General features: G+C 71.8%; 212 protein-coding genes, 2 tRNA genes and 1 pseudogene (1 of these 215 only partly in view). 120 read left to right on the top strand and 95 right to left on the bottom strand.

Annotated features, from left to right (window positions below; all coding sequences use genetic code 11):
• Positions 1-42: 42 nt before the first annotated feature.
• From DEJ34_RS02720 to DEJ34_RS02730, 3 genes are all read right to left on the bottom strand, one after another.
• Positions 43-891, bottom strand: coding sequence for a glycosyltransferase (locus DEJ34_RS02720; protein ID WP_146236921.1), 849 nt, complete (start codon positions 889-891; stop codon positions 43-45).
• A gap of 172 nt (positions 892-1063) precedes the next feature.
• The gene (locus DEJ34_RS02725; RefSeq protein WP_110911360.1) at positions 1064-2374 is read right to left on the bottom strand and encodes a nucleotide sugar dehydrogenase; all 1311 of its coding nucleotides are present in this window, start codon (positions 2372-2374) and stop codon (positions 1064-1066) included.
• Between the two features lie 160 nt (positions 2375-2534).
• Positions 2535-3992, bottom strand: a complete 1458-nt coding sequence (locus DEJ34_RS02730; RefSeq protein WP_181422248.1) for an O-antigen ligase family protein — start codon at positions 3990-3992, stop codon at positions 2535-2537.
• A 409-nt stretch (positions 3993-4401) separates the two neighbouring features.
• Here DEJ34_RS02730 and DEJ34_RS02735 point away from each other — a divergent pair, with 409 nt between their 5' ends.
• Together DEJ34_RS02735 and DEJ34_RS02740 are read left to right on the top strand one after the other, a co-directional pair.
• Positions 4402-6222 carry a DUF4012 domain-containing protein gene (locus DEJ34_RS02735; RefSeq protein WP_110911362.1) on the top strand — a complete coding sequence of 607 codons (1821 nt, stop codon included), beginning with the start codon at positions 4402-4404 and terminating at the stop codon, positions 6220-6222.
• A 451-nt stretch (positions 6223-6673) separates the two neighbouring features.
• Positions 6674-7240, top strand: coding sequence for a sortase (locus DEJ34_RS02740; RefSeq protein ID WP_110911363.1), 567 nt, complete (start codon positions 6674-6676; stop codon positions 7238-7240).
• Positions 7241-7509: 269 nt separating this feature from the next.
• Here the strand turns inward: DEJ34_RS02740 and DEJ34_RS02745 are convergent, their stop codons facing one another.
• The 3 genes from DEJ34_RS02745 to DEJ34_RS02755 all read right to left on the bottom strand — a co-directional run bounded on the left by DEJ34_RS02745 (position 7510) and on the right by DEJ34_RS02755 (position 9631).
• Complete coding sequence (locus DEJ34_RS02745; protein WP_110911364.1) at positions 7510-7863, bottom strand: hypothetical protein; 354 nt, start codon at positions 7861-7863, stop codon at positions 7510-7512.
• Entirely contained in the window at positions 7860-9020 is a 1161-nt protein-coding gene (locus DEJ34_RS02750; RefSeq protein ID WP_258368317.1) for an ATP/GTP-binding protein, read from the bottom strand. Before DEJ34_RS02750 ends, DEJ34_RS02745 begins: the two co-directional genes overlap by 4 nt.
• Before the next feature lie 71 nt (positions 9021-9091).
• Entirely contained in the window at positions 9092-9631 is a 540-nt protein-coding gene (locus DEJ34_RS02755) for a VanZ family protein (protein WP_181422249.1), read from the bottom strand.
• 286 nt (positions 9632-9917) lie between these two features.
• Here DEJ34_RS02755 and DEJ34_RS02760 point away from each other — a divergent pair, with 286 nt between their 5' ends.
• Complete coding sequence (locus tag DEJ34_RS02760; RefSeq protein ID WP_110890758.1) at positions 9918-10241, top strand: hypothetical protein; 324 nt, start codon at positions 9918-9920, stop codon at positions 10239-10241.
• Positions 10242-10670: 429 nt separating this feature from the next.
• Complete coding sequence (locus tag DEJ34_RS02765) at positions 10671-17381, top strand: Ig-like domain-containing protein (protein WP_146236922.1); 6711 nt, start codon at positions 10671-10673, stop codon at positions 17379-17381.
• 111 nt (positions 17382-17492) lie between these two features.
• Here the strand turns inward: DEJ34_RS02765 and DEJ34_RS02770 are convergent, their stop codons facing one another.
• Both DEJ34_RS02770 and DEJ34_RS02775 read right to left on the bottom strand, forming a co-directional pair.
• Positions 17493-18011: a hypothetical protein gene (locus DEJ34_RS02770; RefSeq protein ID WP_110911366.1), complete on the bottom strand. Its 519-nt coding sequence runs from the start codon at positions 18009-18011 to the stop codon at positions 17493-17495.
• 155 nt (positions 18012-18166) lie between these two features.
• Entirely contained in the window at positions 18167-18898 is a 732-nt protein-coding gene (locus DEJ34_RS02775) for an SOS response-associated peptidase (RefSeq protein WP_110911367.1), read from the bottom strand.
• A gap of 66 nt (positions 18899-18964) precedes the next feature.
• Between DEJ34_RS02775 and DEJ34_RS02780 the strand changes: the two genes are divergently transcribed.
• Positions 18965-19687 carry an NAD(P)H-dependent oxidoreductase gene (locus tag DEJ34_RS02780; RefSeq protein ID WP_110911368.1) on the top strand — a complete coding sequence of 241 codons (723 nt, stop codon included), beginning with the start codon at positions 18965-18967 and terminating at the stop codon, positions 19685-19687.
• Here the strand turns inward: DEJ34_RS02780 and DEJ34_RS02785 are convergent.
• The 3 genes from DEJ34_RS02785 to DEJ34_RS02795 all read right to left on the bottom strand — a co-directional run bounded on the left by DEJ34_RS02785 (position 19672) and on the right by DEJ34_RS02795 (position 21989).
• Complete coding sequence (locus DEJ34_RS02785) at positions 19672-20349, bottom strand: maleylpyruvate isomerase N-terminal domain-containing protein (RefSeq protein ID WP_110911369.1); 678 nt, start codon at positions 20347-20349, stop codon at positions 19672-19674. The two genes, DEJ34_RS02780 and DEJ34_RS02785, sit on opposite strands and share 16 nt — an antisense overlap.
• A 37-nt stretch (positions 20350-20386) precedes the next feature.
• Positions 20387-21058 carry a hypothetical protein gene (locus DEJ34_RS02790; RefSeq protein ID WP_110911370.1) on the bottom strand — a complete coding sequence of 224 codons (672 nt, stop codon included), beginning with the start codon at positions 21056-21058 and terminating at the stop codon, positions 20387-20389.
• Positions 21059-21203: 145 nt separating this feature from the next.
• Positions 21204-21989, bottom strand: coding sequence for an SDR family NAD(P)-dependent oxidoreductase (locus tag DEJ34_RS02795; RefSeq protein WP_110911371.1), 786 nt, complete (start codon positions 21987-21989; stop codon positions 21204-21206).
• 85 nt (positions 21990-22074) lie between these two features.
• Here DEJ34_RS02795 and DEJ34_RS02800 point away from each other — a divergent pair, with 85 nt between their 5' ends.
• The 3 genes from DEJ34_RS02800 to DEJ34_RS02810 all read left to right on the top strand — a co-directional run bounded on the left by DEJ34_RS02800 (position 22075) and on the right by DEJ34_RS02810 (position 23632).
• Entirely contained in the window at positions 22075-22659 is a 585-nt protein-coding gene (locus DEJ34_RS02800; protein ID WP_110911372.1) for a TetR/AcrR family transcriptional regulator, read from the top strand.
• Between the two features lie 129 nt (positions 22660-22788).
• Positions 22789-23214 carry an organic hydroperoxide resistance protein gene (locus DEJ34_RS02805; protein WP_110890749.1) on the top strand — a complete coding sequence of 142 codons (426 nt, stop codon included), beginning with the start codon at positions 22789-22791 and terminating at the stop codon, positions 23212-23214.
• Positions 23215-23251: 37 nt separating this feature from the next.
• Positions 23252-23632, top strand: coding sequence for a YchJ family protein (locus DEJ34_RS02810; protein WP_110911373.1), 381 nt, complete (start codon positions 23252-23254; stop codon positions 23630-23632).
• A gap of 219 nt (positions 23633-23851) precedes the next feature.
• On the opposite strand, the gene DEJ34_RS02815 is transcribed toward DEJ34_RS02810, so the two are convergent.
• Positions 23852-24721, bottom strand: a complete 870-nt coding sequence (locus DEJ34_RS02815; protein ID WP_110911374.1) for a shikimate dehydrogenase family protein — start codon at positions 24719-24721, stop codon at positions 23852-23854.
• A gap of 104 nt (positions 24722-24825) precedes the next feature.
• Here DEJ34_RS02815 and DEJ34_RS02820 point away from each other — a divergent pair, with 104 nt between their 5' ends.
• On the top strand, positions 24826-25842 hold the full coding sequence (locus tag DEJ34_RS02820) for an iron-siderophore ABC transporter substrate-binding protein (protein WP_349775009.1): 1017 nt from the start codon (positions 24826-24828) through the stop codon (positions 25840-25842).
• Between the two features lie 475 nt (positions 25843-26317).
• On the opposite strand, the gene DEJ34_RS02825 is transcribed toward DEJ34_RS02820, so the two are convergent.
• Complete coding sequence (locus DEJ34_RS02825; protein WP_220032815.1) at positions 26318-26722, bottom strand: DUF1304 domain-containing protein; 405 nt, start codon at positions 26720-26722, stop codon at positions 26318-26320.
• A 78-nt stretch (positions 26723-26800) separates the two neighbouring features.
• Between DEJ34_RS02825 and DEJ34_RS02830 the strand changes: the two genes are divergently transcribed.
• Together DEJ34_RS02830 and DEJ34_RS02835 are read left to right on the top strand one after the other, a co-directional pair.
• Complete coding sequence (locus DEJ34_RS02830; protein ID WP_110823490.1) at positions 26801-27118, top strand: chorismate mutase; 318 nt, start codon at positions 26801-26803, stop codon at positions 27116-27118.
• Positions 27115-28275, top strand: a complete 1161-nt coding sequence (locus tag DEJ34_RS02835; protein WP_110911375.1) for a lactonase family protein — start codon at positions 27115-27117, stop codon at positions 28273-28275. The genes DEJ34_RS02830 and DEJ34_RS02835 overlap by 4 nt, the downstream gene beginning before the upstream one ends.
• Before the next feature lie 196 nt (positions 28276-28471).
• On the opposite strand, the gene DEJ34_RS02840 is transcribed toward DEJ34_RS02835, so the two are convergent.
• From DEJ34_RS02840 to purS, 4 genes are read right to left on the bottom strand one after another with little or no spacing between them, the layout of a single operon-like run.
• Positions 28472-29407, bottom strand: coding sequence for a 2-hydroxyacid dehydrogenase (locus DEJ34_RS02840; protein WP_258365776.1), 936 nt, complete (start codon positions 29405-29407; stop codon positions 28472-28474).
• Between the two features lie 5 nt (positions 29408-29412).
• Positions 29413-31794: a phosphoribosylformylglycinamidine synthase subunit PurL gene (gene purL, locus DEJ34_RS02845; protein ID WP_258365775.1), complete on the bottom strand. Its 2382-nt coding sequence runs from the start codon at positions 31792-31794 to the stop codon at positions 29413-29415.
• A gap of 47 nt (positions 31795-31841) precedes the next feature.
• Positions 31842-32537, bottom strand: a complete 696-nt coding sequence (purQ, locus tag DEJ34_RS02850) for a phosphoribosylformylglycinamidine synthase subunit PurQ (RefSeq protein WP_110823494.1) — start codon at positions 32535-32537, stop codon at positions 31842-31844.
• A gap of 2 nt (positions 32538-32539) precedes the next feature.
• Positions 32540-32788 (bottom strand): phosphoribosylformylglycinamidine synthase subunit PurS, encoded by a 249-nt coding sequence (gene purS / locus DEJ34_RS02855; protein WP_110823495.1) that lies wholly within the window; start codon positions 32786-32788, stop codon positions 32540-32542.
• 139 nt (positions 32789-32927) lie between these two features.
• On the opposite strand from purS, the gene DEJ34_RS02860 reads away from it, so the two are divergent.
• Both DEJ34_RS02860 and DEJ34_RS02865 read left to right on the top strand, forming a co-directional pair.
• A complete protein-coding gene (locus DEJ34_RS02860) occupies positions 32928-33575 on the top strand; it encodes a PadR family transcriptional regulator (RefSeq protein ID WP_258368318.1) in 648 nt (215 codons plus the stop codon).
• On the top strand, positions 33572-35269 hold the full coding sequence (locus tag DEJ34_RS02865; protein ID WP_258368319.1) for a DHA2 family efflux MFS transporter permease subunit: 1698 nt from the start codon (positions 33572-33574) through the stop codon (positions 35267-35269). The genes DEJ34_RS02860 and DEJ34_RS02865 overlap by 4 nt, the downstream gene beginning before the upstream one ends.
• Positions 35270-35511: 242 nt before the next feature.
• Here DEJ34_RS02865 and DEJ34_RS02870 read toward each other — a convergent pair whose 3' ends face one another.
• Together DEJ34_RS02870 and DEJ34_RS02875 are read right to left on the bottom strand one after the other, a co-directional pair.
• Complete coding sequence (locus DEJ34_RS02870; protein ID WP_349775015.1) at positions 35512-36342, bottom strand: cytochrome c oxidase assembly protein; 831 nt, start codon at positions 36340-36342, stop codon at positions 35512-35514.
• Between the two features lie 126 nt (positions 36343-36468).
• Positions 36469-37809: an acyltransferase family protein gene (locus tag DEJ34_RS02875; protein WP_110911377.1), complete on the bottom strand. Its 1341-nt coding sequence runs from the start codon at positions 37807-37809 to the stop codon at positions 36469-36471.
• A gap of 165 nt (positions 37810-37974) precedes the next feature.
• Between DEJ34_RS02875 and DEJ34_RS02880 the strand changes: the two genes are divergently transcribed.
• Complete coding sequence (locus DEJ34_RS02880) at positions 37975-38499, top strand: Fur family transcriptional regulator (RefSeq protein ID WP_110911378.1); 525 nt, start codon at positions 37975-37977, stop codon at positions 38497-38499.
• 208 nt (positions 38500-38707) lie between these two features.
• Positions 38708-40144, top strand: a complete 1437-nt coding sequence (locus DEJ34_RS02885) for a catalase (protein ID WP_502864385.1) — start codon at positions 38708-38710, stop codon at positions 40142-40144.
• 148 nt (positions 40145-40292) lie between these two features.
• Here DEJ34_RS02885 and DEJ34_RS02890 read toward each other — a convergent pair whose 3' ends face one another.
• From DEJ34_RS02890 to DEJ34_RS02900, 3 genes are all read right to left on the bottom strand, one after another.
• Positions 40293-40859 (bottom strand): GNAT family N-acetyltransferase, encoded by a 567-nt coding sequence (locus DEJ34_RS02890; protein ID WP_110901114.1) that lies wholly within the window; start codon positions 40857-40859, stop codon positions 40293-40295.
• A gap of 66 nt (positions 40860-40925) precedes the next feature.
• Positions 40926-41825 carry a VOC family protein gene (locus DEJ34_RS02895; protein WP_110911380.1) on the bottom strand — a complete coding sequence of 300 codons (900 nt, stop codon included), beginning with the start codon at positions 41823-41825 and terminating at the stop codon, positions 40926-40928.
• Positions 41826-41869: 44 nt separating this feature from the next.
• The gene (locus DEJ34_RS02900) at positions 41870-42649 is read right to left on the bottom strand and encodes an SDR family oxidoreductase (protein ID WP_110911404.1); all 780 of its coding nucleotides are present in this window, start codon (positions 42647-42649) and stop codon (positions 41870-41872) included.
• 106 nt (positions 42650-42755) lie between these two features.
• Here DEJ34_RS02900 and DEJ34_RS02905 point away from each other — a divergent pair, with 106 nt between their 5' ends.
• From DEJ34_RS02905 to DEJ34_RS02915, 3 genes are all read left to right on the top strand, one after another.
• Positions 42756-43286: a hypothetical protein gene (locus DEJ34_RS02905; protein ID WP_110911381.1), complete on the top strand. Its 531-nt coding sequence runs from the start codon at positions 42756-42758 to the stop codon at positions 43284-43286.
• Positions 43283-43915: a signal peptidase I gene (gene lepB, locus DEJ34_RS02910; protein ID WP_110901112.1), complete on the top strand. Its 633-nt coding sequence runs from the start codon at positions 43283-43285 to the stop codon at positions 43913-43915. Before DEJ34_RS02905 ends, lepB begins: the two co-directional genes overlap by 4 nt.
• A 136-nt stretch (positions 43916-44051) precedes the next feature.
• Entirely contained in the window at positions 44052-45254 is a 1203-nt protein-coding gene (locus DEJ34_RS02915; RefSeq protein WP_110911382.1) for a SpoIIE family protein phosphatase, read from the top strand.
• A gap of 116 nt (positions 45255-45370) precedes the next feature.
• Here DEJ34_RS02915 and DEJ34_RS02920 read toward each other — a convergent pair whose 3' ends face one another.
• Both DEJ34_RS02920 and purD read right to left on the bottom strand, forming a co-directional pair.
• The gene (locus tag DEJ34_RS02920) at positions 45371-46249 is read right to left on the bottom strand and encodes a phosphoribosylaminoimidazolesuccinocarboxamide synthase (RefSeq protein ID WP_110911383.1); all 879 of its coding nucleotides are present in this window, start codon (positions 46247-46249) and stop codon (positions 45371-45373) included.
• Positions 46246-47514, bottom strand: coding sequence for a phosphoribosylamine--glycine ligase (gene purD, locus DEJ34_RS02925; protein WP_110911384.1), 1269 nt, complete (start codon positions 47512-47514; stop codon positions 46246-46248). The genes DEJ34_RS02920 and purD overlap by 4 nt, the downstream gene beginning before the upstream one ends.
• Before the next feature lie 57 nt (positions 47515-47571).
• Between purD and DEJ34_RS02930 the strand changes: the two genes are divergently transcribed.
• Positions 47572-47931, top strand: coding sequence for a sterol carrier family protein (locus tag DEJ34_RS02930; protein ID WP_110823507.1), 360 nt, complete (start codon positions 47572-47574; stop codon positions 47929-47931).
• Between the two features lie 346 nt (positions 47932-48277).
• On the opposite strand, the gene DEJ34_RS02935 is transcribed toward DEJ34_RS02930, so the two are convergent.
• Positions 48278-50854, bottom strand: coding sequence for a helix-turn-helix transcriptional regulator (locus DEJ34_RS02935; RefSeq protein ID WP_110911385.1), 2577 nt, complete (start codon positions 50852-50854; stop codon positions 48278-48280).
• A gap of 104 nt (positions 50855-50958) precedes the next feature.
• Here DEJ34_RS02935 and DEJ34_RS02940 point away from each other — a divergent pair, with 104 nt between their 5' ends.
• Positions 50959-51420 (top strand): hypothetical protein, encoded by a 462-nt coding sequence (locus tag DEJ34_RS02940; RefSeq protein ID WP_110911386.1) that lies wholly within the window; start codon positions 50959-50961, stop codon positions 51418-51420.
• An 89-nt stretch (positions 51421-51509) separates the two neighbouring features.
• Here the strand turns inward: DEJ34_RS02940 and purF are convergent, their stop codons facing one another.
• Entirely contained in the window at positions 51510-52967 is a 1458-nt protein-coding gene (gene purF, locus DEJ34_RS02945; protein ID WP_110823510.1) for an amidophosphoribosyltransferase, read from the bottom strand.
• A gap of 71 nt (positions 52968-53038) precedes the next feature.
• On the opposite strand from purF, the gene purM reads away from it, so the two are divergent.
• Positions 53039-54133, top strand: a complete 1095-nt coding sequence (gene purM / locus DEJ34_RS02950) for a phosphoribosylformylglycinamidine cyclo-ligase (protein WP_110911387.1) — start codon at positions 53039-53041, stop codon at positions 54131-54133.
• Between the two features lie 580 nt (positions 54134-54713).
• On the opposite strand, the gene DEJ34_RS02955 is transcribed toward purM, so the two are convergent.
• Entirely contained in the window at positions 54714-54920 is a 207-nt protein-coding gene (locus DEJ34_RS02955; protein ID WP_110823512.1) for a DUF3073 domain-containing protein, read from the bottom strand.
• A 162-nt stretch (positions 54921-55082) separates the two neighbouring features.
• On the opposite strand from DEJ34_RS02955, the gene DEJ34_RS02960 reads away from it, so the two are divergent.
• Positions 55083-56231, top strand: a complete 1149-nt coding sequence (locus DEJ34_RS02960) for an NAD(P)-binding domain-containing protein (RefSeq protein ID WP_110911388.1) — start codon at positions 55083-55085, stop codon at positions 56229-56231.
• Between the two features lie 146 nt (positions 56232-56377).
• On the opposite strand, the gene DEJ34_RS02965 is transcribed toward DEJ34_RS02960, so the two are convergent.
• The 6 genes from DEJ34_RS02965 to yczE form a co-directional block, all read right to left on the bottom strand.
• On the bottom strand, positions 56378-56623 hold the full coding sequence (locus DEJ34_RS02965) for a DUF3072 domain-containing protein (RefSeq protein WP_110823514.1): 246 nt from the start codon (positions 56621-56623) through the stop codon (positions 56378-56380).
• A gap of 121 nt (positions 56624-56744) precedes the next feature.
• Entirely contained in the window at positions 56745-57569 is an 825-nt protein-coding gene (locus tag DEJ34_RS02970; protein ID WP_110890726.1) for a hypothetical protein, read from the bottom strand.
• A gap of 59 nt (positions 57570-57628) precedes the next feature.
• The gene (locus DEJ34_RS02975) at positions 57629-59872 is read right to left on the bottom strand and encodes an APC family permease (RefSeq protein WP_258368320.1); all 2244 of its coding nucleotides are present in this window, start codon (positions 59870-59872) and stop codon (positions 57629-57631) included.
• Positions 59873-60110: 238 nt separating this feature from the next.
• Positions 60111-60704 (bottom strand): PadR family transcriptional regulator, encoded by a 594-nt coding sequence (locus DEJ34_RS02980; RefSeq protein WP_110890725.1) that lies wholly within the window; start codon positions 60702-60704, stop codon positions 60111-60113.
• Positions 60701-61555 carry a DUF4097 family beta strand repeat-containing protein gene (locus DEJ34_RS02985; RefSeq protein WP_110823517.1) on the bottom strand — a complete coding sequence of 285 codons (855 nt, stop codon included), beginning with the start codon at positions 61553-61555 and terminating at the stop codon, positions 60701-60703. The genes DEJ34_RS02980 and DEJ34_RS02985 overlap by 4 nt, the downstream gene beginning before the upstream one ends.
• Positions 61556-61637: 82 nt before the next feature.
• Positions 61638-62303: a membrane protein YczE gene (yczE, locus tag DEJ34_RS02990; protein WP_110911389.1), complete on the bottom strand. Its 666-nt coding sequence runs from the start codon at positions 62301-62303 to the stop codon at positions 61638-61640.
• Positions 62304-62364: 61 nt separating this feature from the next.
• Here yczE and yczR point away from each other — a divergent pair, with 61 nt between their 5' ends.
• The 3 genes from yczR (at position 62365) to DEJ34_RS03005 (ending at position 68213) form a co-directional block, all read left to right on the top strand.
• Positions 62365-63804, top strand: coding sequence for a MocR-like transcription factor YczR (yczR, locus tag DEJ34_RS02995; RefSeq protein ID WP_110890797.1), 1440 nt, complete (start codon positions 62365-62367; stop codon positions 63802-63804).
• 202 nt (positions 63805-64006) lie between these two features.
• The gene (locus DEJ34_RS03000; protein ID WP_110823519.1) at positions 64007-64705 is read left to right on the top strand and encodes a DUF6518 family protein; all 699 of its coding nucleotides are present in this window, start codon (positions 64007-64009) and stop codon (positions 64703-64705) included.
• Between the two features lie 97 nt (positions 64706-64802).
• Positions 64803-68213, top strand: coding sequence for an efflux RND transporter permease subunit (locus DEJ34_RS03005; RefSeq protein WP_110911390.1), 3411 nt, complete (start codon positions 64803-64805; stop codon positions 68211-68213).
• A gap of 88 nt (positions 68214-68301) precedes the next feature.
• Here the strand turns inward: DEJ34_RS03005 and DEJ34_RS03010 are convergent, their stop codons facing one another.
• Both DEJ34_RS03010 and DEJ34_RS03015 read right to left on the bottom strand, forming a co-directional pair.
• The gene (locus tag DEJ34_RS03010; protein ID WP_110911391.1) at positions 68302-68559 is read right to left on the bottom strand and encodes a hypothetical protein; all 258 of its coding nucleotides are present in this window, start codon (positions 68557-68559) and stop codon (positions 68302-68304) included.
• A 166-nt stretch (positions 68560-68725) separates the two neighbouring features.
• Positions 68726-69733: an alpha/beta hydrolase gene (locus DEJ34_RS03015; protein WP_110911392.1), complete on the bottom strand. Its 1008-nt coding sequence runs from the start codon at positions 69731-69733 to the stop codon at positions 68726-68728.
• 64 nt (positions 69734-69797) lie between these two features.
• Here DEJ34_RS03015 and DEJ34_RS03020 point away from each other — a divergent pair, with 64 nt between their 5' ends.
• Entirely contained in the window at positions 69798-70652 is an 855-nt protein-coding gene (locus DEJ34_RS03020; protein WP_502864345.1) for a polyphosphate kinase 2 family protein, read from the top strand.
• Positions 70653-70910: 258 nt separating this feature from the next.
• On the top strand, positions 70911-73034 hold the full coding sequence (locus tag DEJ34_RS03025) for a DEAD/DEAH box helicase (RefSeq protein WP_110911394.1): 2124 nt from the start codon (positions 70911-70913) through the stop codon (positions 73032-73034).
• 98 nt (positions 73035-73132) lie between these two features.
• On the opposite strand, the gene DEJ34_RS03030 is transcribed toward DEJ34_RS03025, so the two are convergent.
• Entirely contained in the window at positions 73133-73645 is a 513-nt protein-coding gene (locus DEJ34_RS03030) for a mycothiol transferase (RefSeq protein WP_110890716.1), read from the bottom strand.
• Positions 73646-73756: 111 nt separating this feature from the next.
• On the opposite strand from DEJ34_RS03030, the gene DEJ34_RS03035 reads away from it, so the two are divergent.
• Both DEJ34_RS03035 and DEJ34_RS03040 read left to right on the top strand, forming a co-directional pair.
• A complete protein-coding gene (locus DEJ34_RS03035) occupies positions 73757-74926 on the top strand; it encodes an exonuclease SbcCD subunit D (RefSeq protein ID WP_110823525.1) in 1170 nt (389 codons plus the stop codon).
• On the top strand, positions 74926-77979 hold the full coding sequence (locus DEJ34_RS03040; protein WP_110911395.1) for an AAA family ATPase: 3054 nt from the start codon (positions 74926-74928) through the stop codon (positions 77977-77979). The genes DEJ34_RS03035 and DEJ34_RS03040 overlap by 1 nt, the downstream gene beginning before the upstream one ends.
• Before the next feature lie 137 nt (positions 77980-78116).
• Here the strand turns inward: DEJ34_RS03040 and DEJ34_RS03045 are convergent, their stop codons facing one another.
• Both DEJ34_RS03045 and DEJ34_RS03050 read right to left on the bottom strand, forming a co-directional pair.
• Positions 78117-78293 (bottom strand): hypothetical protein, encoded by a 177-nt coding sequence (locus tag DEJ34_RS03045; RefSeq protein WP_181419450.1) that lies wholly within the window; start codon positions 78291-78293, stop codon positions 78117-78119.
• Positions 78290-79096: a class E sortase gene (locus tag DEJ34_RS03050; protein WP_258368321.1), complete on the bottom strand. Its 807-nt coding sequence runs from the start codon at positions 79094-79096 to the stop codon at positions 78290-78292. Before DEJ34_RS03050 ends, DEJ34_RS03045 begins: the two co-directional genes overlap by 4 nt.
• A gap of 103 nt (positions 79097-79199) precedes the next feature.
• On the opposite strand from DEJ34_RS03050, the gene DEJ34_RS03055 reads away from it, so the two are divergent.
• Complete coding sequence (locus DEJ34_RS03055; protein ID WP_110911396.1) at positions 79200-79691, top strand: GNAT family acetyltransferase; 492 nt, start codon at positions 79200-79202, stop codon at positions 79689-79691.
• Positions 79692-79709: 18 nt separating this feature from the next.
• On the opposite strand, the gene DEJ34_RS03060 is transcribed toward DEJ34_RS03055, so the two are convergent.
• Positions 79710-80630 carry an EamA family transporter gene (locus DEJ34_RS03060; RefSeq protein WP_110911397.1) on the bottom strand — a complete coding sequence of 307 codons (921 nt, stop codon included), beginning with the start codon at positions 80628-80630 and terminating at the stop codon, positions 79710-79712.
• Positions 80631-80666: 36 nt separating this feature from the next.
• Here DEJ34_RS03060 and DEJ34_RS03065 point away from each other — a divergent pair, with 36 nt between their 5' ends.
• The 4 genes from DEJ34_RS03065 to DEJ34_RS03080 all read left to right on the top strand — a co-directional run bounded on the left by DEJ34_RS03065 (position 80667) and on the right by DEJ34_RS03080 (position 85407).
• Entirely contained in the window at positions 80667-81881 is a 1215-nt protein-coding gene (locus tag DEJ34_RS03065) for a CPBP family intramembrane glutamic endopeptidase (protein ID WP_146236923.1), read from the top strand.
• A 9-nt stretch (positions 81882-81890) separates the two neighbouring features.
• Positions 81891-83738, top strand: coding sequence for a DNA helicase RecQ (gene recQ / locus DEJ34_RS03070; protein WP_110911399.1), 1848 nt, complete (start codon positions 81891-81893; stop codon positions 83736-83738).
• 313 nt (positions 83739-84051) lie between these two features.
• Positions 84052-84360 (top strand): hypothetical protein, encoded by a 309-nt coding sequence (locus DEJ34_RS03075; protein ID WP_284180700.1) that lies wholly within the window; start codon positions 84052-84054, stop codon positions 84358-84360.
• Positions 84361-84564: 204 nt separating this feature from the next.
• The gene (locus DEJ34_RS03080; RefSeq protein WP_220032817.1) at positions 84565-85407 is read left to right on the top strand and encodes an NAD(P)-dependent oxidoreductase; all 843 of its coding nucleotides are present in this window, start codon (positions 84565-84567) and stop codon (positions 85405-85407) included.
• A gap of 6 nt (positions 85408-85413) precedes the next feature.
• Here the strand turns inward: DEJ34_RS03080 and DEJ34_RS03085 are convergent, their stop codons facing one another.
• Both DEJ34_RS03085 and DEJ34_RS03090 read right to left on the bottom strand, forming a co-directional pair.
• Positions 85414-85602 carry a hypothetical protein gene (locus tag DEJ34_RS03085; protein WP_110899798.1) on the bottom strand — a complete coding sequence of 63 codons (189 nt, stop codon included), beginning with the start codon at positions 85600-85602 and terminating at the stop codon, positions 85414-85416.
• 38 nt (positions 85603-85640) lie between these two features.
• Positions 85641-86150: a MarR family winged helix-turn-helix transcriptional regulator gene (locus tag DEJ34_RS03090; RefSeq protein ID WP_110890450.1), complete on the bottom strand. Its 510-nt coding sequence runs from the start codon at positions 86148-86150 to the stop codon at positions 85641-85643.
• 163 nt (positions 86151-86313) lie between these two features.
• On the opposite strand from DEJ34_RS03090, the gene DEJ34_RS03095 reads away from it, so the two are divergent.
• Positions 86314-87204, top strand: a complete 891-nt coding sequence (locus DEJ34_RS03095; RefSeq protein WP_181422252.1) for an alpha-E domain-containing protein — start codon at positions 86314-86316, stop codon at positions 87202-87204.
• A gap of 54 nt (positions 87205-87258) precedes the next feature.
• Here the strand turns inward: DEJ34_RS03095 and DEJ34_RS03100 are convergent, their stop codons facing one another.
• Together DEJ34_RS03100 and DEJ34_RS03105 are read right to left on the bottom strand one after the other, a co-directional pair.
• A complete protein-coding gene (locus DEJ34_RS03100; protein WP_110911461.1) occupies positions 87259-88605 on the bottom strand; it encodes an MFS transporter in 1347 nt (448 codons plus the stop codon).
• Positions 88602-89066: a MarR family winged helix-turn-helix transcriptional regulator gene (locus DEJ34_RS03105; protein WP_110911460.1), complete on the bottom strand. Its 465-nt coding sequence runs from the start codon at positions 89064-89066 to the stop codon at positions 88602-88604. Before DEJ34_RS03105 ends, DEJ34_RS03100 begins: the two co-directional genes overlap by 4 nt.
• Before the next feature lie 151 nt (positions 89067-89217).
• Between DEJ34_RS03105 and DEJ34_RS03110 the strand changes: the two genes are divergently transcribed.
• Positions 89218-89970: an SDR family NAD(P)-dependent oxidoreductase gene (locus DEJ34_RS03110; RefSeq protein WP_110823537.1), complete on the top strand. Its 753-nt coding sequence runs from the start codon at positions 89218-89220 to the stop codon at positions 89968-89970.
• Positions 89971-90143: 173 nt separating this feature from the next.
• Here DEJ34_RS03110 and DEJ34_RS03115 read toward each other — a convergent pair whose 3' ends face one another.
• The 3 genes from DEJ34_RS03115 to DEJ34_RS03125 form a co-directional block, all read right to left on the bottom strand.
• Positions 90144-91082 carry an acetamidase/formamidase family protein gene (locus DEJ34_RS03115; protein ID WP_110911459.1) on the bottom strand — a complete coding sequence of 313 codons (939 nt, stop codon included), beginning with the start codon at positions 91080-91082 and terminating at the stop codon, positions 90144-90146.
• A 248-nt stretch (positions 91083-91330) separates the two neighbouring features.
• Positions 91331-91600, bottom strand: a complete 270-nt coding sequence (locus tag DEJ34_RS03120; protein ID WP_110911458.1) for a hypothetical protein — start codon at positions 91598-91600, stop codon at positions 91331-91333.
• An 11-nt stretch (positions 91601-91611) separates the two neighbouring features.
• Positions 91612-92754: an inorganic phosphate transporter gene (locus DEJ34_RS03125; protein WP_110890439.1), complete on the bottom strand. Its 1143-nt coding sequence runs from the start codon at positions 92752-92754 to the stop codon at positions 91612-91614.
• 78 nt (positions 92755-92832) lie between these two features.
• Here DEJ34_RS03125 and DEJ34_RS03130 point away from each other — a divergent pair, with 78 nt between their 5' ends.
• Complete coding sequence (locus DEJ34_RS03130; RefSeq protein WP_110911457.1) at positions 92833-93705, top strand: alpha/beta hydrolase; 873 nt, start codon at positions 92833-92835, stop codon at positions 93703-93705.
• A 36-nt stretch (positions 93706-93741) separates the two neighbouring features.
• On the opposite strand, the gene DEJ34_RS03135 is transcribed toward DEJ34_RS03130, so the two are convergent.
• Complete coding sequence (locus tag DEJ34_RS03135) at positions 93742-94917, bottom strand: alpha/beta hydrolase family protein (RefSeq protein ID WP_110911456.1); 1176 nt, start codon at positions 94915-94917, stop codon at positions 93742-93744.
• Between the two features lie 430 nt (positions 94918-95347).
• Between DEJ34_RS03135 and lplAB the strand changes: the two genes are divergently transcribed.
• Both lplAB and DEJ34_RS03145 read left to right on the top strand, forming a co-directional pair.
• Positions 95348-96397 (top strand): lipoate-protein ligase LplAB, encoded by a 1050-nt coding sequence (gene lplAB / locus DEJ34_RS03140; protein ID WP_110911455.1) that lies wholly within the window; start codon positions 95348-95350, stop codon positions 96395-96397.
• A gap of 100 nt (positions 96398-96497) precedes the next feature.
• Positions 96498-96827, top strand: a complete 330-nt coding sequence (locus DEJ34_RS03145) for a hypothetical protein (RefSeq protein WP_110823543.1) — start codon at positions 96498-96500, stop codon at positions 96825-96827.
• Positions 96828-96837: 10 nt separating this feature from the next.
• Here DEJ34_RS03145 and DEJ34_RS03150 read toward each other — a convergent pair whose 3' ends face one another.
• From DEJ34_RS03150 to DEJ34_RS03190, 9 genes are all read right to left on the bottom strand, one after another.
• On the bottom strand, positions 96838-97122 hold the full coding sequence (locus tag DEJ34_RS03150; protein ID WP_110823544.1) for a GNAT family N-acetyltransferase: 285 nt from the start codon (positions 97120-97122) through the stop codon (positions 96838-96840).
• 136 nt (positions 97123-97258) lie between these two features.
• Positions 97259-99607, bottom strand: a complete 2349-nt coding sequence (locus tag DEJ34_RS03155; protein ID WP_110911454.1) for an MDR family MFS transporter — start codon at positions 99605-99607, stop codon at positions 97259-97261.
• Positions 99608-99820: 213 nt separating this feature from the next.
• On the bottom strand, positions 99821-101440 hold the full coding sequence (gene pgm / locus DEJ34_RS03160; protein ID WP_110890430.1) for a phosphoglucomutase (alpha-D-glucose-1,6-bisphosphate-dependent): 1620 nt from the start codon (positions 101438-101440) through the stop codon (positions 99821-99823).
• Positions 101441-101595: 155 nt separating this feature from the next.
• Positions 101596-101916, bottom strand: a complete 321-nt coding sequence (locus DEJ34_RS03165) for a hypothetical protein (RefSeq protein ID WP_110911453.1) — start codon at positions 101914-101916, stop codon at positions 101596-101598.
• 39 nt (positions 101917-101955) lie between these two features.
• Entirely contained in the window at positions 101956-102624 is a 669-nt protein-coding gene (locus DEJ34_RS03170; protein WP_110890426.1) for a class I SAM-dependent methyltransferase, read from the bottom strand.
• Entirely contained in the window at positions 102621-103301 is a 681-nt protein-coding gene (locus DEJ34_RS03175) for a TIGR04282 family arsenosugar biosynthesis glycosyltransferase (protein ID WP_258368333.1), read from the bottom strand. Before DEJ34_RS03175 ends, DEJ34_RS03170 begins: the two co-directional genes overlap by 4 nt.
• Positions 103298-104032: a glycosyltransferase family 2 protein gene (locus DEJ34_RS03180; protein ID WP_110823548.1), complete on the bottom strand. Its 735-nt coding sequence runs from the start codon at positions 104030-104032 to the stop codon at positions 103298-103300. The genes DEJ34_RS03175 and DEJ34_RS03180 overlap by 4 nt, the downstream gene beginning before the upstream one ends.
• Before the next feature lie 322 nt (positions 104033-104354).
• Positions 104355-105425, bottom strand: a complete 1071-nt coding sequence (locus tag DEJ34_RS03185) for an NAD-dependent epimerase/dehydratase family protein (RefSeq protein WP_110911452.1) — start codon at positions 105423-105425, stop codon at positions 104355-104357.
• Positions 105422-106300: an MTAP family purine nucleoside phosphorylase gene (locus tag DEJ34_RS03190; protein ID WP_110911451.1), complete on the bottom strand. Its 879-nt coding sequence runs from the start codon at positions 106298-106300 to the stop codon at positions 105422-105424. Before DEJ34_RS03190 ends, DEJ34_RS03185 begins: the two co-directional genes overlap by 4 nt.
• 124 nt (positions 106301-106424) lie before the next feature.
• On the opposite strand from DEJ34_RS03190, the gene DEJ34_RS03195 reads away from it, so the two are divergent.
• The 7 genes from DEJ34_RS03195 to DEJ34_RS03225 all read left to right on the top strand — a co-directional run bounded on the left by DEJ34_RS03195 (position 106425) and on the right by DEJ34_RS03225 (position 112555).
• Positions 106425-107684 (top strand): molybdopterin molybdotransferase MoeA, encoded by a 1260-nt coding sequence (locus DEJ34_RS03195; protein WP_258368332.1) that lies wholly within the window; start codon positions 106425-106427, stop codon positions 107682-107684.
• The gene (moaC, locus tag DEJ34_RS03200; RefSeq protein ID WP_110911450.1) at positions 107681-108151 is read left to right on the top strand and encodes a cyclic pyranopterin monophosphate synthase MoaC; all 471 of its coding nucleotides are present in this window, start codon (positions 107681-107683) and stop codon (positions 108149-108151) included. The genes DEJ34_RS03195 and moaC overlap by 4 nt, the downstream gene beginning before the upstream one ends.
• The gene (locus DEJ34_RS03205) at positions 108148-108666 is read left to right on the top strand and encodes a MogA/MoaB family molybdenum cofactor biosynthesis protein (protein WP_110823552.1); all 519 of its coding nucleotides are present in this window, start codon (positions 108148-108150) and stop codon (positions 108664-108666) included. The genes moaC and DEJ34_RS03205 overlap by 4 nt, the downstream gene beginning before the upstream one ends.
• On the top strand, positions 108663-109100 hold the full coding sequence (locus DEJ34_RS03210; RefSeq protein ID WP_110823553.1) for a molybdenum cofactor biosynthesis protein MoaE: 438 nt from the start codon (positions 108663-108665) through the stop codon (positions 109098-109100). Before DEJ34_RS03205 ends, DEJ34_RS03210 begins: the two co-directional genes overlap by 4 nt.
• A 37-nt stretch (positions 109101-109137) precedes the next feature.
• Complete coding sequence (locus tag DEJ34_RS03215) at positions 109138-109773, top strand: hypothetical protein (protein WP_110911449.1); 636 nt, start codon at positions 109138-109140, stop codon at positions 109771-109773.
• Positions 109774-110002: 229 nt separating this feature from the next.
• Complete coding sequence (locus DEJ34_RS03220) at positions 110003-110401, top strand: PLD nuclease N-terminal domain-containing protein (protein WP_110890413.1); 399 nt, start codon at positions 110003-110005, stop codon at positions 110399-110401.
• A 285-nt stretch (positions 110402-110686) separates the two neighbouring features.
• Positions 110687-112555, top strand: a complete 1869-nt coding sequence (locus DEJ34_RS03225; protein WP_110901360.1) for an ABC-F family ATP-binding cassette domain-containing protein — start codon at positions 110687-110689, stop codon at positions 112553-112555.
• Between the two features lie 30 nt (positions 112556-112585).
• Here the strand turns inward: DEJ34_RS03225 and DEJ34_RS03230 are convergent, their stop codons facing one another.
• The gene (locus tag DEJ34_RS03230; protein WP_110890410.1) at positions 112586-113080 is read right to left on the bottom strand and encodes a MarR family winged helix-turn-helix transcriptional regulator; all 495 of its coding nucleotides are present in this window, start codon (positions 113078-113080) and stop codon (positions 112586-112588) included.
• 79 nt (positions 113081-113159) lie between these two features.
• Here DEJ34_RS03230 and DEJ34_RS03235 point away from each other — a divergent pair.
• The 3 genes and pseudogenes from DEJ34_RS03235 (at position 113160) to DEJ34_RS03240 (ending at position 114419) form a co-directional block, all read left to right on the top strand.
• Positions 113160-113231, top strand: a tRNA-Gln gene (locus DEJ34_RS03235).
• Positions 113232-113608: 377 nt separating this feature from the next.
• Positions 113609-113761: pseudogene (locus DEJ34_RS15725) on the top strand (PhzF family phenazine biosynthesis protein); the annotation flags it as partial.
• A gap of 73 nt (positions 113762-113834) precedes the next feature.
• Positions 113835-114419: a PhzF family phenazine biosynthesis protein gene (locus DEJ34_RS03240; protein ID WP_181420662.1), complete on the top strand. Its 585-nt coding sequence runs from the start codon at positions 113835-113837 to the stop codon at positions 114417-114419.
• Between the two features lie 252 nt (positions 114420-114671).
• Here the strand turns inward: DEJ34_RS03240 and DEJ34_RS03245 are convergent, their stop codons facing one another.
• Positions 114672-115043 carry a hypothetical protein gene (locus DEJ34_RS03245; RefSeq protein WP_110901362.1) on the bottom strand — a complete coding sequence of 124 codons (372 nt, stop codon included), beginning with the start codon at positions 115041-115043 and terminating at the stop codon, positions 114672-114674.
• Between the two features lies 1 nt (position 115044).
• Positions 115045-115443, bottom strand: coding sequence for a hypothetical protein (locus DEJ34_RS03250; protein ID WP_110901363.1), 399 nt, complete (start codon positions 115441-115443; stop codon positions 115045-115047).
• A 457-nt stretch (positions 115444-115900) separates the two neighbouring features.
• Between DEJ34_RS03250 and DEJ34_RS03255 the strand changes: the two genes are divergently transcribed.
• From DEJ34_RS03255 to DEJ34_RS03270, 4 genes are all read left to right on the top strand, one after another.
• The gene (locus DEJ34_RS03255; RefSeq protein WP_146236928.1) at positions 115901-116419 is read left to right on the top strand and encodes a hypothetical protein; all 519 of its coding nucleotides are present in this window, start codon (positions 115901-115903) and stop codon (positions 116417-116419) included.
• Positions 116420-117138: 719 nt separating this feature from the next.
• Positions 117139-118848 (top strand): MDR family MFS transporter, encoded by a 1710-nt coding sequence (locus DEJ34_RS03260; protein WP_375232104.1) that lies wholly within the window; start codon positions 117139-117141, stop codon positions 118846-118848.
• 4 nt (positions 118849-118852) lie between these two features.
• Positions 118853-119323 carry a MarR family winged helix-turn-helix transcriptional regulator gene (locus DEJ34_RS03265; RefSeq protein ID WP_146234143.1) on the top strand — a complete coding sequence of 157 codons (471 nt, stop codon included), beginning with the start codon at positions 118853-118855 and terminating at the stop codon, positions 119321-119323.
• Between the two features lie 26 nt (positions 119324-119349).
• The gene (locus DEJ34_RS03270; RefSeq protein WP_146234144.1) at positions 119350-120009 is read left to right on the top strand and encodes a TetR/AcrR family transcriptional regulator; all 660 of its coding nucleotides are present in this window, start codon (positions 119350-119352) and stop codon (positions 120007-120009) included.
• A gap of 182 nt (positions 120010-120191) precedes the next feature.
• Here DEJ34_RS03270 and DEJ34_RS03275 read toward each other — a convergent pair whose 3' ends face one another.
• The gene (locus DEJ34_RS03275; RefSeq protein WP_110901368.1) at positions 120192-121730 is read right to left on the bottom strand and encodes a glycoside hydrolase family 76 protein; all 1539 of its coding nucleotides are present in this window, start codon (positions 121728-121730) and stop codon (positions 120192-120194) included.
• A 140-nt stretch (positions 121731-121870) separates the two neighbouring features.
• Here DEJ34_RS03275 and DEJ34_RS03280 point away from each other — a divergent pair, with 140 nt between their 5' ends.
• The 5 genes from DEJ34_RS03280 to DEJ34_RS03300 all read left to right on the top strand — a co-directional run bounded on the left by DEJ34_RS03280 (position 121871) and on the right by DEJ34_RS03300 (position 127465).
• The gene (locus tag DEJ34_RS03280; RefSeq protein WP_110901369.1) at positions 121871-123175 is read left to right on the top strand and encodes a glycoside hydrolase family 125 protein; all 1305 of its coding nucleotides are present in this window, start codon (positions 121871-121873) and stop codon (positions 123173-123175) included.
• Positions 123172-124155: a carbohydrate ABC transporter permease gene (locus DEJ34_RS03285; RefSeq protein WP_110901370.1), complete on the top strand. Its 984-nt coding sequence runs from the start codon at positions 123172-123174 to the stop codon at positions 124153-124155. The genes DEJ34_RS03280 and DEJ34_RS03285 overlap by 4 nt, the downstream gene beginning before the upstream one ends.
• On the top strand, positions 124152-125090 hold the full coding sequence (locus tag DEJ34_RS03290; RefSeq protein ID WP_110901371.1) for a carbohydrate ABC transporter permease: 939 nt from the start codon (positions 124152-124154) through the stop codon (positions 125088-125090). The genes DEJ34_RS03285 and DEJ34_RS03290 overlap by 4 nt, the downstream gene beginning before the upstream one ends.
• A 66-nt stretch (positions 125091-125156) precedes the next feature.
• Entirely contained in the window at positions 125157-126413 is a 1257-nt protein-coding gene (locus DEJ34_RS03295; protein ID WP_110890399.1) for an ABC transporter substrate-binding protein, read from the top strand.
• Entirely contained in the window at positions 126410-127465 is a 1056-nt protein-coding gene (locus DEJ34_RS03300; protein WP_110901372.1) for a glycoside hydrolase family 76 protein, read from the top strand. The genes DEJ34_RS03295 and DEJ34_RS03300 overlap by 4 nt, the downstream gene beginning before the upstream one ends.
• Here the strand turns inward: DEJ34_RS03300 and DEJ34_RS03305 are convergent.
• Positions 127419-128546, bottom strand: coding sequence for a GntR family transcriptional regulator (locus DEJ34_RS03305; RefSeq protein WP_110890397.1), 1128 nt, complete (start codon positions 128544-128546; stop codon positions 127419-127421). The two genes, DEJ34_RS03300 and DEJ34_RS03305, sit on opposite strands and share 47 nt — an antisense overlap.
• 170 nt (positions 128547-128716) lie before the next feature.
• Between DEJ34_RS03305 and DEJ34_RS03310 the strand changes: the two genes are divergently transcribed.
• From DEJ34_RS03310 to DEJ34_RS03345, 8 genes are all read left to right on the top strand, one after another.
• Positions 128717-129457 carry a DUF1684 domain-containing protein gene (locus DEJ34_RS03310; RefSeq protein WP_110911448.1) on the top strand — a complete coding sequence of 247 codons (741 nt, stop codon included), beginning with the start codon at positions 128717-128719 and terminating at the stop codon, positions 129455-129457.
• Positions 129458-129527: 70 nt separating this feature from the next.
• Positions 129528-131030 carry an ABC transporter substrate-binding protein gene (locus tag DEJ34_RS03315; protein WP_258368331.1) on the top strand — a complete coding sequence of 501 codons (1503 nt, stop codon included), beginning with the start codon at positions 129528-129530 and terminating at the stop codon, positions 131028-131030.
• A gap of 33 nt (positions 131031-131063) precedes the next feature.
• Positions 131064-132026 (top strand): ABC transporter permease, encoded by a 963-nt coding sequence (locus DEJ34_RS03320; protein ID WP_110823564.1) that lies wholly within the window; start codon positions 131064-131066, stop codon positions 132024-132026.
• Entirely contained in the window at positions 132023-132958 is a 936-nt protein-coding gene (locus DEJ34_RS03325) for an ABC transporter permease (protein ID WP_110901374.1), read from the top strand. Before DEJ34_RS03320 ends, DEJ34_RS03325 begins: the two co-directional genes overlap by 4 nt.
• Positions 132955-133767 (top strand): ATP-binding cassette domain-containing protein, encoded by an 813-nt coding sequence (locus DEJ34_RS03330; RefSeq protein WP_110890393.1) that lies wholly within the window; start codon positions 132955-132957, stop codon positions 133765-133767. The genes DEJ34_RS03325 and DEJ34_RS03330 overlap by 4 nt, the downstream gene beginning before the upstream one ends.
• The gene (locus DEJ34_RS03335) at positions 133764-134549 is read left to right on the top strand and encodes an ABC transporter ATP-binding protein (RefSeq protein ID WP_110911447.1); all 786 of its coding nucleotides are present in this window, start codon (positions 133764-133766) and stop codon (positions 134547-134549) included. Before DEJ34_RS03330 ends, DEJ34_RS03335 begins: the two co-directional genes overlap by 4 nt.
• Positions 134550-134741: 192 nt before the next feature.
• Positions 134742-135437, top strand: a complete 696-nt coding sequence (locus DEJ34_RS03340) for a helix-turn-helix transcriptional regulator (RefSeq protein ID WP_110911446.1) — start codon at positions 134742-134744, stop codon at positions 135435-135437.
• A 98-nt stretch (positions 135438-135535) separates the two neighbouring features.
• Entirely contained in the window at positions 135536-135910 is a 375-nt protein-coding gene (locus DEJ34_RS03345; RefSeq protein WP_110911445.1) for a VOC family protein, read from the top strand.
• A 158-nt stretch (positions 135911-136068) separates the two neighbouring features.
• Here the strand turns inward: DEJ34_RS03345 and DEJ34_RS03350 are convergent, their stop codons facing one another.
• From DEJ34_RS03350 to DEJ34_RS03370, 5 genes are all read right to left on the bottom strand, one after another.
• Positions 136069-136416, bottom strand: coding sequence for a hypothetical protein (locus tag DEJ34_RS03350; RefSeq protein ID WP_146236927.1), 348 nt, complete (start codon positions 136414-136416; stop codon positions 136069-136071).
• A gap of 289 nt (positions 136417-136705) precedes the next feature.
• The gene (locus DEJ34_RS03355) at positions 136706-137020 is read right to left on the bottom strand and encodes a hypothetical protein (RefSeq protein ID WP_146232783.1); all 315 of its coding nucleotides are present in this window, start codon (positions 137018-137020) and stop codon (positions 136706-136708) included.
• 81 nt (positions 137021-137101) lie between these two features.
• Positions 137102-138826: a discoidin domain-containing protein gene (locus tag DEJ34_RS03360; RefSeq protein WP_110911443.1), complete on the bottom strand. Its 1725-nt coding sequence runs from the start codon at positions 138824-138826 to the stop codon at positions 137102-137104.
• Positions 138827-138953: 127 nt separating this feature from the next.
• Positions 138954-139271 (bottom strand): hypothetical protein, encoded by a 318-nt coding sequence (locus tag DEJ34_RS03365; protein ID WP_146234147.1) that lies wholly within the window; start codon positions 139269-139271, stop codon positions 138954-138956.
• Positions 139268-139780 (bottom strand): DUF427 domain-containing protein, encoded by a 513-nt coding sequence (locus DEJ34_RS03370; protein WP_110911442.1) that lies wholly within the window; start codon positions 139778-139780, stop codon positions 139268-139270. Before DEJ34_RS03370 ends, DEJ34_RS03365 begins: the two co-directional genes overlap by 4 nt.
• Before the next feature lie 167 nt (positions 139781-139947).
• On the opposite strand from DEJ34_RS03370, the gene DEJ34_RS03375 reads away from it, so the two are divergent.
• On the top strand, positions 139948-141816 hold the full coding sequence (locus tag DEJ34_RS03375) for a family 43 glycosylhydrolase (RefSeq protein WP_110901379.1): 1869 nt from the start codon (positions 139948-139950) through the stop codon (positions 141814-141816).
• Between the two features lie 19 nt (positions 141817-141835).
• Here DEJ34_RS03375 and DEJ34_RS03380 read toward each other — a convergent pair whose 3' ends face one another.
• The 3 genes from DEJ34_RS03380 to DEJ34_RS03390 form a co-directional block, all read right to left on the bottom strand.
• Positions 141836-142663, bottom strand: a complete 828-nt coding sequence (locus DEJ34_RS03380) for a DNA-formamidopyrimidine glycosylase family protein (RefSeq protein WP_110911441.1) — start codon at positions 142661-142663, stop codon at positions 141836-141838.
• Positions 142664-142773: 110 nt separating this feature from the next.
• Complete coding sequence (locus tag DEJ34_RS03385) at positions 142774-144363, bottom strand: GMC family oxidoreductase (RefSeq protein WP_110911470.1); 1590 nt, start codon at positions 144361-144363, stop codon at positions 142774-142776.
• The gene (locus tag DEJ34_RS03390; protein ID WP_110911440.1) at positions 144360-145706 is read right to left on the bottom strand and encodes an alpha/beta fold hydrolase; all 1347 of its coding nucleotides are present in this window, start codon (positions 145704-145706) and stop codon (positions 144360-144362) included. The genes DEJ34_RS03385 and DEJ34_RS03390 overlap by 4 nt, the downstream gene beginning before the upstream one ends.
• Positions 145707-145980: 274 nt before the next feature.
• Here DEJ34_RS03390 and DEJ34_RS03395 point away from each other — a divergent pair, with 274 nt between their 5' ends.
• From DEJ34_RS03395 to DEJ34_RS03420, 6 genes are all read left to right on the top strand, one after another.
• Complete coding sequence (locus tag DEJ34_RS03395; protein ID WP_110890377.1) at positions 145981-146430, top strand: Asp23/Gls24 family envelope stress response protein; 450 nt, start codon at positions 145981-145983, stop codon at positions 146428-146430.
• On the top strand, positions 146427-146618 hold the full coding sequence (locus DEJ34_RS03400; protein ID WP_110823578.1) for a DUF2273 domain-containing protein: 192 nt from the start codon (positions 146427-146429) through the stop codon (positions 146616-146618). The genes DEJ34_RS03395 and DEJ34_RS03400 overlap by 4 nt, the downstream gene beginning before the upstream one ends.
• Positions 146615-146932 carry a hypothetical protein gene (locus DEJ34_RS03405; protein WP_110911439.1) on the top strand — a complete coding sequence of 106 codons (318 nt, stop codon included), beginning with the start codon at positions 146615-146617 and terminating at the stop codon, positions 146930-146932. The genes DEJ34_RS03400 and DEJ34_RS03405 overlap by 4 nt, the downstream gene beginning before the upstream one ends.
• A gap of 11 nt (positions 146933-146943) precedes the next feature.
• The gene (locus DEJ34_RS03410; RefSeq protein ID WP_110823580.1) at positions 146944-147519 is read left to right on the top strand and encodes a DUF6286 domain-containing protein; all 576 of its coding nucleotides are present in this window, start codon (positions 146944-146946) and stop codon (positions 147517-147519) included.
• A complete protein-coding gene (locus DEJ34_RS03415) occupies positions 147516-148079 on the top strand; it encodes a hypothetical protein (protein WP_110911438.1) in 564 nt (187 codons plus the stop codon). The genes DEJ34_RS03410 and DEJ34_RS03415 overlap by 4 nt, the downstream gene beginning before the upstream one ends.
• Before the next feature lie 357 nt (positions 148080-148436).
• Positions 148437-148706, top strand: a complete 270-nt coding sequence (locus DEJ34_RS03420) for a GlsB/YeaQ/YmgE family stress response membrane protein (RefSeq protein WP_110823582.1) — start codon at positions 148437-148439, stop codon at positions 148704-148706.
• 117 nt (positions 148707-148823) lie between these two features.
• On the opposite strand, the gene DEJ34_RS03425 is transcribed toward DEJ34_RS03420, so the two are convergent.
• Complete coding sequence (locus tag DEJ34_RS03425) at positions 148824-149186, bottom strand: hypothetical protein (RefSeq protein ID WP_110911437.1); 363 nt, start codon at positions 149184-149186, stop codon at positions 148824-148826.
• Between the two features lie 108 nt (positions 149187-149294).
• On the opposite strand from DEJ34_RS03425, the gene DEJ34_RS03430 reads away from it, so the two are divergent.
• The 4 genes from DEJ34_RS03430 to DEJ34_RS03445 all read left to right on the top strand — a co-directional run bounded on the left by DEJ34_RS03430 (position 149295) and on the right by DEJ34_RS03445 (position 152320).
• On the top strand, positions 149295-150260 hold the full coding sequence (locus DEJ34_RS03430; protein WP_110911436.1) for a helix-turn-helix domain-containing protein: 966 nt from the start codon (positions 149295-149297) through the stop codon (positions 150258-150260).
• Between the two features lie 215 nt (positions 150261-150475).
• A complete protein-coding gene (locus tag DEJ34_RS03435) occupies positions 150476-150643 on the top strand; it encodes a hypothetical protein (protein WP_181419415.1) in 168 nt (55 codons plus the stop codon).
• 123 nt (positions 150644-150766) lie between these two features.
• Positions 150767-151027 carry a hypothetical protein gene (locus DEJ34_RS03440; protein WP_110823585.1) on the top strand — a complete coding sequence of 87 codons (261 nt, stop codon included), beginning with the start codon at positions 150767-150769 and terminating at the stop codon, positions 151025-151027.
• 87 nt (positions 151028-151114) lie between these two features.
• Complete coding sequence (locus tag DEJ34_RS03445; protein WP_110823586.1) at positions 151115-152320, top strand: helix-turn-helix domain-containing protein; 1206 nt, start codon at positions 151115-151117, stop codon at positions 152318-152320.
• Positions 152321-152420: 100 nt separating this feature from the next.
• Here DEJ34_RS03445 and DEJ34_RS03450 read toward each other — a convergent pair whose 3' ends face one another.
• From DEJ34_RS03450 to DEJ34_RS03460, 3 genes are all read right to left on the bottom strand, one after another.
• Positions 152421-153038: a TetR/AcrR family transcriptional regulator gene (locus tag DEJ34_RS03450; protein ID WP_110823587.1), complete on the bottom strand. Its 618-nt coding sequence runs from the start codon at positions 153036-153038 to the stop codon at positions 152421-152423.
• 85 nt (positions 153039-153123) lie between these two features.
• On the bottom strand, positions 153124-155190 hold the full coding sequence (locus DEJ34_RS03455) for an MDR family MFS transporter (protein ID WP_110911435.1): 2067 nt from the start codon (positions 155188-155190) through the stop codon (positions 153124-153126).
• A 311-nt stretch (positions 155191-155501) separates the two neighbouring features.
• A complete protein-coding gene (locus DEJ34_RS03460) occupies positions 155502-156071 on the bottom strand; it encodes a TetR/AcrR family transcriptional regulator (RefSeq protein WP_110911434.1) in 570 nt (189 codons plus the stop codon).
• Between the two features lie 130 nt (positions 156072-156201).
• On the opposite strand from DEJ34_RS03460, the gene DEJ34_RS03465 reads away from it, so the two are divergent.
• From DEJ34_RS03465 to DEJ34_RS03490, 6 genes are all read left to right on the top strand, one after another.
• Positions 156202-156984 carry an SDR family NAD(P)-dependent oxidoreductase gene (locus tag DEJ34_RS03465; protein WP_110911433.1) on the top strand — a complete coding sequence of 261 codons (783 nt, stop codon included), beginning with the start codon at positions 156202-156204 and terminating at the stop codon, positions 156982-156984.
• 114 nt (positions 156985-157098) lie between these two features.
• Positions 157099-158940 (top strand): DEAD/DEAH box helicase, encoded by a 1842-nt coding sequence (locus DEJ34_RS03470; protein ID WP_110823591.1) that lies wholly within the window; start codon positions 157099-157101, stop codon positions 158938-158940.
• 184 nt (positions 158941-159124) lie between these two features.
• Positions 159125-159406 (top strand): pyrophosphorylase, encoded by a 282-nt coding sequence (locus tag DEJ34_RS03475; RefSeq protein ID WP_110823592.1) that lies wholly within the window; start codon positions 159125-159127, stop codon positions 159404-159406.
• 293 nt (positions 159407-159699) lie between these two features.
• Positions 159700-161724: a glycosyltransferase gene (locus DEJ34_RS03480; RefSeq protein WP_110911432.1), complete on the top strand. Its 2025-nt coding sequence runs from the start codon at positions 159700-159702 to the stop codon at positions 161722-161724.
• On the top strand, positions 161721-162131 hold the full coding sequence (locus tag DEJ34_RS03485) for an ATP-binding protein (protein ID WP_110911431.1): 411 nt from the start codon (positions 161721-161723) through the stop codon (positions 162129-162131). The genes DEJ34_RS03480 and DEJ34_RS03485 overlap by 4 nt, the downstream gene beginning before the upstream one ends.
• Positions 162125-164620, top strand: a complete 2496-nt coding sequence (locus DEJ34_RS03490; protein WP_146236926.1) for an OpgC family protein — start codon at positions 162125-162127, stop codon at positions 164618-164620. The genes DEJ34_RS03485 and DEJ34_RS03490 overlap by 7 nt, the downstream gene beginning before the upstream one ends.
• 89 nt (positions 164621-164709) lie before the next feature.
• Here DEJ34_RS03490 and DEJ34_RS03495 read toward each other — a convergent pair whose 3' ends face one another.
• From DEJ34_RS03495 to DEJ34_RS03505, 3 genes are all read right to left on the bottom strand, one after another.
• Complete coding sequence (locus DEJ34_RS03495; RefSeq protein ID WP_181422251.1) at positions 164710-165600, bottom strand: hypothetical protein; 891 nt, start codon at positions 165598-165600, stop codon at positions 164710-164712.
• Between the two features lie 119 nt (positions 165601-165719).
• Positions 165720-166493: a response regulator gene (locus DEJ34_RS03500; protein WP_258368330.1), complete on the bottom strand. Its 774-nt coding sequence runs from the start codon at positions 166491-166493 to the stop codon at positions 165720-165722.
• Positions 166490-167908 (bottom strand): sensor histidine kinase, encoded by a 1419-nt coding sequence (locus DEJ34_RS03505; RefSeq protein ID WP_110911428.1) that lies wholly within the window; start codon positions 167906-167908, stop codon positions 166490-166492. The genes DEJ34_RS03500 and DEJ34_RS03505 overlap by 4 nt, the downstream gene beginning before the upstream one ends.
• Positions 167909-168134: 226 nt before the next feature.
• On the opposite strand from DEJ34_RS03505, the gene DEJ34_RS03510 reads away from it, so the two are divergent.
• The 3 genes from DEJ34_RS03510 to DEJ34_RS03520 are packed head-to-tail and all read left to right on the top strand — an operon-like array spanning position 168135 to position 171270.
• Entirely contained in the window at positions 168135-169454 is a 1320-nt protein-coding gene (locus DEJ34_RS03510) for an ABC transporter substrate-binding protein (protein WP_110911427.1), read from the top strand.
• Positions 169451-170422, top strand: a complete 972-nt coding sequence (locus DEJ34_RS03515; RefSeq protein ID WP_181419413.1) for a carbohydrate ABC transporter permease — start codon at positions 169451-169453, stop codon at positions 170420-170422. The genes DEJ34_RS03510 and DEJ34_RS03515 overlap by 4 nt, the downstream gene beginning before the upstream one ends.
• Positions 170422-171270 carry a carbohydrate ABC transporter permease gene (locus tag DEJ34_RS03520; protein WP_110823600.1) on the top strand — a complete coding sequence of 283 codons (849 nt, stop codon included), beginning with the start codon at positions 170422-170424 and terminating at the stop codon, positions 171268-171270. The genes DEJ34_RS03515 and DEJ34_RS03520 overlap by 1 nt, the downstream gene beginning before the upstream one ends.
• A 94-nt stretch (positions 171271-171364) precedes the next feature.
• On the opposite strand, the gene DEJ34_RS03525 is transcribed toward DEJ34_RS03520, so the two are convergent.
• Positions 171365-171514: a hypothetical protein gene (locus DEJ34_RS03525; RefSeq protein ID WP_181419412.1), complete on the bottom strand. Its 150-nt coding sequence runs from the start codon at positions 171512-171514 to the stop codon at positions 171365-171367.
• A 164-nt stretch (positions 171515-171678) separates the two neighbouring features.
• Positions 171679-172128, bottom strand: a complete 450-nt coding sequence (locus tag DEJ34_RS03530) for a MarR family winged helix-turn-helix transcriptional regulator (RefSeq protein ID WP_110823601.1) — start codon at positions 172126-172128, stop codon at positions 171679-171681.
• 101 nt (positions 172129-172229) lie between these two features.
• On the opposite strand from DEJ34_RS03530, the gene DEJ34_RS03535 reads away from it, so the two are divergent.
• The 6 genes from DEJ34_RS03535 (at position 172230) to DEJ34_RS03560 (ending at position 179533) form a co-directional block, all read left to right on the top strand.
• A complete protein-coding gene (locus tag DEJ34_RS03535; RefSeq protein WP_110911426.1) occupies positions 172230-173216 on the top strand; it encodes a helix-turn-helix transcriptional regulator in 987 nt (328 codons plus the stop codon).
• 62 nt (positions 173217-173278) lie between these two features.
• Entirely contained in the window at positions 173279-174682 is a 1404-nt protein-coding gene (locus tag DEJ34_RS03540; protein ID WP_110890361.1) for an MFS transporter, read from the top strand.
• A gap of 114 nt (positions 174683-174796) precedes the next feature.
• Positions 174797-176023, top strand: coding sequence for a zinc-dependent alcohol dehydrogenase (locus DEJ34_RS03545; RefSeq protein WP_110823604.1), 1227 nt, complete (start codon positions 174797-174799; stop codon positions 176021-176023).
• Positions 176024-176218: 195 nt separating this feature from the next.
• Positions 176219-177646 (top strand): bifunctional UDP-N-acetylglucosamine diphosphorylase/glucosamine-1-phosphate N-acetyltransferase GlmU, encoded by a 1428-nt coding sequence (glmU, locus tag DEJ34_RS03550; protein WP_110823605.1) that lies wholly within the window; start codon positions 176219-176221, stop codon positions 177644-177646.
• Positions 177647-177759: 113 nt separating this feature from the next.
• Positions 177760-178737 carry a ribose-phosphate diphosphokinase gene (locus DEJ34_RS03555; RefSeq protein ID WP_110823606.1) on the top strand — a complete coding sequence of 326 codons (978 nt, stop codon included), beginning with the start codon at positions 177760-177762 and terminating at the stop codon, positions 178735-178737.
• 22 nt (positions 178738-178759) lie between these two features.
• Positions 178760-179533, top strand: coding sequence for a putative protein N(5)-glutamine methyltransferase (locus DEJ34_RS03560; RefSeq protein WP_110911469.1), 774 nt, complete (start codon positions 178760-178762; stop codon positions 179531-179533).
• A 16-nt stretch (positions 179534-179549) separates the two neighbouring features.
• On the opposite strand, the gene DEJ34_RS03565 is transcribed toward DEJ34_RS03560, so the two are convergent.
• Positions 179550-181127, bottom strand: a complete 1578-nt coding sequence (locus tag DEJ34_RS03565) for a molybdopterin-dependent oxidoreductase (RefSeq protein ID WP_258368328.1) — start codon at positions 181125-181127, stop codon at positions 179550-179552.
• 181 nt (positions 181128-181308) lie between these two features.
• Between DEJ34_RS03565 and DEJ34_RS03570 the strand changes: the two genes are divergently transcribed.
• On the top strand, positions 181309-182007 hold the full coding sequence (locus DEJ34_RS03570; protein ID WP_258368327.1) for a hypothetical protein: 699 nt from the start codon (positions 181309-181311) through the stop codon (positions 182005-182007).
• A 179-nt stretch (positions 182008-182186) separates the two neighbouring features.
• Here DEJ34_RS03570 and gnd read toward each other — a convergent pair whose 3' ends face one another.
• Positions 182187-183593, bottom strand: a complete 1407-nt coding sequence (gnd, locus tag DEJ34_RS03575; protein WP_284180734.1) for an NADP-dependent phosphogluconate dehydrogenase — start codon at positions 183591-183593, stop codon at positions 182187-182189.
• Positions 183594-183757: 164 nt separating this feature from the next.
• Here gnd and DEJ34_RS03580 point away from each other — a divergent pair, with 164 nt between their 5' ends.
• Positions 183758-184285, top strand: coding sequence for a gluconokinase (locus DEJ34_RS03580; protein WP_110890358.1), 528 nt, complete (start codon positions 183758-183760; stop codon positions 184283-184285).
• 80 nt (positions 184286-184365) lie between these two features.
• On the opposite strand, the gene DEJ34_RS03585 is transcribed toward DEJ34_RS03580, so the two are convergent.
• A complete protein-coding gene (locus tag DEJ34_RS03585) occupies positions 184366-184611 on the bottom strand; it encodes an SHOCT domain-containing protein (protein ID WP_258365751.1) in 246 nt (81 codons plus the stop codon).
• Between the two features lie 216 nt (positions 184612-184827).
• On the opposite strand from DEJ34_RS03585, the gene DEJ34_RS03590 reads away from it, so the two are divergent.
• The 7 genes from DEJ34_RS03590 (at position 184828) to mfd (ending at position 194817) form a co-directional block, all read left to right on the top strand.
• On the top strand, positions 184828-186204 hold the full coding sequence (locus DEJ34_RS03590) for a sensor histidine kinase (protein ID WP_110911422.1): 1377 nt from the start codon (positions 184828-184830) through the stop codon (positions 186202-186204).
• 29 nt (positions 186205-186233) lie between these two features.
• On the top strand, positions 186234-186899 hold the full coding sequence (locus DEJ34_RS03595) for a response regulator transcription factor (RefSeq protein WP_110911468.1): 666 nt from the start codon (positions 186234-186236) through the stop codon (positions 186897-186899).
• Positions 186900-187144: 245 nt separating this feature from the next.
• Positions 187145-188485 (top strand): D-mannonate dehydratase ManD, encoded by a 1341-nt coding sequence (gene manD, locus DEJ34_RS03600; protein ID WP_258368326.1) that lies wholly within the window; start codon positions 187145-187147, stop codon positions 188483-188485.
• A gap of 44 nt (positions 188486-188529) precedes the next feature.
• Positions 188530-189615 carry a hypothetical protein gene (locus tag DEJ34_RS03605; protein WP_146236925.1) on the top strand — a complete coding sequence of 362 codons (1086 nt, stop codon included), beginning with the start codon at positions 188530-188532 and terminating at the stop codon, positions 189613-189615.
• 211 nt (positions 189616-189826) lie between these two features.
• Positions 189827-190465, top strand: a complete 639-nt coding sequence (locus tag DEJ34_RS03610; protein ID WP_110890355.1) for a 50S ribosomal protein L25/general stress protein Ctc — start codon at positions 189827-189829, stop codon at positions 190463-190465.
• Between the two features lie 27 nt (positions 190466-190492).
• Complete coding sequence (gene pth / locus DEJ34_RS03615; RefSeq protein WP_110911421.1) at positions 190493-191077, top strand: aminoacyl-tRNA hydrolase; 585 nt, start codon at positions 190493-190495, stop codon at positions 191075-191077.
• Between the two features lie 146 nt (positions 191078-191223).
• Positions 191224-194817, top strand: a complete 3594-nt coding sequence (gene mfd, locus DEJ34_RS03620; protein ID WP_110823615.1) for a transcription-repair coupling factor — start codon at positions 191224-191226, stop codon at positions 194815-194817.
• A gap of 100 nt (positions 194818-194917) precedes the next feature.
• Here the strand turns inward: mfd and nhaA are convergent, their stop codons facing one another.
• Entirely contained in the window at positions 194918-196096 is a 1179-nt protein-coding gene (nhaA, locus tag DEJ34_RS03625; RefSeq protein ID WP_110911420.1) for a Na+/H+ antiporter NhaA, read from the bottom strand.
• A gap of 127 nt (positions 196097-196223) precedes the next feature.
• Here nhaA and DEJ34_RS03630 point away from each other — a divergent pair, with 127 nt between their 5' ends.
• From DEJ34_RS03630 to DEJ34_RS03665, 8 genes are all read left to right on the top strand, one after another.
• Positions 196224-197201, top strand: a complete 978-nt coding sequence (locus tag DEJ34_RS03630; protein ID WP_110911419.1) for a MazG family protein — start codon at positions 196224-196226, stop codon at positions 197199-197201.
• Between the two features lie 216 nt (positions 197202-197417).
• A complete protein-coding gene (gene hisS, locus DEJ34_RS03635; protein WP_110911418.1) occupies positions 197418-198662 on the top strand; it encodes a histidine--tRNA ligase in 1245 nt (414 codons plus the stop codon).
• Positions 198663-198760: 98 nt separating this feature from the next.
• Complete coding sequence (gene eno, locus DEJ34_RS03640; RefSeq protein ID WP_110890349.1) at positions 198761-200044, top strand: phosphopyruvate hydratase; 1284 nt, start codon at positions 198761-198763, stop codon at positions 200042-200044.
• 574 nt (positions 200045-200618) lie between these two features.
• A complete protein-coding gene (locus DEJ34_RS03645) occupies positions 200619-201194 on the top strand; it encodes an FtsB family cell division protein (RefSeq protein WP_110823980.1) in 576 nt (191 codons plus the stop codon).
• A gap of 35 nt (positions 201195-201229) precedes the next feature.
• A complete protein-coding gene (locus tag DEJ34_RS03650) occupies positions 201230-201778 on the top strand; it encodes a DUF501 domain-containing protein (RefSeq protein ID WP_110911416.1) in 549 nt (182 codons plus the stop codon).
• Positions 201779-201821: 43 nt separating this feature from the next.
• The gene (locus DEJ34_RS03655; protein ID WP_110911415.1) at positions 201822-203294 is read left to right on the top strand and encodes an NAD(P)/FAD-dependent oxidoreductase; all 1473 of its coding nucleotides are present in this window, start codon (positions 201822-201824) and stop codon (positions 203292-203294) included.
• 95 nt (positions 203295-203389) lie between these two features.
• Positions 203390-203463: transfer RNA gene (locus tag DEJ34_RS03660), tRNA-Leu, on the top strand.
• A 108-nt stretch (positions 203464-203571) separates the two neighbouring features.
• Positions 203572-204894 (top strand): threonine/serine exporter family protein, encoded by a 1323-nt coding sequence (locus DEJ34_RS03665; protein WP_181419411.1) that lies wholly within the window; start codon positions 203572-203574, stop codon positions 204892-204894.
• 298 nt (positions 204895-205192) lie between these two features.
• Here DEJ34_RS03665 and DEJ34_RS03670 read toward each other — a convergent pair whose 3' ends face one another.
• Positions 205193-207520 carry an Ig-like domain-containing protein gene (locus tag DEJ34_RS03670; RefSeq protein WP_146236924.1) on the bottom strand — a complete coding sequence of 776 codons (2328 nt, stop codon included), beginning with the start codon at positions 207518-207520 and terminating at the stop codon, positions 205193-205195.
• A 259-nt stretch (positions 207521-207779) separates the two neighbouring features.
• On the opposite strand from DEJ34_RS03670, the gene DEJ34_RS03675 reads away from it, so the two are divergent.
• Entirely contained in the window at positions 207780-208361 is a 582-nt protein-coding gene (locus DEJ34_RS03675) for a LemA family protein (RefSeq protein ID WP_258368325.1), read from the top strand.
• Positions 208362-208374: 13 nt separating this feature from the next.
• Here DEJ34_RS03675 and DEJ34_RS03680 read toward each other — a convergent pair whose 3' ends face one another.
• A complete protein-coding gene (locus DEJ34_RS03680; protein WP_110911413.1) occupies positions 208375-209592 on the bottom strand; it encodes a winged helix-turn-helix domain-containing protein in 1218 nt (405 codons plus the stop codon).
• A 94-nt stretch (positions 209593-209686) separates the two neighbouring features.
• Here DEJ34_RS03680 and DEJ34_RS03685 point away from each other — a divergent pair, with 94 nt between their 5' ends.
• Positions 209687-210943, top strand: coding sequence for an AI-2E family transporter (locus DEJ34_RS03685; RefSeq protein WP_258368324.1), 1257 nt, complete (start codon positions 209687-209689; stop codon positions 210941-210943).
• A gap of 46 nt (positions 210944-210989) precedes the next feature.
• The gene (gene ilvA, locus DEJ34_RS03690; protein ID WP_110890492.1) at positions 210990-212234 is read left to right on the top strand and encodes a threonine ammonia-lyase; all 1245 of its coding nucleotides are present in this window, start codon (positions 210990-210992) and stop codon (positions 212232-212234) included.
• A 213-nt stretch (positions 212235-212447) separates the two neighbouring features.
• On the opposite strand, the gene greA is transcribed toward ilvA, so the two are convergent.
• Positions 212448-212936, bottom strand: coding sequence for a transcription elongation factor GreA (gene greA, locus DEJ34_RS03695; protein WP_110823625.1), 489 nt, complete (start codon positions 212934-212936; stop codon positions 212448-212450).
• 102 nt (positions 212937-213038) lie between these two features.
• Positions 213039-213557 (bottom strand): DUF4307 domain-containing protein, encoded by a 519-nt coding sequence (locus DEJ34_RS03700; protein WP_181419410.1) that lies wholly within the window; start codon positions 213555-213557, stop codon positions 213039-213041.
• Between the two features lie 36 nt (positions 213558-213593).
• Between DEJ34_RS03700 and mca the strand changes: the two genes are divergently transcribed.
• Positions 213594-214484, top strand: a complete 891-nt coding sequence (gene mca / locus DEJ34_RS03705) for a mycothiol conjugate amidase Mca (RefSeq protein WP_110911412.1) — start codon at positions 213594-213596, stop codon at positions 214482-214484.
• Positions 214481-214786 carry a hypothetical protein gene (locus tag DEJ34_RS03710; protein WP_110911411.1) on the top strand — a complete coding sequence of 102 codons (306 nt, stop codon included), beginning with the start codon at positions 214481-214483 and terminating at the stop codon, positions 214784-214786. Before mca ends, DEJ34_RS03710 begins: the two co-directional genes overlap by 4 nt.
• A gap of 84 nt (positions 214787-214870) precedes the next feature.
• Here the strand turns inward: DEJ34_RS03710 and trhA are convergent, their stop codons facing one another.
• Positions 214871-215587 (bottom strand): PAQR family membrane homeostasis protein TrhA, encoded by a 717-nt coding sequence (gene trhA / locus DEJ34_RS03715; RefSeq protein ID WP_110823629.1) that lies wholly within the window; start codon positions 215585-215587, stop codon positions 214871-214873.
• Between the two features lie 76 nt (positions 215588-215663).
• On the opposite strand from trhA, the gene DEJ34_RS03720 reads away from it, so the two are divergent.
• From DEJ34_RS03720 to phoH2, 3 genes are all read left to right on the top strand, one after another.
• Positions 215664-216449 carry an isoprenyl transferase gene (locus DEJ34_RS03720; protein WP_258365747.1) on the top strand — a complete coding sequence of 262 codons (786 nt, stop codon included), beginning with the start codon at positions 215664-215666 and terminating at the stop codon, positions 216447-216449.
• Between the two features lie 139 nt (positions 216450-216588).
• Positions 216589-217704, top strand: coding sequence for an aminotransferase class V-fold PLP-dependent enzyme (locus DEJ34_RS03725; protein ID WP_110911410.1), 1116 nt, complete (start codon positions 216589-216591; stop codon positions 217702-217704).
• A 254-nt stretch (positions 217705-217958) separates the two neighbouring features.
• Positions 217959-219308, top strand: coding sequence for an RNA 5'-3' helicase PhoH2 (gene phoH2, locus DEJ34_RS03730; RefSeq protein ID WP_375342327.1), 1350 nt, complete (start codon positions 217959-217961; stop codon positions 219306-219308).
• A gap of 453 nt (positions 219309-219761) precedes the next feature.
• Here phoH2 and DEJ34_RS03735 read toward each other — a convergent pair whose 3' ends face one another.
• The 5 genes from DEJ34_RS03735 to xseA all read right to left on the bottom strand — a co-directional run bounded on the left by DEJ34_RS03735 (position 219762) and on the right by xseA (position 224366).
• Entirely contained in the window at positions 219762-221120 is a 1359-nt protein-coding gene (locus DEJ34_RS03735) for a class II fumarate hydratase (protein ID WP_284180735.1), read from the bottom strand.
• A 220-nt stretch (positions 221121-221340) separates the two neighbouring features.
• Complete coding sequence (locus DEJ34_RS03740) at positions 221341-221955, bottom strand: carbonic anhydrase (protein ID WP_110890341.1); 615 nt, start codon at positions 221953-221955, stop codon at positions 221341-221343.
• Positions 221956-222053: 98 nt separating this feature from the next.
• Entirely contained in the window at positions 222054-222692 is a 639-nt protein-coding gene (locus DEJ34_RS03745; RefSeq protein WP_110823633.1) for a DUF4245 domain-containing protein, read from the bottom strand.
• Positions 222689-222955, bottom strand: a complete 267-nt coding sequence (locus tag DEJ34_RS03750) for an exodeoxyribonuclease VII small subunit (protein WP_110823634.1) — start codon at positions 222953-222955, stop codon at positions 222689-222691. Before DEJ34_RS03750 ends, DEJ34_RS03745 begins: the two co-directional genes overlap by 4 nt.
• A gap of 145 nt (positions 222956-223100) precedes the next feature.
• Complete coding sequence (gene xseA / locus DEJ34_RS03755; protein ID WP_110911409.1) at positions 223101-224366, bottom strand: exodeoxyribonuclease VII large subunit; 1266 nt, start codon at positions 224364-224366, stop codon at positions 223101-223103.
• Positions 224367-224490: 124 nt separating this feature from the next.
• Between xseA and DEJ34_RS03760 the strand changes: the two genes are divergently transcribed.
• Both DEJ34_RS03760 and DEJ34_RS03765 read left to right on the top strand, forming a co-directional pair.
• On the top strand, positions 224491-225555 hold the full coding sequence (locus DEJ34_RS03760; protein ID WP_110823986.1) for a 4-hydroxy-3-methylbut-2-enyl diphosphate reductase: 1065 nt from the start codon (positions 224491-224493) through the stop codon (positions 225553-225555).
• Positions 225552-226301, top strand: a complete 750-nt coding sequence (locus tag DEJ34_RS03765; RefSeq protein WP_110911408.1) for a DUF6264 family protein — start codon at positions 225552-225554, stop codon at positions 226299-226301. Before DEJ34_RS03760 ends, DEJ34_RS03765 begins: the two co-directional genes overlap by 4 nt.
• Before the next feature lie 22 nt (positions 226302-226323).
• Here DEJ34_RS03765 and DEJ34_RS03770 read toward each other — a convergent pair whose 3' ends face one another.
• Positions 226324-227583 (bottom strand): M18 family aminopeptidase, encoded by a 1260-nt coding sequence (locus DEJ34_RS03770; protein WP_110911407.1) that lies wholly within the window; start codon positions 227581-227583, stop codon positions 226324-226326.
• A 116-nt stretch (positions 227584-227699) separates the two neighbouring features.
• The gene (gene fbaA / locus DEJ34_RS03775; RefSeq protein WP_110823638.1) at positions 227700-228728 is read right to left on the bottom strand and encodes a class II fructose-bisphosphate aldolase; all 1029 of its coding nucleotides are present in this window, start codon (positions 228726-228728) and stop codon (positions 227700-227702) included.
• 156 nt (positions 228729-228884) lie between these two features.
• Here fbaA and glpX point away from each other — a divergent pair, with 156 nt between their 5' ends.
• Positions 228885-229874 carry a class II fructose-bisphosphatase gene (gene glpX / locus DEJ34_RS03780; RefSeq protein ID WP_110823639.1) on the top strand — a complete coding sequence of 330 codons (990 nt, stop codon included), beginning with the start codon at positions 228885-228887 and terminating at the stop codon, positions 229872-229874.
• 158 nt (positions 229875-230032) lie between these two features.
• Here glpX and DEJ34_RS03785 read toward each other — a convergent pair whose 3' ends face one another.
• Positions 230033-230686, bottom strand: partial view of a DNA recombination protein RmuC gene (locus tag DEJ34_RS03785; RefSeq protein WP_110912025.1) — the 3' portion only. It continues 609 nt past the right edge of the window; only the last 654 of its 1263 coding nucleotides appear in the window; its start codon lies beyond the right edge, outside the window; it ends in the stop codon at positions 230033-230035.

A 230686-nucleotide genomic window follows, 5' to 3' on the forward strand; every position in this document is an offset into this window, starting at 1 on the left:
CTACGCTTCGCTCGCTGGCTCCGAGACGGGGCTCACCATTATTCATCGACGCTGACCGGCGAAATCGGGAAGTTCGAGCAGCCACTCGCGGACCTGCTGCATCCCCGCGTCTTGGGCGGCCACGAGGTGCTGGCGCCTCCTCATCATCTTCTCCCGAAGGGCGGACCGATTCGCGACTGCTGTAGCTACGCTCCTAGCAATGGCCTCAGCGTTGAGCTGGGTGTATAGAGCTCCTTCTTCGAAGTAGTCCCGCAGGACGCGAGTAGGAGAGGTGATGAGGGGTGTGCCCGAATTGAGGGCTTCATAGCCGGCCGACTGCATGGTGCTCTCCATCGTCGTCAACGCGAGCATCACGGATGCTTTCGAACAGAGTGCGCCGTACTCGTCGCTGTTGACGAAGCCCGTGAACACCACGTTCGACGGCGCAGCTGCCTTGACCGAGTCAGGCGCTCGTCCTGTGAGTACCCATGTCACAGTAGGGACGAGGCGGGCTGCGTCAAGGAGCGCGGCGATCGGTTCGTCTCTCGCATATGTGAAGGGGACAAGAGCGAAGGGACCTTCAGGGACAACGGACGTGGCTGTGTCGTTCACCACAGGAACGACCTCAGCTATGTTCCCGTGTGACACGCGCACGCTCACGCCGGCCGCCTCACAGAAGTCGGCGAGATCCAGGTTCGGCACGATGGCACCGCCATGTTTCTTAAGGAATCTGAGCACCCACCGTTTCGCCCAGGACCACTTCGGGTCAAAGAAAACACCCGAGTGCAAATCTCCGACGACAACGGGCCGTCGCATGAGGACATACGGGCTGATGGCGATCAGGGACAACGGAGGTGGCTGCATCACGACGATCAACTTGGGTCGCTCCCGCAAAAGGATCGCCCACGTCATCAGCGCTTGGTGAACGTATCGCCCGGGCAAGAGTCGTAGGTCACTTCGGACGAAGTAGGGCTTGGTGTTCGTGACAGCCGCGATCTCTCTGCTTCGCCGGTGGTCTCGTATCCAGCTGACGGACACGCCGTCGTGCCGGCTGTTAGCGTCCGTTGCAGCCTCGACCCTCACTTCAGCTCCGTGTACGCGGCGAAGAGATCGTCCGCAAGTCAATTGTCAGATCTGCGGAGACCTCGAGATCTGCTCCATCTCCGTTGTTGAGCGCGAGCACGTCGAAGTTCTGGTCGACGAGCTCTGCTTTGTCGACCAGCAGGCTTCGGAGATCCGGCAGAACGGTCATGACGTGGCCAAGGTTTTGTCCCATCAACGAAGACGTCCTCACCACCGGGTCGTACACGCTAACTTTGAGACCAGATCTGATCAGGCTAGCTACGAGATCAACGTTCGGACTTTCCCGCATGTCATCCGTCCCGGCTTTGAAGGCTAGTCCGACAACGAGGACACGTCCCCCCGGGGGCGCGGCGTCGATGATTCGTTGGCTCTGGAACGCTTTGTGCGATTCGTTTGTTTCAAGCAGAGAGTCGATGAGGCCGACCTGGACGCCTGCATTCCTCGCGATGTACTGGAGCGCCCGAACGTCTTTGGGAAGGCAGGAACCGCCGAAAGCTCCACCAGGACGGGTGTAGTACGGAGAAATGTTGAGCTTTGTATCCGACACGAAAATGTTGTGAACAACGGACGAGTCGACGCCGTAAGCAGCAGACACGCGACCGATCTCGTTGGCGAAAGCGACTTTTGCAGCGTGCCACGAGTTATCGATGAATTTAGTGAGTTCCGCTTCGCGGAAACCGGTCTCGAACAGGGGGGCGTCCAGTTCCGCGTGAAGTTGCTGCATCACATTTGAAGGTTTCGCACCGGCCGTTCCGACGACGATCTTCGGCGGCTGGAAATAATCACTCACGGCGCTCGACTCGCGCAGGAATTCGGGGTTGTAGACCAGTTCGATATCGACGTTCTCGCGAAGGACTGCGTCACTGAATATTGGCTGAATCAACTCCTCCATGGTTCCCGGCTTGAACGTGGACCGGAAAGCAACGGTGATCTTGGTCGCACCAGATGAATCGATAGCTCTGGCGATTTGGCGGGTAGCTTCCGCGATGAAGCCCATATTGTGTGACCCGTCGGGCGCGCTTGGCGTGCCTACGCAAACGATGACAACATCGATCGCACTCATGTTCGGGAGTGCCGTGGAGGCTCGCAGGCGCTCGTCAGACACAGCGCGGGAGATGAGGGATTGAACTTCCGGCTCGGCGATGGGTGAACGGCCGTTGTTGACCGTTTCGACCTTTTCGGCGTTGACGTCGACGCCGACGACGTCATGCCCCTGAGCTGCTAGGCAGGCAGCGGCGGTGACACCCACGTAGCCGAGCCCGATGATTACTACCCGCAGTCTGGTTGCGGTTTGCGGCGTTGTTGCGCTCAAGATGGCACCCCTGATCCATGTGCGCCTGCGTGGCGGCGTCGTCGTCCCTTGACGGAATCTGAAGTTACCACGCTTTTTTCAATTTTCGGCAACGTCTCGCGGCTGAGATGAGGTATATCAATGAAATGTTGTAGCCAGTCGCGGCTAGCCGTCGGCGCGGTTAGGAAGCATTTCCGATCATCGGCTGCTTGTCATGCGTCATAGCGGCGCCCACTAATGCTCCGAACAGCAAAGCGGTAGGTGTCCCGTTGGGCATCGGGGCGACCCACGACTGCATGAACATTCCGAGAAGTGCCGCCCCCAAAGCTGTGGCAAAAACGGGGGTCGACGACGGGCGGAACAAGCTCGACGTGGGTCGAAGCGTACATGCCAGGAAGATTAAGAGGCCAAGAAGCCCTGTCTTTGCCGTCATCCATAAGAAGAAGTTGTGCGCGTAGCGGGAGGCTGCAGTGGCAATCTCGGGTGTTGCGTAGCGGCGCCCGGTGAACTCGGGCTTATAGGGTGAGCCTAGTCCGTGCCCCCAGAATGGCGAGTTGCGGATAGCCTCCCAGAGGTAAGGATCTTCTTGTTGCGTCCGATAAAGCGTCGACTTGTCGGTGGAGAGAGCATCACCGGTGCTCCCAGCGAACACTCGGTCAACGAGACCCGAAAGTTGTTGCGTTAACCAGTTGTTCAAGCCCCCAGACGGATCAAGCAGGCCCAGCGCCCATAGTGACGCCAGGGCAGTGGCGCTAATAGCCAAGCCCCGGGCGACTCTTGAGGCGCTTTGTGCGCCGCGCGAGTGCAGCAGGCCAGCTGCGGCGGCGACAGCCAAGGCGAGAATCGGATTACGGCTGAAGCTCAGGGCCACGATCAGTGCCGACGGCAGCACGAGCGAGACGACCGCGGTGGATGGGAGAGCGCCGCGAAGATAGAGGTACAGACAGACGCACAGCACAACTACCGCAAGGTAAGTCGAACTTGTGATCAGGCGGACTGCGCTCCCGTCGTCCCCCGGCTCGAGGCTAGCGGTCAGCGATCGCTGTCCGAGATCGAGCCCGGTCGTGGATGCGAGCGCCGTCAGGGCCGCGGAGATCCACATCATCGCAGTGAGGACTCGCAAGTAGACGCGCGGTGCCTGCGAAATCTGCCATGCTGCCCTTCCGGCAACGAATATTGCGATGGCCAAGACGAACAGGCGGCGTCCATCGTATAGAATATAAACGGCGTTGGTGTTGGTCGCAAGAGATAGGATTGACGCACTGACCAACAATACGGCGAGCACTGCGGATGAGCTGTCGGTAACTTTTTGCTTTCGTGTTCGCAGTAGCAAACCCGCGGCAGCGAATACGGCGAGAATCTCGTAAAGCTCGACCGAAATGCCAGCGATTGGCAGGGCGCGAGGGATTGACGTTGGCAGGGCGGTAAAGGCGGAGGCGAAGGTAAGGACCGTGATCACCATCGGGTGGTAGATAGCGACCAGCGCCACCACGACCACCACCGCCGCCGCCGCTGCGGCAGCCGGGCCGATCATGAGGACGGTGGCCGCGAAAATCGCTGCGACTGGAGCGCCGATCAAGACGTTGCGTCGCAGGCTGCCCTCGGGTGCGCGCGTCGTGAAGCCCGCGGCGCTCCTCATGTCGGGTCTCGATGTTGCATCAGCGCCCTTCTTCTTGGCATGGGGAGAGTACGCGGATGCGTGCGGCAACAGTCCCGGAGCCTGGTTCCCCGATGCAGAATAACGCTCATCTCGGTGCGGAGTCGCTGAGGCTCGCAGCTCCATGTTGGGGAGGATCGAGGGCGGCTCTCCCTTGAAGCGAGTCTTGCTGGGAGGACTGGCCGGGCGGGATGTGATCTGAGTCGAGGTGGGCGGGTGTTGATCTGCCGGTTTGCATCGCAGCAGGGGAAGCAAGAGTAGGGGGGGGGCACGTCGGTGACGGAGTGATGGTCTTGCAGGGACGGCTTACGTCGCTCCTCGTCCGCCCGTGCGACTCTAATCGTCCGCCAGTGCGACTCTCTGAAGAGTCGAGGGACCCTAGGATTGCGTTATGTTCGACCAGCCCGAGTCGCGACGCACTGCAGTGAGCCGGGGGCCTAGGGCCCGCGTCGTGCTGTGGGCCGTCCTGGCCGTCGTCCTCCTGATGATGCTTGCTGGCGTTTGGGTGGGGGTGCGCGGCGTGCTCGCAAAAGGGCACCTCGAACGGGCGCTGCTTGACGTTGGTTCCTTGCAATCGCAGCTCGAAGGCGGCGACACCAGCGCTGGCAAGCAGATCGCGGACCATCTAGAAGATGAGGCGTCATCGGCCCGTCGGCTTACGGGCGACCCAATATGGAGCGCCGCACAGCACGTCCCGTTCTTCGGTGCGAACCTTCGTGCGGTGCGTGAGGTATCCGTGGTGGTCGACGAGGTTGCCGATGGCGCCATCGTTCCCGTTGCAGGCGTTCTCGGCGAAGTGGGCACTGGTTCTCTTGCTCCTCAGGACGGCAAGGTCGACCTCGAGCCGCTCGTCGGGGCACAACCGGCGGTTGCGCAGGCCGCGAAGACACTGACGAAGGCCGATCGGGACGCGCAAGCCATCGACACGAGCGCCACGCTGTCACCGGTGACCTCTGCGGTGAACCAGTTGCGCAACGCTCTAATATCTGCGGCGACGCAGATGGACATAGCGAACCGCGTCGTGCAGCTAGCGCCGGCGATGCTCGGCCATGACAGTGAGCGGAACTACGTCTTGCTCTTCCAGAACAATGCTGAGCTGCGAGCGGGCGGGGGAATCCCCGGAGCGGTCGCGTTGCTCAACGTGCAGGACGGCGTGATCAAGCTTGAGAACCAGGCGGCAGGCTCATCATTCGGCCCGTATGACGAGCCAGTGTTGCCGCTCGATCCCGAGTCCGTAAATCTCTACGGCGATATCACCGCTCGCTACATGCAGGATGTCACGCTGACGCCCCGCTTTGACTTGTCAGCCAGGCTTGCGCGGGAGATGTGGAAGCAGAAGTTCGGGCAGCAGGTGGACGGGGTTCTGGCGATCGACCCGGTGACCCTCGGCTACATCCTCCGGGCGACCGGTCCGGTCCAGCTCCCGACCGGCGACACGTTGACGTCGGACAACGCAGCCAAGCTCCTGTTGAGCGATGTCTACGCCAAATACCCGGATCCGGACGTGCAGGATGCGTTCTTCGCGTCCGCTGCGAGTGCTGTCTTCGAGAAGGTGTCGAGCGGTGGTTTCGACGCCAAGGCGTTCATCGGTGCGTTGACCGACGGCACGAAGGACGGGCGAATCCGGCTGTGGAGTGCGAACAACGCGGAGCAGAAGCAGATTGAGGGTACCGCAGTAGCCGGCACCCTCCCGACAGCGTCGGTGAAGACGCGGGAGTTCGGTGTCTACCTTAACGACGGCACCGCCGCGAAGATGGACTACTACCTCGACAAGAAGGTGTCGGTCGGGAGCTCAGTGTGTCGGAAGGACGGCCGTCCGACTTCTGTCGTCGAGGTCACGCTGAAGAACACGGCACCCGCCGACGCCGCGGCGAGCCTCCCGCGCTATGTGACGGGCGGAGGTGAGTTCGGGACTGAGCCGGGGAAGATCAAGACCTTAATGTCGGTCTACGCACCACCGGGTGCGATCTACCTCGGCGCCTCCCAGGACGGCAAGGGTGCAGCTCTGCTGACGGCGATGGACGGCGACCACCCGGTGGCACAGATCCAGACGCTGCTCGAGCCGGGCCAGAGCACGACCTTCCGCGTGGCGTTCCTCGGGGAGGCGAAGTTCGCGAAGGCCGGCGTGCAGGCGGAGTCGACGCCCGGCGTTCGTCAGAAGAAGGTCGAGCCGCTGCAGTTCGACTGCGCCGAGCCGGTCCCGGTCGGCTGACGCCGGCGAGTGCACGGACAATAGGTACTCAGTGGCCGCTCTCGCCGCAGGGTGAGACGGCGTTTCGCCGAACTACGCGGCCGATCGTGCCCCCAATTCGGGGGTGCTGCGCGGGCTGAGCGGACTGCTAGCCGCACTCAGTTGCGACCTCGGTCCTCGTGAGGGAGGGCGGGTGGAGACAGCGCGTCGCTCGTGACCTGGGGTTCTCGGCGTCGGGCGCACGGTGCCAGCTGCGGACGGAATCAGGAGCACCTGCTCCCTGGGAACCGATCCAGCGCCTGTTCACGAATTCGTTGCACGAAGGGTGGCAACACTCTGTGAACATCCGCTACATTGAGGGAACTTCGCCAATCGCACGTGCCATGTCTGTGGCCACGGGGGGATTGACATCTGCGGAGGCAGGGCTCTGGTATCAGGGTCTGTCGGATCAGATCACTAGGGGAACAACTTCATGAAGAAGCTCATCGCTGCGGTCGTGCTGGCTGGCGCCGCACTGCTCGCCACTCCCGCCGCTGCCAACGCAGCTGGCTACGCTCCCGACTCGGACGTCTCGATCTCTGGCAACTACGTCGCCGGTGGCATCGTCGTCATCAACTTCAGCGAAGGCGCCTTCCAGAACAACGAGACGGTCAACGTCCAGATCACCGGCGCCGGTGTCAACAACGCCACCCTCGGTGCCCTGCCCGTGACCACCGTCTCGAAGGCCTACACGGCCGGCGCCGACGGCTCGCTCCCCGTTCGCGTCACCCTCCCGGTGGGCGGCTCGGGCAGCTACAACCTGACCGCCACGGGCGCCACCTCCGGTGTCGTCGGTGTCGCGTCCTTCACCATCGCCCCGGCTGACGCTGCTGGCGTTGCCGCCGGCAACGGTGCGGGCACCGGCACCAACGGTTCCCTCGCCTTCACCGGTTCGACCGTCTCCACCCTGGCCCTCTGGGTCGCCGGTGGCGCCGTCGTCCTCGGTGGCGGCCTGCTCGTCGTGCGCGGCTCGGTCCGTCGCCAGCGCGAGACCGTCTGAGCTACAGCTCACTGAGCGGGACCCCCGGAGCCGTCAGGCTCCGGGGGTTTCGTCGTGTCCAGAGGGCTACGTCACGTCACGACGAGGAGGATGCCGACGACGCCGATGACGGCGAGCGACGCGACCACCCAGAGCCACCAGGGGAAAGCGGAAGGACGACGGTACTGTCTGCGATTCGGGTTCACACGCCGACCGTAGGGCGGTGAGGTGTCCGGCGGACGGACACTGCGCCTCCTGGCAGGTGCACGCGGAGGATTCTCGGCTGGCCGTCACACGTCGGACACAGCGGCGGGCGCCTTCGGCAACTCCCACACCTCTGCATACCGCTCCCGCACGAGCGGCCAGACCTGCGCGACCGCGTCATCGACGGAACGCACCGAGTCGCTGAGCGGCGGGGTCAGCACGAACTCGTGGGGGATGGGCCGCCCGGAGCGGTCCCGGCGCCCTTCAGGGTCGGGGAAGCGCACGGCGAGCATCCCGGAGCGAGGACGGACGACGGCCGGCACGTCACGTACCCCGTCGAACGCCTGCTCATAGCGGGCGAGCGGGTCCTGCCCCGGCTGCTCGGTCGACAGGAAGCGGAAGCCCCACGTGCGGCCCCGGGTCGCCCAGATGAAGCTCACGACTCACCCCGGCGCAGCACGCGCTGCTCGACCCCGCGGTCCAGGTCCTCGGCGAAGCGCGCGAGCACGCGAGAGGTGAACTCCTGCTCGGCCACCGCCTCGTCCTTGATCTTCGCGACGCGCTTCGTGGCGAAGCTGACGGCCCGAGAGCCGATGCCGCCACCGATCCAGCCCGCGGCCGCACCGACGAGCGGGGACTTGCCGTAGCGCGAGGTCGCCAGGAACCCCACGACGGGCCCGACGAACTTCAACAGCTGCTCCGCCACCTGCGCCCCGCGCTGCCGGGTCGTCGCCCACTTCGCGAAGCGCTCGAACGGCAGCATCGCGGTGATGGGCAGGAGCAGGTCCACCCCGGTCCGGGTCGTCACGTCGATGTTCCCCGGCTCGAACTTCGCCGACGACAGCAGCAGGAAGTCCTCACCGACGTCGAGCGCGTCCGGGTCCTGCACGAAGCTCTGCAGCACGTCGCGGAGTTCGTCGAGTTCGCCGCCGACCTTGCCGATGACGAGCTCCCGGAACGCCTCGACGTCGATGTCGGGCAGCAGGTCCGCCTTGGAGAGCGCCAGGGTCCAGATCCGCGGGAAGCGGGTGAGCCGCTTGCCGTCCTCGAGCACGTCGTCACGAAGGGCGTAGAGCCCGGTGTGGAAGTCGGTGATCAGGGCCTTCAGGTAGCGCTCTTCCTCGCCGGCGTGCTCGGCGAGGAGCTGCCCGTCGACGAGCAGCACGGCGACGTCGGCGCTGAGGAGCGACCGGAAGGTCTCGACCCGGCGCGCGGCCTCGTCGGCGGAGCTCGGGTCCTCCTCGAACCACTCGCCGGGGTAGTCGTGCCACACGATCCGCAGGGGCTTCATCGCCTTCTGCCTCGACCGGCCCTTCGGCAGGGAGTCCGCCGACGGCTCGATGACGAAGCGGTACGAGGTCGAGGCGAACCGGGTCGGGCTGGGCACGGTGTCGCCGTCGCGCATGCCCAGGTAGTTGCGGTGCAGCGTGCGGCCCTGGGCACGGTCCTCGGCGGTCACGGCGAACCGGTTCGATCGTCGGACGCTCGGCTCCTGGGCGGAGCCGTAGAACGACGAGAGCAGGACGGTCTTGCCGCTGCCACTCCCTCCGAAGACGGCGATGTGCTGCTCCACCATCGGGGTGCTGTTCGAGGCCATGCATCGACCGTAGGCGGGGGCACGTGCGGAGAGGCTGAGCCGCCCTCGAGTGGATGAGCCGCGAGCGGCCGTCAGCGCCGTCGCCGCGCGGCCACCCCGAGCAGCACGACTCCGAGCAGCGCCCCGACGACGGCGCCCATCGTGTTCGCCACCACGTCGTCGATCGTCGCGAACCGCGCCGGCAGGAACAGCGCCTGCCCGGTCTCGATGGCGGCGCTGACGAGCAGCCCCGCCGCCGCGCCGGCCCACCACCAGCGGGCCCCGGCGAGCAGCACGACGAGCAGCCCCAGCGGCACGAAGAACGCCACGTTCGCCAGGGACTCGAACAGCTCGTACCCGAACCAGCTCGGCGCTCCGCGCCGTTGCGCCGCGGCGACCACACGGGCGAGCAGCGGTTGCACGCGTGCGTCGACCGGGGTGCCCCAGAACCCGATGAGGACCACCGCCACTCCGTAGCCCACGGCGAGCACCCCGGCGACGCTGCGGCTCCGCCCGGTCGCGTGCGCGCTCGTGCTGCCGTGGCGCCGCAGGGCGCTGCCGGAACCGGCCGTGCGGCCGACGGACGCCGGCGGCACGTCGTGCACGCGGTCGTCCGGTCGATCAGGGGTCACGGGGAGTGACGCTACCGGGGCGGGCCTCCAGGCCGGGTCCGCCGGCCGGCGGATCTCCGCAGGGGAGGCCCGGCCTGTGTCCGCCGCGTTTCGTCCAGATCGCGAGTACCCCGCTTTGTCCCCTGTACCCCAGAAACGTGACGTGTTGTCCCGGTTTTCCGGGGCTCGATACCGACGCGGATCAGGAGAACCCGTGAATGCACGGGGCTGGCTGGTGGGGCGGGGACGTCCCCCGTACCGTTGATCCCGCAAGCAGATGTACCCCAGAACGTGAAGGAGCAGGGCCATGACGATCATCAGCCACGACGTGCACCAGGTCGAGGTGACCCTCGACACGGACACCGTCGACACGATCGCCGTGCTCGAGGCCCAGGTGGCCCACACTCCCTCCCGCGCCATGCTCACGTGGACCGAGGTCGAGACCGGCCTCTGGTCCGCCAACTACGGCGGCTACTTCGGTGGCACGGTCGACAAGCGGGACGGGCACTACTTCGTGTCCGACACGTTCGGCCAGTACGTCGGGGACTTCCGCTCGCTGGAGGACGCACAGTCGCGTCTCGCCGAGCGCCTGCACATCGTGCTCCCGTCCGTCATCCGACCGGTCGACTGACCGAACCCGACACGGAGCACGCAGAAGCGAAGCACCACCCGGAGGCCTGACCTCCGGAACAGCATGACCGAGGCCCCGCCGGAACACCGGCGGGGCTTCGACGTTGCCGGGGAGGCGAGCCGGAGCGGGGACGAGGCGCAGGGCCAGTACCGGCCCGCGGCGGCCCGGTGTCCTGTCCCCAGTCCGGGGGCGTGTACCCCGCCGTCTGGCGCTGGTCCCCCCTACTGGGGACTCCGCTTGTCCCCATACGGCTTCAGCTTCCTGCCAGGATCGGGATCGGCGTCGGCTGCCGTTCCCCGAGTCCCTCGGGCCCTCGAACGCGCCAGGCGCGCTGTCTCGACCCGAAAGTGACCCATGCTGCCTGCTCCCCAGGGCTCCGCCGTGCCCCGCCGCACCGACCTCCGCCGCTCCGGGTTCCGGCTTCTCGCGATGTTCAGTGCAGCTCTCCTCGCGGGCGGCGCCCTGACGCAGGCCGTCACGGCCGATCCAGCGAGCGCCGCGACCGCTCTGTCCTGTGACCAGAACACGCTGTACGGCATCGACACCACGAACAGCCAGCTGGCCTCGATCAACGCCACGACCGGTGCGGTGACGAACGTGACGAAGCTCGATCCGGGCAACAACGCGCTCGCGGTCGCCCGCAACGGGGTCGCGGCGTACGCGTCCCAGAACACCGGTAACACCATCACCGGGTACGACGCGGTCAACGGTGTCCGACTGACGGACGTGACGAACGCCGACCCGAACGGCGCCGCGAACCGACCCGCCCTGCTCCGCGGCGCGGTGAACCCGGCGACCGGTCTCTACTACTACGCCACCGGTGGCACCGGGCCGGTCTACCTCGGTGCGTACAACCCGAAGACTGGCGAGAAGATCGGCCAGGTCGGTCGCATCGGCAACCTGCTCGACGAGAAGAACGGCGACATGGCGTTCAGCACGCGGGGCCTGCTGTTCGTCGTCACCGGTAACCAGATCCGTCGGGTCGACGCCGAGACCATCCCCGCCGTCAAGGGCACGGACACGCTGACCACCTCGCTCGTCGCGACCCTCCCGATCAACGCTAGCGACCAGGGGAGCCCGGGCATCGCATTCTCGTCCGACGGGTACCTCTACGCCTCGGTCAGCACGACGATGTACAAGATCAACCCGGGCTCGGGCAAGCTCGAGACGTCGTACCCGATCGGCACCGGGAGGTACCTGCCGTCAGACCTCGCGAGCTGCAACTACGCCAACACGCTGACTGCGCAGTCGAGCGTCGACGACCGCTGGGGCACCGGCGACCAGTTCACGCTCACCGTCACCGGCGGAGGCGTCACCAGCGGCAACACCACCACGACCGACGGCATCGCAGTTGGTGTGCAGGCGAAGCGCGCCGGTGCTGTCTTGACCCTGCCGTCGAACCGGTACACCGCGACCCAGACCGCGGCCGGCAGCACCGACCTGGCGGACTACGACACGACGTGGAAAGCCGTCGACGTCAACGCCGATCCGACGAGCAAGGACGCCGTCGTCGCCTCCGGTACCGGCAACACCGCCGCGTTCACGTTCCCGGCAGCCAAGACCGCCGATGGCACCGATGTCGTCGTCACCTTCGACAACCGACTCACCCTGACCCACATCGCGAGTGCGTCCGACACGTACACGACGCCGGTCGACGGGGAGCTCGAAGTCCCCGCCGCTGGCGTGCTCCGGAACGACACGGGTACCGGCCTCACGGTCACCGGGCACACCGCCCCCGCGAACGGCACGCTGTCGATGTCGACGACCGACGGCAGCTTCTCGTACACGCCGGTGAGCGGGTTCTCCGGCACCGACCAGTTCACCTACACCGCGGCCGACAGCTCCGGCCGCCGCTCGACGAGCACCGTGACCATCACCGTCACGCCCAAGGCGACTGACGACGCCTTCAGCGTCCACACCGGGTCGACGGCGAAGGCGGACGCTGCCTCCGGCGTCCTCGCGAACGATCACGGCAGTGCGCTCACCGTCACCGGGAACACCACCCCGGCGAACGGCGTGCTGGCCCTCGCGGCGGACGGCTCGTACTCGTACCGTCCGGAGGTCGGCTTCTCCGGGGAGGACTCCTTCACCTACACCGCGGAGGACGGCGCCGGCGCGACCATCACCGGCACCGTCAGCATCACCGTCCTGCCGACCGCGAAGGCCGACACCATCAGCGCGACCGCGGGCGAGACCACCACGGTCGCCGCTCCCGGACTGCTCGGCAACGACCTCGGCACCGACCTGACCGTCGCCGGGACCACCACGCCCGCACACGGCACCGTCGTGGTCGCCAAGGACGGCACCACCACCTACACGCCGGCCCCGGGCTACTCCGGCACCGACGGGTTCGACGTGACCGTCGTCGACGGCAACGGGAAGTCCGACACCGTCACCGTGACCGTCCGGGTCGCCCCGAAGGCCGTCGACGACACCACCACGGTGGACGCCGGCAGCTCCGTCAGCACGACCACCCGCGCGACCGGGGTGCTCGGCAACGACGCCGGCGCCGGCCTCCGCGTGGCGACCTCGAGCACCCCGGCACACGGCACGCTCGTGCTCGACGCCGCCGCGGGCACCTACACCTACACGCCCGCCGACGGGTTCTCCGGCACCGACCGCTTTGACTACACCGCCACGGACGCCACCGGTGCGACGACCTCGGCCACGGTGACGATCAGCGTGCGGCCGTCCGCCACCGCCGACGCCGCGACCACCCCCGCGAACCGGCCCGTGACCGTCGACGTGCAGGCGAACGACCACGGCACCGGACTCACCACCGCCGTCGTCAGCCAGCCGGCTCACGGCACGGTCGCGGTCGGGACCGACGGCACCGTGCAGTACTCGCCCGTCGCCGGCTCCTCCGGCACCGACTCCTTCACCTACACGGCGACCGACGCCGCCGGGCAGACCACCGACCCCGTGGTCGTCACGATCACGGTCACCCCGGTCGCGACGGCCGACACCGCCGGAGGCAAGGCGGGCCAGACCGTCACGATCGCCGCGGCCACGCTCCTCGGGAACGACGCCGGCACCGGCCTCACGGTCACGAAGGTGACCGGTGCCGCGCACGGCACCGCGACGCTCGGAGCCGACGGCTCCGTCGTCTACACGCCGGCAGCCGGGTTCTCCGGAACCGAGACCCTCACGTACACGGTGACCGACGCCTCCCGGCAGACCACCACGGCGACGATCACCGTCCTCGTCGGACCGATGGCGATGCGTGACAGCGCCACGGTCACGGCCGGCTCGACGCTGACCGTGCCGAAGGCGACCGGTGTCCTGGCGAACGACCGGGGCTCCGACCTGACCGCGACCGTCGACCAGCGGCCCGCGCACGGCACCCTCGCGCTCGCGGCCGACGGCTCGTACACGTACACGCCCGCGGACGGCTTCTCCGGCAAGGACACGTTCACGTACACGGCGACCGACGGCTCCGGCACCCCGGCGACCGGCCTCGTCACCGTCACCGTGAAGCCGAGCACCGGTGACGACACGCTCACCACCGTCGCGGGGCAGCCGCTCGTCGTGACCTCGGGGGCCCTGACCGCCAACGACTCCGGCGTCGGCCTGATCGTCACCGCCGTCACGGACGGCGCACACAGCACCGTCACCCTCGGCGCCGACGGCTCGATCACCGTCACCCCGGCGGACGGCTTCTCCGGCAGGGACACCTTCGGCTACACGGTCACGGACGCGAACGGATCGACCGGCACCGGGACCGTGACCGTGGTGGTCGCCCCCGTGGCGGCAGCCGACTCGGGCACGGTCCGGGCGGGGGAGACCCTGGCCCGCACCACCCGCGCGACCGGCGTGCTCGGCAACGACTCGGGCACCGGCCTGACCGTCGCGAGCCACACCGAGCCGACCTCCGGCGTCCTCGTCCTCGACGCGGCCACCGGTGCGTTCCGGTACACGCCGGTCGACGGCTTCTCCGGCGACGACTCGTTCACGTACACGGCCACCGACACCGCCGGGACGCCCGTGACCGCCACGGTGCGGCTCGTCGTCACCCCGGCGGCGCAGGACGACACCGCGGCGACCTCGGCGAACCGGCCGACGACGATCGACGTCCAGCGCAACGACGCCGGGTCCGGGCTCCGCACGGCCGTCGTCACGAAGCCGACCAACGGCACGGCCGTCGTCGAGCGTTCCGGCTCCGTCACGTACACGCCCGCCGCCGGCTTCTCCGGCACGGACTCGTTCACGTACGAGGTCACCGACGCCGCCGGGCGGACCACCGACCCCGTGTCCGTGACCGTCACGGTGCGGCCCGTCGCGACGGCGGACACCGTCGGCACCGCCTCCGGCCGGCCGCTCACCATCGCCGCGGCCACGCTGCTCGGGAACGACTCCGGAAGCGGCCTCACCGTCACGGGAGTGAGCGGTGCCGCACACGGTGCCGTCACCCTCGGTGCGGACGGCTCGGTCGTCTACACGCCGGAGCGCGGGTTCTCCGGGACCGAGACCCTGACGTACACCGTGACCGACGCCTCCGGGCAGTCCGCGACCGCCACGCTCCTGGTCGTCGTCGGGCCGATGGCGATGCGTGACAGCGCCACCGTCACCGCCGGCTCGACGCTGACCGTCCCGAAGACCGACGGTGTCCTGGCGAACGACCGTGGCTCCGACCTGACCGCGGCGGTCGACCAGCGGCCCGCACACGGCACCCTCGTGCTCGCGGCTGACGGCTCGTACACGTACACGCCGGCCGACGGGTTCTCCGGACGGGACACCTTCACGTACACGGCGACCGACGGCTCCGGCAACGCGTCGACCGGTGTCGTCATGGTCCTCGTCACCCCGAGTGCCGGCCACGACGCCCGCACGACCCCGGCCGGGCACCCGGTGACCGCGACCTCGGCCGCGCTCACCGCCGACGACTCCGGCACCGGGCTGGTCGTCACCGGCGTCACGAACGGTGCCTCCGGCACCGCCACGGTCGACGCTGACGGCTCCGTCACGTACGTGCCCGCCGCCGGCTGGTCGGGCATCGACCACGTCACCGTCACCGTGACCGACGCCTCCGGCAGCACCGCGACCAGCACCCTGACGATCACCGTCACGCCGGTCCTCGCCGCCTCCGACTCGAGCGCCACCGCGGACGGGGAGCTCGTCGTCCCCGCCGACCAGGGTGTGCTGCAGGGCTCGACCGGCACCGACCTGCAGGTCACCGACCACACCGCGCCGGGCCACGGCGCCGTCGAGGTCGACCGGAACGGCTCGTACACGTACACGCCGAAGCCGGGCTACTCCGGCCCGGACACGTTCGACGTGACCGTGACCGACGGCTCCGGCACCACCACGACCGGCACCGTGTCGATCACCATCGTCCCGAAGGCCGTCGACGACACCGCCAGCACCACGGCGGGCACCCCGGTCGCGGTCGCCGTGACCGGCAACGACTCGGGCACCACGCTCCGCGTCAGCGGCGTCGGCACCGCGGCCCAGGGCGCTCCGACGAACGGCACCGTGCGCGTCACCGGCACGGGGACGGTGACGTACGTCCCCGCTGACGGGTTCTCCGGCACCGACCGGTTCCGCTACACCGTGGTCGACCCGACCGGCGGCACCGCATCGGCGACCGTCACCGTCACCGTCACCCCGACGGCCGTCGACGACGTGCTGAAGACCCCCGCGGGTACGCCGCTCGCCATCGCCGGCACGACCCTCACCGGCAACGACTCCGGCACCGGCCTGACCGTCACCGGCCACGGCGACGCCCGCCGGGGCACCGTCACCACCGGCACCGACGGCGGACTCGTCTACACGCCGGCGGCCGGCACCTCCGGGACCGACCGCTTCCGGTACGAGGTGACCGACGCCTCCGGGCAGACCACCACGGCCACCGTCGTCGTCCTGGTCGGTGCCGTCGCCGGCGACGACTGGAGCACCACGACGACGAACGGCGTCGTCCGGATGTCCGCCGCGAAGGGCGTCCTGTCCGACGACGCCGGCACCGGGCTCTGGGCGTCGCTCGACGTCGAGCCGCGGCACGGGCGGATCGCGCTCGCGAAGGACGGGTCGTACGAGTACACCCCGACGGCCGACTGGTCCGGCCGGGACTGGTTCACCTACACGGCGCACGACTCCGAGGAGAACACCGCCGTCGCCCTCGTCGCGATCGACGTCACCCCGACCGCGACCGACGACGCCACCCGCACGAGTGCCGGCAAGCCCGTCGCCGTGCGCGGCCCCGGCGTCCTCGGCAACGACTCGGGCACCGACCTGACCGTCGTCGCCGTCGGCACGGCAGCGCACGGCACCGCCACACTCGCCGCGGACGGCACGTTCGTCTACACCCCGGCGAAGCGGTTCTCCGGCGTCGACACCGTGCCGTACACGGCGCAGGACGCCGCCGGCCAGCGCACCGACGCGACCATCACCGTGACCGTCGGGGTCACCGCGGTCGACGACACCGGCAGCACCGTCGCCGGCACACCGCTCGCCGTCGACGCCCGGCACGGCCTGCTCCGCAACGACGACGGCACCGCGCTCACCTCGGGCCTGCACCGCAAGGCCGAGCACGGCACGGTCCGCGTGCACGCCGACGGGTCGTACGTCTACACGCCGGCCGCGGGCTTCACCGGGACGGACACGTTCGTGTACACGGTGACCGACGCCTCCGGGCAGACGACCACCGCGACCGCGACCATCCGGGTCGTCGCCGCAGCGGTCGCCCGCGACGACGAGCGCACCGGCCGGACGGGCGAACGCCTGACCGTCACACCGCTCGGGAACGACACCCCGACCGGCGGCAGCACGTTCGACACCGACACCCTGCACCTGCTCGACCCCGCCACCGGGCACATGACCGACCGCTTCACCGTGGACGGATCCGGTACTTGGAGCGTCGAAGACGGTGCGGTCACCTTCACCCCGGAGCGCGACCACCACGGCACGCTGACGGCCGACTACACGGTCCAGGACACCGCCGGACAGGTCGTCACCGCGACGATCACCGTCCGGTACCCGACCGGGCTCGCCGCCGTCGTGCACGTCGCGACGCTCGCCTTCACCGGCAGCACCGGGCTGCTCGGGCTCGGGCTCGGGGCGTTCGCCCTCGTGCTCGCCGGAGCCGCGCTGCTGCTCCGGCGGCGGATGGTCGCGCCGGTGACCGGACCGCGTCGGCGCGGCTAGGCGCGCAACACCGGTCGGGAGGCCCGACCTCCGTGAGTCGACAGGCTCGCAGGGGTCGGGCCTCCCGTCCGTCGGCGGCGCCCGTCGGTCAGGTGGGACCTGTCGTGCGGTTCAGCCGGTGCGGAGGGTGCTGTTCTCCCCGGACGCCACCGGCTCGACCGGGGTCCAGCCGTACCAGCGGCCGTCGATCTCGGTGGTGAGTCGTCCGTCACCGCACGTGACGAGTGACGTCGTCGGCAGCCGGTCGGGCAGGAAGTCTGCTGTCATCGCGGGGCCACCCTTCGCGCCCTCGACCGGTTCACATGCACTCGTGTCGACGCCGTCGGCCGACGAGAAGCGGATGACGTAGCCCGGCTTGCTCGTGTGGAGACGCACGTCGATGTCCTCCGCATCTGCCGGGACCCACGACGGCATGAACCAGGCGACGTCCTCGGAGTTCGCCTTCGACGGGGCATCGGAGTAGGTGTCGTAGTGCGCCTCCTGCTCGGGCAGGTACGGCGTGATGACACTGCACCCAGCGAGGGCCAAGACGATGATGCCCATGCCGAGCACGCCGGCGGCGGAGGTCAGGGCCGAGCGCTCGGAACGGGCGGCGGTGGGCTGCGTGGTGGTGGGCTGCGTCGAGGTCATGCGTCCATCGTCCCGGCGGGCGTCGTCCCGGAGAATGCGGCCACCTCCCGTGATGCGGGTGGGGAGAACCCCACTCTTCGAGGTCGTCGGCCTGTGATGATCGCCGTCACACCGGTCTCACGAGGACCCGTCGCCCGGTCGCCGAACCCGCGGGCTCAGGCGACCGGGTCGATGAGGTGCGGGCCGTCGTTCCGGACGCTGTTCACCGTGCGGGCGACCTCGTACTGCTGCAGGCCGGCAGCGACCTCGAGCGACTCCCGGTCGAGCAGGGTGAGCAGGTCGTCCGTGCCGGCACCCTCGCCGAGCCAGGCGTCGTAGCCGTCGGGGGTGAGGAACGCCGGCATGCGGTCGTGCACCTCGCCCGGGGCCACGTGGGCGTCCCGCGTGATGATCGCGAGCGACAGGCGCCACTTGTCCGGGTCGTCCTCGGGCTTGGTCGGGTCCGGCCAGGCGCTCACCACGCCCGCCATCGCCAGCGCCCCGCCGGGCTCGTGCACGAAGTGGGGTTCCTTGCCGTCCTCGCGCACGACCCACTCGTAGTAGCCCTGCGCGGGGACGATGCAGCGGTTCGTGGCGAAGGCCCGCTTGAACATGCCGCTCGTCGCCACGGTCTCGATGCGGGCGTTGATCGGCTTCGGGCGCTGCTTGGCGAAGTCCTTCGCCCAGCTCGGCACGAAACCCCAGCTGATCTGTGGGAGCTCGCGCTGCCCGTGCCGCTGCCGGACCGCGTACACGGGGTCGGTCGGCGCGACGTTCCAGCTCGGCGCGAGGCCGGTGCGCACCTCGCCGGTGTCCTCGTCGACGTGCTCGGTGCGCGCGGCGAGCTCACCGACGAGCTCGGGCAGGAGGTCAGCGGTGGTGTCGGAGACGACGAAGCGGCCACACATGCGACCAGTGTGCCCGGACCCGCCGACGTCGGTCCGGGCTCAGCCGGGTCCGCTTGACTGACGGCCGTGCAGACCCTCATCGTCACCGCCCACCCCGACCCGGACTCGCTCACGGCGGGCATCGCCCGACAGCTGCAAGCCGCCTTGCACCCCGGCGAGGTCGAGCTGGTCGACCTCGCCGCCGAGGGGTTCGACCCGCGCTTCGGCCCCGCTGACCGGGACGCCTACCGCGCCACCGGTGCGCTCCCCGACGACGTCGTCCGCGAGCAGCAGCGGCTCGACGCCACCGACCACCTCGTGCTGGTGTTCCCCGTCTACTGGTGGTCGATGCCGGCGCTCCTGAAGGGCTGGGTCGACCGCGTCTTCGTCAACGGCTGGGCGTTCGACGTCGACCCGGCCGGTGGGACGCGGCGGAACCTCGGCCGCCTCACCGTGCACCTGCTGCCGGTCGCCGGCGACGCGGCCGGGACGTACGAGCGGCACGGCTACGAGCAGGCGATCCGGACGCAGATCGAGCACGGCATCGTCGACTACTGCGGAGCGGTTCGCGGTGCGACGACGTTCGTGCACGAGTCTGAGCAGGACGACGACGCGGTTCGACGAGCCCTCGTCGACGGTGCCGTCCAGCGGATCGCGCGGGCCGTCAGCGGTGCGGTCGGCGTCGATGGTGCTGCCGGTGTCGGTGGTGCTGGTGCTGCCGGTGTCGGTGGTGCCGCCGACGTCGTCGGGGCTGCCGGTGTCGTCGGGGTTGCCGGTGTCGTCGGGGCTGACGGTCAGAGCACGGAGTAGCCCGCCGGCAGGGGACCCCTGCCGGTCAGGGCGGCGAGCAGCAGCGGGCCGTCGCCGCGGTGCGCCCCGACCTCGGCGAGCAGCACGGCGGCGGCGACCACCGCTGGCTGCGGCGGGGCGAACGGGACCGTGGTGCCCGCTGCGCCCGCGGCGCGCGTGATGTCACTGCCGTGCACGACCAGTTCGACCATCCGGGTGCGCAGGTACTCCTCGACCGGCAGGCGGAGGTCGCCGACCACCGAGATGCGGGCACCCGACGGGACCGCCGCGAGGGCAGCCAGGGCGTCGTCGCGAGCGGCCGACACCGCGGCGGCCGGATCGGTGCCCAGCGAGCCCCCGGCCGAGACACCGCGCGCGGCGACCTCGTCCGGGTCGGTCGCCGTGCCGGTCGCGGTCCAGAGGTAGTCCACCGCGTCGGAGAGGTCGGTCGCGGTCGTCGTGGTGCGTCGGGACTCCGGGCCGGTGTGGTGGTGGTCGAGCGCCGTGGCGTACGTCGCCACCGTGACGAGCGCCCGGTTGGTGTGTCCGACGAGCGCGCGGAGGTCCCAGACGCCGAGCGCCGGCGCGGACCACAGCGCTGCGTCCTCGGCGGGGGAGGGCAGCGCGGCGACGAGGTCCACGAATGCCTGCGCGGTGGCGGCGAACAGTGCGCGGGTGTCCATGGGCTCATCCTGCCGCGGCAGGTGCTGCCCGTGACGGTCAGCTTCCGGGGAGGTCGATCTTCGAGCCCGACGGGAACCGGTTCCAGGCCGGGCCGGAGGCCGTGTGCTCCGTCGGCGGGAGGGCCGCGGCGGCGCGGTGCGCGCGCTCGGCCCGTCCGAGGCGGACGACGTAGGTCGGGATGAAGCACGTGTACCCCGCGACCACGATGACGTTGAGCGCCCGCCCCTCGCTGACCACGAGTGCTGCGAGCGCCAGCAGCGCGAGGCCGGTCAGCCCGGGGCTCGCCCGGACGACGTCGACCACCAGGGTCCGTCGCATCATGGCCGTGTCTTGCAGCACGGCGTCGCGGTCCTCGGGGAGCACCTGTGGCATGCGTCGACGCAGGTACCGCTGGACGGAGTGACGGGCCAGGCGCATCGTGTCCGGACGCACCTGCCGGCCGTTGATCGTGGCCGGCGGGTCAGCGGTCTGCTTCACCGGGAAGCAGGACATCGTCAGCAACCCGGCCGCCAGTGCGGTGGAGATGACGACCACGGTGGAGCGTGCCGTCCCCGCACCGGCCCATCCCGTGTGCGCTGCCGTCACCCCGAGCACCACCCCTGCCAGGACGCCGACGACGATGCCGAACATCACCGCGCGGCGGACGCGCTTCGGCGACACGTCCTCACGGAACCGCGCGCGCACCACCTGCCACCCCAGTCGGAACACGTGTCCTGTCTACCTGCTCGCGCTGTGGGATGTCTCGCGCCCGCCCGACGACCGCGGACGGAAGTCGCACGCCCAGAGCGCTCGTGCCGCCTCGGCCGACGCTCGGTGCAGCGGGAGGTCAGGCCGTCCCGGTGCAGCGACGAGGTCAGGCCGTCGTCCTCGGGGAGGAGTCGGCCAGGCGCAGGACCGTCCGCCGCGGCAGCAGCGGCGCGATGCGACTGGTCCGCGTGTTCGCACTGCCCGAGACGGCGCTGACCGGGGGCGTCGGCTTGTCGAGGGCCCGGAACGCGGCCGCCACGACCTGCTCGGGCGTCTCGAAGCGCACCCGACCCTCGTCCGTGCCGGAGTTCCGGTAGAACTCGGTCTTCGTCGGACCGGGCGAGAAGGCCATGACGGTGACCCCGGCGTCGCGCAACTCGTACGCCAACGCCTCGGTGAACCGCAGGACGAAGGCCTTCGAGGCTGCGTAGACCGCCATCCCCGGCGTCGGCATGTACGCCGTGAGGCTCGCGACGTTGAGCAGCACGCCGCGGCCGGAGGACACGAGCCGGGGGAGGAACGCGTGGCACACGTCGACGACGGCGTCGATGTTGACGGCGAGCTGGTCCTCGAGTTCGGACGGCGTGCTGTCCACGAAGTCGCGGGTCAGACCGATGCCGGCGCAGTTCACCACCGTGTCCACGCGGACGCCCAGCCGGTCGAGTTCGGTGAGCAGGCGCGTGCCGCTCGCTGGCTGCGTGAGGTCGAGCGGCACGACGGTCACCACCCTTCCGTGCGCAGCCCGGAGTGACTGCGCCAGATCCTCGAGGACGTCGGCCCGGCGCGCGACCAGCACCAGGTCGGCTCCGCGCGCGGCCAGGGCACGGGCGAACTCGCGTCCGATGCCGGAACTCGCGCCGGTGACGAGCGCTGTGGTGTCGGTGTGGTCCATGGACTGCTCCTTCGAGGTTGACGGGTGTAAACCTACGTGCATGGGTTAACGGGTGTCAACCTCTCCTCCGTGCAACAGTTGCTCCATGACGAACACGTCGCGTACCCGCACGGGCGACCAGCTGCGGGACGACCTCCTCGCAGCCGCGACGGACCTGCTGTCGCAGCGCCTGGCCGTCACCCCGCCGTCCCTCAGGGAGACCGCGCGTGCCTGTGGCGTCTCGGCGACCGCCGTGTACCGACACTTCCCGTCCCAGCAGGCACTTCTCATCGCCGTGGCCAGCCAGAGCCTCACCGCGCTCACCACGGCGATCGACGACGCAGGCGCGAGCGAGTCGACCGACGACCGCGCCACGGCGTTGCGGACCACCGCGAGCGCGTACGTCACCTGGGCGGTCGCGAACCCCGGCGCGTACCAGCTGCTGTTCGAGGGGCGGGACCTGCTGGAGGACCCGGCGACGGTCGAGTCCGGGATCGACCGACTGCAGAGCCGCCTCGACGCCCTCCTCGTCGGCCTGCCCGCGGGCGACCGGGACGAACGGTTGCAGGCGGACCTGCTCTGGATCGCCCTGCACGGTCTGGTCGTCACGCGCATCCGGAAGACCCGGCAGCAGTGGGAGCGGTCGGTCGTCGAGGACGCGACGGCGCTCGTCGACACCTTCATCAGCTGAACCGACCGCCGGACGCTCGCGTGCGCGGGAGTCCGGACACGCCCGACGCCGCTCGCCAGCCGGGCCGACGAGCAGCGCCGTCCCGCGCCTCCCCAGCGATCGTCCAGTGACGGTCGCTGACCTGGGGCCATGACTCTCGACATCGTCTACACCGCAGCCGCCCACGCCACCGGGGGTGGCCGCGACGGACACGTCCGCACCGAGGACGACCGCATCGACCTCGACACACGCCCGCCGAAGGAGATGGGTGGCAGCGGCGAGGGCACCAACCCCGAGCAGCTGTTCGCCGCCGGGTACGCCGCGTGCTTCCTCGGCGCGCTGCACGTCGCGGGGAAGCAGCTCGAGCTCGACACCACCGGCGCCGAGGTCTCCGCCGAGGTCAGCATCGGTGGCAACGGCACGGGTGGCTTCGGCCTCGCGGTCGAACTCGACGTCTACGCGCCCGCCGTCGAGGGCACCTCGCGGCAGCGCCTGGTCGAGCTCGCACACACCATCTGCCCGTACTCGAACGCCACGCGCGGCAACATCACGGTGACGCTCTCGCTCGTCGACTGATGCTCGTGCGGTGCTCGCCGCTCCCTAGGCTGGAGCGGTGAGCACCGAGCGCTGCCCCTGCCTGAGCGGGAACCCCTACGACGAGTGCTGCGGACCCCTGCACGCCGGCGCGCCCGCTCCGACCGCCGAGCGGCTCATGCGCTCACGGTTCTCCGCCTTCGCGCTCGGCCTGCCTCGGTACCTCCTGGACAGCTGGCACCCGAGCATGCGCCCGGTGACGCTGGACCTCGACCCGGCGCAGCGGTGGACGCGGCTCGACATCGTCGCGACCCGGTCGGGAGGCCCGTTCGACACCGCGGGCACGGTCACGTTCCGCGCGTGGTGGCGCACCGACACCGAGCGCGGGACGCTCGAGGAGACGAGCGAGTTCGTCCGCGAGGCCGGCCGCTGGTACTACGTCGACGGTGTCGTGGCCTGACCGCCCAGGCTCGGCCGGTGCGCGCGAGACGGGGCGTCTGCCCGAAGCGCCGCGAGCTGACCGAGACGCCGCCGTATTGAGCGGCGTCTCGGCCACTCGGCGGCGTCGAAGACTGACGGGGGCGTTTCGCGGGCTCGGGCGTGACGTCTCGCGGGCCCGGTCCGGCGGCGTCCCGGGCAGACGGGGGCGTCCCGCGGTGAGGGGCGCGACGGGCGCGGGTCAGCCGATCGTCGGCGTCAGGCCCACGGCAGCGCGCATCGCTCGACGGACCTCGGCCTCGAACGGCAGGAGCTCGTCCTCATCCCCCGTCAGGAAGAAGCGGATCTGCCCGATCGCCTGCTCGCTGAGCATGTCGAGGCCGTTCAGCACGCGCCCACCCGCTCCGGTCCACGCCGTGGAGGCCCGGGTCGGCCACGGCTCGTAGGCCACGTCGAACAGCACCGCGTCGGGCCCGGACGGCACGAGCGGCAGGTCGTCCGCTGCGCCTCCCGGCAGGGTCGACACCACGAAGCCCATCGGCCCGGCGGACGCGAGCTCGTCGAGGGGGTGCACCTCGAGCGTGACCCCGAGCCGGGCGGCGAGCATGACGAGGTCACCCGCCTTGCCGGTGTCGCGCAGGAACACCCGCACCAGTGCGGCCCCGAGCCGCAGGGACGCCGTGAGGGCGCTCGCCGCGGTCGCTCCACCACCCAGGATCACGGCCTCGCCGGGCACGTGACCGAGTGCGGCGACCGGGCGGACGATCCCCTCGACATCCGTGTTCGCGCCGGCGAGGACGACCGAGGAGCCCTCGTGGCGGAACGCGACCGTGTTCGCGACCCCGAGCTCGTCGACGAGCGGGGTCGTCCGGTCGAGGAGCGGCACCACCTCGCGCTTGAGCGGCATGGTCAGGCTCAGCCCGCGCCACTCCGGACCCAGCCCCGCGACGAACGCGGCGAGCCCGCCGGACGCGACCTCGTGCCTCCCGTACGAGAACGGGAGGCCGAGCACGTCGTAGGCCGCCGCGTGCAGCGCGGGGGAGAGGGAGTGGGCGATGGGGGAGCCGAGGACGGCGAGCTGCGTCCGGTCGGCGTCGGGGAAGGCTGCCACGTCGGCAGCCTAGCCGCGCGTGTCGGCCTGTCCGCGGGCGTCGGCCTGTCCGCGGGCGTCACACGGAACCCCGGGGAAGCGGCGCTTAGGTTAGGCTACCCTTCGTGATCCGTACCTCCCTCCCCAAGCGCCGCCTCGGGCGCGTGCTCGCCGCGGCCGGTGCCGTCGTCGCCGTCTCCCTCGCGCTCACCGGTTGCTCCTCGTCGAGCCCGTCCTCGTCCGAGTCCTCCGGCGGAGGCTCGTCCGACGGGGCCTTCCCGGTGTCCATCACGACCGGCCTCGGCACCACGACGATCGACTCCGCCCCGAAGCGCGTCGTGGCCCTCGGCTGGGGTGATGCCGAGACGGCACTCGAACTCGGCGTGCAGCCCGTCGGCGCCAGCGACTGGCTCGCCTTCGGTGGCGAAGGCGTCGGTCCGTGGCTCAAGGGCGCCTACGACAAGGCGCCGGAGATCATCGACACGCTCGAGCCCAGCTACGAGGAGATCCTCAAGCTCAAGCCCGACGTGATCCTCGACGTGAAGAGCTCGGGCGACAAGGACCGCTACGACAAGCTGTCCGCCATCGCCCCGACCGTCGCGATCCCGAAGGGCGGCGAGAACTACCTCGCGTCCACCACGGAGCAGGTCGACATGATCTCGAAGGCACTCGGCAAGGAGGACGAGGGCAAGAAGCTCCTCAGCGACCTCGACGACTCCTACGCCGCCGCGCGCGAGGCGCACCCCGAGTTCGCGGGCAAGACCGCGGCGATCGGTGCGTACACGTCCGAGGGCTTCGGCGTGTACGCCTCCCGCGACAGCCGCGCCACGTTCATGCAGAACCTCGGCTTCGAGATCCCCAAGGCCATCGACGAGGCTGCGGGCAAGGAGTTCTCGGTGTCGCTCTCGAACGAGAACCTCGACCTGCTCGACGCGGACCTGACCGTCGTGCTGCCGATCTACGTCGAGGCGTCGAAGGCGTCCTCGGACCCGCTGTTCAAGAAGGTGCCGTCGGTCGAGGCCGGGCACGCCATCGTGATCGACGACTCGGACGTCTCGACGGCGTTCTCGCTCGGGACCACCGCGGCGATCGAGTGGGCACTCGAGCGTCTGCCGGACGAGTTCGCGGCGAAGCTCGGCTGACGCCGGCGGGCTGGCGCCGCTGGCTGGTGCCGACCGCAGGTCGGCGGTCGGCGGGCCGGCGATCGGGCGGCGCCGCCGGTCGGCGGTCCGCCGGTCGGCGGTCGGCGGTCGGCGGGCCGGCGATCGGGCGGCGCTGAACGCCCTCGCACAACAGAAACCGGCTCGAACCGCGGGACTCCGCGGTTCGAGCCGGTTTCTGTTGCGCGGGGCCCGGTGGCGCCGCTTGCAGGCGCCGGGGCGCGCGGCGGCGCGGCGGCGACGCCGGGCTGGACGGCCGGGAGGCGCGGGCTAGTACCGGCGGACCGGCGGCGGCCCGAGCGTGGTGGGGCGGGCCTCCCGGCGGGGGCGCGGCGCCAGGCGTCGACCGGCCTGGCACAACGAGAACCGGCTCGAACTGCGGGAGTCCGCGGTTCGAGCCGGTTTCTGTTGCGCGGGGCCCGGTGGCGCCACTCGCAGCCGCCGCGGCCGTGCCAGCTCAGGCACCGAACGTGGACGCGAGGAACGCGAAGAGCAGGGCGATGAGCGGGAACGATCCCTGCACGAACGCGGAGTTGAGGTACTTGCGGCCGGTTCCCGCGAGGACGACCGCGGCACCGAGCATGCTCGCGCAGGAGAACACGACGAGCGTCCAGCCGGTCGCGCCGTTGTCCGCGAGCACGAGCACGACGCCGAGGACCGCGCCGATCGCGAGGAACAGGTTGTAGAAGCCCTGGTTGAACGCCATCGCGCGGGTGGCCTGCGCGTCGGCGTCGGACGCGATGCCGAAGATGCGGCGTACCCGGGGGCTCGTCCACGCGACGGACTCCAGGAAGAAGATGTACACGTGCACGAGGCCCGCCAGGACCGCGAAGACGCCGGAGATGGCGAGCAGAACCGTCATGAGGACATCATCTCAGCAGTCGATGGGTGCTCGGGTCCGCCCCTCGTCCCGGCCGCGCTCGGTCAGTAGGCTCGGGGCATGAACGAGGCCCCGAGCACGAACGACGAGGACGCCGTCGCCGAACTGCAGAGCATCCGGCAGAGCATCGACAACATCGACGCCGCCGTGATCCACATGCTCGCCGAGCGCTTCAAGTACACGCAGCGGGTCGGGTACCTCAAGGCCGCGGCGGGCATGCCGGCGGCCGACCCCTCGCGTGAGCAGATCCAGGTCGCACGGTTGCGGTCCCTCGCGGCCGAGTCGCACCTCGACCCCGCGTTCGCGGAGAAGTTCCTCAACTTCATCGTCGCCGAGGTCATCCACCACCACGAGCGCATCGCGGTCGGCGAGCTGTGACCCTGCCCGACCTGCACCTGCTCGTCGGGTCCTACACGGCGACCGGCGGGGGCAACGCGACGGGCATCTCGATCGTCGGTCCCGGGCAGTCCGCCGGCGAGGCCACCCTCGTCGCCTCGACCGTCGCGGTGCTGGACGACCCGTCCTTCCTCGCCGTGTCGGGGGACCGCGTCTACGCCGTGTCGGAGACGACCGACGGCGGGGTCCACGCGTTCCGCCGGTCCGGGTCCGCTCTCGAGCACCTGTGGGACGCGCCCGCCGGCGGGGACGCGCCGTGCCACGTCCGGGTCGACCCGTCCGGGGCACTCGTCGTCACGAACTACGTCTCGGGCACGGTCACCGCGGTGTCGCTCGAGGCAGCGGAGTCCTACGCGGCCTCCGTCTCCGCCAGTGACGGCATCGTCGGCGGCACCACGGCCACGGCTCCCGCTGCCGACGGCATGGCTTCGGGGCACGGGATCGCCGGCCGGGGGACCGGGGTGTCCGCGGCGCTGCCGGACGCAGCCGTCGCCACCGTGCTCCTGCCCGACGCGACCGGACCGGTCGAGGACCGCCAGGAGGGCCCGCACGCCCACCAGTCGATCGCCACGCCGGACGGGACCGTCCTGGTCGCCGACCTCGGAGGGGATGCCCTGCACGAGTTCCGTGTCGTGGCCGATGCCGCCTCGGTGTCGATCGAGCCGCTGCGCGTCCACCACCTGACGCCCGGATCCGGACCACGACACATGGCCTGGTTCGACGGGGACCTCGTCGTCGCCGGCGAGCTCGACGGTCGCGTGTACCGGATGCGGCGAGACGAGTCGGGCTCGCTCCGCGAGGTCTGCGCTGCCGCCGCCTTCGACGGGCCGGTCGACACCTCGCTGCTCAGCCACGTCGAGGTCGACGAGCACGGCCTCGTCACGGTGGCCGTCCGGGGGCGCGACCAGATCGTCGTGTTCGACGCGTCCGACGGCGGGCTCCAGTTCGTCGGGTCAGCGTCGGCCGGTGGCGTGTGGCCGCGGCACTTCGCCCATGTGCCCGGCTACCTGCTCGTCGCGAACCAGATGTCCGACGCCGTCGCGGTGCTGCCGGTCGGTGCAGACGGTGTACCGGGCGACGCCGTCGGGCAGATCGCGGTCGGCAGCCCGACCTGCATCATCCCGCTCCAGGAGCGCTGAGGGCCGGGAGGCGCGGGTCGCGTCCGGGGACGTCGGCCGCATCAGGCGGGGGGCGAGTCGCGCCCGTCGGGCGGTCGGCCGCGTCCGCCGGGAGGCGGGGGTCGCGTCTGCGGGGCCCGCCCGAGGCCGCCGGGAGCGGGTCGCGCCCGTCGGGAAGCCGGCGCGGCCGCGTCCGCGGCCGCGCCCGCATGGAGGCTCAGCCCTGGTGGACGGGGACCTCGATGAGGTTCTCGAACGGCCGGCCCTCGGCCAGCGCCGACACCTGCCGGCGCACCAGGTCGAGGGACCGCGGCACGCTGAGGTCCGTGTTGCCGCCGACGTGCGGCGTGAGCACGGTGTTCGGCGTCGTCCACAGCGGGTGGTCGGCGGGGAGCGGCTCCGGGTCGGTGACGTCGAGCGCCGCCGAGAGCCGACCGGACCGCAGCTCGGCGACGAGGGCGTCCGTGTCCACGACCTTGCCGCGCGCCACGTTCACCACGAGGGCGCCGTCGGGCAGCGCCGCGAGGAGTTCCGCGTCGACCAGTCCCTCGGTCTCGTCGGTGAGCGGCGCGATGAGCACGAGGACGTCCGTGGTGCGGGCGAGTTCCGGCAGGTCGCCGAAGGCGTGCACCTGACGACCGTCCTGCACGCGGGCCGTGCGCGCGACGACGGTGACCTCGGTGCGGAACGCCTCGAACCGGGTGGCGATGGCGGAACCGATCGCGCCGTAGCCGACGACGGTCACCCGACGGTCGGCGAGGGACCGGGTTTCCCGCGAGTCCCACCGCTGCTCGACCCGGTCGAACTGGAACACCGCGATCTCGCGGAGGGAGGTCAGCGCCAGGCCGACCGCGAGCTCCGCCGTCTCGTCGTCGTGGATGCCGCGGCCGTTCGCCAGGTGCGCGTGACCGGGGACGTGCGGGATCGCCCACTCGTACCCGGCACTCGGCAGCTGCAGCAGCTCGAGGTTCGGCAGGTCGTGCACGTACTGCCACCGGTGCCGTCCACCGAAGTAGAACGGCAGGAAGGCGATGGCGACCTGCTCGGCCCGGGGGTACGGCGCCTCGACGTCCCAGACGTCCAGCTCGATGCCGTCGGGCACCGGACCGAACCGGTCGACCAGCTCCTGGAAGGGCAGCGTGACGATCGGCACCGGGTTCAGGCGTCCGTGCGGGGCGAGAACGCGCCGTGCGAGTCGAGCGGGCCGCGGCCCACGTAGCCCTCGGTCACGTTCTCCTGGATGACGTCGCCGAAGTGCGACGGCAGCGTGGCGCGGTGTGCGTCGCGGAGCTCGTCGATCGTCGCCTCGAACGCACCCTGGACCTCAAGCGAGCCCGACGCGGCGTCGGTCACGCCGATGCGCAGGACCGGGTAACCCCGGCCGTTGCAGAGGCCCTGGAAGCGGACGTCGTCCTCGCGGCGCACGGTCACGATGACGCGGCCGGTCGACTCGGAGAACAGTGCGGTCGCGGTGTCGACGCCGTCGCGGGACTCGAGCTCGTCGAGCACGACCCGGGCGCCGAGGCCGAAGCGCAGGACCGACTCGGCGAGGGTCTGGCCGAGGCCGCCGTCCGCCAGGTCGTGTGCGCTCGTGAGTAGCTGCTCGTCGGCCGCGGCGGCCAGGAGCTCCGCCAGCGCCTTCTCGCGCCCGAGGTCCACCGCCGGCGGGCGACCGCCGAGGTGCCCGTGCACGGTGCCGGCCCAGGCCGACCCGTCGAGCTCGAGGCTCGTCGTGCCGAGCAGGTAGATGTTGTGGCCGTCGTCCTGCCAGCCGGACGGGATCCGCTTGGCGACGTCGTCGATCACGCCGAGCACGCCGACGACGGGCGTCGGGTGGATCGGGGTGTCACCGGTCTGGTTGTAGAACGACACGTTGCCGCCGGTCACCGGGATGCCGAGCTCCATGCAGCCGTCCGCGAGACCTTCGACGGCCTCGGAGAACTGCCACATCACCTCGGGGTTCTCGGGGGAGCCGAAGTTCAGGCAGTCGGTCACGGCAGCCGGGACGGCGCCGGTGACGGCGACGTTCCGGTACGCCTCGGCGAGGGCCAGACGAGCGCCCTGCTTCGGGTCGAGCTGGCAGTAGCGGCCGTTCGCGTCGGTGGCGATCGCGACGCCGAGCCCGGTCTCCTCGTCGACGCGGACCATGCCGCCGTCGTCGGGGAAGGACAGCGCCGTGTTGCCGAGCACGTAGGTGTCGTACTGGTTCGTGACCCAGTTCTTCGAGGACAGGTTCGGGGACCCGAGCAGCTGCAGGACCTGCGCCTTGAGGGCGGGGCCGGTCTCCGGGCGGTCGAGCGACTCGGCGCCGTCGGCCTGCAGTGCGTCGATCCAGGTCGGGTACGCGACCGGGCGGTCGTACACCGGACCGTCGACGGCGACCGTGCGCGGGTCGACGTTGACGATCTCCTGGCCCTGCCAGTCGATGACGAGGCGGCCGGTGCCGGTGACCTCGCCGAGGACGCTCGTCTCGACCTCCCACTTGCCGACGACCTGCAGGAAGGCGTCGAGCTTGTCGGGGCGGACGACCGCCATCATGCGCTCCTGGCTCTCCGACATGAGGATCTCCTCTGCCGTGAGCGAGGGGTCGCGCAGCAGGACGTCGTCGAGCGAGATGTGCATGCCGCCGTCGCCGTTGCTCGCGAGCTCGGAGGTCGCGCACGAGATGCCCGCGGCTCCGAGGTCCTGGATGCCCTCGACGAGCTCCTTCTGGAACAGCTCGAGGCAGCACTCGATGAGCACCTTCTCGGCGAACGGGTCGCCGACCTGGACGGCGGGACGCTTGGTCGGGCCGCCCTCGGTGAAGGTGTCGGACGCCAGGATCGACGCGCCGCCGATGCCGTCGCCACCCGTGCGGGCACCGAAGAGCACGACCTTGTTGCCGGCGCCGGACGCGTTCGCCAGGTGCAGGTCCTCGTGACGGAGGACACCGACCGCGAGGGCGTTGACGAGCGGGTTGCCCTGGTACACCGGGTCGAAGTAGGTCTCGCCGCCGATGTTCGGCAGGCCGAGGCAGTTGCCGTAGAACGAGATGCCGCCGACGACACCGTGCACGACGCGCGCGGTGTCCTCGTGGTCGACGGCGCCGAAGCGGAGCTGGTCCATGACCGCGACCGGACGTGCACCCATCGAGATGATGTCGCGGACGATCCCGCCGACACCGGTGGCAGCGCCCTGGTACGGCTCGACGTAGGAGGGGTGGTTGTGCGACTCGACCTTGAAGGTCACCGCCCAGCCGTCACCCACGTCGACGACACCGGCGTTCTCGCCCATGCCGACCATCAGGTTCTTCTTCATCTCCGGCGTGACCTTCTGGCCGAACTGGCGGAGGTAGTTCTTGCTCGACTTGTACGAGCAGTGCTCGGACCACATGACCGAGTACATCGCCAGCTCGCCCGAGGTGGGGCGGCGGCCGAGGATCTCGCGGATCTTCGCGTACTCGTCGTCCTTGAGCCCGAGGGCCGCGTACGGCTGCTCCTTGTCGGGCGTCTCGGCGGCGTCCTGGACGGTGTCGGGCTTCGGGCGGACGGGCGTGGTCACGGTGTTGTCGTTCCCTGTCACTGGAGTCGCGGGCGCTGGAGTCGCGGTCACTTGACGAGCGCGCGCTCGATCACGGAGGTGAAGAAGGTCAGGCCGTCCGTGCCGGAGGCCATGGCAGCGCGGGTGTCCGGGCCGAAGCCGGGCTCCGTCGCGTGCTCGGGGTGCGGCATGAGGCCGACGACGTTCCCGCGCTCGTTCGAGACGCCGGCGATGTCGTCGATCGACCCGTTCGGGTTCACGCCGACGTAGCGGAACACGACCTGGCCGTTGTCCTCGATGCGCTTGATCTCGTCGGCGTCGGCGACGAACCGGCCGTCGGCGTTCTTCAGCGGGATGGTGATCTCCTGCTGCGCGTCGAAGCCCGCGGTCCAGGCGGTGTCGGCGTTCTCGACGCGGAGCACCTGGTCGCGCCGGATGAACTGCTGGTGGGCGTTCCGGGTGTGGGCGCCGGGCACCAGGCGGGCCTCGGCGAGCATCTGGAAGCCGTTGCAGATGCCGAGCACGGGCATGCCCTTGCCGGCGACGTCGATGACCTCGGCCATGATCGGGGCCTTCGCGGCGATGGCGCCGGCACGGAGGTAGTCGCCGTACGAGAAGCCACCGGGCAGGACGATCGCGTCGACGCCCTGCAGGTCGTGGTCGCCGTGCCAGAGGGCGACGGGCTCGGCGCCGGCGAGGCGGACCGCGCGCTGGGCGTCGCGGTCGTCGAGCGAGCCGGGGAAGGTGATGACCCCGATGCGCATCGTCACTCGACCACGCTCACGGAGACGACGTCCTCGATGACGGCGTTCGAGAAGACGTCGACCGCGATCTCACGGACCTCGGCGAGCTTGGCGTCGTCGACGGGGCCGTCGACCGACACCTCGAATCGCTTGCCGATGCGGACGTTGGTCAGGTCGTTCTTGCCGAGCCGGGCGAGGGCGTTGCCCACCGCCTTGCCCTGGGGGTCGAGGATCTCGGCCTTCGGCATGACCTCGACGACGATCGTTGGCACGTGTTCACTCCAGCACAGGGGTCGGGTGGGGACAGGAACAGTCTAGGTGCCGCCCACGACCCGCCGGAGCAGTTGTGGATGACTGTTCGAAGGCGTATGTTCCACTTCGAACAATCAGCATCGAACACCCGGAGGCCCCGTGCCCGACCTGACGCCACTGGCGTTCGCGGCGCTCGGCCTGCTGGCCGAGGCGCCGATGCACCCCTACGAGATGTTCCAGACGATGCTGCAGCGTCGTGAGGACCGGAACGTCAAGGTCCGACCGGGCACGCTGTACCACCAGGTCGGCCGCCTGGCGGACCTCGGGTACGCCGAGGTCGTCGGCACCGACCGTGCGGGCAACCGGCCCGAACGGACCACCTACGCGATCACGGACGCCGGACGCACGGCGCTCGAGGCGGGCCTCCGCCGCATGGTCGCCGAGCCGGCGGACGAGTACCCGCAGTTCGGGCTCGCCGTGTCCCACGTGGACAACCTCCCCGTCGAGGACGTGGCCGCCGCGCTCCGGGCGCGCATCGCCGCACTGCGGACCCAGCGCGACGGGTACGACGACGCCGCCACGGGCCTCCAGGCCAAGGGCCTCGCCGAGCGCTACTGGCTCGACGTGTCGTACGCGCGTGCCATGCTCACCGCGCAACTCGAGTGGCTCAGTGCCATCGCCGACCGCGTGGAGCGCGGTGACGTCCCCTGGGACGGCCCGGCCGTCCCGGAACCCGTCCAGAACAGCACGGGCGCCGTGCCGAAGAGCGCAGAACCCCTCCAGAACAGCAAGGACACCACTCGATGACATCCGCCTCCGCCGCCGCCGACCTGGAGCACGGCAAGAAGCCGTGGCCAGCGCTCTGGGCACTCGTCGTCGGCTTCTTCATGATCCTCGTCGACTCGACGATCGTCTCGGTCGCGACGCCGACCATCTCCCAGGCCCTCGACGCCGACATCAACGCCGTCATCTGGGTGACGAGTGCGTACCTGCTCGCGTACGCCGTCCCGCTCCTCATCACCGGTCGCCTCGGCGACCGGTTCGGCCCCAAGGTGCTGTACCAGGTCGGCCTCGTCGTGTTCACGCTCGCCAGCCTCTGGTGCGGGCTCGCCGGTTCGATCGAGGTGCTCATCCTCGCCCGCGTCGTGCAGGGCCTCGGTGCCGCGATGATGACCCCGCAGACGATGGCCGTCATCACCCGTATCTTCCCGCCGCAGAACCGCGGTGCCGCCATGGGCCTGTGGGGTGCCGTCGCCGGTGTCGCCTCGCTCGTCGGCCCGATCCTCGGCGGCCTGCTCGTCGACGGCTTCGGCTGGGAGTGGATCTTCTTCGTGAACGTCCCCGTCGGCGTCGTCGCGTTCGTCCTCGCGCAGAAGTTCGTGCCGTCCTTCGCCACGAACCGTCACCGCTTCGACCTGCTCGGCGTCGTGCTGTCCGCGGTCGGGCTCTTCCTGCTGGTCTTCGGCATCCAGGAGGGCGAGACCTACGACTGGGGCACCATCACCGGTCCGATCTCCGTCTGGTCGCTCATCATCGCCGGCATCGTGGTGCTCGCCGCGTTCGTCGTCTGGCAGGGCGTGCAGAAGGGGGAGCCGCTCCTCCCGCTCGGCCTGTTCACGGACCGCAACTTCACCCTCGCGAACATCGCGATCACCGCGGTCGGTGTCGCCATCGCGTCCTTCGCGTTGCCGATCATGCTGTGGGCGCAGGACGTGCTCCGGTTCTCGCCGACGCAGGCCGCGCTCCTCCTGGTCCCGCAGGCCGTCCTCTCGGCCGCGCTCGCGCCCTACGTCGGGAAGCGGCTGAACATCTGGAGCCCGCGCTGGGTCGCCTCGTTCGGCCTCGCCTGCTTCTCCGGCGGGCTGTTCTGGTTCGGCGCCCTCATCGCCGCGAACGCCGACTGGGGCTGGGTGCTCCTGCCGAGCGCGCTCCTCGGGCTCGCGAACGCCTGCATGTGGGGACCGCTCTCCGTGTCCGCGACGCGCAACCTGCCGCCGCGGCTCGCCGGCGCCGGCTCGGGCGTCTACAACACCACCCGTCAGATCGGTGCGGTGCTCGGTTCCGCCGGCATCGCCGCCCTCATGGAGGCCCGCATCCGCGCGGAGTTCCCCAGCCGGTCCGGTGGGTCCGGCATCAGCGCCGAGCAGACGGGGTCCCTGCCGGGCTTCCTGCTCGACCCGTTCTCGCGGGCGATGGGCCAGTCGTTGGTCCTGCCGGCCGTCGTGCTCATCGCGGCGATCGTCGCGGCACTGTTCCTGTCGAAGCCGAAGCAGACGGCCGCGTGGAAGCAGACCGGCGCGGTCGCCACGCAGCCCGACGGTGGACAGGTCGAGGCCGGACAGGCCGACAGCGGTCAGGTCGGCGGCGGCCAGGTCGCGGGCGGCCGTCCCACGACGGGGCAGCGGGACCACGTCGCCGCGCACGCCTCGTCGCCGGCACCCACCACCGCCGAGGAGGAGCTCGCCACCACCGAGCACCACGGCAAGCACGCGGGCGCCTAGCCGCACGACGCCCGCGCTCGTCGCGCCACCGGAGCCCCGGTCCCTCGCACGAGGGGCCGGGGCTCCGTCGTGCCGGCGGCGCGGACACGGCGCCGCGGGACCACGGCGGCGGGGAACAGCCGGACGCGCAGCGGCCGAGCCGAGGGGCGCGGCCCTGGAGCGCGCGGCCGTGGGCGCGCAGCCGCGGGAGCCGCGGGGCGTGGCGCCGCGGGAGCCCGGCAGCGCGGGACCCACTGCCCCCGTCAGGATCGACGCCGCAGGTGCTCCCGCGTCAGCGCCGCCATCTGCTCGTCCGTCAGGTCGTCCACGGCCCTGGCCTCGCGGCGGTCCGAGCGTTGCCACCGGACGAACAGGGCGATGAGCACGGGGACGTCCGCGACCTCGGCGATGAACCACAGCAGGTCGCCCGCCAGGTGCTGGTCCTGCAGGGGCGACGGTGTCCACGGCACGTGCAGGGTGGTCCGGCCGGCACCGTCCAGCACGTGGCCGCTCACCCGCATCACGACCGCGGGCACGGCATCGAGCACGAGTTCGACGAACGCGAGCAGGAACTCGGCGGTCGCGAAGGCGGAGGAGTGGAGCACCCCGACCTCGGACAGCGGTGCCAACAGGAGGAAGCCCAGCACCGGGACGAGGACGGTCACCGCTTCGGTGCTGAGGAACGACTGCCGCAGCACGCCCGCCAGCGGGGTGAGCAGGACGCCGAACACGGCCAGGGCCACCAGGGGCGCGACGATCGCGTTGCCGAGCAGCCGTGCCGGACGGGACCGCAGGACGGCGGCGGCGGCCCCGGACAGGCGGGTCGGGCCTCCCGTCCGGAGCAGCGCGAGCGGGCCGGCCGCCGCGGCGAACGCGGGCACCGCGAAGAACAGCGTCGCGAGCCGCAGGACGAACGCCCACCGGAGCTGGCGGTCGTCCTGTCCCACGATGCCGGACTGCAGCGTCGCGAACAGGCCGAGCGCGGCGACGAACGCCACGGTCCGCCACCACGGCCAGCGCGCGCCGCGGCGGCGGGCGGCGAGGACCCAGCGGCCGTAGACGGCTGCCGCGACGACGACCAGCGTCGTCGCCAGGGGGTCGACGTGCCAGGTGCTCCAGAACTCGGAGGGTGACGGCGTGGGGTGCCTCCCGGGGTCGCGCTGCGGGAGTCATCCTCCTCCGGCCGGGAGGCCCGACACGGCCCCGGCGTATGAGGATCCCTACATGCGCCCCGCGCTCGGCACCGGCGTCGCCGCCTCCTCCGCCGGCACCGTGCGCGCGAGGAGCCACACGCCCAGCGGGATCGCGACGGCCCCGACGAGCGCCAGCGGGAAGGAGAGGTGGAGCTGCATGACCGCGAACGCGGGACCGATCGTGCACACGGCGCCGGCCGCCAACATGGACCACGCCGGGCGGTCCGACCCGGGCGTCAGGCGGGGGAGGGGCCGGTCGGCGCGACGGACCAGGCGGGCGACACCGAGGGTGGCGGCGAGGAGCACGACGACCGCGACCGGGCGGGTGGCCCACCAGACGCCCGAACCCGGCGAGGGGAACGGCAGCCCCACGAGCAGGCCGACCCCGTTGAGCAGGATGAACAGCGGCAGGTGCCAGAGGTAGATCGTCATGCCGTCGCGGCCGAGCAGGAACACGACGGCCTGCGCGGGGCGGGTTGCCATCAGTCGCGTCAGGGGTGCGTGCACGAGCTGGACGAGGCACGCTTGCCCGACGGCGAGGAACGCCAGCGGGAGCATCGGCGGGTTGAGGTCCTGCAGCATGTCCGGTGCCCAGAGGCCGACGGACGTCAGGGGCACGAGCAGGGCGTACGCCAGGCCGGCGATGCCGAGCAGCAGGAGCCGGGACCGTCGGGCGAACCAGCCGTCGACCCACAGGAACCCGAGCTGCTGGGCGAACAGCCACACCGGGCCGAGGTTGAGCAAGCCGACCTCGACGATGCCGGACGCCAGGCGGACCGAGTCGATCGCGGCCGCGAGCAGGAGCAGCGCGAGCAGGGTCCGCCACGGCGCACGCGCGTGCAGCCGGGCCATGACCGGGACGCAGCACTGTGTGATGCCGTAGGCCGCCAGGAACCACAGCGGGGACCCGATGCCGAAGGCGAGCTCGCCGAGCAGGTCGGCGGGCGTCCCGACCGCGGTGGCGATGCCGAGGCCGACGGCGAGCACCACGAAGAGCGGGACCGCGGGGCGGAACAGTCGGACGAGCCGGGTCGCGACGAAGTCCCGGGCTGGGTCGCCGCCGAGCCCGGCCCGGGCGACGGTGCTGCGCCATCCGACGGCGCTCGCGAACCCGCCGACCACGAAGAACAGCGGCATCACCTGGCCGACCCAGGTCGCCCCGACGTACCAGGGCAGTTCCTGCAGTGGGCTCGTGACCCGGATGCCGGACGCGCCCGACCCGACCCCGACCATCGTCACGTGCACGACGACGACGAGGACGACGCAGGCCGTCCGGATGAGGTCGACGACCAGGTCCCGCTGCGCGATGGTCCCCCGGGCGTCCTGAGCGGTGTTCGCCGGCGTCGCGCCGGCCTGCTGCATGGACATGGCTGGACGCTACCGGCCGGTCCACCCCCGTCGAGCGATGCTCAGCTGATCGCGACCGGATCGTGACACATCGTATTCCGCAACGCGCATGTGGCGTTGGCGTCGGAAGCGCGTCCGCCGTGTACTGTGAGCGTTGTCTTGAACGCTGCAAGAGAAAGGCTCCGCATGGTCGACGACACCGAACTCCTCCGCGGAGCCGGACTCCGGGTCACCGCTCCTCGGCTCGCGGCACTCCGGGCGATCGAGGCGTCCCCGCACACCACGGCGGACGACCTGGTCAGCGCGCTCGCCGCTGAACTACCGACGACGAGCCACCAGGCGGTCTACGGCGTCCTCAACGCGCTGACCGGCGCCGGGCTCGTCCGTCGGATCGAGCCAGCCGGTAGCCCCGCCCGGTACGAACGCCGGACCGGCGACAACCACCACCACATCGTCTGCACCATGTGCGGCGCGATCGGCGACGTCGACTGCGCCGTCGGTCACGCACCTTGTTTGACCCCGTCGGAGACCCACGGCTTCGCGGTCACCACCGCCGAGGTCACCTACTGGGGCATCTGCGAGCAGTGCGCTGCGGCGGAGCAGGCGGACGAGGCCGATGAGCCGGCGGGTGCCGTGGTCCCCGCAGCCGCGCCTCCCGCGACCACACCTTCCGCGGCTGCGCCTCCCGTCGCCGCACCCGGCGTGGGCTGACCGCCCACGTCGCACGGGCCTCCCGGCAGGCCCCCGTCAGGCGCGCCCGCTGTCCGGCGCCGCCCACCGAGACCAACCCGAGCCACCCCGACCGATCCAACCGTTCCAACCGTTCCAACCGTTCCACCTAGGAGGAACCGTGTCCGACCAGAACACGCCCACCACCACGACCAACAGCGGGGCCCCGGTCTCCAGCGACCAGCACTCGATGGGTGTCGGGGCCGACGGCCCTCTCGCCCTGCACGACCACTACCTGGTCGAGAAGCTCGCGCAGTTCAACCGCGAGCGTGTCCCGGAGCGCGTCGTCCACGCCAAGGGCGGCGGTGCGTTCGGTACCTTCACCGTCACGCACGACGTGTCGCAGTACACCCGCGCCGCGTTCCTGCAGCCGGGCAAGACCACCGAGATGCTCGCCCGCTTCTCGAGCGTCGCCGGTGAGCAGGGCTCGCCCGACACCTGGCGCGACCCCCGTGGCTTCGCGCTGAAGTTCTACACCGAAGAGGGCAACTACGACCTCGTCGGCAACAACACTCCCGTCTTCTTCATCCGCGACGGCATCAAGTTCCCCGACTTCATCCGTTCGCAGAAGCGCCTGCCGGGCTCCCACCTGCGCAACCACGACATGCAGTGGGACTTCTGGACCCTGTCGCCCGAGTCGGCGCACCAGGTCACGTGGCTCATGGGCGACCGCGGTCTGCCGTCGTCGTGGCGCCACATGGACGGCTTCGGGTCGCACACCTACCAGTGGATCAACGCCGCGGGCGAGCGCTTCTGGGTGAAGTACCACTTCCTCACCGAGCAGGGCCACGCGACCCTGACGCAGGAGGACGCCGACCGCATCGCCGGTGAGGACGCGGACTTCCACATCCGCGACCTGTACGAGGCCATCGAGCGTGGTGACACCCCGCGCTGGACCCTCAAGGTGCAGGTCATGCCGTACGAGGACGCCGCGAGCTACCGCTTCAACCCGTTCGACCTGACGAAGGTGTGGCCGCACGCGGACTACCCGCTCATCGAGGTCGGCACGATGGAGCTCAACCGCAACCCGGAGAACTACTTCGCGCAGATCGAGCAGGCGACCTTCGCCCCGTCGAACTTCGTGCCCGGCATCGCGGCGAGCCCGGACAAGATGCTCCTCGCGCGCATCTTCAGCTACGCAGACGCCCACCGCTACCGCGTCGGCACGAACCACGCGCAGCTGCCGGTGAACGCCCCGAAGAACGAGGTGCACTCGTACTCGAAGGACGGCGCCATGCGCTTCGACTTCCAGAAGGCCGAGGTGCCGGTGTACGCCCCGAACACGCTCGGTGGGGCGCACGCCGACCCGAACGCGACGGACGACGTCCCCGGGTGGGAGTCCGACGGCGCCCTCCAGCGCTCCGCAGCGACGCTGCACCCCGAGGACGACGACTGGGGTCAGGCCGGCACGCTCTACCGCGAGGTGCTCGACGACGCCGCCCGCGAGCGTCTGGTCGGCAACATCGCCGGACACGTCTCAAAGGTGACGCGTGACGACCTGCGCGAGCGCGTCTTCGCCTACTGGACGAACGTCGACCCCGACCTCGGTGCCCGTGTGCGCGCCGCCGTCGTGCCGACCGCTCCAGGCTCGAACGAGGACGCGGAGGCGGTCGCCGTCGAGGCGTAGTCGACGCGGGAACCGCCGGGAGGCTCCCCGCCGGTCACGGCCGGACCGCCGCTGGCGCGACGCTCCGGTACCGGCCGGCGGGGGCCCAGGTGCGAGTCCGACTCGCACCGCGCCTCCCGTGCGTCCGGCTGCGTCCGGTGCCCCGGCGTCAGACCTGCTGGCCGTTGAGGAGGATCGGTCCCTCCGGCCAGTCCTCGAGCCGGGCCGTGACCGGACGGACCATCCACCCGCCCTGCTCGGTCTCCGAGACGCCGGCGCCGTCCGCCGTGAAGGCGCTGAAGGTGCCGACCGCCTCGGGGAACTCGTGCCAGCCCATGTGTGCGTAGAACGGGATCCGGTCCTCACCCGCGCCGAGGAACCCGTACGGCACGCGGAGGCCGTCGAGGACGTCGTGCACGCGGTCCATCAGCTCGCGACCGACGCCCGTGCCCTGCAGTCGCGGTGCGACCCCGACCAGGCCGGTGTCGCCGACCAGGACGTCCTCACCGCCGACCGTGACGAACATCCGCCGGATGCCGACGTGGGCGAGGACGACGCCGTCCTCGGTGCGACCGACCACACGGCGTTCGGGCTGCATCCCCGCCCAGCTCCGGCCGCCGACGTACCAGTGCGACCAGCTCGGGAAGGCCTGCGCCAGCATCGCCGCGATCGCTTCGTGGTCGGTGAGCGTCAGCGCGCTCTCCTCGACCACCTCCCACCGGATGTCGTCAGTCATCGCACCATCCTGCCGGGTGCGCCTGGCCGCCCGCGCGGGTCGGGCTCGCCGCCGGTGGGTCGGGGCTCATGCGCGACCGGTGGTCGTCACCTCGATGCGGTTCGCCCAGGGGTCCTCGAACGCGACCGTCCGACCGTCGTCCGCGGTCTGCACGCCGGCGTCGCGCATCCGGGCGGTGAGCGCGCCGAGGTCGTCGTCGGCCGGCACCTCGATGCGCACGAGGCCCAGCCCGAGGGCGAGCTGTCGGCGTCCGGCCCCGCGCGAGTTCCACGTGTTCATCGCCATGTGGTGGTGGTACCCGCCGGCGCTGACGAACAGTGCTTGGCCGCCCACCGCCGCGGTGGTCTCGAAGCCGAGCGTGTCGACGTAGAACGCCTCGGCGGTGGCGACGTCCCCGACCGACAGGTGCACGTGGCCGACGCGTCCTGGCCGGGCGTCGGCGTGCTCGAGTGCCTCGGCCGTCAGGTGCTCCTGCAGGAAGGCGTTCGGGTCGAGGTACACGGTGTCCATGTCGACCGAGCCGTGCGTCCACGACCACTGCGTCCGGTCGCGGTCCCAGTAGAGCTCGACGCCGTTGCCCTCGGGATCCGTGCAGTAGAAGGCGTTGCTGACGAGGTGGTCGGCGCTGCCGGTGAAGGACTGCGGGTAGCCGGTGGCGACGGAGTACAGGGCGGCGGCCAGGTCGGCCCGGGTGTCGAAGAGCACGGCGGTGTGGAACAGACCGGCCTGCCCCGGGCCGGCGTTCCGGAGCGCCGGCTCGTGCTCGAGGACCAGGACCGGCACGGTGAGTCCGCCCGGCGCGTCCCCGGCAGCCGGACGGCCGAGCACCACGCGGCCGCCCTGTTGCGCGAGCACCGTCAGGCGGACGCCGTCCCGGTAGTACGCCGTCATCGCGTCGAGGTCGGCGACCCGGAGCGTGACGGCGCCCATCCCGGTGTCTGCGGCGAGGAGGTCCTGCGAGTGCATGCCCTCAGTGTGCGCCGATCATGGTGACACGTCAACGAAAGGCGTCACTTCGCGCTGAAGCCTCCGTCGGTCTTGAGCAGCTGCCCGTTCACCCACCCGCCGTCCGGCCCGCACAGGAAGCCGACGAGCGCGGCCGTGTCCCGAGGCGTCGACGCGCGTCCGAGCGGGGTCTGGTCCACGGCGGCCTGCCGGATCTCGTCGGTCATCCACCCGGTGTCGTTCGGCCCCGGGTTGATCGTGTTCGCGCTGACCCGCACGTCCCCGAGTTCGATCGCGGCACCGACGACGAGTCGGTCGAGCGCGCCCTTGCTCGTCCCGTACGGCAGGTTGAAGCCGACGTGGTCGCTCGTCAGGGCGATCACGCGTCGCCGGTCGAGGGGCGCGTCGGCCCCCTCGCGGAGCCGGCGCGCGTACGCCTGCACGATGAGGAACGGAGCCCGCGCGTTCACGGCCAGGTGCTTGTCGAACGACTCCACGGTGGTCGTCGCGAAGTCCGAGTCCACCGACTCGCAGTGCGACATGACGACCGCGGTCACCGGAGCGCCCGCCTCCGCCTCGGCCCGGCCGACGAGCGCGGCCGCCTGCTCGGCGTCGGCCAGGTCGACCGGGAGGCGCGTCACGGCAGCCCCCGCGGCCTCGCACTCCGACACGACCGCGTCCACCCCCTCCGGGTCCGCGGCTCCGTGCACCCGCTCGTCGTACGGACCCCACCAGCTCAGGGCGAGGTCCCAGCCGTCCGCTGCCAGCCGGGTCGCGATGCCGGCACCGATGCCGGCGCGGCGGCCCACCCCGGTCACCAGGGCGAGTGGTCTGCGGTTCGTCATCCGGGCCTCCGTCCCGACCGCGCGTCGGTGCGCGGTCCGGTCCACCCTGGCATCGAACCCGGTCGCTCGTCGGTCCGACCCGACGGGGACGGGCCAAGATGGACCGATGCCCTCCGAACGCCGCGGTCGCCCACGCCCCCAGGACCTGCCGGTCGAGCACGTCCGCGACCGGATGTCGTCGTACATCTACGGCAACATCACCGTGCTCGCCGTCGCGATCGCGGTCTCGCCCGAGCAGATCCACCACGGAGCCGCCGTGCTCACCGTGCTCGCGACGGCGGTGCTGACGTACCTCGCGCACGTGCTCGCGCACCTCGTGGCACACGCGATCGGGGACTCCGCCGACGACACGGCGCGGCGGGAGTCCGTCGCGGTGATCACCCGCAACGCCAACCCGATCGCGACCTCGGGACTCATCCCCGCCGTCCTCTACGCGGCCGCGTGGATCGGGTGGGTACCGGCCGAGTGGGCGCAGACCGCCGCGGTCGTCATCCTGGTCGTCCGCATCGGCCTGGTCGGGGTGTTCCTCCAGCGGTTCCGCGGCAAGCAGCCGTCGTTCCTCGGGCTCTGGGGCGGCCTCGTGCTCGCCGCCGTCGCGCTCGTCATCTCCGTCGTGAAGGTCGTGGTCACCCATTGAGCGAGACAGATCCGTCGGCCGCGACCGAGCAGACCCGTGGCCGGTCCACGGCCCGGTTCCTCCGCGACCTCGTGGTGATCGTGGTGGCGGCGCTGGTCGTGTCCTTCCTGGTGAAGGCGTTCCTGGTGCGGTCGTTCTACATCCCCTCGGAGTCGATGGAGGACACCCTGCTCGTCGGGGACCGGGTCCTCGTGAACGAGCTCGTGCCCGACGTCATGTCGCTCGAGCGCGGTGACGTCGTCGTGTTCCGCGACCCGAACGCGTGGCTCGCCCCGGGGCAGGGCGAGGACCTCATCAAGCGCGTGATCGGGCTGCCGGGCGACCGGGTCGAGTGCTGCGACGCCCAGGGCCGACTGTCGGTCAACGGGCACGCGGTGGACGAGCCGTACGTGCGCCTGCCGGCGGACGTGAACCGGGTCTCCGGCGAGGACTTCTCGATCACGGTGCCGGACGGCCGTGTCTGGGTCATGGGTGACAACCGGTACAACTCCGCCGACTCGCGCGTGCACGGCAACGTGCCGGTCGAGGACGTCGTCGGTCGGGCGTTCGTGATCACCTGGCCGGTCGACCGCTGGTCGGTGCTGTCGCGGTACGGCGACGAGTGGGACGCAGTCCCCGACGCCGACTGAGCGCGAGCGGTGCGCGAGCGGTGCGCGGTGCGCGGTGCGCGGTGCCGGGGGAGTCGTGCGCGTGGCCCGTCGACTGGGGTCATGCGTTCCGTGAACTCCGAGAGGGCTTGTCCGGTATCCGCGTTAGCGTGGTCGCATGAGCACCGAGCACGTCGAGCAGACGATCCCCGCTTCCGCTCCCGTCGCGGCTCGTCGTGCTGCGCTGCTCGCCGCACTCGACGTCGTGCAGGGCGGCCCGGAAGAACGGTTCGAGCGCATCACCCGGATCGCCCGAGAGGCGTTCGGTGTCTCCGGCTCCTTCCTCAACCTCGCCGGCGACGACGTGCTCTTCCACAAGTCGCAGCAGTCCGACCAGGTGTTCCCCGGGTCGACGCCCCTCGTGGACACGTTCTGCGGCCGGACGCTCGACCAGGACGGCCCCGTCGTCGTGCCGGACGCACGCGACGACCTGCGCTTCTCCGACCTGCCGATGGTGAACAACGACCCGAACGTCCGCTTCTACGCCGGGGTGCCGCTGCACGTCGGTGCCGACGCGACCAAGGTCGGGACGCTCTGCCTGATCGACCCGAGCCCGCGTGCCCTCGCCCCCGAGGACGTCGCCCTGCTCGAGGAACTCGGCGTCTGGGCGGAGCGCGAACTCGCCACCGGTCTCGACGACGACCGCCTCCGCACGGTGCTCTCCGGGCTGCAGCCGCACACCGTCGACCTGCCCGGCTGGACCATCGGCGGGACGTCGATCCCGCACGGCATCGTGTCGGGCGACTTCCACGACTGGCGCATCGACGACGGCACGGTGGACCTCACCATCGCGGACGTGATGGGGAAGGGCATGGCCGCCGGACTGCTCGCGGCCGGCATGCGCGGCGCCCTGATCGCCCGCCGGCACGAGGACCCGTCCACCGCGGTCGCCGGGCTCGAGGAGCAGGTCGCCCCGGACCTCAGCGCCGCCGAGGCCTTCGCGACCCTGTTCCACGGGCGGCTCGACACGGCGACCGGTCGGCTGGCGTTCGTCGACGCCGGGCACGGACTCGTCCTGCACCTGCACGCCGACGGCACCGAGACCGTGCTGCGGTCGCTCGACCTGCCGGTCGGCCTGCACCCGATCGGGATGGACCGCGCGGCGGGGGAACTCGTCCTGGAACCGGGTGACACCGTGCTGCTCGTCAGCGACGGCGCCCTCGAGCTGTGGGACTCGACCCTGGCGTCGCTCTCCCGGCTCGGTGCGCTCCACCGGAAGTCGCCGGACCTGTCGACGTTCCTGGCCGGTGTCCGGGGCCGGGCGCTCGAACACGACCCGGGTGACGACCTGACCGTCGTGGTCGTGTCCCGCGACGCCTGACCCGGCCTGACCGGATGGCAGCGTGACCGGCTGGCAGCGCGGCCGGCTGCCTGCTCGATCGGCTGCCCGCCCGATCGGCCGCCTGCCCGGTCGGTCTCCCGCCGGCCGGGACGCGGTCAGGCGCCGAGGCGCTCGATCAGCTCGCGGTAGCGCGCGGCCGTCCGCTCGACGACCTCGTCCGGCAGCACGGGCGGGGTACCGGTGCGGTCCCAGTTCGCGCTGAGCCAGTCGCGGACGATCTGCTTGTCGAACGAGTCCGTCCGGTTGCCCGACTCGTACGCCGCTGCGTCCCAGTAGCGGCTCGAGTCGCTCGTCAGGACCTCGTCCGCGATCCGGATCAGGCCGTCGGCGTCGCGGCCGAACTCGAACTTCGTGTCCGCGATGACCACACCGCGCTGCAGGGCGATCGCCGCCGCCTCGGAGTACACGGCGAGGGACAGGTCACGCAGCGAAGCGGCGTCCGCGGGGCCGACGAGTTCCTCGGTGCGCTCGAACGAGATGTTCTCGTCGTGCTCGCCCTGCGGGGCCTTGTACGCGGGCGTGTAGATGGGCTCCGGCAGGCGGTCACCGTTCGCCAGCCCGGCGGGCAGCTGTACACCGCAGACACTGCCGGTCTCCTGGTACTCGGCCCAGCCGCTGCCGACCAGGTACCCCCGCACGACGCACTCCACGGGGAACATCCGCAGCGGCATGACGTGCATCGAGCGTGCCTCGACGGATGCCGGGACGGGCGTCGTCGCCCCGCTCGGGGTGAGCAGGTGGTTCGGGACGTCACGCAGCTGGTCGAACCAGAAGCGCGACAGCCGGGTGAGGAGCTCGCCCTTGCCCGGGATCGGCGGCTCGAGCGCGAAGTCGTAGGCGCTCACGCGGTCGGACGCGACGAGGAGCAGCTCGGTGGCACCGGCGACGTCTGCCGTCGACGCGGGCACGTACAGTTCGCGGACCTTGCCGGAGGAGACGTGTCGCCAGCCCTGGACGTCCGGGGCGGCGCTCATCGGACGACCTTCGCGGCGATGTCGGTGCGGAACTGCGCGCCGGGGAGCGTGATGTCGTGCAAGCCGGCGTAGGCGCGGTCGCGCGCTTCGGCGAAGTCGGCCCCGGTGGCGACGACGCTGAGCACCCGGCCGCCGGTCGCGACGAGGTCGCCGTCGAGGGCGCCCGTCGCCGCGTGCAGCACGGCGACGCCGTCGCGGGCGTTCGCGGCGTCGACACCCGTGATCGTCCGGCCGGTGACCGGGCTCTCCGGGTAGCCCTCGCTGGCCAGGACGACCGTGACGGCCGCCTGGTCGCGGAACTCCGGTCGCGGCGTGGAGCCGAGCTGCCCCGACGCGGCGGCGAGCAGCAGGCCGCTCAGCGGGGTCGCGAGGCGGGGGAGCACCACCTGGGTCTCGGGGTCGCCGAAGCGGGCGTTGAACTCGATCACCCGCACGCCCTGCTCGGTGACGATCAGCCCGCAGTAGAGCAGTCCGACGAAGGGCGTGCCCTCGTGCTCGAGCTGGCGGACGGTGGGCAGGGCGACCAGTTCGGTGACCTCGTCCACGAAGGCCTGCTCGGATCCCCAGCGGTCGTCGAGCCACGGCAGCGGCGAGTACGCGCCCATGCCGCCGGTGTTCGGTCCGAGGTCGCCGTCGGACAGTCGCTTGTAGTCCTGCGCGGGCGACAGCGGTCGGACGTCGTGCCCGTCGCTGAGGAAGAACAGCGAGACCTCTTCCCCGTCGAGGAACTCCTCGACCACGACGTGTCCGTGCTGCAGCCAGTAGGTCGCGTGGTCGATCGCCGCCTGGCGGTCCTCGGTCACCAGGACGCCCTTGCCCGCCGCGAGCCCGTCCGCCTTGACCACGTACGGAGCACCGAGCTCGTCGAGCGCCGCCACTGCCTCGTCCACCGTGCTGGCGGACACGGGACGTCCGGTCGGGACGCCGGCCTCGGCCATGACGCGCTTGGCGAAGGCCTTCGACCCCTCGAGCTGCGCGGCGGCCTTGCCGGGACCGAACACCGGGATGCCCCGGGTGCGGAGCGGGTCGGCGACGCCGGCGATGAGGGGCGCTTCCGGTCCGACGACGACGAGTTCGACGTCGTTCTCGAGCGCGTACTCCGCCACGAGTGGGCCGTTCGTGGGGTCGAGCGACACCGTCTCCACGTCGGCGGCGATGCCGGCGTTCCCCGGCGCTGCCGTGATGACGTGCCCGGCCTGTTCTGCCAGGAGGGCCGTGATGATCGCGTGCTCGCGGGCACCGGAACCGAGGACGAGGATTCGCACCCGATCACCCTACCGAGCCCGATGAGCCGCCCGTAGTGCACCGGCTAGCCTGTGGGGATGCCGCCGAAGACCATCGACGACGCCGTCGGCCGGGCCGCGCTCGACGCCGTCACCGCCGGCGCGACCGACCGCTCCTCGATCGCGACGGCCGTCCGCTGGACCCTGCAGCGCCTGGCCGAGGACGTGCCCGGCAACAGCGTCGAGGTGCGGGTCCCGCCGTTCGCCGCGGTGCAGGCCGTGCCCGGACCGCGGCACACGCGCGGCACGCCGCCGAACGTGGTCGAGACGGACGCGACGACGTGGCTCGCGCTCGCGACGGGTCGGCAGCACTGGGACGACCCGGAGACCACCCGCCGCGTCAGCGCGTCCGGTTCGCGGGCCGACATCGCCGCGTTCCTGCCGGTCCGCCTGCCCTGACCCGGCGGCGTGGTGACACGCACGTCGGTCTCGGTACCCGGGGGAATTAGGTAGGTCCTACCGATGTGGACCGTGCACCCGCTTCTCTAGCCTTGGTGAAGCCGCCGGGATTCGGACCCGACCCGAACGGGTCCGAACCCGGCGACGCATTCCACGCTACGCGAAACCGGGCGCCGTGTGTCAACGGCAGCGGCGAGTCGTGCTGCATCCCGCAACTTCTTCTGCGGTCTGCCCAGACCGTTCCGTCCTGCTCAGACCGTTCCGTGCGCAGACCGTTCCGTGCGCCGGCCGTTCCGTGCGCGGGCCGTTCCGTGCCCGGCCCGGTCATCCCCGGCTCGTTCTGTGTTCAGACGAGTTCGACGAGCTCCGACCGTGCGCGGATGTCCCACTTCGCGAACACGCGTGACATGTGTGCGTCCACCGTCCGGACCGACAACCCGAGTCGGTCCGCGATCCGCCGGTTCGAGTACCCCTGGGCGGCGAGCTCGGCCACCTCGTACTCGCGCTTCGTGAGCGGCTGCTTCGTCCGGCCCGCGGTGACGGCCATGCCGCACGCGGCCAGGTCGGCCTGGGCGCTGGCGATCCACGCGCGGTCACCCGACCGCAGGGCGTCGGCGTACCCGGTGATCGCCGCGGCCAGGGGCCCGTCGACCCGGGTGGCCGCGTCCTGCATCCGCGCGAGGGACGCGGCGGTGTCCCGACCGGCCATCGCGTCCATCGCGTAGTGCAGGGTCTGCGCGTAGAGCACGTGGGTCCACGCGCCCGCCGCCGTCCCGCGCGCGATGATCTCGTCGGCCCGCCGGAGCCCGGACGGGTTCCCGAGCAGCGCCTCGGTCCACGCGATCGTCGTCTCGATCTGGTCGCCGAGGATGCGCATCGCACGGAGCGGTGTGGTCCGCGCCCGCTCCACGGACTCGGCTGCTGCGTCCGGCATGTCGGCGTACGCCTGGGACATGGCCAGACGGGACCACGCGTAGGCCGAGAAGCCGCCGGGGTCGATGACCTCGTACCGTTCGCACGCGGCCGTGAAGGCCGTCACGGCGTCGGACCACCGTCGCTCCCCGAGCGCCCGGTTCCCGATGCCGAAGAGCTCGAGGGTGAAGTCGTACTTGAGGAACGGGTCGGCCCGGATGAGCGGGACCTGCGTCACCATCTCGGCGATGTCCCCGCGCCACACCTGGACCTGGTGCAGCACCGACACGACCTCCCCCACGGTCCACGGCGAGTCCTCGAGGTGGACCGTGGCGGTCGCCAGGCAGGCGTGGGCCAGTCGCATCGCGTCGTCCAGCCGCCCACCGGTGCCGAGGGCCATCACGGCGCACGCGGCGATGGGCAGGAAGGACCGCGGGATCGCCGGGGCGTGCAGGACCCCGGCGCGCTCGATCTCCTGTCGGATCTCGGCGAATTCGCCGCCCCACCCGAGGTGCGAGAGCCGCAGGACGCGCAGCTGCTCGCGCGCGGCCGGGCCGACGTGCGCGACGGCGATCTCGGTCAGCGTCACGGCGGACGCGGCGTCGTCGTCGTGGAACTGCCGGAGGTTGGCGAGTGTCTCGCACGCCTCGACGACCGCGACGTCGTCGACGTCGACGCCGGACGTGGCGAGGCCCCAGGCGGCTTCGGCGTCGACCCGCCCGGCCTCGCGTCCGCTGCTGTACCCGTGGGCGAGCGAGCGCAGGCAGTGGGTGCGGACCCGCTCCGTCGGCGTGAGGACCGCCCCGAGCATGGCGGACGTCAGGGCGATCGTGCTCTCGTGCTCCTGGAGGCCGTTCGCGATCCGCGCTGCGTCGAGCAACTGGTCGACGGGCGGCAGGACACCGCACTCGAGCGCCCACAGGATCGCGCGGAGACGTGCCGCCGGCGGTGCGCCCTCCTGCCGGTCGGTGCGGAAGGCGTTGGCCCGCGCGAACAGGGCGGTCCGTCGGGCGACGGGCACCAGGGCCCGGACGACGTCGCCGACGAGGGGGTGGGACGACCGTGCGACCGGGCTGCCGGTGCCCGTGGAGTCCATCCGCACGAACCCGAGGCCGACCGCCCGGTCCAGGTCGCTCCCGTCCACCAGGGCGAGCAGGCGGGACACCGGGATCGGCTCGGCGAGCGCGACGATCTCCACGACGTCGCGCAGGTCGCCGGGGAGCGCGGCGAGTTCGGTCCGGTACATGTCGGCCAGGCTGTGGGACGCGGTGACCCGCCCGCGCCAGTACCAGCTCAGCGCGGTGTGCTCGAGCGCGCCGGAGGCCAGGCCGGCACGCACCACCTCGCGCAGGTACAGCGGGTTGCCCTGGGTCGCCCGGTGCACCTGTTCCACCGAGGCGGGTTCCAGCGGGGCACCGAGCGCGCGTTCCAGGAGCGAGGACGTCTCGTCCACGTCGAGCGGCACGAGGTCGATCCGCTCGAGGAGGTCGTCCTGCCAGAGCGCCCGCAGCGGTTCGGCCAGCGCCGTGAAGTCGCGGCAGGTGAGGACGAGCCGCGCGCCGTGGTCGCGCACGAGCCACGCGACGTAGCGGGCGGACAGCGCATCGAGCAGGTCCGCGTCGTCGACCCGCAGCACGAGCTCCCGACCCTCCGTCCGGGCCGCGCGGCGCAGGAGTTCCTCGGCCGGGACCGGTTCCGTCAGGTCGTCGCCGAGCACGTCGCCGAACCGGTCCGAGACCGCACCGAACGGCATCGAGGAACCGGCGGCGACCGCGGTGATCGGCACGACCAGGGGTGCCGGGTCCGGCGCTCGTCGGACCACGCGGTCGGTGACGCGGGCGGCGACGGTGGTCTTCCCGAGTCCGGGCGCACCGACGAGCGCGACGCTCCACCGGTGATCGGCGACGACCGCGACGGCCCGGTCTTCCTCTCGGCGGCGGAGCACCGGCCATGACAACCGGGCGGGAGCCCGCGTCGGACGGCGGTCACCCGGGTCGGCTTCGTCGACCATCGCGCACCTCCCGTCTCGAAACCCCGCGGTACCGGACCATCATCTCGCGTCCAGTGGATGAACTGCCGCGCGAGCCTCCTCCCAAGGTGGGGGACAATGGGACGGTGAGCGACACCGATCGACCCGACCAGCGTCCGGTCCCGGCACCCGACGTGGTCACCTCCCCGGACCAGGTCACCATCCGACGCGCCCCACGCTTCAGCGTCTTCATCCTCGGCGGCGCCGTGCTCGGCTTCCTCGTGACGGTCGTCGTCGTCGCGCTCACCATGGGCCTCGACCGCGGCGACCAGCAGGAGACGACGGGCTTCGCCGGGCTCGTCGGGTACTTCGGCCTCTACGGCGTCTCGATCGGCATGCTCGTCGGTGCGCTCGTCGCGGTCGTCCTCGACCGGGTGTCGTCCCGTCGAGCGGCGAGCCTGACCGCCGAGCGGGTCACGGTCGACCCGGTCCCGGAGACGGTCGACGGCGAGCTCGAGGACCACGACGGCCCCGCCACCGGCCCGGCGTCCCCGACCGATGCGACGGCCGAGCCCACTGCGGACGACCAGGGGCACCCCGAGCGCTGAGGTCGCGGACGCGATCACGAACGGACTGGAGGCCCGTCACCAGCTGGTGACGGGCCTCCAGTCCGTGGTCCCGACGCTCCGGACCGACGTCAGCTGAGCTGGTTCGCCTCGACCCAGGCGAGGTACTCCGGCGACACCGTGCCGGTGACGTACTCACCGGTGAAGCAGCTCATCTCGAGGTCCGGGACGTCCGACCCCTCGATGATCGCGTCGCGCATGTCGCCGATCTCCTGGTAGATCAGGTGGTCGCTGCCGAGCACCGTGTTGATCTCGGGGATCTTGCGGTCGTGCGCGATCAGTTCGGCACGGGTCGGCATGTTGATGCCGTAGACGTGCGGGTAGCGGACCGGCGGCGCGGCGCTGGTGAACGTGACCTCGTTCGCGCCGGCGGCACGGGCCATCTCGACGATCTCGCGGCTCGTCGTGCCCCGCACGATCGAGTCATCGACGATGAGGATGTTCTTGCCCTTGAACTCGGACGACATCGCGTTGAGCTTCTGTCGGACGCTGCGCTTGCGCTCCGCCTGGCCCGGCATGATGAAGGTCCGGCCGACGTAGCGGTTCTTGTAGAAGCCCTCGCGGTACTCGATGCCGAGCTTCTGCGCGACCTGCATCGCTGCCGGTCGGGACGAGTCCGGGATCGGCATGACGACGTCGATGTCACCGGTCGGCGCGTACTGCTCGATGGTGTCGGCCAGGCGGTTGCCGAGACGGAGACGGGCGTCGTAGACCGAGATGCCGTTCATCACGGAGTCCGGACGGGCCAGGTAGACGTACTCGAAGGCGCACGGGACGAGCCGCGGGTCCTTCGCGCACTGTCGGGCGTGCATCGTGCCGTCCATCTCGATGAAGACGGCCTCACCGGGAGCGACGTCACGGACGATGTCGTAGCCGCCGGACTCGAGCACGAGGGACTCGCTCGCGACGACCCACTCGCTCTTCCCCGCGTCGTCGAACTTGTGCCCGAGGATGAGCGGACGGATGCCGAACGGGTCGCGGAACGCGAGCAGGCCGTGCCCGGCGATCGTCGCGATCGTGGCGTACGAGCCCTCGACCCGCTCGTGCACGCGCTCGACGGCGTCGAACACCTGCCCCGGGTCCAGGTGCTTGCCGCGGACCTGGCCCTGCAGCTCGTGCGCGAGGACGTTCACGAGCAGCTCGGTGTCCGAGGTCGTGTTGAGGTGCCGGCGGTCGATGTCGAACAGCTCCCGCGTGAGTTCACGCGTGTTCGTCAGGTTGCCGTTGTGCACCAGCACGATGCCGTAGGGCGCGTTCACGTAGAACGGCTGAGCCTCTTCCTCGTTCGTCGCGGCGCCACGGGTGGCGTACCGGACGTGGCCGAGACCCATGGTCCCGAGGAGCGCCCGCATGTCACGGGTGCGGAAGGCCTCGCGCACGTGACCGCGGGTCTTGTGCATGTGGTGCACGTGCCCGTCGACGGTGGCGATGCCCGTCGAGTCCTGTCCCCGGTGTTGCAGGAGGAGCAGTGCGTCGTAGATGGATTGGTTTGCAGGCCCCTGCGCAACGAGGCCGACGATGCCGCACATTCGCGGGGTGCTCCAGACCGTAGGATCGGGTGGTACCGAACAAGTCTGCCATGCCCAGCGGAGGACGACGTATGCCCAACCCCTACGCCGAGGCCGGTGTCGACACCGCCGCCGGTGACCTGGCCGTCGAGCTCATGAAGTCCGCCGTCTCGGCGACGCACAACGCGTCCGTCCTGGGCGGCGTCGGTGGCTTCGCCGGGCTCTACGACGTCTCGTTCCTCAAGGACTTCGAGCGCCCGTTGCTCGCGACCTCGACCGACGGCGTGGGGACGAAGGTCGCGATCGCGCAGGCCATCGACAAGCACGACACCATCGGGCAGGACCTGGTCGGCATGGTCGTCGACGACATCGTCGTGGTCGGCGCGAAGCCGCTCTTCATGACGGACTACATCGCCTGCGGCCGGGTCGTGCCGAACCGGATCGCCGACATCGTCGCCGGGATCGCCCGCGGCTGTGCGGCCACGGGCACCGCGCTCGTCGGTGGCGAGACCGCGGAACACCCCGGCCTGCTCGGTCCGGACGACTACGACGTCGCCGGTGCCGCGGTCGGCGCGGTCGAGGCCGGCTCGCAGCTCGGCGCGCACCTCGTGCAGGACGGCGACGCGGTCATCGCGATCGAGTCCTCCGGACTGCACTCGAACGGGTACTCGCTCGTCCGGCACGTCCTCGGCCAGCGCGGCATCGGCTACACGGACACGCTGCCGGAGCTCGGCGGCCTGGTGGGGGAGGCCCTGCTCGAGCCGACCCGCCTGTACACGTCCCCGCTGCTGGACCTGATCGAGCAGCACCCCGGTGCCGTGCACTCGCTCTCGCACGTGACGGGCGGTGGCATCGCGGCGAACCTGGCGCGCGTGCTGCCCGTCGGGTCCTGGGTCGAGGTCGAGCGGTCCACCTGGCAGCCGCTGCCGGTGTTCCGCGTGCTCGCCGACCTGGCCGGCACCCCGATCGAGGACACCGAGGGCACCTGGAACCTCGGCATCGGCATGTTCGCCGTCGTGTCCGGTGCCGCGGCGGACGAGGTCATCGCGTCCCTCGGGGCAGCCGGACTGCCCGCGTGGACGGTCGGCTCGGTGTCGATCGGTGCGCGCGACCTGACCGGGTTCGAGCAGGGCGCCAAGGGCGTCGACGGCGGGGCCGTGCGCCTCGTGGGGTCCTACGCGGGCTGAGGCGCCCCGCCCGGTACCGCCCCTGGGCAGCCCGCTCCCCGAGGTTCCAGAATCACGGAACCTCGGCGCGCCAGGTCCCGCGTTCGCGGAACCGGGACGTCCGACGCGCGGCGAGTTGCGGAACCTCCTCGGTGCCGCGCGTCGAGGTCGCCCGACCCGCCGTGCGCGGCGTCGTCGAGGTCGCACGACCCGCCGTGCGCGGCGTCGTCGAGGTCGCACGACCCGCCATGCGCGCTCGGTCGAGGTCGCACGACTCACCGTGCGCGGCGTCGTCGAGGTCGCACGACCCGCCATGCGCGCTCCGTCGAGGTCGCAGAAGCGGCCGCCACCGGCGCGCGGCGGCGGCAGATCGTGCAACCTCGGCGGAGGCCCGGCGGCGGCAGACCGTGCGACCCCGGCGGATGCCCGGCGGCGGCAGGCCGTGCAACCCCAGCGGATGCCCGCGCGGCGGCAGATCGTGCAACCCCGGCGGAGGCGAGGCCGGCACGGCGTGCCGCGGCGGAGGCGCGACGACGCATCCGCCCGGGCACGACGAGACGCCGCGCTCCCCGGAGGGGCGCGGCGTCGTCAGACCGGGAGGTCAGGCGGACTTGTTCGTGTCCGTCTGGTTCTCCAGGTCACCATCGTCACCGAACTCGTCGGCCCAGCGGTCGACGTAGTCGGGCTCGTCCGACTGTTGTGCGACGGAGAGTTCGCGTTCGAGAGCACCGTAGTTCGTGTCCGGGCTGAAGTACTTCAGCTCCCGGGCGACCTTGGTGTGCTTCGCCTTCTGACGGCCGCGCCCCATGCGTGACCCCCTCTGTGTCGGCTCGTGTCCGGTCTCGGCGGGCGACGAGTGTGCACCCGGGAAGAACAGACGGTTCGTGGTTTGAAATCTGTCGGCCACTTTACCATGTACCCCGTTGCCGACTTCGCCCGGCGCGTCCCGAGCACAGCAGAATCGAGGGTGATGCGCACCGCCGACCAACACGCCCATGTCGTCGTGATCGGCGCGGGCCAGGCAGGCCTCTCCGTCGCCTGGCACCTCCAGCGCGCCGGACTCACCGCCGGCCGCGACCTGGTCGTCCTCGACCGTGCTCCGGGAACGGGAGGCGCGTGGCAGTTCCGCTGGGAGGCCCTCCGGCTCGGCCTCGCGCACCGGGTGCACGACCTGCCGGGCATGCACGAGATGGGGTTGCACTTCGACGACGCGGACCGCTCACGTCCGGCCCGTGACGTCGTCGCGGAGTACTACCGGCGGTTCGAGGAGCACCACGACCTCCGGGTGCGTCGCCCCGTCGCCGTCACGGCGGTCCGCCGCGAGGTCGGGTCCGGTCCCGCCGGCAGCACGCCCGCGCTCGTGGTCGAGACCCGCGACGACGACGGGACCACCGGGGTGATCCGCGCGGAGGTGGTCGTCAACGCCTCCGGTACGTGGGGCACACCGTTCGTGCCGTGGGTGCCGGGTCGCGACGTGTTCCGGGGCCGTCAGCTCGACACGACGGGGTACCGCGACGCGTCGGAGTTCGCGGGGCAGGACATCGTGGTCGTCGGTGGTGGCACGAGCGCCATCGGCTTCCTGCTCGAGCTCGACGGCGTCGCCCGGACCACGCGGTGGTTCACCCGTCGCCCGGTGGTCTGGTCCGACGACCCGGATCTCGCGCTCGGCGCCGCCGTGGCGGCCGTCGAGGACCAGGACCGGGCAGCGAAGGCGGGACGGACGCTGCCGAGCATCGTCAGCGGGACGGGCCTCCCGGTCTCACCGCGGATCCGACGCGGCCTGGCGCGTGGGCTGTTGCAGCCCGAGCCGATGTTCGTCCGGCTCGACGCGGACGGCGTCGAGACCGCGACCGGTGAGCACGTGCACGCCGACGCCGTCATCTGGGCGACCGGGTTCCGCGCGGACCTCCGGCACCTCGCGCCGCTGCACCTGCGGACCGAGGCCGGTGGGGTCGTCGTGGAGGACGGGCGTGCCGGAGCCGAACCGCGCCTCTTCCTCGCCGGGTACGGCCCGCAGGCGTCGACCATCGGTGCGAACCGCGCCGGTCGTCGGATCGCCCGCCAGGTCCTGGCGGTGCTGGCCGCGGACGACGGGGAGCGGTCACCCGCTCGGGCGTGACCGACAGCGGTGGACCGCACCGCTGGCATCGCGGCTCCGTCCGGCAGTCCCGGTCGACCCTGACCGCGACGGGGACGGCGATCGCGACGGAGATGCCGGACGGCGGCCCGCTGGGATGCGGACCGCCGTACAGCAACGCCTGCGGTTCAGTTGGTGCCGCGGCCGGTCTTCTGCTGCAGGCGGTCGATGTTCTCCGAGGCCTCGGCCTTGTTGAGGTCGGCGGGGAGCTCCTCGCCGGCTTCGCGCGCGAGGGTGTCGAGGTAGCTGCGCTGCGGGCCGGTCATCGGCTCGTCACCGGTCACCCACTGCTCGGGGTCCTTGCTCGCGGTGGTCGACGGGTCCGGGCGCTCGCCGCCGAGGGTCTCCGGCTGGTTCTGGTCTGCATCACTCATGAGCGTGACCGTACGCCGCACCCCCGACGTCCCGCGCAGCACGGCGTCCCCCGACGACCGGCGAACGGACAGGCGACGCCGGACCGGCGCCAGTCCGGCGCCATCCGGCGCCAGTCCCGCGTCAGACCGGCGTCGCCGTGTACCGCACCAGGTCTCCGCCGACGTCGCTCGCCGCGATCGGGACGACCCGGCCGCCCCGCTCGATCCAGAGCGTGTTCGCCTGTTCGTCGAGCCGGTCCACCGGGTGCAGGGCCCCGTCCAGCAGCACCGAGGCGCTCACGCGGACCCGTCCGGACGCGGGTCGCGGCGGCAGCCCCGGCACGTCGTCGGCGTACTCCGGGTACTCGCCGGGGGCCAGGAGCGGCGCCACAGGCGTCGTCACGACCTCCACGCCGGCAGCACCGGTCGACGTGCGGTGCGCCGGTGCTGTCCCGCCCAGGTCGTCGCCGTCGCGCCCCGCGACGGTCACGACCACGAGCCGCACGGCCTGGTCCATCGGCAGTGGGACGTCGACCTTCGGGGCCTCCGCCGTCCCGGCCAGTGCGCGGAACGCGGGCCGCCCGTCGGAGCCGAGGTGGGCCTCCTGGCCGTCGATGCGGACCCGGCCGCGCCCTCGCGAGTCGGCGTAGACCCCGGGCTCCAGCCCGGAACGGCGGGCGTCCAGGAGGCTCACCACGACCCGGTCCGGCCGGTACCAGTCCCGGAGCGTGGCCGGGTCCACCCAGCCGATGCTCGCGACGCCGCGCGTCAGTTCGGCGGAGTCGTCGGCGGCGCGCTCGTCGAGCGCGCCGAGCGGGTGCTCGCCGCGCACCGCGACGAGCCCGTCGTAGCGGCCGTCCGGCGAGACCGGCGGGCGGTGGTCGAGCACCTCGACGCGCTTCGAGACCTTGCCGCCGTGTCCGTCGAAGGTCGCGAAGGTACGGAGGTCCTCGGGCACGGTGGTCATGGGGTCACATGGTACGACCGGACACCGTCACGCGGGGTCATCGCTCGACCGTGCTCGGCTCAGACGCGGTCGTCCGGCGCGTGCGGGACCGGCGGTGCGGTCGGGACGAGGGATCGGATCTCACCCGTGCAGGTCGCGGGGTCGACGCCCTCCGCGGGGCCGGCCGGTCGCGTCGCTCGGCGCGAGGGGGTGCCGGCGTTCGCGAGCTTCTGCGGTTCCAGGCTGTTGCGCTGGGCGGAGCGGATGAGCCGGTCCTCCTCGGCCTCCGAGCGGAAGACGCCGTGCGGCGACCGGCGGAGGGCGGGTCGGACGGGCTCGCCGCGGCGGTCCTGCCCGGGGAAGGGGCGGGAGCGCTTGCCGTAGAGCAGCTCCGACGAGTCGAGCAGCCACGGGACGAGCGCGACCGTGACGCCGTGCATGAGCAGCAGCTTCTTGCGGATGCGGCGGCCGCGGTGGTTGTGCAGCAGCCCCTCCCACCAGTGGCCGACGATGAACACCGGGGTGTAGACCGTGACGACCTCGGACCCGTGCTCGAGCCGGTGCGCCTTGATGTACTTGATGAGGGGCATCGAGATGTCGCGGTACGGGCTCGGCACCATCGTCAACGGGACCTCGATGCCGTGCTCGGCCCACTGCTCCCGGAGGCGCGCGGCCTCGGCGTCGTCGATGGCGACGTGCACCGCCTCGAGGTCGGCGTGCTTCGCGGCGATGGCGTAGTCGAGCGCCTTCAGCACGGGCTTCTGCAGCTTGTTCACGAGGACGATGGCGTGGTCGCCCGTGGCGCCGAACTCGGTCTCCGCGTCGGCCGCGATCTCGTGCGAGACGTCGCGGTAGTAGCGGTTCACGCCGAGCATGAGCACGAACAGCACCGGCATGATCACGAAGACGAGCCAGGCGCCGTGCGTGAACTTCGTGATGGTGACGATGACGAGCACCACGAACGTGAAGGTGGCGCCGATCGAGTTGATCGTGAGGCTGCGGATGACCTGCCCGCGGTGCACGGGCTCCCCGGCGGTGCCGGCACGGTCGGCGCGGAGCAGGCTCACCCAGTGCTTGACCATCCCGCTCTGCCCGAGCGTGAACGAGACGAACACGCCGATGATGTACAGCTGGATCAGGCTCGTGACGTTCGCCCGGTAGACGATGAGCAGTGCGGCCGCGACGAGCGCGAGCACGATGACGCCGTTCGAGTAGATGAGCCGGTCACCGCGGGTGGACAGCGCCTTCGGGGCGTACGAGTCGCGCGCCAGGATCGAGCCGAGCAGCGGGAACCCGTTGAACGCCGTGTTCGCGGCGAGGAGCAGCACCGCCGCCGTGGTCGCCTGGATGACGAAGAACAGGATCGAGTTGTTGCCGAACGTGGCTGCGGCGATCTGGGCGATGAGGGAGCGCTGCGGTGTCGCCGCGCAGTCCGCGAAGCCCTGCAGGTCGCACGCGTTCTCGGCGTAGTGCACGCGGGAGACGAGGGCGAGCGTGATGAGGCCGACGAACAGCACGATCGCGATGCCGCCCATGAGCACGAGGGTCTGCTGCGCGTTCTTGATCTTCGGGCGGCGGAAGGCCGGGATGCCGTTCGCGATCGCCTCGACACCGGTGAGCGCCGAACAGCCGGACGCGAAGGCCCGGAGGAGCAGGAGGATGAAGGCCGCCTGCGTGGTGTGCTCGATGTTCTCGACGGTGTAGCCGGCGGACTCGGCCACGGGCGCGTCCCCGGCGACGATGCGGACGAGGCCGGTCACGACCATCAGGAAGACGCTCGCCACGAACAGGTAGGTCGGGACGGCGAAGGCCTTGCTCGACTCGCGGACGCCGCGGAGGTTCGCGGCCGCCAGCAGCACGACGAACAGGAGCGCCAGCTCCACGCGGAACGGGTTGAGCATCGGCAGCGCCGAGATGATGTTGTCGACGCCGGAGGCCACCGACACGGCGACCGTCATCACGTAGTCGACGAGGAGGGCGCTCGCGACGACGAGCCCGGCCTTCTCGCCGAGGTTCCGGTGCGCGACCTCGTAGTCGCCGCCCCCGGACGGGTACGCCTTGATGAGCTGCCGGTAGGACGCGACGACGACCACGAGCAGCAGCACGACGAGCGCGGCCACCCAGGGGGCGAACGTCAGGAACGCCATCCCGCCGAGCAGCAGGATCATGAGCAGTTCCTGCGGTGCGTACGCCACGGAGGAGAGCGGGTCGCTGGCGAAGATGGGGAGCGCCAGGTGCTTCGGCAGGAGCTGCCCCTCGAGTTTCTCGGAGGGGAGCGGGTCGCCGATCAGTCGGGCTTTCAACGACCGGGTCTCGTTGGTCACGAGCGACGAACTTACTCGTTGGCGGGGCGAACGCAACACCGGAGGCCGGAACCGTATTCCCCCACGACCGGACGGGACGCGGAGAACCCCTCCGATCCGCGGATCGTCGCGGATCGGAGGGGTTCTCCTGTCCTTCTCTGAAGGAACGGACAGGTTCGACGGTCGGTGCTCCGGTGACGGCCGGGAGGCCCGGACCGCGTCCGCCCCGCCGGACCGGTCGTCCTGGTGTCCGGTCGCGTCAGAACGACCCGCGCAGGGCCTCCAGGCCGTCACGGAGGCGCTGGACCGCAGCGTCGTCGAGCGTGCCGCGGGCTGCGCGGCGACGCAGGTCGGCACGGAGCTGCTGCCGGAACACGGCGACCGCCATCTCGGCGTCGCGGAGGGTCCGGCCGCCGGACCCCGTGACCGGTGCCGGCTCGGCGCCGGCGGCACCCGGGGTCCCCGTCGGGCCGCTGTGCTGCGCGGCGGCGAGGTCGGCACGGAGCGACTCCATCGCGGCGCCGACCGACGCGCGGACGCCGTCGGCGAGCGACTTCACGCTGTCCGCGACACCGTTCTCGAGCTGGGCGACCTCGTCGGCTCGGGCGTCGAGCTCGGCGCGACCGGCCTCGGTGATCGCGTAGACGGTCTTCCGGCCGTCGGAGGTCTTCGTGACCAGGCCGTCCTCCTCGAGCTTGGCGAGCCGCGGGTACACGGTGCCGGCACTCGGGACGTAGGTGCCGCCGAAGCGGTCGCCGAGCGCGGTGATGACCTCGTAGCCGTGCATCGGGTGGTCGGCGAGCAGGACGAGCAGGTACAGGCGCAGGTGTCCGTGCGCGAAGACGGGGCTCATGCGACACCGCCCTGCTCGTCGGCGGTCGGGGTGGTGTCGGCGGCCGGGACGGGTGCCGGGCCGTGCACGATCGCGACGTCGCCGGAGACGGAGTTCACCCGGATGTCGACGTACGAGCCGGAGAGCTCCCCGTCGGTCCGGGTATACGTGCCGCGGGTGCCGCGGAGCTCGGCGTCGTCGAACTGCAGGCGGCCGGTGGCGGTGGTGATGGTGCTCGTGTAGGCCGTGCCGTGCTCGAGTCGGACGTCGACCGGGCCGGAGACGGTGTTCACCTTCACGCTGTCCGGGGTGCCGTGCAGGTCGAGCACCACGGCGGACGAGACGGCGTCGGCCGAGAACCGACGGATCTCGCCGGTGGCGACGACGTCGCCCGAGACCGTCCGGAGCGTGACGGTGCCGACCTGGTCGCGGATCGTGGTCGTGCCGGAGACCGCGTGGACCTGGACGTCACCGATGACCGCGTCGACGACGACGTCCCCGGAGACGCTGTTGAGCACCGCGCCGCGCTCGGTGCCGGAGAGCAGGACGCCGGCGGAGACGACCCCGAGCGTGACCGTGACGTCCCGTGGCACGAGGATGCTGACGTCCGCGCGGGCGCCGCCGCCGCGGAAGGACTTGAGGAAGCCGAGGGGGTCGTCCCAGCGCATCTGGGGGTGGTCGACCGTCAGGGTGTCGCCCTCGATCTCCACCTTGATGGGCTTGCCGGAGACCTGGTGGATCTCCACGCGCGCGGTCGGCTCGTCGTGCGTGACGACGTCCACCTGCCCGCCGACCAGGCCCACCCGCAGTGCGCGGACGATCCCGGTGTCGATGACCTTCGGCTCGTCGACGAGCCATTTCTCCTGTGCCATGACTGCTCCTCGGTGTCGGACGGAACGCGATGTATCGCGTCTTTCGGAACACGATACATCGCGTCCTGTGCGGACGCCAGGGTCAGATCGAGACGTCGGGCAGACGGTCAGCGACCAGCAGGGCGGGAGCGGGTCCGGCCTCCCGGCCGGGGCTCCACGGGAACCGGCGGAACAGCGGCATGAGCGGCTGGACCAGCGGACCGATCGCGAACGCGGCGACCACCGTGCCGACGCCGACGTCCCCGCCGAGCAGCCAGCCGACGATGACGACCGTGACCTCCACGACCGTGCGCGCCACCCACACCGGCCAGCCGAACCGTTCGTGCAGCCCGACCATCAGGCCGTCCCGCGCGCCGGTGCCGAAGCCCGCGCCGATGTAGCACGCCGTCGCGACCGCGAGCAGGGCGATGCTCCCGACGAACAGCAGCACGCGACCGACCAGACCGGCCGGTTCGGGGACCAGCCAGAGGACCAGATCGGCCGCCGGACCGATCGCGAGGGCGTTGAGCAGCGTGCCGATCCCCGGTCGTTGCCGGAGCGGGATCCAGAACAGCAGGATCACCAGGCTGGACACGACCGTGATGACGCCGAACGACCACGGCAGGACGTTCTCCAGGCCCTGCGTGAGGACGGTCCACGACGAGACGCCGACGACCGCGCGGACCTGCAGTGCGACCGAGGCGCCGTAGAGGAACAGGCCGACGAGGAGTTGGACGAGACGGAGGGACACGGTGGAGGAGCGGGGCACGGTTCGAGCTTGGAACAGATTGGCCTGCTGGTCGAGAGCCAATCGTCCTACTGTGGACCCCGTGACCCCCGTCCTCCTCAGTGCCCGCTCCGCCGCCGTACTCCTGACGCACTGGCGTGCCGGCTCCGACGCCCCGGCGTACGAGGCGCTCGCCGACGCCGTGCGGGTCCTCGTCATCGACGGGCGCATCCCGCACGGCGCTCGCCTGCCCGCCGAACGCGGGCTCGCGGCCGCACTCGGCGTCTCCCGCACCACCGTCGCGAACGCGTACGCACGACTCCGCGTCGACGGCTTCCTGACGTCCCTCCGCGGGTCGGGCAGCGTCGTCCGCCTGCCGCTCGAGGGGCGCCCGGACCCCGAGGAGTTCGGCGGCGTCGTGCCCGCGGACGTGCTCGACCTGCGGAAGGCCGCCCTGCGGAGCGCCCCGGTCGTGGCCGAGGCCGTCGAACGCGCGATGCGGCACCTGCCGGCGGCGCTCGCCGGGATCGGGTTCGACACCGTCGGGGACCCGGGCCTCCGCGCGGCGATCGCGGAGCGGTACACGGCCCGGGGGCTGCCGACCTCGCCCTCCGAGGTGATCGTCACCGTCGGCGCCCAACACGCGATCGCGCTGCTGGCGCGGGTGCTCGTCGGGCGCGGTGACCCGGTGCTCGTCGAGTCGCCGACCTACCCGCACGCGCACGAGGCCCTCCGCGCTGCCGGTGGTCGGCTGGTGTCGGTCCCCGTCGACCCACGCGGCGGGTGGGACGAGGGCGTGCTCGACGCGACCCTGCGCCGCTCGGCGCCGACGATGGCCTACGTCATGCCCGAGCTGCACAACCCGACGGGCGCGACCATGCCGACGTCCACGCGGAGCGTCCTGCTCGAGGCCGCCGCGGCCGTCGGCACCGTCGTCGTGGCCGACGAGACGATGGGGGAGCTCCGCATCGACGGCCCGTCCGCGCCCCCGCTGGCCGCCGGGGCGCCGGGTGAGGTCGTGATGGTCGGTTCGGCGGACAAGGTGTTCTGGGGCGGGCTGCGGATCGGCTGGATCCGGGCTGCTCCGGAGCTCCTGCACCGCCTGCTCCTCGCGCGGCCGACGGGCGACCTCGGGACGCCGACGCTGGACCAACTCGTCGCGCGCGAACTGGTCCCGCAGACGGCGGCCGTCCTGGAGGCCCGGCGTCCGGCCCTGCGCGCGGGTCGCGACGGCCTCGTCGCCGCGTTGCGGGAACGGCTGCCGGAGTGGGACGTCCCGTCGCCGGCCGGCGGGTTGACCACGTGGGTGGGGCTCGGGCGTCCGGTGTCGACCGCGCTGGTCCTCGCGGCGCGGTCCGAGGGGGTCGTGCTCGCGTCCGGGGGCGTGTTCGGACCGGACGGCGGGTTCGAGCGGTCGCTCCGCGTGCCGTTCACCCTGACCGCGGAGGAACGGGAGCGCGTGGTCGACGCCCTCGCGCGGTCCTGGGCACGGGTGGGCGGGGCGACCGTGGGCGCGCGGGGGTCGTCGGCGGCGGTGGTCTGAGGACGCACGCGTCTGTGGTCGGTGGTCTGTGGTCTGTGGTCTGTGGTCCGTGGTCTGTGGTCTGCGGGGTGCGGTCGGCCGCGTCCGTGGTGCACGGACGTCCGCGTCCGTGGTCCGCGGTCGGCCGCGTCACTCCTGCGGAGGATGCCCATGCCCCTCCCGGGTGATGTGACGAGCGGACGGGCACGCCAGCATCGAGACCATGAACAGCACCCTGTCCTCTCCCGGTGTCGCCCGGGCCGCGTCGCCGACCGCTCCCGGGCACCCGAGCGGCAGTGCCGTGCCGCCGGTCGCCCGACTCACCATGGCGGTGACCGGGGCCGTGCTCGCCGGCGTCGCGACGAGCTTCGGGCAGGCGGTGCCCGGGCTGGCGTCCATCTCCAACGCGGCCGGGCCGTGGTTCGTCGTCGCCGTGCTGCTCGTGCTCGCCGCCGGGGTCGCTCGGGGGAGTGTCCGACCGCGGCTGCGGACCGCGCTCGCGATGGCGCTCGGCGTCGTGCTGCTCGAGCTCATGCACATCGGCTACTGGGCGACGACGAACCTCCGCGGCTACCCGGACTCGCTGTCGATCACCAACTTCTGGGTCGTGATGGCACTGCCCGCCGGGCTGCTCGCCGGTGCCGTCGCCGTCGCGCTCCGGTCTCCGGACGGCCGCTGGCGGGGTGCCGCCGCCGGTGTGACCGCTGCGGTCCTCATCGGCGAGGGCGCCCGCGCCCTGCTGCAGGTCGCCGCGACCACGGGGACCGCCACGTGGGTCGTCCAGATCGTGGTCGGGGTCGGCGTCCTCGTCGCCGGCATCGCCCTGGCCCGGTCGCCGATCGGCCGTGCGGTCGCGCTCGGGGTCGGCGTCGTCGGCTCGGTCGGCGTGCTCGCCGTGTACTCCCTGCTCGGCGCCGCCTGACCGGGAGGTCCCCGCCACACGTCCGGGTACCTGCACGTTCATCCCCAGGATGCACTTCGGCTGGGTGGATGCAGGACCGGGCTGCGAGGATCAGGGCGTGCACCTCCTCTCCGTCTTCAGTCTCCGGAACCGCGCCCTCATCGCCCTCGTGACGATCGTGGTGGCCGTCTTCGGTGGCGTCGCCCTGTCGAGCCTCAAGCAGGAACTCATCCCGAGCGTCGAGTTCCCGCAGGTCGCCATCGTCAGCGCCTACCCGGGGGCCACGCCGGAGGTCGTGTCGAACGACGTCTCGACGAAGATCGAGCAGGCGATCCAGGTCGTGCCCGACCTCGAGTCGACGAGTGCGACGTCGTCCACCGGGCAGAGCGTCGTCTCCGCCTCGTTCGACTACGGCTCGAACCTGGCCAGCGCCGAGGACAAGATCCAGACCGCGGTCAACGCCCTCTCGCTCCCCGACTCCGTACAGACGCAGATCGTCACCGGGTCCTTCGACGACCTGCCGGTGCTGCAGGTCGCGGTCTCGTCGTCCGGCAACCAGGAGGAGCTGGTCGACCGGCTGCAGGCGACCGCGATCCCCGACCTCGAGAAGCTCGACGGGGTCCGGCAGGCCGACGTGTTCGGCAACCCCGGGCGTCGCGTCGTCATCACACCGGACGAGGACGAGCTCGCGGCCCGGGGGCTCAGCCAGACGGCGATCTCGGACGCCCTCGACGACAACGGCACGCTGATCCCGGGTGGCACGATCACCGAGGACGGGTCGACCCTCTCGGTGCAGACCGGTGAGCGGATCGCGTCGCTCGAGGACATCCGCGCGCTGCCCCTCACCAACTCGTCCGGCTCGGGCGGATCGGACGCGGCGGACACCACGTCGACCGACACGACCGGCGCACCCGGCGCCGGTGCACCCGCCGCCGGTGGGCCCGCTGCCGGTGCGACGACCCCGGGTGGAACGACGACCGGTGGCGCGACCGACGCCGCACCCACCGACGCGGCCGCGACCCCTGCCGCCACCCCGACCGACACCACCCTCGGCGACGTCGCCGAGGTCGCGATCAAGGAGTCGCCGCGGACGTCGATCAGCCGCGTCGACGGCGAGCAGGCCCTGACGATCTCGATCACGAAGACGCAGGAGGCCAACACCGTCGACGTGTCGACCGTCGTCGGCGACGCGCTGCCCGGCATCGAGGCCAAGATCGAGGGCGACCCGCGCTTCACCGTCGTCTTCGACCAGGCGCCCTACATCCAGCAGTCGATCGACTCCCTGGCCGAGGAGGGACTGCTCGGCCTGGCCTTCGCGGTCGTCGTCATCCTGGTGTTCCTGCTCTCGGTGCGGTCCACCCTCGTGACGGCGGTCTCGATCCCGACGTCGGTGCTCCTCGCGGCGATCGGCATGCAGGCAGCGGGCTACTCGCTCAACATCATCACGCTGGCCGCGCTCACCATCGCGATCGGCCGCGTGGTCGACGACTCCATCGTCGTCATCGAGAACATCAAGCGGCACATGCGCCCCGGCGTCGACCGAGCGCAGGCCGTGCTCGACGCCGTCCGCGAGGTCGCCGGCGCCGTCACCGCGTCGACGCTCACGACCGTCGCGGTGTTCCTCCCCGTGGCCTTCGTCGCGGAACTCGTCGGGGAGCTCTTCCGGCCGTTCGCGGTGACCGTCACCCTGGCGCTCGTGGCCTCGCTGCTCGTGTCGCTCACGATCGTCCCGGTGCTCGCGTACTGGTGGCTGCGCCCGAAGAAGGCGAAGCAGGCCACAGTGGAGCAGGCCACAGTGGAGCAGGCCACAGTGGAGCAGGCCACAGTGGAGCAGGCCACAGCGGAGCGGGCCACAGCTGAGCGGGACGAGCAGACCGCGCACGCCGTGGGGCGCGCGGACGAGCCCGCCGTCCGTCCGACGTCCGAGGCCGCGCTCGCGTCCGCCGCGGACCTGCACGACGCCGGCACCTCGGACCGTCTCCGTCGCGTGTACCTCCCGGTGCTCCGCTGGGCCGTCCGGGCGCCGGTCGTCGTGGTCCTGCTCGCCGTCGTCGTCCTGGGTGGCACGGCCGCCGCGCTGCCGTTGGTCACCACGAACTACCTCGGGGACTCCGGGCAGAACACCTTCACCGTGACCCAGGACCTGAAGGCCGGTTCGAGCCTCGACGTCCAGTCCGACTCCGCACGACAGGTGGAGCGGGAACTGCAGGACGTCCGCGGCGTCGAGACCGTCCAGACCACCATCGGCACGAGCGGGCAGTCCATCCAGGCCGCGTTCGGCGGCGGCGGATCGGCTTCCGTGCAGTACGCGGTCACCACTGACGCGGAAGCCGACCAGCCGACGATCCAGGCCGACGCCCGGAAGCGGCTCGACGCCATCGACGGCGTGGGCGAGATCACCATCGCCTCGTCCGGTGGTGGGTTCGGCGGCAGCAGCGACATCGAGGTGGACGTCACCGCCCCGACGCAGGCGCAGCTCGAGACCGCCTCACGCAAGGTCCTCGCGACCATGCGTTCGGTCGAGGGCACCACCGGCGCGACGAGCAACCTGTCCGCGGCGGAGCCCTTCCTCGCCGTCCGGGTGGACCGGGCGAAGGCCGCCGACCTCGGACTCACCGAGACCCAGGTCGGTGGACTCGTGGCCGCCGCGGTGTCGCCACGTGACACCGGCAGCATCGAGATCGACGACGCCACGCTCGACGTGTACATCGCGAACCCGGACCCGCCGACGACCGTCGCGGCACTGCGCTCACTCGACGTGCCGACGAGCACCGGCACCGTGCCGCTGACGGACGTCGCGACGGTCGAGCAGTCCGAGGGGCCCACGACGGTCACGACGACGAACGCCGCCCGGACCGCCACGATCACCGTCACACCGGACGCGACGAACCTCGGGGCGGCCGTGCAGTCCGTCACCGCGGCGGTCGACGAACTCGACCTGCCGCGCGGGGCGAGCGCCTCCATCGGCGGTGTCGCCGCGAGCCAGTCGTCGGCGTTCTCGCAGCTCGGCCTCGCCGTCGTGGTCGCCGTGCTGATCGTCTACGTGATCATGGTCGCCACGTTCCGGAGCCTGCTCCAGCCGCTCATGCTCCTGGTCTCGGTGCCGTTCGCCGCGACCGGTGCGATCCTGCTGCAGGTCATCTCGGGCGTCCCGATCGGTGTCGCGTCGCTCATCGGGCTGCTCATGCTCGTCGGCATCGTCGTGACGAATGCGATCGTCCTCATCGACCTGGTGAACCAGTACCGGCGACGAGGCCTGCCAGTCCGGGAGGCGTTGCTCGAGGGCGCGACCCGACGCCTCCGACCGATCCTGATGACCGCGCTGGCGACGATCTTCGCGCTGCTGCCGATGGCGATCGGGCTCACGGGCAAGTCGGGGTTCATCTCCCAGCCGCTGGCCCTCGTCGTGATCGGCGGCCTGGTGTCGTCGACGCTGCTGACGCTCGTCGTGCTGCCGGCGTTGTACGCCCTGGTCGAGGGTGCTCGTGAGCGTCGGGCGCAGCGGAAGGCGGCTCGCGCCGAGGCGTGATCAGCGGGGCGCGTCGCCGCTCATGCGGCGGCGTGCCCCTGCATGCATCGGGTCGTGCGACCGTGCGGCCGACGGCACGCAGACGGGGTCAGCGGCCGTCGGAGTCCTGGTCGAGCTCGCGGAACCAGGACACCAGCACGCACGTCACGGTGACGAGGAACACGACCGCCGCGACGGGTGTGACCACGGTTGCCTGCCCGACGGCGGCGCCGTCCCAACCGGACGCCACCGTGACGAAGAAGGAGAGCCCCAGCAGGAGTTCCGCGGCGGTGCGGACCGACGTCCAGCTTCCGGTGCGGGCACGCACGGCGGAGGGGGTCGGGGCGGAGATCGAAGGGTGCGTCACCCGGCAAGCCTGACGATCCGTCGACATCCTCGACAGTCCCGCTCCGGGTGCCACCCGTGCGGGGCACGTCACCCCGGAGCACGGCACCCCGGGGAACGGTCAGCGGGGCAGGACGGCGTCGGCGTCGGCGTCAGCGTCGGCGTCAGTGTCAGCGTCAGCGTCAGCGTCAGCCCAGGTTGTCGCGCAGGAACGCCGTCACCCGGCGGCTCATCGCCCGGTCGAGCTGCGCGATCGAGTGCGCCGACCCCTGCACGGCGACGAACGTCACCGGGACGCCGTGGTCGCGCAGGGTCGTCGCGAAGCGCTGCGACTCCCACAGCGGGATGAACTCGTCGGTGGAGTGCCCGATGAAGAACGGCGCGGTTTCCTGCGTCACCTGGTACATCGGCGACGCTCGTCCGGCCGCCGGGCACGACCGGTACGACTCGCACCCGAGGTACAGCAACTGCTTCCGCTGGAACGAGGCAGCGACCCCCTCAGCACCGGTGGACCGGACCGTGAGGTCGGTCGGCCCGCTCAGGTCGACGACCGCCCGGATGCGGAAGCCGTCGGCGTGGGCGCTCGACTCGTGGTCCTCGACGGCCAGGAGCGCTGCGAGGTTGCCACCGGCGCTGCCGCCGAACACCCCGACCCGGTCAGGGTCGACGTCGTACGTCTGCAGGGTGGACGGCCGGAAGACGAAGTCGAGCGCGCGGCGGACGTCGTCGAGCCCGGCCGGGAACGGGTCGGTCGGCGCGAGGCGGTAGTCGACGTTGAACGTCACGAACCCCTCGGACGCCAGGAACTGACAGACCGACCGGTACGCCGCCGTGGCCTTGTCGCCGTGGGACCAGCTGCCGCCGTGGATCATCATCACGGCAGGGCGGGAACCGACCTCAACGCGGTCCGGCTCCTCGGCGGCCCGGGCGGTCGGCGTCGGGGTGGGCGTCGAGGTGCTCTCGGGCGGACTGTCGGCCGGCAGGCACACGTCGAGCTGCTGCAGGGGATCCTGCCCGTACGGCACGTCCGGCACGACGTCGATGCCGTGGTACTCCAGCGACAGCGGGTAGATGACGGGGTCGGCGGTGACGGTGCTGTTCCCGTCCCCGGTCCCGTCGACGGTGCACGACGCCGCTGCGCCGACGACCGCGGCCGCGGCGACGAGCGCGAGCAGGGTACGGCGGCCGGACTTCATCGCCAGCCACGGTACATGGGCAGGTGGGGGTGCCAGGATGGGCACGAGATCCACAGGAGGACCCGTGAGCCGTCAGAAGTCCTGGAACGCCGACCCCGAGTCGCTCCTCCGCGTCGGCCCCGGGTTCCGGCTCGACACCGTCGACCCGGACGCGACACCGGGGTTCCCCGGCCGCAAGATCGACGGGCTCGAAGCGCTCGCCGCGGGTGCCTCCCGGTTGGCGGCCCTGCAGGAACGGCTCTGGGCAGCGGCGACGGCGGCGGACCAGCGCCGCGTGCTGCTCGTCCTGCAGGCGATGGACACCGCGGGCAAGGGCGGCATCGTGTCCCACGTGGTCGGCGCGGTCGACCCCAACGGCGTGCGCTACGCGGGTTTCAAGGCCCCCACCGCTGAGGAGCGCGAGCACGACTTCCTCTGGCGCGTCGAACGGCAGTTGCCGGACGCGGGACAGCTCGGCGTCTTCGACCGCTCCCACTACGAGGACGTGCTGGTCCAGCGTGTCCGGCAGTTCGCCGGACCGGACGAGATCGAACGGCGCTACGGCGCGATCGTCGACTTCGAGCGCCGGCTCACCGAGCAGGGCACGACGGTCGTCAAGGTGATGCTGCACATCTCGAAGGACGAGCAGCGCGAACGACTCGGCGACCGCCTCGACCGGCCGGACAAGCACTGGAAGTTCAACCCGGGCGACATCGACGACCGCCTGCTCTGGGACGACTACCAGGACGCGTACCAGGTGGTCTTCGACCGCACCTCGACACCGGAGGCTCCCTGGTACGTCGTGCCGGCGAACCGCAAGTGGTACGCCCGTCTCGCCGTCCAGCAGCTCCTGCTGCGCGCCCTCGAGGACATGCACCTCTCGTGGCCCGCGGCGGACTTCGACGTGGCCGAGCAGCGCCAGCGGCTCGCCGAGTCCTGACCCAACCGCCGGGAGGCCCGTCCCACCTCCGCCTCCGATCCCACCGGTCGACGGGGCTGGTCTGACGGGGCCGGGTCGCGTATGCTCGATCGGTCGGCCTTCGACACCGCGGCCGCGAGCCGCGGACGTGTTTGGGTGTTGTGTAGTTCGAGGGCTGGAATCGCGTCGATCGACGTTGCGATGAACCCCCCTCCACGAGCCGCCCCCGCCGATGTCGCTGCCGGGCTGCGTGGTACGTCTGCACCCCGGAAAGAACACATGGCCCCGTACGACAAGGGCGCGAACTCCCGCGCCGACCGCACCGACCGCACGCGCCACCCGAACGGCACCCCTGCCGCTCGCAGCGCCAAGCACCGCGGCTTCCGCGCTGCCGAGCCGACGGCTCCCCGCCAGAAGCAGCGCTGGGACGCCGACGAGCGTCGTTCCCGTCCGTCCTCGGGCGAGCGCCCGAACTGGGAGCCGCGCGACAGCCGCGGCAGCCGCCCTGCGTGGGAGCCGCGCGGTGCGGGCCGCCCCGCGCGCGGTTCGGACCGCGACGAGCGTGCGCCGCGTCGGTTCGACCGTGATGACCGCGCCCCGCGCAGCTTCAACCGTGACGACCGTGCTCCGCGTCGTGACGCCGATGACCACGGCCCCCGTCGCTTCGATCGCGATGACCGCGCACCGCGCAGCTTCAACCGTGACGACCGCGCGCCGCGCCGTGACAGCGACGAGCGTGCTCCGCGTCGCTTCGACCGTGATGATCGTGCGCCGCGTCGTGGCAGCGACGAGCGTGCGCCGCGCAGCTTCAACCGTGACGAGCGTGCTCCGCGTCGTGGCAGCGACGAGCGTGCGCCGCGCAGCTTCAACCGTGACGACCGTGCGCCGCGTCGTGACAGCGACGAGCGTGCTCCGCGTCGTTTCGACCGTGACGAGCGTGCTCCGCGTCGCTTCGACCGTGACGACCGTGCGCCGCGATCGTTCGACCGCAACGACCGCGCCCCGCGTCGTGACAGCGATGAGCGTGCTCCGCGTCGCTTCGACCGTGACGATCGCGCCCCGCGTCGTGACAGCGATGAGCGTGCGCCCCGTCGTTTCGACCGTGACGACCGCGACCGCGCCCCGCGTCGTGACGACGCTCCCCGCGGCCACTTCGTCCCGGCCGACGACGTCAAGCTCGAGAAGCTCCAGGCCGAGTCGATCGTGGCCGCGGACGTCGAGGGCGTGACCTTCGGCGACCTCGGCATCGGCGGCAACATCTCCCGCGCGCTGGCCGAACTCGGTGCGAGCAGCCCGTTCCCGATCCAGGCGGCGACGATCCCCGACGTCCTGGCCGGCAAGGACGTCCTCGGCCGAGGCCGCACCGGGTCGGGCAAGACGATCGCGTTCGGTGCGCCGCTGGTCGAGAAGCTCATGGAGCACGGCGGCGGCACGAAGCGCAAGATGGGCCGCGCCCCCCGTGCGCTCATCCTCGCCCCGACGCGCGAGCTCGCCCTGCAGATCGACCGCACGGTGCAGCCGATCGCCCGGTCGGTCGGCCTGTTCACGACGCAGATCTACGGCGGTGTGCCCTACGGCCGCCAGGAGGGTGCCCTCCAGCGTGGCGTCGACATCATCGTCGGCACCCCGGGCCGTGTCCAGGACCTCATGAAGAAGGGGACGCTCGACCTCAGCGAGGTCATCATCTCCGTCCTCGACGAGGCGGACCACATGTGCGACCTCGGGTTCCTCGAGCCCGTCCAGGAGATCCTCTCCGCGACGGCCGAGGTCACCCCGCAGGGCAACCGCGCGCAGAAGCTCCTGTTCAGCGCGACGCTCGACACCCAGGTGGCGGCGCTCGTGGAGGAGTTCCTGCACGAGCCGAGCGTGCACGAGGTCGCGGGTGAGGACCAGGCGTCCTCGACCATCGACCACCGCGTGCTCGTGGTCGAGCAGCGCGACAAGGACCGCGTCCTCGAGGAGCTCGTCGCCGGCGAGGGCAAGACCATCGTCTTCGCCCGGACCCGCGCCTACGCCGAGCGTCTCGCCGACCAGTTCGAGGACGCCGGCATCCGCGCGACCTCGCTGCACGGCGACCTCAACCAGTCGCGACGCACCCGCAACCTGCAGCTGCTCACCAGTGGCCGCGTGAACGTGCTCGTCGCCACCGACGTGGCGGCCCGCGGCATCCACGTCGACGACATCTCGCTCGTCGTGCAGGCCGACGCGCCGGACGACTACAAGGCGTACATGCACCGGTCCGGCCGTACGGGTCGTGCCGGCAAGGAGGGCACCGTCGTCACGATCGTCCCGCGCGGCCGTCGCCGCAAGATCGAGGGCATCCTCGAGCACGCGGAGATCGAGGCGGACCTCGTCGAGAGCGGCCCCGGCGACCGCATCATCGCGGAGCTCGCCGCGCGCTGACCCGACCACGCGCGCACGGGAGGCCCGGTACCAGCTGGTACCGGGCCTCCCGTCCGTCGTCCGTGCGCGAAGCGCGACGCGGGCGACGACGCAGCGCGTCAGCGGTTGAAGAAGAGGACGCCCCGGGCGTAGCCGGCCTGGCCGGCGTGCTGGACGCAGTCGTCGAGGATGCTCACGAGCCGCACACCGACGGTCACGGGCGGGTCGTACGAGTCGTCGACGACGGTCTCGAGGTCCTCCGGCGAGAGCGTCTGCAGGTACGCGACCGTGCGCGCGTGCACCGCGTCGAGGTACCCGGTGAGGAGTGCCGCCGACGCGCGGACGCGACCGACGTCGTCGCGGGACATGCCGTACCCGAGCGCCTCGGCGGGGAAGGGCAGACCGAAGCGTTCGACCCAGCCGTCCGCCGTCCACACCTGTTCGGTACCGGCGAGGGCGGCGACCTGGGCGTCCTGACCGCGGGCGATGTGCCAGGCGAGCCAGGCGAGCGTGTTCGCCCCGGCGGCCGGTCGGGACGCGAGCTGGTCCTCCGACAGGCCGTCGACGGCGCGTCCGACGGTCTCGGGCACGCGGGAGAACGCTTCGACGAGGAGTTCGGCGGGAGTGGTCATGTGTCCGACCGTACGCCGCCCGGTCGTCCACCGGTGCCCGCGGTCGTCCGGTCCTCCACAGGGCCAGCGTGGGCGTCCGGGATGTCCCCGGCGGCCGTTACCGTGGCTCACATGCGGATCCTGCACACCGGCGACTGGCACCTCGGGCGCACCCTCCTCGGTGCGGACCTGCTGGAGCACCAGGCGGCGTTCCTCGACCACCTCGTGCAGGTCGTCCGCGAGCGGTCGGTCGACCTCGTGGTGGTCGCGGGGGACGTCTACGACCGGGCGATTCCGCCGGTCGAGGCGGTCCGCATGCTCTCCCACGTCCTCGAACACCTCGCGGAGACGGCGACCGTCGTCGTGACCCCGGGCAACCACGACTCCGCGGTCCGACTCGGATTCGGTGCGGGCGTCATGAGCGACCGGGTCCGGATCCTCGCCGAGCCGTCCCGGCTCGCGGAGCCGGTGCTGGTCGACACCGACGACGGCGGCGGTCCGGTCGCGGTGTACGGCATCCCCTACCTCCAGCCCGACATGGTTCGGTACGCGCTCGCGCCCGTGCCCGACGAGCCGCTCGCCCGCTCGCACCAGGCCGTCGTCGGCGCGGCGATGGACCGGGTGCGGCGCGACCTCGCGGAACGCCCCGGCACCCGGTCGGTGGTCGTCGCGCACGCCTTCGTCGGCGGCGCGCTGCCGAGCGACAGCGAGCAGGACATCCGCGTCGGGGGCGTCGACCGGGTCGCCGAGTCCACCTTCGACGGCGTCGACTACGTCGCACTCGGACACCTGCACGGGCCGCAGCGCGTCGGTGCAGGCGACCGCATCCGGTACGCCGGATCCCCCCTGGCCTTCTCGTTCGGCGAGCGGAACCACACCAAGTCCGTGACGCTCGTCGAGCTCGCGGCCGACGGGGCCGTGACGGTCGACCTCCTCCCGACGCCCGTACCGCGCCGGCTCGTCGACGTGCGCGGCAGCATCGCCCAGATCGAGTCCGGGGTGTTCGCGGAGCACGCCGACGCATGGGTGCGGGTCGCCGTGACGGACACCGTGCACCCGGAGCGTCTCTACGCCCGGGTGAAGGACCGCTTCCCGCACGCCCTCGCCATCACGCACGAGCCCGCAGACGTCCCTGACCGGACACCGGCGCGAGCCGTCAGCGCGACGTCCGACCCGGTCGAGGTCGCCGCGGACTTCGTCACCTACGCCACCGGCGGCCGTCCGGACGACGTGGAGCTCGGGATCCTGCGGGACGCCTACGAGTCCGCCGCGGCCGCCCTGGCCGAGCAGGGAGCACGCTGATGTACCTGCACCGCCTCGACCTCCGCGCCGTCGGCCCGTACCCGGACCTCGTCTCGATCGACTTCGCCTCGCTCGCCGCGTCCGGGGTGTTCCTGCTCGAGGGTCCCACCGGATCCGGGAAGTCCACGATCATCGACGCGGTCGTGTACGCGCTCTTCGGCGGACTCGCCGGCAGTGACGCCAGTGCCGATCGACTGCACAGCCAGCACGCCGACCCCGCCGTCGAGCCCTTCGTGGACCTGGTGTTCGAGACGGGTGCGGGCGTGTACCGCGTCCGTCGCACGCCGCCCTACGACCGTCCGAAGCAACGGGGGAGCGGCACGATCCGGCAGCAGGCGTCCGCGCAGCTCTGGCGACTCGCCGACCCGTCGGACCTGGTCGGCGAACCGCTGTCCCACCGGGCGCCGGAGATCGGCGCCGAGGTCGCCCGCGTCGTCGGACTGAACCGCGACCAGTTCCTGCAGACCGTCGTGCTGCCCCAGGGGGAGTTCGCGAAGTTCCTCCGCGCTCCCGGTGAGGACCGTCGGAAGCTCCTGCAGTCGCTCTTCGGGACAGCGGTCTACGACCGGACGGCCGACGAACTCGCGGCACGGCGACGGGCTGCGGTCGCCGAGGTCGAGGCGGCGGACGCCCGGGTGCGCGACGCGCTCGGCCGGTTCAGCCAGGCCTCCGGGGACGACGACGCCGACGAGTCGACCGCCGGCGACGTCGTGGCCGTGCTGCACCGGACCGCGGCCGCGCACGAGGACGCCCGCGCACGCGCCGCGGCCACCGCACAGCACACCGTCGCCCACCTGCAGGACCTGACCGCGCGCCAGGCGGCCGTCGACCGGCGCCGTGACCTGCTCGCCCGCCAGGATGCCGTCGCCGCCGGAGCGCAGGCCGTCGCCGAGCACCGGACCGCCCTCGTCCTCGCGGACCACGCCGCCGTGGTCGTGGCGGTCGCGGACGGCGCCGCCTCGGCGGAGGACCGCCTCACCGCGCTGGTGGGCGAGCGCTCGACGGTCCGCGACCGGCACGAGGTCACCGATCCGGCACCCCGGGCGACCCACGAGCGGCTCGCGGCGGTCCTCGCCGACGTCCGGCACCTCGTCGAGCTCGAGCGGACCCTCGCCGACCGGACGGTCGCGGTCGGGACCGCGGTCGAGGAGCTCGAACGGACGCGCACCCGGATCGGTACCGCCGCCGAGGCGCTCGCTGCCCGACCGGACGAGCGCGCCGCGATCGTCCTCGCGGCGAGCCAGGCAGCCGACACCGCGGCCGATGCCGATGCTGCTGCACGCGCGGTCGAGACCGCACAGGAACTCGCGCGTCTGCTCGCCGCACGGGCCGCCGCTGCCGACACCGCAGCGCACACCGCAGCCGCCGTCACCGAGGCGGCCGCCACCGCGTCCGGCGCACTCTCGGTCGAGAACGATCTCCGGGCTCGCCGCATCGCCGGCCTGGCCGGTGAACTCGGCGCGGCGCTGACCCCGGGCGACGCCTGCCCCGTCTGCGGTGCGGTCGAGCACCCGGCCGTGGCGCAGCCGCAGGAGGACCACCCGAGCGCCGACCAGATCGACCGCGCCGCGGCGTCCCGCGCTGACGCCGAGCGCGCCCTCGCCGCCGCGACGGCCGAGCACGCCGTCGCCAGTGCCGAGCTCGTCCGCCTCACCGAGGCCGTCGGTGACCACGACGACGCGTCCGTGGCTCGGCAGCGCAGCGAGGCGGAGGCCCGCCTCGACGCAGCCCGTGCCGCGGCCGACGCCGTCGAGGAGCACGAGCATCGGTTGCAGGCGCACGACCGGGCGACCCGGTCGCTCGAGGAGGACCACAACGACCTCGTCACGCGCAGTCGGGTCCTCGCCGACCGCGTCGACGGAGACCGCGCTCGCATCGCCGACGACGAGCAGCGCGTGCAGGCGGCGAGACAGGCCGTGCTCGCGGTCGCCATCGAGGCCGAGTCAGCAGGTGCCGGGTCGGAAGCGAGGACCGCCATCGGCCCTGACGTCGAGGAGACCCTGGCCGGCCTGGTCGGACGGGTCGAGGCCGTGGCCGCCGTGCTCCGTACCGTGGCGGACCTGGACGACCGCGTGACCGCCGCCGAGCGGGACGTCGCCGACCGCAAGGCCGAGGTCGACGCCGCCGTCCAGGCGCAGGGCTTCACCGACGTCGGCTCCGCACGGGCCGCCGCCCTCGACCGCACCGAGGCGGATCGACTCCGCGGGCTCGTGGCCGCCGCGGACCGGGAGCTGGCCGTGGTCGAGGCCGGACTCGCGGAGCCGGCGGTCGTCGCCGCAGCGGAGGACCTGGCGGCCACGACGGCGCGCGAGGACGGCGAGGGCAGCGTCGTGCTCGACCTCGACGCCGCCCGGAGCGCCCGGGATGCCGCTGCCGCCGCCCTCGACGACGCCACCCGAGCCGCAGCAGCCGCGGCCGAGCGTGCCGCCGCTGCGGAGCGGTGCGCCGCCGACCTCGCACGGGCGGTCCGATCACGGGACACCACGAGCGCCGAGAGCCGCGCGGTGGTCCGTCTCGCCGACATCGCCACCGCGGCACCGACCGCCAACCCGACCGGCATCACGCTCGGGACCTACGTGCTCATGCGGCGGTTCGAGGACGTCGTCGCAGCAGCCAACGACCGGCTGCGGGCGATGCTCGCCGGACGGTTCGCACTCGAGACGTCGGACGAACGGGAGACCGGAACCCGAGCCCGGCGGACCGGCCTGGCACTGGCGGTCCGCGACCACCTGACGGACAGCACCCGGGACCCGAGGAGCCTGTCCGGTGGTGAGACCTTCACGTTCTCGCTGTGCCTGGCGCTCGGGCTCGCCGACGTCGTGCAGGCGGAGGCGGGCGGGGTGTCGCTCGGCACGCTGTTCGTCGACGAGGGGTTCGGAACCCTCGACCCGGAGACCCTGGACGACGTCATCGGACAGCTGTCACGGCTGACCGCGGGCGGACGGCAGGTCGGCATCGTGAGCCACGTCGAGGAGCTCAAGCAGCGGATCCCCGAGCGGATCGCCGTCCGACGCACGCCCGAAGGCGGCTCCCGCGTCACCACCACCGTCTGACCTGCCGGACCCCCGTCGGGCAACCCGGTCGGCGCCAGCCGCTCAGCGCCAGCCGCTCAGCGCCAGCCGGTCAGCGCCGACCAGTCAGCGCCGGCCGGTCAGCGCTCACCAGTCAGCGCCCGGTGATCGTCCGCCGGTCAGGGGGAGTGGGGTGCGTCCACGGTGCCGTCGGGCGGCGGCAGGATGTCGGCGGCGATCCACGGGAACACCCACGTGAAGAGGACGAACACGATCGCGACCAGGAGTACGAGCAGCTCGAGCACCTTGAGCGCAGTGGGGCCGGGCAGGAGGCGCCACACGAGGGGGAAGATCACTTGGCCGTCTCCGAGAGTTCCTTCGGCGTGCCGTCCGACGCCTGCATCCAGTAGTCCATCTTCGCGTGCACGATGTACCGCTCGGCAGCGGACCACATCGGGTGGCAGGCCGTCAGGGTGAGCCAGCGGTCCTCGGCGCCCGGCTCGACCCCGGGCTTGTTCGGCACCGGAGCGATGGTCTCGATCTTGTCCGGCGTGACGATCTGGCTGTCGGTCACCTTGTAGACGTACCAGACGTCGAACTCCTTCTCCGCGTCCGTGACACGGACGACGATCGAGTCACCGTCCTGCATCTCGGCGATCTGGTTGAGCGGCTTGCCGTAGGTGACACGGTGACCGGCGACGGCGAAGTTGCCCTCGGCCCCGGGCATCGCGGTGTCCTGGTAGTGCCCGAGCCCGATCGTGTTGAGGACCTGCTCGCGGTCCGTGCCCTCCCCGATCGGACGCGTGTAGTCCGCGCCGAAGCGGGGGATCTGCATGGTGCCGAACACGGTCGACATCCCCGGCGGCTCCGACAGCACGGGTGCCTCGTCCCGGTGCTCCGTACCGACGGCCTTCTTGGTCTCCGGCTGCTTGAGCGTCTCCACGAGGGCGCTCTGCTCGTTCACGGCGACGACGTCCGTCCACCAGGCGGTCCACACCACGTAGAGGCCCGTGCCCGCTCCCGCGATGATGAGGAGCTCCGCGAGCAGTGCGACGAGCGCGCCGAAGACGGTCTGGCGGGGGCGTCGTCGCCGGGGCCGCTCGGCATCGGCCGCGTCGCGGGCGTCGCGTCGCGTCGGCAGCGTGTCGTGAGAGGTCACTGGGGCTCCGGTTCGTGTGGACGGCGCAGTAGGTCTATCAGACCACGGCGACGGCTCGCTGCGGGGATCATCCACAGGGCGGTCCACCGCTACCGTGGTGGAGATGGAGCACCTCATCCGCCCGTTCCGTCCCGAGGACACCGATGCCGTCGTCGCGCTGTGGGAGTCCTGCGGGCTCGTCCGACCGTGGAACGACCCCCGTCGGGACATCGCACGCAAGCTCACCGTGCAGCCCGAGCTGTTCCTGGTCGCGGAGGGCGCTGCCGGGGGTGCCCCGGAGGTCGTCGCCGCGGGCATGGCCGGTTTCGACGGGCACCGGGGCTGGGTGAACTACCTCGCGGTGCGCCCGGACCTGCAGGGCGGCGGGCTCGGACGGGCGATGATGGCCGAGTTCGAGCGGCTGCTCACGGACATGGGGTGCCCGAAGCTGAACCTGCAGGTCCGCGCCGGGAACGAGCAGGTGATCGCCTTCTACGAGACCCTCGGGTACGCCCCGGACCAGGCGGTCTCGCTGGGCAAGCGGCTCGTTGTCGACGACGCGGGTCCGGGGCCGGATGCGGTCGAGGTCGGGCGATCGGGCGCCGCAGGACTCTGACGATTCCTCGCAGTCCTCTCAGGACAGGGCGAGCCCGACGGATGCGGCGAACGCCAGCACGATGCCCGTCGCCTGCACCGCGGTGAGCCGTTCACGGAGCACGAGCCCGGCGAGGAGGACCGTCCCGATCGGGTAGAGCGCGTTGAGCACGCTCATCACCGGCAGGGTCGACGGGTCGTCACTCGAGTGCAGGCCCGCCTGGATGAACAGGTTGGCGACGGCGTCGAGGACCCCGCACCCGACCACCGCGAGCACGAGCGCCCGGCCCGGTCCGGACCGCACGGCACCGGACCCGGCGCCGGCAGGACCGCCGGCCGACCCTGCGTCGTGCGGCGGGCCTCCCGGCCGGAGCCGCACGACCACGAGTGCCGCCGCACCGAGCAGGACCGCCTGCACGACCCGCGCCACCACGAGCGTCGCGACGCCCGCGTCCGGCGGTGATGCGTCGTACGCCAGGACGATCCCGCCGAGCCCGCACCCCGCCGTCGCTGCCGTGACGACCCCGCGGGCGGTCAGGCGGGCGCCACCGCTGTCCGGCACCGCCGCCACGAGGACGACGGCGACGCCCGCCACGACGAGCGCGACCACCCCGAGCGGGGAGAGCACCGTGCCGCGGAGGAGGGCGACCGCGACCGGCACGACCGCGGTGAAGACCGCCGTCAGCGGCGACAGGACACTCATCGGTCCGGTCGCGAGCGCCGCGTACAGGAGGAGCACGCCGACGCCGCCGGAGACCCCGGCCACCACGCCCCATCGGACGGCCTCGCCGCCGAAGCGACCGCCGAGCAGGGCGAGTCCGACCAGGAGCGGCGCGAGACCGACGGCGGCGGCGACCGCCGTCACGGACACCGCCCGTGCCCGGCGGGACGCGAGGCCGCCGAGGAAGTCCGCGGCGCCGTAGACGACGGCGCCGGCGAGGCCGAGCAGCACGGTGATCACGGGTCCCATCCTGCCCGGACCGGTACCCTGCTCGGCGTGAGCGTTCCCTACCACCGGTTGCCCCGTGTCGATGCGGCTTGGCGGTGGTGGCGTCCGCTCGTGGCCCTGGCGGTCTTCCTCGGCTTCTACGTGCTGTCGCAGATCGTCATCGCGATCGCCTACTTCGTCCCGATCGGGGTGCAGCGCGGCCCGGAGGGGCTGAACGACCTGCTGGCGAAGCTGTCCGAGGGGGCTCTCGACCCGACGGACCCGCTCGTGTTGTCGATGTCGCTCGTGTCCCTCGTGGTGCTCCTGCCGGCGATCATGCTGTCGATGAGGATCGCGCGGCTCGGTCCGTACGGGTTGCTGTCCTCGATCCGGCTGCGCGTCCGGTGGGGCTGGCTCGGGTGGTGCCTGCTGCCGCTGCTGGTGCTGGGGATCTTCATGTTCCTGCTCCAGTCGTGGGGCATGTTCGCGTTCGACGGCGGGCTGCACTGGAACACCGCCGCGATCGGTCAGTCCACCGTGTCGGTGCAGACGCTGACGGTGACGATCCTGCTGGTCGTCCTGCTCGTGCCGTTCCAGGCGGCGGCCGAGGAGTACGTCTTCCGCGGGTTCCTCATGCAGACCATCGGCTCGTGGATCCCGGTGCGGGTCGTCAGCACCGTGGTCGCCGTCGGGGTCTCGACGCTGCTGTTCGCCGTCCTGCACGTCCCGAACGGGTACAACATCTGGGGCATCCTCGACGTCGGCTCGTTCGGGCTCGTCGCGGCGGTCATCGTGCTCCGGACCGGCGGGCTCGAGGCGACGGTCCTCCAGCACGCGCTGAACAACATCATGATCTTCGTGCTGCAGGCGCCGGGCTGGTCCGAGATCGACCTGACCGGCGAAGGCTCGCAGGGCTCGTGGCAGGGCTTCGTCGTCACGCTGGCGTCGTCCCTCGGGTACTGGGGACTCGTCGAGCTCGTGGCCCACTGGCGGAAGCTGGACCGTCGCTTCCCGGGACAGGAGGCCCCGCGGTTCCGCGGGCCGGTGCCGCCCTGGGCGGGCGGGCGGCAGTGGCTCCGGCCGGGAGGCCCGGGCTGGGCCGGTGCGCCGGCGCTCGGTGACGGGTCGGTCACCCCCGGCGACCCGGTGCGGGAGCCCCTGCCGGTCGGCGCCGGTGCCGCCGCGGACGCAGACGCGGGTCGCGGTGCGTCCGCCGATGCCGGTCACGCCGCGTCCGCAGCGGTGACTGTGGAGAAGTCCGGTGGTGTCGGCCCCCGGCCGTAGGCTCGTCGCATGAGTCCCACCGCGCCCGCGCCCGAGTCGGCGGGCACCCGCTCCGCCGCCCTCGACGTGCTGCACCGGGTCTGGGGGTACGACGCCTTCCGCGGGGAGCAGGCCGCGATCATCGACCGTGTCGTCGCCGGCGGGGACGCCCTCGTCCTCATGCCCACCGGCGGCGGCAAGTCGCTGTGCTACCAGGTGCCCTCGCTCGTGCGCGACGGCGTCGGCGTCGTCGTCTCGCCGCTCATCGCCCTCATGCAGGACCAGGTCGACGCCCTCGCCGCGAACGGCGTCCGGGCCGCGTTCCTCAATTCCACGCAGGCGCCGGACGAACGTGCTCGGGTCGAGCGCGCGATCGTCGCCGGCGAGGTCGACATGCTCTACCTCGCTCCGGAGCGCCTGAGGATCGAGTCGACGCGCGCGCTCCTGGACCGGGCCCGTATCGCGCTCTTCGCCATCGACGAAGCACACTGTGTCGCCCAGTGGGGGCACGACTTCCGGCCGGACTACCTCGAGCTGAGCATCCTGCACGAGCGCTGGCCGACCGTCCCGCGCATCGCCCTGACCGCCACCGCGACGCCGCAGACCCACCGCGAGATTTCCGCCCGGCTCGGACTCGACGACGCCGCCCACTTCGTCGCCGACTTCGACCGGCCGAACATCCAGTACCGCATCGAGCCGAAGACCGGCGCCCTGCAGCAGCTCCTGACGTTCATCCGCACCGAGCACAGCGGGGACGCCGGCATCGTCTACTGCCTCTCCCGCAACTCGGTGGAGCGGACCGCTGCCGCCCTGGTCGACCAGGGGATCGCCGCGTTGCCGTACCACGCCGGCCTCGACGCCCGGGTGCGTGAGCGCAACCAGTCCCGGTTCCTGCGCGAGGACGGCATCGTCATGGTCGCCACGATCGCGTTCGGCATGGGCATCGACAAGCCGGACGTCCGTTTCGTCGCGCACCTCGACCTGCCGAAGTCGGTCGAGGGCTACTACCAGGAGACCGGTCGTGCCGGCCGCGACGGACTGCCCTCGACGGCGTGGTTGGCGTACGGCCTGAACGACGTCGTGCAGCAGCGCCGGATGATCGACCAGTCCGAGGGCGACGCCGCACACCGCCGGCAGCTCAGCGCGCACCTGGACGCCATGCTCGCCCTGTGCGAGACGGTCGAGTGCCGACGGGTGCGCCTGCTCGCCTACTTCGGGCAGGAGTCCACGCCGTGCGGCAACTGCGACACGTGCCTCGCGCCGCCGGAGTCCTGGGACGGCACCGTGCCCGCACAGAAGCTGCTGTCGACGATCGTGCGGCTCGACCGTGAGCGCGGGCAGCGGTACGGGGTGGCGCACCTCGTGGACATCCTCACCGGCAAGCAGTCGCCGCGCGTGCAGGAACTCCGGCACGACACCCTCGCGACGTTCGGCATCGGCCAGGACCTGTCCGACGCCGACTGGAAGGCCGTCGCACGCCAGCTCCTGGCGCAGGGGTACGTGGCGGTCTCCGGCGACGGGTACGGCACGCTCGTCCTCAGCCCGACCAGCGCCGACGTCCTGGCCGGACGGGTCGAGGTCCGGATGCGTCGCGACCCGGTGAAGGCGCCGCGTGCCGGTCGCTCCCGCCGAGCCGTCGTGTCGGACATGCCGCAGGAGGCCATGCCGCTGTTCGAGTCGTTGCGACAGTGGCGAGCCGGACAGGCACGCGAGCAGGGGGTCCCGGCGTACGTCGTGTTCAACGACGCCACTCTGCGCGGGATCGCCGCGGTACGACCGTCCGACCTCGACGAGCTGTCCGAGATCTCCGGTGTCGGTGCGGCCAAGCTCGACTCCTACGGGCGTGCGGTCCTGGACGTGGTCGCCGCCGCCGGGTGAGACGCGGGCATCGGGTATTGCAGATGTGAAATACGCGCACTATGCTCGGTCTCACTCGCCGGCACCGACATCGGCGGGACATCCGACTCCTCCTCCTCGGGAAAGGTCTGCTGTGTCCTCCACGCCGCTCTTCGACGCGATCGCCAGGCGAACGGCCGCGGCCGGCGTCACCCCCGCTGCCGGTCGTCCGTCCGGCGGTGCAGTGTCCGCACCGGGCGTACTTGGTGCACCGGCCGCTCCGGTCCGACTCGACGCACCCGCTGGACTGGCCGGTCCGAGCACGTCGGACCCCGCACTGCCTACGGACCCCGCAGTGCTCACGGACCCCGCAGTGCTCACCGCGCCCGCCGAGCCCACCGCGCCCGCAGTGCTCACCGCGCCCGCCCGGGCGACCCCTCCTGTCGCGCCGGTTCCTCCCGCCCCACCCGTCCCCACGGACCTCATCGCCGTGATCGACGGGATCCCCGCCCGCCTCCGCGCGTCCCTGGCGCGCGAGTACCCCGTCAGCCGTGAGCAGCTGCCCCTGGTCGAGGCGGTCGTCGACGCCGTCACCAAGGCGGTCGTCGACGCGATCGCCGTCGAGCTCGACCGGATCACCACGAGCGGCGTCATCCGGTCCTGACCCGCGGCGCGCACCCGGCGGCGCGCACCCGGCGGTGCGCACCCTGCGGTGCGCGGGGCCCGACCCCGCCGCTCTGCCTCGCCCCCACCTCTGCCTCGACCCCACCGTCCTGGCCCGAGTCGGCCGGGACGCCGCCCCGCGGAGCGGCGTACCGTCGACCTGGTCGTGGCGCTCGGGCCACGCGGTAAGGAGACCACGGTGCGCGTGTCGGTGTTGGGAACCGGAGCGATGGGAGCGGGTGTCGCGCAGTCGTTGCTCCGCGCAGGGCACGACGTCACGGCGTGGAACCGCACGACGGAGCGCGCGCGACCCCTCGCCGACCTCGGCGCGACCGTCGTGGCAGAGGTCACGGACGCGGTCGCCGATGCCCAGGTCGTGCTGCTGACCCTGTTCGACACCGACGCGGTGGTGGACGTCCTCGAGCAGGCCGCCGGTGATGCGCCGCAGGACGCCGTGTGGGTGCAGGCGTCGACGATCGGGGTGCCGGGCACGGAGACCGTCGTGCAGCTCGCCGCGAAGTACGGCATCACCCTCGTCGAGGCCATGATGCTCGGCACGAAGGCGCCGGCCGAGCAGGGCAAGCTGACCATGCTCGTCGCGGGCGATCCCGACGCGATGTCCGTCGTCGAGCCCGTGCTCGATGCCGTCAGCGCCAAGGTCGTCCACGCGGGCGACCGGGTCGGCCAGGGGACTGCCCTGAAGCTGGCTGCCAACGCCTGGATCGCGTCGATCACCGCGGCCACCGGGCAGTCGGTGGCGATCGCCTCGGCACTCGGCCTCGACCCGCAGCTGTTCCTCCAGGCGATCGAGGGGTCGGCGAGCGACTCCGCCTACGCCCACACGAAGGGCGCGGCGATGATTGCGCAGGAGTTCCCGGCGCAGTTCGCCCTCGACGGTCTGCGGAAGGACATCGCTCTCATCACCGAGGCAGCTCGGGATGCCGGCGTCGACACCACCCTGCTCGACGCACTCGGCCGGGTCTACGCCGAGGCCAGCGCTGCCGGGCACGGCGGGGACGACATCGCGGCGGTCGGCACCGCGTTCTGACGACCGTCAGGACCGGCGGAACACCTGCCGGAGTCGTCGGGCGACCCGGCCCACGGACTCGTCGTTCAGGGTGTTCGCGAGAGTGAAGGCCTCCTGCGCGGGATCCGCGCCGTCCCGGATGCGTCGCAGTGCGGCATCTGCCCGGGCACGCGCGTCGAGTTCGGCCGCGGGCATGTCGTCCTCGGGCTCGCGCATGCCCTCAGCGTACGGCGGGACGTGTCGCGACACGGACATCAGTACTCGTCGTGGTCCGCGGACTCGTCGACGGCGCCCGCCATCTCGCGCAGGAAGGCCACGACCACGGCCATGTCCTCCGGGGGCAGGTGCTGCGCGACCTCGACGGCACGGGAGTCCAGGTCCCCGATGACGGCCAGGGCCCGACGCATCGAGCGACCCGTGGCGGTGAGGATGACCCCACGCCGGTCGGCCGGGTCAGCGTGCCGTTCGACGTGACCGGAACGGACGAGCCGGTCCACCAGCGCCGACGTCGACGCCGCGGTGATGCCGAGGCGCTCCGCGAGTTCCTTCGAGTTGACGGTCCGGCCGGACGTCTCGGCGTCGACGAGCACCCGCAGGGCCATCAACGCGTTCTCACCGATCCCGAGTTCCTCACGCACACGACGCTGGGCGGAGCTCTCGGCAGTGCGGTACCGACGCAGCGCGTTCAGCACGTCCACCGCGTCGACCCGGGAGTCCTCGCCGTACCAGAAACCCGGGGCTGCTGTCGTCACCTCGGAAGTCATGGGATCAATGCTAGACGGTCTAGTTAGTTTGTCTAGCGAGCGCGTCACATGCACGTCCACCGTCCAGGGAACGAAGCGAGCGACGGTCTGCAACACTCGGGACGTCATCCCGAAACACCCCGGCAACGCGCGGTCAGTAGGTTCGCCGCATGCAGGAGTCGCCGTGCTGAACCGACTCGCGCGGAGCGTCCACAGCGTCGGGGGCGCGGTCGAGCGGACGGACGTCGTCGCGCGTCTGCTGGACGTGCACCTCGCGCGCCGGGACCCCGCGGCCGAGACGGGCTCGATCGGCCGGAGCCTCCGCGGCGTCGTCGGCGCCACCGTGCCGGAGGACGTGGACCTCGGTCCGGACGCGACCCTGGACGCCCTGGCGCTCGACCGCCACGAACCGGCCTCCATCGCCGCTGCGGTGGCGGTCGCCCGGGACGACGCGCGTCGTGCGCGTGACGTCGTCTCCACCGAGCTGTGGGACTGCCTCAACACGACGCGGTCGCGGCTGCCGCGCAAGATCGCGGGGGAGCGGGCGCACGAGTTCCTCGGCTGGGTCCGCGAACGGAGCGCCCTCGCGGTCGGGGTCGTCGACGGGGACGCCAGTCGCGACGAGGTGTGGGAGTTCTTCACCCTCGGTCGCTCGCTCACCCGGTTGACGGTGACCGCGCGGATGCTCGCGTCGGACCTCCTCGACCCGGCCTCGGCGGCGTCGTGGACGACCGCGCTGCGTGCCTGCGGTGCGGGGGAGGCGTTCCACCGCGAGCACCGGCGCGGCACGACGTCCTCGGAGGCGGCCACGTTCCTGCTCCTCGACGCGCACAGCCCGCGCTCGCTCCTCTTCCTCACCCGCCGGAGCGAGGAGTGCCTCGACGACCTCGTCGGCGTGCACCTGGCGGCCGAGGTCCGGGCGTTCGGCGATGCCCGCGCCGAGCTCGAGACCCTGACGCCGGACACCGCGGTCGACGCCGCCCGGTCGGCCGGAGCGCGGCTCGCGCTGGCCGCGGAGACGGTGACGGCGGCGCTGGACGCTCGCGTGTTCGCCGCACCCGAACCGGTCGGCTGACACCGGGCCGGACCGGGCCGGGCCAATCCGGGCCAGGGCCAGGGCCAGGTCAGGTCAGACGGCGCTCGACCGGTCCGCCACCACCTCGTCGTGCTCGAGGTCCCGGCGCACGGCCGCTCGGCTCGCCCGCGTCCCGACCACCGGTGTCGACCGCGTGACGGCGAGGTGCAGACGTGCGTCGGCGTCGTACCGCAGCCGGAGGTGCTGGGACCGAACGAGCCACAGGACGGCGATGGCGAGCGTGACGAAGCCCGCGAGCGCGCCCACGACGATCGCCCACCGCGGTCCCCAGGCGTCGGCGACGGCACCGACGACGGGAGCACCGACGGGGGTGCCGCCGACGAAGATCGCCATGTAGAGCGCCATCACGCGGCCGCGCATCGCCGGGGTCGTGGTGGTCTGCACGAGGGCGTTCGCCGTGGTCATGAAGGTCAGGGCTGCGAGGCCGACGAAGGCGAGCAGGACCGCGAAGACCCAGTAGGTCGGGGCGAGGGCGGCCGCGGTGCAGGCGAGGCCGAACCCGCCGGCGGCGAGGACCAGCGTGCGCATCCGGGGAGCGTCGCGCCGTGCCGCGAGCAGGGCGCCGAGCACCGAGCCGACCGCCATCACCGAGTTGAGCAGCCCGAAGTCGCCCGCACCCCGGTGGAACTCCACCCGCGCCATCGTCGAGGTGAAGATGGGGAAGTTCACGCCGAAGGTGCCGACCACGAAGACCATGGCGAGCACGACGAGGATGTCCGGCCGGGTCCGGACGTACCGGAACCCCGCGACGAGCTGCCCCTTCCCGCGGGCGGCCCGCGGGCGGTCGGCGAGCTGCCGTGGGTCGACGAAGCGCAGGGCCACGAGCACCGCGAGGAACGACCCCGCGTTGATGACGAAGACCCACCCGGAGCCGATCGCCGCGATGAGGACCCCCGCGACCGCCGGGCCGACGAGCCGGGCGGCGTTGAACGACGCGGAGTTCAGCGCGACGGCGTTCGACACGTTCTCGCCCGTCACGACGTCGGACACGAACGCCTGCCGGACCGGGGTGTCGAACGCGGCGACGACACCGAGTGCGAGGGCGAAGCCGTACAGGGTCCACAGCGTCGCGGTGTCGGTGAGGACCATCACGGCCAGGCCGAGCCCGAGCAGTCCCATCAGGCCCTGGGTCACCATGAGCAGGCGACGCCGGTCGAAACGGTCCGCGACCAGTCCGGTCCAGGGCAGCAGGAGCAGTTGCGGACCGAACTGCAGCGCCATCGTGACGCCGACCGCGACGGCGTCGTCGTCGGTCAGCTGGGTGAGGACGATCCAGTCCTGGGCGGTGCGCTGCATCCAGGTGCCGATGTTCGACACGAGGGCGCCGGCGAACCAGATGCGGTAGTTGCGTCCCGAGAGGGACCGGAACACGGCGCTCACCGGGCGGCGAGCTTCCGCATGACGTCCGTGGCGGCGGCGAGGGTCCGTCGTTCCGCCGCGGTGAGGGCCGTGAGCCGGGGACTGAGCCAGTCGTCACGACGCTGCCGGGTCTCGGCGACCAGCTCGGCGCCGGCCGGGGTCGGGCAGAGCAGCACCTTGCGTCGGTCGTCCCCGTGGTCGTCCTTCGTCAGCAGGCCGCGACCGATGAGGACGTCCACGGTCTTCGTCATCGACGGGGGTGTGACGCCCTCGGCCCGGCTGAGGTCGGCGAGCGTCATCGGCCCGTCGCGGTGCAGCAGGGCGAGGGCGGAGAACTGGGCGTCGGTGACGGACGTGTCGGCCTTCTGCCCGCGGAGCGTCCGCGAGAGCCGGTTCACGGCCACACGGACGTCGGTCGCGAGTGCGGCGTGCGGAGCGGGCGGGCGACGCGCGGTGGTCGGGAGCGGGTCGGTGGCGGTCACGGATCGTCAGCCTACCTCATTAGTTCAGCGAACGAACCAATTGGGTCGCATCGCCGCGGCTGTCTCCGACCGCAAGGCGTACGATGGGCATCTGGACAACAGGTGTTGTCCAGATGAGACGGGCCGGAAGGCACCAGGAGGAGCAGGACGCATGAACGGGTTCGAGGGCAAGGTCGCCATCGTCACCGGAGGTGGCAGCGGGATCGGCGAGTCGATCGCGAAGGAGCTCGCGGCAGCGGGGGCCTCCGTCGTCGTGACGGACATCAAGCAGGAGGCGGCCGAGCGCGTCGTCGCCGAGATCGAGCAGGCCGGTGGCACCGCGGCCGCCGTCGCCGCGAACTCGGCCCTCGCCGCCGACAACGAACGTGCCGTGCAGTTCGCCGTCGACACCTACGGCGCACTGCACCTCGCCGTGAACAACGCCGGCATCGGTGCTGCCCCGCAGCCCATCGGCGAGTACGACGTCGAGGCGTGGGACCGCGTCCGCGCCGTCGACCTGGACGGGGTCTTCTACGGCCTCCGCTACGAGATCCCCGCGATCCTCGAGTCGGGCGGCGGCGCCGTCGTCAACATGTCGTCGGTCCTCGGCTCGGTCGGCATCGCGAACAACGCGGCCTACGTGGCGTCGAAGCACGCACTCGTCGGGCTCACGAAGGTCGCGGCGCTCGAGTACACCGCGAAGGGCGTCCGCACCAACGCCGTCGGCCCGGGCTTCATCGACACCCCGCTGGTCCGGTCCTCGCTGAGCGCCGACGAGCTCGCCGGCCTCGAGTCCCTGCACGCCGCCGGACGGCTCGGCACCGACACCGAGGTCGCCGCGCTCGTCCTGTTCCTGCTGAGCGACCAGGCGTCGTTCATCAGCGGCAGCTACCACCTGGTCGACGGCGGCTACTCCGCGCACTGACCCTTCGTGCACTGACCTTCAGCACGCCCACCTCGGTGCACCGACCCTCCGTGCGGTCGCGCGGGCGGCCGCGAGCCGGTGCGCGTGCACCGGCCGGCGGACCGGCCGGCGGACGGACGGGAGGCCGGATCGCCGTGAGCAGACCTGCTCACGAGCGTCGGGCCTCCCGTCCGTCAGCGGGTCTGCGTGAGGATCGCGTCGTGTGCGAGCAGTGCGTGCACGCCCCACGTCCGGTTGGCGATCTGCGTGATGCGCATGCTCACCGCGACGCTCGCCATCGCGAGCGCCTCGGCGCGGCCGATGCCGTGCTCCGCCGCGATCCAGTCGACCATCCGGTCGAGGGCCGTCGTCGTCGCCGCGTTGAGGTCCGCGTCGAAGCCGAACGTGATGCGCCCGGCCGGGGTGTCGGCGTGGATGCCCGCGACCGGCGCCGTGTCGAGCAGGGACAGCGTCATCGTCGTCGTCATGCCGCACTCGACGGCCGTGCCGGAGACCTCGCCGTCGCCCTGGGCGGCGTGCCCGTCCCCGACCGTCAGCAGCGCGTCGGGCACCGTCACCGGCAGGTACAGCGTGGCGCCGGCGACGAGCTCGCGGCAGTCGATGTTCCCGCCACCGACGGCCCGGGGCGGGGTGGTCACATGCTCGCCGGTGGCCTCCGGCGGAACGCCGACGACGCCGAGGAACGGGGCGGTCCGGACGCCGAGTCCGAGCTGGTTGGAGGTGGTCCCCGCCGACGCGTCGATGTCCCAGAGGAGCGGCCCTCGCGTCGACGGGTCGGCGAGCCCGAGCGCTCGGTTCAGCGGGGTGTCCACCCCACCGGAACCGGTGTAGCCCCAGTCGTCCGGGACGAGGTCGTCGAACCGGACCGCCAGCACCTGCCCGGGACGGGCGCCCGCGACCGCGATCGGCCCGAGCAGGCAGTGGCCTCGTCGCGGACTGATGAGGGTCGGCACGTCGACGCCCGGTGCCGGCAGACGCTCGGTGTAGCCGGCGGCGTCGAGCGTGTGGACGGTGACGGTGTCGCCGGGCTCGACCGTCAGCACGGGCCGGCGTTCGGCGGTGAACACGTCGACGGCGGTGTCCGCGGTGGTCGCGATGCGGTGGTGGGTCACTCGGCGATCCTGCCAGGCCGCACCTGTCGGCGCCGTGGGGCGGGCCTCCCGTCCGGACGCGGGACGTGGGCCGCGGGCGGGGTGAGCGTGCCTGCGAGGCGGGTCTGCCTGCCCAGCCTGTGAGACGGGCCTGCCTGGGAGACGGGCCCGTCTCCGGGTGACGCCGCACGACGGACGAGACGCCGCCGGAACCGGCGGCGTCTCGGGTGCGAGGTGGTGTCTCGAGCAGACGGTGGCGTCTCGAACGGTCAGTGGAACTGGGGGATCGTCAGCCAGATCCCGTACAGGACGGCTGCGCCGCAGAGCGCGAAGCAGACGCCGGCACCGAGGGACGCCATGCGCGGTGTCGAGCCCGAGCGCGGGGTCTCCTCGGCGTACTGTGTGCGCTCGCCGCCGACGTCGGCGGGTTGACCGGTGCCGAGCAGGTGCAGGCCGAGCGTGTAGAGCAGCACGACGCCGACGGCGGCCACGAAGCCCACCCCCGCGACGGTGCCGATCGCTCCGAAGTCGATGTCCATCTGGTCCTCCCTCAGTTCCCGGCGGCCACGGACTCGCGCTCCGGGGCGCCCTCGCGCACGTCGTCCGCACCGATCGGCTTGCGGCGGGCGAGGACGGCGAACGTGAGCCCGCCGACCAGGGCCAGCACCGCCACGACGACCAGCCCGATGGTGGAGCTCGACGCGATCCACGTCGCCAGACCGCCCACCACCGCGGCGGACGGCAGCGTGATCACCCAGGCCACGACGATCTTGCCGACGACACCCCAGTGCACGTCGGCCAGCTTCTTGCCGAGGCCCGAACCGATGACCGAGCCGCTCGTGACGTGCGTCGTCGAGAGGGCGAAGCCGAGGTGCGAGGACACGAGGATCGTCGCGGCCGAGCTGGTCTCCGCCGCGAACCCCTGCGGGGACTGCACGTCCGAGATCCGCTTGCCGACGGTCTTCATGATCCGCCAGCCGCCCATGTACGTGCCGAGGGCGATCGCGAGACCGCAGGCCAGGACCACCCAGAGCTCCGGGGCGGTCCCCGCGCCCTGGTAGCCCGCCGCGATGAGGGTCAGGGTGATGACGCCCATGGTCTTCTGCGCGTCGTTCGTCCCGTGGGCGAGCGACACCAGGGAGGCGGACACCGTCTGGCCGTGCCGGAACCCGGTGGCGGCGCCGTGCGTGGTCGCGTTCTTCGTGATCGTGTAGGCCAGGTAGGTCGCGACGAGGGCGATCACCCCGGCGATGACCGGGGAGAGCAGCGCCGGGAGCACGACCTTGGAGACGACCGTGGCCCAGTCGACCGAGTCCAGCCCGGCACCGATCACCGACGCCCCGATGAGCCCGCCGAACAGGGCGTGGGTGGACGACGACGGCAGGCCCGAGTACCACGTGGCGAGGTTCCAGAGCACGGCGCCGACGAGCCCCGCGAAGACCATCGTCGGGGTGATGTGGATGCCGTCCTCTCCTTCGCGGATGAGGCCCTGTGACACGGTCTTCGCCACCTCGGTGGAGAGGAACGCACCGACGAGGTTCAGGACGGCGGAGATGAGGACGGCGGTCCGGGGCTTGAGGGCACCCGTGGCCACCGAGGTGGCCATGGCGTTCGCGGTGTCGTGGAACCCGTTCGTGAAGTCGAACACGAGGGCCACCACGATCACCAGCACGACGGTGACGAGGACGTCCATGCGCGGAACGCTAGGCCGGTCCCCGGAGGTGCGCGTGAACGCGGGATGAACAGGTGCGGCGTCTGCCAGGATGACGCCGTGCCCACGTTCTCCGCCGCACGAGGTGACTCCTCGTTCACCGACGCCCACGGCGTCGAGATCGTCTACTCGACCTGGCGTGCGGGCAGGGCGAAGGGCATCGTGCAGATCGCGCACGGCGTCGGGGAGCACGCGCTGCGGTACGAGCCGCTCGCCCAGGACCTCGTGCGCGCCGGCTGGACCGTGCACGCGACCGACCACCGCGGCCACGGCCGGACCGGTCTCGGACAGTGGGACGGCGACCACGGGAAGCTCGGACGCCTGGGCCCGGGTGGACTGCGGGCGGCGATCGCGGCGGTCGAGCAGATGACGACCGTGGCGATGGACGGCGACCCCGGGCTGCCCGTCGTGCTGCTCGGACACTCGTGGGGGTCGCTCATGGCCCAGCGGATCGTGAACACCTCGTCGGAGCGGTACGCGGGCGTCGTGCTGTCGGCGACCGCGCTCCGGTTGCCCGGGTTCATGAACGGCGGGGACCTCAACCGGCGGCACGCGGCGTCCGGTCCGACGAAGCACGAGTGGCTCACCCGGGACCGGGCGGTCATCGACGCCGTCGGGGTCGACCCGCTCGCGGTCGAGGCCGACGTGCTCGGGTTGTTCGGGCTGCCGGACACCCTCCGGCTGCTCGGGGTCCCGCGCCGGGCGATCCCGCACGACCTGCCGATGCTGCTGCAGGTCGGCTCCGAGGACTCGCTCGGCGGGCCCCGGTCCGTCGAACTGCTCGCGCGGGCGTACCGGCGGCGTGGTCGACTCTCCGACGTCACGGTGCGCGTGTACGAGGGGGCGCGGCACGAGGTCTACAACGAGACGAACCGTGACGAGGTGGTCGCGGACCTCGTCGCGTGGCTCGACCGGGCAGTCGACCGCAGCTGACCGGCGAGGCCGACGCTCCGGTCGGAGGATGCCGTGTCAGCTGGCGGTGCCGCCGTGCCCCGTGGACACGGCCGCGTCCACATCCGCCGACCGTGCCGCCACGCGTGCCAGGAACCGGCGCACCGACCCGTGGAACAGGTCCGGGTCCCGGTTCATCTCCGACCCGTGCGGGCAGGACGCGACCTCCACCAGGGTCGCCGCCGGTCCCGCCGCCGCGACGAAGCGCCGCGAGGCGTCGATCGGCACGTCCCGGTCGCCGACGCTGTGGACCACGAGCAGCGGGACCCCGACCGGCGGCCGCGGTCGCATCCGTCCGAGGGGGATCGGCGTCCGCATGCCGGCGAGCCGGGAGAGTCCTGGGACCGTGAGCGCACCGGCGCCGAGCACGCCGAGGAACCCCGGGAAGCCGGCCTTCACCGCGCCCCACCGGAGCGCGGTGAACCAGTCGAGGGCCGGACACACCAGGACCATCGCGTCCACGCGGTCCCGGAGTGCGGAGTCGCTCGCCGCGTGCATCGCGATCGTCGCCCCCATCGACCACCCGACGAGGACAAGCCGCTCCGCACCGTGGTCGACGGCGTACCGCATCGCGGCGTCGAGGTCGTGCCACTCGTCGGAGCCGAACGTCGCCGGCAGTCCACGGTCGTCCTCGACATCGCCGCGGTACCCGATCACGAGCGAGGTCATGCCGGCGTCGAGGGTGTCGGGGACGCCACGGAGGACGGCGGTCCGGCTGGAGTGGATGCCGTGCACGTGGATCGCCCACGTCGTCGCCCCGGGAACGGGGAAGAGCCAGGCCGGTCGGTCCGAGCCGTCCGCCGTGATCGTGACCTGGGCGGCGTCGGGCGACACGGCTGTCGGCTGGTCGAGGAGGTACCCCGTCCAGAGCAGCTCGTCACCCGGGGCCGGCAGCGTCGCGGGGGCATCGAGCACCGCGCGGCACACCCGCTCGCCGTCGTCCGTGCGGACGTCACCGAGCAGGACGCTGTGCTCGTCGTCCCCGAAGTACACCCGGTACACGCCCGGGCACCGGGTCTGCTCGTCGGCCGGCACGGTGACGCCCGCGGGACCCACGTCGAGGACGGTCACGGTCCGCTTCGGACGCGGATGGACGGCCTTGCGGGCGACCACGACACCCGCTGCGGTCGATGCTGCGAGCCCCACGGCGGCCGCTCCCGCCACAGCACGGACCACGACGCCGGTCATGCCCATGCGCGGACCCCGCCGCCACGTCCAACGCCCGGTCCGACGTCGTGCTGTCCGGCGCTGCCCTGGCTGCCGCTGCCTTGGCTGCCGCTGTCCTGTCTGACCACACGACGACCCTATTCAGGAACCAGCGACCGACCCGCGACCTGTGGACGAACACACCCACCGACGGAGAAGGCCCCGGCCTGTTGGGGGGAACAGACCGGGGCCGGACCACTCGACCCATTGGGGGGAACGGATCGAGTGGCGACGCCCGAGGCTCGAGGGGGGTCGCACCCCAGGCGTGGTGACGACGCTACGCCCGCACACGCACAGCGGCAACTCGGTTCGTTTTCAGGTGATCGGGCCGCACTGCGGGCGACGGACGCCGTTCCCGGCCACCGGACGGGAGGCCCGCTGCGGGGCCGCCACGGGCCTCCCGGAATAGGGTGGCGACATGCACGGTGAGTACAAGGTCCCCGGAGGCAAGCTCGTCGTCGTCGACCTGGAGGTCGTCGACGGCAAGATCGACCAGTTCCGCCTGGCCGGTGACTTCTTCCTGGAACCGGACGACGCGCTCCCGCTCATCGACCAGGCGCTGGACGGCCTCCGTGCCGACACCGACGCGGCCGGCATCGCCGCCGCAGTCCGCCACGCGCTGCCGGAGGATGCCGTCCTGCTCGGCTTCACGCCCGAGTCCGTCGGGGTCGCGGTACGGCGGGCGCTCTCGCGCGCCTCCTCGTGGCGGGACTACGAGTGGCAGGTCGTCCACGAGGGGCCGATCAGCCCGAACGAGCACCTCGCGCTCGACCAGGTCCTCACCGAGGAGGTCGGGGCCGGACGCCGCGGGCCGACGCTTCGCATCTGGGAGTGGGACCAGCCCGCGGTCGTCATCGGGTCGTTCCAGTCGCTCAAGAATGAGGTCGACCCGGCCGGCGCCGAGAAGTACGGCGTGCAGGTCGTGCGGCGGATCTCGGGCGGCGGCGCGATGTTCATGGACGCCGGCGCGATCATCTCGTACTCGCTGTACGTCCCGACCGACCTCGTGCAGGGCATGACGTTCGCCGACTCCTACGCGTACCTGGACGAGTGGGTGATCGAGGCGCTGAAGTCCCTGGGCATCGAGGCGTACTACCAGCCGCTCAACGACATCACCTCGACCAAGGGGAAGATCGGCGGGGCCGCACAGAAGCGCCTCGGCACCGGGTCGCTCCTCCACCACGCCACCATGAGCTACGACATGGACGGCGAGAAGATGGTGGAGGTCCTCCGCATCGGCCGCGAGAAGATGAGCGACAAGGGGACGACGAGCGCCGCGAAGCGGGTCGACCCGCTGCGCTCGCAGACCGGTCTCACCCGCGCCGAGATCATCGACCGGCTCATCGGCACGTTCACGAAGCTCTACGGCGCGACCGAGGGGCACGTCACCGACGCCGAGCGGCAGCGGGCGCAGGAGCTCGTCGAGACGAAGTTCTCGACGCGGGAGTGGCTCGAGCGCGTGCCCTGAGCGCCGACTCCCGGGGTCCGGCCGTCGCCGTCGGTGCGGATCGCGAGGATCAGCCGCGCGGCGGATGTCCTCCGTCGATCGGCCACGTAGCGTCACTCCCGTGAACTGGTTGATCTTCCTGGGGGCGGTGGCCGTCGCGGCCGTCGTGATGTGGATCGCCGACCGTCTGGGCTGGATCGACCTGTCGAACAAGGCCACGCGCGGGGGCGGATCCGGCGGTGCGGTCGGGATGCTGGACGAGGTGTTCGCCCCGACGCGGCACGAGACGCAGACCGAGTACGAACGGCAGGCGCGGTTGCCGCGGGAGGCGCCGACGCCGTCCCGTCACGACCACGACCTGCTGAGCGGGTCGGTGCTCATCCGGGTGCCCGCCGTCGGGGCACACTCGGCCGGTGCGCACCGGGCCGGTACGCACGACCGCCAGTACTGACGGGAACGCGTCAGCGAGCCGTGAGCTCCTGGTAGTCCGGGTGCCGCTCGACCCAGGCCGCGACGTAGCTGCACTGGGCGACGACGCGTCGGTCGGAGTTCGCGCGGACGTCGTCGAGTGCGTTCTGGACGAGCATCGACGCGTGGCCGCCGCCGCGGTGTTCGGGGTCGACCTCGGTGTGCACGAAGCGGATCTCGTCGCCGTCGACCTCGTAGGCCGCCAGCCCGATCACCTCGCCGTCCTCGACGAGGGAGTACTGGTTCTTGTCGGTGTCGTTGCGCACGTCGAGACTCATCGTCCGGACGTTACCCCGGTCGGCCCGGAGTGGGCACGGAGTCGTCCCGGTGCGGGCGCGGAACGTGACGAGGGCGGGTGCGCGCGACGGTGTCCCGTCGCACGGACCCGCCCTCGTCCGGGGGTACTCGGCGCAGCTACTCGGCGCTGTGGCGACCGTGCGGGTGGTCGTCGTGGCCCGACGGGGGGACCGGAGCCGCGCCGGCAGCGTGGGCGCCGTGCTGCGTCCGGATCGCGCCGGTCAGCGTCGGAGGCTCGTCCACCGGGGTCGACGCCGCGTGCGCTCCGTGCGTCGTCGCGTCGGCCGTTCCGCTGGATGCCTGGGCCGAGCGGGGCTGCGCGGGGACGTCGGGCGAGGTGGGCACGACCGCCGTCGAGCCGGTGTCGGGGGAGACGAGCGAACCCGACCCCGCGGCGGCCTGCTGTGCGTCGACGGTCAGGCGGTCGTCGTCGACGCTCTTCCGTGCGGCGTCGGCCTGCTCCTGCAGGGCCGAGGTCTTCCGGAGCGGCGGCACGCGGAAGAACCACGTGAGGACGAACGCCACGAGGACGACGGCCAGACCCACCCAGTAGACGGTCACGGCGGAGTCGCTGAACCCGACCAGGAACGGACGGCTCAGTCGCGGGTCGGCGCCGTTGAGGAAGGACGTGTCGTTGGTGGACGACGTGGTCGACGACGTCCCGCCCTTCCCGTCGCGGAGCTGGTCGACGAGCTCCGGCGCCACCGCGTCGACGACGTCACGACGCTGGTCGGCGTCGGAGTAGTCGACCTGCAGCGTGCCGTCGACGACCTCGGCGTTCGCCTTCGTGGCGGCGGCCTGCAGTGCCTGCTGCTCGGCGGCACCCTTCGCGTCGTCGACCTGCTCGGCGATGACCGTGTCGGCGGCCGCGGCGGGGACCCGTCCGGCGGCGACCTGCTGCTGGACGGCCGCGGTGACCCGCTCCGTGACGGCCTGGTCCGCCGCGCGCTTGGCCTGTACGGCGCCCTGGTCGAGACCGTCCTGCACGTTCCGCTTGACCGGCGTGACGATCGGGTCCCAGATCTGGTCCATCACGCCCGCGTTCTGCTCGGCGTTCGCCACCGCGGGGTTCAGCGCCGCGTTGAGGGCGCTCTTGAGGTCGGACTCGTTCTGGAGCGCCCCGGAGATGTTGGTCGGCATCAGGCTGAACAGCACCGAGAGCAGCACGGCGGTGCCCATCGTGCCGCCGATCTGTCGGAAGAACGTCGCGGCGCTGGTGGCGACACCGATGTCCCGCGGACTCACCGAGTTCTGCGCCGCGAGGGTCAGCGTCTGCATGAGCTGTCCGAGCCCGAGGCCGATGAGGAACATCCCGGTCATGAGGAACCACAGCGGACGGTCCGCGGTCAGGAACGTCAGGACCGTGTAGCCGACGGCGGTGAAGGCCGTGCCGGTGACCGGGAAGATGCGGTACTTGCCGGTGCGCGAGACGATCTGTCCCGATGCGATCGAGGAGATCATCAGGCCGAGGACCATGGGCAGCATCGCGAAGCCGGACTCGGTCGGGGTGACCCCCTTGACGATCTGCAGGTACAGCGGGATCGTCAGCATCGCGCCGAACATGCCGAAGCCGATGAGCACGGACAGGACGGCTGCCATCGAGAACACGTGCGAGCCGAAGAGCTTCAGCGGCAGGATCGCGTCGTCCCCCATCGCACGCTCGACGATGACGAACGCGATGAGCCCGAGTGCGCCGATGCCGTAGCAGGCGAAGGCGCCGGGGGAGTCCCAGCCCCAGTCGCGGCCCTGTTCGGCGATGAGCAGCAGCGGTACGAGGGTGACGATGACGAGGCTGGCACCCCACCAGTCGATGCGCGGCTTCCGGCGCTCGCCGAAGTTGGGCAGGTGCAGGAACGTCAAGACCATGAACAGCGCGATGACGCCGATCGGGACGTTGATGAGGAACACCCATCGCCAGCCGTCGACGAACAGCAGGTCGTCGGCGCCGGCGAAGACACCGCCGACCAGTGGCCCGATGACGGAGGAGATGCCGAACACGGCGAGGAAGTAGCCCTGGTACTTGGCGCGCTCACGCGGCGCGAGCATGTCGCCCATGATCGCCAGCGGCAGCGACATCAGGCCACCGGCGCCGAGGCCCTGCAGCGCACGGAAGCCGGCGAGCATGAGCATGGACGTCGAGAACGAGGCCGCGAGCGAGCCGATGATGAAGATGCCGATGGCCGTGATGAACAGCGGTCGCCGACCGAACAGGTCGGAGAGCTTGCCGTAGATCGGCGTCGTGATCGTCGAGGCGATCAGGTACCCGGTCGTCACCCACGCCTGCTGGTCGAGCCCGTGCAGGTCGTCGCCGATGGTGCGGATGGCCGTGCCGACGATCGTCTGGTCGAGGGCGCCGAGGAACATGCCGGCCATGAGGCCGTAGATCACCAGTAGGATCTGGCGGTGGTTCATCACGGCGTTCGACGCCGTGGTGGGGGCCGCGGGTGCGGTCGCGGTCTGTGTCATGTGCGGGACTCCCGAGGACTTTGCGCTGCGTGCAAAGTTACAACCGCCGCACGCACGGCGTTCTCCGGCGGGGCGTTCCTGTGGGGATCGGCAGCCGTCCACAGCCCGACGTGCGGCTGGACTGGAGGCCCGCATCGCGCGGTCGCCGAGGACCGGCACCAGGGGCCCGGCGCGCACGGCAGGGGTCAGCCGTGCACGGAACGGCGGCCGGTGTCAGGCCCCCAGCGCGGCGTCGACGATCTCCTTGGCCTCGCGCTGCACCTGCTCGAGGTGTTCCTGCCCGACGAAGCTCTCGGCGTAGATCTTGTAGACGTCCTCGGTGCCCGACGGGCGGGCGGCGAACCACGCCTTGTCGGTGACGACCTTCACGCCGCCGACGGCCGCGTCGTTGCCCGGTGCCTTCGACAGCTTGGCGGTGATCGGATCGCCGGCCAGGGTCTCGGCCTGGATGGCGTCGCCGTCGAGCTTGCCGAGGCGCGCCTTCTGCTCCTTCGAGGCGGCGGCGTCGACCCGCTGGTAGACCGGGGCGCCGAACCGTTCGGTCAGCTCGGCGTACAGCTGCGACGGCGTCTTGCCCGTCACGGCGACGATCTCGGACGCCAGGAGCGCCAGGATGATGCCGTCCTTGTCCGTCGTCCACGCGGTGCCGTCCTTGCGGAGGAACGAGGCCCCGGCGGACTCCTCACCGCCGAAGGCCACCGAGCCGTCGATCAGGCCGGGGACGAACCACTTGAACCCGACCGGGACCTCCCACAGGCGACGGCCGAGGGACTCCGCGACGCGGTCGATGATGCTCGACGACACCAGGGTCTTGCCGATGGCCGCGTCCTCGCGCCACTGCGGGCGGTGCGCGTACAGGTACTCGATCGCGACGGCGAGGTAGTGGTTCGGGTTCATCAGCCCGCCGTCCGGCGTGACGATGCCGTGCCGGTCGGAGTCGGCGTCGTTGCCGGTCAGGACGTCGAAGTCGTCCTTCCGCGCGACCACGGAGGCCATGGCGGAGGGGCTCGACGGGTCCATCCGGATCTTCCCGTCCCAGTCGAGCGTCATGAACGACCAGGTCGGGTCGACGTCCGGGTTCACGACGGTGAGGTCGAGTCCGTAGTGGTCGCGGATGAGGTTCCAGTACGGCAGCGACGCGCCACCGAGCGGGTCGGCACCGATCTTCACCCCGGCGCGCTTGATCGCGTCGATGTCGATGATGTTCTCGAGGTCCGCGACGTAGTTGTGCAGGAAGTCGTAGCCGTCGTGCGTGGCGTGCTCGGCGCGCTGCACCTCGGCGTTGCCGCCGGCGATGATCGCGTTCGCCCGGTCCGCGATCCACGTCGTCGCGTCGCTGTCGGCCGGGCCGCCGTGCGGCGGGTTGTACTTAAAGCCGCCGTCACGCGGCGGGTTGTGGCTCGGCGTGATGACGATGCCGTCGGCGGTGTCGTCGTGGCCGGCCGTGTTGTAGGCGATGATCGCGTGGCTCAGCGCGGGTGTCGGCACGTAGCCGTTGTCGGCGTCGGCGAGGACGTGCACGCCGTTCGCGGCGAGGACCTCGAGCGCGGTCCGCTCGGCCGGGCCGGAGAGCGCGTGCGTGTCACGGCCGATGAAGAGCGGGCCGTCGGTGCCCTGCGCGGTGCGGTACTCGACGATCGCCTGCGTGATGGCGGCGATGTGCGTGTCGTTGAACGCTGTGTCGAGCGACGAGCCCCGGTGGCCGGAGGTGCCGAAGACGACCTTCTGCTCGGGGTTCGTGACGTCCGGGACCCGGTCGTAGTACGCGGCGATGAGGGCGTCGAGGTCGACGAGGTCGTCTGCGGTCGCTGGGGTGCCGGCACGGTCGTTCATGTGCCCATCCTGGCATCCGACGGGTGGACGCGTTCAGGGTCACCGCTGGACGAGCAGGACGGCCGCCTGCCGGACGAGGAGCGAGCGGCCGCCTTCCCGGACGAAGGGGGGCGTCAGGGAGTGCGACCGCTCGCGGTCTGGGGGAGTGGTGCGGGTCAGGCGGTGCGGAACGACCCCGTGGCCGTCCGGACCGAGCCGGTGACGGTACGGGTGCTCGCGGTGACCGTGCTCGGTCGACGGGACTGCGTGTCCACGAAGCGGCCGAGGCGGCCCACGGCGACCCCGGTGTAGCTCCCGATCGTGTCGGCCCGGGCGTCCGCAGACGAGGTGTACGTGCCGTGCTCGTCGCGCTGCCGGAGCCCGCTCACGAAGTTCCCGCCGAGGGGGAAGGTGTTCATGGTGGTCTCCTCGCTGTCGTGCCGAGGTGCCACGTCCGTCGAGTCGACGTCCGCGACGCCGTCGACTGCTGCGACCACTCTACGTCCTTCTCTTGCATGATGCAAAAGAAGGACGGCTCAGGCGACGAGCTCGCAGAAGTGCCGACCGCCGTCCGTCCAACTCTGACGGGCGGTGAGCCCCGCGGCGGCGGCGTGTGCACGGAGTGCTGGCAGGCCGACCTCGGCCCACGGGAAGGCCGAGCTGGCGTGGCCGTCCGCGTCCGTCACCGTGGCCGTGTAGGTGCGGTCGGCGTCGGCGTCGCGGTTCGTCTCGACCACCACGCGGCCGCCCGTCCGGACGATCTGCGCGGCGCGGGACAGGAGCGCGACCGGGTCGCCGCCGATGCCGATGTTCCCGTCGATGATGAGCGCGGTGTCCCACCGGCCCTCGTCCGGCACCGGGTCGAAGACCGATCCCTGGACCGCGCGACCGCCGGAGCGCTGCGCGATCGCCACCGCCTCCGCCGAGACGTCCACACCGAGCGCGGGCAGGCCCATCCGGAGTGCGGCGACGAGCATCCGGCCCGGTCCGCACCCGAGGTCGATCACCGGGCCGTCGGCGCCCTCGAGCAACGACACGTCGACACGGTCCGCGGCGGCGCTCCACCGGCCGACGTCCATCGTGACGACCTCGCCGGGACGCGTGGGGTCGGTCAGGCGCAGCCGGCCGTCGGACCGCAGTGCGCGGGCGTACGGCTCGTCGCCACCGGCCCCGAAGGCCTGGACGGTGCTGGTCGTGTCGGTCATCGGACACCTCCGGAGGTGGTCGCGGACTCGGCGGCCAGGGCCGCGGCGAACCGCGTTGCGGGTGCGAGGGCCGCGACGCGCTCGGCGTCGGGCAGCGTGTCGACGTCGAGCAGTTCGGCCAGGAGGCCCGTGTCGCGTCCGGCGGACCGCAGACGCTCGAGCTGCACGGCCCCGGTGTCGTCCTGCGACATCGGCACGCCACGCAGCAGGTCGCCGGTCGGCTCGCGCAAGTACAGCGACCAGAACCCGCCGTCCTCCGCCGGACCGAACCACGCGTCCCGCTCGGGACCGGCGAACACCGGGGCGAGCGCGTCGGCGGACACCTGCGGGGTGTCCATGCCGACCAACAGGAGCGGCTCGTCCACGGTGTCGAACAGGAACCCGAGGCGCTCGTCGAGCCCGCCACCGGGCTGGTGGACGACGTCGAAGCCCTCGGCACCCTCGGGCAGGACGTCGCCGTCGAAGAACAGGACCCGGCGGGCGGCGGGGAGCGCGGAGACCGTCGCGAGGGTGTCGGCGAGGCTCGCGGCGGCGACCCGTGCGGCGCCCTCGGGGGAGAGTGCCGGGGTCAGGCGCGTCTTGACCTTGCCCGGCAGGCACTCCTTCGCGACGACCGCGACCGTGATGCCTCCGGGGCCGTCGGTGCCGGGTCCGCCCGTGGTGCGCGCGGCCGTCACGAGCGGGCCTCGGCGGCGACGCGCTGGCGGACCGACACGGGCGCGGCGGAGCGGGTCCGGGCCTCCCGGCGGTACGCCCGGAGCAGGCGGGACATGTCCTTGACGGCGTTGACCGTCCCCCGGAGCGTCCCGGTGACCTTGCTGTCGCCGATGCGCTGCGCGTACCCGATGTCCGACTCGTCGACGCGCCATCCGGCGGCGTGGGCGGCGAGGACCATCTCGAGCGGGTAGCCGCTGCGGCGGTCGCGGAGGTCGAGGGCGACGAGGTCCTCGCGGTGCATCACGCGCATCGGGCCGAGGTCGTGCAGTCGGTAGCCGGTCGCACGTCGCATGAGGACGGCGAGCACGCGGTTCGCGAAGCGTGCGTGCGGGGCCCAGGCGCCACGGCTCGTCGGGACACGGCGGCCGAGGGCGAGGTCGACCCGACCGTCCGCGACCCGCTGCACGAGGGCGGGGAGTTCGGCGGGGTCCATCGAGGCGTCGGCGTCGCAGAACGCGACGTAGTCGGCGGTCGCTGCTGCCACGCCGGCGGCGCAGGCGGAGCCGAACCCGCGGACCGGTTCCGTCACGACGAGGGCGCCGTGCGCGCGGGCGACGTCCGCCGAGCCGTCGGTCGAGCCGTTGTCGACGACGATCGCCCGGTAGCCCTCGGGGAGCCGACCGATCACCTGCGGCAGGGCGTCCGCCTCGTCGAGGCAGGGGAGGATCACGTCGACGCTCATGGAGACCATTCGGTGCCCTCCGTCGCATCGACTGGTCGAGCTGTCGTCCTCGGGGTGCGGTCCGGCGTCGGGGTCGGCGGCGGGGTGTTGCGTCATGCACACGAGCAAACACGATCCCGGCTGTCGGGGGACAGTGAAGGCGTCCCCCGACGGCCGTTCTGCGCACCGTCCGCGGTGTGCCGACGTGCGGCGGGCCGCGCTGTGGTGCGACCGCGCCCACCCGGAGGGGGCGGGAGCCGGGAGGCGCGTGGCGGGGCCGCCACGCGCCTCCCGGCCCTGTTCGGGGGACAGGACGGGGTCGCCGCGGGTGCCGCAGCGCGGGAGTCCGGACCTAGCGCACGGCCGCCCGGAGCGGCGCGGTCGCGAACTCCCGCATGCCGCGGGTGAAGTCGACCAGCGCGCGCCAGCCGAGCTCGTCGGCGATCCGCGAGGACGACGCCGTCACGTGCCGCACGTCACCGAGGCGGTACTCACCGGTCACGACCGGTTGCGGACCGTCAGGACCGGCGATCGCGGCGGCCATCTCGCCGATGGTGTGCACCGTGCCCGAACCGACGTTGAAGGCCCGGAACGACTCGGACGGCGCGGACCCGGTCGCGTCGATCGCGGCGAGGTTCGCTCCCGCGACGTCGTCGACGTGCACGAAGTCGCGGCGCTGTGCCCCGTCCTCGAAGACGCGCGGCGCCTCGCCCCGCGCCAGCGCCGAGCGGAACAGGGACGCGACCCCGGCGTACGGCGTGTTCGCCGGCATGCCCGGGCCGTAGACGTTGTGGTAGCGGAGGGCGACGGCGCGGCCGCCCGTGGCGCGGGACCACGACGAGGCGAGCTGCTCCTGCGCGACCTTCGTCTGGGCGTACACGTTCCGCGGGTCCAGTACGGCGGACTCGTCGATCAGCCCGGGTCGGAGCGGTCGACCGTCCGGGCCGATCGGGTCGAAGCGGCCGGCGTCGAGGTCCTCGCGGCGGCGGGCCGGCGGGCGCATCGGATCGCCGTCGGCGGTGCTGTACGCACCCTCACCGTAGACGACCATCGAACTCGCGACCACGAGCCGGTCGATGTCGAGACGGTCCATCGCGGCGAGCACGTGCGCGGTGCCGGCGTCGTTGCTCGAGACGTAGTCGGGCGCGTCCTGGAAGTCGACGCCGAGGCCGACCTTCGCCGCCTGGTGGCAGACGACGTCGACGTCCTGCAGCGCGGCGTCCAGGGCGGCACGGTCACGGACGTCGCCGTGCACGAGCTCGATCCCCGCGGTCCGGTGCGCGGTGACGACGGCCTCCGGGTCGCCGTGCACGTCGGTGCGGAGGGAGTCGAGGACGCGGACCTCGTGTCCCGCCGCCAGGGCCTGCCGGACGATCGTGGAGCCGATGAACCCGGCGCCGCCGGTCACGAGCAGCCGGGTCACGGGCGGAGCTCCATCACGCGGGCGCTGGCGCTCGCCGGGACGAGTTCGCGCGGCGTGTAGTCCTCGGGGACCGCGGCGACGATCGAGCCGATGGCGCGGACGATGACCTCGTTCGCGCGGGCCAGACGGTCCATGACGGCCTGGTGCGTGACCGGCGCCTCGGTGTTGGTCGTGGCGTCGGTGCTCGTCGTCTCGTCGGTGCTCGTCGTCTCGTCGGTCACCGGGGCCAGGCCCGCGTCGGCGTCGGTCACGAAGGACAGGTTCACCGTGCCGATGCCGAGCTCCGCGGCCAGCGGGACCTCGGGCGTCATCGTCATGTTGATCGTGTGGCCGCCGGCCTCGCGCATCCAGACGGACTCGGCGCGGCTCGAGAACCGCGGGCCCTGGATGACGACGCACGTGCCGGTCGGGCGGAAGGGCACGTCGAGCGCCGCGACGGCGTCGATCGCCGCGCGCCGGAGCACCGGGTCGAAGGGGTCGGCGAAGGAGAGGTGCCGGACCTCGTCCTCGAAGTAGGTGTCGGCCCGGCCCCAGGTCCGGTCGATGAGCTGGTCCGTCACGACGAAGGTCCCGGGGGCGTAGTCCGGGTGCAGGCCGCCGACGGCGCTCGAGGACACGACGGCGCGGACGCCCAGGGAGCGCAGTGCCCACAGGTTCGCGCGGTGCTCGATGCGGTGGGGCGCGACGGAGTGGGCCCGGCCGTGGCGGGTGAGGAAGGCAACCCGGCGGCCGGACATCGTGCCGATGCTGATCGGGCTGGAGGTCGGGCCGAACGGCGTCGGGACGTCGACCTCGTCCGCGGTGCCGGGTTCGAACAGTTCGTACAGGCCCGAGCCGCCGATCACGCCGATCGTCGTCGTCTTCTCGTTGTCCACAGGTCCTCCGGTCGTCCTCGGCGCTGGTCGGCGCCGTCGTTACGCTACAGATGCGGGCCAGGAGCGGCCCGCGTGTGGTGCCGTCGTCCTGTCGGCGCCACGTCACGACCATTCGGAGGCGCGCGTGCGAACGATCGGTCAGCACCGGGACGCGGTCCAGGCGCTCGTGGGACCGGCCCTGCCGACCGCGGGGTCGTCGCTGCCGCCGGAGTCGTCGTCGGTCGTCGCGCTGGCCGTGGGGTCCGGAGCCGGCCACGGGTACCGCGTGCTCGCCACCACCGTGCTCGCGCCGACGCCCCTGCCGGCCTTCGACAACAGCCAGATGGACGGGTTCGCCGTCCGCGCCGCCGACGCCGGTACGACCGTCCGGGTGGGCGCACCCATCCCGGCCGGGGTCGTGCCCCCGCTGCTCGGAGCGGGCACCGCGGCCCCGATCATGACCGGTGCGCGGATGCCCTTCGGGGCGGACGCCGTCTTCCCGGTCGAGTCCACGCCCGCCGGGTCCTTCCCCGCCGCTCTGCAGTCCGAGGACGTACCGGTGCCGGCCGACCTCGCCTCGGGGACCTTCGTGCGTGTCGCCGGCTCCGACCTGGCCGCGGGTGCTCCGGTCGCCCGCGCCGGGCAACCCCTCACCCCGGCCGTGCTCGGTGCGCTGGCAGGCGCCGGCGTGACGACCGTCGACGTGGTCCGACGCCCACGGGTGCTCGTCGTGTCGACCGGCAGCGAACTGCTCGACCCCGGCTCGACGGCCGACACCGACCTGCGCGCCGGGGCCGCCATCGGCGACGCGAACGGGGTCGCACTCTCCGCCGCGCTCGCCGAGGTCGGGGTCGACACGCGGCGGGTCCGGGTCCCCGACGACCCCGACCGGTTCCTCGGCGCCCTCGACGACGCCGTGGGCGACTGGGCCGACGTCGTGCTCACCACCGGGGGGATCAGCGCGGGGGCGTACGAGGTCGTCCGGCAGGCGCTCGAGCCGCGCGGACTCGTCGTGACCCCGGTCGCGATGCAGCCGGGCGGGCCGCAGGCGCTCGGATCGGTTCCGGTCGCCGGACGATCGGTCCCGGTGGTCGCCTTCCCCGGCAACCCGGTCTCGGCGCTCGTCTCGTTCGAGGTGTTCCTCCGCCCGGTCCTCGCCCGCGCCGTCGGGCTGCCGGAGCACCGTCCGACCGCGGAGCTGCCGGCGGCCGAGCCCACGACTTCGCCCGCGGGCAAGCACCAGGTCCGTCGCGGGACCGTCGTCGACGGCCGCGTGCACTTCGTCGGGGGCCCGAGTTCGCACCTGCTCTGGCACTACGCCGAAGCCACCCACCTCGTCCACGTCCCCGTCGGCGTCGCCAGCGTCGAGCCGGGCGACTCCCTGACCGTCTGGAGCATCCGATGACCGACCTGTCCCACGTCCGCGCCGACGGCAGCGCCCACATGGTCGACGTCTCCGAGAAGGACGTGACCGCCCGGGCCGCGACCGCCACCGCGACGCTCGTCACCCGACCCGACGTCGTCGCACGCATCCTGGACGGCTCGTTGCCGAAGGGCGAGGTCATCGGCACCGCCCGCATCGCGGCGATCATGGCCGTCAAGAAGACCTCGGACCTCATCCCGCTCTGCCACCCGCTGCCGATCGCCGGCGTCGAGGTCGACATCTGCGGCGCCGACGACCGAGTCGTCGTCGAGGTGTCCGTGCGGACGACCTCACGCACGGGCGTCGAGATGGAGGCCCTGACCGGTGCGAGCGTCGCCGCGCTCACCGTCTACGACATGGTGAAGGCGGTCGACAAGACGGCCTCGATCACCGACGTCCGCGTACTCGAGAAGCGCGGCGGCCGCTCCGGCGACTGGAGTGCCCGATGAACGACACGGCCGTCCCGGACCGAGGACGGGCCTCCGTCGTCGTGGTGTCGACCTCGGCCGCCACGGACCCGGCCCTCGACCGCACCGGGCCGGTCATCGCCGACTGGCTGCGGGACCGCGGTTTCGCCGTCGGTGACCCGGTGATCGTCGCCGACCGTGGTCCCGTCGCCGACACCCTCGCCGCTGCCGTCGCCGGTGGCGCACGGGTCGTCATCACGACGGGCGGGACCGGCGTCACGCCGACCGACCGCACCCCGGAGGCCGTCGCACCCCTGCTCGACCTGGAACTGCCCGGCATCGTCGAGGAGATCCGCCGGCGGGGACTGGCCGGAGCCGGACCGACCGCGCTCCTCAGCCGTGGCGTCGCCGGCATCGTCGGGGGCGGCACGTTCGTCGTCACGCTGCCGGGGTCCCGTGGCGGGGTGGCGGACGGCCTGGCCGTGCTCGACGGCCTGCTCGACCACCTGCTCGCCCAGCTGCACGGTGACGGTCACGCTCCCCGGAGCGCCTCGTGAGCGCCGGAGCCGCGGACCGCGTGGTCGTCGCGGACGTCGTCGACCGCGACATCACGGTGGACGAGGTCTCGCGGGTCGTCGCCTCCGACCACGACGGCGCGGTCGTCACCTTCGCGGGGGTCGTCCGCGACCACGACGGCGGGAAGGGCGTCACCGCGCTCGACTACGAACGGCATCCGAGCGCCGGCGAGGTCATCGCCGAGGTCGCACGCACCATCGCCGAGCAGCACCCGGAGGTCCGCGTCGCCGTGCTGCACCGTGTCGGCGCGCTCGGTATCGGGGACGTGGCGCTCGCCGCGGCGGTGGCGTCGGGGCACCGCGCCGAGGCGTTCGCGGCGTGCGGGGCGCTCGTCGACCTCGTCAAGGAACAGGTGCCGATCTGGAAGCACCAGCGCTTCACCGACGGGACGGACGAGTGGGTCGCGGCGCTCTGATGACGGCGGTGCGCGCAGTGGTGTTCGATCGCGAGTCGTGACCATCGACGACCTGGTGACTCGACGGTGGGCCGCAGCGGACGAGGACGCCGAACGCGTGCTCGCCCACGAGCAGTCGCTCCTCCGGGTGACGCCGTGGACGAGGTGGAGCCTCGGACTCGGCCTGGCGGCGCTCCTGGCCGCGATCGCTGGCTTCGTCCTGCTGCCGCGGGGAGAGGACGACGTGGCGCACCTCGTCGTCGGGATGGTCCTCGTCGGAGCGGCTGTCGTGTCCGTCGTCGTCCGCCTGGTCGTCGCCGCGCGCAGTCGACGGGTCGTCGGGACCGCGTTCCCGACGGTGACGACGGTCCTGTCCGCGCAGGAGCGGCACGCCGTCGCTCGTGCCGTGGACGGGAGAGTCCGCGCACCGGAGGACCGACTCCGGATCGTCCGCGCGGCTGCCGTACTCCGTGCGGCTCCCCACCGGATCGAAGAGATGACCTGGTACTCGCTGTTGTGGGCCGCCCTCGCCCTCGGGAGCTCGAGCGCGGCCCCGGTCGGCGGCGCGCTGTACTGCGTCGCGGCCGTCCTCTCGGCAGGAGCTGCGGTGTACGCCGGGCTCGACGTCGCCCGGGTCCGACGAGCGCTGCGGTCGTCGCCGACGCCGTGGGAAGCAGCCGCCGAACGCCCCTGACCCGTGCGCCCGGCGGCGCCGAGCTGGCTGGGCCGGGCTGGCTGGGCCGGGCTGGCTGGGCCGGGCTGGCTAGGTCGGCTGGCTGGGCCGGGCACTGGGTCGGCGGACCGACAGAAGGCCGCCGGACTTCCGCGGTGATCTGTCGGTTCCGCGCAGGAGTCGGCCTGCTGCACCGCCCCGTGAACACGGGCGTAGCGCCGCCGCCTCGCGACTCCCTAGTATCCGGACCATGGGAATCCTGCTGTCCGGCGTGAGCGTCGTCCTGCTCGTGTTCGCCCTGATCGACATCATCACGCGCCCCGACAGCGAGGTCCGCGGCCTGCCGAAGGTCGCCTGGATCATCCTCGTTATCCTGTTGCCGTTCGTCGGCAGCATCGTGTGGTTCGCGATCGGCCACGACTGGAGCGCCGGCCCCCGGAACCACGGCCGGTACGTCGAACCGAAGCGCCACGAGGACGGGTACGCCACGCTCGGCGCCGCCAAGGTCGCACACGGGGACAAGCGGATCTCCGGCACGGAGCAGGAACTCGCCGAGCTCGAACGGGAGATCGAGTACTGGGAGGCCCAGGCGCGCCTGAAGCGGGCGAAGGAAGCCGCCGGCGAGGGCGACCCGAGCCCCGCGAGCTGAGCCGAGCCTCCAGGACGGTCCGGCGCCGCGCGGACCCGCACGACGATCTCCGGCCCGAACCACGGGCGTCCGCGGTTCGGACCGGATGCCGCTGGCCGGATCCGGACCCCGCCGCGCTGCCCGGCCGCCGCGCCTCCGCACCCGAGCCCCCGGCCGCCGCGCCGCCCGGCCTCCGGCCTCCGACCTCCGCACCCGAGCCCCCGGGCCGCCGCCGATCCCGGCCGACAGCTCGTCGCCACGCCGCCCGCGGCACGGGCCGCCCCCGCGCCCGCCTACCCTGGTCAGGTGGCTCATCTCCTCGGCGCCGAGAACGTGCATCTCGAGTTCCCCACCCGTGTCGTCTTCGACAGCGTGACCATCGGCCTCGACGAGGGCGACCGGATCGGCGTCGTCGGGCGCAACGGTGACGGCAAGTCGACGCTGCTCGCCCTCCTCGCGCAGCGGCTCGAGCCGGACACCGGCCGGGTGACGCACCGCCGCGGGGTGACGATCGGGTACCTCGACCAGCGCGACGTCCTGCCCGAGGGCATGACGGTCGGGCAGGTCGTCGTCGGTGACCTCGCCGAGCACGAGTGGGCGGGCGACCCGAAGATCCGCGACGTCATCGGCGGCCTGGTGTCGGACATCCCGTGGGACGAGACCGTCGACGAACTGTCCGGTGGGCAGCGTCGGCGGGTGGCCCTGGCGCGCCTGCTGGTCGGCGACTGGGACGTGCTGTTCCTCGACGAGCCGACGAACCACCTGGACGTCGAGGGCATCCAGTGGCTCGCCGAGCACATCAACCGCCGCTGGTCGTCGAACCAGGGCGGGATGGTCGTCGTGACCCACGACCGGTGGTTCCTCGACGCGGTGTCGACCGACACGTGGGAGGTGCACGACGGCGTCGTCGAGCCCTTCGAGGGCGGCTACGCGGCGTACATCCTGCAGCGCGTCGAACGTGACCGGCAGGCGGCGTCGAGCGAGCAGCGCCGGCAGAACCTGGCGCGCAAGGAGCTCGCCTGGCTCCGCCGCGGTGCCCCGGCGCGGACGAGCAAGCCGAAGTTCCGCATCGACGCGGCGAACGCCCTCATCGACGACGTCCCACCGATCCGCGACACCGTCGCCCTGTCCCAGACGGCGACGGCGCGTCTGGGCAAGGACGTCGTCGACCTCATCGACGCGGGCGTCTCGTTCGACGGCACGATGATCATCGAGGGCGTCGAGTGGCGCATTGCCCCGGGGGAGCGCACCGGCATCCTCGGCCCGAACGGCGCCGGCAAGTCGACGTTGCTCAACCTCGTCTCCGGGAAGCTCCAGCCGACCACGGGCCGGGTGAAGACGGGCAAGACCGTGCAGATCGCGGTGCTCGACCAGCAGCTCGCCGACCTGCAGCAGTTCGCCGAGGACCGCGTCCGCGAGGTCGTCGCCCGCAAGAAGACGAGCTACGTCGCCGACGGCAAGGAGATGACGCCGTCGCAGTTGCTCGAGCGCCTCGGCTTCACGTCCGAGCAGCTGTCGACGCCGGTCAAGGACCTGTCCGGTGGGCAGAAGCGCCGCCTGCAGCTCATGCTCATCCTGCTCGACGAGCCGAACGTCCTGATCCTCGACGAGCCCACGAACGACCTCGACACCGACATGCTCGCCGCGATGGAGGACCTGCTCGACACCTGGCCCGGCACCCTCCTCGTCGTCAGCCACGACCGGTACCTGCTGGAGCGCGTGACCGACCAGCAGTACGCCGTCCTCGGCGGGCACCTGCGCCACCTACCCGGCGGTGTCGACGAGTACATGCGCCTGCGCGCCTCCGGCAGCGGCGGTACGACGGCGTCGGCGGCTGCCGCCGCTTCGGCCGGGAGGCCCGACACCGCCGGTGCGTCCGCGGTCGCCGCCGCCTCGGGGCTGCGTCCGGCAGCGGGGACCGGCTCGGCTCCGGCCGCTGCGCCGACCCTGTCCGGTTCCGAGCGCCGTACCGTCGAGAAGGAGATGTCGGCCCTCGACCGTCGGATCGCCAAGCTCGGGGACGACCGGAAGAAGCTGCTCGACTCGTTCGCGACGCACGACCAGTCCGACTACGAGGGGCTCGGGAAGCTGCAGGGGCGGCTCGCCGACCTCGATGCCGAGGTGGAGCAGCTGGAGGAGCGGTGGCTCGAGGTGGCGGAGCAGCTCGGGGTCTAGCCCGGGCTCGAACGGCAGTGCCGGTCGGCGTCAGTCCCCGAGGCCGAGGATGAGGCGCCGCAGCAGGCCCGCGAGCTGGTCCTGCTCACCCGCGGACAGACCGGCGAGGATGTCCCGCTCGGCTTGCAGCAGGTCGGCGATGGCCGCGTCGACGGCAGCGCGACCGGCGTCGGTGAGCGTCACCAGGACACCGCGACCGTCACGGGGATCCGTCCGGCGGGCGACGAGCCCGCGGGCGGCGAGGCGGTCCACCCGGTTCGTCATCGTGCCGCTCGTCACCAGGGTCTGCTGGAGCAGCGCCTTGGGACTCAACTCGTACGGGTCACCCGCGCGCCGGAGCGCCGACAGGACGTCGAACTCCCACGGCTCCGTCCCGCCCGCCTCGAACGCCTGACGTCGGGCGCGGTCCAGGTGCCGGGCGAGCCGATCCACCCGCGACAGCACGTCGAGCGGCGCGAAGTCCAGGTCCGGGCGCTCCCGCCCCCACGCCGCGACGATCCGGTCGACCTCGTCCTCTGGCGGCATCCGTCCATCATGGCGTGGATCGGCGGCGCACGACCAGTGTCGGGCACATGGGAAGATGGTCGGGCTCCTCCGGGGGCGTTCCGCCTTGGTGTAATGGCAGCACGACGGCCTTTGGTGCCGTTAGGTCCGGGTTCGAATCCTGGAGGCGGAGCTCAGGACCGATCGGCCCATCAACGGAGACGGTTGGGTGTGTTCCTTCCGGAGCGTCTTGGACGTGCGCGGACCTCCTGTCGCACCTTCAGCACAGCGCCGAGGCGGGGAGGAGCGCTGGCCGGGGTCCGTGAACGACGCCGACAGCCTCCTTCACGGACGCAAGCTGTCCCGTACCCGGATCCGGGGCAGGGGCATCGTCTCGGGGCGCTGCGTGTCAGCGCTGAGCGGCTGGGCACCGGCGAGCACATGCGGCTGTGCGTCGACAGCGCGGGCTCGGGAAGGTCACAACCAGCGAGTACCGACGCCACCGACGTCTCTCGCGAGACGCTCGACGAGCGGAGCTGTTAGGAACGACACATGGCTGTCCGGCACGAGATGCTCACCGTCTTCACCGAGGGAGAGGCCGGCGGGAACCGGGTCCCGGTGGTGCTGGAGGCGGACACGTTCACCGACCAGCAGATGCAGGAGCTCGCGGAGGAGACGGGGCTGGAGTCCGCGTTCCTGTCGTCTTCGGACACACCGGCCGTCGGACGGCTGCGCTACTGGGTACCGAACCACGAGATGAGCATGTGCGGCCATGCCACCATGCGGAACCGCATGGTTGCTGAACCGCCGTGGCCATGCCCAACCCGACGACGGATACGTTTTCGCAACCGCTGCTGGCTTGGTCCGGGCGGGAGCGACCACGGACGGTGGGTGGTTCCAGCAGTCTCTGCAGCAGATCGACCCGGTCGATCCGAGCCCGGCGCTCGCCGCGCTGGGCCTCACTCCGGACGACCTCGTCGGAACGTCGTCGAATGCTGCTGCGCCGCGGACGAAGACGCTCCTACCGTTACGCAACACCGCGGTACTGCGCGGACTTCGACCGCACGCAGCCGCCGTCGAACGCGCATGCACCGAGATGGGGTCGACGGGCTTGTATCCCTACGCGGTCATCACGGAGGGGCAAGTGGAAGCGCGGCAGTTCCCGCGGGCATCTGGATACCTGGAGGACCCCGCCACCGGCATCGCAGCCGCCGCACTCTTCTTCGCCCTGGCGGCGAGCGGTGAACTGCCGCGCGGAGTCCTGCAGGTGCGGCAGGGCGTCGCTATGGGTCGGCCCTCACTGATCACCGTCGAAGCCGGCGGACAGTCTCACCACCAGCCGCGCACATGTCGGGTGTCCGGAGCCGTCCGGTTCGCGTGACCGCCGATCAGCCGAGCGGAGCATCGAGGAAGTACCCGTGCACGCTCCGGGAGCTGCGGCGGGCGGATGCGATCCTGAAGCCGGCGTCGGCCGGCTCAGGTGGGCGACCGCCCACGAACCTGATGCAACGGGCGTTCACCGCGTCCGGTTCTCCACGGACGCGGTGGGAACGAACGTCCGTCGCGTCGATCCTGCTCGACACGGATCGTCTCCTGCTGCCTCGTGGCGAACGGCGCTCGCCGAGCAACTCGGTCACTCCGCCGAGGGATGCGGGCGAGCGCTCATCTCATGGGCGCGCGCGTCTGCCTCGGTCTCGTAGATCTCGCCCCAGGCGATGCTCGCGGGCATGGCGTCGACACGCAGGTCCACGTCGGGCAGACAGATCTGCACGAAGTGCGGGAAGGCGGGGAACGACCACAGGTCGTCGTCCTCGAACCGACTCCAGAGCAACAACTCCCCGATGCCGAGCGGGTGGCCGAGTTCCTGACCGTTCACCGGCGGATCGCAGCTGACCATCAGTGCGTGGTGACCGTTCGGGAGCACGATCGGTCGTTCCACCTCGCACCGGAAGACGGACGAGAACCGCTTGCTGTCCATGGACGAGAGGAAGAAGACGTCTCGCATCTCAGAAGTCCGGATCCACGCCATCGACGTAGGGGGTCGGCGTGTGCGGGCGCTTGGTCATCGACTGCACCTCCGCGTCCGCCTTGGTTGCGTAGAGCTCGCCCCACGCGATGCTGGTCGGCATGCGAGTCGTCGGGATGACGACGTCGGGGAGACAGATCTGCACGAACTGCGGGAAGGTCGGGAAGGCCCACAAGTCGTCCCCCTCGAAACGGCTCCACAGGAGGAGTCGAGCGACTCCCTGGGGAAAGCCGAGGTCCTGGCCGAGCGCTGGCGGGTCACAACTGACGACGAGAGCGTGGTGGCCGTTGGGGACTTGGACCCTCGACTCCAGCTCGCACCGGAAGGCGGAATCGAATCGGTCGTCTTCCATCGATGAGAGGTAGTAGGTCGGTTCCACTTCAGAACTCCGGGCCCGCGGTGCAACACACGGTTGCTTCCGACCAGTCTACGATCTGGTCCCACTGTGGGCTCGTGAAGTCCTGACCGTCGCGGTGGCCGACGCCGGACACTGCGTCCATCGCCCTGACCGAAGCGGGCGTGCACGTCGACACCTTCACCAGGCTCGCATCCGCGGGTGTCCCGGACGACATCTCGTCGGCGTGGACCATCCACGCGACCCACGTGTACTCCGGGCAAGCTCGTGACGTCCCTGTGTCGAGCGTGACCAAGGCGAACAATGGGCACACATCGGCCGGGATCACAGCGAGGACCACCACCAGGACCCGACCGATCCGGCGTTCGGTGCGACGACCTTCGGCGCGGATGACCGCCGCGCGCTCAGCAGAGCCGACGTGGTTCGATGAGCAGGACGCCCACCGGCAGCCCACTCTGTGACACGTGCAGACGAGGAAACGATGATCTCCAAGACCCTCGCCGTGAGCGCGGTCCTCGCAGCCACGGCGCTCCTTCTGACCAGTTGTGGAGGAACACCGGTGCAACCGAACGAGACGAGCGCGACCTCGGTCACGCCCGATGAGGCGGAGCAGTCCGTCACCACCTTCGTCGACCGCTCGACGACGGCGCTCGGCGGAGACTGGAAGCCCCGGGGAGGTCCGGGTCTCAGCCCGTGCACGACGGGCGACGGTGACGACGGCGTCTCGTGGGTCGTCATCGTCGATCGTCAGGCCGGGGACGACCCGCACGCTGACGTCGACGCCATCGAACAGCTGTGGAAGCAGCGGGGTGTGACCACTGAGCGGTACCAGAGCGGCGGTACGGACCCGATCGTGGGGATCCGTGGCGCCGGCGGTCCGACGACTTCCGTCGACTTCACCGCCGACCCTCGTGGGTACGCGTTGACGGCGGAGTCAGAGTGCGCCGAGGGTGACTACGAGGACATGGTTCGTCGTCAAGGTGACGCGACCGCGGGGTGACGCAACCGCGGGCCCAAGGTTGAGTCACTCCACGGCTTCCCGCGAGAGCGCGTCCTCGAATCGCTCGAAGGACACGTGCCTGCGCCGCTGACTGCAGATCAGGTGGTTCAGCGTGCAGAGCAAGCGTCGGGCCTAGCTGCCACAACTACCGTCGTCGACATGCGCATCGGCGACTACGACCTTGCTCGGGCGCAGATCGGAGCCGCTGCTGATCGTGTACCCGTGCCCGGTCAACTCAGCTGGCCAGTTCCGACCGGGACTGTACGACAGGCGCTCGGCGGGGAGTCGGGGAGATGACGACAGCTCCTGACCGGCTCGGCTCAGCAGCAGGTAGCCCCGGCTAGCCGCGAGGCAGCGGAAAGGAGCCACCCGGTGATCGACCGTCTCCGCGAGGACGGTCACCGGGCCAGGTCTGGCTGCAGCGACCCGTCGCCGAGCGGATCGCCGCGCTCGAGGGTCTTCGTCCCGACGCGCACCTCGCGGAACTCGAGGTGCTGGGCCGGCGCAGTGCACTCGCACCCTCGGCCCGTCGAACGACGAGCATCCGATGGACGGTCACCTCGCGCCGTCGATGAGGACGTCCAGCTCCCCACTCATCGGGACGCCCGGTAGGTGTGCCCCGCCAGTGGGCATTGGTTGACAAACAGCAACCAAACGGACATAGTTGACCGTCGTCAATCATTCGGGTGCAGTGTGGCATCCCTCGTCCTGGAGTCACGATGTCCCGTCCCGATGCCGCAGCAGCACAGCTGCACCCGACCGAACCGGCGGCCATGTCCCACCGACAGGTCCTCGAAGCGCTCTCCGGGCTCCTGCTCGGCATGTTCGTCGCGATCCTCGCGTCGACCGTCGTCAGCACGTCCCTGCCGAAGATCATCGGTGACCTCGGCGGCGGCGAGAGCGCCTACACGTGGGTCGTCACCTCGACGCTCCTCGCCACGACCGTCTCGACGCCGGTCTGGGGCAAGCTCGCCGACCTCTTCAACCGCAAGCTGCTCATCCAGCTCTCGCTCGTGATCTTCGTCCTCGGCTCTGCGCTCGCGGGGTTCTCGGAGAACCCCGGCACGCTCATCACGTTCCGAGTCGTGCAGGGTCTCGGTGCCGGTGGTCTCACCGCCCTCAGCCAGATCATCCTGGCCGACATCATCAGCCCGCGTGAGCGCGGCCGCTACGGCGGCTACTTCGGCGCGGTGATGGCCGTCGGCACCGTCGGCGGCCCGCTGTTCGGCGGACTGCTGACCGACACGCTCGGGTGGCGCTGGAACTTCTTCGTCGGCGTGCCCTTCGCGGTCGCGGCGATCATCCTGCTGCAGGTCACCCTGAAGCTCCGGACCCTGCCGGAGCGCAAGGTCTCCATCGACTACCTCGGCATCGCGACCATCGCCGGCGGCGTCTCGCTCCTGCTCATCTGGGTCACCCTCGCCGGCAAGAACTTCGACTGGGTCTCGCCCACCTCGTTCGTGATGGTCATCGGTGCGGCCGTCCTGCTCGCGGCCACCGTCTTCATCGAGCTCCGCGCGGAGGAGCCGATCATCCCGATGACGCTCTTCCGGAGCCGCACGTTCACGATGGCGGTCATCGGTTCCATCGCCGTCGGCATCGCGATGTTCGGCGCCACCGTCTACCTGGCGCAGTACATGCAGCTCGCCCGTGGTGCCACCCCGACGCAGTCCGGCTTGCTGACGATCCCGATGATCGCCGGTCTGCTCATCGCCTCGACCGTCGGTGGTGCCCTGGTGACCAGGACAGGCAAGTGGAAGCCGATCATGCTCATCGGTTCGGTCGCCCTCGTCGTCGGACTCGGTCTCATGGGGACCATCGCGTACGACACGCAGTACGTCGTCGTCGCGGTCTACATGTTCGTCATGGGGAGCGGCGTCGGACTCGTCATGCAGAACCTCGTCCTGGTGGTGCAGAACACGACCGAACCGAGGAACATCGGCGCTGCCTCCTCCGGCGTCGCGTTCTTCCGCTCCCTGGGCGGCGCGATCGGCGTCTCGGTCCTCGGAACGGTCCTCGGGACCCGCGTGGCGGACGCCATCAGCGACAAGCAGGACGCCCTGACGAGGGCGATCGCCGCGCTCGGCGAGAAGGGCGCCGCCGTCGCGAAGGAGCTGTCGTCCGGCAGCATCCCCGCCGTCAGCTCGCTCCCGAAGGGCGTACGTCAGATCATCGAGTCGGCGTACGGCCAGGGCGTCGCCGAGATCTTCCTCATCGCCGCCCCGATCGCGGTCCTGCTCGTCCTGGCGATCGCCTTCATGCCGAACGTGCCGCTCACCACGAAGACCGTCGCCGAGCGCTCGACCGACGCTGGACCGGTCGCCGGTGCTGCCGAGGACTTCGCCGGCGTCGGCACCGTCACCGGGTCCAACCCGACGATTCAGTCGGCGGACTCCCAGGACGGCGGCGAGCGGCGTGCCCGACACTGATGTGATGACCGACGCGGCCACGGACCCCCTGCGGACGTCCGCCGAGGACTCGGCCCTCGATGCGACCGAACGCGCGATCGCCGGCGTCGAACGGCAGTTCCTGGCGTTGGCCGGCTCGACCCGGCGCACGATGCGCGAGCAGGCCGCTCAGATGGAGCTGCAGCCGGCCGGCTACCGGGTCCTCCTCGAGGTCGTGATCAACGGCAGCACCGGAGCGGGCGAACTCGCGGAGGCGCTCGGGTACGACAAGACCGCCCTCAGTCGTCAACTCAGCGCGCTCGAGGCGCTCGGGCTCGTCACGCGGGAACGGCACGCGGTCGATCGCCGTGCGGTCGTCGTCCGCGCCACGCCCGACGCCGTCGAGCGGGTCCAGCGCATCCGGGCCAGTGCCCGCTCAGCCTTCCGCGAGCGGCTCGTGACCTGGCCGCGCACGGATCTCGAGGACCTCGCACGACTGCTCGCTGCGCTGTCGTGACCCCCCGCGGTGAAGGAGACGGAACGGTGGGGGAGACCGCTGCGCTGGACGGCGAACCGGCCCCGGCGCCGGTCGGACTGCGTGAACGCAAGCGGGAGGAGACGCGCCGTCGGATCATCCTGGCAGCGCGTGTCGGGAGCCTCGACGCCGGCATCGACGGTCTGACGATCGACGCCATCGCGCGTGAGGCCGACATCTCGCCACGGTCGTTCTTCAACTACTTCCCGAACAAGGAAGCGGCGATCGCCGGGGTGATCCCAGGGACAGCGCGTGCGCTGACCGCGGACGAGTTGGACCAGCTCCCCGCCGACGTCGTCGACGCCGTGGTGGCCATCGTCGTCGCCGTCCTCGGCCGTCAGGTCGACAGCACGAACACGGACCTGCGTCGCGAGGTGTTCGTCCGGTTCCCGGAGCTCCTCGACGAGTTCCGGCCGTTCTGGAAGGCGTCGGTGCGGACCGCAGCCGTGTCCGTCACCGACCTCCTCCTCCGCCGCGGGTCGACCGCGGAGAGCAGCGCCGTCGTCGCGCCGGTGCTCGTCGCGATGTGTGTCTCGGTGGTGCGGACCATGCTCGCCCGCGGCGAACTCGACAGCGTCGAGTTGGCGCACGGGGTCCGCCCGATCGCCGACGCGATCCGTTCGACCGCCGAGGTCGTCACCGGCGGACCTCGGGGCCGGACGTCCTGACGCCGGGAGGCGCCGCGGGCTGAGCCTGTGGAACTCCAGCCGACCGCCCGGGACGCTGCCTCCCCACGGCGGTGATGCGGGTGCGGATCCCGGTCGGGTCGCCGATGCGAGAGGCCCCCACCCTGACGAGTGGGGGCCTCTCGCCGGTCCCGGCGTCGTCGTCGCCCCGAGGCGCCGCTCGGTCAGAGCGAGACGGTCACCCGGTCGAGGTTCAGGTAGTCGCCGCTGCTCGAGGCACAGGAGACAGCCACCGCGTTCGACCCAGCGCCGAGTTGCACGGGCACGGTGACCGTCGCCCAGGTGGACCACGACCCGGTCGCGGGGAAGGTCGCGACGACGGGCGTCCCGCCTCCGATGCTGACCGTCCTGGTCGCGGTGCCGGCAGCCGCGGCGTACCGGAAGGTGAGCGTGTGGCTCCCTGCGGAGGTGACGTTCACGTGCGCGGTCGCCGTCGTGCCCACCGCGTTCCATCCGGCGAGGTACCCCCGCCCCGTGTACCCGGCGTTCGACGCCTCGGTCGGGATGCCCGGGTGGTCGATGTTCTCCGCCTGGTACACGCCGTCGCCCTGCACCACCGAGGTCGAGCCGTCCGGGACGGCCTGCTGCAGCACTGCGACGGTGGCCGAGGCCGCGAGGGACTGCTGCGGCGTCGTGCCGATCGACGGCGTCGGCGCGGTCCAGTCCGGGCCGCCGATGCCCTCGGGGGAGACGTGTGCGGCGGCCTGTGAAGCGTTCGCGGTGAGCACGGACTCGTACTGCGTCTGCCCGGCATCGTCGATGAGGTCCCGGATGTCCCGGGTCAGGATCGCCTTGAACCCCTGGGTGTCGCTCGAACCCTCGTTCACGAAGGTGCCCGCGACCGTGAGGTTCGCGATCGCCCAGTCGACCGCCCGTGTGGCGGTGGTCAGGTACTGCTGGTCGTGCGTGAGCAGGTACATCTGCAGGGCTGCGCCGGCGTACTGGCCCTGGTTGTACGTCCAGTCGTAGTCGGTGAACTGCCCGGTCCCGCTCACGTGGTCACGGATGTGTCCGTTGCGGTCGAACTGGCCCTGCAGCCAGGTGAAGATGCGCTCTGCGGTGTCGCGGTAGGTGGTGTCCCCGGTGGCAGCGTAGAGCCGGAGCGCGGTCTGGACGGCGGTGCCGTTCGTCGCGACGTTCTTCTCGTTCCTGCTCCCGTCGCCCACGTCGACGTTCTTCCACCAGATGCCGCCCCCGTAGGTGGTGTCCTCGTACTGCGCGATGTACCCGAAGATAGCCTCGGCCTCGTCGAGGAACCGCTGCTCCCCGGTGAGTTCGTACGCGCGGACGGCACCGCGCGCCCACCAGCCCATGTCGTCGTTCCAGTCGTTCTGCCGGAAGTCCGGGTACGCGGTCCGCCACCCGTCGAAGACGTCGTCGATCATCCGGCGGCTCGCCGCGTCGTGGGTGCGTGCGTACCGGTCCATCACCGCCTCCCAGTTCTGGGCCTCCCACCAGTAGTCGGTGTAGAGCCCTCCCTGCGGCCCGACGGCGTGCTCCTGGTGGACCTGCCGGTCGCTGTACGTCGTGAAGTACTCCGTGTCCGGATCCCAGTAGGTGGCGATGAAGGCGTCGTAGGCGGCGGTCGCCTGGTCGGTGGTCAGGGCGGAGGCCCGACCAGGGTCGGTCGCGAGGCCGACGCCGGTGAGCGCCGTCGTGGCCACGGCGCCGGCGACGAGCAGGCCGACGAGTCTGTGCTGCATGGGATCTCCTTCGATCCGAGCTGATCCGCCCTGCCCTGCGCAGGCGCAAAAAGTATACTTGAACTACTTCTTGCGTGGATCGGGCTGATGAATATAGTTGAGGCAGTACCAGCGGAAGTCAAGGGAGCAACGTGGCTCAGATGCATGCAGACCTGGTGGGCCGGGTCGCCCGACAGGTCGAAGACCGGATGGGGCCCGAGGTCGGCGCACTGTTCGCGAACTGTTTCGCGAACACCCTGTCGACGACGATGACGACGATGTCGGACGGGACGACCTTCATGGTCACCGGCGACATCCCGGCGATGTGGCTGCGCGACTCGACCGCCCAACTCACGCCCTACCTGCACTTCGTCGGCGAGGACGCGGCGCTGGCGGACACCGTGGCCTCGGTCTCTCGCCGGCAGCTCGAGTACGTCCTCGTCGACCCCTACGCCAACGCCTTCAACCGTGCGCCTGACGGCGCAGGGCACGCCGACGACGTCACCGCCATGGACCCGTGGGTGTGGGAGCGCAAGTACGAGATCGACTCGCTCTGCTACCCGATCCGACTCGCGTACGACCTCTGGGAGCGCACCGGGCGGACCGACCACCTCGCGCGGTTCGCCGAGGTCGCCACCACGGCCATCGACCTGTGGACGGTCGAACAGGACCACGAGACCGCTTCGCCCTACCGGTTCGAACGGCCCGACCCGTTGCTGCCGAGCGACACCCTCGTCCGCGACGGCCGTGGACCGGTGACCGTCCGCACCGGACTGACCTGGAGCGCGTTCCGACCGAGCGACGACGCCACGACGCTCGGCTACAACATCCCGGGCAACGCGTTCGCCGTCGCGGAGCTCCGGCACGTCGCCGTGCTCGCCAGCGCCGTCTTCGCCGACGACGAGCTGGCTCGTCGGGCGACTGCACTCGCCGACGAGATCGACGCGGCCATCCGTTCCTCCGGCATCGTCGACCACCCGGACCACGGCGTGGTCCTGGCCTACGAGGTCGACGGCACCGGGAACGTCCTGCTCATGGACGACGCCAACGTGCCGAGTCTCCTCGCCTTGCCGATGCTCGGGTGGTGCGACCGCGACGACCCGCTCTACCGACGCACACGCGCCGCCGTCCTGTCGCCGACGAACCCGTACTGGTTCCGCGGCGCGATCGGGAGCGGGATCGGCAGCCCGCACACCCCGGGACGCAACGTCTGGCCGATCGCGCTCGCCGTGCAGGGGCTCACCGCCACCGACCCCGACGAGCGCGCCGGACTCCTGCGGCAGCTCTGTACGACCCACGCGGGCACGCAGCTCATGCACGAGTCGTTCGACGTCGACGACCCCACCGAGTACACGCGCCCCTGGTTCTCCTGGGCCAACGCGATGTTCTGCGAGTTCGTGCTCGACCTCGCGGGACTCCGGACCGCAGCCACGCCGGTACCGGAGCCGGAACGGAGTGCACGATGAGCGTCGTCACCACGCCGGAGGAGCAGGCCGTCGTCGCGAGCGAAGCGGACGACGCCCTCACCGCCGAGCAGCCGAAGCGACGGCGGACGGAACGGGGGAGCGGCGTCAGTGCGACCCGGAAGCAGCAGACCCGCGCCGCCTGGCTGTTCCTCGCGCTGCCGGGAGCGTTGTTCGTGCTCTTCACGGCGCTGCCCGTGGTCATCGCGGCCGTCGTCAGCCTCAGCGACTACGCCGTCATCGGCCCCCTCACGTGGACCGGCTTCGACAACTACGTCGACATCGCATCCGACCCGTTCTTCTGGACGGCACTGGGGAACACCGTCTTGTACACGGTGCTCTACGTGCCGCTCGGTCTGGTCATCGCCATCGCCACGGCCCTGCTGCTCAACCGCAGTGGCCGGGCGGTCCGCGTCTTCCGCACGCTGTTCTACATCCCGGTCGTCTCGTCGACCGTGGCGACCGCGACGGTCTGGTACTGGGTGCTCAACCCCCAGCACGGTCTCCTCAACGAGGCCCTGAGCTGGTTCGGCATCAACGGACCGGCGTGGCTGTACGACTCGCACTGGGCGATGTTCGCGATCGTCATGATGAGCGTCTGGGCGGGCTTCGGCGGGAACATGATGATCGTCCTCGGCGGTCTGCAGGGCGTCTCACCGGACCTCCGCGAAGCCGCCCGGCTCGACGGCGCGAACGCGTGGCAGGTCTTCCGGTACGTCGTCCTGCCGGGCATCCGCCGCACCACGTTCCTCGTCTCCACCCTGCTCATCATCAACGCCTTCCAGGTCTTCGACCAGGCGTACGTGCTGACCAAGGGCGGACCCGGGAACTCGACCGTGACGATCGTCTACTACATCTACGACCGCGGGTTCGGGTCGCTGCAGATGGGCTACGCGTCCGCGCTGTCGTTCATCCTGTTCGTGATCATCCTCGCGTTCTCCCTCGTCAACGCCCGCCTCACGAACCGGGACACCGAACGATGACCGCCACAGCCACCCTTCCCCCGTCCGGCACCGTCAGCGAGCGGGACCGTCACCAGCAGCGACGCCGTGCTGCGGCCGTCAAGCGGACGAAGACGATCGCCTGGTGGGTCGGGGTCTGCCTGGTCAGCGTCGTCACGGTCGCACCGCTCATCTGGACGCTCGCGACCTCGCTCAAGCCGGCCGGCGAGATCCTCGCGCACTCGCTGTCGCTGATCCCACAGCGCCCCACCATCGACAACTACGTGCAGGCGGTGACGACCGTCCCGTACGGCCGCTACTTCGTCAACTCGCTCGTCCTCGGCGTCGGGGGAGCCGTCGCGAACCTGTTCTTCGGCTCCCTCGCCGGGTACGCCCTCGCGAAGCTGCGGTTCGCCGGACGCCAGGCGGTGTTCTTCACGTTCCTGTCCTCGCTCATGGTGCCCAGCATCGTCACGATGATCCCGACGTTCCTCATCCTCCGGCACTTCCCCCTGCTCGGTGGGAACGACCTCAGCGGCAACGGCGGCCTCGGGCTCATCAACACCTACTGGGCGGTCATCGTCCCCGGCGCCGCCGGTGCGTTCGCGGTGTTCTTCATGAAGCAGTTCTTCGAGTCGCTGCCCGACGAGCTCGGGGAAGCAGCGCGCATCGACGGTGCGGGTGAGTTCCGCATCTTCGCGCTCATCTACTTCCCGCTGACGAAGGCCGGGCTCGCCGTCCTCGGCCTGCTCAGCTTCCAGGCCGGCTGGAACAACTTCCTCTGGCCGCTGATCGTCCTCAACGACCCGAAGATGATGACCGTCCAGGTCGGACTCGCGGGGTTCGTGAACAACTACACGACGAACTACGGCCCGCTCATGGCCGGGACGATCATCACGATGCTCCCGGTGCTGGTCGTGTTCATCTTCGCGCAGCGCTGGATCATCGAGGGCATCGCGCACGCCGGCAACAAGTAAGTCCTCCCGCCAACCCCGGGGACGCCGGATCCGTCCGGTACCCCACGCACCAGAAAGCACACGACAATGACGTCACGTCGTCTCCTCAGCGCGGCCGCAGCGCTCGCCGCAGCCGCACTCGTCCTCACGGGCTGTTCCTCCGGGTCGTCCGGCGCCACCGGCGCCGACGGCCGACAGGAGGTCACCATGTGGGGCTCCTGGTCGGGCGACCAGGTCGACCAGATCGACACCATGACCAGCGCCTTCAACAAGGCGCAGAGCAAGTACACGGTCAAGTACGTCCCGCAGGAACTCGTCGAGCAGAAACTCCTCACCGCGATCGCGGGCGGCAAGGTCCCCGACCTCGTGCTCTGGGACCGCTACCAGACCTCGCTCTACGCGCCGAAGGGAGCGCTGCAGGCCATCGACGACCGGGTCGCCGACGACAGCGTGGACACGGACGAGTTCTACCCGCAGGCGCTGTCGGAGATGCGCCACGACGGCAAGCTCTACGGCCTGCCGCTGCTGGTCGACAACCGGTCGCTCGTCTACAACGAAGACCTGTTCGCGGAGGCCGGACTGGAGCCGCCCACGACCTGGGACGAACTCAAGAGCGACGCGCAGAAGCTGACCGAGAGGAAGGGCGGCAAGCTGCAGCAGTCCGGCTTCATGCTCAACGACCCGGGCCTGTTCTCGATGTGGCTCCAGCAGGCCGGCGGGCAGCTCCTGACGAAGGACGGCACGAAGACGGCCTTCGACAGCCCCCAGGGGATCGAGGTGCTCGACTTCTGGAAGAGCCTGATGGACGACGGTGTGTACACGAACGGCTTCGGCGACAGCAACGACGTGTTCGCGGCTGGCCAGGCAGCGATGAAGTACGACGGACCGTGGGACGTCCCGAACCTCGACGAGGCCGACGGACTCAAGTGGGGGGTCACCGAGCCGGTCGCCGGGCCGAGCGGGGAGAAGGGCGCCGTGATGGGCGGGTTCGGCCTCGTCATCCCGACCGGGGCGCAGCAGGCCGACGGCGCCTGGGCGTTCGAGAAGTGGTGGGCGACCAAGGCCGAGAACGGCGTCGACTTCGCGAAAGTCTCCGGGTGGATCCCGGCGAACCGTTCCTCTGCGAACGACCCCTTCTTCACCGACGACCCGCGGTACGCCGGTTTCGTGAAGACGCTCGACTACGCCTCCGTCCGGCCGGACGTCCCCGGCTACAGCGACGTCGAGGGCAAGGCCCTCACCCCGGCGCTCGAGAAGTTCATGTCCGGCCAGCTGACCGCGGAGCAGGCGCTCGCGCAGGCAGCGAAGCAGGGCGACCGCATCCTCCAGGAGAACCGCAAGTGACCGACACCCTGACCGGCCTCTGGGCCGACCGCGCCGACCGCATCCAGGACAGCATCGAGCGGCTCTACGGAGCGCCGTGGCCGCAGTTCCTGCACAACGCCTGGCCCGTCGAGGACGCCGACGACAGCACGTTCAACTACTGGTGGCTGGCGCACCTCATCGACGTGCGGCTCGACGCGTACGAGCGCACCGGCGACCCGGCGCGGCTCGAGCAGGCGCGCTCCGTGCACCGGAACATCGTGGAGCGCAACGGCGGGTCGCTGTTCAACGACTACTTCGACGACATGCTCTGGTTCGCGCTCGCGACCCTGCGACTCCACGACGCGACAGGGGAACGGCAGTACCTCGACGACGCAGTCGCCCTGTTCGACCACGTGGTCGAACACGGTTGGAACGACGCCGGAGGCACGAGCCTGGCCTGGCGCAAGCAGCAGCTCGCGTACAAGAACACGCCGGCCAACGGTCCGCTCGTGATCCTCGGCGCGCGACTGCACCGGACCACCGGGGACGACCGGTTCGTCCGGTACGCCGACACGGCGTTCGACTGGCTGACGGAGCACCTGGTCGACGTCTCCGACGGGTTCGTCGAGGACGGCGTCAACCGCGAGGGTGACGGGCGGGTGGACACACAGTGGCGGTTCACGTACAACCAGGGCCTCTACCTCGGCGCCGCCGTCGAGCTGGCGGACCGCCGTCCGGACGACGACCTGCTCGCCGTCGCGGTCCGGACCGCCCGGACGGCCGTCGCGGAGCTCTCCGACGGGGTCGTCTTCCGTCAGGAGGGCGACGGTGGTGACGAAGGGTTGTTCAAGGGCGTCTACTACCGGTACCTCGGGCTCCTCCTGGAGCGGCTGCCGGACGGGGACGCCGACCGCGTCGCCCTGACGGCGTTCGTCCGTGCCAGCACCGACGCGCTCTGGGGGGCGTTCCCGGAGGAGCTCGACCGGCCGGCCGCGAACGACTGGACCGAGCTCCCCGTCGGGACGGTGCCGTACTCGACGCAGCTCAGTGCCGCGATGGCGACCGAGTTGCGCGCCCGGCTCGACCCGTAGGCGGCGGCGCGGTCGAGGCGCCCGCCACCAGCTGCGCAGGCACGAGGATCTTCCGGGAACCACTCTCGCCTCGTGCCTGTCGCAGCACCTGCGCGACCGCCTGTCGGCCCACTCCGGGCTGGTCCTGGGCCATGTGCGTGAACCGGAACAAGTGACGGTCGAACGTCGCGTCCGGGTGGTCGAAGCACACGATCGACACGTCGTCCGGCACGTGCTTGCCCAGCTGCTCGAGTGCGTCACGGAGGAGCAGGGCGATGTTGTACTCCCCGGCCACGAACGCCGTCGCCTCGGGATGCGCCTCGATGAAGGCCACCAGTCTCGCGACGTCGTCCTCCGGGCGGTCGGTGGCGCCGGGCAGCGTCGACTCGACGTCGTGGAAGGCCAGCCGGTCGTCGAGGGCCTTGTCGTTGCGAGCGTGTGCCCCGACCCAGCCCCGCCTCCGGTCGTCGTTCGACGTCACGCGGCTGTCCGACGTGACGAGCGCGACCCGACGGTGGCCGAGACCGAACAAGTGCTCGGTCGCCGCAGCGCCGGCACCGATGTTGTCAGTGGAGATGTCGGAGACCGGGATGCCCTCGTACCGACGGTCGAGGATCACCACCGGGAACCCGGCCGGCAGCAGTTCGAGCACCCCCGGTGGGATGAACTCGGAGCTGCTCGGCAGCACCACCAGCCCCTGGACCCGCGTCGCGAGTGCACGGATGGCGGCGTCCTCCGCGTCGTGGTCTCCGTGGGTCCGCTTGACGACGACGTCCGTCTCGGTCCCGGCCTCGTCCAGCATGCCCTCGAGCACCCGGGTCCCGAAGGTGTCGTCGAAGTTGGTGATCACCACTCCGATGTCGACCTGGTCCGTGGGACGGATCCGAGCGGCAGGGTCGGCGCTGACCACGGTCGTGCCGACCCGCGGCCGCCGCGCGACGTACCCCTCCTGCCGGAGCATGTCGAGCGCTCGACGGAGTGTGATCGCACTGACGGCGTAGTGCGCGAGCAGCTCGGCCTCGGACGGTAGGCGCTGTCCGACCGCGAACTCGCCGGAGCGGATGCGCGACCGGAGGTCCTCGAACGTCGACTGGTACAGCATTCCGCTCCCTTGTCGTCCCAATCCGTATATTCTAAGCACCGAGCGGTCGGGGCGGTACTGGGACGCGTGGTCCCCGTCCTCCCCGTTCCGTCGAGGCGACGACGCGCAGTGTTGCCCCGTGTGACGACCGCATGGGAATACCGAACGCCACTCTGCGATTCTCGTCCCCGATGAGCATCACCGACCCCGACACGACGCACGACGCCCCCGCCTCCTGGGACGCCTGGCGCGCAGCCCGCCGCGAGCGGGTCACCGGCGCGCAGGGCGACCTGGCGCTGATCCGCACCGAGTGGCTCCCGATCGGCCAGGAGCCCGACCTCGAGGCGGCGCTCGCCGACCAGCCGGCGACGGTCACCGCGACCCGTGTGCGTCGGATCGACCTGGACACCGGCGAGCCGCAGCACGGCTACCGCCTGTGGGACGCCGAGTCCCCGGCGATCCGGTCCTACATCGACACCCCGGTGTTCCCGTACGACCCGTCGTGGCGGATCACCGCGCACTTCACGCCCGCCGAGCCCGGCCGGACGATCCCGTACGAGCACCTCCGCGACGCCGCCGGTGCCACGCGCGACCTCGTCGTCCCCGGGGACATCACGGCGACGATCGGCGACCGCGAGTACACGCTCAGCGCCTTCGACGACGACGGGACCCTGCTGCTCGTGTTCGGCGACCCGACGAACCGCAGCACCGACGAGTCCGAGCGCACCTACGGCACCGGCCGCTTCCTGTTCGTCGAGCGGCCGGAGGGGTCCTCGACCGGCGAGGAGTCGGACGTCGTCCTCGACTTCAACCAGGCGTTCGTGCCACCGTGCGGGTTCAGCGACCAGTACAACTGCCCGCTCCCGCCCTTCCAGAACCGTCTGCACGTGCCCGTCCACGCGGGCGAGCGCCACGTCGCGCACCGCGCCTGACGCGTCACGCGGCCGTCGGCCGCACAGCCACACCCTGCCTCCACACACCCCCCGAAGCACCAGGAGTCCCGTGAAGACCCGAATCGTCGCGCTCGCCGCGTCCGGCATCGCCCTCAGCCTCGCCCTCGCCGGCTGCTCGTCCTCCGGGGGCGGCGGATCGTCGTCGGGCGGGAACGCCACCGTGGCGATCGGCTCGCTGTACGAGCCGACCAACCTGTCGAACGTCGACGGCGGCGGCCAGGGCGTCAACGAGGCGTTCCAGGACAACGTCTACGAGGGGCTGTTCCGCCTCGGGGACGACGGCAAGGTGACGCCGCTGCTCGCGAAGTCGTACGACACGTCCTCCGACGGGCTCACCTACACGTTCACGCTCCGGACGGGCGTCCAGTTCCACAGCGGCGCGGAGCTCACCAGCGCCGACGTGAAGAGCTCCATCGAGCGCGTCACCGCCGAGGACTCACAGTCCTCCCGCAAGTCGAGCCTGGCCGTCGTGGAGTCGATCGAGACCCCCGACGACGAGACCGTCGTGGTGCACCTGTCGCAGCGGTCGATCTCGTTCGTCTACAACCTGTCCTACGTCTGGATCGTCCCCGCGGGGGAGACGAAGCTCAAGACCGAGGAGGACGGCACCGGGCCGTACACGCTCGACACCTGGAAGCGCGGCTCGTCGATCACGCTCGAGCCCTTCGCCGACTACTGGGGTGAGAAGCCCGCGAACGGCGGGGTCGAGTTCGACTACTTCACCAGCGCCTCCACGCTGTCGAACGCACTCGCGAGCGGTCAGGTCGACGTCATCACGAGCATCCAGTCACCCGACGCCCTGTCCCGGTTCACCGCGGACGAGTCGAAGTACACGGTCAGCGAGGGCGACTCCACGACCAAGGAACTCCTGGCGTTCAACGACGCGGAGGGCCCCTTCACCGACGTGAAGCTCCGCCAGGCGATCTCGGCGGCCATCGACCGGAAGGCCCTGCTGAAGGCGATCTGGGGCGACTACGGCACCGTCAACGGCTCGATGGTCCCGCCGACCGACCCCTGGTACGAGGACCTGACGAGAGTCAACGCGTACGACCCCGCCAAGGCGAAGGACCTGCTCGCCGAGGCCGGCCACGCCGACGGGTTCTCCTTCACGCTCGACACCCCGTCGTACGACCCGCACCCGGCCGTCGCGCAGTACCTGCAGAGCGCGCTGAAGAAGGTCGGCGTGACCGTCGACATCAACACGATCAGCGCCGACGAGTGGTACACGAAGGTGTACCAGCAGCACGACTTCGAGGCGACGCTGCAGGAGCACGTCAACGACCGCGACGTCGTCTTCTACGGCAACCCGGACTTCTACTTCGGGTACGACAACAAGGCGGTCCAGAAGGACATCACGGACGCCGAGCAGGCTCCGTCCGAGGACCAGCAGACGGACCTGCTCCGGAAGGCGAACGAGCAGATCGTGCGGGACGCCGCGAGCGCGTGGCTGTACCTGTACCCGCAGATCGTCGTGTCGGACAAGGACGTCACGGGATACTGGAAGAACGGGCTGAACTCGCAGTTCCCCGTCTCCGACATCACCGTCTCCTAGTACCGACCGACCAGGCAGGATCCGCACCCCCGCATGACCGCGTACGTCCTCCGCCGCCTCGGCATCCTCGTGCTCTCGCTCGCGGTCGCCCTGGTGGTGGTGTTCGCGCTCCTGCGGATCCTGCCCGGCGACCCGGCCAACGCGCTCCTCGCCGCGAACGCGACGCCGGACCAGATCGCGGCGGCCCGGCGGGAGGTCGGCTCCGACCTCCCGCTGGCGCAGCAGTTCGTGCAGTGGATCGGCCAGATGCTGCACCTCGACCTCGGCACGTCGTTCACGAGCGGGCTCCCGGTGCTACCCGACCTCGCCCAGCGCCTGGTCGTCACCGTGCCGCTCACCCTCATCGCGTTCGGCATCGCCGTCGTCGTGGCCTGCGTCGTCGGGTTCGTCGCCGCTGCCCGTGCCGACCGCTGGTACGGCGTGCTGCTCTCCGGGGTGACGCAGCTCGGCATCGCGGTCCCGGTGTTCTGGATCGGCATCCTGCTCGTGCAGGTGGTGTCGCTGCAGTGGGGTCTGCTGCCGTCGAGCGGCTTCCCGCGTGACGACTGGACGTACCCGGGCGACGCGCTGGAGTCGCTCGCGCTGCCGATCATCACCGTCGCGGTCGTGATGACGGCCTCGATCGCGCGCTACGTGCGGAGCGCGGTGCTCGACGTCCTCGGCGCTGACCACATCCGCACCGCCCGGGCGCTCGGGGCGTCGACGGCGTCGGCGTTCCTCCGGCACGGCGTCCGGTCGGCGGTCGTCCCGGTGATCGCGGTGCTCGGCATCGAGCTCGCGTCGACCTTCCTCGGCGCGGTCGTCGTCGAGAGCGTCTTCGCCCTGCCCGGACTCGGCAGCATGCTCATCACCGGCATCGAGCAGCACGACTACCCGAGCATCCAGGGCGTCCTGCTCGTCTCCACCGTCGCGGTGCTCGTCATCGGCTTCGTCGCCGACGTGGTGCAGCGCATCGTCGACCCGCGTCTGCGCACGAGCGTCTCGGGGAACCGATGAGCGCGCGCCGGTCGGTGTCCCTGACCACGGGCATCGTGCTCGTCGGCGTGGTCGTCGTCGCCGCGGTCGTCTCGCTCGTCTGGCTGCCCTACTCGCTCTACGACACCTCCGGCGGCCGACTCACGCCGCCGGGTGCCGCGCACTGGCTCGGCACCGACACGCTCGGCCGCGACCTCGCGACGCAGCTGCTCATCGGCGCCCGCATCGCGCTCGCGACCGGCATCGGCGCCGTCCTGGTCGGTGGTGTCCTCGGCACCGCCATCGGGCTGGCCGCGGCCTTCGCCCGGCCCTGGCTCGACGACACGCTCTCCGCCGTGCTCGACATCGTGATCGCCTTCCCGACGCTGCTCGTCGCGATGCTGCTCGTCGCTGCGCGCGGTGCGTCGCTCGGGACCGCGATCGTCGCCATCGGCCTCGTCATGGCCGCCGTCGTCGCCCGGCTCGTCCGGATCCTGGCCCGACGGGTGCTCCGCCAGGACTACGTCACCGCGGCGCGGACCTCCGGCACGACCTGGCCGCGGATCGTCACCCAGCACGTGCTCCCGAACATCTGGCCGACCCTCGCGGTCAACCTCGCGCTGCAGTTCGGGCTCGCGGTCCTCGCCGAGGCGAGCCTGTCGTACCTGGGCCTCGGTGCGCCGCCGCCGAACGCGTCCTGGGGGCGGATGCTCCAGGACGCTCAACAGACCGCGTTCGAGGCACCCGCCGGTGTCCTCGCGCCGGGCCTCGCGCTCGTCGTCCTCGTCATCGGTGCGAACCTGCTGGCGGACGGGCTCCGTGACGTCGCGGACCCGACCCGTCGCGGACGGCGCGCGGCGCGCGGTGCCGCCCCGGGCCTCCCGGCCGGTGCGCCGGTCGCCGGTGACGGCGTCGGCACCGCCATCGGACCGGTCGCGTCCGCCACCGACGACCCGGACGGGAGGCCCGCATGACGTCCGCCATCGAGGTCACCGACCTCCGCATCACCACCGCTGACGGCACCCCGCTCGTCGACGGCGTCTCGTTCTCCGTGGACGTCGGCGACCGCCTCGGCATCGTCGGTGAGTCCGGCAGCGGCAAGTCGCTCACCGCGCTCGCGGTCATGGGGTTGCTGCCGACGGGGCTGACCGCCACCGGATCGGTCCGCGTCGGCGACGTCGAGGTGATCGGCGCACGCGAGCGCAGCCTGCGCGACGTCCGCGGTTCGGTCGTCGCCCCCGTCTTCCAGGAGCCGATGACCGCCCTCGACCCGCTCATGCGCGCCGGCGACCAGATCGCCGAGCCGCTCCGGCGGCACCGCGGACTCCGCGGGGAGGCCCTGCGCGCCGCGGTGCGCGAGGCGATCGCCGACGTCGCCCTCGCCGATCCGGAGCGCGTCGCCGGGTCGTTCCCGTGGGAGCTGTCCGGCGGTCAGCGGCAGCGCGTCGCCATCGCGATGGCACTCGCGTGCCGGCCGCGGGTCCTCATCGCGGACGAGCCGACCACGGCGCTCGACGTCACGGTGCAGGCGCAGGTGCTCGACCTCCTCGACCGCGCCGTGACCGAGCGGGGGATGGGGCTGCTGTTCATCAGCCACGACCTGCCGGTGGTCGCACGGACCGTGGACCGGGTGCTCGTGCTCGAACACGGTCGTGCCGTCGAGCAGGGTCCCGTCCGGGACGTCATCGCCGCACCCACCCACCCGTACACGCAGCGGCTCGTCGGCAGTGCCCGGACGCTGCAGGACGCGCTCGACGACGGCCGACGCGGAGGTCCGCGATGACCGCGCTGCTCGAGCTGTCGGACGTGACGTTCCGGTACCCCGGCCGTGGCACGCGCCGCACGGGGGGCACGGGCCTGGCGCTCGACGGCGTCTCGTTCGCCGTGCAGCCCGGCGAGCACCTCGGCATCGTGGGGGAGTCCGGGGCGGGCAAGACCACCGTGCTCCGGATGCTCCTCGGCCTGGCGGCGCCGGACAGCGGCACCGTGTCGTTCGACGGCGCGCCCCTCGACCTCGGCGACCGGGCCGCACTCCGCCGGTTCCGGACCGCCGTGCAGCCGGTGTTCCAGGACCCGTACTCGTCGCTCGACCCCCGCCAACGCATCGACCGCATCGTGGGGGAGCCGCTGCGGTCCCTCGGGGTGGCGTCCGGGTCGGAGGCGTCCGACCGTGTCGCCGCCGCGCTGCGGGACGTCGGGCTCGGCGCCGATGCCGGTCGGCGGTACCCACACGAGTTCTCGGGCGGACAGCGACAGCGCATCGCGATCGCCCGCGCCGTGGTGTCCGGTCCCCGGGTGCTGGTGGCCGACGAGCCGGTGAGCGCGCTCGACCTGACGACCCGGGTCGCCGTCCTCGAGCTGTTCGAGCGGCTCGCCGAGGAGCACGGCATGACGATCGTGCTCGTCTCGCACGACCTCGCGGTGGTCGCACGCCTCTGCGCGGCGACCGTGGTCCTCCGCGGCGGTCGGGTCGAGGAGCAGGGCGACACGGGTGCGGTCCTGGCGTCGCCGCGGTCGGACTACACGCGGGCGCTGCTCGACGCGGTGCCGCGGCTGCCGCGCTGAGGCAGTGTGCCCGGGCGTCGACGAGCACCGCCGACGTGTCGGGCAGTGATCGGCGATCTCCCGACTCCGCGCTGCCGCCGCGGGCGACGTGCAGCGCCCGGCCGCCGTGCGTCCAGTCGTGAGGAGACCTGCTCACCAGAACGGTGTGGTCGTGCGACGCGCGGCAGATGCGATGTGTCGGATGATGGGTCGGTGAACCGGACCGATCGTCTCTACGGCCTCGTGGAAGAACTGCGGGCCGTGTCGCCGCGTCCGCGGAGCGCGCGTCGTCTCGCAGAACGCTTCGAGGTGTCCGTGCGGACGATCGAGCGGGACCTCGCTGCGTTGCAGCAGTCGGGCCTGCCGATCTGGGCGGAGCCCGGCCGGACCGGTGGGTACGTCATCGACGCGTCAGCGACGCTCGGCCCGGCGGGGTTCACGCTGGACGAAGCCCTCGCGGTGCTGATCGGGCTCGGCTCGCTCCGCCACAGCCCGTTCCGGCAGGCCGCACAGACCGCCGCCCGGAAGATGCTCGCGGTCATGCCGGACCGGGACGCCGCACGTGCCACCGCCTTCGCATCCCGGGTGCACTTCCTGGAGAGCGAGGACGACGCGGTCGTGCCGACCGAGTTCGCCGAGGCGCTCCGTGCGGATCGCGTCGTGCAGCTGCGCTACCAGGACGCCGGCGGTGCGGAGTCCGTGCGTGACGTCGAACCGTTGGGGTCGATCGAGAAGGACGGGCAGTGGTACCTGATCGCCTGGTGCCGGCTGCGCGACGGCGTGCGGGCGTTCCGTGGAGACCGCATGCTCTCGGTCCGCGTCACCGACGAGCGGCCCCCGACGCGGGCGCTCCGCGCTGAGGACCTCGCGATCCAGTACGGACGACTCCGCTCGGTCGTCGACGACTGATCGGCAGCCGACGTCTTCCGCGGAACACCGACAGGACGGTGTCGCGACGACCCGTGATGCTGATGCTCCAACCTCACCAGCGCCTCTGAAGGAGCCCCATGTCGTTCGCATCCATCCGCATCGTCACCGACGACCTCGACGGTCTCGTCGCGTTCTACGAGCGGGTCACCGGCCAGCAGGCCGAGCGCCCCGCCCCGGTCTTCGCGCAGTTCGTCGGCCCCGGCGCGAGCCTCGCGATCGCGAGCACCGCGACCGTCGCCGTGCTCGGCGGCGCTCTCACTCCTGCGACGAACCGATCGGTGTTCATCGAGTTCGAAGTCGCTGACGTCGACGGCGCTTTCGCCGAGCTCGGGCTCACAGGCGAGGACGTCGTCCTCGAACCGACCACGATGCCCTGGGGCAACCGCTCCGCACTGGTCCGTGATCCCGACGGCAACGTCGTCAACCTGTTCAGCAGTCCGACCACCGACTAGGCAGCCCGCCGCGCTGGCGACCGACGGCAGCTGACGGCGTCGACCCGGCGCCCAGCCGCCACCTGCGGTCGGGAGGCGCGGGGTAGGGGACCAGTTCAGGGCCGGTACCGCGCCTCCCGACCGTCACACCGCCGACCGCGCTCACCGACCCGGTCGGGTCAGGGGACCGGAGCGAACCCGAAGGCCGAGGGGTCCCGCCGGATCGCGTGCAGGATGCCCCGGATGTTCCAGGAGGCGGTCCCGACCTCGATCCGGTAGTCACCGGGTGGTGCCAGCCGAGCTGCGATCTCCTCGTTGTTGGCCCGGGTCACACCGTCTCGCAGGAGCAGGCGCCCACAGTCGCGGGTCGAGATGACGACCTGGGCGATCGGCCCGCCGATCCCGCGAGAGGACGTCGACTGCATCTCGCCTTCCGCTGACGTCACCTGGCAGGTGATCGTCGTCTTGTGGTCGGCGTCGTAGGACTGGACGACAGCCGGGCCCACGAAGACCACGCCGACGATCACCAGGATCGCAGCGATCCCGGCACCGAAGCGGAACCAGGCCCGACGTTGACCGGGACGGACCGACCGCGTTCCGCCGCGGTCACCTGTCGTGCTCGTGCTCGCGCTCCGCCTGCCCACGTCTGCCCTTCGTCGAGTGCCGTGCGTCATCCTGCCCGATAAGCGAGCGCGGCTCCCCACGGGGAGCGGTCACGACGCCAGGAAGTCCGAGACGTTCCGCTCGCCGTCGAGCGTCGCCGGACGCGAGCGGTCCTCGGCAGCGGGGGCTGAGCGCCCGGTCGATCCGGTGCGGTCACTCCAGGAGCGACTGCACCGCGTTCCACAGGTCGTGCTGCTGTCCCCCGGAGAACCAGGCACCAGTCCGCTTGTAGCGGTAGGCCCGGTCGCCCGCCCCGGCCCACCCAGACCCGTGCACGTGACCCACGGGACTCCCGTCCGCTCGCGTCACGTCCCACTCCGACGGTGAGCCGCTCGGAGACCCGTCGCGCGTCACGACGTAGTGGTGTCCGGCGTCCGTCTCGACCTCGAACCGCTGATGGTGATCGAGGTCGGCGTCGCGATCCTGTTCCCGGCCGTCGATCGTCACCCTCGCGATGTTCGCCTGCACGTCCACCATCCTGCACGGCATCGGCAGGAGGAACCGTTCGATCGACTGTCCAGCCGCCGACGTCCTCCCGCCTGCCCAGGCTCAGCGCACCCGCACCGTCACGGTCTCGATGCCCGCGTTGCCGTGCCCGTCCATCGCGTACACCGCGAGCTTCCAGTTGCCGGCAGTCGTCGGTGCGGTGATGCGCAGCGTCCCGTCGCCCGTGGTCGTCACCGGCGTCGGCCGGAGCGCCCCGTTGCCGTCGATCCACCGGCTCGTCACCGACACCCGGTAGGTCACGGTGTCGCCGTCCGGGTCGACCGCCGGAGCGGTCACGGTCACCGTCGACCCGGGTGCGACACCCGTCGAGGGCGAGGCGGCGATGCGCTGGATGACGGGCGGCCGGTTGCCGGTCACCGGCCCGCCGTACGCCTGCTGCACCGCGTAGTACGACAGGCGCTTGAGGCCACCGGTGCGGAGGTTCAGCCACACGCCCTGCTCGTCGTCCTCCACGCCGTAGTGGAACATCGTCGCGCCGAGGGCGACCCCGGGAGCGGCGGTCACGGCCTTCCACGCGTCGGTGTACGAGCGCGCTGCTGCGGTGTCGCTCGGCTGCTGCGGGACACCGTTCGCGTCCGCGGGGACCTCCCACGACCCGGCCGGCCCGGTCTCGGTGACCAGGTACGGCTTCGTGTAGCCGCCGTCCCGCCACTTCTGCTGCACCCAGCCGATGCCGCCGTAGGTGTTCACCGCGTAGAGGTCGAGGCTCGGGGTGTACTGCCGGTACAAGTCCCAGGCCTCGGTCGTCGCGTCGGTCGACGTCACGGGGTGCGCCGGGTCCGCGGCGTGGATCGCCTTCGCGACCTGTTCGACGTACTCGGCGTAGGCGACGCGCTGCGCCTCGCCCTGGCCGAGCATGACCTCGTTGCCGACGTCCCACATGAGGAGTCCGCGGTGGTCGCGGTAGCTCGTGACGGTCTTCGTGATGCTCGCGAGCGTGTTCGACTTGTACGCGGAGTCGTTCACGTAGTCGACGTCCTGGTTCAACCAGAGGCCGGCGACGACGCGGATGCCGTGTGCCTCGGCGGCGTCGAACAGCTGACGGGAGGACGCGTCGGTGCCCCACGTCCGGACCGTGTTCACGCCCATGCCGGCGATGTCCGCCATGTACGACGACGCCTCGGCGGCCGGGGGACCGTACGTCACGCCCTTGACGAGCCAGGGCTTGCCGTCCACGGTCAGCTGCCACTTCCCCTGCGAGCCGGTGACCCGCACCCCCGCGGCAGGCGACGGTGCCGGCGTGGTGGGCGTGGGCGGCGCCACCGGAGTCCCCGTCACCTGGAACTCCCACAGCGAGTAGCCGTGGACGGTGCCGCGCTGCACGCCGAGCATCCGGACGTACCGGCCCGTCCCGGACACCGCCTTCCGGACGACCCCGCCCTTGCCGGCGGTCACGTTCGAGACGGTGGTCCAGGTCTTCGCGTCGGCCGACACCTGCAGCTTGTAGGCCTTCGCGTACGCGACCTCCCACCGCAGGGTGATGCTCGAGATCGTCGCCGTGCGGCCCAGGTCGACGCGCAACCACTGCGCGTCGGTCCGCGCACTCGCCCACCGTGTCGCGGTGTTCCCGTCCACCGCCTTCGCGGCCGACCGCGAACTCGAGTCGGTCGACGACGCGACGGCCGGCCGCCCGGTCGACAGGACGGACGGTGCGGCGCTGGCGGCCGGTGTCCGCAGCGCCACGAGCAGGGCGGCGAGCAGGACGACCGCGAGCACCGCCGCGGCCAGTCGGACGGTCGTGGTGACGGTGCTGCTGACGGCGCGCATCGAGATCCTCCGGTCGTGTCCGGGCAACGCTACGGAGCGTCGACGCCACCGGTCAACGGCTCGGAGTCGCCCCAGTCCGAGGGGCCGTCAGGGGACGTCCGCGACCGGCACCGTCCGCGCCGACGCCTCAGCTCCGGATGACCTCGAGCCTCCCCGGCCCGATCGGCACCACCCCGGCGCGGTAGTCGATCCGGCCGCCGGTCGCCGTGGCGGCATCGACCCGCACCGCGGCCGCGCCGAACCGCCAACCCCGGTTGATGCAGTACACGCCGAACTCGACGACGCCCTCGTCCGGCAGCACCCAGGTGCCGGAGCCCCACTGCGCGGGGTGCCCGACGCCGTCGACGGTGACGGTCGGTCGCGCGCCCCAGGCGAACCAGGGCTTGCGCAGTCGGAGTTCGACCCGGCGGCGGGTGGTGCCCGAGGGCGACGGAGCCGGTGTCACCACCCGAGCGTCCCGGGTTCGCCCTTGAACGGCCCGACGATGTCCGCGGTGATCCAGCCGCCGTAGAAGTCGCCCGCCTGCGCCTGCACGCGTTCGCCGGCGACCTCGCACGAGTCCATCCGCGACGGGTAGACGGCGACGTGGTCACGCAGCTCGCCGTACCCCTGCCACGGGGACCGGTACGTCCAGGCACCCCGCGGCACGACCTCGTCGCCGCCGTGCACGTCGAAGTACGTCGCACTGCCCTTGAACTCGCACATGCTCGAGCCACTCGTCGGCACGAGCGCGCCGGGGGCGAAGTCCGCGATCGACAGGTAGTAGACCGGCGGGTGGCTCGTCTCGAGGACGCGGAGGGCCGCCGTGGTGTCGGCGATGACCTGCCCGCCCAGGCGCACGACGACACGGGCGCCGGTGCGCTCGACGCGCGGTGGCCGCGGGTACTCCCAGACCGACTCCTGACCGGGTCCGGGCTGCACGGGAACGGGGTGGCCGGGGCTGCGTCGCGTCATGCTCCCGTTGTACCCGCCTGTGGTCGCCGGACTGGAGGCGCGTCACCAGCTGGCACCGGGCCTCCCGTCCGGGACGCGGGGGCGACGGCGACGCACCCCTGGCCACAGGACCGTGGCAGGGCTACGCTCGCGGGCACACCACCTCCTCAACGACGAGAGGCTGTCCCGTGCGCCGAACCATCGCGATCACCCTCGCGGCCGTGACCATCGTCGGGGCCCAGGCCCTGGCCGGTCCCGCGACCGCCGCTCCCGCACCACCCGCCACCGCCCGCCATCACGCCCCGGCGGCGACGCACCAGAACCCGATGGCCCTGCGCCTCCCGGACGGCGAGACGGCCGCGAGCTGCGCCGACCCGACCGCCCTGCACGGGGTCGGGCGCGACCGGAACTGGTACCTGTACTGCACGACCGACGCGATCTCGGAGACGGAGACGACCCCGGACGGCGCACTCGTGCAGCACAGTGTCCCGACGTACCGGTCGACGGACCTGACGAACTGGACGTACGTCGGCGACGCCTTCGACACGAAGCCGGCCTGGGTCGGCGAGGCGAACGGCATCTGGGCCCCGGACGTCGTGTACCGCGCCGGATCGCGGGGGAAGCCGGGGACCTGGTTCCTGTACTACACGGCGTCGGACACCCCCTCAGCGACCGGTCCGACCGGCGGCGGCTCCGCGATCGGGGTCGCGACGAGCAGCAGCCCGACCGGACCGTGGACGGACTCCGGCGGACCCGTCGTCGCGCCGCAGACCGCGCCGAACGGTGACGGCTTCCGGTGGTCGTTCGACCCCGAGGTCATCACCGACTCCGGCCGGACCTACCTGTACTTCGGCAGCTACTTCGGTGGCGTGCACGTGCGGCAGCTCACGGCCGACGGCCTGCGTTCGCGTCCGGAGACCGAACGCCAGATCGCGATCGACAACCGGTACGAGGGGTCGTACCTGATGCGGCACGGCGGCTGGTGGTACTACATGGGCTCCGCGACGAACTGCTGCAACGGATCGCTCACCGGGTACGGCGTCTTCGTCGCCCGCTCGAAGAGCCCGCTCGGGCCGTTCCGCGACCGCGACGGCGTCGCGATCACGGACACCCGGGTGGGAGGCTCGCCCCTCCTCGCGCAGAACGGCAACCGCTGGGTGGGCACCGGCCACAACACGGTCGTCACCGACTTCGCCGGTCAGGACTGGATGATCTACCACGCGGTCGACCGGACCGACCCGTACTACGCCGGGCAGACCGGGTACACGAAGCGCCCGGCGCTCATCGACCCGATCGACTGGGTCGGCGGCTGGCCCGTGGTGCGCGGGGGAGCAGGACCCTCCGACTCCGTGGAGCCCGCCCCGGCGGCACAGCCCGGGCAGCGCTCCGCGTACCGGCCGCGCCTCGCCCCGGTCGACGTCCCGGCGCGGACGATCCGGTCGCTGTCCACCGAGTTCGACGGCACCGCGCTGCCGCCGACGCTCACGTGGACCCGGCAGCCGGACAGTGCCACGTACGGAGTCTCCGGCGGCGCCTTCCGGTGGCAGACCCAGGACGCCGACCTGCATCCGCCGCAGACGCCGCTCGCCTCGGTGCTGACCGAAGCGGCACCCGCCGGGGACTACGTCGTGGAGACCCGGGTGCGGATGGACACCCCGGCGACCGGTGACTCCTTCAACTACCGGCAGGGCGGACTCGTCGTGTACGGGGACGACGGGAACTACGTCCGACTGGTGTCGAACTCGATCTTCAACACCCGGCAGACCGAGTTCGGCAAGCAGGTCAGCGGTCAGCCGGACGGTGCGCCGAGCTACGGCAACATGGTCGTCGGGCCGGTCGGGGACGCCACCACGCTCCGGATCGTGCACCGCGTCGTCGACGGGGAGCACCGCTACACGGCGTACACGAGCATCGACGGCCGCCACTTCGTCCGGGGAGGCACTTGGACGGCCGACCTCGGGTCGACGCCGCGCATCGGGCTCATCTCGCTCGGCGGTGCCGGGTCGACGAGCACGTTCGAGCACCTGCGGGTGAGCACCGTCCGGTCGACGCGGTAGGGCGCACGAGGAGGCGCAGTCAGGGGTCGGCGGGTCGCCGGTCGGACGGGCTCGGTGGCGGCTGACACCGCGGGCACCACCAGAGCCGTCGGGCCGGCGAGCCGACGACCTCCACGTCGTCCCGGGCGGTCACCGTCGTGCCGCAGCGCAGACACCGCCGCCCGGCTCGGCCGACCACCCAGTGCCGTTCGCCCCGTCGGAGCAGACCCGTGGTGACCTGGTACGCCTCCGGCACGGTCGCCGAGTGGTGCAGCATCCGCCGGGCCGTCGCGACCAGGGCCTCGGCGTCGACGTCCCCGACGGGCCGGTCGGGGTGCAGGCCGCGGACGAAGCCGAGTTCGTTCACCCAGAGGTTGCCGAGTCCGGCCACCCGTCGCTGGTCGAGCAGGACGCTCCGGACGGTGGCGTCCGGCTCGGCGGTCAGGCGCCGGACGGCCTCGGCCGCGTCGAAGTCCTCGTGCAGCAGGTCCGGCCCGAGGTGCCCGACCACCGCGTGCTCGTCCACGGTGTCGACCAGGTCCACCACGGGGAGGTCGATGCCCCAGACGACCCGGCCGTCCTCGAGCCCGAGACGCACGCGAGCCCGCTGCGCCACGGTCGGAGGCAGCCGGCGACCCGGGGACGTGACGGTCCACGAGCCCTGCATGCGCATGTGGGTGTGCAGGGTCGTCCCGTCGTCGAACCGGGTGAGCAGGTGCTTGCCGTGCGTCGCGTGCGCGAGGACCCGACGCCCGGCGAGACGTCGACCCGCGGCCCCGCCGCCGCGCAGCTCGCCGCTGACGACGCGCGCCCCGTCGACCTGCCGCAGGCGGGCGGCGAGCCGGTGGACGGAGTCACCCTCGGGCATGCGCCGACGCTACGACCGCCCACCGACACGCCCGCTGCCGGGGCCCGGACGGGAGGCACGGGGAGACCTGGCAACGGGCCTCCCGTCCGACGGGTGGTGGGCCGGACCGCTCAGGCGGCGGCGACCAGCCCCTGCGCGCGGTCGCCGGCAGCGTCCCCGCGGAGCATGCGGTCGGCCGTCCGGAGGGACAGCGCCATGATCGTGAGCGCCGGGTTCGCGATCACCGCGCTCGGGAAGACCGAGTTGTCCGCGATCCAGAGGTTCGGGACGTCCCACGACCGACCGGCCGCGTCGACCACCGACGCGCCGGGGTCGGTGCCCATCCGGGCGGTGCCGATCGTGTGCGCGGTGCGCTCGAGCACGCGGACGTCCTGCCCGCCCGCGGCCTCGATGATCGCGGTCATGGTGCGGACGGCGTGGCGCCGGATGGCCTCCTCGTTCGAGCCGGGCGTGAACGTGATCGTCGCCTTCCGGATCCCGTGCTCGTCGACCTCGTCGCCGAGGACGAGTCGGTTGTCGTCGTACGGCAGGCACTCGGCGTTGATGCCGACACCGGCCATGTGCGGGTAGTCCCGCATCGCCCGCACCAGGGCCGCGCCGCGGAGCCCGCCCCCGCGCACGAGCGACGTGGCGAACGTCAGCGGCTGCACGCCGAGGCTCTGGATCAGGTACCCACCGGCGAAGTCGGCGTCGGCCGGGCGGACGAAGTCCTCGGTGATGATCGAGGACGGGTAGCCGCGGTAGGACCGCATCGACTCGTCGAACCGGGCCCAGACCTGCGTGGCACCGTGCGCGGTGAAGTTCCGGCCGACCTGACCGCTGCTGTTCGCGAGCCCGGTGTGCAGGAGCAGGCGGGGCGTCTCGACCCCGCCGGCCGCCAGGACGAGGGCGCGGGTGCGCTGACGGTGCTCGCGACCGTGCTGCCGGTAGACGACGGCCTCGACCTCACCCCGCGCGTCGAGCTCGATGCCGTGCACGAACGCCTCGGCGCGGATCTCCGCACCGAAGGCGACGGCGGCCGGCAGGTACGTCGTGTCCATCGAGACCTTCGCGCCGTTCCGGCAGCCCTGGTGGCAGGAGCCGCACGAGACGCAGGCGTGGCGGAGACCGTGGTGCTCCTGGTGCCGGTCCTCCGTGGTGAGCGCGACGGGGGCGTCCGTCGCGGTGATCCCGACGGCTGCGGTGCCGCGCATCATCATGTCCGACGAGGCGTTCCGGCCCGGTGGGCGCATCGCGTACCGACGTGCGGGGTCCCACGGGTAGTGCTCGGGGCCGGCGACGCCCACGTCGTGCTCGACCTGCTCGATGTAGCGGACGAGCTCAGCGTGGTCGACCGGCCAGTCCACGCCCTCGCCGGTGTCCGACCGCAGGTGCAGGTCGTGCGCGCTCGGCCGCGGTGTGAAGGCACCCCAGTGCAGCGTCGACCCGCCGACACCGGTGCCGCTGTTGTTCGGACCGAAGGCGGTCGGGGCACCGCCGCCGCTGATCCGCTCCTCCATCCAGTTGATGTCCGCCGGTGCCTCGACCTCGTCGGGCAGGTGGTCGCTGGGCTCGGTGTTCCGGCCGGCCTCGAGCGCGACGGCCCGCAGGCCGGCACGGGCCAGGCTCGCGAGGAGCGGTGCGCCGCCCGCACCGGTGCCGACGACGACCACGTCGACGACCTCGTCTTCGCCGTACCGGCGCTGGTGGTCGAGTCTCATCGTGTCGCTCCCGGTTCCCATGCTTCGCGTTGTCCGGCTCCCAGCAGCTGGAAGCCCTGCTTGCGCACGCCGTCCCCGCCGTTGGCGAAGCCGTCGTAGTCGATCGCGGCCATCGTCGCGGGGTGGGCGAGCCACTGCTTGACGAGGTCGACCCCGGCGTCCTCGGACCACGCCCGCAACTGCCCGGCGTCGAGGACCCCACCGGCGGGCGAGTACGTGCCCTCGTCCACGGCGTCGAGGACCTCGGCGAGGTGCTCGTCGGACACCGCGGCCTCCGGGGCGAGGACGTCGAGTGCCGCCCGGTACGCGTCCGGATCGGCGGGCATGCCCTCGGTCCGCCAGCCGTCACCTGCCCCGGCGGCGAGCTGGGCGTCGACGCGCAGCGCGAGGTCGATCGCCCGGTCCGCGGCCTGCGGCACGACCACCCGGGCGACGGCGCGCAGGGTGTCGAGCTGCTGCGGGGTCAGTGCATGTGGTTCCGCCGCCGGGTCGTCGGGGAGCGCGCGCTCCGCGAGCACCCCGCGGGTCCGGGCGCTCACCCGCGGCGATGCGACGACACGGGCGGAGTCGGTCGGGACGGTCGGCCCGTGGTCGACGCGTCGGGTCCAGAACGACCGGATCCGGTCGGCGACCGCGTCCGGCTGTTCCCAGGGCAGGAGGTGCGCGGCGTCCGGCACGACGTCGAACTCGCCCCGGGTCCAGTGCGGGAGGGTCAGTCGACGTTGGGCGTCGGGGCCGAGGTCACCGTCGTCCGCGCCGGCGAGCACGAGGGCCGGCACCGGACTCGGCGCGAACGTGTCGGACCAGTCCTCGCGACTGCCGCGCAGCAGCCACGCCCTCCAGGCTGCCGGATCGGCCCGCTGCACGTCGTGCACGGCCATCGCGGACTCGTGCGGGGGCAGCTGGCCCGCGGTGTTCGCGTCCACGAACGCGGCGGCCTCGTCCGGCCCGATCTCGTGGTCGGCGGCCCAGTCGAGCATGGTCTGCCGACGTCCCTCGTCCATCGGCTCGGGGGAGAGGGGCGACGCCGCCAGGAGCACGACCGCCCGCAGTCCGAACAGGCCGTTCGCGCCGCTCATCGTGCGGCCGGCGACGACCGCGGCGACCTTGCCGCCCATCGAGTGCCCGATCAGCGCCCACTCGGTGGCGCCGCTGGTCCCGATCGCACGCTCGACGAGCACGGCCATCTCCTCGACGGTGGTGCCGCTCGCGGCCGGACTCGTGCCGAAGCCGGGCAGGTCGATGCCGACGAGGTCGAGGGTGCCGTGCAGGCGGGTCCGCAACGCGGCGAACTCCTCGGAACTCGACCCGAGGGCGTGGAGGCAGAACGCGGTCGCCGTCATGGGTCGTTCCTACCGTCGGGGGAGCCGGTGTCCACAGCGCCGTGTACCCCGAGCGGGCACGACCCTCGGTCTCGATCGGTGCCACTCCGCGCATCGGCTGAGCCGCAATCGGAAGCATGCGACCGTCGGGGTACAGGTCGATGCGTGTGGACCGGCCGATCCTGGGACCGACCTGGAAGTCGCGCGGCTTCCGTGACGAACGTCCTCTCCAGCCCGTCTCATCCGTGAACAGCACCCGTTGGGAACGTCCGGCGGGCCATCGGAAGGAGACACCATGACCGACACCACCACGACCACCGTCGCGACCACGTCGACGGGCAGCTCGGCGCTCACGTCCACGTCCACCGGGAAGACCATCGTCGACGACACCGTCGTCGCGAAGGTCGTCGGCATCGCAGCCCGCGACGTCCCCGGCGTGCACTCGCTCGGCAACGGAGCCGCCCGCGCCATCGGTGCCATCCGCGGTGCGATCGGGCAGCGTGACCTCAGCCAGGGCGTCAAGGTCGAGGTCGGCGAGAAGCAGGTCGCCGCCGACATCACCATCGTCGCCGAGTACCCGGTGCCCCTGCAGCAGGTCGCCGAGGACGTGCGTTCCGCGGTCTCCCGTGCGCTCGAGGAGATCGTCGGCATGGAGGTCGCCGAGGTCAACGTCACGATCCAGGACGTCTTCATCCCGGGTGACGACGACGAGGACGAGGACAAGAAGGAGCCGCGCGTCGCATGAGCGCCACACTGACCGGCGCCCTGATCGGCGCCCTCCTGGCAGTCGCAGCACTGCAGTTCGGCTTCTGGGGCTTCGTCCTCGTCGCCGTGTTCGCCGCCCTGGGTGCGCTCGTCGCGGCACTCGCAACCGGACGCGTCGACCGAGCCGCGCTGACCGACGTGCTGACCGGACGCCGGAGCTCCCGGTGACGGACAGCCCGGGCACGGTGCCGGGCCGCGTCGAGATCACCACCCGTGCCCTCACCTCGTGTGCGCGCGCCGTCGCCGCCGAGCGGCTCGGGGCACCCATGAAGCGGGTGCGGGTGGACCTCGGCGACGCCTCCGGGGCACTGGCCATGGACATCACCGGCCCGATCGCCGCTGGCACGGACCTCGTCGAGCGCACCACGTCCGCCGCCGCTGAGATCCGGAGCCGCGTGAGCGCCCTCACCGGTCGTCGGGTCGGCGCGGCCCGCATCGAGTTGACCGGGATCGTGCGCGAGCGCGACGTCCGGGTCCGGTAGGAGAGGACGCCATGAGCAACAATCCCGTCGAACGTCGGCTCCGTCGCCGGAGCGTGTACCGGTCCCGGTCGACCGCCGTGTCCGTGGCGCTGGTGGTGCTCGTGCTGGTCGCGGCGTGGATCGGCACCGAGTCGGTGCTCCGTGCGATCGGAGCGCCGCCGCTCCTGGCCGACCCGCAGACGGCGGTCGACGCCGCACTCGCACCGGACGCGGCCTTCGTGACGATGATCGAGGTCATCGCCGCGGTGCTCCTCGTCGCGGGGATCGTCCTCGTGGTCCTGGCACTCAAGCCCGGCCGCCAGCACCGATCGGTCGTGGCGCACGACCGCGGCGCCGTCGTCATCGACTCGTCGATCGTCGCCTCGACCGCCCGGAACGCCGCCGGTCGTGCCGCGGGTGTCCCCGACGGGCACACCACCGCGAGTGCCCGCGGCCTCCGCACCGAGGTGTCCGTGGTACCGATGTCCGGCATCCCGGTGGACTCCACAGCCGTCGAGCACGCCGTCGCTGAACGGCTCGGACAGCTCGACGAGCGGTTCGGCCGCCACGTCACCGTCCGCGTCAGCGAGAAGGGCTCCCTGTCATGACATCGAGCAACCGCACCATCAACCGGGTGATCCTGTTCGTGCTCGGCCTCGTCTCGGTCGTCGTCGGACTCGCGATGGGTGCCGGAGTCCTGCCCGCCGTCCGGGACGCACTGCGGCCGTACGTGACCATCCCCGACCGCGTCGAGGTCCCCGCGGCCTCGCTGTGGGTCGTGGCGGCGGCCTGCCTCGTCGTGGTCGTGCTCGCGCTCGTCTGGGTCCTCACCCGCGGGCGGGGCGGCACCGCCGTCGCTGTGCGGGAAGCCCAGGGCGACGACGAGGTCACCGTGAACGTGGCCCTCGTCCGTGACGTCATCGACCACGAGCTGGCCGGCGTGCGCGACGTCGTCTCCTCGAAGGTCGATGTCTACACGGTGCGCAAGCACCGCGCTGCACGGCTCCGCGTCGCGGTCCGCCGTGGCGGGGACGCCGTGACGGTCCTCGACGCAGTGGACGCCGCGATCACCACCCTCGACCGGACCCTCGGTCGTCAGGTGCCGGTCCTGGTGCACCTCACCGGAGGCACGCACGTGCCCGTCTCGAAGGTCTCGCGCGTCGTGTGACGGACCGTACGGGCCTCCCGAGGTCCTGCAGATGCTCCGGATAACGCATCACCTACTGTGTAGTGTGCCTAACTACTGAACGGGGAGCATGGTGGAGCGGTACACGCACCACCACGGAAGGACCGGTCTGATGCACTCGACACCCTCGAGTTCCACCTTCGTCGACGGGGACACCCCGACCGAGGCCATCGACATGACGGCTCTGTTCGCGGAGCAGTCGCGTGACGGCCTGCTCGACACCATCTGACCGGCACTCTCCGGTCCCAGGAGCGTCGATCTCGACCGCTCCGTCGCCCCCCGGGTGACACCCCTGCACCACAACGGCACCTCGCGGTGCCAGTCTCGAAAGGCACTCCCATGAGCTTCCTCGGCTTCATCCTCCTCGGCCTCATCGCCGGCGCCATCGCCAAGCTGATCCTCCCCGGTCGTCAGGGCGGCGGCTGGCTCGCCACGCTCGTGCTCGGTGTCATCGGCGCCCTCATCGGTGGCTGGCTCGGTGGCCTCATCTTCGACGTGGGCTACGACGGCTTCTTCAGCATCCAGTCCTGGATCATCGCGATCCTCGGCGCGCTGATCGTCCTCGTCATCTGGGGTGCGATCACCGGTCGCCGCCGTTCCCGCGCCTGACCCTGCCGGAGCCCGGCACGTCGCCGGCACCACGAAGAGCCCCGCACCTGGAGGTGCGGGGCTCTTCGCCGTTGCGGGACGAGCAGGGCTGCGGTCAGGTCCGGAACGTCGCTGCGGTCAGTTCCGGGACGCCGTCGGTGGGTCGGTGCGGAGGGACTTCGCTGCCGGCTCGTCGGAGTGCGAGGACGCGGCGTCGATGAACCGTCCGCCGCCCACCTCGGCCGTGCGTCGTCGGAGCTCGTTGACGAGGTCGTCGTCCTCGGGCTCCAACTCGTCGTCCGGTGCCGTCTCGACCATGATCTGCGACGCGGGGCCCAGCAGGATCTCGGCCTTGACGCCGGTGCCGTCCTCGTCGGCGGTCGGGATCTCGACGATGTCGGTCGTGCCGTTCTCCCCGAGGGCGGCGGCGTACGCGAGGGCGGCGGCGGCGATGGCGTCCCCGGTCATGATCCGGTTGTCGCCGTAGACGATGTACTTCATCCGATGGTCTCCATCGCTCCAGACAACCGACGGCCGAGCATGCCGGCTCAGCCGACGGCCAGGTGTGGGGGTACGCGATGTCGGAGGTCGTCGGCATCCTCGAGGTGCATGGACTCCGTCGAACAACCCCTGGTGCACATCGACCGCCGCGGTTCCGCCGTCGACGAGGCGGTCGCGTTCTACGAGCGCGTCTACTCGAGCCGGGACATCTCCATCGGGCGGGCTGCCGCCGAGGGGTTCTCGTGGCGCTACCGCCTCGTCGGGGACGACGCGGTGACCGTCGGGACGTCCTCGGTGGCGGCGCGTCGCTGGGGAACCATCGAGCCCGGGGACGACTACGTCCTGGCCTGGGCGTCCGCGCCGGGCATCCGGCTCGACACGGCTTCGTCGGATCCTGTCGAGATGCAGCCCGGCGTGCCGGTCATGTACCCCGCCGGGCGGGCGTTCGCCTTCGATGCCGTGCCGACCGCGCAGCACGTCATCCGGTTCGACCGCGCTTTCCTGGAGTCCGTCGCCGCCGCACGACAGGGTGACCTGCCGGCCCCGCTGCAGTTCGCGCGGCAGGCGGACCCGGGGGCCCTCCAGCGCCTCAAGGCCGTGGTGTCCGGAGCCGCCGGTGCCCTGCTCGACCCGACGACGGCCCGCGACCGCCGGGCTGCGCTCGACACGGCGGTCGCCGAGGCGGTCGTGCTCGCGTTCGACGCCGTGCCGGTCCCGCCCTCCCGGCTCCTGGACGGCGGACCCGCGACGATGCGGACCGCCCAGGAGTGGATGGTCGCGAACGCCCGGCGACCGATCACCATCACCGACGTCAGCGAGGCGGCCGGGGTGGCGGTGCGGTCCCTGCAGGCCTCGTTCCGACGGCACACCGGTGCCTCGCCGATGCACTTCCTGCGACAGGTCCGCCTGCACCGGGTGCGCGCCGAGCTCGCCGCCGCCGACGCGAGCACCACCACCGTCGCGCAGGTCGCCCTCGGGTGGGGCGTCGGGCACCTCGGACGGTTCTCCGGCACCTACGCGGCCACGTTCGGCGAACCGCCGTCGGCAACGCTCCGCCGTCGTCCCGGCGGCTGACCGACCGGTCCGGGAGTGGCCGTTCCGGGCAGGGCGAGGGTGCCCCTCCCAGCACGCGCGGACCCGCAGGGCCACGGCGGTGCGCACAGCGGACACCGTGTCCGGACGGCGTACTCGCGGGAGCCCGGCGGTTGGTCCGGCCGGGCGGACGCGGGATGCTGGTCCGTGCGCCTCCGAACCCCTCGGGACCAGCGCACCAGCAGGAAGAGCGCACCGTGAACGAGCGCATCCGTCCCTCCCTCCACGACCTCCGCCGCCAGCCCGACGAGTGGCACCGCCGCGGTCTGAGCCACCCCGACGAGATCGACGCGATGGTCTCGCGCCGGACGTCCGGGTCGACGCCCGCCGAACCCACCTACGCCGACTTCTTCACCGGCGTCTGACCCGGGACGCCGCCGGGGCACCGCCCGCTCCCGGCGCCGCACCCGGCGCGCGTGCTCCCGGCGCCGCACCCGGCGCGCGTGCTCCCGGCGCCGCACCCGGCGCGCGTGCGTAGGCTCGGCGTCATGTCCGACTTCACCGCCGACCAGGCCGCCGTCGTCCGCATCGAACGCGCCGAGGAGGGCCGCTGGGACCTCACCATCGTGAGCGACAGCGGCGTCCCGATGGGGCACGGCGTGCACCTCTTCGACCACACGCAGGACGACGGGGTGGACGAGCTCGCAGCCGCCGCGGACTTCGTCGGCGGCTACGGGTTCCGGTTCGACGGCGAGGCCGTGCAGCAGGACGGGCCGGACGCGTTCTGGGCGCCGCTCTTCCGGAGCTGACGGGTCACGCCCGGACCGGCGCCGCCCGGCCCTGCCCTCCGCGGACGACGGTCACGGTCCGCGTTCCCCGGATGGGATGATGTCGCGGTGCCACCGATCGACGACGACAACGGGTTCCGCCGACAGCGGTTCACGGACGCCGGGGGAGCGGACTACACGGCGATCTTCCGGTCCGAGTACTCCGGTCGGGACCTCGTCGGGGCGACCGCGACGGTCACGGACGCGTTCGCGACCGAGGGCACGCGGTACGAGTACTCGCTGATCGGCGACGCCGACCTGACGCTCCGCACGATGAACGCGCACGGCGGCCGTCGTGGTGGCGTGATCGGTCCGCGGGACGACCACGTGCTGTTCTGGCTCCAGCAGGGCCGCCTCGAGATGCACTTCGCGGACCGGTCCCGGGTGATCGAGCCGGGGACGCCCTACATCGCCTCTGCGTCCGAGGCGTACCGCTTCGCCTCCGAGGGCACGGTCTACAACGGCGTGCACATCTCGGACGCGTTCCTGCGCCGGACCGCGGCCGAGCTCGGCTACCGGATGCCCTCGGGGCCGGTGCTGTTCGACCAGCAGGACGAACGCATCGCGCGGTACGGGCCGCTCCGGCGTCTGCTCCGTGAGGTCAGCCCGACGCTCATGGACGACCGGGTGCGCGGCGCGATGCGGACGGCCCTGAACCGCCGGCTCGCCACGGTCGTGCTCGACACCTTCCCCGTGCGGGACCGTGGCGACGACGTCCCGACCGCGAGCCGGATCCGGGACGCCATCGCGTTCATCGAGGAGCACGCACGCGACCGCCCCTCCGTCCCGGCCATCGCGGCCGCAGCCGGACTCAGCGAGCGCGGCCTGCAGGAGGTGTTCGCCCGCACCCTCGGCGTCACGCCGAACGGGTTCCTGCGCGACCACCGCCTGGACGAGGTCCGGCGGGAGCTCCTCCGCGGTGCGTCGCCGAACAGCGTGCTCGAGGTGGCCCGGACCTGGCGGTTCACGAACCCGAGTCGGTTCGCCGTCGCCTACCGGGCGCGGTTCGGCGAGGACCCATCGGCGACGCTGCGTGCGTCGACGTCGCAGCGCCCCGACGGCGGGTCGTCGTGGCGGATCCGGCGGGCGGTCGACTACATCGAGGCGCACCTGGACGGGGCGTGCTCGGTGGCCGACATCGCGGCGGCGGCCGGCCTCCGGCCGCGACGCCTGCAGCAGCTCTTCCGGGAGGAGCGGGGCACGACGCCCAGCGCCTTCCTCCGTGAGCTCCGCGACCGTCGCCGTCGCGGTGGCTGGCCGGAGCGACGCTCCTGACGGGCTGACGGGCTGACGGGCTGACGGGCTGACGGGCTGACGGGCCGGGAGGCACGGGGCCGGGTGGGCCTCCCGTCCGGCGTCCCGACGACGCCGCGCGTCAGCGTTCGGTCGTGGCGGGCGCTGCGGTGGCGAGCGCGACCATCTCGGCGACGACGGCGCGGAGGCGGACGGCCAGGTCCGCCTGGGACTGCACGGTGAAGCGGTGGGCGGCCTCGGACAGCGCCGACATGACGAGGGCGACGGCCGTGCGGGCGGTGTCCTCGTCGGTCCGGGTGGTCACCGCGGCGATGAGGGCCTGACGGGACTCGGCCATCCAGCGCATCACCATCGAGGTCATCTCGGGGCGACGGACGAGGAGCTCCTTCGCGCGGGCGCGGTCGGCGGCGAGCGGGACGGTGTCCGCGACGAGGGTGCAGACGTCGTCGACGAGCCGACCATCCGCGGCTGCGAACCGGTCCCGCACGACGTCGGGGACCTCGACGGTGTCGAGCCCGATCGCGGCGTGCGCCTTCGACGAGAAGTAGTTGAAGAACGTCCGGGGGGAGACGTCGGCGTCCGCGCAGATCTGTTCGACGGTGACCCCGTCGAGCCCCTGCTCGGTGACGCGCGTCAGAGCGGCGTCGTGGATCGCCTGGCGCGTCTGCTGCTTCTTGCGCTCGCGGAGCGTGCACGGCTCGGTGCCGTCGGGGTGTGCGGGTGCTGCCGTGGTGGTCACGGGAGGACCTCCGGGGTGGGGGAGACGAGGACGGGCCGCCCGCGCGCAGCCGAGGGGACGGCGAGCGGACGGGCGGCCCGGGTGGTCACCGACGCTGGGTCGGGGTGGAGCCGGTCATCGGACCAGTGAACGAGCCTGCCTCGGCAGCGGCGAGACCGGCGTCGGTCTCGAGCTGTGCCTGCGCGGACATGTCCGCCTGCTCCTGCAGGGCCGAGCGCTGCCGCAGCGGCGGCACCTTGAAGAACCAGGTGAGCACGAACGCGAGCAGGATCACACCGAGTCCGACCCAGTAGATCGCGACGGACGAGGCGTTGAAGCCGGCCATGAACGGGCGGGTCAGGCGGGCGTCGGCGCCGGTCAGGAACGAGGTGTCGTTGGTGGCCGATGCGCTCGAGTCGTCGTGCGCGCCCTTCTCGATCTGCTTCGCGAGGTCGGGGACGACCTGGTCGACCCAGTAGGTGCGCTGTCCGGCGTCCTCCCAGTCGACCGCGAGCTTGCCGTCCACGACGCTGGCGTGCGCCTGGTCGGCTGCCGTCGCGAGCGCGGTGGCCTCGGCCTGCGGGGTGGCGTCGGAGACCTGCTGTGCGATGACGGTCTCGGCGGCCGCCGCGGGGAGCGTGCCGGCGGCGACCTGCGCCTGGACGGCGGTGGTGACCTGCTCGGTGACGGCCTGGTCGGCGGCCTGCTTCGCGGCGGTGGTGGCGCGCGCCAGGCCCGAGCCGATGCTGTCCTGGACCGGGTCGACGATCGGGTTCCAGATCTGGTCCATGACGCCCTGGTTCGCCTTCGCGCTGGCGACCCGCGGGTCGAGTGCGGCGTCGAGTGCGGACGTCAGGTCGGCCTTGTCGGCCGTCGCGTGGACGATGTTCGTCGGCATCACCGAGAACAGGATCGACAGGAGCACGGCGGTGCCGAGCGTGCCGCCGATCTGGCGGAAGAAGGTCGCCGAGCTGGTGGCGACGCCCATGTCCCGCGCCTCGACCGATCCCTGCGACGCGAGCGTCAGGGACTGCATGACCGAACCGAGTCCGAGCCCGATGAGGAACATGCCGATCATCAGGAACCAGAGCGGCTTGTCGATCGTCATGAAGGTCAGGACGACGTACCCGGCGGAGACGAGCGCGGTGCCGATCACCGGGAAGACCCGGTACCGACCGACGCGGGCGACGATCTGACCGGAGACGATCGAGGCGATCATGAGGCCGCCGACGAGGGGGAGCGTGGCGAACCCGGACTCGGTCGGGGTGAGGCCGACGACGATCTGCAGGTAGAGCGGGATGGTCAGCATCGCGCCGAACATCGCGAACCCGACGAGGAAACCGATGACGGTCGCCATCGAGAACGTCCCCGAGCGGAAGAGCTTCAGCGGGATGATCGCCGCGTCGCCCATCTTCGACTCGATGAGCAGCAGTGCGACGAGGCCGACCGCGCCGATGACGTAGCAGGCGATCGCGGCCGCCGACCCCCAGCCCCAGGTGCGGCCCTGTTCGGCGACGAGGAGCAGCGGGACGAGGGTGACGATGACCGCGGTCGCGCCCCACCAGTCCACGACCGGCTTGTCCTTCGTGTCGTGCACCTTCGGCAGGTGCAGGAAGACGATCACCATGACGAGCGCGGCGATGCCGATCGGCACGTTGATGAGGAGCACCCAGCGCCAGCCGGTGATGAAGAGGATCTCGGACGCGCCGGCGAGCAGACCGCCGATGAGCGGGCCGATGACCGAGGAGATGCCGAACACGGCGAGGAAGTAGCCCTGGTACTTGGCGCGCTCACGCGGGGCGAGGATGTCGCCCATGATCGCCAGCGGCAGGGACATGAGTGCACCGGCACCGATGCCCTGCACGGCGCGGAAGGCCGCGAGCATGAGCATCGAGGTGGACATCGACGAGAGCACGGCGCCGAGGATGAACACCACGATGCCGAAGATGTAGAGCGGACGACGGCCGAAGACGTCCGAGAGCTTGCCGTAGATCGGCGTCGCGATCGTCGACGTGATGAGGTACGCCGTCGTGACCCAGGCCTGCTGGTCGAGCCCGTGCAGGTCGTCACCGATCGTGCGGATCGCGGTGCCGAAGACGGTCTGTCCGAGCGAGGACAGGAACATGCCCGCCATGAGGCCGTAGATGACGAGCAGGATCTGACGGTGGGTCATCAGGGGTTGCTGGCCGGGCGCGCCAGCGGTCGTGGCGTGCCTGTCCTGCACCGAGGTCGCTGCGGTGGCTGTTGACAATGGGGGTCCTTCTTCATCGATGTGCCCGGGCGGCGGACGCGTCGTCGGGCGGTGGCGAGGTCGGGCGGAGGCCGGGATCCGGACGGATCGCGAGGGCTGCTGCGCGCCGTGAAACCTTGCAGACGATGCAAAGTTACACCCGATAGTTCCATGACGCAACCATCTCCCCGGACCTTCCGGACCTCGCGGACCTCGCGGACCTTGCGGACGGTGCGGACGGTGCGGACGTCTGCTCAGGAGAGGTCGCGCAGCGCCCGGTCGACCGCGTCCTCCGGGCGACCGTCGTCCTGCTCGGCCCACCACCGGAGTGCCGCCGTCGCCGCCCCGATCACGACCGCTGCGGTGACCGCGGGCGCGAGCCCGTCTGCCCGGACCCCGTCGTGCTCGGCCACGAAGCGGACCAGGTGCTCCTCGGTGCCTCCGGGGAACCGGGGGGCCTCGCGGGCGAGGGTCGGGTTCACCCGGATCACCCGGAGTCGGTGCCGGGTCGTCTCGACCACGGCGTCGGGGAACGTGGCGGCCGTACGGTAGGCGGCGCGGAGGCCGGCGCGCGCGGGTTCGTCAGCGGGGCGGGCGTCCAGGGCTGCGGTGAGGCGCTCGGCGAACTCGTCGAGGCCACCCCAGACGAGCGACGCCTTCGTCGGGAAGAGCCGGAAGAGCGAGCGCCGGCTGACCCCGGCAGCGGCGGCGACCTCGTCCATCGAGACGAGGTCGTACCCGCGCTCGTCGAACAGGCGGAGCGCGACGAGCGACACCCGGTCCGGGTCGATCGTGCGGGGTCGCCCGGTCGGCCGATCTGCCATGGGCCGATCCTGCCACGCGGTCGTCCGGGCGCCGGACTCTGGTGACTTCCGGCACTGAGTGCTAGAACTGTGCCGACGGGCGACCGTCGCCGGTGGGACCCGCCCGTCGGCTGCTCGACGAGGAGACACCATGACCGACCCAGCACCAGCCAGCGCGTCCGCTGCCCGTTTCGCCGGCCGGACGGTGATCGTCACCGGAGCGGGCTCCGGGATCGGCCGCGCGACCGCCCTCCGCATCGCCACCGAGGGCGGCCGGGTGATCGCCACCGACGTCGTCGCCGACCGGCTCGACGCGCTCCGCAGCGAGCTCGTCCACGGCGCCGGACTCGACGTCGAGACCGTCGTGGGTGACGTCGCAGCCACCGAGACGATCGAGGCGCTGCTCGCCGTCGCCGGCGACCGAGTCGACGCGCTCGCGAACGTCGCCGGGATCATGGACGCGTTCCTGCCGCCGGACGAGGTCGACGACGCCACGTGGGAGCGGGTGTTCAGCGTCAACGTCACCGGGCCGATGCGGCTCACCCGTGCCGTGCTCCCGCTCATGATCGCCGCGGGCCGTGGGTCCGTCGTCAACGTGGCCTCCGAGGCGGCGCTCAAGGCATCCGCCGCGGGAGCCGCGTACACGTCGTCCAAGCACGCCATCGCCGGCTACACCAAGAGCGTCGCCTTCTTCCACGGGCCGCAGGGCATCCGCGCGAACGCGGTCGCGCCGGGTGCGGTCGCGACGAACATCGAGGCCCCGATGCGGAGCGAGTACGCCGCCCGTCGGGTCGGCCCGATCATGCAGACCACGATCCCGCCGGTGGCGCAGCCGGAGCAGCTCGCGGCCGCCATCACCTGGCTGCTCAGCGACGACTCCGCGAACGTCAACGGGGCGGTCCTGCCGAGTGACGGCGGTTGGTCGGTCGTCTGAACCGGCCGCACGACGGACGGGAGGCCCGTGGCGGCGCCGCCACGGGCCTCCCGTCCGTCCCGTCCGCCCCGCGCCGTCTGGGGTGCGGTCCGAAAACGGGATACCGTTCCTCCTATGAGCACCGAGACGAACACCCCCACCGAAGCCGTCGACGAGGAGCCCGTGATCACCTTCGCCGACCTCGGGCTCAGCGATGCCGTCCTCAAGGCCGTCAAGGAGATCGGGTACGAGACCCCCTCCGCCATCCAGGCCGCCACCATCCCCACCCTGCTCGAGGGCCGCGACGTCGTCGGCCTCGCCCAGACCGGCACCGGCAAGACCGCCGCCTTCGCGCTCCCCGTGCTCTCCCGCATGGAGTCCGGCGCCAAGCTGCCGCAGGCACTCGTGCTGTCCCCGACCCGTGAGCTCGCGCTCCAGGTCTGCGAGGCGTTCGAGCAGTACGCGTCGCACATGAAGAACGTCCACGTCCTGCCCGTCTACGGCGGCCAGGCGTACGGCGTACAGCTGTCCGCCCTGCGTCGCGGGGTCGACGTCGTCGTGGGCACGCCGGGTCGCATCATGGACCACATCGCCAAGGGCACCCTCGACCTGTCCGAGCTGAAGTACCTCGTGCTCGACGAGGCCGACGAGATGCTCAAGATGGGCTTCGCCGAGGACGTCGAGACGATCCTCGCCGAGACGCCGGACACCAAGCAGGTCGCGCTGTTCTCCGCGACGATGCCCGCGCAGATCCGCCGCATCTCCAAGCAGTACCTCAACGACCCGGCCGAGATCACGGTCAAGGCGAAGACGACCACCTCGGCGAACACCACGCAGCGGTACCTCATCGTCTCGTACCCGCAGAAGGTCGACGCCCTCACGCGCATCCTCGAGGTCGAGGACTTCGAGGGCATGATCATCTTCGTCCGCACGAAGAGCGAGACCGAGACCCTGGCCGAGAAGCTCCGCGCCCGCGGGTACGCCGCCGCCGCCATCAGCGGGGACGTCGCCCAGGCCCAGCGTGAGCGCACGGTCAACCAGCTGAAGTCCGGCAAGCTCGACATCCTCGTCGCGACCGACGTCGCCGCCCGCGGACTCGACGTCGACCGCATCACGCACGTGGTGAACTTCGACATCCCGGTGGACACCGAGTCCTACGTGCACCGCATCGGCCGCACCGGTCGCGCGGGTCGATCGGGTGCCGCGATCAGCTTCGTCACCCCGCGCGAGCGCCGGCTGCTCTCGGCGATCGAGAAGGCCACCCGGCAGCCGCTCACGCAGATGCAGTTGCCGAGCGTCGAGGACGTCAACTCGACCCGCCTCACCCGCTTCGACGACGCGATCACCGCGGCCCTCGAGCAGCAGTCCCGGATCACCGCGTTCCGCGACATCATCGGGCACTACGTCGAGCACCACGACGTCCCCGAGTCGGACGTCGCCGCGGCGCTGGCGGTCGTCGCGCAGGGCGACACCCCGCTCCTCCTCGACCCGGCCGACGACCGCGTCCGCCAGCAGGCCGAGCGCGACGAGCGCCGCAGCCGTGACGACCGTCCCGCCCGGGACGGCGACCGTGAGCGCGACGGCGGCGACCGCCGACGTCGCTCGGTCCCCATGACGGCCTACCGCATCGAGGTCGGCCGCCGCCACCGGGTCGAGCCCCGGCAGATCGTCGGCGCCCTCGCCAACGAGGGCGGCCTCCGCCGCGACGACTTCGGTGCGATCCAGATCCGCCCGGACTTCTCCGTCGTCGAGCTGCCGTCGGACATGGGCTCGGACGTCCTCGACCGACTGCGCGACACCCGGATCAGCGGGAAGCTCATCGAGATCCAGCCGGACCGTCGCGGCCCGATCCGCCGAGACAGCGGTCCGCGCCGTGACGGCGGGCGCTACGGCGACCGGGACGACCGCGGTGGTCGCGACGACCGCGGGTACGGCGACGACCGCGAGGCGCGCAAGCCGCGTCACACGCGCGACTGACACGACCGGCCGCGCACGCGACCGACCACTGACGGGAGGCCCGGTACCACTGGTACCGGGCCTCCCGTCGTTCCTGTGCACACCCTGGTGTGCCTGCGGCGCGGTTCGGTACTGTGGACCCCGTCAGAGCCTCCGGGGGATCTTCTGCGCGGGGGTGCAGGTACGAAGAGAAGAGGGGTTCACCATGTCGCGTGTGCTTTCGACCGAGCAGGCGAAGACCGCCATCCGTCAGATCCAGTCCATCGTGAACGGTGGGTTCACGGACCAGATCTCGCAGCTCGATGCGCAGGGGCGCATCCTGTCCGACTCGAACGTGTGGGACGGGCCGTTGGCTGCGAACTTCCGTGGTTCGACGTGGCCGGAGACCAAGGCTGCGCTGGACAAGGCGAAGACGGAGCTCGAGCAGCTCCGCACGCAGCTCGACAAGATCTCGCAGGACATCTTCACCGCGGGTGGCGGCGCGTAACACCGCCCGACAGCGCCCGGGTCGTCGACTGGTTCGACGGCCCGGGCGTCGTCGTACCGGGCCGGCCGTCCCCAGATCGGGGCGTGGTGCTGACACTGGTCGCCCGCCTGCGGTAGACAGGACAGCACGCCGACGTCGCCAGGGGTGACGTCGAGCGCAGGGGAGCGACCGGCGGGACCCGGGACCGTCGCCGACCCCGATGGCACCCCCGTGCGCGGCAACCGCGTGCACGGGTCTTCGGGATCAGGAGGGGACACCGTGCACAGCACCCACGGTTCACCGGAGGCACGTCGATGACGGCGGTCGAGGTCGGGCGTCAGGACCGGCGTCGGCTCGAGGTCGGCACCCCGCGCCGTCGGCTCCTCGCCGTGCGGACGGTCGCCGTGCTCGCGGCCGTCTCCGGCATCAACTACATCGCGTGGCGGTGGGTGGCCTCGGTGAACTGGCACTCGTGGTGGATCGCCGTGCCGCTCATCCTCGCCGAGACGTACAGCGTCATCGACTCGGTCCTCTTCGCGTTCGGCGCGTGGAAGCTCCGGGAGCGCGGTGAGCCGCCGACCCCGCCGAGCGACCCGGTCACCGTCGACGTCTTCATCACGACGTACAACGAGCCGATCGACCTCGTCATGCGCACCGCCCGTGCCGCGAAGGCGATCCGGCACCCGCACGAGACGTGGATCCTCGACGACGGCAACCGTCCGGAGATGCGGGCTGCGGCAGAGGCCGAGGGCCTCGGGGTCATCACGCGCGGCAAGGACTGGGTGGACCGGCCGCGCCACGCGAAGGCCGGCAACCTCAACAACGCGCTGCTCGCCACGCAGGGCGAGTTCCTGCTCATCCTCGACGCCGACCAGGTGCCGGACCCCGCCATCCTCGACCGGACGCTGGGGTACTTCAAGGACGAGCGGATGGCACTCGTGCAGACCCCGCAGTGGTTCGAGAACGTGCCGGACTCGGACCCGCTCGGCAGCCAGGCGCCCCTGTTCTACGGGCCGATCCAGCAGTCGAAGGACGGCTGGAACGCCGCGTTCTTCTGCGGGTCGAACGCGATCCTGCGCCGCGAGGCCCTCATGCAGCTCGGCATCACGCGGTACGTCCGTGAGGTCGAGACGAGCGTGCAGCGCACCGTCAAGACGGCGAAGAAGCTCCTCGCCCGCGCGCGCGAGAACGAGACCGACCCGCGCGTGCTCGCCGCCCTCGACGACGCCGAGGTCGTGGTGGAGCAGGCACGCGCCGACATCGCCACGGGCGAGCCGCTCGGCGACGTCACCTACCGGTTCCAGCGCGGCATCGACGCGATCGCCTTCCGGTTCGCCGCGGCGGACCTCGAGGCGGTCCGTGCCGAGCTGCAGGAGCTCGCCGCGATGTCGACCGACGCCAACACCTTCGCGGGGCTCGACGACGCCGCACTCGACGTCCTCGGGCAGCGCGACGCGTCGCCGGTCGCCGCGATCGAGGCGATCGCCGTGCTGACCCGCGCGCTCGACGTCAACCGCGACGACGAGGCGCAGCCGATCATGCCGCTGGCGACGATCTCGGTGACCGAGGACATGGCGACCGCCATGCGCCTGCACGGTCTCGGCTGGAAGTCGGCGTACCACGACGAGATCCTCGCGAAGGGCCTCGCGCCCGAGGACCTCCAGACCATGCTCGTGCAGCGCCTCCGCTGGGCACAGGGCACCATGCAGGTGTTCTTCCGCGAGAACCCGCTCGTGCAGAAGGGCCTGTCGTTCGGCCAGCGCCTGATGTACTTCTCCACGATGTGGAGCTACCTGTCGGGCTTCGCCGCGGTCGTCTACATCGCCGCACCGGTCCTCTGCCTGTCGTTCGGCGTGGTGCCCGTGCAGGCGTACAGCGTGGACTTCTTCGTCCGGCTGATCCCGTTCCTGGTGCTCAACCAACTGCTGTTCTGGGTGGTGGCCGCCGGCAGACCGACGTGGCGCGGGCAGCAGTACTCGCTCGCGCTCTTCCCGGTCTGGATCGAGTCGGTGACGAGCGCGTTCGAGAACGTGTTCCGCGGCAAGCCCCTCGGGTTCCGCGTGACGCCGAAGGTGCGCGACGAGTCCGAGGCGCGGCCCCGGTGGGACCTGGTCAGGCCGCAGCTCATCGCGATGGGGGCCCTGGTCGCCGCGCTCGTGATGATCGCGATCCGCTACCTGGCCGGGCAGGCCGAGGGCATCGCGCCGCTCGTCAACACCGCCTGGGTCGTGTTCGACCTGTTCATCTTCGGCATCGTCATCCGGGCCGTGCGCTACCGCGGGCCCGAGGCCGAGATGCCCCTGGCCCATGAGTCGACCACCGTCGGAGGACCCCTGTGAACGTAGACGCCAGCATCGACGTCCCGGCGGTCCCGGCGTCGCTCGACACCGTGCAGGACACGTTCGGGTCGTGGTGGGAGGGCCTGGGGGTCGACGACGTCTCGCTGCGGTTCCGGTTCGAGACCGCGATCGTCGAGATCGCCGCCAACGTGATCGAGCACACCCGCCGGTCCGACGTCGGTCAGGGCCGACGGTTCCTGCTCGACCTCGGCACCGACGGCGACGACCTGGTCGCGGTCCTGTCCGACAACGGCATGCCGGTCGACATCGACCTCGGCGAGGTCACCATGGCGGACCCCGAGGACGAGGGGGGCCGGGGGCTCGCCCTGGCCATCGCCGCCCTCGACCGCCTCGAGCACACCCACCAGGGCGGCCGCAACGTCTGGACGCTGGTGTGCGCTTGCTGAGGCAGAACGCGGCGAAGGCGGTCGCGCTCCTGGTCACGATCGGCGTGCTCGTGCTCGGGGGAGCACTGCCCGCTGACGCCGTCACGTCCGGCGTCCGCGAACCCGCGAGCGGGAAGACCTGGTTCGGACCGGACCTCGACTGGGGTTCGGACTCACCGGACGGCTACGAGGGACGACTCGACGCGACGCCGTCCATGTACGGCGTCGAGGTCGCGTACCCGATCGACCGGTCGGCCGAGCGGGAGCTGCTGCGCGCGACCCGTGCCGCTGCGGCGCAGGGTGCCGTGCTCGTGGTGAGCCTCGAGCCGGACCGTGCGCTCCGGACGCTCACGAAGGCCGACGCCCGCCGGGCGAACACGCTCCTCCAGGAGATCCACCGGCAGTACGACACGCAGCTGCTCGTCCGCTTCGCCCCGCAGATGAACGGCACGTGGCTGCGCTGGGGGCAGCAGCCGACGCAGTTCATCCGGGCCTTCCGGGCGCTCGCGTCGCAGGTGCACGCAGGGAACTCGGACGCCCGCATGGTGTGGCAGCCGTCCTACGGCGCCGGGTACCCGTTCGGCTCGTCCGCCGGCCGGTTGGCCGACCTGTCGGCGACGGACACGGAGAAGCTCGACACCAACGGCGACGGGCAGCTGACCGAGGCCGACGACCCGTACCTGCCCTACTGGCCGGGCGAGGCGTCGGTCGACTGGGTCGGCCTGTCGATGTTCTACTTCGGCAAGGGAGCGGCGACGGAGGCCGCCGGGCGTGACGTCCCGCTGACGCGGAACGACGTGCCGGAGTCCGACGAGGTGGCACAGCGCTTCGCCGAGACCTGGGGCTACCAGCGGGCCCAACCGGAGACGTTCACGGAGCGCTTCGCCGCGGGCCGGGACCTCCCGATGCTCCTCGACACCGGTGCGCTCTACGACCACTCGCTCGGAGGGGACGCCGAACTGCTCGTGAAGCAGGGGTGGTGGCGGCAGGTCATCGACGCCGTCCGCGACCACCCGGAGATCCGCGGTGTGACCTACATCGACGCGATCCGGCGTGAGCCCGAAGCGGGCAACCGGCCCGCGGACTGGCGGTTCGCCAAGGCGCCCGGGGTCGCCGGGTCGTTCCGCACCGACCTGCAGGAGTCCGACCGCTTCGTCTTCGGTCCGGTCACCGAGCGGGTCACCCCGCAGCAGGGCGCCGAGGCCACGAACCAGCAGCTCGACACCGGCGGCGACCAGATGGCCTGGATCGTCTGGTTGGCGGCGGGCCTCGCGGTCGTGTTCGTGCTGAGCGGGCTGTTCGGGCGGCTCGTGCCGAGCTGGCGCTACCCGGACGACGGCAAGCCCGGACGTGATCTCCGACTCGACCTGTTCCGCGGGTTCATCATCCTCGCGGTGGTGATCACGCACATCGAGGTGTCCGGCCCGTACTCGTACCTGACGCTGCACGCGGTCGGCGCCATCACCGGTGCCGAGATGTTCGTGTTCCTGTCCGGCATGGTCCTCGGCATGGTCTACCCGCTCGGCGTCGCCAAGTTCGGCGAGTGGGCTTCGGCGATCGGGGCCTTCAAACGGGCGCGCAAGCAGTACGTCGTGACGCTCGTCGTCATCCTCGTCGTCTTCGCGCTGAGCTTCATCCCGTTCCTGAACACGGACGCGATCACGACCTTCACCGACCGTGGGACCGGCACGGACGGCGTGCGGGCCGAGGGGCGCGTCTACGACCTGTACCCGAACGCGATGCAGCTGCTCGCCTACCCGCCGCCCTGGTACGCGATCCGACAGTTCCTGCTGCTCGAGATGGGCCCCTGGCCGTTCAACATCATGGGCCTGTTCGTGGTGCTGAGCCTGTTCATCCCGGTGTTCATGTGGATCATCCGCCGCGGGTTCTGGTGGGCGCTGCTCATCGCGAGCTGGGCGCTCTACGTGTTCCAGGTGCTCAACCCGGAGTTCAAGCCGGTCAACGCCCAGTTCGACGCGGTGTTCCCGCTGTTCATCTGGCAGGTGGTCTTCACGCACGGCCTCGTGCTCGGCTACCACCGACGGCAGATCACGCGCGCCCTGACCGGCCGCGTCGGCAAGGTGCTCGTCGGCGTGCTGGTGTGCGGGTACGCGGCGTTCCTGGTCTACGTCTGGGCGGGTGACCGGTTCGACTTCACGCCGGTGCCGTTCCCGGCGGACATGTACCGCGAGTTGTACAACACGGCGTACCAGCGTGTGGACCTGCAGTGGGGTCGTCTCGTCGACATCGCGTTCTTCGCGATCGTGTCGTACGCGATCCTCACGGTGTTCTGGAAGCCGGTGAACGCCGTGATCGGCTGGCTCTGGATCCCGCTCGGTCAGGCCAGCCTGTACGTGTTCGTGTGGCAGGTGTTCTTCGCGCTCGTGATCGCGTCGATCCCGGTCGACTACGGCAACGTCTGGATCGGGACGATCACCCACACGGTGCTCATCCTGCTCGTCTGGTACATGGTGCGGAAGAAGTTCCTGTTCTCGGTCATCCCGCGCTGACGCGCGGCGCGCGACGGGCTACAGGCAGACGGGAGGCCCGGTACCAGCTGGTACCGGGCCTCCCGTCTGCCTGTCAGGCCGTCCGGCCGTCAGCGCGACGCGATCGGCGTCGGGTCCACCGGGTCCGGCGGCACCGGCAGGGAGCCGCGGATCTGGTTCTGTGCCTGGCAGTCGCTCGTGCAGTTCGTCGCACCCGCGCTCAGCTCGACGGCGTCCTCGCCGAGCACCCCGCCCATGCGTCCACCCGGCTGCACGGTCCAGGTCGTGGTCGTGGCCGTCTGCGAGGTCTTCGTCGCGACCTGCGGGCTGTCCTTGCCGAGGAGCATCTGGTGCGCGCCGCTGCCCGAGGCCACCGCCGCGGTGCCGTCGCCGAAGTTGACCTTGCCCGTGTACGGGTTGACGAAGTAGAACAGGCCCGCGCCGAGCGTGTGCGTGAACTCGACCGGTCCGGCGAACTCCGTCTCCATCTGGAAGATCCCGCCCTGGGCGCCGTCCTTGGCCTGGATCTTGTACTTGCCGGCTGCGGTGCTGAAGATCGCGACCAGGGTGTCGTCCCGCACCTCGAGGGACGACAGCCGCGTGCCGGCGAGCTGGGCGGGCGTCAGCGTCGGGACCTTCGACGCGAACACGACGGTCGGCTTCGTCACCATCCGCTGCGTGTCCGGTGCGCCGGTGAGCGTGTAGTCGTGGACGCCGAGGTCGGCGACCCGGATGTCGAAGCCGTTGTGCTTGCCGCGCACGGCGATCGTGCCGGACACCGCGGTGTCGCGGAGCTTGAAGTCCTTGCCGACCGCGGGGTTCGTCGTGGTGCCGTTCACGGTGACGGCGTAGTCCCCGCCGGTCGAGGTCTTGCCGGACGCCTGCGCCGGGGTGACCCCGACGAGGGCGACTGCGGCGACCGCGGCGGCGACGACGGTGGCGGCGATGCCGACCGTGCGGCGACCCGCGGTGCGGCCGCGGTGGGTGGTCGTGGTGTCCATGGTGTGCCTCCTGTGCTCGGGGCGGTTCGTCCCCTCGGCACGATCGTCGCCGCTGCAGCGGGACGGCACCATCGGACCTTGGTACTAGTACCCGCCTGCCGGACGACGTCGGCGTGGGGTCACCAGCCGTGGTCCCGGGCCCAGAGCGCGGCGCTCGTCCGGTCGGCGACACCGATGCGGCGGAACACGCTGCCGACGTGCACCTTCACGGTCCGTTCGGCGATCCCGAGCTCAGTGGCGATCTGCCGGTTCGACAGGCCACGGGCCAGACGGACCAGCACGTCACGCTCCCGCGGCGGCAGGTCGGGCGCGTCCCGGTCCGCCGCACCACGGAACGGACCACCGGCATCGTGTCGGTCCGGACCGTCGGCGCGGCCGCCCACCGGACCGCCGCCGTCGGATCGGACCGCGCCGCCGGTGCCCGCCGGGACACCGCTGCCGGTCCCGGCACCGGCGGGGCCGTCGGAATCCGCGTGCCGGTCGGCCCCGCGGGGCAGGAGGCTCCGGGCCACCCGCGGGTCGATCGGCACCTCGTCCCGCGCCGTCGCCTGCACCGCCCGGACCACGTCGTCGGGGTCGGCGTCCTTGAGCAGGTAGCCGGTCGCGCCGGCCGCCAGCGCGGCGCGGACCCGGGCGTCGTCGGCGAACGTCGTGAGCACGAGCACCCGGGCCGTGGGGACGCGCACCCGCAGCGCGGCCGTGGCGGCGACCCCGCCCGCGCCCGGCATCGACAGGTCCATCACCACGACGTCCGGCTGCAGGGTCTCCGCCAGGTCGACCGCGGCCTCGCCCGTGGCGGCCTCACCGACCACCGTGCAGTCCGCCGTCGTGTCGAGCACCGCCCGCAGGCCGTTGCGGACGAGCGCGTGGTCGTCGACGAGCAGCACCCTCACCACCGGTCGGCCTCCGCCGGCAGGCTGAGCTCCCACGTGGTGCCGCCACCCGGCGCGGTCCGCAGGTGCAGCGACCCGCCGGAGTCCTCGGCCACCTGCCGGAGCAGCGTCGTGCCGAGGTGTCCCTCCCGCCGCGCGCTGAGGACCGTCACCGGGTCGAAGCCCGTCCCGTCGTCGGACACGCGGACCGACAGGTCGCCGTCCCGCCGTCGGACGACGACCTCGACCCGCGAGGCCCCGGCGTGCCGCACCGTGTTGGCCACTGCCTCCCGCACGAACCGCACCACCGCGGTCAGGGCGGCCGGTGGGGCGTCCACCCGGTCCGGCACGTCGAGGACGGTGGCGATGCCGGAGGCGTGAGCGCGCGCGGTGGCGTCGGCGAGCGCGGCACCGAGCCCGTCCCGGTCGGGGGCTGCCGGCTGCACCGCCGACATCAGCGAGCGCAGGGCGGACACCGCTCCGCGGAGGGTCGACGCGGCGGCGTCGAGCGCCGTGGCGGTCGGACCCGTCGCTCCCCGCGCGACCGCGCCGAGCGAGAACGCGAGCCCGGCGACGTCCTGGACCGGTCCGTCGTGCAGGTCCGCGGCGATGCGTCGGCGCTCGGCGGTCTCGGCGTCGAGCGCGCGGACGAGCAGCCGTTCGCGGTCCCGCTGGCCCGAGCGCAGGCGGAGCAGCAGCCACAGGAGCACCGGCAGGAGCAGCCCGATCACGACGGCGACCGTGCCGAACGCGAGTGCCGCGAACGCCGAACGGAGCGACGCGGAACTCGCCAGCACGTCGTCGTACGGGTAGTAGACCTCGAGCAGCAGCGGGTCGCCGGAGGGGACGTGGACCGCCTGGTACGCCTCGAGGAGCGGCCCCTGTCCCCGCTCGTAGCGGTTCTCGGGTGCGCTCAGGTCGGACACCTCGGCGTCGGACCGGTCCTCGGCGAGTGCTTCGAGGTCCTCGTCGGACAGCGTGAACCGTTCACCCGTGAGCCGGGGTTCGTCCGACCAGAGCACGGTCCCGTCCGGTGCCCAGAGCTTGACGCGGACGGCGGCGCTCGCCGCGGTCGCACGGCGCACGGCCCGGTCGAGGGCCTCCACCGCGTCCCGGTGTGCGGTGGTGTCGGCCTGCGGGTCGACGATCGCGTCGCGGAGCGCGGGTTCGACGACGGACCGCGCGACGGCCGCGGTGTCGCGGGTGGCGTCCTCGACGGCGAAGCGTTCCGCTGTCCGCTGCGAGACGAGCGTCCCGGCAGCGGCGACCGCGGCACCGCCGAGCACCGCCGCGAGCACGACGCCCACCAGGACCCGACGCCACGGGGTCGCGCGGACCGGGCGTCGCCGCGGGTCAGGGGGCACGACGACCACGGCCCTCGGTGCGCGCTCGGCGTGACCGTCGGGCGCTGGCTCCGTCGTCCGTGGTCCGCGCACCCGGTCACCGTAACCGCTGCGCGGTGTCCGGTACGGCTCCGGCGGGCGTCGGCGCGCGCGGCGGACGAGACCGGCTCGTCGAGACCGGCCGGAGCGGAGGAGCGTGACCCTCGTGCTCGGCGGACTCCCAGGCGCGGTGCGGTGGTCAGGGGTTGAGTGGCCTCACAGCTTCGCGCGCCCGCTCAGACGGAGGCCGGGGGTGCGGACCGGACGTCGAGGAGGACGGATGGACATCGACCGCAGGCTGTTCCTGCTCGGAGGCACGGGGGTGCTGCTGCTGGCCGGCTGCTCCACGCGCCCCGAGCGGACCGAGGTCGCCGACTGGCCGACCGACCCGCCGGAGGGACCGGCGACCATCAGCTGGTGGGCCGGGCAGGTGGCGTCGAAGGACGGTGGGGACCTCCGACGGCGACTGATCGCCGAGTTCCAGAAGGAGCACCCCGACATCCGCGTGCGGATCGTCAGCGCCCCGAGCGACACCGACACGAACCGGACGTCGCTGACGACGCAGATCGCAGCCGGGTCGCCGACGCCGGACGTGTACCTGGGCGACGTCGCCTGGCCCGGGCAGTTCGCGAAGAACAAGCTCGCGACGCCGGTGAACACGCTGGTGGGGGAGGACTTCTTCGAGCAGTTCCCCGAGGGGCTCCGGCTCGCCGCCAGTGTCGACGGCACGTACTACATGTTCCCGCTCTACATCGACGAGTCGTTCTTCCTGTACCGCAAGGACCTGCTCGACAAGCACGGCTTCCAGGTACCCGGGTCGTGGGAGGAGGTCCGCGACACCGCGGCGAAGCTCGTCGACACCGGGGACGTCTCGTACGGGTTCGCGTTCCAGGGCGACGTGTACGAGGGCCTGACCTGCAACGTCACCGAGTTCGTCGCCGACGCCGGTGGCTCGCTGCTCGACGACGGCCTCGAGAACGCGACGACGACGAGTTCCGAGACCCGGCGGGCGTTCGAGTTCATGCGCTCGCTCGTCACCTCCGGCGCGAGCCCGCGTGCGACGCTCACGTACCAGGAGCAGGACACGAACGACGCCTTCTCGGGCGGTCGTGCCGCGTTCCTCCGGAACTGGTCGTACGCGTGGGGCATCGCGAACGGCCCGGACAGCGCCGTCCAGGGCAAGGTCGGGCTCGCCGCCCGCCCGACGTTCGACGGGATGGAGGACCACCACTCGACGATCGGCGGTTGGGGGAACTACATCAACCCGCACACCCAGCAGCCTGCAGCCGCCCTCACGTTCGCCCGCTGGATGTCGAGCGAGACGGCGCAGCAGTTCCTCACCCGCGAGGGCGGGGTCCTGCCGGCCCGGTCCGCGTCGCTCGTCAGCGCCGACGCGAAGCGGCAGCAGCGCCCGACGTACGACACCGCCGCGGGCATCACGCTCGTACCGCGTCCGACCTCGACCGCCTACTACCCGAAGGTCTCGCAGGGCGTCTACCAGAACGGCAACGGCATCCTCGGCGGGCAGCGCACCGTCGACGGCGGGACGCGCGCGATGGCCGACGCCATCGGCCTCGCGCTCCGGGGAGCGGCGCTGTGAGCGCCGCGACCGGCGTCCGGACGTCGACCCGACCGGGAGGCCCGACCCGCCCCGACCCCGTCGTTCGCCGGAGCGGACGGAACCGTCTCGACCGCCTGCGTGCCCGGAGCGCCTGGGGCTTCGCCGCCCCGGCCCTCCTGGTCGTCGCGGCGGTGACGATCTTCCCGGTCGTCTACTCGATCGTCCTCAGCTTCGCGGACGTCGAGATCGGCTATGACGGCTTCGCGATCCAGGGCTTCGGGTTCGACAACTACGCGGCCCTGGTGCAGAGCGCGGACTGGTACCGGGCGCTCGGCTTCACGTTCCTGTACACGATCGTCACGGTGTTCGTGGAGCTCGTGCTCGGCATGCTCGTCGCGCTCGTGCTCGAGCGGCTCGGGGCGACCCGGGGCTGGATGCTCGCGCTCATGCTCGTCCCTTGGTCGCTCGTGACCATCGTCAACGCCCAGCTGTGGAAGTACGTCTACGACTCCACGTACGGGGTGGCGACCTGGTTCTTCGCCCTGTTCGGGGAGGCGCCGGTGATCCTCGGCGAGCCCGTCCCGGCCATCACCGGACTCATGGTGGCCGACATCTGGAAGACGACGCCGTTCGTCGCGATCATCCTGCTCGCGGGCCTGGTGCAGATCTCCGAGGACCACTACGAGGCCGCGGAGCTCGACGGCGCCAACGGCTGGCAGACGTTCTGGCGCGTGGTGTTGCCGCAGCTCGCCCCGACCCTGACGATCGCGGTGCTGTTCCGCATCCTGCAGGCGTTCGGCGTCTTCGACCTGCCCTTCGTGCTGACGAACGGCGGCCCCGGGACGAGCACCCAGTCGCTCGCGATCATGGGCTACAAGGTGCTCTTCCAGGACATCAACATCGGGCCGGGAGCGGCGATCGCGACGAGCACCGCGCTCATCGTGGCCGCCGGCTGTCTGCTCTTCCTCCGGGCCTTCCGGAACCAGGCGAAGGGAGGCGAGGCCTGATGCCCCGTCAACGGATCCGCAAGGGCTGGCGGCGGTGGGTCAACACCGTCAACGTCAGTGCCGTCGTCATCGCCGTCGTCACCGCGTTGCCGCTGTACTGGCTCGTGACGACGTCGTTCAAGCCGTCCTCCGAGATCGCGCAGTCCCCGCCGACCGCTTTCCCGATGTCGTTCACGCTCGACAACTTCGTCGTGGCGTTCCGGGACAACGCGCTCGGGCAGTACATGGTGAACAGCATCATCGTGTCGGTGTCCACGACCGTGATCGTGCTCGCGCTCGCGTTCCTGGCCGGGTACGCGCTCGCCGGCCGGTGGATCCGTGGACGCACCGCGATCATGACGTCGCTGCTCATGTTGTCGGTGTTCCCGGCGATCGCGGTGCTCACCCCGCTGTACCTGCTCGAACGGAACCTGGGACTGCTCAACTCGTACCCCGGGCTGATCGTGCCGTACGTGGCGTTCAACCTGCCGTTCGCCATCTGGATCATGCGGAACTACCTGCAGGGCATCCCGTCGACGATCGAGGAAGCCTCCGAGATCGACGGCGCCGGTGCCTGGCGAACGGTGCTCTCCGTGATCCTGCCGATGGCGAAGCCCGGGTTGTTCACCGTCGGGGTCTTCACCTTCACCGCGTCGTGGAGCGAGTTCCTCATGGCGCTCACCTTCAACAGCGAGAACTCGCTGCGGACGATCCCGGTCGGCATCGCGCTGTTCGGGACCCAGTTCACGGTGCCGTTCGCGCAGATCTTCGCGGCGAGCGTGGCGGCGACGGTGCCGATCGTCATCCTCGTGCTCGTGTTCCGCCGGTCGATCGTCTCCGGGCTCACGTCCGGCGCGGTGAAGGGCTGAGCGGCCGCACACACGACGGGAGGCCCGTGGCGATCCCACCACGGGCCTCCCGTCGTGTGCCAGCGCGACGCGCTGCCGCGTCGACGACGGTGTGTCAGCGCTGCTTCGTCGTGCCGACGAAGAGGTCGTCGAACAACCCCTGGTCGTCGGTCGGCTGCTCGCCGTGCTTCCAGCGGCGGCGCAGACGGCGGATGGTGGTGATGCGCACCGGGTCGACGCCCGGCTCGGACTCGTACATGCCCATGGTGTCCCTTCCCGTCGGACATGACCCCCTTGCGAGGGGTCCTGATCGTCACCGACGGTACGACGGTGGACGGGAGCACGTCCGGGCGAACGGGGAGGTCGCCGACCCATCCGCGCTGCGCGGACAAACCCCCCAGCGACGATCCGACCGGCCCATACCCTGCACTACGACGCGGGTGGCACCCCGTCGTCGAGCGCCCCGGCGATCAGGTCCACGATGCGGACGAGGCGTCGACGCTCGCGTTCCGAGAAGGAGGACAGGAGTTCGTGCAACTGCTCGTTGGTGCTCGCCAGCGCCGCTGCGAAGACCTCCTCGTGACCGGGTGTGAGCTCGATGAAGCGGCTCCGACCGTCCTCCGGGTTCGGCACCCGTCGCAGGACGCCCTGCCGTGCCAGCCGGTCGACGAGACCGGTCACCGCGGGGCCCGTCAGCCCCAGGTGCACGCTGAGGTCCTTCACGCGGACCGACCGTCCGGCCGTCTTCGCGCGCCACACGTACCGCACGACCAGCAGGTCCGTGCCGGTGATGCCGGTCCGGTCGCGCAGACGGTCGCGCAGCGAGATCGAGGAGTGCTCGAGCCGGGCCAGGGCGCCCATGACGTCGAGTTCACTCACGGGCTCGCCTCCTCGACGTGCAGCCGCGCGCGGGTCGGCTCCGCGCGTTCGGGCTCACCCTATCCGGACGGCGGTCTCGTCCGGTCCGGTCGGGTGACCCGGTGAGCGCGCCGACGTCCTCAGATGGTCCGGGCGACGAGCAGTCCGTCACGCCGGTCCGGTTCGAGGTCGCCGGGACCGAACCGGAGGCGGCCGTCCGCGACCTCGCCGGCGTCTACGCCGGCAAGCAGTGGTTGTCCCGCCGGACAGAGGGCGAGTACTCGTACCGCTACACGGCCGTCGGGGACTCGGAGGTGTCGATGCGCCGGTCGACCATGAACGGCTTCCTCCGCGGCGCCTCCACCCCGGGCAACGAGCTGGTGATGGGGTGGCTCACGTCGGGCTCCGGCGTCCCCGACACCCTGCGCGACCGCGTCCCGCTCCGCATCGGGCAGCCGACGCTGTTCGCCGCGCACCGCGAGGTCGTGTTCGTGGCCGCCGACTACGACCAGCAGCTCGTGCACCTGGATCGTCGGTTCGTCCGCGAGGTCGCCTCGGAACGGTTCGACGTGGGCACCCGCGACCTGCGGTTCGACCACCTGCGACCGACCGAGAGCGCGGCCGTCCGGCACTGGCGCGACTCCCTCGGCGCGCTCTCCCGCGCGCTGCGCGAGGGCGGGACCGACTCGCTCGTGTGGCACGAGGCGAAGCGGCAGACGGCCGACGCCTTCCTCCGGGTCGTCCCGCCGCAGCTCGACCGCCTCCCCGCCGAGCTGCTGCACCCGCGGCAGGCGAAGCTCCGGGCCGCCGTCGAGTACGTCCACGCCCACCCCGAGGACCCGATCACCATCGCGGAGCTGGCGCGGGTCGCGGGGTTAAGCGTGCGCAGCGTGCAGGAGTCCTTCCGCCGGACCCTCGGTGTCTCGCCCCTGACCTACCTGCGGCAGGTACGGCTCGACCGCGTGCACGACGAACTGCTCGCCCGCGACCCGCGGACGGCCTCGGTCGGTGAGGTCGCGACCCGGTGGGGCTTCGCGCACCTCGGACGCTTCTCCGCGGCCTACGCGGAGCGGTTCGGCGAGTACCCCAAGCAGACGCTCCGACGGTGACCTGCTGACCCGGAGCGGCACGGGTTCCCCGGCAGGACACCGGGACGCGCTACGGTTCCGCCATGACCGGTACGCCGACGACCGCCGCGGCCCCGCCGACCACGGCAGGACGACGGGCACTCGTGTCCTGGGCGCTCTGGGACTGGGGCTCCGCCGCCTTCAACGCCGTCGTCACGACGTTCGTCTTCAGCACCTACCTGGCGAGCCGGGCCTTCGTGGACCCGGCACTGGTCGCCGCCGAGGACTCGACCGGTGCAGCAGCCGCCGCCGTCGAGCGGGAGCTCGCCCACAACGCCGCCGTCGTCTCGACGGCGTTGACCGTGGCGGGCATCCTGGTCGCCCTCGTCGCCCCCGCCGTCGGGCGGCTGGCCGACACGTCCGGGCACCGCAGGCGGTCGGTGCTCATCGCGACGGTCGGCGTCTTCCTCTCGATCGTCGGCATGGTGTTCGTCGCCCCGGAGCAGCCGTACCTGGTGCTCGGCGCCGCGCTCATCGGCATCGGGACGGTCGCGTACGAGATCGCCTGTGTCGGGTACAACGCGATGCTCGGGCAGGTCGCCACCGGACCGAAGACCGGCCGGGTCTCCGCGATCGGCTGGGCCGCCGGGTACTTCGGCGGGATCGTGCTCCTCGTCGTCCTGCTCCTGCTCTGCATCCAGGACTTCGGCGTGGACGGCCGCGGTGGGCTCCTGCAGCTCCCGGCGACGGTCGCGGGCGGGCAGTGGGACGTGCGCGTCGCGATCGGGATCGCCGCGGTCTGGCTCGCCGTCAGCTCGGTCCCGCTCTTCCTCGCCGTTCCCGAGGCACCCGCCGACCCGAGCCGCCGCGGGTCGCTCTGGACCGCCTACGCGGACCTCGGGCGGGACGTCGCCCGGCTCTGGCGGACGCGGCGCAACGTGCTCGCGTTCCTGCTCGCGAGTGCGGTGTTCCGCGACGGCGTCGGCGCGGTGTTCACGTTCGGCGGGATCATCGCCGCCCAGGTCTTCGGCTTCAGCCCGTCCGAGGTCATCCTGTTCGCGATCGTCGCGAACGTCGTCGCGGGCATCTCGACCGTGCTCTCCGGCCGACTCGACGACCGGTTCGGGTCCCGTCCGCTCATCATGGTGTCGCTCGTGGGGCTGGCTCTGACCGGCACCGCGGTGCTCTTCGCCGGCTCCGCGCAGGTCTCGTTCTGGGTGCTCGGTCTCGCGCTCTGCGTGTTCGTCGGGCCGGTGCAGTCGTCCTCCCGGGCGTACCTGGCCAAGCTCGCGACGCCCGGTCGTGAAGGAGAGCTGTTCGGCCTCTACGCCACCACCGGCCGCGCGGCCTCGTTCATCGCGCCGGCGCTGTTCGGCCTCGCCGTGACCGTCGGCGGGTCGACCCGGTACGGGATCCTCGGGGTGGTCGTGGTGCTCGTCGCCGGGCTCGTGCTCATGGCGTTCGTGCGCGACGAGACCCGGCCCGCCAGCCGGGGCGCCGCCGCCTGACGGAGGCGGGGAGGGCCTCCCGGCCGCCGCCTGCCCGCGGGTCCTGCTGCCCTCGACGACCACCGAGACCGCCGCGCGTACCGTCCGGGTCGACGACCCACGAGGAGGAACCCCATGAAGGCAGTTGTCTGGCACGGCATCGGCGACATCCGGCTCGACGAGGTCCCGGAGCCCACGATCCAGGACCCGCACGACGCGATCGTGCACATCACCCGCTCGGCGATCTGCGGTACCGACCTGCACTTCGTCCGCGGCACCATGGCCCCGATGCAGGAGGGCACGATCCTCGGTCACGAGGCCGTCGGTGTCGTCACCAGCGTCGGTGACGCCGTCCGTGGCTTCAGCGCCGGCGACCGCGTCGTGATCAACTCGACGATCTCGTGCGGCGCGTGCCGGTACTGCCGGATGGGCCAGACCGCGCAGTGCGACGTCGCGAACCCGAACGGCCCGCAGGCGGGGACGAGCTTTTTCGGCGGCCCCGAGTCGACCGGTCCGGTGAACGGTCTGCAGGCCGAGTACGTCCGGGTCCCGTGGGCGCAGAACACCATGCACCCGCTGCCGGAGAACGTGAGCGACGAGCAGGCCATCCTGCTCTCCGACATCTTCCCGACCGGGTGGTTCGGCGCCGAGCTCGCCGGCGTCACCCGCGGCGACGTCGTCGTGGTGTTCGGCGCGGGCATCGTCGGGCAGTTCGCCGCGGCGTCCGCGTTCAAGCAGGGCGCCGGGCGCGTGATCGTCGTCGACGGCGAGGAGACCCGGCTCGCCGCCGCGCTCGCGCAGAACTGCGAGGTCGTCGACTACAACCGCGAGGACCCGGTGCAGGCGATCATGGACCTCACGAACGGGATCGGCGCCGACGCCGTCATCGACGCGGTCGGGGTCGACGCCGAGCGCCCGAAGCGGGGCCCGGCAGCGGTGTCCGACGAGCAGGCGGCCGCGTTCGACGCCGAGGTCGCCCAGGTCGCGCCCGACGCCTCCCCGGACGGGTTCGGCGAGGCGCAGCAGTGGAAGCCGGGTGACGGCCCGTCGCAGGTCGCGCAGTGGGCGGTCGCGTGCGTGGCGAAGTACGGCCGGATCGGGATCATCGGTGTGTACGGGCCGACCGCGCAGTCGTACCCGATCGGCGAGGCGATGAACAAGAACCTCACGATCCGCATGGGCAACTGCGACCACCACTCGGTCACGCCGCCGCTCATCGACATGGTCGCAGCGGGCCAGTTCGACCCGACCGCGCTCATCACCGAGCACGAGGGCATCGGTTCCGCGATCGAGGCGTACGAGGCCTTCGACCGTCGCGAGCCGGGCTGGATCAAGGTGGAGCTGTCGGACACGTCCGCCTGACGGCGGTCCACACGCACGCGCGGACCGCGCACGGCTCGGCCTGGAGGCCCGGCACCGGTCAGGCGGACCGGTGCCGGGCCTCCCGGCGCTCGCGGTGCGTCGGCGGCTCCTCCACGGACGTGCTGCGGCGCGGAGTTCCGCACAGATGCCCGCGACGGTCGGACGCCGGGGGAGCGGTGCGCCAGGATGGGACGCATGACCGACCAGCGGATCGCCGTCGTCGTCCTCGCCGCCGGGCAGGGCACGCGCATGAAGTCCTCGCTCCCCAAGGTGCTGCACCGGCTCGCCGGGCTGCCCCTCATCGCCCACGTGCTCCGGACCGCCGAGTCCCTGTCGCCCGAGCACGTCGCCGTGGTCGTGCGGCACGAGCGTGAACGCGTCGCGGCGGAGATCACCGAGCGTGCCCCCGACGCCCTCGTCGTGGACCAGGACGACGTCCCCGGGACCGGTCGGGCGGTGGAGGTCGCGGTCGACGCGCTCCCGGCCGACTTCGACGGCGTCGTCGTGGTGCTCTCCGGCGACGTCCCGCTGCTCGACGCGCAGAGCCTCCGCGGACTGGTCGAGGCGCACGCGAGCCAGTCGAACGCGGTCACCTTCGTCAGCGCCATCCAGGACGACCCGACCGGGCTCGGCCGGATCCTGCGCGACGCCTCCGGCGCCTTCACCGGTGTCGTCGAGCACAAGGACGCGACGGACGAGCAGCGCGCCGTCACCGAGACCAACGCCGGGATCTACGCGTTCGACGTCACCCACCTGCGCGCGGTGCTGCCGTCGCTGACGACGGAGAACGCACAGGGCGAGAAGTACATCACCGACGTGCCCGCGCTCATCGCCGCCCGCGGGGGACGGGTGGACGTCGTCACCCTGACCGACCCGTGGCTCGTCGCCGGGATCAACGACCGGGCACAGCTGTCGGATGCGGCCCGGGAGCTGAACGCGCGGATCGTCCGTCGGCACCAGCTCGCCGGCGTCACGGTGCAGGACCCCGCATCGACGTGGATCGACCTCGACGTGTCCATCGAGCCCGACGCCGAGCTCCTGCCCGGCACGCAGCTGCTCGGAGCGACGGCGATCGCGGCCGGCGCCGTCGTCGGACCGGGCACCACGCTCCGGGACACCGAGGTCGGAGCCGGCGCCACCGTCAACCGGGTCGACGCCACGCTCGCGGTCATCGGGGACGGCGCCTCCGTCGGGCCGTTCGCCTACCTGCGGCCGGGTACGGTCCTCGGCGACCGCGGCAAGATCGGTACCTTCGTCGAGACGAAGAACGCCGTGATCGGTCGCGGCAGCAAGGTCCCGCACCTGTCCTACATCGGCGACACCGAGGTGGGCGAGGACTCCAACATCGGCGCGGCCACCATCACGGCGAACTACGACGGCGTGCACAAGCACCGCACCGTCGTCGGGTCGGACGTCCGCACCGGGTCGCACAACGTGTTCGTCGCCCCGGTTAGGATTGGTGACGGGGCGTACACCGGTGCAGGCACGACCGTCCGCAAGGACGTGCCGGCCGGGTCGCTCGCGATCAGCTACGCCCCACAGCGCAACACCGAGGGATGGGTCGAGGAGAACCGACCCGGTACCCCGGCGGCCGAGGCAGCTCGGCGCGCGCGAGGCGAGTGACACCTTCGACGGTCCCTGCGGCCGTCAGCGGTGGGCCCCGATCGGAGCCCAGGACATCGGCCCCGGCGGGGTCAGATCGGCCCCCTCTCGGGGTCAGGGAGTGAGCACCACACGTGTCCGGAATCAAGACAACCGGCCAGAAGCGACTCGTCCTGGTGGCCGGGCGAGCGCACCCGGAACTGTCGAAGGCGATCGCGGAAGAGCTCGGTGTCGACCTCGTCCCGACCGACGCCCGGACCTTCGCCAACGGTGAGCTCTACGCCCGCTTCGACGAGTCGGTGCGCGGATGCGACGCCTTCGTCATCCAGTCGCACACGGCCCCGATCAACGAGTGGCTCATGGAGCAGCTCATCATGGTCGACGCGCTCAAGCGTGCCTCGGCCAAGCGCATCACCGTCGTGGCGCCGTTCTACCCGTACGCCCGCCAGGACAAGAAGGGCCGTGGGCGTGAGCCGATCTCGGCCCGTCTGGTCGCCGACCTGTTCAAGGCCGCGGGTGCGCACCGCATCATGAGCGTCGACCTGCACGCGCCGCAGATCCAGGGCTTCTTCGACGGTCCCGTCGACCACCTGTTCGCCATGCCCGTGCTGCTCGAGCGCTTCAAGGAGATGCTCGACCCGGAGACCCTCACCGTCGTCTCGCCGGACATGGGGCGCGTCCGCGTCGCCGACATCTGGTCCGAGAAGCTCGGGGCTCCGCTGGCGATCATCCACAAGCGCCGTGACCCGCTCGTCCCGAACCAGGTCTCCGTGCACGAGATCGTCGGTGACGTCTCCGGTCGCTGGTGCCTGCTCGTCGACGACCTCATCGACACCGGGCGCACCATCGCGAAGGCCGCCGAGGCACTCAAGGCCAACGGTGCCAAGGGCGTCGTCGTCGCCGCCACCCACGCGGTGTTCTCCGACCCGGCCACGGAGCTGCTGCAGAGCGAGTTCATCGACCGCGTCGTCGTGACCGACACCCTGCCGCTGCCACCCGAGAAGCGCTGGGACAAGCTCGAGGTGCTGCCGATCGCGCCGCTCATCGCCCGGGCCATCCACGAGGTGTTCGACGACGGCTCGGTGACGTCGATGTTCGACGGCGCCGCCTGAGCGCTCACGTCCGACGGTGGCACTGACCGCGCGGGACGCCCTCGCCGCCCGACTCCGGTCGGGCGGGAGCGTGTTCGCTGAGGACGAGGCGGACCTGCTCCTCGCGGCCGGTGACGGCGACGCGGTCCGGCTCCGCGGCCTGGTGCAGCGTCGCCTGGCGGGGGAGCCCCTCGAGTACGTCCTCGGCTGGGCGGCGTTCGACGGGCACCGCGTCCGCGTCACACCGGGCGTCTTCGTGCCACGGGCGCGGACGCGGGTCGTCGTCACGGAGGCAGCCCGACGGCTCCGACGGTACGACCGTGTCGTCGACCTGTGCTGCGGAGCGGGGGCCGTCGCGATGGCGCTGCTGGAACGCGTCGGAGCGCTCGACCTCGTCGCTGCCGACATCGACCCCGACGCCACCGAGGTGGCCGCGGAGAACCTCGGCGACCGCGGCATCGTCGTGACCGGGAACCTGTTCGACCCGCTGCCCACCCGGTTCCGCGGTGCCGTGGACGTGCTCGCCGTGAACGCCCCGTACGTCCCGACCGACGCCATCGCGATCATGCCGCCCGAAGCGCGCGACCACGAGCACCGGGTCGCACTCGACGGCGGCGCCGACGGGCTCGACCTGCACCGGCGCATCGCTGCCGGCGCTGCTGACTGGGTGCGGCGCGGCGGGTCCGTGGTCATCGAGGTGTCGGCCGAGCAGGCGCCGGTGTCCGCGGAACTGTTCCGCACCGCCGGCTTCACGACCGATGTCGTGCGGGACGACGAGGTCGACGGCACGTGCGTGGTGGCGACGCTCCCCGCCTGACCGCACGGGCCTCCCGTCAGGACGCCGTGATGGTGACCCCGTGCCACCCGGTCGCGCCGTTCGGTGCCGGCGGCCGCTGCACGCTCGTCTGCACCTCGCCGTCGGCACCGACGGCACGGACCTGGATCTCGTGCCGTCCCTTCGTCGCCGTCCACCGGAGCACCCACTGCCGCCACGTGTCGGCCGAGACCGAGTCCGCCAGTTCGGCGTCCTGCCAGTCGGCGTCCCCGACCTTCACCTGCACGGCCTTCACCCCGGTGTGCGGCTGCCACGCGACGCCCGCGATCGGGACCCGGTCGCCGACGGCCACCGTGACGCCGTCCACCGGGGTGTCGATCCGCGACTCGAGCTTCACCGGTCCCCGCTCCGACCAACCCCGAGGCGTCCAGTACCCCTGTGCCCGGGAGAACCGCGTCACCTCGAGCTCGGTCACCCACTTCGTCGCGGACACGTACCCGAACAGGCCGGGCACGACCAGCCGCGCCGGGAACCCGTGCTCGGCGGGCAGCGGGTCGCCGTTCATCCCGACGGCCAGGAGCGCGTCGGTCCCCTCGTCCTGGAGCACGTCGAGCGGGGTCCCCGCGGTGAAGCCGTCGATGCTGCGGGACAGCACCATGTCCGCTCCGGCGCGGGGGCGGGCGCGCGCCAACAGGGACCGGATCGGGTACCCGAGCCAGAGGGCGTTGCCGATCAAGTCGCCACCGACCTCGTTCGACACGCAGCTCAGGGTCGCCATGTGTTCCTCGAGCGGGAGCGCGAGCAGTTCGTCCCAGGTGAGCTCGACCTCCTCGTCGACCTCGCCCGTGATCTTCAGCGACCAGTCGGCGGGGTCGATGGCGGGGACGCGCAGCGCCGTGTCGATGCGGTAGAAGTCGGCGTTCGGCGTGACGTACGGGGTGATGGCCTCGACGTCCAGGCTCGCGCCGCTCGGGACGGGCGGGGCGGGCGTCGCCGGCTGCGGCAGACGCACGGCTCGCCGGACGGCCGCTGCGGCCTGGAGCGAGGCCGAGCCGGTCCGGGAGGCGCCGCCCACCACGACCGCGAGCGCTGCGCTGGTCACCGTCCAGCGGATGAAGGAGCGGCGTGCGACCGCACCAGCACCGCCGGGTCCGGCGGTCGGGACCGCGCGGGCGTCCTCCCAGCGGCGGAGACGCTGGAGCAGGAGTCGCAGCACCACCACCGCGGCGGCGATGCCGGCGACCGTCGGGGCGCCGTCGAGGGTGCCGCTGCCCGAACGAGTGGTGACGGCGAGGAGTGCGAGCACCCCGCCGGCGGCGAAGACGAGCGCGCCGTACGGCGGGTTCCGGCGTTCGAGGACACCGGCGCCGGCCGCCACCGCGACGAGGATGACGCTCATGAGGACGAACAGGGCCACCTTGTCGCCCGTTCCGAACAGCGACACCATGAGGTCCTTCGCCGTCGGGGGCGCGAGGTCGATGACGGCGGAGCCGACCGCGACGAGCGGACTGCCTGCGCCGCCCAGGACGAGCGCGCCCAGTTCGGCGACCGCGAGGAACGCGAGGACGGCGATGACGCCGACGAGCGCTGCGGCCCACCTGCGGTGCGGGAGGAGGCGCGGGTCTGGCTCGGTCACGATCGGATCGTAGGTCAGTCGTGCTGGGAACAGGGCGTCGGTGCCGCTCGTGGACTGCGGCTGCGGCTGCGGCTGCGGCTGCGGCTGCAGGTCGCGCGTCGGGTCCGGGTCGGGATCGGGGTTCGGGGAGCGTTCACCCGGTGCGAGGTGTGCCGTGCGGGCGCCGTGGCAGGATCGGAGCGTGCCGTGGCGACCTGATCGTGTCCCCGGGCTCGGTCGCGCCCGCGACGACCAGCACCGCTGGTCCTCCGCCGCTCGGCTCCTCGTGCTCCGGTGGGTGATCGTCGGTGTGTGGGTGGCGCTCCTCACCGCCCGGATCATCGTCGTGACCGTCCACCCGGACGCAGACCTGCGGGCCTTCGGCATCGCGGAGGCGGTGGCCGTCACCGCTGGCGTGACGATCGTCGTCCTCGCGGTCGTCCGTGCACGCGCAGCGGGTCGGCGTCGCGCTGACGACGTGCTCGCGCGCGCGGTGCGCCGTATCGACCCGACTGTGTGGCTGGTCCCCGCGGCTCCGACGCAGGAACTGCGCGGGGTGATCGAGGCGGCCCGACCCGAGGTGCCGCTCACCGCTCGCGTGACCTGGGCGTTCGGAGCGACGGAGGCTTCGCTGTGGGAACTCGACGGACGGCGGGCGATTCGGCAGCTCGTCATCCGGTGGAGCCGCGTCATGCACGTCGGGACCGAGGCGGTCCTCGTGCCGGGTGCCGGTCGGCGCACCGCCCCCGCCGTGGCGGTGCACTACGTCCGAGCCGATGACACGACCGCCGTCGCGACGTTCTTCGTGCGTGTCGCCCCCGGTTCGGACCGGTTGCTCGGCCCCGGTGCTCGTCTCGACGACCTGCTCGCCCGACTCGCCCGCGAGCGCATCGTCGCCTGACGGGGATGGCGCTGCGGACCTGTGCGTGAGCTCGTGCTCGTGCCCGTGCCCGTGCCCGTGCCGGTGCCCGTGTCCCGCCCGGCACCGACCGGGACACGGGTTCGCCCGGGTCGGCTCTCGTCGATGACGAAGCAACCGACCCGGGCCTGCGCTCCCGCGGGTCCTGCCGCGGGTCCTGCTCAGTGCGTGGACGGTTCCTGTTCGACCTCGCGGCGGTCGTTGTCGGACCAGAGGGTGTGGAACGTGCCGTCCTTGTCGATGCGCTGGTAGGTGTGGGCGCCGAAGAAGTCGCGTTGCCCCTGGATGAGCGCGGCGGGCAGGCGCTCGGACGCGAGGGAGTCGAAGTAGGACAGGGCGGAGGAGAACCCGGGCGCGGGGACACCGGACGCGGCCGCGATGCCCACGATCCGACGCCAGGCGGCTTCGCCCTCGGCGACGGCGTCGGCGAAGTACGGGTCGACGAGCAGCGACTCGAGGTCCGGGTTCTTCTCGTACGCCTCGACGATGCGGTTGAGGAACTGGGCGCGGATGATGCAGCCGCCGCGCCAGATCTTCGCCATGTCCCCGAGCGCGATGTCCCAGTCGTACTCCTTCGCTCCGGCGATGATGAGGTCGAAGCCCTGCGCGTACGCGACGACCTTCGATGCGTAGAGGGCTGCTCGGACGTCGTCGGTGAACGAGTCCGGTGCCTGGGCGATGTCCGGCCGTGAGGTGACCGATTTCTGGACGGCTGCGCGCTGCGCGGGCCGGGACGAGACGGCTCGGGCGAACACGGCCTCGCCGATGCCGGAGACGGGGATGCCGAGACCGACTGCGTTCTGCACGGTCCAGACGCCGGTGCCCTTCGATCCGGCGGCGTCGCGGATGACGTCCACGAGCGGTGTGCCGGTGTCGGCGTCCTTCTGCTTGAGGACCTCCCCGGTGATCTCGATCAGGTAGGACTCCAGGTCGCCCTTGTTCCACTCGTCGAACACGTTGACGAGCTGGTCGACGCTGTAGCCCCCGATGCGGCGCAGCAGGTCGTAGGACTCCGCGATGAGCTGCATGTCGGCGTACTCGATGCCGTTGTGCACCATCTTGACGAAGTGTCCGGCGCCGTCGGTCCCGACGTGGGTGACGCAGGGCTCGCCCTCGGCGACGGCCGCGATCGACTTCAGGATCGGGCCGAGCGTCTCCCACGCCTCGTCCGAGCCGCCGGGCATGATCGACGGCCCGTGCAGGGCGCCCTCCTCGCCGCCGGAGATGCCGGTGCCGACGAAGTTGATGCCCTTCTCCTTCAGGTCGTGCTCGCGGCGGATGGTGTCGTGGAAGTTCGCGTTGCCGCCGTCGACGATGATGTCGCCCGGCTCGAACCGCTCGGCCAACTGACCGATGACGGCGTCGGTGCCCTTCCCGGCCTGGACCATGATGATCGCCGTGCGCGGCTTCGACAGCGAGGCGACGAAGCCGTCGATGTCCTCCGACGCGATGAAGCCCATGTCCCCGTGCTCGCGCATCAGGTCCTCGGTCCGGGCGTAGGTGCGGTTGTAGACCGCGACGGTGTTCCCCTCACGCGACGCGAGGTTCCGCGCCAGGTTCGAACCCATCACCGCGAGGCCGATGACCCCGATGTTCGCCTGTTCGTTGTTGTCTGCCACGTCGACTCCTTCGTGTCTGGACGGCCGTCGCCAATCTATGCAGCGCCCGATGTGCTCATCCAGGTCTTCCGCATCCTGGGGACAGTCGGTCCCCCTGTTCGTACTGTGGAGACATGGCCGATGCGACCGTCCTCCCGCCCGTGCTCGTGATGGGGGTCTCCGGATCCGGCAAGTCGACGATCGGTGAGGCCCTGACACAGGCGCTCGTCGACCGCGGACAGGCGGTGGAGTTCGTCGACGCGGACGCGCTGCACCCGGCGGCGAACAAGGAGAAGATGCACGCCGGCATCCCGCTCACCGACGACGACCGTCGCCCCTGGCTGGACGCGTGCTCGTCCCGCATCGCGGAGGTCGAGGCCTCCGGCTCGCGGTGTGTGATGGCGAACTCGGCGCTGAAGCGCGCGTACCGGGACCGCCTGCGTGAGGACGCCCCGGACCTCTTCATCGTGTTCCTCGACGGGTCGCGCGAGCTCATCGCCGATCGGCAGCGCCACCGTCACCACGAGTACATGCCGAACTCCCTGCTCGACTCGCAGTTCGCGACGCTCGAGCGCCCGGGCGCGGACGAAGCCGTCGCGGCGGTGCCGATCCACGGGGTCGTGGACGACACCGTCGCGGCGATCCTCGCCGTCCTGCCCTGAGCCCGTCCTGCCCCGAGCCCGTCCGGCCCTGAGCCCGTCCTGGCCTGAGCCCGTCGCGCTCGACGACCTGACCGTCGGGTCTACTTCCGGCTGAGCTCCGACCGTCGAGCGCGGTACTCCTCGGCGTCGATCTCGCCGCGGGCGAACCGGTCGGCCAGCACCGACCGCGCGTCGGCGATCGCCCGTCCGGCACCGCGGCGGAGGACGCCGAAGACGACGACCCCGACGACGAGCAGGAGCAGGAGCGCCGGGAACACGGGGAAGCCGTGGGACGGCATCCCGCCTCCGTGCCAGTACGGAGCGGTGGCAGCGAGTGTGGTGAGCATGGGGACCTCCGAGGTCGGGTGTGGTGCCGCGGTCGCGACACGACAAGGCTGTCGGTCGGGAGGCCCCACCCGCGTCCGCCAGGAGAGCCCACTCGGACCTGCTCCCGCCGGCTCACCCGCGCCGGTTCGTCCACAGGCGACTACTCCTCCGGGCGTAGTCCACAGGCCCTCCCGCTGCGCGATGTGTCGGGGGAGGGCCGACCGTAGGCTCGCTGCATGACCACCGACACGCGCTCCGACACCCGCCCGGCGGGTGGACGCCGGTTCGCCCGCGTGGGACGGGTGCTGCCGGTGGCGCTCGTGCAGGTCGTCGGCACCGTCGCCGCCACCCGGTGGGCAGCCGAGGACTGTCCCGGTGCCGTCGGTGCTGGTGGCCCGCCGTGGACAGAGCGCTTCGGTGACGGCGTCGACCCGGTGTTGCTCGGACCCCTGGCATGGGTGCTGCTCGTGGGCGGGATCGTCGTCCTGCCCTTCCGGTGGCGGTGGCCGGTCGTGGTCCTGGCCCTGACCCTCGGCACGACGATCGGCTACGCCCTGGTCGTCAGTCCGCGTGGGCCGTTCGTCGCGGCGCTGACCATGGCGCTGGCGAACGCCTGGTTCCGCGGCCACCGCGTCCCCACGTACGTCGCTGCCGCGGTCGCGCAGGTCGTCCTGCCCTCGGCGGACACCCTGACCGGCCGCGCGCCCTTCCCGACCGTCACCACGATGACGCTCTGCCTGGCGTGGCTGACGGTCACCATCGCCGTCACCGAGCTCGTCCGGGTACGGGTGGCCCGCGCCGCCGACGCCCGTCGCGCCCGCCTCGCGGCGGAGCAGCAGCGCGCCGGCGCCGAGCGCGTCCGCATCGCCCGGGAGCTCCACGACTCGGTCGCCCACAGCATGTCGCTCATCAACCTGCAGGCGGGGGTGGCCCTGCACCTCGGGGCCGAACTCCCCGAGCAGACCCGGGAGTCGCTGCTGAACATCCGCGACTCCAGCAAGCAGGCGCTCGTGGAGCTCCGGACGATCCTCGGCGTGCTGCGGGCCGTCGACGCACCGTCCGGCACCTCCGACCGCACCCCGGTCGCCGGTCTCGACCGCGTCCCCGACCTGGTCGATCGAGCCCGCCTGGCCGGGATGGACGTGGAGCTGCGCCTGGACGGCCCGGTGGAGACCGTCGCCGGCGTCGTCTCGCGCAACGCCTTCCGCATCGTGCAGGAGTCCGTCACGAACGTCATGAAGCACGTCCCTGACCACCACGCCTCGGTCGTGGTCGACGTGGGGGCCGAGGTCGTCGACATCACGGTGACCGACGTCCCGGCGCCGGTCGCGATCGGCGCCGGTGCCCCGCGGACCGAGGAGGCGCCCCGCGGGCACCGCTCCTCGTCCGCCCTCGCCCGTGCGGCGGGCCAGCACACCGTGACCGAGCAGGCGGACGGCGGCAGCGGCAGCAGTCCGGGGAACGGGCTGGTCGGGATGCACGAACGGGCCACGGCTGTCGGCGGCACACTCGCCGTCGGCCCGACGCCCGACGGCGGGTGGTCGGTCCACGCACGCCTGCCGATCGGCGAACCCGCACGCACTGCGTCCAGAGCGACGGAGACGACCGCATGACCATGTCCGCGACTCCCACCACGCCGGATCTGATCCAGATCGTGTTGGTGGACGACCAGAGCCTCATCCGTGCCGGACTCCGCGCACTTGTGTCCGCCGAGCCGGGGATGCAGGTCGTCGGTGAGGCGTCCGACGGCGAGGACGCCGTCGCGGTCGTCGCACGGGAACTGCCGGACGTCGTGCTCATGGACATCCGCATGCCGGGGACCGACGGCCTCGTCGCCACTCGGCGGATCTCCGAGGACCCGGCGCTCAGCGCGGTGCACGTGGTGGTCCTCACGACCTTCGAGGAGGACGACACCGTGTTCGAGGCGATCCGTGGTGGTGCTGCCGGGTTCCTCGTGAAGGACACCGAGCCCGCCGAACTCCTCCGGGCGATCCGCACCGTCGTCGCGGGGGAGTCGTTGCTGTCGCCGGGCCCGACCCGGTCGCTCGTCGAGGCGTACGCGGCGCACGCGAAGCCGGCAGCGCTCGCACCCGAACTCGACGCCCTGACCGACCGCGAGCGCCAGGTCATGCGCCTGGTCGCGAGCGGCTTGACGAACGCCGAGATCGCCGAGCGCCTGTTCGTCAGTCCGGCCACGACGAAGACCCACGTCTCCCGGGCGATGATCAAGCTCGGCGCTCGCGACCGCGCCCAACTCGTGGTCTTCGCCTACGAGACCGGCCTCGTCACCCCGGGGTGGACGGGATGACGGGCACCAGCACGAGCAACGAGGGCGACGATCGAGCCGACAGCGTCGACGAGGTCCTCGAACGTGAGATCCCTCGCTACGCCGACGCGCTCGACCGCCTTGCGCGGTACGCCCCCGGGCCTGTCGGGTCGGCCGCTGCCGATGGACACACGGCCGCCGCCGGTGCAGGCTCGACAGGTGGACGCCGGATGCATCCCGCACCGCCGCGGAGGAGCACCGCGCCCACCTCGAGGAGGAGCAACGCCGTGACCGATCCCGCGAACCCGACCCCCGGTGCGACCGACGCACGCTCTGCGGGCGGAGGCACAGCCTCCAGGCCGGACACCTGGGCGAGCACGGACCGTGGACAGCTCGTCGACCGTGCCGAGGTGATCGTCACCAGTCCGGACCGGAACTTCGTCACCCTCAAGCTGACCACCGCGGACGGCGTCATCGGTCTCGGTGACGCGACCCTGAACGGCCGCGAGCTCGCGGTCGCCGCGTACCTGTCCGAGCACGTCGTCCCGCTGCTCACCGGTCGGGACGCCAGCCGCATCGAGGACGCCTGGCAGTTCCTCTACCGCTCGACCTACTGGCGTCGGGGTCCGGTGACGATGGCCGCGATCGCCGCCGTCGACATGGCGCTCTGGGACATCAAGGCCAAGGTCGCCGGGATGCCGCTCTACCAGCTGCTCGGCGGTGCTTCCCGGACCGGGCTGATGGCGTACGGGCACGCCTCGGGCAAGGACCTCCCGGAGCTGTTCGACTCGATCCGCCAGCACCAGGCCGAGGGGTACCGGTCGATCCGCGTCCAGACCGGCGTGCCGGGGCTCGAGTCCATCTACGGCATCGCCTCGAACCGCACCACCGAGGGCAACGCCGGCGTCCGCTACGACTTCGAGCCCGCGCAGCGTGGGGCGTTCCCGGCCATGGAGGACTGGGACACCCGCGCGTACCTCCGGCACCTGCCGACCGTCTTCGAGGCGGTCCGCAACGAGTTCGGCCCCGAGCTGCCGCTCCTGCACGACGGACACCACCGGATGACCCCGATCCAGGCCGCCAAGCTCGGGAAGTCGCTCGAGCCGTACGACCTCTTCTGGCTCGAGGACTGCACCCCCGCCGAGAACCAGGAAGCGCTCCGACTCGTCCGGCAGCACACCACGACCCCGCTCGCCATCGGTGAGGTCTTCAACACGGTCTGGGACTTCAAAGACCTCATCCGCGACCAGCTCATCGACTACGTCCGCGGTGCCGTCACGCACATGGGCGGCGTGACCCCGCTGCGGAAGACGATGGACTACGCCGCGATGTACCAGGTGAAGTCCGGGTTCCACGGGCCGACCGACATCTCGCCGGTGGGGATGGCGGCCCAGATGCACCTCGGACTCGCCATCCACAACTTCGGGATCCAGGAGTACATGCAGCACGGCCCGAGGACGAACCAGGTGTTCCAGCAGACGGCCACCTTCGCGGACGGGTACCTGCACCCCGGCGACGAGCCCGGCATCGGCGTCTCGCTCGACGTCGACGAGGCCGGGAAGTACCCGTACGAGCAGGCGTACCTGCCGTTCAACCGCCTGGCGGACGGCACCGTGCACGACTGGTGAGCGTTCCCGGGCGCTGCACCGTGCCCGACGGGCAGAGTGGTGGCGTGGACCCCGCAGCGCTCGCCGACGTCGCCCGCGACCTGTTGCGCGCCGCTCCGGGCGACTTCGTGGCCGCGCGGACGGCACGGCAACGAGCGGTCCGGAAGGACGACCGGGAGCTCGCGGCCGCGATCGGGAAGCTGAAGAAGCCCGCGCCGGCCGCGTGGATCGTCGACCTGCTCGCCTCCGAGGCCGCCCTCGACGACGCCGTCGACCTCGGTCCGGCCCTCCGGCAGGCGCAGGCCTCCGCGGACCCGCAGCAGATCGCGACACTTCGGAAGCAGCGGTCACAGGTCGTGGCGGCGCTCGCCGACACCGGGGCCGACCGGGCGTCCGCAGCCGGGCACCCGCCGACCCCGGCCGTGCTCGAGCAGGTCCGCGCGACCATCGAGGCCGGCATGGCCGACCCGCACGCCGGCGCCGCGATCCGATCGGGCCTCCTCCTGCGGCCCCTGGAGAGCGTGGGGTTCGAGGACGTCGACCTGACCGACGCGGTGGCCGTCCCGGACGCCGTCCCGGACGCGTGGTCCGGCAGCGACGCGCCTCCCATCCCGATCACGGCCGGGAGGCGCGGTGCACGCCGTCCCGCCGCGCCCGGTCCCGCAGACGACGAGCCCGGGACCCCCGACGAGCCCGGGATCCCCGACGAGCCGGGGACCCCCGACGAGCCGGATGCTCCTGACGGGCCTGGGACCCCTGACGAGCCGGATGCCCCGGATGGACCAGATGCTATTGCCGAACCGGATGCTCCGGACGGGCCCGACCTGCCGGCTCCCGACGAGGACCAGCGCGACCCCGCAGCCGAGCGCCGCGAGGCGCGCGAGGCCGAGGCGGCAGCGAGACGTGCCTCCCGGCAGGCCGATGCCGCTCTCGACCAGGCGGAGTCCGCCCTCGAGGACGTCGAGGACCGACGCGCCGACCTCGACCGCCGCCGTCGCGACCTCGAGCGACAGCTCAGCGCCCTCGACCAGGAGCGAGCCGACCTCGACGCCGAGGCCGAGCGGCTCGGGCAGGAGCGCGACGACGCCGAGGCCGCGAGCGACCGCGCCCGGGAAGCCCTCGTCGCCGCCCGGCACCACCGTCGCCGCTGACCAGTCACGGCACCGTCGCGACACGCCCGGAGCCCCTGCTAGACTCGGTGACTGACTTCGGCGAGGGCCGCGCAAGCGGCCGTGATCGACGCGGTGGGAGACCCGGCCAGCCCTGGGAACGTTCCTCACGCGTGCACGCGTTCGAGTTGCAACACCACAGACCCCCCCCGATGCCGGCACTCCGGCGTCGTCCCCGACACCAGGAGGCATCATGGCTGACTACACCAAGCTCGCAGCGGAAGTCCGCACCAAGTTCGGCAAGGGTGCGGCCCGCAAGCTCCGCGCCGCCGACAAGATCCCCGCCGTCGTCTACGGTCACGGCACCGAGCCGCAGCACATCAGCCTGCCGGGCCACGAGACGATGCTCCTCGTCCGTACCGCCAACGCGGTCGTGGACCTCGACATCGAGGGTGCGGCCCAGCTCGCCCTCGTCAAGGACGTCCAGCGTGACCCGGTGCGTCAGATCATCGAGCACATCGACCTCGTCGTCGTGCGTCGTGGCGAGAAGGTCACGGTCGACGTGCCCGTCGTCATCGAGGGCGAGTCCTTCGCCGGCACCATCCACGTGCAGGACCTGGCGAGCGTCTCCCTGCTCGTCGAGGCTACCGACATCCCCGAGCACGTCGTCGTGGACGTCGAGGGCCTCGAGGACGGTGCGCAGGTCCACGCGTCCGACCTGCAGCTCCCGGCCGGTGCCGAGCTCGAGACCGACGCCGAGTCGCTCGTCGTCCAGATCGTCACCCCGCGTGGCACCGCTGACGACGACGCCGCCGACGAGGCCGCTGCCGAGGCGGGCGCCGAGGCCGGCACCGAGGGCGGCTCCGCCCCGGCCGACGCCGACTCCGAGTAAGACGACGACGACGTCTGGCCGACGCTGATGGCGGAGCGCATGTTCGTGGTGGTCGGGCTCGGGAACCCCGGGCCCGACTACGCGGGCAACCGTCACAACGTCGGCCAGATGGTCCTCGACGAACTGGCCGCCCGGATGGGTGCCACGTTCAGGAAGCACAAGACCCCGAACCAGGTCGCCGAGGGGCGCCTCGTACCGGGGGGCCCGAAGCTCGTCCTCGCGAAGCCCGGGTCGTTCATGAACACGTCCGGCGGTCCGGTCTCCGCCGTCCTCGGGTTCTACAGCGTGCCGCCGGCGGACCTGATCCTGGTCCACGACGAGCTCGACCTGCCGTTCGACTCCGTGAAGCTCAAGGGCAACGGTGGCCACGGCGGGCACAACGGCATCCGCGACGTCATCAAGGCGACGAACACGAACGAGTTCGCCCGCGTGCGGGTCGGCATCGGACGCCCGCCCGGCCGTCAGGACCCGGCCGACTACGTGCTGCGTGACTTCTCCGCCGCCGAGAAGAAGGCGCTGCCGAACCTCCTCGCCGACGCGGCCGACGCCGTCGAGGCGATCGTGACCGACGGCCTGCTCGCCGCGCAGCAGCGCTTCCACGCCCCGGCTTGACCACCGTCGCCATCGGACGACCTGGAGCCGGGCAGCTCCTGAGCCGGAACCGGCCAGGAGGCCCGCCCCGGCTCCGCCACGCGCCTCCTGTTCGCCCGTCGCGCACGCCGCGACCGCTGTCGGGGGCCGCCGGTACCATCGTGTGAGTGACGATCTCGGGCCTCATCCCTGCGCTCTCGCGCGCCTCCTCCTTCGATCGTGCGCTCCGTGCCGCTCCTCGCGACGCCGACTTCTCGGTGGTCGACGGCCTGCGCGTGCCCCTGTTCGCCGCCCTGCTGGCCGAGCGCTCGGGCCCGCAGTGCGCCTTCGTCATCACCGCGACCGGGCGGGAGGCCGAAGCCGTCCGTGACGCCCTCAGCTGCACCGTCCCCGACGCGGACGTGCTCGAGTTCCCGGCGTGGGAGACCCTGCCGCACGAGCGTCTCAGCCCGAGCCCGCAGACCGTCGGCACCCGCATCGCGACCCTCCGCGCACTGCAGCGGTGGCAGGACGCCCCTGCCGCGGAGCGCCGGACGACCGTCGTGGTCGCGAGCGTCCGGGCAGCGCTCCAACCGATCGCCGACAACCTGACCGAGCTCGCTCCGGTCGTGCTGCGGAGCGCGTCGCGGGGCAACGACCTCGGCGCGATCGCCGCACAGCTCGTCGACCTCGCGTACGCCCGGGTGGACCTCGTCACCCGCCGCGGGGAGTTCGCCGTCCGCGGCGGCATCCTCGACGTCTTCCCGCCGACGGCCGACCACCCCGTCCGCGTCGACTTCTTCGGTGACGAGATCGAGGGCATCAAGGCGTTCTCGGTCGCCGACCAGCGGTCGACGGACGACGACCTCGACGCGGTGGAGCTCACCGCATCACGCGAACTGCTCCTGAGCGACGACGTCCGGCAGCGGGCGCGCGAGATGCTCCACGAGTTCCCGAACCTGTCGCAGATGCTCGCGAAGGTGTCCGAGGGGATCCCCGTCGAGGGCATGGAGTCCCTCGCCCCGGCGCTGGTCCGCAAGCTCGTGCCGGTGACGGAGTACCTGCCCGAGGAAGCGACGATCGCGGTCTTCTCGCCGGAGCGGGTGAGCGGTCGCGCGCACAGCCTGGCCGAGACGAACCAGGAGTTCCTGCAGGCGGCGTGGAGCGCGGCCGTGGCGGGTGCCCAGGCGCCCATCGACCTCGATGCGGGCAACTTCCTCACGGTCCAGCAGCTGAAGAACACCCGCGGGCAGCGCACGTGGTGGACGGTGTCGCCGTTCGACTCCGGGGCCGACGAACCGCTGAGCGACGCCGACGCGGCCGCCGAGGCGGGGGAGTACATCCGCGTCCCGGGCGAGGCGATCCCGAGCTTCGCCGGCAGTGCGGACGGTGCGGTCGCCCACGTCAAGGCGCTGACCGACGACCAGTGGGCCGTCGTCGTGACGGCGCAGGGCCAGGGCCTCGTCGAACGTGCGGTGCAGGTGCTCGCCGACGCCGGGGTGGCTGCGCGCGCCGAGACGCTGGACGGGCCTCCCGAGCCGGGCGTCGCCATCGTCACGACGGCCAGCGTCGAGCACGGCTTCGCCGTCGCGGACCCGCGCATCGCGCTCCTCAGCGAGGCCGAGTTCTACGGCCGCAGCGTCCAGCAGGGCGCCCGCACCGTCAAGAAGCTCGCGAGCCGGCGCAAGAACGTCGTCGACCCACTGCAGCTGAAGCCGGGCGACGTCGTCGTGCACGCCACGCACGGCATCGGCAAGTTCGTGGAACTGGTCAGCAGGGAGGTCAGTTCCGGCGGCCGGAACGCCGTCAAGCAGCAGCGTGAGTACCTGGTGCTCGAGTACGCGCCCTCGAAGCGGAACTACCCCGGCGACAAGCTCTTCGTGCCGACCGACCAGCTCGACCAGCTGTCCCGGTACGTCGGCGGCGAGAACCCGACCCTGTCGAAGATGGGCGGCTCGGACTGGTCGGCGGCGAAGTCGAAGGCGCGCAAGGCCGTGCGCGACATCGCGGTGGACCTCGTGAAGCTGTACTCCGCCCGCATGGCGTCGAAGGGGCACGCGTTCGGGCCGGACACCCCGTGGCAGCGCGAGCTGGAGGAGGCGTTCCCCTTCGCGGAGACCGTCGACCAGCTGACGACCATCGACGAGATCAAGCGCGACATGGAGAGCCCGATCCCGATGGACCGGCTGCTCTCCGGAGACGTCGGCTACGGCAAGACCGAGGTCGCGATCCGCGCCGCGTTCAAGGCGGTGCAGGACGGCAAGCAGGTCGCCGTGCTCGTCCCGACGACACTGCTCGTCCGCCAGCACATGGAGACGTTCCAGGAGCGGTTCGCCGGGTTCCCGGTGAACCTGCGCGCCCTGAGCCGGTTCCAGACCGAGAAGGAGACGAAGGAGACCCTCGCGGGCCTCGCCGACGGCACCGTCGACGTCGTCATCGGCACGCACCGGATCCTGTCGCAGAGCGTGCAGTTCAAGGACGTCGGCCTCGTCATCATCGACGAGGAGCAGCGCTTCGGCGTCGAGCACAAGGACCAGCTCAAGAAGCTCAAGACGAACGTCGACGTCCTGGCGATGTCCGCGACGCCGATCCCGCGCTCGCTCGAGATGGCGGTGACCGGCATCCGCGAGATGTCGACCCTCGCGACCCCGCCGGAGGACCGGCACCCGATCCTCACGTTCGTCGGACCGCAGTCGGACCTGCAGGTGGCCGCGGCGATCAAGCGCGAGATGCTCCGCGAGGGCCAGGTGTTCTACGTGCACAACCGCGTGAAGGACATCCAGTCGGTCGCGTCGCACCTGGCCGAGATCGTGCCGGACGCCCGCATCGCCGTGGCGCACGGGCAGATGGGCGAGCAGGCCCTCGAGCAGGTCATGGTCGACTTCTGGGAGCGCCGGTTCGACGTGCTCGTGTCGACGACGATCATCGAGACCGGTCTGGACATCGCGAACGCGAACACCCTCATCATCGACAAGGCGGACAAGTACGGCCTGTCGCAGCTCCACCAGCTCCGCGGCCGTGTCGGTCGTGGGCGCGAGCGCGGGTACGCGTACTTCCTGTACGACGCCGAGAAGCCGCTGTCCGAGACCGCGCAGGACCGCCTCGAGACGATCGCGGCGAACAACGAGCTCGGCGCGGGCATGCAGGTCGCGATGAAGGACCTCGAGATCCGCGGTGCCGGCAACCTGCTCGGCGGCGAGCAGTCCGGGCACATCGCGGGCGTCGGGTTCGACCTGTACCTGCGGATGATCGGCGAGGCGGTGTCGCAGTTCCGCGGGGACGTGGCGGAGGGACAGACCGAGCTCCGGCTCGAGATCCCCGTCGACGCGCACATCCCGGAGGACTACGTCGAGTCCGAGCGACTCCGACTCGAGGCGTACCAGAAGCTCTCCGCCGCGTCGGCCCCGGCCGCGCAGCCCGAGGCGATCGACATGGTCCTCGACGAGCTCACCGACCGGTACGGCACCCCGCCGCAGGCCGTGCTGACGCTGATCGAGGTGTCCCGCCTCCGCCGGATGGCGCAGCAGGTCGGCCTGTCCGACGTGGTCGTCATGGGGTCGAACCTGCGGGTGGCGGGCAAGGAACTCGCCGACTCGGCGCAGGTCCGCCTCAAGCGGATGTTCGCCGGTGCACGCTGGTTCCCGCAGCAGGACGCCGCGAGCATCCCGGTCCCGAAGCCGCACGGCGAGACCCTGCCGGACGACGCCCTCATCGGTTGGGTGGAGAGCATCCTCACCGCGGTCTACGGAGCGCCCGCCCGGGCGGAGGCCCCGGCCGCCTGACAGTCCTCGTCCGGTGACCACCGGACGGACGGGAGGCCCGGGACGGATCCGTCCCGGGCCTCCCGTCGGTCGCGTGGTCGCGCCGGTGCGTGAGCGGGCGCTACTCGGTGGCTTCGGCCTCGGACAGCTCGCGCCGCTGGCGGTACCGGCGCGCCCGCACCGACACCACGACCGCGGACGCGACCATCGCGATGCCCGACCCGACGAGGACCGCGAGGACGCCCTCGTCGACGATCTCCTCGTTCGCCGCGAACGCCAGTTCGTTCATGAGCAGCGACACGGTGAAGCCGATGCCGCCGAGCACGCCGACCGTCATCACGGAGCCGACCGAGAGGGTCGACCGACCCGGTCCGCGGAAGAGCCGACCGGCCACGACGCCGAACAGGGTGATGCCGATGACCTTGCCGACCGGCAGCGCCAGGACGACCGCCCAGAACGTCGGGGAGAGTTCGCCGATGCCGACGGCGGGGATCACGACCGCTGCGGAGACGAAGGCGAAGACGGGGAGCACGATCGCGTTCGACCACGGCTCGACCTGCTCGTGCAGGGTGCCGCCCGGACGTCGGGGGAGGACCAACCCGAGGGCCACACCGGCGATGGTCGCGTGCACACCCGAGTGGTACACGAGCCACCACGTGACGAGGCCGACGAGGACCATCGCGACGACGAGGAACGGCTGCGCGGCACTGCCCGGGCGTAGCCGGCGTCCGAGCAGTGCGAAGACCACGAGCAGGACCGCTGCTCCGCCGAGCGCGAGGAAGTCCGTGCCGTGCGCGAAGACGACGGCGATGATGACGATCGCGATCAGGTCGTCGAGGACCGCGAGGGCGAGCAGGAACACCCGGATCGTCGCGGGCAGCCCGCGCCCGAACATCGCCAGGACCCCGAGCGCGAACGCGATGTCCGTCGCGGTCGGGATCGGCCATCCGTGGGTGTACGGCGTCCCGGCGGTGACGAGCAGGTAGACGAGCGCCGGCACGAGCACACCGCCGACCGCGGCGATGGCCGGGACGACGGCCGTCTTCGGGTTCGCAAGCTCGCCGGCGACCAGCTCGTGCTTCAGCTCGATGGCGACCAGCAGGAAGAAGACCGCGAGCAGGCCGTCGCTGACCCAGTGGGTGATCGAGAGGTCGAGGCCGACCGCTCCCCACGGGGTGTGCCAGTCGAGGCCGCGCTCGAGACCGGGGCCGAGTGCGGTGTTGGCGACGACCAGTCCGAGGACGGCGGCGGTGAGGAGGGCGATCGCGCTGAAACGGGGCGAACGGACGAAGGACGGCATGCGGCTCCGGTGGAGATCGGGTACGGGGAACGGACCGTCGACCAGGCTTCCCGACACACCTCGCCCAGGATAGCGGGACGGCCCGGGAGCCCGATCCACGCGGAGCCGCGGGTGGCAGCATGGCGGCATGACTGCCGTTGCCGAACTCGTCGCCGTCGTGGACCGCCTGCTCGACCCCGAGCACGGATGCGTCTGGAACCGCGAGCAGACCCACGCCACCCTCGCCCGGTACGCCGTCGAGGAGACCTACGAGCTCGTCGACGCGATCGACGGCGGGGACGACGACGAGCTCCGCGAGGAACTGGGCGACGTCCTGTACCAGGTGGTGTTGCACGCGGGGATCGCTGCGCGGCAGGGCAGGTTCGACCTCGACGACGTGGCCGACTCCGTGCGCGAGAAGATGCAGCGCCGCCACCCGCACGTCTTCGGCGACGAGGAAGCGCACACGGTCGAGGACGTCATCCGGGTCTGGCGTGCCGCGAAGGCCGCCGAGAAGTCGTCGCGGACGAGCGCGTACACGGGCGTGCCGCGGGCGATGCCGCCGCTCGAACGTGCCGTGAAGCTCCTGGAGCGGCTGGAGGAGCGCGGTGACCTGCACGCCGCGATGGCCTCCGTGACGGACGGCGCCGTGCTCGAGGTGGTCGATCCCGTCCCCGGTGCCCCCGTCGCTCCCGGTGTCGCCGGGGTTCCCGCTGCCGCCGACGTCCCCGGTGCCCCGATCGCTCCCGGAGCGCCCGGTGCTCCCGGTGTCGCCGGTGCTCCCGGTGTCGCCGATGCTCCCGGTGGCGCCGACGGAGTGGCGGCCTCCGGCGCGGTCGGTGTTGCGGACGTCGTCGGTGCCGCGGACCCCGGTGACGCCGCTGCCGGGCAGCAGCCGGGGACCCGGGTCGACGCGGCCTGGGGCGCCGGGATGCTCGCCGAGGTGGCCGTCGCGCACGAACAGGGTCTGGACCCGATCGCGAGTCTCCGAGCCGCGGTGGCGATGCTCGAGGTGGCGGGCCGCAGCCTCGAGCAGGACGACCGCGGAGAGGACCGGGCAGACGACCGCGGGGGCGACCGCGCAGACGACCGTGACGACCACGACGAAGAGCGGGCGTCCTCCTAACCCGAAAAAGGAGGACGCCCGCGAGCGGGAGACGGCGTCACCAGGGAGCGACGCCGACAGGGGATCCCGCTCGAACCGCGGAGGCGCTTGCAGCACGCCGCCTCCGCTGCCGGCCGGCGCGCGGATCAGGCACGCTCCGACCGAGGTTCTGGATGCAGCATATCAGCGGACACGCGCTGCTGCAAGAGGCGGTCCTGCTCTGCGAGAATCGACGGCATGGCGACGACCGTGACGGCCCCCAGGGGCATGCGAGACCACCTCCCCGCCGACAAGGCCCGGCGGGAGCACGTGCTCGGCGTCATTCGCGGTGTGTACGCGCGACACGGGTTCGACGAGATCGAGACGCCGGTCGTCGAGGACGCCGCCCGCCTCCACTCCGGACTCGGTGGCGACAACGAGAAGCTGGCCTTCGCCGTGATGCGCCGCGGGCTGACCACCGAGGACCTGCGGCAGGCCGACGCGCCGCTTGACCTCGCCGACCTCGGGCTGCGGTTCGACCTGACCGTCCCGCTCGCCCGGTTCTACGCCTCCCACCGCGCCGAACTGCCGAGCGTTTTCCGTGCCGTGCAGATCGCGCCCGTGTGGCGTGCCGAGCGTCCGCAGAAGGGGCGCTACCGCCAGTTCGTGCAGTGCGACATCGACGTCCTGGGCGAGCCCGGGCAGCTCGCCGAGATCGAACTCATCCGGGCGACCACCGCGGCGCTCGACGCGCTCGGCATCGTCGGCACGTCGATCCGGATCAACGACCGCCGCATCCTGCTCGCGCTCCTCGCCTCGTGGGGGGTCACCGAGCAGTCCGCAGCCGACCGGGCCCTCATCACGGTCGACAAGCTCGACAAGATCGGGGCCGTCGGCGTCGCGGAGGAACTCGGGACCACGCTCGGCCTCGACCCCGCCGCCACGGCCGACACGATCCGGGCGCTCGAGTCCGCCGACTGGGACAGCGTGCGCGGTGCCGACTGGCTCGACGCCGAGGCGTTCGCCGACCTCGAGCGACTGCGCGCGGCGCTCCCGGGCGTCGACCTCCGCTTCGACCCGACGCTCGTCCGCGGCATGGGGTACTACACCGGCACGATCTTCGAGGTCGCGCACCCCGACTTCGGGTACAGCCTCGGTGGCGGCGGCCGCTACGACGGCATGATCGGGCGCTTCCTCGGGCAGGACGTCCCGGCAGTCGGGTTCTCGCTCGGGTTCGAGCGGCTCGTGGACCTCGTGTCGCTGCCCGGTTCGGCCGAGTCCGACGCCGTCGTGCTCGTGTACGACAAGGACGTCGATCCGGTCCGGTTGGCCGCGCTGAAGGCCGAGGCGCTGGACACGCACCACCGCGTCCGCCTCGAGAAGCGCACGAAGAACATGAAGAACCTGCTCGCCGGACTCGCGGAGCAGGGCTTCGGCTCGTTCGCCACCGTCGGGACCGACACTACGTCGCTCGACGGCGTGGAGTTCCGTTCGCTCGCCTGACGGACTCCTCCCGGTCATCCACAGCCAGGCGTCGCGGTGCAGCGGCGTCGCTAGGATCGACAGCGCAACCACCACAACCCAACGACAGGGAGTTCCCCGTGGCAGTGATCGATGCCGTAGGCGCACGCGAAGTCCTCGATTCCCGAGGCAACCCGACGGTCGAGGTCGAGGTCCTCCTCGACGACGGTGTCGTCTCGCGCGCCCTCGTCCCGTCCGGTGCCTCCACCGGCGCCTTCGAAGCGTACGAGCTGCGCGACGGCGACGACTCCCGGTACGGCGGCAAGGGCGTGCTCAAGGCCGTCGAGGCCGTGCTCGACGAGATCGGCCCGGCGCTCGAGGGCTTCGACGCCACCGACCAGCGTCTCGTCGACGCCGCGCTGATCGAGCTCGACGGCACCGAGAACAAGTCGCGCCTCGGCGCGAACGCCATCCTCGGCGCCTCGCTCGCCGTGGCCCGCGCCGCGGCCGACTCAGTCGACCTGCCGCTGTTCCGCTACCTCGGTGGCCCGAACGCGCACACGCTCCCCGTGCCGCTCATGAACGTCGTCAACGGCGGCGCGCACGCCGACACCAACGTCGACATCCAGGAGTTCTTCCTGGTGCCGTACGGCGCCGAGTCCTTCTCGGAGGCCCTGCGCTGGGGCGTCGAGACCTACCACGCCCTCAAGGGCGAGCTGAAGAAGCAGGGCCTCGCGACCGGCCTCGGCGACGAGGGCGGCTTCGCGCCGGAGCTCGCCTCGAACCGCGCCGCGCTCGACTTCCTCCTCGCGGCGATCGAGAAGGCCGGCTTCACCCCGGGCAAGGACATCGCGCTGGGCCTCGACGTCGCCAGCACCGAGTTCTTCCACGACGGCAAGTACTCCTTCGAGGGCAAGCAGCTCTCGAGCGCCGAGTTCACGCAGTACTTCGTCGACCTGGCCCGTGACTACCCGCTCGCCACGATCGAGGACCCGCTGGCCGAGGACGACTGGGAGGGCTGGACCCACCTGACCGCCGAGCTCGGTTCGAAGCTGCAGATCGTCGGCGACGACCTGTTCGTCACCAACCCGACGCGGCTCCAGCGCGGCATCGACGAGAAGGCCGGCAACTCGATCCTGGTCAAGGTGAACCAGATCGGCACGCTGACCGAGACCCTCGACGCGGTCTCCCTCGCGCACCGCCACGGCATGACCGCGATCCTGTCGCACCGCTCCGGTGAGACCGAGGACACCACGATCGCGGACATCGCCGTCGCGGTCGACGGTGGTCAGATCAAGACCGGCGCCCCGGCCCGCTCGGACCGCGTCGCCAAGTACAACCAGCTGCTCCGCATCGAAGAAGAGCTCGGCGACGCGGCGGTCTACGCCGGCCGCTCCGCCTTCCCGCGTTCGGCTTCGCTGTAACCCAGCACCCCCGAGACGCCGTCCTCCGTCCGGAGGGCGGCGTCTCGCCGTTCCGCGGAACGGACCCGTCCGCGCGTGCCACCGACTCACGCGAGCCGCCTCGTCTGCGCGAGACGCCCTGTCTGCGCGAGCCGTTCCTCCCGTCTGCGCGGGACGCCCCGTCTGCGCGAGACACCCCCGTCTGCGGACGACGCCGCGGTGCGCGCGAGACGCCTCCGGATTCGGCGGCGTCTCGCCGAGGTGGCGGCGTCTCGGCGGCCCGGCGGCGGCCCGTCGGTCAGTTGACGTCCCGGGACCCGAGCCAGCCTGGAAGCCCGGGCCCCGCCTCCAGGCAGGTGGAGCGTGACGCCCCCGTCTGCGCGTGAGGCCGCGGTGCGCGCGAGATGCCTCCGGATTCGGCGGCGTCTCGACGAGGTCGCGGCGTCTCAGCGCGGCGGGGGCGTCTCGGGGACCGAGCCGGACTGGAGGCGCGGGGCGCGGGGGCGCTTCCAGCGTCGGCAGCCGTCGCTGAGAGGGTGCGCAACGCGCGCGCGGCGGGATGCCGAGCCCCGACGGCCGCGTTATCGTCGTCGTCGTGCCCAGCCAGAAGCCCCGCGTCCGCCGCGTCCCCGTGGCCATGCCCGAGGGAGCGACCTCGGGACAGCCGTGGTACCGGTCGCTGCACTTCTCCGGGTTCAGCTTGCTGATGCTCGCGATCATCGTGCTCTTCGTCGTGGTGCTCGCCCCCTCGCTCCGCACGCTCGTGCAGCAGCAGGACCAGATCACCGACATGCAGCGGCAGGTCGCGGCGCAGAAGGCCGACGTCGCGCAGAAGAAGCACGACGTGGCGCGCTGGGACGACCCCGCTTACATCGAGGCACAGGCGCGCGACCGCCTGCTCTACGTGTACCCGGGCGAGGAGAGCTACCTGGTGATGGGCAGCGAGGCCGGCGCTTCGGCCACCCCGGCGCCGAGGACCGAGTCCGGCACCCCGGTCAGCTCGACGGTGCAGACGCCGGACGTGGACTGGGTGCGGTCGATGCTCTCGTCCGTCCTCGAGTCCGGGCTGTCGGACGAGACCGATGACGAACTCGAGCGCCGCGGCGACACCGGTGACGGCAGCGGCAGCGACACCGACCGCGGGACGGACAGCGGCTCGTCCCCCGAGTAGGGCCGACGCGCGGAGTCGGGTAGGCTCACGTGCCCGTGACGACCCCTCCGTTCGACCCGCCGACCGCGCACGACGTGCAGGTGGTGACCGCCCAGCTCGGACGCCCCGCCCGTGACGTGATCGGCATCGCTGCTCGCTGCGTCTGCGGCAACCCGACGGTCGTGTCCACGAAGCCCCGCCTCGGCAACGGCACCCCGTTCCCGACGCTCTACTACCTGTGCCACCCGGCAGCCACCGCAGCGGTCAGCACCCTCGAGGCGAACCAGGTCATGCCCGAGCTGGCCGCCCTCCTCGAGGACGCGGACACCGCTGAGCAGTACCGCCACGCGCACCAGGCGTACGTCGACGACCGTGAGTCGATCGAGCACGTCGAGGAGATCGCGGGCATCAGCGCCGGTGGCATGCCCACCCGCGTGAAGTGCCTGCACGCGCTCGTCGGGCACGCCCTCGCCGCCGGACCCGGCGTCAACCCCATCGGAGACCTCGCGCTGGAGCGCGCGGACTGGTCGCCGTCTCGGTGCGAATGCCGGGCCTATGATGAGGATGCAGACGCCGGAGTCGGGGTGGGTGGCGGCGAGTCCTGACCAGCCGCCCAGCAGTCCAACCACCCCAAGGAGATCACCAACCGTGCCCAAGATCCTCGTCGTCGGCGGCGGCTACGCCGGCTTCTACACCGCATGGAAGCTCGAGAAGCACCTTCGCAACGGCGAAGCCGACGTCGTCATGGTGGACCCGCTGCCGTACATGACGTACCAGCCGTTCCTCCCCGAGGTCGCCGCCGGGTCGATCGAACCGCGTCACGCCGTGGTCTCGCACCGCCGCCACCTCAAGTCGACCCGTGTCGTCACCGCGAAGGTCACCGGGGTCGACCACGCGAACAAGACCGCGACCATCACCCCCGCGGTCGGTGAGCCGTGGCAGGAGTCGTACGACCAGATCGTCATGACCGCCGGCGCCGTCTCGCGCACCTTCCCGATCCCGGGCGTCGCGGACGAGGCCATCGGCCTGAAGACCATCGAAGAGGCCGCGGCGATCCGCGACAAGATCCTCACCAACTTCGCCAAGGCAGCGAACCTGCCGGCCGGCCCCGAGCGGCAGCGTCTGCTCACGGTCGTCGTCGTCGGTGGTGGCTTCGCCGGTATCGAGGTCTTCGCCGAACTCCGCTCCTTCGTCTCGGACCTGCTCAGCAGCTACCCGCAGATCGCCTTCGAGGACACGCACTTCCACCTCGTCGAGGCGATGGGCCGCATCATGCCCGAGGTCTCGCTCGAGACCTCGCACTGGGTGCTCAAGAACCTCGCCGAGCGCGGGGCCACCGTGCACCTCGAGACGCAGCTCGCCTCGGCCGTCGGTGGCGTCTGCCAGCTCAAGGCCAAGGACGAGTCGATCGAGGTCATCGAGTCCGACCTGATCATCTGGACCGCCGGCGTCATGGCGAACCCGATGGTCAAGGGCACCGACTTCCCGCTCGAGCCCCGCGGCCGCATCACGGTGCAGCCCGACCTCCGCATCGTCGACGAGGGCACGGTCATCGCCGACGCCTGGGCCTGCGGTGACGTCGCGGCCGTCCCGGACCTCACCGGTGGTGGCGTCGGCGGCATGTGCGTGCCGAACGCCCAGCACGCGGTCCGTCAGGCCAAGCAGCTCGCGAAGAACCTCGTCGCGACCCTGCGCGGCGAAGCCACCGTCGACTACAAGCACGAGAACCTCGGTGCCGTCGCCGGCCTCGGTCTCGGCATCGGTGTCTTCCAGTCCGGCAAGTTCGCGATGAAGGGCTTCCTGGCCTGGGGCGCCCACCGCGGCTACCACGGTCTGGCCATGCCGTCGTGGGAGCGCAAGATCCGCGTCGTCGGCGACTGGGTCTCCGGCTTCTTCCTCGGTCGCGACATCGTGTCGCTCGACGACCGCGAGACGCCCCGCGCCGCGTTCGAGGCGTGGGCCTCCCGCCCGAAGCCGGCCGTCGAGGCCGCTCCGGGAGCCGAGTCCCCGGCCGAGGGTCAGCCCGCCGGTGCTGCCGGTCCCGCGTACGCCACGCCCGCCGAGGACGTCTCGAAGGCCGCCGAGCCCGTCGGCGCCGGCGAGTCCGCCAAGACCGAGTAGGCAGCGCACACCCGCTGTCGAGAGGGCGGTCGCCCGACGGGTGGCCGCCCTCCGGCGTCGGTAGGCTGTCCCGGCGCGGCCGCCCGTCGCCGTGCGCCCCCGTGGCCCAATCGGTAGAGGCATGCGACTTAAAATCGCCGAGATGAGGGTTCGAGTCCCTCCGGGGGTACGGAGACCGGACGGGCATCCGACTCAACATCGCCGAGATGAGGGTTCGAGTCCCTCCGGGGGTACGGAGACCGGACGGCACGCCCGCCGTACTCGTTACGCTGACCAGGTGGTCGGGATCGGGAGCGCGCTGACGAACCTCCGGGACGCGCTCCGGCGCCCCGAGGCCCACGTCGAGGTCATCGACGGCGAGACGGTCCCCGTCGGCATGCTGCTCGGCACGCTCGGCGCACTGCTCCTCGACGCCGGCAGCTCGGTCACCGACGTCCGCTCAGCGCTCGAGAAGGCCCGCGACGCAGCGGGTGTCGGCAACGGCCTCGCCATCGGGGTGCTGCCAGCGCTCGTCATCGTCAGCGAGACCGCGACGGGCGCCGCGACGATCGTCAACGCCGAGGGCATCGAGCTCTCGTTCCGCCAGTCCGCCCGCGCGAACCGCCTGGTGCTCGGTCTGGAGCGCGGCGCGATCGCCCTCGCCGAGATCCCCGCCCGGGTCCGGAGCATCCGCCAGGGCACGCGACCACCGGCCCCGCTGCCGTGGGTGCTCGGCAACGCACTGACCTCCGCCGGGCTCGCGGTCGTGTTCCGGTGCCCGTGGTGGGCGGTCCTCCTCGCGCTGGTGGTCGGGGCGCTCGTCGGGGTCATCGGCCTGCTGCTCCGGCGCTTCCGTGAGGCCGTGGCCGTCGTGCCGTTCCTCGCGGCCTTCTGCTCGACGGCCGTCGTCGGACTCGTCGCCGCCGGCACGGGCTTCGACCACGTCCCGCTGTACGCCGTGTGCGCGCCGGTCGCGGTGTTCGTGCCCGGAGCACTCATCACGAACGCCCTGCTCGAACTCACCGCCGCCGACATCGTCACGGGGTCGGCTCGTCTCATGCAGGGACTCATCATGCTCGGCTTCATGGCCGCCGGGATCGCGGCGGGGAGCACGGTGACCGGCCTCCGCATCGACCCGACCTCGGCGGCACTCGTCGGCGAGGTCGCGGGCATCGGCACCGACCGACCCGGCTGGGAGGCCGTCCCCGCGCTCTGGGCGTCGTGGGTCGCCGTGGTGGTCCTCGCCACCGGCATCAGCCTCGTCTTCGGATCCGGGTGGCGCCTGACGGCGGCGTCGGTCGTCGTCATGGTCACCGCCTACGCCGTCGTGTCGTTGCTCACGCCGCTCAGCGGCAGCGTCGTCGCGACGGGCCTCGCCGCGGCGCTGCTGTTCGTCGCGACGCGTGTCCTCGAACGCATCGTGCCGGTGGTGCCGGCGACCGTGTCGTTCCGGCCGGCGTTCCTGCTGCTCGTGCCCGGCACGGTCGGGCTGGTCGCGGTCGCGACGTTCGACGCCGCCGCGCTCGCGACGCCGCTCGCGACCTTCGTCAGCCTCTGCGTCGGGACGAAGATCGGCGGGCTGCTGCCCGGGCTGTTCGCCCGGTCCGCGCCGACCCACTGACCGAGGGGATCCGGCAGCCGGCGCCGGGACCACCTGGCGTCACACGACCGGGGCACGTCGTCCCGTTCTGGAGGCTCGGTCTCCGCCCGCCGGACGAGTGAGTGGACTGCGCGTGGTGGGCTTCCCGGCCCACGCCGTGCCGGTCACTGTCGAATCGGCGCCCGGTCCGTTGGGCCTGTGCGGGCCTCCCGGCCGACGCGTGCCTGTCGCCGTCGGACCGGTCGCCACTCCGTGCGGAGCATGCGGGCCTCCCCGCCGGCGCGCATCCAGTGCGCGCCCGCCGCCGCCACGGAACCGGTCAGGACGCGGAGGCACCTCCGCGGAGCCGGGGCCAGAGCAGGACGGCTGCCGCGAGGGCGACGACCACCGCGACCGCGGAGGCCCAGGCGACGACCGGCAGGTGCGTCCCGGTCGGGCCGGAGTAGACCGCCGCGGCCAGACCGACGGCGACGGCCGCGAGGGCGCCGTACCGCGGACGGGACACGGCGGCGAGGGTTGCTCCTGCCGACCCCCGGAGCGGCAGGAGCGTCACGACGAGTGCGCCGAGGCCGCCGACGCAGAGCGTGCTGGCGAACTCGGACACGAGCGAGGCGGTGAACCCGGACCCGGCCGTCACACTGTGCACGACCCATCCGACGGCCGCGAGGACGAGCAGGGTCACCGACCGCCACGTGGCGCTCCGCGCACAGGCCGCGACACCGTTCCCGAGTCGCATGGCGGCGGTGTCCACGTCGGCGCGGCCGACGGGTACCAGGAGGACGCCGACGACGAGGGCGGGGGAGAGGTCCGCGGTGCGGGTGAGGCCGCTCGCGACGACCGCCGCGAGCACGAGACCGGGTGAGACCCGGAAGGTGACGGCTCGTCGATCCTCACCCGCAGCCCACCGCGTCGCGAGCACGACACCGGCCGTGAGCACGACGACGCCGGCGAGGACGGCCAGGGCGAGTCGGACGTAGCGAGCCTCGAGGGCGATCCCGGTGCCCAGCAGCGTGGACACCGCGGCGAGCGTCGTGCCGACCGCGATCGAGACCCAGGCCGGCAGTGCGTCGTCACCGCGCGTGCGCTCGGACCGGGGCCGGTTTCGGCCCGTGAAGCGGGAAGCGGGACGCGGCAATCGCCCGCGGAGGGCGCCGGCGAGGACCCGCACCGGTCCGGCCACCAGGAGCAGGAACGCGGCAGCGACGCCGACCGCGATCGCGAGCGTGCGCCACGAGAACGAGGACTGGATCGTGGGGACCGCGTGGTCGTACGCCGTGGCGACCGTCCAGTCACCTGCTGGGCCGGACCAGTCCGGCCGCCCGTCGGGTCGGCCGTCGGTGCCACCGCCGGGCACGCCCGCGGAGGGTGGGCCGTCGGCGGGGCTCCCCGGTCCGCCACCCGGTCCGTCGTCGGGGTCGGACTGCTGTCCCCGGCCGGGCCGGGGCGTCGGGGCCACGGCGCCGCTGCCGGAGGAGGGGCGGTCGGCGCCCGGGTCCGATCCGGACCCGTCGGTGGGCGACGGCCCGCTCACGCGGACCGGGACCGCGGGTGCCGCCCGGGAGGTGTTGCCCGCGACGTCCTGCGCCCCCGCGCTGATGCGGTGGGTGCCGCCACGGAGCACGTCGGCGACGCGGCACGACCACGCCCCCGAGGCCGTGACCTCCGCCCGGCAGACCGCGACGTCGTCGACGTAGGCGGTCACGATGGTCCCGGGCTCCGCGGTGCCGGCGATGCGGACCGAGCGTCCGTCGACGACCGCGGACGCGGACGGAGTGCCGATGCGGGGAGCGGCCGGGGCCGTCCGGTCGATCGTGATGCTGCTCGGCGGCGAGACCGCGCTCCGGAGGTCGGAGCGGTACCCGTCGGCCGTGCTCGCGGTCTGCGTCGCCGTCACGGTGGACGGGCCGTCTGCGGGCGCACCGGGACCGACGGCCCAGGAGACGTGCCAGGTGCCGACGGGCCCGACGATCGCGGTGCGCACGGCCGTGCTGCCGGCCCGGGTGACCGTCACGGTCGCGCCTGGTCGGCCGGTGCCCGTGACGGCCCCGGCGGTCGGTCGCCGGGTGGTGACGACCGGTGGGACGATCACGTCCGACGGAGCGGCGTCGGCGCTCGGGAGGGACGAGGTGGTCGTGTCGAGGACGGTGAAGACCTGCGCCGGTCCCGAGTGCACGGTGCCCACGCACGACCAGGTGCCGTCGGCCCTGGCGGTCGTCCGGCACACCGAGGCGGACGGGACGGCGGGGTCGGCGACGCGGACACCGTGACCCGGGGCGGCACGGCCGGAGAAGCGCGCGAGATCGGTCGTGAGGTCCCCCGGGTCGGCGATGGTCGGAGCCGTCGGGGTGCCGCCCGACGGCGGCGCCACGGGTGTCCGGCTTGGTGACGGGCTCGGTGCGGCGGGCGCCGGGACCGGGTTCGCGAACGTGGGTGGCTCGGTCGGCGGCGCGGTCGTGCCGGCACCGGGCAGGGTGGAGGGGACGGCGGCCACCGGTACGGCGTCGAGCGGTACCAGCACGAGGGGTACCAGGACGAGACCGGCCGCGGCGAGGAGCAGGCGGGCGACCGTGCCACGGCTCTGGGATCGCCGAGCCCGGGTACCGCCCCTCGCGCCCCGGTGTCCCACGTCGCCCCCTGCCGTGTCCATCCCCTCCATCCCACGTGATCAGGCGCCCCGGGTCAACACCCCGCGCGGACGATCCGGCCGGTTCTGCGCCGATCGTCGCCCGAGCCGGGCGTGGTCCGCGAGCAGGGTGTGCGGCACTCGGGAATCGGCCGTGAAGATCCTCCCCCGGTGAGCGCGCTCCGACCTGCTCGGTAAGATCGTCGAGGACCTCCCTGGTCCGCCCGACGGACCCTGGTGGTCCGGCACGACCGCGGCCCGACGCGCAGAGGAGCACGACCGAATGGACACCGGACTCATCACGGCACTCATCGTGGTCGGCGTGGTGGTCGTCGTCCTCGTGGTGATCGGGATCTGGCTCTGGGTCAGTCACAAGTCGCTCGTCGCACTGCAGGGACGGGTCGACAGCGCTTGGTCGGAGATCGCCGAGCACCTGCAGCACCGTGCCGAGTTGATCCCGACGATCGTGAGCACCGTGCAGGGGTACGCCTCGCACGAGGACTCCGTCTTCTCCGCCGTGGACCGGGCCCGCACCGAGACGCTCTCCGCCGGGGACGCCGTCGCGGCCTCCTCCGCCGAGGGGCACATGCAGAAGGCACTGAAGAGCGTCTTCGCGGTCGCCGAGCACTACCCGCAGCTCCAGTCGAGCCAGGGGTTCCTCGAACTCCAGTCGCAGCTCGTCGCCACCGAGGACAAGATCCAGTCCGCACGCCGGCACTACAACGGCGGTGTCCGCGAGCTCAACACCAAGGTGAAGTCGTTCCCCACGTCCACCTTCGCGAAGCACCGCGGGGTCGGGCCCGCTCCGTTCTTCGAGACGGCCGAGCCCGCCGCGATCGCGGAACCCCCGCGCGTCCAGTTCTAGGCGGCTGCGTTCGTCAGCCGTCCCGTCGTGGACGGACACCCAGCGCGCCGGCCAGGTCCGCGGCGGCCGTCCCGCGGTCGGTGACCTCGACGTCGCCGAGCCCCTGCCACGCCGCCGTCCGGCGGAGCAGCGCCGCCAGGCGGTCGACGTCCACCACCGACCCGGGCTCGTGCCAGGCCGTCCGGACGTGCAGCACCCCGCGCTGCCGGTCGCTCTTCAGGTCGACGCGCCCCACGAGCGCCTCGTCCTGCAGCACCGGGAGCACGTAGTACCCGAACACCCGCTTCGGTGCCGGCGTGTAGATCTCGATCCGGTAGTGGAAGCCGAACACCCGCTCGGCACGCGGCCGGAACCAGACGACCGGGTCGAACGGGCTGAGCACGGCGTCGGCGTCGACCCGTCGCGGCACCCGTGCGTCGACGTGCATCCACGCGCGGTCCTTCCACCCCACCACCGACACCGGGACGAGCTCGCCGGCGTCCTCCAGGTCGGCGATCGCCGCAGCGGTGTCGTCCGCGCGCAACCGGTGGTGGTCCGCCAGGTCCGCGCGGGTGCCGATGCCCACCGCGCGGGCCGAGCGTCGGACGAGTTCCCGGACGGCGTCCTGCCGGTCCGGAGCCGTCGCGAAGTACCCGGCCGGCAACACCTGGTCGGGGAGCGCGTACACCCGCTCGAAGCCGGCACGGCCCGCGCTGACGACGTCGCCCCACCGGAAGAGCTGTTCCAGCCCGTGCTTCACGTCGCTCCAGCCCCACCAGGGGCCCCGGCGCACGTTCGACTCGTGCTCGACGGCGCTCGCCGGCATCGGCCCCTGCGCCGCGAGCAGCGCGAGGAGCTCACCGCGCACCCGGGCGGTGCGTTCGACCCCGGCGATCCGGTTCGGCCGCGTCGCGTCCCGCTCCCGGTACGCGTCCATGCGCCAACGGAACAGGCGGAGGTCGTCGCGCGGGACGAACGCCGCCTCGTGCGCCCAGTACTCGATCCACGGGCTGCGCTGGGTGAGCGTCAGCCGGTCGAGGGCCGCCTTGTCGTAAGCGCCGAGGCGTGCGTACAGGGGGAGGTAGTGGCTCCGCTCGAAGACGTTGACGGAGTCGATCTGCAGCAGGCCGAGACGTGCCGCGCCGGCCGACACCGTGCGCGCGGTGACCGCTTCCGGTCGGGGCCGGCCGAACCCCTGCGCGGCCAGGGCCACCCGGCGGGCCTCGGAGGCGGAGAGCGTGGTCCTGACCATGGGGGAACGCTACCGACGGCGCCCGACACCGCGTGCCGATCCGGTCCGTGCCGCGCCCGGTACTCCTGCGGCATCGCGTGGATACAGTGAGCGCATGGCTTGGGTCAAGAAGGCGCACCCCGATCCCGTGGTCGAGGAATCGGTGCCGATCGGCATGCGGATCGCGGGGGCGTTCTCGTGGCGGGTGCTCGTCATCGCGGGCGTGATCGCGCTCTTCGTCTGGCTGATGACGATCTTCAGCGACATCCTCGTCCCCTTCCTCGTCGGCATCGTGATCTCCGCGCTCCTGGTGCCGATCTCGAACCGGCTGCAGCGGCACCACGTGCCGAAGTGGCTCGCCGTCGTCCTCAGCCTGCTCGGCGGGCTCGCCGCGGTCGCAGCGCTGCTCTGGCTCGTCATCGACCAGATCATCGCGTCGTACCCCTCGCTCCGCGACCGCACGGTGTCCCAGTTCGGCAACGTCCGCGAGTTCGTGCTGAACTCCGGATTCGGGATCTCACAGGCGGACGTCGACAACTGGATCGGGGAGGCCACCACCTGGGTGCAGGACAACACCGGGACGATCCTGTCCGGGGTCGCCACCGCCGGCTCGAGTGCCACGCACGTGTTCGAGGCGCTCTTCATCATCCTGTTCACCACGATCTTCCTGCTCATCGACGGCAAGAACGTCTGGCGATGGACCGTGCGGCTCTTCCCGCGCAAGGCCCGCGCGACCGTGGACGGGGCCGGCGTCGCGGGGTGGATCACCCTGACGAGCTTCATCCGCGTGCAGATCTTCGTGGCCTTCGTCGACGCCGTGGGCATCGGCCTCGGCGCGTTCATCGTCGGACTGTTCTTCGGCGGCATGCCGCTCGTCATCCCGATCGCCGCGATCGTGTTCCTCGGTGCGTTCATCCCGGTCGTCGGCGCGATCGTCACCGGCTTCCTGGCCGTCTTCGTCGCACTCATCTTCAACGGGCCGCTCGCCGCGGTGCTGGTGCTCGGCGTCGTCCTGCTCGTCCAGCAGATCGAGGGCCACATCCTGCAGCCCCTCGTGATGGGCAACGCCGTCAAGGTGCACCCCCTCGCGGTCGTGCTCGGTGTGACCGCCGCGTCCGGGCTCGCCGGCATCGCCGGCGCGTTCTTCGCGGTGCCGCTCATCGCGACGCTCAACGCGATGGTCACGACCATCGCGAGCGGCCGGTGGCGGGGACTCGACTCGGAGCACGTCCGCGAAGCGACCCCGAAGCGCGGCCAGCACGGCCGCATCCAGCTCCTCCGACGACGTCGTCACCAGGTCGGCGACGACGTCCCAGCGCCGGGCAGCGACGCGCAGCCCGCGGCCGAGCCCGGGACCGCCAGCACGAACTGAGCGTCACGTGGCACGCGACCGCTCCGCGACCGACGATGATGGGACCGTGACCGACACGACTGCAGCCCCGATCCCGACGCTCGCCGACATCGAGGCCGCGCGCGAGACGATCGCCGGGGTGGCGCGGGTGACCCCGATGGAGACGTCGAAGTTCCTCGAGGGCCTGCTCGGGTCGCCGGTGCACCTCAAGTGCGAGAACCTGCAGCGCACCGGCGCGTACAAGGTGCGCGGTGCCTACAACCGGTTGTCCACGCTGTCGGCCGAGCAGCGGGAGGCCGGGGTCGTCGCCGCCAGCGCCGGCAACCACGCGCAGGGGGTCGCCTTCGCCGCCCGCGAGCTCGGCATCCCCGCGACGATCTTCACGCCGGTCGGTGTCGCCCTGCCGAAGCTGCAGGCCACCCGCCGGTACGGGGCGGACGTCGTCCTGCGCGGGCACTCGGTGGAGGAGGCGCTCTCCGCCGCCAAGGACTTCGCCATCCGCACGGGCGCCGTCTTCATCCCGCCGTTCGACCACCCCGCGGTGATCGCCGGTCAGGGCACGGTCGGCCTCGAGATCGTCGACCAGGTGCCCGACGTCGACACGGTCGTCGTGCCGATCGGCGGTGGCGGCGTCATCTCCGGCATCGCGATCGCGGTGAAGGGGATGGCCGAGCGCCTCGGTCGTGACATCCGGGTCATCGGCGTGCAGGCCGAGAACGCGGCCGCCTACCCGTCGTCGATCCAGGCGGGGGAGCCCGTCACCATCACGACGAGCCCGACGATCGCGGACGGCATCGCGGTCGCGCGCCCGGGCGACATGAACTTCCCGATCATCCGCGATCTGGTCGACGAGATCGTGACCGTCTCCGACGACGACGTCGCCCGGGCACTCCTCGTGCTGCTCGAGCGCGCGAAGCTCGTGGTCGAGGCCGCCGGTGCCGTCGGCGTCGCGGCGATCATGGCGGGCGCGGTGCACGACACCGGCCGGACCGTGGTCCTCCTCAGCGGCGGCAACATCGACCCGCTCATGATGGAGCGGATCATCACGCGCGGACTCGTCGCCGCGTCCCGCTACATCGGGATCCGGATCATGCTGCCGGACCGTCCGGGTCAGCTCGCCCGCGTCTCGCAGATCATCTCGGACGCCGGTGCCAACGTCGTCGAGGTCCTGCACACCCGTCACGGCCAGGGCGTGGTGATCAGCGAGGTGGCGCTCGACCTGTCGATCGAGGCGCGCGGGCCCGAACACGCCGACGAGGTCATGGCCCGGCTGCAGGAGGCCGGCTTCCGCCCGGAGCAGCTCACGAACTGACGCGCGCTCCTCCGGCAGGACCGCGCTGCGCACGGCGACGGCCTGGAGGCCCGGGCCGGCCCGGCGGACGGCGGTCGCGCCTCCAGGCCGTCGCGACGGTCAACGACCTCCGGCCCGCCGTGCGCGGCGGGCACACGACGGCCCGGCGTGTACCAGGACGGTGCACGCCGGGCCGGAGGTCGGGTGCCGCGAGGCCGCGAAAGCCGTGAGGGCCTACGGCTCGTACCGCTCGACCTTCGTGACCTCGACGGCGATCTCCTTGCCGTTCGGGGCCGTGTACGTCGTCGCCTCACCGGCACGGAGGCCGACGATCGCGGCGCCGACCGGGCTGACCGGGCTGTACACGGTGAGGTCCGAGCCCTCCGCGACGATCTCGCGGTTGCCCACGAGGAACGTCGAGGAGTCGCCGGCGATGGTCGCGGTGACGACGGTGCCCGGTTCGACGGTGCCGTCGAACTCGGCCTCGGTGACGGTGGCGTGCTTGAGGAGCTCGGTCAGGGAGCGGATGCGGGCCTCGATCTTGCCCTGCTCGTCCTTGGCGGCGTGGTAGCCACCGTTCTCCTTGAGGTCGCCCTCTTCGCGCGCGGCCTCGATGCGGCTCGCGATCTCGATGCGGGCCGGGCCGGTGAGCTGCTCGAGCTCGGCGGTGAGACGGTCGAACGCCTCCTGGGTCAGCCAGGTGCCCTGCGTGTCGTTGCTCATGTCGTTTCCCTTCGGCCGCGACGGTCGGGACCGGTCACGGCGTGTGGCGCAAAAGAATCGAGACCGGCCGGCGGCCGGTCTCGAATCGTGATTCCGAGCAGTCTAGGGAACCCAGCACGAGTGGATCAAGCCGGTGACGGCCCGCGACGTCGTGTTCACGGGCGTCGAGAGCGAGCGGCTCCGCTGGTCGTCCGCCGGCACCGTCACCACCCGCCAGCCGACGATCGTGTAGCCCTTGTCGAGCGCCTGGACCGCGCACTCGACCTCGGTGCCCGGGTCGACCGCCAGCTGGGTGTGCACGACGACCTGGTGGTCCGACACGACCTCGTACCCGACGTCGTCGGTGTCGAGCCCGTGGTCGGTCTGTCCGGGGCCCGCCCAGATCGCCCAGACCGCGAACACGACGGCGATCGCGACCGCGGTGACGATCGCGAGCAGCCTGCCCCGGCGCCGGGTGCCGGCACCGCGACCGTAGCGGTCGTCCAGTGCTGCCCGGTCGGCGGGTGCCGCGCTACCGGCTGCTGCGGGCCCTGCTGCTGGGGCGGTGTGCTGATCGGACAGTTCGGGGCTCCCGGGGTGATTATCCTGATCCCAGGGTAGTTCACGCTCGCCGTGCGCCACCCGCGTCCGAAGGTCCGTGAGCAGTGGAGGAACGCTGTGCCCCGTCGTCTGCTCGCCGTGCACGCCCATCCCGACGACGAGTCGAGCAAGGGCGCGGCCACGGCGGCGAAGTACGTGGCCGACGGTGCAGAGGTCCTCGTCGTCTCGTGCACCGGGGGCGAGGCCGGGGACATCCTCAACGAGCAGCTGCCGGACGCGTCGAAGGCCCGCGCGCACCGTGACATGGCGGGCTTCCGCCGCACCGAGATGGCGGCCGCGCAGGCAGCCCTCGGGATCGACCACGTCTGGCTCGGGTACCACGACTCCGGACTGCCGGACACCGAGCAGGGTGAGACGGTCCGCCCCGGCACGTTCGCGACGGTCCCGCTCGAGTACAGCACCGCGGCCTTGGTCCGGGTCGTCCGTCGCTTCCGCCCGCACGTCCTGGTGACGTACGACGAGAACGGCGGCTACCCGCACCCGGACCACATCCGGACGCACGAGGTCTCGGTCGCTGCATGGCGTGACGCCGCGGATCCCGAGAAGTACCCGGAGGCCGGGCCCGCCTGGTCCGTGTCGAAGCTGTACTACGAGCGCACCATGAACCCACGGCGGTTCTCGGCCTTCCACGAGACCCTGCGGGAGCGCGACCCCGAGAACCCGCTCCTCGAGCAGCTCGGCGAGTGGGTGCAGCGGTTCGCGGACCGGCCGGACCTCGCCACGTCGCACGTCGACGTGCACGAGTACTTCGAGGCGCGGGACGCCGCACTCCGGGCGCACGCGAGCCAGGTGCCGCCGGACAGCCCGTTCTTCTACTGGCCGAACGACCTGCTCGCCGAGGTCTGGCCGACCGAGGACTACCAGCTCGTCGAGGCCCGAGTGCCGACCGAGCTCCCCGAGTCCGACCTGTTCGCAGGGATCCCATCCGAAGAGGACGCGCACGCGTGAGCACCATCGCCGCCGTACTGACAGCCACCCCCAGCCCGAGCCCGAGCGGCGTCCCCGACGTCGACGTCACCCCCGGGGTCGCCGGCTTCGTCGCCATCGCGGTGGTCGCGATCGTGACGATCCTCCTCGTGCTCGACATGACGCGGCGCATCCGTCGCACCCGCTACCGCGCCGAGGTGCGGGAACGCCTCGAGGCCGAGGTCGCGGGCGAGTCCGCCGACGGCGCCGCGACCGACGAGCCGTCACGTCGCGCCGCCGAGGACGGCCGGGCCGACGTGGGCGACGACACCGAGCGCGGCTGACGCGTCCGCACGACGGACGGGAGGCTCCCCACTAGCTGGTGGGGAGCCTCCCGTCCGTCGTGGGTGCGGCGTCCGCGCGCCGCCTCAGCGCACCGGGTCGAGGGCGATGACCAGGATGCCCGCCCACTGCGCGGCGAAGGCGACGACCGTGAGGGCGTGGAAGACCTCGTGGAAGCCGAAGAACGTCGGCGACGGGTCCGGGCGCTTGAAGCCGTAGACGGCCGCTCCGAGGATGTACGCCACCCCGCCGGCGAGCACGAGCACGGTCATCGGCACGCTCGCCGCGAAGAGCTGCGGCAGGATGAGGAACGCCGCGCAGCCGAGCGCCAGGTAGAGGGGCACGTACAGCCACCGCGGTGCGCCGATCCAGAAGACGCGGAAGGCGACGCCGAGCAGCGCCCCGCTCCACATCACCCAGAGCACCACGACCATGAGCGTGTGCGGCAGCGCACAGACCGCGACGGGCGTGTACGTGCCGGCGATGAGCAGGAAGATGTTCGTGTGGTCGATGCGCTTCAGCACGCGCTTGACGACCGGGCCCCACGGGAACCGGTGGTACGTCGCGGAGACGCCGAACATGATCATCGACGTCGCCATGAACACGGCACTCGCCGCCTTCGCGGCAGGGGTGGCCGCGAGCGCGATGAGCACGATGCCCATCGCCACGGCGAACGGGAACGTGCCGGCGTGGATCCACCCGCGCCAGGCCGGGCGGGGCGCGTCCGTCGTGGCGGCGTCGGCGCTCGCCTCCTCCGTGAACGGGACGTGGGGGAGCGCTGGCGCGTCCTGGTCTGACTGCATGCCCTCGACGCTACGACCGGATCACGGAAGAGCGGCTGGGAGTCCCCGTGCGGAGTGGTTGCACTACAGTCGACGCGTGACGGGCAGGCTGGGATGGGCGGGGCGTGGGCTCCTCTACCGTGCGTACCAGAACCGCATCCGCCGCGAGATCGAGGGCGCGCAGAAGCCCAAGCACGTGGCGATGATCGTCGACGGGAACCGCCGGTGGGCCCGGCAGCTCGGTCTCGAGACCGCGGCACACGGCCACCGGGCCGGCGCTGCCAAGATCCCCGAGTTCCTGTCCTGGTGCGAGGACCTCGACATCCAGGTCGTCACGCTCTACCTGCTCTCGGCCGACAACCTGAAGGGTCGCGGCGGCGAGGAGCTCGACCAGCTCGTCGGGATCATCGCCGACCTGGCCGAGCGCCTGTCGCACCACCGCACCTGGCGGGTCCAGCACGTCGGGTCGAACGACGGCCTGCCGCCGGAGCTCGTCAGCGCGCTCGAGCGGGCCGAGGAACGCACCGCGGACCACGCCGGGCTGCACATCAACCTCGCGGTCGGGTACGGCGGTCGGCGGGAGATCGCGGACGCCATGCGGAGCATCGTCCGGTCCCACGGCGAGGGCGGCGGGACACTCGACACCCTGGCCGAGGTGCTCACGCCCGAGCTCATCGGTGACCACCTGTACACGCAGGGGCAGCCGGACCCGGACCTCATGATCCGCACGTCGGGGGAGCAGCGGCTGTCGGACTTCCTGCTCTGGCAGAGTGCCCACAGCGAGTTCTACTTCGTCGAGGCCTTCTACCCGGACCTGCGCGAGGTGGACTTCCTCCGTGCGGTCCGCGACTTCGGGTTGCGCTCGCGACGGTTCGGCGGCTGAACCGCTCCACAGGGTCCGAGCCGGGGTGGCCGGGGCCGATCGCCCGGCACCGCGCGCCTGGCGTTCCGCGGACTGCATTCGACCGCCTGCACCGGTCCCAGTAGGCTCACAGGGTTCTGCCCACTGGAAGGTGCACCCCGTGACCACGATCGACGAGTACGTCGCCGGCTTCGCCGAGGAGCCCGGCTACCTCGACCACGCCGCGTTCGGCCCCGTGCAGACCGCCGTCCTCGAGGAGCAGCGTGTCCTCGGCCACATCCAGGAGCACATGCGCTTCGGGGCGATGGAGACGCTCGACGAACAGGACGCCCGGGTCCGCGCCGTCGCCGCCCGTCTCGTCCGCCGCCGGGAGGACCAGGTCGTCTCGCAGACCGCGACCACGCCCGGCCTGCTCCACACCGCCTTCGGCCTGACCGGTGGGGTCCTCGTCGCCGCCGACGAGTACCCGTCGCTGCCGCTCGCCCTCGCGAGTGCCGCGTCGGCGACCGGCGGCCGCGTGCAGCCCGTCGTCATCGAGTCCGGCGCCGGCTGGCTCACGCCCGAGCTGATCCGCGAGCGGCTCTCCGACGACGTGACCGCGGTGGCGCTGTCCCTCGTGGACTGGCGCACCGGCTACCTCGCCGACCTCGCCGCGATCCGGGACGTCATCGGCGACCGTCTGCTCATCGTCGACGCCATCCAGGGCTTCGGCGTCGTCGACGCCCCGTACGAGGTGGCGGACGTCGTCGCCACGGGCGGCCAGAAGTGGCTGCACGCCGGGTGGGGCACCGGCTTCGTGTCGTTCAGCGACCGGGCCCTCGAGCGCGTCCGGCCGGCGCTGTCCGGTCCGCACGGCACGACGGGCTGGCCGTCCGATGTCCCGACCGTGCGCCCCGGTGCGACGGCCTTCAGCATGTCGCGGGTGGACCCCGTGTCCCAGGCCCGTCTCGCCGTCTCCCTCGAACGCCTCACCGCCGTCGGCGTCGCCGCCGTGCAGGAGCGCGTCGCGAACCGGGTGGACCGGGTCATCGCCATCGCCGACGAGTTCGGCCTGCCCGTCGTGTCGAGCCGCGACCTCCCGGAGCGCGCCGGCATCGTCGTACTCCGCCCGGGTGCCGGACGGCTCACCGCACTGAGCGCAGCGCTGCACAACCACGGCGTCACCGCGACGGCCCGCCTCGGTGAGGTGCGGGTCTCGGTGTTCGCGTCCACGACGGACGAGACGCTCGGGATGTTCCGGGACGCCTGCGTCTCGTACGCCACGATGACGGCCTGACGCCTGACGCCTGACGCCTGACGCCTGACGCCTGACGCTGGCCGCGCCGCGCCTCCCGGCCGTTCAGCCGGCCGACACACGACCGTAACCGCGCGATCAGGCGTGTCGCTGGTGCGCTGCGCCCACCCGTCGTAGCTTGGCGACATCGGGCAACGCGCCCGGTCGGAGCGGCCACGGTCGGTGCTCCGGGACCGCTCCAGTGGCCGCGTCGAGGACATGGACCGGGTCGCTCGCGGCCCGGGGATGGAGTGGTCGTGACCTCTCAGAACGTCTCCCGCGGAACCTCGTCAGCAGCGCCGGCATCGACGTCGGCCGCCCAGCGCACCTACGTGCTGGACACCTCGGTGCTGCTCAGCGATCCGCGCGCCCTGTTCCGCTTCGCCGAGCACGCGGTCGTCCTGCCCGTCGTGGTCGTCAGCGAACTCGAGTCGAAGCGCAACGACCCGGAGATCGGGTACTTCGCCCGGCAGGCGCTGCGCATCCTCGACGAGCTGCGGGTCGAGCACGAGCGACTGGACTTCCCGGTGGCGGTCGGGGACGGCGGCTCGCTCCGCGTCGAGCTGAACCACTCGAACCAGTCCGTCCTGCCGTCCGGGCTCCAGCTCGGTGACAACGACTCCCGCATCCTGGCGGTCGCGTCCAACCTCGCGAACGACGGGCTCGACGTGGTGGTCGTGTCGAAGGACCTGCCGCTCCGGGTGAAGGCCGCGTCGATCGGCCTCGCCGCCGAGGAGTACCGCGCCGAACTCGCCGTCGACACCGGGTACACGGGCATCACCACGCTGCAGGTGTCCGGCGACCAGGTCACGGCGCTCTACGAGACCGAGGAGCTCCGCACGGTCGACCTCGACGGCGTCCCGGTCAACACCGGGGTCGTCATCTCCTCCGAGCGCGGCTCCGCACTCGGCCGCGTGCACACCGCCAGCTCGGTGTCGCTCGTGCGCGGGGACCGCGAGGTCTTCGGCCTCCGCGGGCGGTCCGCCGAGCAGCGGCTCGCCATCGACGCCCTGCTCGACCCGGAGATCGGCATCGTGTCCCTCGGAGGGAGTGCCGGCACCGGCAAGTCCGCGCTCGCACTGTGTGCCGGTCTCGAGGCCGTGCTCGAACGGCAGCAGCACAAGAAGATCATGGTGTTCCGCCCGCTGTACGCGGTGGGCGGCCAGGAGCTCGGGTTCCTGCCCGGAGACGCCTCGGAGAAGATGAACCCGTGGGCGCAGGCCGTGTTCGACACCCTCGGGGCGCTCGTGTCCGACAACGTGCTCGACGAGGTCGTCGAGCGCGGCATGCTCGAGGTGCTGCCGCTCACCCACATCCGGGGCCGCTCCCTGCACGACGCGTTCGTCATCGTGGACGAGGCGCAGTCGCTCGAGCGCAACGTCCTGCTGACGATGCTGTCCCGCATCGGGCAGAACTCGCGCGTGGTGCTCACGCACGACGTGGCGCAGCGGGACAACCTGCGGGTCGGCCGGCACGACGGGGTCGCGTCGGTGATCGAACGGCTGAAGGGGCACCCGCTGTTCGCACACGTGACGCTGACACGGTCGGAGCGCTCGGCGATCGCGGCGCTCGTGACGGAGCTGCTGGACTCGCCCGACCTGGCGTAGGGGCGGGCGGCCCGGCCGGCTCGATTCGCGCTGAGCGACAGACCTCGCGTTGGTCGGCGCGAGGGCTGTCGCTCAGCGCGATCCGACGTCCGGCGCGACGGCGCCGGCCGGGAGGCTCGGGGTGCGGGACGGCACGGGTCCGGCGGCGCGGACCGGTCTCGCACACCAGGAACCGCTCCGAACCACGGATTCGCGTGGTCCGGAGCGGATCCGGTTGTTGCGCCGCCGACCCGCGCCAGTGCGCTGCTGTCGGGTGATCGCTGCGGACGGGAGGCTCGGGGTGCGTCGCCGCCGAGCCTCCCGTCTGGCCGCCGGGGTGGGATGGGCCCGGCGGCGCAGGACGGGCCCGTCGGGGCGGGACGCCGCCGGACGCCCGAGACGCCGCCGGGAACGGCGGCGTCTCGGTGACGGAGCGGCGTTTCGTGCAGACGCCGGTGTCTGGTGCTGGCCGGGTCAGGCGGGGCGGGTCATGCTGAGGACGTCGAGGGCGCGGTCGAGCTGCTCCTCGGTGACCTCGCCGCGCTCGACGAAACCGAGGGCGACGACCGCCTCCCGGACGGTGATGCCCTGGGCGACCGCCGTCTTCGCGACCTTCGCTGCCGACTCGTAGCCGATGACTCGGTTCAGCGGCGTCACGATGGACGGCGACGACTCGGCGAACGCCCGCGCCCGCTCGAGGTCCGCCTGCAGCCCGTCGACGGTCTTGTCGGCGAGGACGCGGGTGCTGTTCGCGAGCAGACGGATGGACTCGAGCAGCGCCGTGCCCATCACCGGGATCGCGACGTTGAGCTCGAACGAGCCGGACGCGCCCGCCCACGCGACGGTCGCGTCGTTGCCGATGACCCGCGCGGCGACCATGAGCGTGGCCTCGGGGATCACCGGGTTCACCTTGCCCGGCATGATCGACGAGCCCGGCTGCAGGTCCGGGATGTGCAGTTCGCCGAGCCCGGTGTTCGGGCCGGAGCCCATCCAGCGGAGGTCGTTGTTGATCTTCGTCAGGCTGACGGCGATGACCTTGAGGGCACCGGAGACCTCGACGAGGGCGTCGCGGGCTCCCTGCGCCTCGAAGTGGTCGAGCGCCTCGGTGATCGGCAGTCCGGTGTCCTCCGCGAGCTGCGCGATGACCTGCTGCGGGAAGCCCTTCGGCGTGTTGATGCCGGTGCCGACCGCGGTGCCGCCGAGCGGGACCTCGGCGACGCGGGGGAGGGTGGCGGTCACGCGCTCGATGCCGAGGCGGATCTGGCGCGCGTACCCGCCGAACTCCTGGCCGAGGGTGACGGGCGTGGCGTCCATCAGGTGGGTGCGGCCGGACTTCACCGCGCCGGCCCACTCGGTCGCCTTGCGCTCGAGTGCCTCGGCGAGGTGCTCGAGTGCCGGCACGAGCGAACGGATGAGGGCGTCCGTGACCGCGACGTGCACGGAGGTCGGGAAGACGTCGTTCGACGACTGCGACGCGTTGACGTGGTCGTTCGGGTGCACCTCGGTCCCGGCGGTCCGGGAGGCGAGCGTGGCGAGGACCTCGTTCATGTTCATGTTCGAGGAAGTGCCGCTGCCGGTCTGGTACACGTCGACCGGGAAGTGGTCGTGGTGCTCGCCGCCGATCACGGTGTCCGCGGCGGTCGCGATCGCCTGGGCGACGTCGTCGTCGAGGATGCCCAGCCGGCCGTTCACCAGGGCTGCGGCGCGCTTGATCCGCGCGAGCGCCACGATCTGCGCGGACTCGAGGCCCGTGCCGGAGATCGGGAAGTTCTCCACGGCCCGCTGTGTCTGCGCACGGTAGAGCGCCGACGCGGGGACCCGCACCTCGCCCATCGTGTCGTGCTCGATGCGGAACTCGCCGTCAGCGGGGGTGGTGGTGTCGGTCACGTCGTCGTGGTCCTTCCTCGTGGTGCTCACACCGGGTCGCGGTCGCGGGCGGTGTCGGTGTCCGCTCGGCGGCTCGTCGCTGCCGGGGCGGTGTCGTCGTCGGACGTGGTCCGTCCGGGCGCCCGGCCCGTGTCCCCACGGCGCAGGCGTCCGCCGTACGGGCCGGTCAGGCCTGTCCGACGACGGTGTCGATCGTGACCTCTCCCGTGGTGAGGTCGTAGGTCGCGCCGACCACGGCCAACCTACCCTCCGCGATGGCGTCGGACACCGCGCCGGAGCGGTCGAGGATGGTCTTCAGGCTCGACTCGAGGTGTGCGGCACCGACCGACTCCTGCGCGACGTCCGGGTCCGTGGCGCGGACACGCTCGACGCTCGGCGCGATGGCGTCGACGAGGGCCTGCAGGTGCGGCGCGGGAACGGGCTCACCCGACCGAGCAGCGGCGACGGCTCCACACTTGGTGTGCCGGAGCACGACCACCAGGGGCGTGCCGAGCGCGACGACGGCGAACTCGATGGAGCCGAGCACGACCTCGTCCACGATCTGTCCGGCGTTCCGGATCGCGAACACGTCACCGATGCCGGCGTCGAACACGTGCTCGAACGGCACGCGCGAGTCGGAGCAGCCGAGGACGGTGGCGAACGGAGCCTGCGAGCCCTGCAGCTCGGAGCGACGCTCGGGGTCGATCCGCCCGGTCCGGCGCTTGTCGGCGGCGAAGCGTGCGTTGCCCTCGACGAGGAGTCGGAGGGCCTCGGCGGGGGTGGAGGCGGCGCGGTCGGTCATCGTGTGTCGTTCCTCGGGCGTTCGGGTTCTCGGGACTGGTTCGTGGTGGTTCTCGGCCGGTGCTGGCCGCGGTCGGCCGCAGGACCGGCCGCCGGCGGCTAGTTCCGGAGTTCCTCGCCGATCGCGGTCGCGACGGTGCGGAACGAGCGGTCGTCTGCGGTGCCGGCGAGCACGACGGTGTCCCGACCGGAGGTCGTCACGAGGGCGTACGCGTTGTTGCCCGCGTCCTTGCCCTCGTCACGACGGTCGTAGACGGTCCACTCGACGCCACCGATGTCGCGGGAGCCGGTCGCCGGCTTCTGGTCCAGTTGGTCGGCGATCCAGGTGTCGTTCGCGTCGATCCCCTGGTGCATGCCGATGTACTGCGAGTCCGGCGTCAGCAGGCCGATCGTCCAGACGGCGACACCACGAGCGGAGCCCGACTCGTAGTCGGCGTGGTTCGAGGTGTACGAGGACGGCAGCGTCGGGACCAGGAGGGTGGCACCGGACACGTCCGCCTGCTGTGCCACCTGGCGGTAGTCCACGGCGCGGTCGACGGCCTGGTCGGGTCGCACCACGACCGCCACCAGGAAGAGCACGATGCCGAGCGACGCGATGAGCGCCAGGACGAGGTTGAACGCCGTCTGGTGCTCACGCCGCGCACGACGAGCGGTGTCCTTCCGCGCCCAGGTCTCCTCGGCTGTCTCCGGGCGGCCGAGCTCGGCGACGATCGGTCGACCGGTGTCCGGATCGGTCATCGGGCACCACCGACCGCGGAGTCGTCGGCAGTGGGACGGTCCTCCGTTGCGGCACGCGCAGCGTCGAGGCGGGCGCGGGCGCCCATGAGCCACTCCTCGCAGCGAGCAGCCAGGGCTTCCCCGCGCTCCCACAGGCCGAGGGAACGCTCGAGGGTCGCGGACCCCTGCTCGAGTTCGGAGACGACACGGACGAGTTCGTCACGCGCCGCCTCGTAGCTCAACGAGCGGACGTCGGGCTGCTCGGACTGCTGCTCGGAAGACACGGTCCGATCCTACCGAGCCGCCACCGACGGTTCCGCTGTCCGGCGGTGTCCGTGGAGAACGCGCGCCGAGGCGCACGGAGCGTCGCCCGGGAGGTCGGGACGGGCCTCCGAGCCGGAACGGGCCGACCGGGGCGCGCCTCCCGCGTCAGGCGGCGTCCCCGGCCGCCCCGCCGGCGCCCGATCCGTCCGGACCGGGCCCGTCCGCCTCCAGCGTGCCGACCGCGGTCCCCGCTCCGAGCGTCACGTGCACCGCGGTGGCGCCGTGGAGCTCGTCCGCGCCGCGGACCACCGCGCCGTCCTGCGTCTGCACGATCGCGTACCCGCGTCGGAGGGTGTCGCGCGGGGACAGGGCCCGGAGCCGCCCCGTCAGGTGCCCGACGTCGGAGTGGGACCGCTCGATCCGACGGTCGAGCAGCTCCCGGGCGCGGGAGAGGTCACGGGCGACCTCCTCGGCACGTGTGTCCACCAGCCAGGCCGTCGAGGCGAGCGCGGGCCGGGACCGCAGCGCGGCGATCCGGTCCGCCTCGACCGACAGGGTGTGCGAGAGCCGCAGGCCGAGACGGGCTCGGGCCTGACGGACGTTCGCGAGCTCCTCGGCCACGTCCGGGACGACCCGCTTCGCCGCGTCGGTCGGGGTGGAGGCCCGGAGGTCGGCGACCTCGTCGAGGATCGGCCGGTCGGCTTCGTGCCCGATCGCCGACACGAGCGGTGTCGTCGCCGCGGCGGCCGCGCGGACGAGGCCTTCGTCGCTGAAGCCCAGCAGGTTCTGGAAGTCGCCACCACCACGAGCGACGATGATGACGTCGACCTCCGGGTCGGCGTCGAGCTCCTGGATTGCCGCGGTCACCTCGGCCACGGCACGGTCGCCCTGCACCGCCGTGTGCACCGTCCGGAACTCGACCTGCGGCCACCGCAGCTGGGCGTTCCGCTTGACGTCCTTCTCGGCGTCGGAGTCCTTGCCGGTGACGAGGCCGATGCGGTGCGGCAGGAAGGGCAGACGCTTCTTGCGGGACGGGTCGAACAGCCCCTCCTCCGCCAGGGCACGCCGCAACCGCTCGAGCCGTTCGAGCAGGTCGCCCAGCCCGACGTGCTTCATCTCGACCACCTGCATCGTCAGCGAGCCGCCCTTGACCCAGTAGTTCGGCTTGACGGCGGCGACGACGCGGTCGCCCTGCTTGAGGTCGGTGGGCACCCGGGAGCGGACGCTCGACCAGATGGAGAAGGACACGGTCGCGTCGACCTCGACGTCCCTGAGCTTGCCGTAGACGTTGCCGCCGGCGACGTTCCACTGCGTGATCTCACCCTCGACCCAGGCGACGCCGAGGCGGTCGATCCAGTCGCGGAGCTTCGCGCCGAGCAGCGCGACGGGCCACGGGTCCTCCGCCGTGGGCGGCCCCTGTTCGATCGCCATCGTGCTCCTCCCGGTCGTGCGGACCATGGTGTCGGACGCCGGTGACATCCCGGCCGTCCGCGCGTTCTCCACGGGCTCGTCCGTGCCCAGGCTGCGCGGGTCCTGCTCACCTATCATCGGGGACGTGACGATCACCAACGGCCACTCGGTCCCGCTCGCCCCGCCGCGGGTCCCCGCAGCGCGCGGACGCCTGCGTGACCTGCCGGTCAGCGGGAGCAAGCGGGTGCTGCTCGCGGCGCCGCGCGGCTACTGCGCTGGGGTCGACCGCGCCGTGGTCGCGGTCGAGAAGGCGCTCGAGCAGTACGGCGAGCCGGTGTACGTCCGGAAGCAGATCGTCCACAACGTCCACGTGGTCTCCACACTCGAGCAGCGCGGCGCCGTGTTCGTCGACGACGTCGCCGAGGTGCCACGCGGGTCGCACGTCGTCTTCAGCGCGCACGGTGTCTCCCCGGCGGTGGTGGCCGGAGCCGCCGCACGCGACCTGCACGCCATCGACGCCACCTGCCCGCTCGTGACGAAGGTCCACCGCGAGGCCTCCCGGTTCGCGAAGGCGGAGCGCACCATCATCCTGATCGGGCACGCCGGCCACGAAGAGGTCGAGGGCACCATGGGTCACGCGCCCGAGCGGACGATCCTGGTGAACGGCCCGGCCGACGTCGCCGCGCTCGAGGTCCCCGATCCGGACAACCTCGTGTGGTTGTCGCAGACCACGTTGAGCGTCGACGAGACGATGGAGACGGTCCGGCTCCTGCGGGAGAAGTACCCGTCGATCGAGAACCCGCCCTCCGACGACATCTGCTACGCCACCCAGAACCGGCAGGTCGCGGTCAAGAAGGTCGCACCCGCCGCGGACCTGGTCATCGTGGTCGGGTCCGCGAACTCGTCGAACAGCGTGCGCCTGGTCGACGTCGCCCTGGAGTACGGTGCCAAAGACGCGCACCGGGTCGACTACGCCGAGGAGATCCGGCAGGAATGGCTCGACGGGGTCGAGACCGTCGGCGTGACCAGCGGCGCCTCCGTCCCGGAGGTCCTGGTCGCCGAGGTGCTCGACCAACTCGCCGACGCCGGCTACGGCACGGTCGAGGAAGTCGTCACCGCGCACGAGGACCTCATGTTCTCCCTCCCGCGCGAACTCCGCACCGACGCCGACGGCAAGCCGACGCGTCCGCTGGGCGGGCGCACCCGATGAGCGCTCCGGACGGACGCCCGACCGGGTGGGACGTCGTCCCGCCGCGCGGGACCACGGCCGTGGACGCTCAGGAGGCCCGGATCGCCCCCGATACCGCGGGTGCCGCCACGCAGACCCCGGGCGCCGTCCCGGCTGGGCGACCGGCTCCGCAGTACGGCGAGTACGCGCCCGAGGGCTGGGTGAACCCGGTCCTCGTCGAACAGGAACGTCAGGAACGTCAGGAACGTCAGGAACGCGAGGACCGCGAGCGCGCTGCCGCGTCGGCCGCTCCCGGGGCCGCCGGCGGGTCGGGTCGTCCCGCTGTCCGAGCACGAGCTGCTGCGACGGCCGACCGGACGCCGACCACCGGGGACGCCGCGTCGGCCCGACGGCTCGGCGCGTCCCCTGTCGACGTGCTGCTGACCTTCGTGCTCCTCGGCATGGGGCTCGTGAGCGTCGTCCAGTCACTCTCGATCGGGTCCGTCGCCTCGACGGTGCGCGAGGAGCTCGAGACGAACTACACCGCTCTGCAGGACCCCGGAGCGCTCAACGGCGCGGCGATGATCAGTTCGGTCGTCATGCTCGTGGTCTTCGCGCTCGTCCTCTGGTGGACCGTCGTCCGGCTCCGCGCAGGTCGGAGGAGCTTCTGGGTGCCGTTGCTCGGGGGAGCGGTGGCGACCCTGCTCAGCGCGGTGGTGTTCGCCGCCGTGGTCTTCCGGGACGACGGGTTCGTCGCAGCGATGATGCGGCAGGCTGCCGGAGGCTAGGCCCAGCGCCGATGCCGCGCCGTCAGGCGAGGAAGGCGGCGACCGCCCCGTGCAGGTCGGCGAGGTCGTCGACGTGCACGAGTTCCCGCACCGAGTGCATCGAGAGCAGACCGACGCCGATGTCGATCGTCGGGATGCCGAGACGCGTCGCCGCGATCGGTCCGATCGTCGAGCCGCCCGGGATCGTGTTCACGTTGACGAACGGCTGGAACGCCACGCCCGCGGACTCGCACGCCGCCGCGAACACGGCGGTGCCCTTCGCCTCGGTCATGTACCGCTGGTTCGCGCTGATCTTCAGGAGTGGGCCACCACCCGGGCGCGGGCGGTTGGTCGGGTCGTGCTTCTCCGAGAAGTTCGGGTGCACCAGGTGCCCCGCGTCGCTCGACAGCAGCCACGATGCCCGGAAGGCGCGGGCGGACTCGGAGCGGTTCGCCCCGAGCCCCTCCTGCACGCGGGCGAGGACGTCCTCGAGGAACGGCCCGCCGGCACCGGACGGCGACGAGGACCCGATCTCCTCGTGGTCGAACGCGGCGAACACCGGGATGTGGTCGCCGTCGCCCGGCGCCTCGACGATCCCGCGGAGGCCGGCGTGCACGCTCGTCAGGTTGTCCATCCGGCCCGACGCCAGGAATGCACGATCGATGCCGATCCGCGACGGGGCCTGCGAGTCGGCGAGGAACAGGTCCCACGCCACGGCCGTCTCGCCGAGTCGGGAGCGCAGCCACGCCTCGACGTCGGTGCCGCCGGTGGTCCCGTCGGTGCCCACGATCGGCAGCGTGTGGCGCTGCTTGTCGATGCCCGGGCCGTCGTTCGCGCCGCGGTCGAGGTGGATCGCGAGGTTGGGGATCCGCGCGACGGCGTCCACGGTGTCGAACAGGCTCGCGGTGCCGTCGGCGTGGACGACCCGTCCGGCGATGCGGAGGTCACGGTCGAACCACGTCGACAGGACCGGGCCGCCGTAGACCTCGACGTTGAGCTGTTCCCAGCCGCCGACGCGGACGGACGGGTTCGGCTTGATCCGGAACCCGGGGGAGTCGGTGTGCGCGCCGAGGATGCGGAACGGCGTCGTCGCCGTGGCTCCTCCGGGGAGGCGCCAGGCAATGACCGCGCCGTCGCGGACGACGACGTAGGCCCCGGGCTCGGTCGGCCATGCGTCGGTCTCGGCGAGGTCGGTGAACCCGGCGGCCACCAGGCGGTCGCGCGCGACCGAGGCGGCGTGGAACGCGGTCGGCGACTCCGTGACGAAGTGGGCGAACTCGCTGGCGATGGCGTCGACGGTCATCCGTCCATCGTGGCACGGCGGCGGTGGGCGGACGCAGCAGAGGCCACGGGACGCAGAACGGGGCACGTCCGTCGGACGTGCCCCGTTCCTCCCGGTCCGGACCGGGTGCTCGCTGCTCAGCTCTGGGACTGACCCGCGGACCCGAGGACCTTCGTGGCCTCGACGACGCGGGCGGCCATCGCCGTCTCGGCGACCTTGCCCCAGGCGCGCGGGTCGTACTGCTTCTTGTTGCCGACCTCGCCGTCGATCTTGAGGACGCCTTCGTAGTTGGAGAACATCGAACCGGCGATCGACCGCGTGAACGCGTACTGCGTGTCCGTGTCGATGTTCATCTTGATGACGCCGTTGCGGACGGCCTGGTGGATCTCGTCGTCGGTCGACCCCGAACCGCCGTGGAAGACGAGGTCGAGCGGGTTCTGACCGGTGCCGTGCTTCTGCGCGATGGCATCCTGGATCTCGCCGAGGAGTTCGGGCCGGAGCTTCACGTTGCCCGGCTTGTAGACGCCGTGCACGTTGCCGAAGGTCAGCGCGGCGATCCAGCGGCCCTGGTCGCCCATGCCGAGTGCCTCGACGACCCGCTCGACGTCGCCCGAGGTCGTGTAGAGCGCGTCGTTCGTGCCCTCGTGCTGCACGCCGTCCTCTTCGCCGCCGACGACGCCGATCTCGACCTCGAGGATGGCGTTGATGTTCCGCGTCTTCTCGATCATCGTCTTGGCGATCTCGATGTTCTCGTCGAGGGGGACCGCCGAGCCGTCCCACATGTGCGACTGGAAGATCGGGTTGCGGCCCGCGCGGACCTCTTCCTCGCTCGCCGCGATGAGCGGGAGCACGAAGCCGTCCAGGGCGTCCTTCGGGCAGTGGTCCGTGTGCAGCGCGACCGTGATGGGGTAGTTCTTCGCGACCTCGTGCGCGAAGGCTGCCATCGCGAGGGCGCCGGCTGCTCGGTTCTTGACCGTGTGCCCGGCGAAGTAGTCCGCGCCACCGGTCGTGACCTGGATGATGCCGTCGGAGCCGGCCTCGGTCAGACCCTGGAGGACCGCGTTGATGGTCTGGGACGATGACACGTTGACCGCGGGGTAGGCGAACTTCCCGGCCTTCGCGCGGTCGATCATCTCGGCGTACTGGTCCGGCGTTGCGATGGGCACTGGGTTCTCCTTCGACTTCTTCGGTGATGTCGCAACCGATGCTAGTCAGGGGCGGTTGGTGGGCGGTGGATGTGGTCGGCACCTGTGGACGGAGCACGGTGTGCACATCCGTGCGCGCGGGGAGGCCGGGAGGGTGGCGGTCGGTAGGCTCGGGTCGTGACTCCCACGACTGAGACCGGCTCCCTGTTCCTCCAGCCCGACCGCAACCTGGCGCTCGAACTCGTGCGTGCGACGGAGGCCGCCGCGATCCGGGCACAGCCGTGGGTCGGACGTGGTGAGAAGAACCTCGCCGACGGTGCCGCCGTCGACGCGATGCGCAAGTTCCTCGGCACGGTGAACTTCGACGGCGTCGTCGTCATCGGTGAGGGCGAGAAGGACAACGCCCCGATGCTCTACAACGGCGAGCACGTGGGCAACGGCCACGGCCCGGCCTGCGACATCGCGGTCGACCCGATCGACGGCACCTCGCTGACGGCCGCCGGGCGACAGAACGCCATCTCCGTCATGGCCGTCTCGGACCGCGGCTCCATGTACGACCCGTCCGCCGTGTTCTACATGGACAAGATCGCCGCCGGGCCCGAGGGCCGCGGGGTCCTGGACCTCGAGAAGCCCATCGGCGAGAACATCCGTGCGCTCGCCAAGGCGAAGGGCAAGGACCTCGAGGACATGGTCGTCGCCGTCCTCGACCGCCCGCGCCACGACGAACTCATCCGTCAGATCCGCGCGACCGGTGCCGGCACCCGACTGCTGCTCGACGGTGACGTCGCCGGTGGCATCGCAGCGGCGCTGCCCGGGTCGAACATCGACATGTGCGTCGGCGTCGGCGGGACGCCCGAGGGCATCATCACCGCCTGCGCGATCAAGGCGCTCGACGGCGTGATCCTCGGCAAGCTCCAGCCGAAGGACGACGAGGAGCGCGAGCGCGCCGTCGCCGCCGGTCACGACCTCGACAAGGTGCTCGACCAGGACGACCTGGTCACGGGCGACAACACGTTCTTCGTCGCGACCGGTGTCACCGACGGCGTCCTCGTCGACGGTGTCCGTCGTTCGCGCGGCGTCATCCACACCGACTCGCTCGTGCTCCGGTCCCGCTCGAACACGATCCGCCGCATCCAGGCGGACCACCGCGCCGAGAAGTGGTTCTGATCCGCTGACCCGCGGCGCGCCGAGGATCCGCACAAGGAGAACCCGCTCGAACCACGTACTCCCGTGGTTCGAGCGGGTTTTCGTGGCCCCGGCCCCGGCCCCGGCCCCGGCCCCGGCCCCGGCCCCGGCCCCGGCCCCGACCCCGGTCCCGGCGCTGCTCAGTCGCGCTCGGTGCTCGCGACGAGCTCCGGCGCCGTCAGCAACCGCGGCTCGTCCTCGATCGACGTCGGGTCCGCGATGACCTTCGACTCGTCGAGCAGCGACAGCCGACGGGCGCTCGGGAGCACCTGCCGCTCGAGTGACCCGACGAACCGGTTGTAGTCGACCACGGCACCGCGGATCGACCGGCCGAGCTTGTCCACGTGCCCGGCCATGGTCGACAGCCGCCCGTGCAACTCGCGGGACACCCGGAACAGCTCGCGTGCCTCCTGCGTGACGACGTCCTGCTGCCATGAGAACGCGACGGTCTTCAGCACGGACCACAGCGTCACGGGCGAAGCCAGTGCCACCCGCTTGCGGAACGCGTGGTCGAGCAGGCCGGGGTCGGCGGCCAGGGCGCTCGCGATGAGGGACTCCGACGGGATGAACGCCACCGTCAGCTCGGGGGAGGCGTCGTAGCCCGACCAGTACTCCCGGGCCGCCAGGGCGTCGACGTGCGCCCGGAGCGCCCTGACGTGCTGCGCCATGAGGTGTTCGCGCCGCGCACCTTCCGCCCCGGTCGCGGACGCCGGGATGTCCATCGCCTGCAGGTACGCGGCGAACGGCACCTTGGCGTCGACGGCGATGTTCTTCCCGCCCGGCAGGTGCACGAT

The organism is Curtobacterium sp. MCPF17_050 (genome assembly GCF_003224435.2).
GTDB lineage: Bacteria > Actinomycetota > Actinomycetes > Actinomycetales > Microbacteriaceae > Curtobacterium.

What these genes read in the sequence shown, in the direction of transcription:
- DEJ34_RS02720 (WP_146236921.1), bottom strand. Translation starts at nt 891, where the DNA reads ATGACGTGGGCGATCCTTTTGCGGGAGCGACCCAAGTTGATCGTCGTG.
- DEJ34_RS02730 (WP_181422248.1), bottom strand. Translation starts at nt 3,992, where the DNA reads ATGAGGAGCGCCGCGGGCTTCACGACGCGCGCACCCGAGGGCAGCCTG.
- DEJ34_RS02735 (WP_110911362.1), top strand. Translation starts at nt 4,402, where the DNA reads ATGTTCGACCAGCCCGAGTCGCGACGCACTGCAGTGAGCCGGGGGCCT.
- DEJ34_RS02740 (WP_110911363.1), top strand. Translation starts at nt 6,674, where the DNA reads ATGAAGAAGCTCATCGCTGCGGTCGTGCTGGCTGGCGCCGCACTGCTC.
- DEJ34_RS02750 (WP_258368317.1), bottom strand. Translation starts at nt 9,020, where the DNA reads ATGGCCTCGAACAGCACCCCGATGGTGGAGCAGCACATCGCCGTCTTC.
- DEJ34_RS02760 (WP_110890758.1), top strand. Translation starts at nt 9,918, where the DNA reads ATGACGATCATCAGCCACGACGTGCACCAGGTCGAGGTGACCCTCGAC.
- DEJ34_RS02765 (WP_146236922.1), top strand. Translation starts at nt 10,671, where the DNA reads ATGTTCAGTGCAGCTCTCCTCGCGGGCGGCGCCCTGACGCAGGCCGTC.
- DEJ34_RS02770 (WP_110911366.1), bottom strand. Translation starts at nt 18,011, where the DNA reads ATGACCTCGACGCAGCCCACCACCACGCAGCCCACCGCCGCCCGTTCC.
- DEJ34_RS02775 (WP_110911367.1), bottom strand. Translation starts at nt 18,898, where the DNA reads ATGTGTGGCCGCTTCGTCGTCTCCGACACCACCGCTGACCTCCTGCCC.
- DEJ34_RS02785 (WP_110911369.1), bottom strand. Translation starts at nt 20,349, where the DNA reads ATGGACACCCGCGCACTGTTCGCCGCCACCGCGCAGGCATTCGTGGAC.
- DEJ34_RS02795 (WP_110911371.1), bottom strand. Translation starts at nt 21,989, where the DNA reads ATGGACCACACCGACACCACAGCGCTCGTCACCGGCGCGAGTTCCGGC.
- DEJ34_RS02800 (WP_110911372.1), top strand. Translation starts at nt 22,075, where the DNA reads ATGACGAACACGTCGCGTACCCGCACGGGCGACCAGCTGCGGGACGAC.
- DEJ34_RS02805 (WP_110890749.1), top strand. Translation starts at nt 22,789, where the DNA reads ATGACTCTCGACATCGTCTACACCGCAGCCGCCCACGCCACCGGGGGT.
- DEJ34_RS02825 (WP_220032815.1), bottom strand. Translation starts at nt 26,722, where the DNA reads ATGACGGTTCTGCTCGCCATCTCCGGCGTCTTCGCGGTCCTGGCGGGC.
- DEJ34_RS02830 (WP_110823490.1), top strand. Translation starts at nt 26,801, where the DNA reads ATGAACGAGGCCCCGAGCACGAACGACGAGGACGCCGTCGCCGAACTG.
- purQ (WP_110823494.1), bottom strand. Translation starts at nt 32,537, where the DNA reads ATGCGCATCGGGGTCATCACCTTCCCCGGCTCGCTCGACGACCGCGAC.
- DEJ34_RS02865 (WP_258368319.1), top strand. Translation starts at nt 33,572, where the DNA reads ATGACATCCGCCTCCGCCGCCGCCGACCTGGAGCACGGCAAGAAGCCG.
- DEJ34_RS02875 (WP_110911377.1), bottom strand. Translation starts at nt 37,809, where the DNA reads ATGTCCATGCAGCAGGCCGGCGCGACGCCGGCGAACACCGCTCAGGAC.
- DEJ34_RS02880 (WP_110911378.1), top strand. Translation starts at nt 37,975, where the DNA reads ATGGTCGACGACACCGAACTCCTCCGCGGAGCCGGACTCCGGGTCACC.
- DEJ34_RS02885 (WP_502864385.1), top strand. Translation starts at nt 38,708, where the DNA reads ATGGGTGTCGGGGCCGACGGCCCTCTCGCCCTGCACGACCACTACCTG.
- DEJ34_RS02890 (WP_110901114.1), bottom strand. Translation starts at nt 40,859, where the DNA reads ATGACTGACGACATCCGGTGGGAGGTGGTCGAGGAGAGCGCGCTGACG.
- DEJ34_RS02895 (WP_110911380.1), bottom strand. Translation starts at nt 41,825, where the DNA reads ATGCACTCGCAGGACCTCCTCGCCGCAGACACCGGGATGGGCGCCGTC.
- DEJ34_RS02900 (WP_110911404.1), bottom strand. Translation starts at nt 42,649, where the DNA reads ATGACGAACCGCAGACCACTCGCCCTGGTGACCGGGGTGGGCCGCCGC.
- DEJ34_RS02905 (WP_110911381.1), top strand. Translation starts at nt 42,756, where the DNA reads ATGCCCTCCGAACGCCGCGGTCGCCCACGCCCCCAGGACCTGCCGGTC.
- DEJ34_RS02915 (WP_110911382.1), top strand. Translation starts at nt 44,052, where the DNA reads ATGAGCACCGAGCACGTCGAGCAGACGATCCCCGCTTCCGCTCCCGTC.
- DEJ34_RS02920 (WP_110911383.1), bottom strand. Translation starts at nt 46,249, where the DNA reads ATGAGCGCCGCCCCGGACGTCCAGGGCTGGCGACACGTCTCCTCCGGC.
- DEJ34_RS02930 (WP_110823507.1), top strand. Translation starts at nt 47,572, where the DNA reads ATGCCGCCGAAGACCATCGACGACGCCGTCGGCCGGGCCGCGCTCGAC.
- DEJ34_RS02935 (WP_110911385.1), bottom strand. Translation starts at nt 50,854, where the DNA reads ATGGTCGACGAAGCCGACCCGGGTGACCGCCGTCCGACGCGGGCTCCC.
- purF (WP_110823510.1), bottom strand. Translation starts at nt 52,967, where the DNA reads ATGTGCGGCATCGTCGGCCTCGTTGCGCAGGGGCCTGCAAACCAATCC.
- purM (WP_110911387.1), top strand. Translation starts at nt 53,039, where the DNA reads ATGCCCAACCCCTACGCCGAGGCCGGTGTCGACACCGCCGCCGGTGAC.
- DEJ34_RS02955 (WP_110823512.1), bottom strand. Translation starts at nt 54,920, where the DNA reads ATGGGGCGCGGCCGTCAGAAGGCGAAGCACACCAAGGTCGCCCGGGAG.
- DEJ34_RS02960 (WP_110911388.1), top strand. Translation starts at nt 55,083, where the DNA reads ATGCGCACCGCCGACCAACACGCCCATGTCGTCGTGATCGGCGCGGGC.
- DEJ34_RS02965 (WP_110823514.1), bottom strand. Translation starts at nt 56,623, where the DNA reads ATGAGTGATGCAGACCAGAACCAGCCGGAGACCCTCGGCGGCGAGCGC.
- DEJ34_RS02970 (WP_110890726.1), bottom strand. Translation starts at nt 57,569, where the DNA reads ATGACCACCGTGCCCGAGGACCTCCGTACCTTCGCGACCTTCGACGGA.
- DEJ34_RS02980 (WP_110890725.1), bottom strand. Translation starts at nt 60,704, where the DNA reads ATGAGCCCCGTCTTCGCGCACGGACACCTGCGCCTGTACCTGCTCGTC.
- DEJ34_RS02985 (WP_110823517.1), bottom strand. Translation starts at nt 61,555, where the DNA reads ATGGCACAGGAGAAATGGCTCGTCGACGAGCCGAAGGTCATCGACACC.
- DEJ34_RS03000 (WP_110823519.1), top strand. Translation starts at nt 64,007, where the DNA reads ATGAACAGCACCCTGTCCTCTCCCGGTGTCGCCCGGGCCGCGTCGCCG.
- DEJ34_RS03015 (WP_110911392.1), bottom strand. Translation starts at nt 69,733, where the DNA reads ATGAAGTCCGGCCGCCGTACCCTGCTCGCGCTCGTCGCCGCGGCCGCG.
- DEJ34_RS03025 (WP_110911394.1), top strand. Translation starts at nt 70,911, where the DNA reads ATGGCCCCGTACGACAAGGGCGCGAACTCCCGCGCCGACCGCACCGAC.
- DEJ34_RS03030 (WP_110890716.1), bottom strand. Translation starts at nt 73,645, where the DNA reads ATGACCACTCCCGCCGAACTCCTCGTCGAAGCGTTCTCCCGCGTGCCC.
- DEJ34_RS03035 (WP_110823525.1), top strand. Translation starts at nt 73,757, where the DNA reads ATGCGGATCCTGCACACCGGCGACTGGCACCTCGGGCGCACCCTCCTC.
- DEJ34_RS03040 (WP_110911395.1), top strand. Translation starts at nt 74,926, where the DNA reads ATGTACCTGCACCGCCTCGACCTCCGCGCCGTCGGCCCGTACCCGGAC.
- DEJ34_RS03055 (WP_110911396.1), top strand. Translation starts at nt 79,200, where the DNA reads ATGGAGCACCTCATCCGCCCGTTCCGTCCCGAGGACACCGATGCCGTC.
- recQ (WP_110911399.1), top strand. Translation starts at nt 81,891, where the DNA reads ATGAGTCCCACCGCGCCCGCGCCCGAGTCGGCGGGCACCCGCTCCGCC.
- DEJ34_RS03085 (WP_110899798.1), bottom strand. Translation starts at nt 85,602, where the DNA reads ATGCGCGAGCCCGAGGACGACATGCCCGCGGCCGAACTCGACGCGCGT.
- DEJ34_RS03090 (WP_110890450.1), bottom strand. Translation starts at nt 86,150, where the DNA reads ATGACTTCCGAGGTGACGACAGCAGCCCCGGGTTTCTGGTACGGCGAG.
- DEJ34_RS03110 (WP_110823537.1), top strand. Translation starts at nt 89,218, where the DNA reads ATGAACGGGTTCGAGGGCAAGGTCGCCATCGTCACCGGAGGTGGCAGC.
- DEJ34_RS03120 (WP_110911458.1), bottom strand. Translation starts at nt 91,600, where the DNA reads ATGGACATCGACTTCGGAGCGATCGGCACCGTCGCGGGGGTGGGCTTC.
- DEJ34_RS03125 (WP_110890439.1), bottom strand. Translation starts at nt 92,754, where the DNA reads ATGGACGTCCTCGTCACCGTCGTGCTGGTGATCGTGGTGGCCCTCGTG.
- DEJ34_RS03135 (WP_110911456.1), bottom strand. Translation starts at nt 94,917, where the DNA reads ATGGGCATGACCGGCGTCGTGGTCCGTGCTGTGGCGGGAGCGGCCGCC.
- lplAB (WP_110911455.1), top strand. Translation starts at nt 95,348, where the DNA reads ATGCACGGTGAGTACAAGGTCCCCGGAGGCAAGCTCGTCGTCGTCGAC.
- DEJ34_RS03150 (WP_110823544.1), bottom strand. Translation starts at nt 97,122, where the DNA reads ATGAGTCTCGACGTGCGCAACGACACCGACAAGAACCAGTACTCCCTC.
- DEJ34_RS03155 (WP_110911454.1), bottom strand. Translation starts at nt 99,607, where the DNA reads ATGACACAGACCGCGACCGCACCCGCGGCCCCCACCACGGCGTCGAAC.
- pgm (WP_110890430.1), bottom strand. Translation starts at nt 101,440, where the DNA reads ATGAACGACCGTGCCGGCACCCCAGCGACCGCAGACGACCTCGTCGAC.
- DEJ34_RS03170 (WP_110890426.1), bottom strand. Translation starts at nt 102,624, where the DNA reads ATGACCGACACGACCAGCACCGTCCAGGCCTTCGGGGCCGGTGGCGAC.
- DEJ34_RS03180 (WP_110823548.1), bottom strand. Translation starts at nt 104,032, where the DNA reads ATGGTCTCCATGAGCGTCGACGTGATCCTCCCCTGCCTCGACGAGGCG.
- moaC (WP_110911450.1), top strand. Translation starts at nt 107,681, where the DNA reads ATGACCGACCTGTCCCACGTCCGCGCCGACGGCAGCGCCCACATGGTC.
- DEJ34_RS03205 (WP_110823552.1), top strand. Translation starts at nt 108,148, where the DNA reads ATGAACGACACGGCCGTCCCGGACCGAGGACGGGCCTCCGTCGTCGTG.
- DEJ34_RS03220 (WP_110890413.1), top strand. Translation starts at nt 110,003, where the DNA reads ATGGGAATCCTGCTGTCCGGCGTGAGCGTCGTCCTGCTCGTGTTCGCC.
- DEJ34_RS03230 (WP_110890410.1), bottom strand. Translation starts at nt 113,080, where the DNA reads ATGCCGCCAGAGGACGAGGTCGACCGGATCGTCGCGGCGTGGGGGCGG.
- DEJ34_RS03245 (WP_110901362.1), bottom strand. Translation starts at nt 115,043, where the DNA reads ATGCGAGACGTCTTCTTCCTCTCGTCCATGGACAGCAAGCGGTTCTCG.
- DEJ34_RS03255 (WP_146236928.1), top strand. Translation starts at nt 115,901, where the DNA reads ATGATCTCCAAGACCCTCGCCGTGAGCGCGGTCCTCGCAGCCACGGCG.
- DEJ34_RS03260 (WP_375232104.1), top strand. Translation starts at nt 117,139, where the DNA reads ATGTCCCGTCCCGATGCCGCAGCAGCACAGCTGCACCCGACCGAACCG.
- DEJ34_RS03265 (WP_146234143.1), top strand. Translation starts at nt 118,853, where the DNA reads ATGACCGACGCGGCCACGGACCCCCTGCGGACGTCCGCCGAGGACTCG.
- DEJ34_RS03275 (WP_110901368.1), bottom strand. Translation starts at nt 121,730, where the DNA reads ATGCAGCACAGACTCGTCGGCCTGCTCGTCGCCGGCGCCGTGGCCACG.
- DEJ34_RS03280 (WP_110901369.1), top strand. Translation starts at nt 121,871, where the DNA reads ATGCATGCAGACCTGGTGGGCCGGGTCGCCCGACAGGTCGAAGACCGG.
- DEJ34_RS03285 (WP_110901370.1), top strand. Translation starts at nt 123,172, where the DNA reads ATGAGCGTCGTCACCACGCCGGAGGAGCAGGCCGTCGTCGCGAGCGAA.
- DEJ34_RS03290 (WP_110901371.1), top strand. Translation starts at nt 124,152, where the DNA reads ATGACCGCCACAGCCACCCTTCCCCCGTCCGGCACCGTCAGCGAGCGG.
- DEJ34_RS03295 (WP_110890399.1), top strand. Translation starts at nt 125,157, where the DNA reads ATGACGTCACGTCGTCTCCTCAGCGCGGCCGCAGCGCTCGCCGCAGCC.
- DEJ34_RS03305 (WP_110890397.1), bottom strand. Translation starts at nt 128,546, where the DNA reads ATGCTGTACCAGTCGACGTTCGAGGACCTCCGGTCGCGCATCCGCTCC.
- DEJ34_RS03310 (WP_110911448.1), top strand. Translation starts at nt 128,717, where the DNA reads ATGAGCATCACCGACCCCGACACGACGCACGACGCCCCCGCCTCCTGG.
- DEJ34_RS03320 (WP_110823564.1), top strand. Translation starts at nt 131,064, where the DNA reads ATGACCGCGTACGTCCTCCGCCGCCTCGGCATCCTCGTGCTCTCGCTC.
- DEJ34_RS03325 (WP_110901374.1), top strand. Translation starts at nt 132,023, where the DNA reads ATGAGCGCGCGCCGGTCGGTGTCCCTGACCACGGGCATCGTGCTCGTC.
- DEJ34_RS03330 (WP_110890393.1), top strand. Translation starts at nt 132,955, where the DNA reads ATGACGTCCGCCATCGAGGTCACCGACCTCCGCATCACCACCGCTGAC.
- DEJ34_RS03335 (WP_110911447.1), top strand. Translation starts at nt 133,764, where the DNA reads ATGACCGCGCTGCTCGAGCTGTCGGACGTGACGTTCCGGTACCCCGGC.
- DEJ34_RS03345 (WP_110911445.1), top strand. Translation starts at nt 135,536, where the DNA reads ATGTCGTTCGCATCCATCCGCATCGTCACCGACGACCTCGACGGTCTC.
- DEJ34_RS03360 (WP_110911443.1), bottom strand. Translation starts at nt 138,826, where the DNA reads ATGCGCGCCGTCAGCAGCACCGTCACCACGACCGTCCGACTGGCCGCG.
- DEJ34_RS03370 (WP_110911442.1), bottom strand. Translation starts at nt 139,780, where the DNA reads ATGACGCGACGCAGCCCCGGCCACCCCGTTCCCGTGCAGCCCGGACCC.
- DEJ34_RS03380 (WP_110911441.1), bottom strand. Translation starts at nt 142,663, where the DNA reads ATGCCCGAGGGTGACTCCGTCCACCGGCTCGCCGCCCGCCTGCGGCAG.
- DEJ34_RS03385 (WP_110911470.1), bottom strand. Translation starts at nt 144,363, where the DNA reads ATGAGACTCGACCACCAGCGCCGGTACGGCGAAGACGAGGTCGTCGAC.
- DEJ34_RS03390 (WP_110911440.1), bottom strand. Translation starts at nt 145,706, where the DNA reads ATGACGGCGACCGCGTTCTGCCTCCACGCCCTCGGGTCGAGTTCCGAG.
- DEJ34_RS03395 (WP_110890377.1), top strand. Translation starts at nt 145,981, where the DNA reads ATGACCGACACCACCACGACCACCGTCGCGACCACGTCGACGGGCAGC.
- DEJ34_RS03400 (WP_110823578.1), top strand. Translation starts at nt 146,427, where the DNA reads ATGAGCGCCACACTGACCGGCGCCCTGATCGGCGCCCTCCTGGCAGTC.
- DEJ34_RS03410 (WP_110823580.1), top strand. Translation starts at nt 146,944, where the DNA reads ATGAGCAACAATCCCGTCGAACGTCGGCTCCGTCGCCGGAGCGTGTAC.
- DEJ34_RS03415 (WP_110911438.1), top strand. Translation starts at nt 147,516, where the DNA reads ATGACATCGAGCAACCGCACCATCAACCGGGTGATCCTGTTCGTGCTC.
- DEJ34_RS03420 (WP_110823582.1), top strand. Translation starts at nt 148,437, where the DNA reads ATGAGCTTCCTCGGCTTCATCCTCCTCGGCCTCATCGCCGGCGCCATC.
- DEJ34_RS03425 (WP_110911437.1), bottom strand. Translation starts at nt 149,186, where the DNA reads ATGAAGTACATCGTCTACGGCGACAACCGGATCATGACCGGGGACGCC.
- DEJ34_RS03430 (WP_110911436.1), top strand. Translation starts at nt 149,295, where the DNA reads ATGGACTCCGTCGAACAACCCCTGGTGCACATCGACCGCCGCGGTTCC.
- DEJ34_RS03440 (WP_110823585.1), top strand. Translation starts at nt 150,767, where the DNA reads ATGTCCGACTTCACCGCCGACCAGGCCGCCGTCGTCCGCATCGAACGC.
- DEJ34_RS03455 (WP_110911435.1), bottom strand. Translation starts at nt 155,190, where the DNA reads ATGACCCACCGTCAGATCCTGCTCGTCATCTACGGCCTCATGGCGGGC.
- DEJ34_RS03460 (WP_110911434.1), bottom strand. Translation starts at nt 156,071, where the DNA reads ATGGCAGATCGGCCGACCGGGCGACCCCGCACGATCGACCCGGACCGG.
- DEJ34_RS03465 (WP_110911433.1), top strand. Translation starts at nt 156,202, where the DNA reads ATGACCGACCCAGCACCAGCCAGCGCGTCCGCTGCCCGTTTCGCCGGC.
- DEJ34_RS03470 (WP_110823591.1), top strand. Translation starts at nt 157,099, where the DNA reads ATGAGCACCGAGACGAACACCCCCACCGAAGCCGTCGACGAGGAGCCC.
- DEJ34_RS03475 (WP_110823592.1), top strand. Translation starts at nt 159,125, where the DNA reads ATGTCGCGTGTGCTTTCGACCGAGCAGGCGAAGACCGCCATCCGTCAG.
- DEJ34_RS03480 (WP_110911432.1), top strand. Translation starts at nt 159,700, where the DNA reads ATGACGGCGGTCGAGGTCGGGCGTCAGGACCGGCGTCGGCTCGAGGTC.
- DEJ34_RS03495 (WP_181422251.1), bottom strand. Translation starts at nt 165,600, where the DNA reads ATGGACACCACGACCACCCACCGCGGCCGCACCGCGGGTCGCCGCACG.
- DEJ34_RS03510 (WP_110911427.1), top strand. Translation starts at nt 168,135, where the DNA reads ATGGACATCGACCGCAGGCTGTTCCTGCTCGGAGGCACGGGGGTGCTG.
- DEJ34_RS03520 (WP_110823600.1), top strand. Translation starts at nt 170,422, where the DNA reads ATGCCCCGTCAACGGATCCGCAAGGGCTGGCGGCGGTGGGTCAACACC.
- DEJ34_RS03525 (WP_181419412.1), bottom strand. Translation starts at nt 171,514, where the DNA reads ATGGGCATGTACGAGTCCGAGCCGGGCGTCGACCCGGTGCGCATCACC.
- DEJ34_RS03540 (WP_110890361.1), top strand. Translation starts at nt 173,279, where the DNA reads ATGACCGGTACGCCGACGACCGCCGCGGCCCCGCCGACCACGGCAGGA.
- DEJ34_RS03545 (WP_110823604.1), top strand. Translation starts at nt 174,797, where the DNA reads ATGAAGGCAGTTGTCTGGCACGGCATCGGCGACATCCGGCTCGACGAG.
- glmU (WP_110823605.1), top strand. Translation starts at nt 176,219, where the DNA reads ATGACCGACCAGCGGATCGCCGTCGTCGTCCTCGCCGCCGGGCAGGGC.
- gnd (WP_284180734.1), bottom strand. Translation starts at nt 183,593, where the DNA reads ATGGGTTCGAACCTGGCGCGGAACCTCGCGTCGCGTGAGGGGAACACC.
- DEJ34_RS03580 (WP_110890358.1), top strand. Translation starts at nt 183,758, where the DNA reads ATGGCCGATGCGACCGTCCTCCCGCCCGTGCTCGTGATGGGGGTCTCC.
- DEJ34_RS03585 (WP_258365751.1), bottom strand. Translation starts at nt 184,611, where the DNA reads ATGCTCACCACACTCGCTGCCACCGCTCCGTACTGGCACGGAGGCGGG.
- DEJ34_RS03590 (WP_110911422.1), top strand. Translation starts at nt 184,828, where the DNA reads ATGACCACCGACACGCGCTCCGACACCCGCCCGGCGGGTGGACGCCGG.
- DEJ34_RS03610 (WP_110890355.1), top strand. Translation starts at nt 189,827, where the DNA reads ATGGCTGACTACACCAAGCTCGCAGCGGAAGTCCGCACCAAGTTCGGC.
- pth (WP_110911421.1), top strand. Translation starts at nt 190,493, where the DNA reads ATGGCGGAGCGCATGTTCGTGGTGGTCGGGCTCGGGAACCCCGGGCCC.
- nhaA (WP_110911420.1), bottom strand. Translation starts at nt 196,096, where the DNA reads ATGCCGTCCTTCGTCCGTTCGCCCCGTTTCAGCGCGATCGCCCTCCTC.
- DEJ34_RS03630 (WP_110911419.1), top strand. Translation starts at nt 196,224, where the DNA reads ATGACTGCCGTTGCCGAACTCGTCGCCGTCGTGGACCGCCTGCTCGAC.
- hisS (WP_110911418.1), top strand. Translation starts at nt 197,418, where the DNA reads ATGGCGACGACCGTGACGGCCCCCAGGGGCATGCGAGACCACCTCCCC.
- DEJ34_RS03670 (WP_146236924.1), bottom strand. Translation starts at nt 207,520, where the DNA reads ATGGACACGGCAGGGGGCGACGTGGGACACCGGGGCGCGAGGGGCGGT.
- DEJ34_RS03675 (WP_258368325.1), top strand. Translation starts at nt 207,780, where the DNA reads ATGGACACCGGACTCATCACGGCACTCATCGTGGTCGGCGTGGTGGTC.
- DEJ34_RS03680 (WP_110911413.1), bottom strand. Translation starts at nt 209,592, where the DNA reads ATGGTCAGGACCACGCTCTCCGCCTCCGAGGCCCGCCGGGTGGCCCTG.
- DEJ34_RS03685 (WP_258368324.1), top strand. Translation starts at nt 209,687, where the DNA reads ATGGCTTGGGTCAAGAAGGCGCACCCCGATCCCGTGGTCGAGGAATCG.
- greA (WP_110823625.1), bottom strand. Translation starts at nt 212,936, where the DNA reads ATGAGCAACGACACGCAGGGCACCTGGCTGACCCAGGAGGCGTTCGAC.
- trhA (WP_110823629.1), bottom strand. Translation starts at nt 215,587, where the DNA reads ATGCAGTCAGACCAGGACGCGCCAGCGCTCCCCCACGTCCCGTTCACG.
- DEJ34_RS03735 (WP_284180735.1), bottom strand. Translation starts at nt 221,120, where the DNA reads ATGGGCGAGGTGCGGGTCCCCGCGTCGGCGCTCTACCGTGCGCAGACA.
- DEJ34_RS03740 (WP_110890341.1), bottom strand. Translation starts at nt 221,955, where the DNA reads ATGACCGACCGCGCCGCCTCCACCCCCGCCGAGGCCCTCCGACTCCTC.
- DEJ34_RS03745 (WP_110823633.1), bottom strand. Translation starts at nt 222,692, where the DNA reads ATGACCGATCCGGACACCGGTCGACCGATCGTCGCCGAGCTCGGCCGC.
- xseA (WP_110911409.1), bottom strand. Translation starts at nt 224,366, where the DNA reads ATGGCGATCGAACAGGGGCCGCCCACGGCGGAGGACCCGTGGCCCGTC.
- DEJ34_RS03765 (WP_110911408.1), top strand. Translation starts at nt 225,552, where the DNA reads ATGAGCGCTCCGGACGGACGCCCGACCGGGTGGGACGTCGTCCCGCCG.
- DEJ34_RS03770 (WP_110911407.1), bottom strand. Translation starts at nt 227,583, where the DNA reads ATGACCGTCGACGCCATCGCCAGCGAGTTCGCCCACTTCGTCACGGAG.